Raw genomic sequence first — 230,686 nt, forward strand, 5'->3', positions numbered from 1 at the left:
CGGTCCGTCTGGACTGTGACGGCGACACGGTGCTGCTGGAGGTCGATCAGATCGGTGCCGCCTGCCACACCGGTGCCCACACCTGCTTCGACGCCGACCAGTTGCTGGCACCTGAGGCGTAAGGACATCGAGACTGCACTCAGGGACGAGATCAGCCGGATTTTTGTCCCTGGCTTCAGTCTCGCTGATGGCGCGAAGCGCCCGAACCGCGTTGCGGTCCCCGGGCTTGTCGGTGGTGTCGTTGACAATGGCGGGGTGACCGACACCGGAGCGCGCGCCGACGGCGATTCCGCCGAAGCCCGCAAAGCGCGCGGTGCATTCTTCACCCCGGCCCAGATCACTGATTACCTCGCACAGTGGGCAGTGCGCTCGGCCGATGAGCGGATCCTCGAGCCTTCGGCCGGGGACGCGGCCTTCCTGGTGGCCGCTACCCGCCGGCTGCAGCAGTTGGGTGCCGAACACCCGGAGCTGCACGGCATCGAGATCCACCGGTCCAGCGCGGCCACCGCGCGCCGCCGGGTTACCGAGGCCGGGGGACGGGCGCACATCCGGACCGCGGATTTCTTCGCCGTCGAGCCGCGGGCCGAGTACACCGCGGTGATCGGTAACCCGCCCTACATCCGCTACCAGGAGTTCCGGGGTGCCACGCGGGCGCAGTCGCGGCGGGCCGCGCTCAAGGCCGGGGTCACGCTGTCGGGGCTGGCATCGAGTTGGGCAGCGTTCACCGTGCATGCCGCCCTGTTCCTGCGGCCGGGAGGTCGGCTGGCCCTGGTGCTGCCCGCTGAGCTGCTCAGTGTCAACTATGCGGCCGCGGTGCGGAAGTTCTTGTTCGACCGCTTCGCCAGCGTCGAGCTGGTGATGTTCGACGAGCAGGTGTTCCCGGAGGCCGAGGCCGACGTGGTCCTGCTCCTGGCCGACGGCTTTGGGGGCGGGCCAACCGGTCACGCCGTCATCCATCGGGCCCGCAATGCGGCGTCTCTGACATCTGAACTCGCACAACGGCGTTGGTCCCCTCGGGATCCCTCAGACAAGTGGGTCAGCGGCCTGATCGGCAACGCACCGGTGGATGCGCTCCACGGCCTGCACGAGGCAGGGCAGTTCTGTGTGCTGGAGACCTGGGGTGACACCACGCTGGGCATGGTGACCGGCAACAACAGCTTCTTCGCGCTGTCCCCGGAACGCGTGCGTGAACTCGGCCTGCGGCGCACCGACCTGCTGCCGTTGTCGCCGCCGGGCAGCGCGCATCTCCGCGGCCTGACGTTGACGGCCGAGCAGTTGGCCCACCTGGGGGAGGACGGGCGGTCGACGCACCTGTTCCGTCCGACCGGGACACCATCGGCCACCGCCCAGCGCTACATCGACGCCGGTCACGCCGCCGGGGTGCATCTGGCCTACAAGTGCCGGGTGCGCCGGCCCTGGTATCTGGTGCCGCTGGTGAATCCCGCTGACCTGCTGCTGACCTGCATGAACGCCGATACCCCGCGGTTGGTCACCAATCGGGCCAAGGCGTATCACCTCAACTCGGTGCACGGCGTGTACCTGCGCGACGGGCTGCGGACGCTGGGCCGCGACCTGCTCGGGATGGCCGCGCTGAACTCGGTGACGGTGCTGCACGCCGAGATCGTCGGGCGCTCCTACGGCGGCGGCATCCTGAAGATCGAACCCCGCGAAGCCGACCGTTGGCTGGTTCCCTCGCCCGACCTGGTGGCTGCTCGCGCCGACGAATTGCGGGCGGTGCGCCGACGCGTCGCAGCGCTGTTGGAGCGCGGTCGGCTGCTCGAGGCGACCCGCATCGTCGACGACGCGTTGGGGCTGGCGGACCGAATCGTCCTGGAACCCGTTCGGACGGCGCGCGATTCATTGGCGACCCGCCGGACGGTAAGGTCTCGGCGTGCCCGCTGAACCGTCGACCAAAGCCACCGCGTGGGCCATCTTCGACCGCATTGTGGCCGATGCGGCACCGGGGGGCGTACACACCAACCCCTGGGTGCGGGTGGCCGGCGAGTTGAGCTTCGTCCCCGATTTCCGGGTGCTGCGCAAGCTGCTCGGGGTGCCGCTGTTCCTGGACGCGCCGTCCACCACCGGCGTTCCGGCGCTGGCACTGGATGTGTGGCTGGCCTACGAGCTGCGGCGCGCCGGATTTGATCCGGATGCGGTGTGGCCCAGAGCGACAGATCCGCGGATCATGCCCAGTGCCATCGCCAGTCTGCTTGAGGCGTTGCCGCAAAAAGAACGGCACCTGATCGAGCAACGGCTGAAGCGGTCGATGAAAGGTGTTGCCGCGTCGAGCGCCAGTGTGCTGGGCAAGCACTACATGAAGCAGGTCGACGTGGTGATGTCGGACTGGGACACCGGTCCGGAATTGCTGATCAGCACCAAACGGATGGATTCCAGCTTCGGCAAGAATGCGGCGAACCGCGTCGAGGAAAGCTACGGCGACGCCAAGAATCTGCGCCTGCGCCACCCGTTGTCGGCGCTCGGATTCGTCTACGGCCTGCGCTCGACGATCCTGACCACGGAACCGGACAAGGCCGAGTGGCTCATCGACCTGCTGGGCAAGCTCGGTACCGAGGACGACGCCTATCACGCGGTGGCGCTGGTGATGATCGACTACGACTCTGAGGTCGCCGAGTCCGCGGATGAGGAAGTCGACAGCATCGAAAAGGCCGAGCCGGACGCGCTGTTCGAGATCGTGGACGTCGCCACGGCCGCCGTCGACGAGGCGTTGGCGGCCCTGCCCGACATCGCGATCCGGCACGACACGGTGCCGCCCGAGCTGCAGCCCTCGCGTTTTCTGGCGACCATGGTCAACCGCGTCATCGACACCACACCGGTGACCCGGCACCGTGAGGCGCGCCGGCGTCGTAACACGCCGGCCGACGCCTGACGGAATCGCCGAAATCAACGCAAAGGTCGCAAATTCGCACTGCGAACGACGTTTGCGTTGATCTCGCGGAACCTCACAACACCCGCGAGCTCGCCTTGGCCCGCGCACTCCAGCGGCCGTCGTGATACCCGACCACCACCGGATGGGCGAAGGCCTCGCTGACGTGCTCGGTGTTGACGACCTCGCGAGCCGCACCGCTGGCCACCGTGCGGCCCTGCGCGATCAGCAGGGCGTGCGTGGTGCTGGTGGGCAGTTCCTCGAGGTGGTGGGTGACCAGGATCGAGGCCATGTCGGGATGTGAGTCATCCAGTGTGTCAAGGGTTTCCAGCAGCTGTTCGCGGGCCGCCACATCCAGGCCGGTGGTCGGCTCGTCCAGCAACAACAGCCGCGGATCAGCGATCAGTGCGCGCGCGATCAGGGTGCGGCCGCGCTCTCCCTGAGACAACGTAGGCCAGATCGCGTCGGCACGGGCCGACAACCCCACGGTGTCGATCAGCTCCTCGGCCCGGCGCACCTGCTCGGCGGTGGGCGTCCAGTGCGCTGCGATGTCGATGGTGGCGGTGATGCCGGTGAGCACCACCTCACGCACAGTGAGCGGATACTGCAGGCGATGCCGGGGATTCACGTGACCGATGGAGCGGCGCAGCACGGCCAGGTCGGTACGGCCCATCTGGCCGCCGAGCACCTGCACGGTCCCCGTCGTCGGAAACGTCACGGCCGCACAGAAACCCAGCAGCGTACTCTTGCCGGCACCATTGGGGCCCAAGAGTGCCCAGTGCTCACCCGACTGCACGGTCAGTGAGATGCCGTCGATGATCTGCTTGCCGTCACGGCGGAAGGTCACATCGGTGATGTCGAGGACCGGGGTCATGCGAAAGACTCCTTCAATGAGCTCAAATGGGTTCTGCTGGCCGCTGCGGCGGCCTCGGGATCGCGGGCGACGATCGCGTCGGCCAGCTGCTGGTGCAGATCGTGATCACAGGGTTCGGACGCGATCGGGCGGATCTTGAGCATGTCGATCATCGCCAGCCGCAGCCGGGGCAGGAACGCGTCGAACAACTGGATCAGCACCTCGTTGTGGGCCGCGGCGATCACCGTGCGGTGAAACGCCATATCCGCGTCGACGTGATCGGGTACCGACTGTCCCACCACACCGCGAGCGGCCAGGGTACGACGTATCGCACGCAGATCGGCGGGGGTACGCCGGGTGGCGGCCAGCGCGGCGGCCTCGGCTTCGATGGCGATCCGTGCCTCGATCACCGACACGATGGTGGCGCGGCGCAGCACGGTGTCCCAGTCTTCGGCCGCATCGAGTGCGGTGACGAACACCCCCGCGCCCTGGCGGCTCTCCAGCACGCCCTTGCCGGATAGTTCGCGGATCGCTTCGCGCAGGGTGGAGCGGCCCACGCCGAGCTGGGCGGCCAGTGTCGTCTCACCGGGAAGGCGATGGCCCAGCGGCCATTCACCCTGGCGGATGCGCGTCAGGAGAAGCTGGGCGGTCTGGGTCGCCAGCGGGTGACGCTGAACTTGGGACGTCATCTGAACCTGTCTACTTGTCTGAGGATTTATGTATAGTCTAGCCATCATGACGCGCGTCCTCCTCCTTAGCCGCCGCGGCGGGGCCTGAATCGACCGGCCCCCTGCCGTGGGGCTGTGTTGCGCCGGTCGAAACTCAAACCCGACCGAAAGCGCCCTCATGACCACTTCTGCATTTCCCACCATCGAAACCCCAGCCGGAGACGTCCCCGCGAACGCACCGGACTGGAACCGGCAGCGCCACTCCCAGATGCCGTCGCACCGCTACGCTTCCGTCTACGACCGCGTCGAAGTCCCTCTGGTTCAACGAGATTGGCCCACGGCCCGGATCCACGCCGCGCCGCTGTGGGTGCCGGTGGACCTGCGCGACGGCAACCAGGCGCTGGCCGAGCCGATGGACCCGGCCCGCAAGCGCCGTTTCTTCGAGCTGCTGGTGGCCATGGGCTACAAGGAGATCGAGGTCGGCTATCCATCGGCGTCGCAGACCGACTTCGATTTCGTCCGGCTGCTGGCGGAGTCCGACATCGCCCCGCCGGACGTCACCATTGTGGTGTTCGTGCCGGCACGCCGCGATCTCATCGAGCGGACCGTGGACTCGGTCCGCGGCATCGGCAACGACGTCGTGATCCACATGTACACCGCGACCGCACCCACCTGGCGCGACGTGGTGCTGGGCAAGGACCGCACCGAACTGCGGGACCTGATCCTGGCCGGTGCCCGTGACGTCCTCGAATTCACCGAAGGCATGCCCAACGTCCGGTTCGAATTCTCCCCGGAGGTGTTCAACCTCACCGAGCCGGATTTCGTTCTGGAGCTGTGCGACGCGGTGACCGAGCTGTGGCAGGCCACCCCGGATCGCCCAGTCATCCTGAACCTGCCGGCCACCGTCGAGATCGCCACCCCGAACGTATACGCCGACCAGATCGAGTACATGCACCGCAATGTGTCTCGTCGCAACAGCGTCATCTTGTCAGTGCATCCCCACAACGACCGGGGGACCGGCATCGCCTGCGCTGAGCTCGCGGTGCTGGCCGGTGCGCAGCGGGTGGAGGGGTGCGTGTTCGGCAACGGTGAACGCACCGGCAATGTCGACATCGCCACCTTGGCGCTGAATCTGCATGCCCAGGGCGTGGATCCGATGATCGACTTCTCCGACATCGACGAGATCGCGCGCACTGTCAGTCACTGCACGCGCATGCCGATTCACGAGCGTCACCCCTACGTCGGGGACATGGTGCACACGGCGTTCTCCGGAACACACCAGGATGCGATCAAGAAGGGCTTCGCCGAACATCGCCGGCGTGCCGCGGCAACCGGACAACCCGAGAGCGAAATCGATTGGCGTGTCCCATATCTGCCGATCGACCCCGCCGACATCGGCCGCACCTACGATGCGGTGATCCGGGTGAACTCGCAGTCCGGCAAGGGTGGCATCGCCTACCTGCTGACCACCGACTACGGGTTGGAGTTGCCGCGCCGGCTGCAGATCGACTTCGCCCGCCACGTCCAGGCCCACACCGATGAAAGCGGTGCCGAGGTCACCGCCGCCGAACTGTTCGACCTGTTCGAGGCCACGTACCTCGACCCGGCAGGGCCGGTGCAGCTCAAGGACTGGCACACCGGTGGGGACGGCGCCGCAGCGGTCACGGACCTCACGTTGGTGTTCGACGGGCGCACCGTGGCCAGCAGTCATCGCGGCATCGGCCCCGTGGACGCGCTGCGGGCCGCGCTCGAGGAGATCTGCCATCGAATCGAGGTGCTGAGCCTGACCCAGCAGTCGATCGGCAGTACCGCCGTCAGCTACCTCGAGTACCGGTCAGCCGGTCGTACCGGCTGGGCGTGCGGTCGCAGCGATTCGGTGCTGGCCGCGTCGATGGCGGCGGTGCTGCGGGCGGTCAACGCGCCTTGAGCAGCTCCAGCGCCTTGTCGGCATGGGTGTCCATGCTGATCTCGCTGGAGATCACCCCGAGCACGGAGCGATCGGTGTCGATGACGAATGTGGTCCGCTTGACCGGCATGAGCTTGCCGAGCAGGCCCCGTTTGACCCCGAATTGGGCGGCCACCTTGCCGTCGGCGTCCGACAGCAACGGGTAGTCGAAGTTCTGGATGTCGGCGAACTTCGCCTGCTTGGCGACCGGGTCGGTACTGATACCGACCCGGGTCGCCCCGGCAGAGGCGAACTCCGCTGCCAGATCCCGGAAGTGACAGGCCTCCTTGGTGCATCCCGGAGTCATCGCCGCCGGATAGAAGAACAGCACCACCGGGCCGTCGGCGAGCAAGGTCGTCAGGCTGCGAATCGTGCCGGTTTGATCCGGCAGTTCGAACTCGGGAACGGAGTCACCCGTCCTGATCTGTGTCATGGCTGGCTACGCTACGCCGTCTGCATGCCGGGACCGTGGCGCCGATCTGGGAGAATTGTTCCCGTGCAAACCACAGCCACCCACGTGCCGGGATCCTCGGGCGCCGGCTCATCGCTTGCGGTCACCACATCACGCGAGGATTTCCGGGCGCTGGCCGCCGAGCACCGGGTCGTCCCGGTGACCCGCAAGGTGCTGGCCGACAGCGAGACGCCGTTGTCGGCGTACCGCAAGCTCGCCGCCAACCGTCCGGGCACGTTCCTGCTGGAATCGGCCGAGAACGGTCGCTCCTGGTCGCGTTGGTCGTTCATCGGTGCCGGCGCTCCGTCGGCGCTGACGGTTCGCGGCAACGAGGCGGTGTGGCTCGGGACTGCCCCCAAGGATGCGCCCAGCGGCGGTGAGCCGTTGGCCGCATTGCGGGCCACCCTGGAACTGCTGCAGACCGAGGCGATGCCGGACCTGCCGCCGCTGTCGTCGGGGTTGGTGGGGTACTTCGCCTACGACATGGTGCGCCGGCTGGAACGGCTCCCGGAGCTGGCGGTCGACGATCTCGGCCTGCCGGACATGGTGCTGCTGCTGGCCACTGACATCGCGGCCGTCGACCATCACGAGGGCACCATCACCCTGATCGCCAACGCGGTGAACTGGAACGGTACGGACGAGCGCGTCGACGAGGCCTACGACGACGCGGTGGCTCGGCTGGATGTGATGACCGCCGCCCTGGGTCAGCCGCTGCCGTCGACGGTCGCCACGTTCAGCCGGCCGGTGCCCGAGCACCGCGCGCAGCGCACGGTGGAGGAATACACCGCGATCGTGGAGAAACTGGTCGGCGACATCGAGGCCGGCGAAGCCTTCCAGGTGGTGCCCTCGCAGCGGTTCGAGATGGATACCGCCGCTGACCCCATCGACGTGTACCGGATGTTGCGGGTGACCAATCCCAGTCCGTACATGTACCTGCTCAATGTCCCCGATGCCGATGGCGGGCTGGACTTCTCGGTCGTCGGCTCCAGCCCCGAGGCGCTGGTCACGGTGAAGGACGGCAGGGCCACCACCCACCCGATCGCCGGAACCCGGTGGCGCGGCAGCAGCGAGGAAGAAGACGTGCTGCTGGAAAAGGAACTGCTGGCCGACGAGAAGGAGCGCGCCGAGCACCTGATGCTGGTCGATCTGGGCCGCAACGATCTGGGGCGGGTGTGCCGCCCGGGCACGGTGCGGGTCGAGGACTACAGCCACATCGAGCGCTACAGCCATGTCATGCACCTGGTGTCCACGGTGACGGGCGAGCTGGCCGAGGGGAAGACCGCGCTGGACGCCGTGACGGCATGCTTCCCGGCCGGCACGCTGTCGGGGGCGCCCAAGGTGCGGGCCATGGAGTTGATCGAGGAGGTCGAGAAGACCCGGCGGGGCCTGTACGGCGGGGTGCTGGGGTATCTCGATTTCGCGGGCAACGCCGACTTCGCGATCGCCATCCGTACCGCTCTGATGCGCAACGGCACCGCTTATGTGCAGGCCGGCGGGGGAGTCGTGGCCGATTCCAACGGTCTCTACGAGTACAACGAGTCGGCAAACAAGGCGAAAGCCGTGCTCAACGCCATCGCGGCCGCCGACACATTGGCCGAGCCGTGACGCGGGCGGCGCAGGCGCTGTTCGTCGTCTCCGCGGTGGCGCTGTGGGTGGCATCGCGGATGACCTGGGTCCAGGTGAATTCGGCGGACGGGCTGGGCCAGCCCAAAACCACGACGCTGACGGGTGCGTCCTGGTCCACCGCATTGATCCCGCTGGCGTTGCTGGTGCTGGCCGCCGCAGTGGCCGCGCTGGCGGTGCACGGCTGGGCACTGCGGTTGCTGGCATTGCTGATCGCAGTGGCCAGTGCGGGCATGGGCTACCTGGCGATCAGCCTGTGGGTGATCAAGGATGTCGCTGTGCGGGCCGCTGACCTGGCAGAAGTGCCGCTCGCGCAGTTGACCGCGACCAGCCGTTCCTATGGGGGCGCCGTCCTGACCCTGGTCGCCGCGGTGTGTGCGCTGGTCGGTGCGGTGATGCTCATGCGCTCGGCCAACCGTACGAAGCGCGGCATTGCAGGGCGGTACGCGGCGCCGGCAGCGCGGCGTGAGGCGGTCAAGAGCGACGACAGTGGTGAGCCGATGTCCGAGCGGATGCTCTGGGATGCCCTGGACGAAGGACAGGATCCGACCGGCGACGGCGGCGATCCAGACAATAAGGGCCGGTGAATGGTGAAGGTGTGGCGACGGCTACCCTTCGAGGGAGGGCAACCGGGACCGGCCCGGAGGCACCAGAAAGGAACCGACGGGCGATGAGTTCGGCCACAGTGCTCGACTCCATTATCGAGGGAGTCCGCGCCGACGTAGCCGCCCGCGAAGCCGTTATCAGCCTGGCTGATATCAAGGCGCGGGCCCAGGATGCACCTCCGCCGCTCAACGTGATGGCTGCGTTGCGGGAACCGGGAATTGCCGTGATCGCCGAGGTGAAGCGTGCGAGCCCGTCCCGGGGCGAGTTGGCCAACATCGCCGACCCGGCGCAGTTGGCGCAGGCTTACGAGGCCGGCGGTGCGCGGATTATCAGCGTGCTCACCGAGCAGCGCAGGTTCAACGGCTCACTCGCCGACCTGGACGCGGTGCGTGCTGCGGTGTCAATCCCGGTGCTGCGCAAGGACTTTATTGTCAAGCCGTACCAGATCCATGAGGCTCGGGCGCATGGCGCCGACCTGTTGCTGCTGATCGTGGCGGCTCTCGAGCAGCCGGTTCTGGAATCGCTGTTGGAGCGCACGGAATCGCTCGGGATGACGGCACTCGTGGAGGTGCACACCGAAGAAGAGGCCGACCGGGCGTTGCAGGCCGGGGCCAAGCTGATCGGTGTCAACGCCCGCGACCTCAAGACGCTGGAAGTCGACCGCGACTGCTTCGCCCGGATCGCGCCGGGGTTGCCCAGCAATGTCATCCGTGTCGCGGAGTCCGGCATTCGTGGAACCGCTGACCTGCTGGCGTACGCCGGCGCGGGTGCCGATGCCGTGCTGGTCGGTGAGGGCTTGGTGACCAGCGGGGATCCCCGCAGCGCGGTCGCCGATCTGGTCACCGCCGGTACGCACCCGTCCTGCCCGAAACCGGCTCGCTGAACCAGGCAATGAGCCGCTTGCACGAAAAGACACTTTGATGGCGGATCTCGCGGGGCCCGAATTGCCCCGTACCAGCGCAGGCGTTGCCGAACCCACCGTTCACGATCCTGACGTACTGGGGCATTTCGGCTCGTACGGGGGCCGGTTGGTTCCCGAGGCACTGATGGCGGTGATCGAAGAGGTCACCGCGGCCTATGAGAAGGCCCGTGGTGACCAAGCCTTCCTCGACGAACTCGACCGGTTGCAGCGGCACTACAGCGGTCGGCCGTCGCCGCTGTACGAGGCCACCCGGCTGGCCGAGCATGCCGGTGGCGCACGCATCTTCCTCAAACGAGAAGACCTGAACCACACCGGTTCTCACAAGATCAACAATGTTCTGGGGCAGGCGCTGCTGGCGCGCCAGATGGGCAAGACGCGCGTCATCGCCGAGACCGGGGCCGGCCAGCACGGCGTGGCCACCGCCACCGCGTGTGCGCTGCTCGGTCTGGAATGTGTCGTGTACATGGGCGCGGTGGATACCGCCCGCCAGGCCCTCAACGTCGCGCGGATGCGCCTCCTCGGCGCCACCGTGGTGTCGGTCGAGGCCGGATCCAAAACCCTCAAGGACGCGATCAACGAGGCGTTCCGGGACTGGGTCACCAACGCCGACAACACTTATTACTGCTTCGGGACGGCGGCGGGCCCGCATCCGTTCCCGCTGATGGTGCGTGATTTCCAGCGGGTCATCGGGTTGGAGGCCCGGGCGCAGATCCTCGACCAGGCCGGCCGCCTCCCCGACGCGGTGACCGCGTGCGTCGGTGGCGGCTCGAACGCCATCGGGATCTTCCACGCCTTCATCGACGACCCGGCGGTGCGCCTGATCGGTTTCGAAGCCGCGGGCGACGGGGTGGAAACCGGTCGGCACGCTGCGACGTTCACCGGTGGTTCGCCAGGTGCATTCCAGGGGTCGTTCTCCTACCTGCTGCAGGACGAGGACGGTCAGACGATCGAATCGCATAGCATCTCGGCCGGTTTGGACTACCCGGGTGTCGGGCCCGAGCATGCCTTCCTCAAAGACAGCGGTCGTGCCGAGTACCGGCCGGTCACCGACACCGAAGCGATGGACGCGTTCTCGCTGCTGTGCCGCCAGGAGGGCATCATCCCGGCGATCGAATCGGCACACGCGGTTGCCGGTGCGCTCAAGCTCGGACCTGAACTGGGCAGCGGAGCGATCATCGTGGTGAACTTGTCCGGGCGCGGTGACAAGGACGTCGAGACGGCGGCCAAGTGGTTCGGACTGCTCGATGAGGGGAGCGCGGGATGAGCCGGCTGGCGGAGTTGTTCGACGGCTGCCGCGCCGAGGGTCGCGCCGCACTCATCGGCTATCTGCCGACCGGGTTCCCCGATGTGCAGGCATCCATCGCCGCGATGACGGCGATGGTCGAATCCGGTTGCGATCTGGTGGAAGTCGGCGTGCCCTACTCGGACCCCGGGATGGACGGACCGACGATCGCCGCAGCCACCGAGGCCGCACTGGCCGGCGGTGTACGGGTGCGCGACACCCTGGCGGCAGTCGAGGCGATCAGCAACGCCGGCGGCCGCGCCGTGGTGATGACCTACTGGAATCCGGTGCTGCGCAAGGGCGTTGACACGTTTGCCCGCGACCTGGCTTCCGCCGGTGGCTACGGTCTGATCACCCCTGACCTGATCCCCGAAGAAGCCGTCGACTGGATCGCCGCATCTGAGGAACACAATCTGGACCGGATCTTCCTGGTCGCCCCGTCCTCGACGCCGGAGCGGCTCGCGGCCACGGTGAACGCCTCGCGCGGCTTTGTCTACGCCGCGTCGACGATGGGCGTCACCGGGGCGCGTGATGTCGTCTCGAACGCGGCGCCGGAGTTGGTGCGTCGCGTGAAGGAAGTGTCCGACATTCCCGTCGGGGTGGGGTTGGGCGTGCGCTCGGGAGCTCAGGCCGCCGAGATCGGCGCCTACGCCGACGGCGTCATCGTCGGGTCGGCATTGGTGTCGGCCCTGCAGGAGGGGCTGGATTCATTGCGGCGCCTCACCGAAGAACTGGCCAACGGCGTTAGGCAGAGGATTTCAGCTTGACCACTACCGTGCTCGCGTATTTGCCCAGCCCGTCACAGGGCGTCTGGCATCTGGGGCCGGTGCCGATCCGCGCTTACGCGCTCTGCATCATCGTGGGCATCATCGCCGCGCTGATGATCGGCGACCGGCGTTGGCAGGCGCGGGGCGGGCAAGCCGGCGTCATCTATGACATCGCCTTGTGGGCAGTGCCTTTCGGTCTCGTCGGTGGTCGGCTGTACCACGTCATGACGGACTGGACCACGTATTTCGGACCCACCGGCAAGGGACTCGGTGCCGCATTCCAGGTGTGGCAGGGCGGCCTGGGAATCTGGGGCGCCGTCGCACTGGGTGGCGTCGGAGCCTGGATCGGGTGCCGTTCGCACGGGATACCGCTGCCGGCCTTCGGCGACGCGATCGCGCCCGGGATCATCCTGGCCCAGGCCATCGGCCGGCTCGGAAACTATTTCAACCAGGAGCTGTACGGCGGCGATACCACGCTGCCGTGGGGCCTGGAGATCTACAAGCGGGTGAATTCCCTCGGCGAGGCGGACTATCTCAACGGAGTGTCCACCGGCGAGGTGGAGCGGGTCGTACATCCCACATTCCTGTACGAGTTGCTGTGGAACCTATTGATTTTCGCGCTGCTGATCTGGGCCGACCGCAAGTTCAAACTCGGCCACGGCCGGCTGTTCGCGCTCTATGTGGCCGGCTACTGTGCGGGCCGGTTCCTGGTCGAATTGATGCGCTCTGATCCGGCAACCGAGTTCGCCGGTATTCGCGTCAACACGTTTACCTCGACCTTCGTGTTCATCGGCGCCGTCGTCTACATCATGCTGGCGACCAAGGGCCGAGAAGACCCGGCGACCTTGGCGGGCAAGAGCGACGAGGACGAGTCGACGGCCGACGAGCTCGGCAAGGAGCTTGTCGCCGCAGCGGCGACCTCCGGTGTTGTTGCGGCCGCCGCGGTGGCCGGACAAGACGACGACGAGGATGCCGACCACATGCATCCCGACGAGGTCGGCGCCAGCGAGGACGACGGAGCAGAAGCTGCCGCGGCAATCGAACTGAAGGCGATCGCTACCGAGCCGGACGACGGGTCCGAGGAAACCGAAGGCGAGGCCGAAGCCGAATCCGAGGAAGCCGGCGAGGCTGAGGACGCTGAGTCTGTCGAGTCGGCGGAGACCGACGAGGAAGCTGAAGCAGAAACGGGCGAGGAGCCCGAGGATGCCGAAGCCGAAGCTGACGTCACTGAAGAGGCCGTAGAAGAGTCTGAGCCTGAGTCGGAGGTGGAGGCCGAAGCCGACGCCGATGAGGAAGCTGAGTCTGTCGAGTCGGTGGAGGCCGGTGAAGCAGTCGAGGCTGAAGCACTGGTAGCGGATGACGCCGAAGCCGAGGCCGAGGCCGACGAGGAAGCTGAAGCAGAAGTGGGCGAGGAGCCCGAGGATGCTGAAGCCGAAGCTGACGTCACTGAAGAGGCCGTAGAAGAGGCTGAGCCCGAGGCGGAGACCGAATCCGACAACGAGTCGATCGAGGCTGAAACGGCGGACGAGGCAGACAGTGGTGACGATGCCGAGTCTGTCGAGTCGGTGGAGGCCGGTGAAGCAGTCGAGGCTGAAGCACTGGAAGCGGATGACTCCGAGGCCGAGGCCGAGGCCGAAATCGAGGCCGATGAGGAAGCCGAAGCAGAAGTGGTCGAGGAGTCCGAGTCGGCTACCGACGACGAGTCCGAGGAAGCCGAAGGCGAGGCTGCCGCAGATTCCGAGGAAGCTGCCGACGAGGTCGCCGCTGAGGAATCCGCCGATGAGCCCGAAGGTGTTGAAGCCGAGTCCGACGTCACGGAAGAGGCCCTGGACGAGGTTGAGGCCCCGGTCGAGGCTGAAACGGCGGATGACGCCGACGGCGGTGACGAAGCTGTTGAGTCCTCGACCGCCGATGAGCCCGAGCCGGATGAGGCCGCGGTAGACGAGAATCAAGCCGAACCCGAAGCCGAAGAGAGCGACAAGGCGGCGGATGCCGACGAGGAGGCCGAGCCTGCTGAGCAGGTCGACGTCGAGCCCGAAACCGATGATGTGGCCGCTGAATCCGCGGCAGACGAGGCTGAGGTCGAGTCCGAATCCGAGGATGACACTGAGTCTGACGCCGACGAGTCTGACGCCGACGAGTCTGACGCCGACGAGGCTGATGATGACGAGGCGGCAGGCGACACCGAGACCGAAACACCGGCTGTTTCCGAGCAGTCCGAGCCGGCCCCGCAAGGCGGCCGGGTGCGGCGCTGGTTCCGGCGTAGCCGGTAACCACCCGCGCTCTGGCATCCTGTCTGTATGACTGGTCCGTCGCAGTCCCCAGACCCGCTGAACGGCCCGCAGCCGGCCGGCTTTCCGCCGCCTGCGGGGTATCCGCCGCCACCCCCCGGCTACCCGCAGTATCCGTCGCCGTACGGGGATCCCAGCGCGCCGTTCGGTCGTCATCCGATCACCGGCGAACCGTTCTCGGACAAGTCCAAGGTGATCGCCGGTCTGCTGCAGTTGGTCGGGCTGTTCGGCTTGGTCGGAATTGGACGTATCTACCTCGGTCAGACCGGCCTGGGCATCGCTCAGTTGATCGTGGGCTTGGTCACCTGCGGCCTCGGCGCCATCATCTGGGGGATCGTCGATGCCGTCCTGATCCTCACCGACAAGGTCCGCGACCCGTATGGACGTCCGCTGCGCGATGGAACCTAGCGGGCCTACCAGCACGAAGGCTTGGCGGTATTCGCTGCTGGCCGGGGGAGGACTCGGGGCCGGCGCCCTCGCCTACATCGGTGTGGCCGATCCGCACCGGCCGGGGTTTTTGTTCCCGGGCTGCCCGTTCAAGGCTCTGACCGGGTGGAACTGCCCGGCCTGCGGCGGCCTGCGGATGACTCACGACCTGCTGCACGGTGACGTGGGCGCAGCTGTCGTCGACAACGTATTCGCCCTGGTCGGCCTTCCCGCGCTGGTTGTGTGGCTGCTGGTGCGGTGGCGGCTGGGCAAGACGCTGTTCCCGCTGCCGGCGGTGGTGACGATCGTGGCGGCACTGGTGGTCTGGACGGTGGTGCGGAACCTGCCGGGCTTCCCGCTGGTCCCGACGTTGACCGCTCAGTAGTGGCCCACCTGCGCTGATACACTGAAAATTCGGGCCGGTGCAGTCCCGGGACCAGGATGTTCCGGACTTGCGGAGGTGCGATCAAGTGCTGTTCTCGGCATTGCCAGAAGCGCAGGGGCTGTATGACCCCGCCAATGAGGCCGATTCCTGCGGCGTCGCCATGATCACCGATATTCGCGGCCGCCGTTCCCACGGCATCGTCACTGACGGTCTGACCGCGCTCGAACACCTCGAACACCGCGGCGCTGCCGGGGCCGAACCCAACAGCGGTGACGGTGCCGGCATCCTGCTGCAACTGCCGGTCGAACTGCTGCGTGAGGTGGTCGACTTCGCCCTTCCCGGGCCGGCCGACGACGGCAGCAACACCTTCGCCGCCGGCATCTGTTTCCTGCCGCAGGATGAGGACGCGCGCAGTGCCGCTCGCGCCCGCATCGAGGCATTGGCCGCCGAGGAAAGCCTTGAGGTGCTGGGCTGGCGCGCGGTGCCGGTGGATCCGGACGGGGCCGGGATCGGCTCGACTGCGCTGGGGTGTATGCCTCACATGGCGCAGCTGTTCGTCGCGACACCGGGGGCCGAGGGCGTCCGGGTGGGCGGAATCGAGCTCGACCGCAGGGTCTACCCGCTGCGCAAGCGGGCCGAGCAGGGCACCGGTGCTGACGCGGTGTACTTCGCGTCGCTGTCCAGCCGGACCATCGTGTACAAGGGCATGCTGACGACAATGCAGCTGCCGCAGTACTTTCCGGACCTGCGCGACGAGCGCTGCAAGAGTGCGATCGCGATCGTGCACAGCCGCTTCTCCACGAATACCTTCCCGTCCTGGCCGCTGGCACATCCGTTTCGGTTCGTCGCCCACAACGGCGAGATCAACACCGTGCGCGGCAACCGCAACCGCATGCACGCGCGTGAGGCGCTTCTCGCCAGCGCCCGGATTCCCGGTGACCTGGGCCGGTTGTCCCCGATCTGCACGCCGGGCGCTTCGGACTCGGCGTCCTTCGACGAGGTGCTCGAGCTTTTGCATCTGGGCGGGCGCAGTCTGCCGCACGCAGTGCTGATGATGATCCCGGAGGCGTGGGAGAACGCCACCACCATGGACGCCGCGGAGCGTGCGTTCTGGAAGTTCCACGCCTCTCTCATGGAGCCGTGGGACGGGCCGGCCTGCGTCACCTTCACCGACGGCACCGTGGTCGGAGCGGTGTTGGACCGCAACGGTTTACGGCCGGGCCGCTGGTGGCGCACGGTCGATGACCGGATCATCTTGGCCAGTGAGAGTGGTGTGCTCGACGTGCCTTCGGGCCAGATCGTGGCCAAGGGCCGCCTGCAGCCCGGCAAGATGTTCCTGGTCGACACGGCCGCCGGACGCATCGTTCCCGATGACGAGATCAAGGAGCAGTTGGCCGCGGCCGAACCGTACGGTGAGTGGCTACATGCCGGTCTGCTGGATCTCAACACGTTGCCCGCGCGGCCCCGGTTCCAGCCGAATCACGAGTCGGTGGTCCGGCGGCAGATCGCCTTCGGGTACACCGAAGAGGAATTGCGCATCCTGCTGACGCCCATGGCGGCGTCGGGCGGTGAGCCGCTCGGTTCGATGGGGACCGATACTCCCGTCGCGGTGCTGTCGAAGCGCTCACGGCTGCTCTATGACTACTTCGTCGAGCTGTTCGCCCAGGTGACCAACCCTCCGCTGGACGCCATCCGTGAGGAGGTGGTCACCTCGATGGCCCGGGTGATGGGGCCCGAGGAGAACCTGCTGGAGCCCTCGGCCGCCTCGTGCCGCCAGATCGTGCTGCGCCGGCCGGTTCTCGACAACGATGAGCTGGGCAAGATCGTCCGTATCAACGACGATGGCGAGCATCCGGGTCTGCGCACTACGGTGTTGCGCTCCCTCTATGACGTCGAACGCGGTGGGGAAGGACTTGCCGAGGCGCTCGATGACCTCCAGATGAGGGCCACCGAGGCGATTGCCAAAGGTGCTCGCACACTGGTGATCTCAGATCGGGATTCCGATCACACCAGAGCTCCGATCCCGTCGCTGCTGGCCGTATCGGCGGTGCACCACCACTTGGTACGCACCAAAGAACGGACCAAGGTGGCGCTCGTGGTGGAAAGTGGCGATGCCCGCGAGGTCCATCACATCGCGATGCTCATCGGGTTCGGTGCGGCCGCGGTCAACCCCTATCTCGCATTCGAGTCGATCGAGGATCTCATCCGCGAAGGTGAGCTGACCGGCATCGAAACCGCCGAGGCGGTGCGCAATTACGTCAAGGCCCTGGGCAAGGGCGTGGTCAAGGTGATGAGCAAGATGGGCATCTCGACGGTCGCGTCCTACACCGCTGCGCAGGTGTTCGAGGCGATCGGGCTGAGCCGCGACGTCGTCGACGAGTACTTCACGGGTACCACCAGCCAGCTCGGCGGCGTCGGGCTGGATGTGCTGGCCGAGGAGGTCAAGCTCCGGCACCGGCGCGCCTATCCCGAGAACCCCACCGAGCGGGTGCACCGTCGTCTCGAGGTCGGCGGTGAGTACGCGTTCCGCCGGGAGGGCGAGCTGCACCTGTTCACCCCGGAAGTGGTCTTCCTGCTGCAGCATTCGACCCGTACCGGGCGCCGCGACATCTTCGCCCGGTATTCCGAGGAGGTCGACCGGCTGTCCCGGGAAGGGGGGACGCTGCGTGGCCTCTTCGAGTTCAAGAAGGGGTTGCGGCCCCCGGTCCCGTTGGAAGAGGTCGAGCCGGTCGAGTCGATCGTGACCAGGTTCAACACCGGGGCGATGAGCTACGGCTCCATCTCGGCGGAGGCCCACGAGACCATGGCGATCGCCATGAACAATCTGGGTGGGCGGTCCAACAGCGGCGAAGGCGGAGAGGATGTCGACCGGCTCTACGATCCGCGCCGGCGCAGCGCCGTCAAACAGGTTGCCTCCGGCCGCTTCGGCGTCACCAGCGACTATCTGGTGAACGCCACCGACATCCAGATCAAGATGGCCCAGGGCGCCAAACCCGGTGAGGGCGGGCAGCTTCCGGGTTACAAGGTGTACCCCAGCATTGCCAAGACGCGACATGCCACGCCGGGTGTGGGGCTGATCTCGCCACCTCCGCACCATGACATCTATTCGATCGAGGATCTCGCCCAACTCATCCACGATCTGAAGAACGCCAACGACGACGCCCGGATCCACGTGAAGCTGGTCAGCAGCGTCGGGGTCGGTACGGTCGCGGCCGGGGTATCCAAGGCGCACGCCGATGTGGTGTTGATCTCCGGGTACGACGGCGGCACCGGTGCGGCACCGTTGACCTCGCTCAAGCACGCGGGGGCGCCTTGGGAGATCGGCTTGGCCGACACCCAGCAGACGTTGGTGCTCAACGGTTTGCGCGACCGCATCACTGTGCAGTGCGACGGCGGTATGCGTAGCGCCCGCGATGTGATCGTGGCTGCGCTGCTCGGCGCCGAGGAGTTCGGTTTCGCCACGGCACCGCTGGTGGTTGCGGGCTGCATCATGATGCGGGTGTGTCACCTGGATACCTGCCCGGTCGGTGTGGCCACGCAGAACCCCGAGTTGCGGGCGCGGTTCAACGGCAAGCCCGAGTTCGTGGAGAACTTCTTCACGTTCATCGCCGAGGACATCCGTCGCTACCTCGCCGAACTGGGATTCCGGAGCATCGACGAGGCGGTCGGGCACGCCGAGGTGCTCGACACAGATCCCGGTGTGGCGCACTGGAAGAGTCGCGGGCTGGACCTCAGCCCGATCTTCGCGTTGCCGACCGATGCCGATGGCGGCGTGCTCACTCAGCGGCGGCGGGTGCGCGCGCAGGACCACGGACTCGACCAGGCTCTCGACCGGACCCTGATCCAACTCGCCGAGGGGGCGTTGGAAGATGCCCTCCCGGTTCGTCTGGAGCTTCCCGTCCGCAACGTGAACCGCACGGTGGGCACCCTGCTGGGGGCGGAGGTCACCCGCCGCTACGGCGCGGCGGGCCTGCCCGACAACACCATTCACGTCACCCTGACCGGGTCGGCCGGGCAGTCCGTCGGCGCCTTCCTGCCGCCCGGCATCACCCTGGACCTCATCGGCGATGCCAACGACTATGTGGGCAAGGGACTTTCCGGTGGCCGGGTGATCGTTCGGCCGCCCGACGACGTGCTTTTCCTGCCTGAGGACAACGTCATCGCGGGCAACACCCTGCTCTACGGCGCTACCTCGGGTGAGGTGTTTTTGCGAGGCCGGGCCGGTGAGCGGTTCTGCGCCCGCAATTCCGGGGCGCTGGCGGTCGTCGAGGGAGTGGGCGACCACGCGTGCGAGTACATGACTGGTGGCCGGGTGGTGATCCTGGGCAAGACCGGCCGCAACATGGCGGCCGGTATGTCGGGCGGCATCGCGTTCGTGCTCGGCCTGGACCCGGCCAGGGTCAACACCGAGATGGTCGAGTTGCAGCGACTGGAAGCCGAGGACCTGACCTGGCTGCATGATGTGGTGTCCCGCCATGCCCGTCACACCGGAAGCACGCTGGCCAGCTCGATACTGGACGACTGGCCAAGGCGCAGTGCCCAATTCACCAAAATAATGCCCACCGACTACGAACGTGTGCTGCAGGCGACCCGGATGGCGAAGGCCGAGGGTCGCGATGTGGACAGTGCGATCATGGAGGCCAGCCGTGGCTGATCCGACCGGATTTCTTCGGGTACCCAAGATCGAGGCCGCCAAGCGGCCCGTCGAGGAGCGGGTGGGGGACTGGCGCGAGGTGTACGAGCGCGAGGATCCCAACGAACGCGCGGGCGAGGTGTCGCAACAGGCGCGTCGCTGCATGGATTGCGGGATCCCGTTCTGTCATTCGGGTAAGGCAGGCTGCCCGCTGGGCAATCTGATCCCGGAATGGAATGACCTGGTGCGGCGCGGCCGCTGGGATGCGGCCAGTGATCGTCTGCACGCCACCAACAACTTCCCGGAGTTCACCGGGCGGCTGTGCCCGGCGCCATGCGAGGCGGCCTGCGTGCTGTCGATCTCCGAGGAGCAGACCGGCGGCAGCGTGACGATCAAACGGATCGAGCAGACGATCGCCGACCATGCCTGGATGAACGGCACCGTCGAACCCCAGCCGGCCGCGATCTCGACCGGCAAGAGCGTCGCCGTCGTCGGCTCCGGTCCGGCGGGTTTGGCTGCGGCACAACAACTCACCCGCGCCGGTCATGAGGTGACGGTCTACGAACGCGACGACCGGGTGGGTGGGCTGCTGCGCTACGGCATCCCTGAGTACAAGCTCGAGAAGTCGGTGCTCAATCAGCGCCTGGCTCAGATGCGCGCCGAGGGCACCCGATTCGTCACCGAATGCGAGGTCGGTGTCGACCTGACCATCGAGCAGTTGCATCAGCGCCATCAGGCGGTGGTGCTGGCGGTCGGTGCGCTGCGCGGCCGCGACAACGACGTGCCCGGTCGTGAACTCGATGGCGTTCATCTGGCGATGGAGCATCTGGTGCCGGCCAATCGGGAATGTGAGGGTGACTCATCGACCCCGATCTCGGCGGCGGGCAGGCACGTGGTGATCATCGGTGGTGGTGACACCGGCGCCGACTGCCTGGGTACCGCGCACCGTCAGGGGGCCGCCTCGGTGACTCAGCTCGACTACAACGTCGAGCCGCCCGAGACCCGTGACGACGACCTCTCGCCGTGGCCGACATGGCCATTGGTGCTGCGGACCTCGCCGGCGCATGCCGAAGGCGGCGCACGCCGCTTCGAGGTGGCCGTGCAGAGGTTCATCGGGGACGACACCGGTCATGTCCGGGCCATCGAGATCGCCGAGGTTCGGGTCACCCGGGATGCCGAGGGACGGCGTGAGATCACGCCGGTGGGCGATTCGTTGCAGATTCCGTGCGATCTGGCGCTGCTGGCGATCGGGTTCGAGGGTGTCGAGCACATGGCCTTGCTCGATGGGTTGAACCTGAAACTGACCCGGCGCGGCACCGTGTCCTGTGGTTCGGACTGGCAGACCGACGCCCCCGGGGTGTTCGTTTGCGGCGACGCGCACCGGGGTGCCTCGCTGGTGGTGTGGGCGATCGCCGAGGGCCGCAGCGCGGCGCATGCGGTGGACGCCTACCTGATGGGCGAGTCGGATCTGCCGTCGCCGGTGCGGCCCGGGACGCTCCCGCTGAGCGTCGTCTGAATCGATCAACTAGACTGACATGACGTGAGCAGACGCGGAAAGATCGTTTGTACGCTTGGCCCGGCTACCAGCACGGATGAGTCCGTACGGGCCCTGGTCGAGGCGGGTATGGATGTCGCCCGGCTGAACTTCAGCCACGGCGACTACGCCGACCATGAGGCTGCCTACAAGCGGGTACGGGCGGCATCGGATGCCACCGGCCACGCGGTGGGTGTGCTCGGTGACCTGCAGGGGCCCAAGATCCGTCTGGGCCGCTTCGCCGAGGGACCGACCTACTGGGCGACCGGCGAATCGGTGCGGATCACCGTCGATGACTGTGAGGGGACCCACGACCGGGTGTCGACCACCTACAAGCGGTTGGCCGAGGATGCCCGACCCGGGGATCGGGTACTCGTCGACGACGGCAACGTCGGTCTGATGGTCGAGGAGATCTCCGGCAACGACGTGGTGTGCACGGTCACCGAGGGCGGTCCGGTCAGCAACAACAAGGGCATGTCGCTGCCCGGCATGAACGTGACGGCGCCGGCGCTGTCCGAAAAGGACATCGAAGATCTCGAGTTCGCGCTGCGGCTCGGCGTGGATCTGGTCGCGCTGTCGTTCGTCCGGTCACCCGCCGACGTCGAGTTGGTCCATGAGGTGATGGACCGCGTCGGTCGACGGGTCCCGGTGATCGCCAAGCTGGAGAAGCCCGAGGCGGTCGAGAACCTCGAGGCCATCGTGCTGGCGTTCGACGCCATCATGGTGGCGCGCGGTGACCTCGGCGTTGAACTGCCGCTGGAAGAAGTGCCGCTCGTGCAGAAGCGTGCCATCCAGATGGCAAGGGAGAACGCCAAACCCGTCATCGTCGCCACCCAGATGCTGGAGTCGATGATCGACAGTTCCCGGCCCACCCGGGCCGAGGCCTCAGACGTCGCCAACGCCGTGCTCGACGGTGCCGACGCCGTGATGCTCTCCGGCGAGACCTCGGTCGGCAAGTATCCGCTGGAGGCCGTCAAGACGATGGCCCGCATCATCAAGGCGGTCGAGGACAACTCGGTGAAGGTGCCGCCGCTGACCCACACTCCGCGCACCAAGCGCGGTGTGATCTCGTATGCGGCCCGCGACATCGGCGAGCGGCTGGACGCCAAGGCCCTGGTCGCCTTCACCCAGTCCGGGGACACGGTGCGCCGCCTGGCCCGGCTACACACCCCGCTGCCGGTGCTCGCGTTCACAGCCCTGCCCGAGGTGCGCAGCCAGCTGGCGCTGACCTGGGGCACCGAGACGTTCATCGTGCCGCAGATGTCGAACACCGACGACATGATCCGCCAGGTCGACAAATCGCTGCTTGATCTCGGCCGCTACAAGCGCGGTGAGCTGGTGGTCATCGTCGCGGGCGCTCCGCCCGGCACAGTAGGCTCCACGAATCTGATCCATGTGCACCGCATCGGGGAGGACGACGTCTAGCGAGCGGTCGTCTGCCAAAGAGCGCCTGCAAAGATCTCGAAAGGCATTCCTTGACACACCCGGATTTCGAGGAGCTGCTGGCTGTTCTCGATCTCAACCGCGTCGGCGACGATCTGTTCATCGGTTCGCATCCGAGTAAGAACCCGGTGCGTACTTTCGGTGGGCAGATGGTCGCGCAGGCGTTCGTCGCCGGCGGCCGCACATTGGAGCACAAGCTGGCGCCGAGTGCGTTGAATGCGCATTTCATCGCCGGTGGCGATCCGGAGAAGGACCTGGAGTTCCACGTCGTGCGACTGCGCGACGAGCGCCGGTTCGCCAACCGCCGGGTGGATGTCATGCAGGACGGCAACCTGCTGACCACCGTGATGCTGTCCTACATGAACGCCGGCCCCGGGCTGGAGCACAGCGTGCCCGCGCCCGAGGTTCCGCATCCGGACACGTTGCCCAAGATCGATGAACTGCTACGTGGTTACGAAAAGACGGTGCCGTTGTTCGTGGAGGCATTGCGCCCGATCGAATGGCGATACACCAACGATCCGTCCTGGGTGATGCGGGACAAGGGCGGCAAGCTCGACCACAACCGGGTGTGGCTCAAAACCGAGGGCGCGATGCCCGACGATCCGGTGCTGCACGGTGCGGCCCTGGTGTACTCCTCGGATACCACCGTGCTCGATTCGATCATCACCACGCACGGGTTGTCCTGGGGTTTCGACCGGATCTTCGCGGTGACGATGAACCATTCGGTGTGGTTTCACCGGCCGATCAAGTTCGACGAGTGGGTGCTGTACTCCACCACTTCGCCGGTCGCGGCCGAATCCCGGGGGTTGGGCACGGGACACTTTTTCGACGCGTCGGGTCAGTTGTTGGCGACGGTGGTGCAAGAAGGCATCGTCAAGTATTTCCCCGGTGCGGCCAAGCCGTGAGCCCGCTCAGCGGGTAGGGGTCGGCGTCACGCCGAACGAATCCTCGACCCGGCGCTCGAACTCCTTCTCGCACCGCTGCTGGGCCGCGGTGTCGTCGCCGGCCCGTTGCAGGCAGTGCATGTAGTCGGGGCCGCCGACGTCATTGAACCACCGTGCGCCGAAGTGCACCCAGATCGCGACGAACACCAGGGACAACACGCAGGCGATGGCGCCGAGCGTGATTCCGGCGACGGCGACGCCGCCGTTGGTGGCCTCGCCGCGTCGGTAGCGCCCGTGGGCGAGGAATCCGAGGATCAGCGCGGTGGCGCCGAATATCAGCCCGCCGATCACCGACCAGGTCAACAGGAGGGCGAAGATCGCGATCACGAGTGCTGCGATGCCCAGACCGTTGGCGGGGGAACGCGGTACGACGGGTTGCATCGGGTACCCGCCGTACGGTGGCGGGGCCGGTGGATAGGCCCCGGGGTATGTCCCCGGAGCCGGTCCGTAGGGGTACGCCGGTGGCAGGGGAGGTCCGGCCGGCTGCGGCTCGTCAGACCCGGGCGGGTTGGGGCGCTCGTCGGTCATGTCTGTGAGGCTACCCGCCGATGGCGGTGCCGGGTTGCGGGCAACGGATGACGGGGCAGTCGAGTGCGTCCGGCAGATGGTGGGTGGCCACGACGACGGCCCGCTCGGCGGCGAACCAATCACCGGGAGTGAGGATTTCGGTGAGGATTCGCCTGCCGTCGGCGGCGTCGAGGTTCTCGGTGGGCTCATCGAGCAGGACGACCGAGAAGTCTGACAGCAGCACCCTGGCCAGCAGCAGCCGGCGCCGCTGCCCGGCCGACACCGCTGTGTGGCCGCCTTCGAGTACGGTCGACAAACCCTCGGGCAGGCCGGACAGCCAACCGGTGAGGCCGACATGCTCGATCGCGGAGATCAGTTCAGCATCGGTGGCGTCCCCGCGGACCACCAGTAGATTGTCCCGCACCGTGGTCTCGAAGATATGCGCGTCCTCGGCGAAAAATGCTGCACGCCTGGATTTTCCGTTGAGCTTGTCGGCCATCGCCATCAGCAGCGTGGTCTTGCCCGAACCGCTGGGGCCGACTACGGCGAGCCGGCCACCGGCGGGCAGATCGACCGGGGGAGCCGCGGGCCGCCGGCGGGCCGCAGGCTCGCTCTCGGTGAGTTCGCGGAGACGCCGAGCGGCGATGCGGGCCTTGGTGAGCCCGACGGCAGCGTCGGGAAGGGCCGTGGTGGCCTCGAAGGCCGACAACGGCAACAACATCAGGATGGCCAGGGTGGTCGGCGCGGTCGTGGGAGCCAGTGCGATGCCTGCGACGACGGCACCCAGGACGCTGGCGCCGATGGCGATGCTGGGCATGGCGGCGGCGAACGCCGCAGGGGCCGCGGCGCGGTCGGCGGCTTGTCCCCAGTCACGATGGCTGCGTTCCGCAGTGGCGATCACCTCGTCGAGACGGCCGCTGACCCGCAACTCCGGGGCGTACTCCAGTGCCAGCATGGTCGCGGAGTCGCGGTCACTACGGTGTCGGACCGCAACGGATTCCGCGGCAGCTACGGCACGCGCCGTCAGCGCCGGGGCCACCGCTCCGGCGATCAGCAGGCACAATCCCAATACCGCTGCGGCGCTTGGTGAGATGAGTGCGATGATGCCGACAGATACGCAGCCGAGCACCGCGGCGACCACGATCGGCAGCACTGAGCGCACCACCACGTCGGCCAGTTCATCGACGGAGCTGCCGACCCGGGCCACCAATTCGCCACTGGGCAGGCGCGTCGCGTCGTCGTCCGGTCCTGTGGCGAGCTTGCGGTACAGGCCGGTACGGGCATTGGCCGCCGCCCGCAGCGCCGTGTCGTGGGAGGCCAGCCGCTGGCAGTAGCCGAGGACCCCGCGCGAGATGCCCAGCGCACGTACCGCAACCACGGCCACCGACAGGTCCAGGATCGGGGGCATCTGCCAGGCGCGGGTGATCAACCATGCCGAGACACCCGCCAGCGCCAGCGCGCTGCCCAGTGACAGCACACCGAGAACGCTGGCCAGAATCAGCCGGCTCAACCGGGGGCGTAGCAGCTCCAGTGTCAGCTGCAGCAGTGGATCACGGCGAAACATGTACGGCACCAATCGTGATCACCTGATCGCCAATGGCCAGTACCGGATCCCGGTGCCCGACCACCACCACTGTGGCGCCCGCCCGGGCTCGCGCGACGACGGCCTGGAGCACCCGCTGCTCCAATGCGGCGTCCAGGTGAGCGGTGGGTTCGTCGAGCAGCAGCACCCGCGCGGACGATCCGAGGGCACGGGTGAGCCCCAGCCGTTGTCGTTGGCCCAGGGACAAGCCGACGCCGGTACGGCCGATCCGGGTGTCCAGACCGTCGGGAAGATCATCGAGAACGTCGTCGAATCCGGTGTCGCGGCAGGCTCGGTCCAGGTCGTCCAGTGGTCCCAGCAACTCCAGGTTCTCGCGGACGGTGCCGGGGATGAGAACCGGGCGGTGCGGAAGCCAGGCGATGGTGTGCCACCACGCAGTCAGATCCAGGTCGTCGACATCTATCCCGTCGATCCGCACCGGTCCTGATGGCAGTGTGGTCAATCCGAGAATGGCTTGCAGCGCAGTGGATTTACCGGCGCCGTTGGGTCCCGTCAGCACGGTGACCCGGCCTGGTTCGACAGCTGGGGACAGACCGTCCAACTCGATTGTCGGTGCGGAATTCGGTACCCGGACGCCACCCGTGGCCGGCGCCTGATTCTCACATAACCGAAAAGCCTGTTCTGCAGCCGTTTTCCCGTCTTGCGCGGCATGAAAGGCCGCGCCTACCCGGCGCAGCGGCCAGAACACTTCGGGGGCGAGCAACAGGACCGTCAACCCGGCGGTCAGGGGCATCTCGCCGTAGACCAGCCGCAGGCCGACACTGACCGCCACCAGCGCCACGCCCAGGGTGGCCAGAAGCTCCAGCACCAACGAGGACAGGAATGCGATCCGTAGCGTTGCCATCGCCGAGCGGCGATGCGCTGCAGCCAGTTCGGTGATCCGCTGCACCGATCCGGCGGCTCGACCGACCGCTCGCAGTGTCGGGATGCCCGCCACCAGATCGAGCAGACGGGCCTGCAGTGTGGTCATCGCGGCCAGCGATGCCGCCGACCGCTCAGCGGTGAGCAGACCGATCAGCACCATGAACACCGGGATCAGGGGGAGCGCGATCACCACGATCGCTGCGGCCTGCAGGTCGTAGCAGGCGATCACCACCACCGCCACCGGGGTCAGGACCGCGGCCTGCACCACCGCGGGCAGATAACCGGTGAAGTAGGGGCGCAGCCCGTCCAGGCCCCGGGTTACCACTGCCGCGGCGGCATCGCGGTCCGTCGCCAATCGCCTTGGCGGCAAGGAGGTCACCGACCGCAGCACCTGGCTGGACAACTCTCCGATGATCGCAGTGGCGCCGCGCTGTGAGAGTCGGCCTTGGAGCCAGTGTGCGGCCGCGCGCAGAACCCAGAGCGCAGCCAGTGTGACGAGGGCTGCACCGTGGTGGGTCGCCGAGGCCGGTTCGGTGATGATGCCGGCGACGACGTGTGCCAGCACGACGGCTGCGGCAATGGTGCTGGCGCTGATGGTTACGCCGCAGGCCACTGTCGCCAGGAGGTGGCGCCGCAGTGCCGCCGTTGACCCGGTGGCGCCGCGGACGCCGAGTGCGCGCCAGAGGTTCAGGCCGACCGCCGCGACAATCCGACCGGAGCCGGTATCCGATCGGCCGAAATCCGCTGCCTGAACACCCAATAGGTCCAGGCCTGGTAGATCACGACGAGCGGTGCGAACACCAGGCCCGCCCACGTCATGATCTTGAGTGTGTAGGGCGAGGACGATGCGTTGTGGATCGTCAGGCTCCAGTCCGGGTTCAACGACGAGGGCACCAGGTTCGGGAACAACGAACCGAACAGCAGAAGTACCACTGCCGCAACCACAATGGTGGTGCAGACGAAGGCCCAGCCCTCGCCGCTGCCGCGGTAGACCAGGGCGACCGCCGCCAACTGCGCGACCACGGCGGCGGCGAGCAGGAACCAGGTCCAGCCCTTGCCGTGGGCCAGTTGGGTCCAGATGCCGAATCCGGCAACCAGGACGGTGGCCGGAATGGCCAGCCGCGTGGCGAACTGGAAGGCGTCGGTGCGGATCTGGCCGCTGGTCTTCAAGGCCATGAACACCGCGCCGTGGAACGCGAACAGGGCACCGGTCGCCAGCCCGCCGAGCAACGTGTAGACGTTGATGATGTCACCGAACGACAGGTGCATCTGGTGGTCGGCATCGACCGGGAGGCCGCGCACGATGCCGGCGAAGGCGACACCCCACAGGATCGCCGGCCCCCAGGAACCGATCGCGATGGCGAGATCAGCCCACCGCCGCCACCCGGGATCATCGATCTTGCCGCGCCATTCGATCGCCACGACGCGCACGATCATGGCGAACAGGATGGCCAGCAGCGGTACGTACAGCCCGGAGAAGATCGTGGCGTACATCTCGGGGAAGGCGGCGAACATCGCCCCGCCCGCGGTGATCAACCAGACTTCGTTGCCATCCCACACCGGGCCGATGGTGTTGAGCGCGGCTCGACGATACGGCTCGGGGTCTTCGCCCCGGCCCGCGGCGGTCCGCCCGAAGAATGACATCAGCATGCCGACGCCGAAGTCGAATCCCTCGAGGATGAAGAATCCCAGGAACAAGACGGTCAGCAGGATGAACCAGAGTTCTTGTAATCCCATCGATCCGCTCCTCAGTAGGCGAACGACAACGGTGCGACGTCGTCATCGTTCGGCGGTGTCGGCGGGGCAGGTTCGGAGTCGTGCTCCAGGGGTCCCTCGACGATGTAACGGCGGAGGAGGAAGAACCACACGACGGCCAGCACGGCGTACACCAGGGTGAACGTGATCAGCGACAGCCACACCATGCCCGCCCCGTGGCCGGAGACGCCCTGGGCGACGGTCAGCCGGATGTCCTGATCGCCGGTCGGATTCGGTACCACAACCCAAGGCTGGCGGCCCATCTCGGTGAATACCCAACCGGCACTGTTGGCCAGGAACGGGGTGGGGATCGTCAGCAGCGCGAACCAGCTGAACCAGCGTTGCTGCGGGATCCTGCCGCCCCGGGTCAGCCACAGCGCCGCGAGCGCGAACAGCCCTGGCACCGCCAAGAATCCGATCATCGCCCGGAATGACCAGTACGTCACAAAGAGATTGGGACGGTAGTCGCCGGGCCCGAACTGCTCCTCGAAGCGTGCCTGCAGATCCGTCACGCCCTCGAGGTGCACCCCGGTGAACTTGCCTTCGGCCAGGAACGGCAGGACGTAGGGCACTTCGATGAGGTGTACGACGCTGTCACAGTTGTTGTGGGTGCCGACGGTCAGCACCGAGAAGTTGGGGTCGGTCTTGCTGTTGCACAACGATTCCGCCGAGGCCATCTTCATCGGCTGCTGTTGGAACATCAGCTTGCCCTGCGCATCGCCGGTGAAGAACAGCGCGACCGCGGCGACCAGCGTGACCCAGCAGCCCAGGATGGTGGCGGGGCGGTACATCGTGACCGCGTCGGCGGCGCCATCCTCGCCACGTCGGTGCGAGCGCACCATCCACCACGCGCACACGCACGCCACGAAGGTGCCTGCGGTCAGGAATGCGCCGGCGACGGCGTGGCTGAACGCTGCGATCGCCGTGTTGTTGGTGAACAGGGCGACGATGCTGGTCAGTTCCGCACGACCGGAGTCCGGATTGAATCGCGCACCGACCGGATGCTGCATGAACGAGTTCGCGGCGATGATGAAGAAGGCCGACATGTTCACCGCCAGCGCCACGATCCAGATGCAGGCCAGATGAACGAGCCTCGGCAGCCGGGTCCAACCGAAGATCCACAGTCCGATGAATGTGGACTCGAAGAAGAACGCGACCAGGCCTTCCATGGCCAGCGGAGCGCCGAAGATGTCGCCGACGAAACGCGAGTACTCGCTCCAGTTCATGCCGAACTGGAACTCCTGCACGATGCCGGTGGCGACACCGATCGCGAAGTTGATCAGGAACAGCTTGCCGAAGAACCGGGTCAACCGGTACCAGCTGTCGTTCCCGGTGACCACCCACACCGTCTGCATGACCGCGATCAGCGGTGCCAACCCGATGGTCAGCGGAACGAATATGAAGTGATAAACGGTGGTGATTCCGAACTGCCACCGTGATACGTCCAAAGCGTCCATCTGGCCCTACTTCCGAGGTCTCAGACCAATCTACGACGGAGTGTAGTAGATACTCGGGAACAAGCCGCTGACCCTGACCGGTGTCTTACGTCACGCCGTCGGCGCCTGCGGCGAGATTGCGGCTTTGAGCTTCTTGGCGTCGCTGCGGATTGCGAAGGCCGAGATCACCTCGATAACCCCGACGACGATCAGGATGATGCCGGTGACCTGAGCCAGCGCGACCAGACCCTGCAGTGGGGCGACGAACATGATGATGCCGGCGATGACACTGATGATGCCGACGATGATCTCCCAGATGCGCCCCGGCAGTGAGGGATCTCCGATCGACGACATCGCCGTCGCGACACCGCGGAAGATGAACCCGACACCGATCCAGATCGCCAGCAGTTCGACTGCGGATTGCAGGTCATTGGTGAAGCTGATGAAGCAGAGCACAGCCAGCACCAGGGCCGCGGCACCGCCGATGAACAGCAATATGCGTCCCCCGACCGATGAGCGCAGGCTGAATGCCAGGACGAGTTGCGAGATACCGCTGATCAAGAGATAGATACCGAGAAAGATTGCGGCGACCAGAATCGTTATGCCGGGCCACACCAGCACCAGGATCCCGAGGATGACAGCGAGAATCCCGGAAACCAGCGTCGATTTCCACAGATGCGGCAACAAGTTTGGCGAAGCAGTGGTTTCCATGCTGGCAGTTTGACACAAAAGCAGATGTAGATCGCGGTTTTTGCGGTAAGGCTGTGGCGCTGAAGCATGCTCGTTAAGGTTCCGTTACCGGCGCTGCATCCCCGACCGGAGCCCGTTAACGTGTCCGACTTGGGATAGCCCGACCACAGCCGTAAACAGAGAGAAGAGGCAACCGTGACTGTTGGATGTCGTCCCCGACGAAGCAAGATGTGGAGTTTCGCGGTGGTGGTTGCCGCGAGCGGCGCACTCGTGCTGTCGGGTTGCGCGAACAATACCGAATCCGGTGGATCCGAAACCAAGACGACGACCGCGGCAAAGGTCGAGAAGGTCGACGCGATCGCCAATACCCTGCCGGAGCCCATCAAGTCGAGCGGCAAGCTCATCGTCGGTACCGACCCGTCCTACCCGCCCAACGAATTCAAGGATCCCGCCGGGCAGATCATCGGCTTCGACGTCGATTTGATGAATGCGGTCGCCGCCACCCTGGGCCTGACCCCGGAGTACCGGGCGTCATTGTTCGACAAGATCATCCCGTCGGTCCAGGGCGGGAACTACAACGTCGGCATGTCCTCGTTCACCGACTCGAAGAAGCGCGAAGAGCAGGTGGACTTCGTGACCTACTTCAGTGCCGGTTCGGCGTGGGCGCAGAAGGTCGGTGCGGGGATCAACCCCGAGGACGCATGCGGCAAGAAGATCGCGGTGCAGACGGCGACGGTGCAGGACACCGACGAACTGCCGGCGCGCAGCGAGAAATGCGTCAAGGCGGGTAAGCCTGCCATCCAGGTCGTGAAGTTCGACGACCAGACTGCAGCCACCAGTGCGGTCATGCTCGGGCAGGCCGACGCCATGTCGGCGGATTCACCGGTGACGGCATACGCGATCAAACAGAGCAACGGAAAGCTTGAGGCGGCAGGGGAGATCTTCGATTCCGCTCCGTACGGCTGGGCGGTGCAGAAGGATTCGCCGCTGGCGGCGTCGCTGCAGCAGGCACTGCAGCACCTGATCGACAATGGTGTCTACAAGCAGGTGGCCGCGAATTGGGGCGCGGAGAACGGGATGATCGACAAGCCGGTCGTCAACGGTGCGATCAACTGAGCCGCCGATGACTGATGCATCGCCGCCTCCCGCCATCGACGCTGTACCGCTGAGGCATCCGTGGCGGTGGGTGGCGGCGATCGTCATCCTCGTCCTGCTCGGATTGTTCGTTTACGGCGCGGCGACCAACGAGGCCTACGGCTGGGGGACGTACGCCAAGTACCTCTTCGACCAACGCATTTCGGAAGCGGCCTGGAACACGCTGCAACTGACCATCTATTCGATGATCCTGGCGCTCGTTCTCGGCGTGCTGCTCGCCGTGATGCGGCTGTCGCCAAACCCGGTCCTCAAGGCCGTGTCCTGGACGTATCTGTGGATCTTCCGCGGCACACCGATCTACGTGCAGTTGGTGCTGTGGGGGCTTGTCCCGGTGATCTACAGGAACATTCAGATCGGCGTGCCGTTCGGTCCGCGGCTTTTCGAGTTCAGCCTGTCCGATCCGAATGTGTTCTGGCTGGCGGTTCTCGGCCTGGGTCTCAACGAGGCCGCCTACATGGCCGAGATCATCCGCGGCGGCCTGATCTCGGTGCCCGAGGGACAGACAGAGGCCTCGGTCGCGCTCGGCATGTCGTGGGGAATGACCATGCGCCGCACCGTTCTTCCTCAGGCGATGCGCGTCATCATCCCGCCGACCGGCAATGAGTTCATCAGCATGCTGAAGACCACGTCGCTGGTCACCGCCGTTCCGTACAGCTTCGAGTTGTACGGTCGCTCAAAAGATATCGGGGTTGCGCTGTTCGAACCGGTTCCGCTGCTACTGGTGGCGTCCACCTGGTACCTGGCGATCACCAGCGTGCTGATGGTCGGGCAGTACTACCTCGAGCGGCACTTCTCGCGGGGTGCCTCGCGCAAGCTCACCTCCAAACAACTTGAGGCCTTGGCCAAAGCCCAGATGGGAGTGACGAGTTGACCGCCGCCGCCGAACCGATGGTTCGGGCCGAGAGTGTGTGCAAGAACTTCGGTGCCCTGAACGTCCTCAAGGGCGTGACATTGGACGTCGGCCGGGGCGAGGTGTTGTGCATGGTCGGCCCGTCGGGCTCGGGCAAGTCGACGTTCTTGCGGTGCATCAACCATCTTGAGCAGGTCAACGCGGGCCGCCTTTATGTCGACGGGGACCTGATCGGCTATCGCGAACGCGGCGGCAAGCTGCATGAGATGGCTCCGCGGGACGCCGCCCGGCAGCGCCGTGACATCGGCATGGTGTTCCAGCATTTCAACCTGTTCCCGCACCGTACGGCGCTGGAGAACGTCATCGAGGCACCCATCCACGTCAAGCGGGTGAAGAAGGATGCCGCGCTGGCCCGGGCCAAGGATCTGCTGGATCAGGTGGGGTTGTCCGCCAAGGCCGACGCGTATCCCGCACAACTGTCGGGCGGGCAGCAGCAGCGGGTCGCCATCGCCCGGGCGCTGGCGATGAATCCGAAGCTGATGCTGTTCGACGAGCCGACCTCGGCGCTGGATCCCGAGCTCGTCGGTGAGGTGCTGGCGGTGATCAAGAAACTCGCGGGCGAGGGCATGACGATGGTGGTGGTCACCCACGAGATGGGTTTCGCCCGTGAGGTCGCCGACAAGCTGGTGTTCATGGACGGCGGGGTGATCGTGGAGAGTGGCCCTCCTCGCGAGGTGATGGCCAACCCCAAACACGAACGTACAAAGGAGTTTCTGTCGAAGGTGATGTAGCTTCGATTGCGTGGTTACCGCACGAGATGACGTGTTCATCACCGTCGGCGAGCTTCGCGAGCGGATCGCCTCCGGGGATCCGCTCACCGTGCTGGACGTGCGTTGGTCGTTGGCCGAGCCCGACGGTGAACAGGCCTATCTGGCCGGTCATCTGCCTGGCGCCGTCTACGTCTCGCTGGACGACGAACTGACCGACCACGGCATCGACGGCCGGGGTCGTCATCCGTTGCCCTCCGGGGTGGACCTGCAGGCGGCGGCCCGTCGTTGGGGTGTCCGCAGGGGCGTACCGACCGTCGTCTACGACGACTGGAATCGCGCCGCGTCAGCCCGCGCCTGGTGGGTGATGACGGCGGCCGGGATCGGCGGCGTCCGCATTCTCGACGGCGGTCTGGCTGCCTGGTCCGCGGCCGGTGAGGCCCTGGAGGAGGGCCCGGTCACGCCCGAGCCCGGCGACGTCGACGCCGTCCACTACGACCTGTACCGGGGCGCCCTGCGTACCCTGACCGCCGAACAGACGCAGTCCGAGGTGGACGTGTTGCTGGATGCGCGGGCACCGGAACGGTTCCGCGGAGACGTCGAACCCGTCGATCCGGTGGCGGGCCACATCCCGGGGGCGGTCAATCTGCCCAGCACCCAGCTGCTTTCCGCGGACGGAACGCTGCTGCCGGATGCCCGGCTTCACGCGCTGCTCGCTGATAGAGGCGTGGCCGGCGGTGCTGACGTCGGCGCCTACTGCGGGTCGGGGGTGACGGCGGCGCTCGCGGTGGCGGGGCTGGCTGCCGCCGGCGTGGATGCGGCGCTGTACCCCGGGTCGTGGTCGGAGTGGGCGTCGAACCCCGACCGGCCCGTGGCCCGGGGCGATCAATAGCCCCGACGCGTGAGATTCGGTGCTCCCTGGTGCCGGTCGGCAACTTTATGCTGGGCCAATGCAGCGCCGCCCCGACCCGGTCACGCCGTTGTGGCGTGCCGCGCAGATCTTTCGGCTGCTGAGCTGCCTGTACGCGCTGGGGTTCCAGATCGCGATCAACGACGATCTGGCGCGTCCGGTACTCGCCGGTGTGCTGTGTGCGCTACTGATCGCCTGGAGCATCGCCTGCGCGATCGCCTACCTGCAGGGTTTCGGTCGTCGTCCGTCGTGGGTGATCGCCGAGATTGTCGTGGTCCTGGCTCTGATGCTGTCGACCGAGTTGGTGGCATCCGACCACTGGATCGCCGACAATCAGTCGTGGCCGACCACATTGTGGGCGACGAATGCCACCATTTCGGCGGCCCTGCAATTCGGCCCGGTCGGGGGGATGGCCGCCGGGTTGGGGGTGATGGCTGCGGCGGCCGCGTTGAAGGGCTACGTCAGCATCAATCTGGGCCGCAACGCCACCATCGTCATCGAACTGGCGGTGGGATTGGCGGTGGGGATGGCCGCCCAGACTGCGCGTCGCGCCCATGCCGAGTTGGAGCGCGCAGTGCGGTTGGCCGCCTCACTGGAGGAAAGGGAGCGGTTGTCACGCCGGGTACACGACGGCGCTATTCAGGTGCTGGCCCTGGTATCGCGGCGCGGACGTGAGATCGGCGGCGAGACAGCTCAATTGGCCGAACTCGCGGGGGAGCAGGAGCGCGCCCTGCGCAGGTTGGTCAGTGCACCCGACCCGGAACTGCACACCGGTGGGGCCACTGACATCGGCGCGTTGCTGCGGGCTCGCGCCTCGGATCGCGTATCGGTCAGCTTGCCGGCTGAGCCGGTGCTGCTCGAAAACGAGCCAGCCCATGAGTTCTTCGCCGCGGCGAGCAACGCCCTGGACAACGCGGCCGCGCACGCCGGACCGGACGCCCGGGTTTTCGTGCTGCTCGAAGACCTGGGGGATTCGGTGACGGTGAGTATCCGAGACGACGGCGTGGGCATCGGCGACGGGCGCCTGGCCGAGGCGGCTCGCGAAGGCCACGTGGGAATCGCGAAATCGATTGTGGGCCGGATGGATTGGCTGGGCGGGCAAGCACATCTGCACACCGCGCCGGGATGTGGCACGGAGTGGGAACTGACGCTGCCCCGCCCGGGCCGTGCCGCGAGCGAGAAGGGACAGTCATGACCGAGGCCGCACTGACCGTGATGGTCGTCGATGATCATCCGATCTGGCGCGACGCGGTGGCTCGCGACCTGGCCGACGAGGGATTCGATGTGGTGGCCACCGCCGACGGCGTGGCTTCCGCGCGCAGACGGGCCGGCGTGGTGCTGCCCGATGTGGTGGTGATGGACATGAGCTTGTCTGACGGCAGTGGTGCCACGGCCACCGCGGAGGTGCTCATAGTGTCGCCGTCGTCGCGGGTGCTGGTGCTCTCGGCCTCCGACGAGCGCGACGACGTCCTGGAGGCGGTGAAGGCCGGGGCCACCGGGTATCTGGTGAAGAGCGCGTCCAAAGCCGAGCTGACCGCGGCGGTGCGGGCGACTGCCGAGGGGCGTGCGGTGTTCACCCCGGGGCTGGCCGGGCTGGTACTCGGCGAATACCGCCGGATCGCTCAACGTCCCGACGACGGCCCGGCCACTCCGAGCCTGACCGAGCGGGAGACCGAGGTGTTGCGCTACGTGGCAAAAGGGTTGACGGCCAAGCAGATCGCCACGCGTCTGTCGTTGAGCCACCGCACGGTGGAGAACCACGTCCAGGCGACATTCCGCAAGTTGCAGGTCGCCAACCGCGTCGAATTGGCCCGCTACGCGATCGAACACGGTCTCGACGAGTAGTCCTACTCATCACCGCAGCCGGTTTTGTTGCCACGATGAGGGCATGAGCGAACCTCATCGCGCTGTGATCGCCCGGATGTCGTCGGACCTTGCCGCGATTTCGGCGTACATGAACCGGGTATCGGCGGATCTGGGGGAGTTGCACCGGATGCTCGATCAGGCACCGGTGCCCGTGCCTCCGCTACCTCTACCTCCTGTGGTCTCACCATCGCCTGCGGTTGTCGCCGCCGCCGTACCGCCGCGGCCCGCCCCTGTGCCTCGCGCAGAACGGTCAGAAGGCTGGATCGGCAAGGCGCTTGCGGTGGCCGGGGTGACAGTGACGCTCACCGGGGTGGTGCTCCTGCTGGTGCTGGCGGCACAGGCGGGAATCCTGCGACCGGAGTTCCGGGTTGCGGCGGGCGCCGTGCTGGCTGCAGGACTGGTCGGCGTCGGGTCGTGGCTCCATCGGCGGCCCGGCGGCCGGACCGGGGCGATCGCGTTGGCTGCAACCGGCGTCGCCGCCGCATACATCGACGTGATCGCCGTGACCACTATCTATGACTGGGTGTCGGCACCGGTCGGTCTGGCGTTGGCCGCGGCAATCGGTGGTGGCGGCCTGATGCTGGCGCGGCGGTGGAACTCCGAACAGCTGGGCTTGTTGGTCCTGGTGCCGCTGATCGCACTGGCACCTGTCGTCACCGACGGCGTGACCCTGTTGCTGATCGGGTTCATGCTGGCCCTCTCGGCCGCCGCGCTGCCGGTCCAGTTCGGTCGGGACTGGATCTGGTTGTATGCCGCGCGCATCGCGGCGCCCACGTTGCCGCTGTTGATCGCGCTGGCAGCCACCTCGATCGACGGTCGGCACTACCTCGAGCTCGCACTCACCTGTGGGCTCGCGGCAGTACTGGCGCTCGCGGGTGGCGTGCTGGTGCTGCGTTGGACCACCAGACCGGCGGCGACGGCGGTACTGACGGCGGTCGGCGTCCTGCCGGTGCTCTGTGTGGCGGCTGCCGTCGACCGCGTCATCGCAGCCCCCATGGCTGCGGCGCTGGCTGCGGCCTTGGTTGCGATCGTGGCCCTCGGCGACGGCGTACCCGGGGTGAGCGTCGTGGTCCGTCAGGTGTGGTCGGTGCTGGCGGCGGTCGCCGCGCTGATCGCCGTGCTGGTGGCCTTCGACGGGCCGGTGGCCGGTCCGGTGCTGCTGGCGATGGCCACCGTGGTCGCCGTGGCCGGGCGCCGCCGTGGCGTGACGCGGTGGATAGCCGTCGGCCTGGCGGCCGTGGGTGGCGCCATCTACCTCGACTCCGCCGGCCCCGACAGCCTGGTGCATGCCACGAAACTATCTGCAGGACTTACTGTTTCGGTTCTGATCGGCAGCGTTCTGGCGATCGCTGCGGCCGCCGCCATCTCCTGGGCGTGGTCGGCCGACGGTGAGACGGATCAGGAGGTGGTCCGGCTGGTGTGGGTGGCCGCGGCAGTGGCGGCCGGGTATGCGGTGACGGTGTTCACCGTCAGCGCCGGCGTTGTCGTCGGTGGCACCGGCGCCGGGTTCTTCGGTGGCCACATGGCGGCCACCATCTGCTGGATCGCGGTGGCGGCCGGGTTGCTCGGTTACGCGGCACGACGTCCCAAGGCGCAGCGATCGCTACCGATCGGCGGCGGGATGGCACTCGTCGTCGCCGCCATGGTGAAACTGTTCCTGTTCGACCTGGGAACCCTGGACGGGATGTTCCGAGTCGCAGTGTTCATCGTCGTCGGGCTGGCGCTACTGGGTATGGGTGCCGGTTATGCCCGGCTGCTCAATCAGCAGGACCAGGTGGCCGGCAAGCCGCCGCTGTGAGCGTGGCCACAGATTCCCTAATCTGGAGTTATTCCAGTTTGAACAACGTTGCCTATGACATGAGTACACGTCGAAACGAATCCGATATCCAGGGTTATCAGGCCGCACCGGAGCTCGGCGGTCATCTGCAGCAGGTGCTCGTCGACCTGATCGAGCTCGGGCTGCAAGGCAAGCAGGCGCACTGGAACGTCGTCGGCACGAACTTCCGGGATCTGCATCTGCAACTCGATGAGGTCGTCGATTTCGCCAGGGAGGGCAGCGACACGATCGCTGAACGGATGCGCGCGTTGGACGCCGTCCCCGACGGGCGGTCGGACACCGTCGTGTCGAGCACGACGCTTCCGGAGTTCCCGGCTTACGAGCGCAGTACCGACGAGGTGGTCGACCTCGTCTCTACGCGGATCTACGCAACGGTGGGCACCTTGCGTGGGGTACACGATTCCGTGGACGCGCACGACCCCACCACCGCCGACATCCTGCACCAGTTGATCGATGGTCTGGAGAAGCTGGCCTGGCTGATCAAGTCGGAGAACCGCAAGGTCTAAACGCCGGCAGGCGGCACGACCGAGGCGGTACGCATCGGGCCCGAGTTTTCCAGTCGGGTGCGTACCGCCTGATCGTCGCGACGCCCGACCAGATACCAGGTGTGCATCAGACCCTTGCCCTTGACTTCCACATCGCCGCGCTCCTCGAGCACAAACGCATGGCTGATTCGCTCATAGACGTTGTGCGGCACCTGAATTCGACCGGCCACATCGGTGGTCTCCATCCGTGAGGCGACGTTGACCGCGTCGCCCCAGACGTCGTAGAAGAACTTGCGGGCCCCGACCACCCCGGCCACCACGGGCCCGGCGGCGAGACCGATCCGCAGCGGCACCGCACGCCCTCGCGGATCCTTGAGGTCGGCGACGGCGTCGGCCAGGTCGAGAGCCAGGCAGGCCAGCGCCTCGATGTGATCGGTACGCGGCTTGGGCACCCCGGCCACCACCATGTAGGAGTCACCGCTGGTCTTGACCTTCTCCAGGCCGTGACGATCTACCAGCGCATCGAGATCGGTGTAGAGCCGGTCCAGAAAACTCACCAGGTCTGTCGGGGTGATATCGCTGGCCCGTTCCGTGTAACCGGCGATATCGGCGAACAGGATCGAGGCATCGTCGTACTTGTCGGCGATGATCGTGCGTGACGGTTCCTTGAGTCGCTGCGCGATGGTACTGGGCAGAATGTTGCCCAGCAATTGCTCGGACCGCTGATATTCGGCTTCCATCGCCTGCTCGGCCCGGGCCATCTCGCGGAGCGACAACCAGACCGTGGCAAACATCATCACCGCGGCAGAAACGGCCGAGCTCACGAAACCGGCGGTCAGTGCCCAGGGCGGCCCAAGGCCCCGATCATCGGGAACGAGGACTTCCAGCGCGATGGTGGCGGCCACACCCAAGGCCGCCAATGTCGCCGCCAGCACGATGCGCTCGATTCCCAACACCAGGACCGCCAGCGACGCCGCGACCAGGAAGTAGAACTGCAAGCCTGAGCCGGTCCCTATCGCGAAACACATCACGGACACCGATACGTAGGCGAACACGAAGAACGCGAGCGGCGCGATCAGTTCGCCGAACCGGTAGAGGACTGGCACCAAAAGGAACAGAGCAGCGGAAACGAGGTTGACGAAGGCCAGCCGCCACATGGGGCCACCGAGGGTGAGCTGGAAGATTCCGAACCCTCCCGACACCGCGGCAGCGATCCATGTCGCGATGGTCAACACACGAAGGCGGCTCGATATGCACTCGGCGTAATGCCGAGTGCGGGCCGACACGCGGTTGTTCAACGCGACCTCGGGCATGCACACCGGGCGGCGGAACTCGCTGACCACCACGAACACAGCGTATCGCCGCCGGCCACCCGGCCGGTCGACATTGGGTAGGCCGCTCTCGGCGTCACGGTCCAGCAAACCCGACTGAACACCGGTATGTCACAATGGGAACTTGTTCCAGTGAGCGCGGCCATTCTGCCGCCGATCACTTCTGGGGGGGACCTTTTCGTGGATCGGTCATGGATGCGCAACACCGCAGCCGGCTGTGCAATCGCTTGTGGCGCCATGGTGGCCGGGCCGGGGACGCTCGGCACCGCGGTGGCCTCGGCCGACCTGTTCGGGATCGACATCGACGTCCTGCACATCTTCGATCACAAGCAAAAGAAGAAGTCCGACCACAGCGCCAAGGTGGACAACCAGCGCAACGCCGGGCCGCGTAAATCAAATGGCAGCCTCGGTGGGCCGAACGCGTCGAACGGACCCAAGGTGTCGACCGGGCCGAAGGTCAAAGTCGGCGCGAGCGATTCATCGGCCCCGTCAGCCGCCCGATCCGCTTCGACCGCCGAGGCTCCGCAGTCGACGGGCGTCGGGGTCACCGGGCAGGTTCCTTCCGCGACCGTCGGTGGTGGGGCCGCGCAGGCTCCGTCTGCGGCCGTGACCATTGGGACCGCTCAGGCGCCCTCGGCAGTGGTGTCCGGCGGCGGCAGCGGTGGAGGGATGCCTGCCACCGGCAACATCGGCAGGGCCCCGAACCTGGCTCCCGTGCCTACCGCCCCGAGCAGCCGGCAAATCGTCATCCGGTCAGCCCCGCCCAAGGCCCCGGCCGCACCGGCTCCGGCGGTACCTGCGGCCCCGGTCGTTCCCGTCGCCCCGGCGCCAGTCGTCGTGCCTCCCGTCCCGGTGATCCCGGCCCCGGTGCCCTCGGCGCCACCCGCGGGTGTGCCGCCCGCAGCCCCGAGTGCACCGATCAGTCCCGCACCCCGGTCCGAACCGCCGTCAGCACAGCCACTTTCGGTGCCGTCAGTGCCGGAGTCCTTCCGGCTCGGGTATGCCGACTACCTGCGCACAGCCAGCACTTCCGACCTTCTGTTGGCAGTGTTGCCCGGCCTTGGCGGGATGGTGTTGATGACGGCGGCCGGCGGTGTGGTCGGTTTCCGTCAGGCCCGGGCCGCGCAGACGCTGCCGTCGCCACAGATCGCGCGGTTCCTGCCGTAAGACATTCAGATTTCTGGTAGCTGCGGAACCCGGCCGTCAGGGGCGAGTGAGCGGTGCCGGCGCGTGCGCTGGATGGATTCATCGCCTCGAGGTCGCATCCGTGGACCCGCCGGCAGCAATGGCGCACTTCGTGGTCCTTTCATAGAAACTTCATAGGCAGTTCCTATTTCTCCGGCGGTGTGGCATCGGCCCGGCGGTGCCCGGACAGTGGTAGTCACCCGCGGTGTAGGTTGGTGTGCCAGCGAGGTGAGGCTTGGGGGCGATTGTCAAGGCGTTGAACCGATTCCGGTGAACTGACTCGTTTGCGCCATATTGACGCATCGACATGGTTTACTCTTCGGGATCGGGTGCGCTCACTGGGCGCGCAGCACGTTGCGTCAGCTCCGTGCGCCGTCGAGCCTGGGATGCACCCGCATCCGAGGCTCGATCGTCCGCTGTGGTCGTATCCGATCTGCAAATGCATGTTTGAGCACCTGCCATGGTGCCGGCACGGAGACAGGCGGAGGAACTCGCGATTTTCAGGATGCTGAAGCGGCTGTGGATTCCGCTGGTGCTGGTAGTGGTGGGAGTCGCGGGCGGATTTACTGTGTCGCGATTGCACGGCGTATTCGGCAGCCAGAGTCGCCCCGCGTACACGAGCACCGAACGTGAGGAGAAGCGGCCCCACGATCCCAAGCACCTGGTTTACGAGGTGTTCGGCCCCCCGGGGACACTTGCGACCATCAGCTATTTCGATGCCGATGCCGAGCCGCAACTCATCAGGGATGCGCCGCTGCCATGGTCGATGGACTTCCCGATCTCGGATGCGACGGCGATGGGAAACATCTCCGCGCAGGGCAACACTGACAGCATCGGTTGCCGCATCCTCGTCGGCGATGAGGTGAAGGACGAGAAGGTTCGAACCGGCGTGAGCGCATTCACCTTCTGTCAGCTGAAGGCCGCATGAGCACCGAAAGTGAACCCATCACGGAGCCGTTGCCGATAAGTAAGCGCCGGCCGTTCGTCGCGCGGATGGTTCGGCTGCTGTCGGTGCCGATCATCCTCGGATGGCTGGCGGTCACCGTCATCCTCAGTGTTGCCGTGCCCTCGCTGGAGCAGGTGGAGAAAGAGCATGCGGTAGCGATGGATCCCATCGCTGCACCGTCCTTCGAGGCGATGCAGCGCATGGGGCAACTGTTCGGCGAAGCCGGTTCGGGCGCTGTCGCGATGATCGTCCTGGAGGGTGAGCAACCCCTCGGCGATGCTGCGCACGGCTACTACGACGAGATGGTTCGTCAGTTGAAGGCCGACACCACGCATGTGGTGCACGTCCAGGATTTCTGGGGCGACCCGATGACCCAGGGCGCCGCGCAGAGTGTCGATGGCAAGGCCACTTACGTACAGGTGACTCTCACCAGCAACCAGGAGATATCGGCGGTCAAGTCCGTTGAGGCGATGCGCGCGATCGTGGACCGGATACCGGCGCCGCCGGGAGTCAAGACCTATGTGACGGGACCGGCTGCATTCGCCGCGGATCTGGGCCCGGCCGGCAACCGGACGGTGGGACTGGTCACCTCCTTGAGCCTCACGGTCATCTTCGTGATGTTGCTGCTCGTCTATCGATCGATCATCTCCGTCATTCTGATGCTGGTGGTCGTCGGCATCGAATTGACGGTGGCCCGAGGGGTGGTGGCGTTACTCGGCAGCCTCGGGGTTATCGGTATCACCACATTTGTCGTCAATCTGCTGGTAGCGCTCGCGATCGCGGCGGGAACCGACTACGGCATCTTCTTCACGGGGCGCTACCAGGAGGCGCGCCAGGCCGGCGAGGATAAAGAAGAGGCGTTCTATACGACGTTCCACAGCGTCGCGAAGGTGGTCGTGGGTTCCGGCATGACGATCGCCGGGGCGATTCTCTGTCTGCACTTCACCCGCCTGCCGGTCTATCAAACTCTTGGCGTTCCCACTGCTGTGGGCATGGCCGCCGCCGTGTTGGTGGCCGTCACACTCGTTCCGGCGGTCATCGCGGTGGGTAGCCGCTTCGGGCTGTTCGAACCCAAGCGGAAGCTCACCACCCGTCGGTGGCGGAAGGTGGGCACGGCGGTCGTTCGGTGGCCGGGGCCCATTCTCGTTGCGACGTGCGCGGTCTCGCTCATCGGCCTGTTGGCGCTTCCCGCGTACAAACCGAGCTTCAACGACCAGAATTACATCCCGCAGGACATCCCCGCCAATGTGGGTTATGCGGCGGCGACGCGACACTTTCCCCAGTCATTGATGATGGCGCCCGATATTCTGTTGATCGAGGCCGACCACGACATGCGGAATCCGATCGATTTCCTGACCCTGAACAAGCTGGCCAAGGGCGTGCAATCCGTGCCGGGAGTTTCCATGGTTCAGGCGCCGACCCGTCCCGCCGGCGAGCCACTCAAACACTCGACGATTCCGTTCATGCTCAGCATGAGCAACGCGTCTCAGACCCATTTGATGCCGTTCCAGCGGGACCGAATGGAAGACCTGCTGGTGCAGGCCGATGACATGACGAAAACGATTGCCATCGTCAAGCGCATGCAGGCACTGACGGAAGAGATGGTCAGCACCACGCATAAAATGGTCGCCGATACCCACGAGCTGCAAACGGTGACCAATCAACTGCGCGACCATGTTGCGAACTTCGACGATTTCTTCCGACCGATCCGGAACTACCTCTACTGGGAACCGCACTGCTACACGATTCCGATCTGCTCGTCGATCAGAGGGGTTTTCGACACGCTCGACGGTATCGACCAAATTACCGTCAAGATGGTCAGCCTGGTCGACAATCTCGATAAACTCGACGCAATTCTGCCGCAATTGGCCGCTCAGTTTCCGGTGATGATCTCGACCATGGAATCCACCCGAACCATGATGCTCACGATGCACAGCACCATGTCCGGGATCATGGATCAAATGGCGGCGACAGCCGACAACGCCACCGCGATGGGCAAGGCATTCGACGCCGCGCAGAACGACGACTCCTTCTACCTGCCTCCGGAAGTCTTCGAGAACAAAGACTTCCAGCGCGTCATGGATATCTTCCTGTCACCGGACGGGAAGGCGGCCCGCATGCTCATCACCCAACGAGGTGACCCGGCAACGACTGAGGGCATGTCGCTGGTCGACCCGATCGAAACCGCGGCCGAAGAAGCGCTCAAGGGCACGCCGCTGCAAAATGCCACGATCTATCTCACCGGCACCGCAGCGTCCGTGAAAGACCTGGTCGAAGCGTCCAAATACGATCTTCTGATCGCGGCCGTCGCCGCGCTCTGCCTCATTTTCGGCATCATGCTCGTGGTGACGCGGAGCTTCGTCGCCGCCCTGGTGATCGTGGGCACGGTGGCGCTCTCGCTCGGCGCGGCCTTCGGGCTTTCGGTGCTCATCTGGCAGCACATCCTCGGCATGCCATTGAACTGGGTCGTGCTGGCGATGTCGGTGATCGTCCTGTTGGCGGTGGGTTCCGATTACAACCTGCTGCTGGTGTCTCGGATGAAAGAGGAAATCGGCGCCGGTATCAACACCGGCATCATCCGGGCCATGGGCGGCAGCGGCAAGGTGGTGACGGCCGCCGGCCTGGTGTTCGCATTCACCATGTTGGCGATGGTCGTCAGTGACCTCGTCACGATCGGGCAGCTTGGTGCCACCATCGGCGTCGGTCTGTTGTTCGACACCCTGGTGGTACGCGCATTCATGACACCGGCGATCGCCGCGCTACTGGGGCGGTGGTTCTGGTGGCCGCAGCGGGTGCACCCACGTCCGCTCAGTGCTGCAGGGCGCCCGTCCGGTCGCGGCCAGCTTGTGCGTTCCATCCTGCAGAGGGAAGAGCGCTGACTGTCATGAACGCGTCCTCCTTCTGTGCGGTGAAGGCCGCATGAGCAATCGGCACACAAGCGACCGGCCACCGTTGATCGCTCGGGTGATCTATCGGCTGTCGGTGCCGATCATCCTCGGGTGGCTGGCGATCATCGCCGTCGTCACCTTCGCTGTTCCGTCACTGGAACAAGTCGGGCGGGAAAGCTCCGTATCCCTGGTTCCCAAGGATGCGCCGTCGTTTCAGGCGATGCAGCGCATGGGCGAGGTGTTCAAGGAATCCGATTCCGACAGTGTGGCGATGATCGTCTTGGAGGGTGAGAAACCCCTCGGTGAGGACGCGCGCCGCTACTACGACGATTTGGTTCGTCAGTTGCGAGCCGACACGACGCACGTGCAGCACGTTCAGGATTACTGGGGCGACTCACTCACCGCGTCGGGTGTTCAGAGTGCCGACGACCTGAGTGTCTATGTCCAGCTGAATCTCGCGGGCAACCAAGGTCAAGCCCTGGCCAACGAATCTGTGGATGCGGTCCGGGGCATCGTGGAAAAGACCCCACCGCCGCCCGGGGTCAAGGCGTATGTCACGGGTCCTGCGCCTCTGATCACGGACATGAACCACGCCGGCGATACGTCGATCATGAAGATCACGCTGGTGACTCTGGTGGTCATCTTCACGGTGCTGCTCTTTGTGTATCGCTCGATCATCACTGTCGTCCTTTTGCTGGCCATGGTCGGAATACAGGTGCAGGCGGCCCGGGGAGTGGTCGCGTTCCTCGGCGATCACCAGGTTCTCGGACTATCCACTTTTGCGGTCAATCTGCTGGTATCGCTCGGAATCGCGGTCGGAACGGATTACGGAATATTCTTCATCGGGCGGTATCACGAGGCCCGTCAAGCCGGCGAGGATCGCGAAACCGCGTTCTACACCACCTATCGCAGTGTCGCCAAGGTGGTTGTGGCTTCAGGTTTGACGATTGCCGGAGCCATTTACTGTCTGAGCTTCACGCGGCTGCCGTATTTCGAAACGATGGGCATTCCGTCCGCTGTGGGGATGGCGGTTGCTGTCGCAGTGGCCGTCACACTCGTTCCGGCCGTCATCGCCGTCGGCGGGCGTTTTGGGCTGTTCGAACCGAAGCGGAAGCTCATGGTCCGCCGGTGGCGGGGGGTCGGTACGGCCGTGGTGCGGTGGCCGGTGCCCATTCTCGCCGGCGCGTGTGCGGTGGCGTTTGTCGGACTGTTGGCGCTGCCCGGATACCAAACCAGCTACGACGACCGGCTGTATGTGCCCAAAGATATCCCGGCCAACGTCGGGTATACGGCTGCCGAGCGCCATTTTCCCGAGTCACGTATGACGCCCGATATCCTCATGCTCGAAGCCGACCATGATATGCGCAATCCGACAGATTTCTTGGTGCTGCACAAGCTGGCCAAGCGGATCTTCGCGGTGCCAGGGATTGCCACGGTGCAGAGCATTACCCGGCCTGAGGGCAGCCCGATCGAGCGCACTTCGATACCGTTTCAAATCAGCCTGCAAAGCGCCGGACTCCGTCAGATCGTGCCGTTCGCGAAAGATCGCATGGAAGGCATGTTGAAGCAGGCGGACGACATGCAGAGAATGATCACCCAGATGGAGGGCACTCACAATCTGATGAAGTTGATCGGCTCGATCACTCACAACACCGTCGAGGTGACCGGGGAGACTGCCGAACTTACTGATGATCTGATGGCCACCGTTTCAAATTTCGACGACTTCTTCCGGCCGATTCGCAATTACTTGTATTGGGAAGGCCACTGCTACGACATTCCCATTTGCTTCGCCATTCGATCGGTGTTCGACGCGCTTGATAGCACCGACCAGCTCAGCCTTCAGATGCACAAACTTCTCGACAACTTGGTAAAAATGGACGGGTTGCAGGCGCAGCTCGTCACTCAGTTGCCGCCGATGATCGAGATCATGAAGTCGATGCGCACCATGATGCTGACAATGCACAGCACCATGTCCGGAATGATCGCCATCATGGAGGAGACGACGTCGAACGCGAGCTCGATGGGAAAGATCTACGACGCCTCCCAGAACGACGACTCCTTTTATCTGCCGCCGGAAGTGTTCGAGAACAAGGACTTCCAAAAGGCGATGAGCCTGTTCTTTTCGCCAGACGGGAAGGCAGTCCGGCTGATCCTCACGCACCGGGGTGATCCTGGAACGCCCGAGGGCATCTCTCGGGTCGACGCGGTGCGGACGGCGGCCGAGGAGGCGATCAAGGTGACGCCGCTGCAGAACGCTTCCATCCACCTCGCCGGAACCGCTGCGACATATAAGGATCTGCGAGACGGGTCAAAATACGACCTCTTGATCGCGGGCGTCGCGGCGCTCTGTCTGATCTTCGGCATCATGCTGGTTGTAACGCGTAGTTTCGTCGCCGCCCTGGTCATCGTGGGTACGGTGGCGCTTTCGCTCGGTGCGGCGTTCGGCCTTTCGGTGCTGGTGTGGCAGTACATCCTCGGCATCGAATTGCACTGGCTCGTCTTGGCGATGTCGGTGATTGTTCTGTTGGCGGTGGGTTCTGATTACAACCTGCTGCTGGTGTCTCGGATGAAAGAAGAGGTCGGCGCCGGGATCAATACGGGCATCATCCGGGCGATGGGCGGCACGGGCAAGGTGGTGACGACCGCGGGCCTGGTGTTCGCGTTCACCATGTTGTCGATGGTGGTCAGTGATCTGCGGATCATCGGGCAGGTGGGTTCCACCATCGGTTTGGGCTTGATGTTCGACACCTTGGTGGTGCGTGCATTCATGACACCGGCGATCGCCGCGCTGCTCGGGCGGTGGTTCTGGTGGCCGCTGCGGGTCCGTCAGCGGCCCTCTAGTGCGGTTCTGGGCCCGGTGACGGTGCCCGCTGATCCACTGGTCAAGCAGGAAGCCTGATTTCGCGCTGTGGTCGAGCTGGACAAAGTATGGGTGAGATCGGCCCAGGCCGATTACAGTCGGAAGGTCGGGAGCAGTGCTAGGGAGGAAGTTTGAATATGTTCCGTCTGTCGTTGACCAGACTGGCCGTCGGGCTTGGCGGTCTGGCTTTGTCGTTGACCGCGGGAGCCGGGATCGCGTCCGCGGGGCCAAATCTGGATTCGGCCATCAACACGACGTGCACGTACCCGCAGTTGGTGTCGGCGCTCGATGCGCAAGATCCCCAAGTCCGGCAGGCATTCGATCAATCGCCGATACTGCAGCGCGGCTTGCGTGAGTTCATCGCTGACGCACCGGCCAAGCGGGCCAAGACGGCGCAAGATGTGGCGAATGCTCCGATGTTCCAGCCGTACCTCGGCACCATCGAACAAGCCTTCAACACCTGCAACAACTTCTGATCTGAAGTGGGCGCCGCCGTGGTCGTTTCGCTCGTCTTCGGTGGGTCCGTGGGGCCCGATGTCGGTGCCCTCGGCGAGGTCGGTAACCGAAAGCCAACAGATTGTGCGGCGTATAGCAATTCACCACGATAGCAACGCATTTCCGAATACTCTGCCGTCATGAGTCAGAGCCGATGCACCGCTGCGCAACGCGCCGCAGGATCTTCTTCCATCTGTCCAGCGAGTGAGCTGCCCGCAACGCCGTTCGAGGAGTCGTGCTCGTGAACACCGCCGGTGACAGCGGTTCTACGGCCCGTCCAGTCGCATTGTTCGTGTTGGGTGTGCCTCGATCCGGAACGTCTGCGGTCACGCGGGTGCTCTCGCTGTGCGGTGCCACGCTCCCGGCCGGGCTGTCGGGCGCGGACCCGCGCAACCCGCGTGGTTACTGGGAGCCGCGGGCGTCGCTCCATCTCAACAACACGATCTTGCGCCGCTACGGCAGCGCCGTGTTCGACCCGTCGCTGCGCCTGCAGGAAGACGGGGGGTTCGATGCGGACCAGAAGGCCGCCTGTATCAACAAGATCGGACAGTTTCTCGCCACCTTGCCGGACGCACCTCTCGTGCTCATCAAAGACCTGCAGATCACGCTGCTGTCCAGTTTGTGGTTCGAAGCGGCACGGCAGGCAGGCTTCGATATCGCTGTCGTGAACATGGTGCGTCCTCCGCAGGAGGTCATCGCGTCAGGCGCCGCGGACTTCCTGACATCACCGGAACTCGGGAGCGCGCTGTGGCTGAAATTCAACCTGTTGGCCGAGCGAGACACCCGTGAGCTACCGCGCGTGTTCGTTGAGTACGCCAACCTGCTCGAGGATTGGCGTCGGGAAGTCAAACGGATTTCGTTGGCCCTGGGCATCGACCTGGACACCCGGGATGAGGGCGCAATCGAGGAGTTCCTCACCCCGGATCTCCACCGCCAGCGGCGCACCGGCCCGGTGACGGAAACTTTCGGGACAGACTGGATTTCCTCTGTCTACGAAGCACTGAGCGCGGCGGCACGCGACGAGCCGGTGGACCAGTCCGAGCTGGATCGCGTGTATGCGTCATACCGGGCGAGCGAACAGGGTTTCCGGTCGGTGTTCGAGAATTCCGTCCAGTTGAACAAGCTGAACCGATTCATCCGGCCATCGATCCTGAAGTTTCGCTATGAGGCCGTTGCACTTGCTAACCGGCGCCGCGGGACTTGGGCCTGACCCGTCTGAAACCGGGCACCGTTGCGGTCTCGCAGCGCACTGCCGATCATGAAAGAGGCTAGTTGGTGTCAGGACGAACAAGTCGTGCACGCGAATCGTTGACAACACTCGAGATGTTCAAAGATCCGGTGCTACCGGATAATCGGCTCGCGTTGGCCGACGAAGCTTTGTTGGCAGAGCATCGCGCGGCCGGCATGAACGTAGTCATCCAGGTCACCTGGCTATACGACCGTGCCGTCGATCTCGATGGACTGCGGCGTTTTCAGCATCATCTCGGCCGGGGTCTGTTGGGGCGTCGCATAGAGCGTCCTGCACTGCCGGTGGCCCGGCATCGATGGGTTGTGGATCGGGGGCCGTCAGACGTCGACATCGCCGAATCGATCCGCCCACGCGCTGAATTCAGTGACTGGGTCGACGAGCGTTCGCAGCTTCCCGTCGACGCTGAATCGGGTCCGGGCTGGCACATCGGTGCCCTCCGGCTCGATGACGGCTCGACCGCGGTCAGCCTGGTGCTCTCGCACAACTTGATCGATGGGCTCGGGCTCGCGCTCGTGATAGTCGAAGGGACACTGGGCAAAACGCGCGATCTCGGATACCCGCCGCCACTGTCGCGCACTCGGCGGCGAGCCTTGGTTCAGGATGCCCGGCAAACGGCGCGGGACGTGCCCAAAGCCGCCCGAGCGCTCGTGACGGCGGTGAAATCGGCGCGGGAGCAGTCTCGCGCCAAGGATGCGGACCACCCTGCATCGGCACCGCGGCCCGTCCCGGCCAAGGCTGTCGGCGCCGAGGACGTCGTGCTCGTGCCGGCCCTGACCGTCTACGTTGACCTGGGGGAGTGGGATGCGCGAGCGGAATCGCTCGGCGGAGCGAGCCACACGCTCGCCGCAGCCTTTGCCGCGAGGTTCGGCGAACGCCTCGGGCGTGTCCGCGAAAGAGACGGCGCCGTCACCCTCCAGATCCCGATCAGCGACCGCACGGAGGAGGACACTCGCGCGATGGCACTGTCCTACGCGCGTGTCACGATCGACCCGGCACCGGTCACAACAGATCTGCGCGATGTCCGTGCGGCCATCAAGCAGACGCTGGCCACGTTGAAAGAGATATCAGAGGAGTCCAAGCAGCTCCTGTGGCTGCCATCGTTCATGCCGAAGCGGATGATGAAACAGATGGTCGCCAGAGTGCCCGCGGACCCGGACCAAGCGGTGTTCTGTTCTTACCTAGGCGATCTCAGCTCGTTCATCAGCCAGGCCGATGGCACCGCAGCCGAGTTCGCCAATGCGAGAACGACTGGGCAACGAGAATCGCGGCAGCTCCTTGAGCGGACGGGCGGCCGATTGGTCGTTCTCTCGGGACGCTTGAGTGGCAAGATCTTCATCAGCGTCGGCGCCTATCAACCTGGCGTGGAGAATTCAACCGTCGCCTTGCGTGAATTGGCTGAGCGTACACTGGCTGATTTTGATCTTGTAGGCGAGATCCACTGACGTACCGGCCGTCCTGTAGGTAGCCTTGACCGTCAATCCCGAAGATCAGCTGCCACAGCGTTGTTCGCAACAGGGCGGACTGGAGAGTTCATGTCGAGAGACGCACGATGAAGTTGGTACTGGCGAGCTATGGCACTCGCGGGGACGTAGAGCCATGCGTCGCCGTCGGTTGTGAACTGGTGCGCCGCGGGCACGATGTGCGCCTGGCTGTCCCGCCTGACCTGGTTGCCTTCTCTGAGTCCGCTGGGCTGGAGACGGTTCCTTACGGCCCGGATACGGCCGTATGGGCGGACGCGCACCGGGACTTCTGGGTCCGTTTCTTCGGTAACTTCTGGAAGCCCCCGGAACTGGTGAAACTGATGCGCGAAATGCGCGAGATCGGGGAGTCCGTCGTCCAGTTCTGGCAGGACATCACTACGACGCTGACGTCGCTGGCGGACGGGGCGGACCTGCTCATCACGTTCCTGAACTTCGAACCCCCAGCGGTGAACGTCGCTGAGTACTACGGCATTCCGATGGCCACAGTGCACGTCTCGCCGGTCCGGCCCAATGGACGGATGTTGGCATTCCTACCGCCCTCGTTGGGGCGTTCCGCGCTGAGGGTGTACGAGTGGGCGAACTGGCGCGGGGTGAAGAAGTTCGACGACGAGCAGCGCCGGCAACTGGGTCTGCCGAAGGCCACGGGATCCTCGCCACGACGGATCACCGAACGCGGATCACTGGAGATTCAGGCCTACGATCAGGCCTGCTTTCCCGGACTGGCTGCCGAGTGGGCGCAATGGAATAGCCAAAGGCCCTTCGTCGGTGCCCTGACGATGGAGCTGAAAACGGACGGTGATGACGAGGTCGCCGCGTGGGTTGCGGCGGGAACACCGCCGATCTTCTTCAGCTTTGGCAGCACACCGGTCAAGTCTCCCGCCGACACGTTGACGATGATCGCGAAGGCGTGCGCGGAGTTGGGGGAGCGGGCGTTGGTGTGCGCCGGTTCGAGTGATTTCAGCGAGCTCGCCGATTCCGGCCAAGTCAAGGTCGTGGACACGATGAATTTCGCGGCCGTGTTCCCCGCCTGCCGCGCGTTGGTGCATCACGGCGGCATGGGCACGATGTCCGCCGGCCTGCGCGCCGGAGTGCCGATGCTGGTCTACTGGACGGCGCTCGATCAGGCGATCTGGGCAACACGCGTCGAACGGCTGGGAGTTGGTTTCGGCCGGCGCATTTCGGCTGCTAGCAGTGAACGGCTCGCCGCAGACCTGCGAATGATCCTGGACGCCAAATACGTCGCCCGGGCCCGCGAGTTCGCTACCGAGATGACCAAACCGGACGACAGCGTTGCCAGCACCGCTGATCACCTGGAACGGTTCGCCCGATCCGGGCGCTCGGGGTGAGGGGCGGGCATCCGAGCTGCCCGCTCAGATGATGCCCAATCCTCTTACCACCTGCAGCAATCCGATCATCACGAAGATGCCGATCATCACCTGACGCCGGTTGGCCAACGCCCAGTCGTGCACGGGCTGCAAGACAGCTTGGGTTCGTGCAGGGGCGATCAGATGGCTGACGACGGCGACCTCGAAAACGGTGAACATCGCGACGACGAACAGGACGACCGCGATGATCTGCGTGCCCGTCGAGGCCCCGGAGGACAGGACGGTGGTCGACACGAACAGGACCAGCGGAAATCCCGGCAAGAATCCCATGCCGCACACCAACGCGACCCACAGGGCACCGCTGTCCCAGGCTCTTTGAAGACGGCGGAACAGGCGGCGAATCGCAGATTCGCCTTCCGTCGGTTCCCCCATGCCGGCGAACGGCGACGAGATTTGGCCCGTCCCCTTGGATTCCGGCGCCTCGCTCGAGGCGTTACCGACGGGCGTCGGCACCTGTGCTCGCTGTCGCACCCAGAAACGAACTGCGATGAGCAGCGCCACCGACAACACCAGCACACCCATACCGAGTTGGATGTGCCGGGCCGCGGCGGTGGCAGTCGGAGTCTGGGGGCTGAACATCGGTGCGCGGTGCAAGAGGACCACCGGCACCAACAGCGCGGGAATATTCGTTGTGAGGCAGCCGATCCAGCACACGAGCAGGTTCTGTACCGGCCGTGGGCGGGAGATCACGAGAAGGATGAGGGCCAGCAGTGCGGGATTGAATGCCATCAGAATCGCCATCCCGAGTAATGAGCCCCACACGGCGGGGAACATTACCTGCTAGTTAATTATTTTTTGCGCCTTTTGGAACCTGGCTGGTCTTGGCCCGGCCGGCCTCGGTGCGTCCGGCGGGCATTCTGATAGCTCTGGCGCTGGGCCGACAGCGCTGACGGAACGGCTGGTTTCTGGGGTGCCGATCGAATCTTCCATGGTCTCTTCCGGATTCAGCTCTCCGTTTTGGGGCAGAACTGACGGGGGATGAGGATAATGACCGATGACTTCGGGCTGCTCACAGGCGCGACGACTGAAAGGCTACAGGCTCCACGATGAAATTTGTGCTGGCTTTCTATGGGACGCGTGGTGATGTAGAGCCTGGAGTTGCGGTCGGTCGCGAGCTGGTGCGTCGCGGTCACGAAGTGCGCATGGCGGTCTCGCCCGACCTGGTTGAATTCGTTGCGGCGGCTGGACCGGAGGCCATCGCGTGCGGGCCAGACGTGCGGGTGTGGCAAGACCTGAACCGGGACTTCTGGGCGCGGTTCTTGCGCAAGTTTTGGCGGAACTTCTGGCGGGTCCGGGATCTCGCAGGATTGCTGCGCGAGGAATGGCATCTCTTCGACCAGTACTGGCAGGACGTCAGCAAGACGCTGACGTCTTTGGTGGACGGGGCGGATGTGCTCTTTACCGGTGTGATCGGCGAGGAGGCTGCCGGCAACGTCGCGGAGGGTTGCAGGATTCCGTTGGCCATGTTGCATGTGTTCCCGATGCGGCCCAACGGGCAGCTCGTCCCGGGGCTACCGGCGCGGTTGGCTCGCGCAATGATGAAGGCGTCGGAGTGGCTGAGCTGGCCCATGATGAAAAGGCTGGAGGATCCGCAGCGCCGCGAACTGGGCTTGCCCAAGGCAACTGGTCCCTCAGCGTGGAGAGTGGCCGCGCGCGGCTCGCTGGAGCTCCAGGCCTACGACGAGATCTTCTTTCCCGGGCTGGCTGAGGAATGGGCGGAATGGGATGGGCAGAGACCCTTTGTCGGTGCGTTGACGATGGAGTTGCCGACCGATACCGACGACGAGGTCGCCGACTGGATCGCCGCGGGGACTCCGCCGATCTGCTTCGGTTTCGGCAGCATGCCGGTGGACTCCGGCGCCGAGACGCTCGCCATGATCGGTGCCGCGTGTGACGAGTTGGGCGAGCGGGCATTGGTGTGCGCCGGCGCGAGTGACTTCAGCGACGTCCCCCATTCCGATCACGTCAAGGTGGTCAGCACCATGAACTATGCGGCTGCCTTTCCGCATTGCCGTGCGGTCGTGCACCACGGCGGCGCGGGCACCACCGCTGCCGGTCTGCGTGCCGGGGCTCCCACCTTGGTCCTTTCGACCGACCTGGATCAGACGCTGTGGGGGGCCCGGATCAAACGACTGAAAGTGGGTACCGCTCGGCGTCTTTCGGCCACCACCCTGAAGACGTTGGTCGCGGACCTGCGTACCGTCCTGGAGCCGGAGTGTTCGGCTCGTGCCCGCGAGGTCGCCACTCGCATGACCAAGCCCGCCGAAAGCGTGGCGACCACCGCAGACCTGTTGGAAAAGCTCGGTCGCCTCAAGCGTGTCGGCTGATGGTCCCGACGGGGGGCAACGACGTCACACGGTGAAAGCCCTTTTGCCATGCTGCAATCACGGTGACTTTCTGCCTTCTGGTCGGATCATGACTGCGATGACCCATGATGTCTACGTGGACAGCACAACCTCCGACATTGCGAACATGCCCCGGGGCGGGCCGGACGCCTCCTGGCTGGACCGCCGCCTGCAGACCGACCGGCTGGAGTACCTGGATCGCGACGACGTCGATGATCTGAAGCGCAAGGTCATGGATTCGCTCGACCGCGCCGGAGGGCGGCGGAGGATCGGTATCCACGAGAAGTGCGCCCGGATGGTGCTTCGCGAGGTCGCCGAGGTGCCGGCTCCGAAGATCCTCGAACTCGGTGCAGGTCTCGGCGGGCTGTCGCGCAAGTTGTTGGAGATGCATCCCACTGCGCAGGTGACGGTCAGCGACATCGAGCCGACGTTCGTGGCGGGCATGGCCGCCGGAGATCTCGGCAGTCACCCGCGCGCCGTGGTCCGCGAGATGGACGCCACCGAAATCGACGCGCCGGAAGGCTATTACGACCTGGCCGTGTTTGCGTTGTCGCTGCATCACCTGAACCCAGAACTCGCCGCCAGAGTGTTTGCGGCGGGTACCCGGGCAGCAAAGAAACTACTGATAGTCGACCTCCCCAGACCGCCGGCTCCTCTGCACGTCGTCCTGTTGGCGATGGTGCTTCCGCTCATCAAGGTTTCGCCGCTGCAACATGACGGGTTCATCAGCTCACTGCGCGCGTATAGTCCGGCGGCCCTGCGTGCGCTGGCCCGGCATGCCGATCCTTCCATCACCGTGGAGTTTCGGACCCGGCGAGGGCTGGGCCCCACGGTGGCGGTAGCCAGCCGCTCCCAGACGGGCGACAGCCGAGTCGGTTGAACCTGCAGGTACCTCGGGGTCGCGTCGCAGCTCAGATGGTGTTCAAACCCTTGGCGATCAACATGACACCAGCCAAGATGCACATGGCCACCAGGATCTTTCGATGATGAGCCCACGCCCAGTCGTGCAGTCGTTGCAGGACGGCTTCGGTTTTCGTGGGAGCGGCCAGATAGCTGACGAGGACGATTTCGACAACGGCAAGCATCCCGATGATGAACGCAATGGCGGCGGTGATCTGCGTGCCGACCGCAGCTCCCGAGACGACGACGATCGCGAGTAGGAACAGAGCCACATCGGGTGGCGCCCCGGCAAATGAGAAGCCGATCACGAACGAGACCCACAGAGCTCCGCTCTCCCACGCATCGTGGCAGCGCCGGAGCAGGCGCCGGAAGAAGGAACCGCCGTTTTCTGGTGTTTCCTTCGCGCGGGCCAGGAGCCGGGAAACCGGCGTCGGTGTATCCGTGTCCAGGACCATGGTCGACGTGCCGCCCTCGGAAGCCGGCAGCTTCGCCCGCTGACGCACCCAGAAGTGCACCGTCAGCAGCGTGGCAGTTGTCAGCGCAACCGAACCCATGCCGATTTGTATGTAACCACCGGTCGAACTCTTGGCCCAGGATTCCGCAGTCGATTTGAACATCGGAGTTGCGTGCAGCAGTGTCAGCGGAACTATCAGGGTCGGAATGCATGCAGTCGCGCAGCCGGCGCCGAACATCAGAAGGTTTTGCACGGGGCGCGGCCGCGAGATCACGAGGAGGGTGATGCCGATACGCATGGGATCGAGACCGACCAGAATTCCTAGAACAAGCACCGATCCCCACACAGCCGAAACATTACCCGTTCGCTCCGACCGGTCAGCTCTTTTCAACCTGTCGATACCCTGAGTGGCCCTGTCGTGGCACGCCAAAGTCGGTTTGCCAGCGTCTACTTCGCTCATACGCCCGCCTCTGGCGACATGCCGGTTTCGGCCCGGGGGCCGATCGCAAACGGTATGCTTCCGCGGTGGCGTGGAGTTCTCTGAGGATGGCCGAGTGCCCGCGATAACCAGCGATTGCCGGTTATGCGGATCGACTGGGCCCCATCCGGCAATCGAAGTTCGTGAGATGATGTTCGGCACCAGGGAAGCATTTGAATATTTCTGCTGCTCTGCGTGCGACACGTTGCAGATTCACAATGCGCTTGAGGGCGCAGAACTGATGCGTCACTACCCCTCGAACTACTACTCGCACAACGCCTCTGCGGAACCAGGCGCTGTTCGGTGGCTGATTACACAGCACGACGAATACAAACTGCGGGGTGGTAACCCGATACTCGGTGCCTTCATCAAGGCGCGAATAGCTGAAGGCATCTTCCGCGTGCTTCTCGGAGGCGACGTCGTCAGTATGCTCGCTCAACTGGCAGTTGCGCACGATGCGCGAATCCTGGACGTTGGTTGTGGCACTGGGGGCCTGCTGGACCGTCTGACCAGAATTGGATTCAATAACTTGTCTGGTGCGGACCCGTTCATCGAGGCCGATGGCGAGTCCGTTGAGGGTGTGCCACTGATGAAGGCAGATTTGCGCGATGTCGCGGGCAAATACGACCTCATCATGTTCAATCATTCCCTCGAGCACGTTCCCGACCCGGTCGCCACCCTCAAGGTGGCGTCCGAGAAGCTTGCTATCGGAGGCATGTGCCTGGCCCGTGTGCCGACGACCTCATCGGAAGCCTGGACCACCTACCAGGCGGACTGGGTTCAGGCCGATGCACCTCGGCACATGGTCATACCGTCACGACAGGGGATGGCGATGGCGGCTGAGAGCGCTGGAATGCGCGTGGTTCGCACCTTCGATGATTCAAATTTGGGACAGTTCCTCGGCAGTGAAGCCTACCGACGCGACGTTTCAGTAACCGATCCCAAGATACTTCGGCTGTTTGGACCCAAGCAGTTGTGGGAGTGGGAAAAACGCGCGCGATTGCTCAACGGGCAGGGACGGGGCGATCAGACAGGATTCGTCTTGCAGGCAATATGAGACATCGGGCGTAAGGCTCCGGCTGTCATTCCGCAGGCGCGCAAGGTAAGTGAGAGGCCAGAGTCCACGATGAAATTCGTCCTCGCGAGCTACGGCACACGCGGTGACATCGAGCCTTTGGTTGCCGTTGGCCGGGAGCTGCTCGGCCGCGGACATGACGTGCAGATGGCTGTCCCGCCTGATCTGGTTTCTTTCGCCGAGGCGGCCGGTCCGACGGCGATCCCGTACGGACCGGATCTGCAGTCCGTATTGGATGCGCACCGCGACTTCTGGACCCACTTCTTCCGCAATTTCTGGAAGGTCCGCGAGATGATCCGGTTGCGGCGCGAAGTCGTGGCGCCGTTCCATCAGTGCTGGAAGGACATCATCGCCACGCTGACGTCACTCGCCGACGGTGCGGACCTGCTGTTCACCGGCGTGAACTTCGAGGACGCCGCGGGCAACGTCGCTGAGTATTACGACATTCCGTTGGCCACCCTCCACCTGTTCCCGTTACGGGCCAACGGCCAGTTCGTACCGTTTCTGCCGGCGCCGTTGGGCCGTTGGGCGATGAAGGCCTCTGAGTGGGTCGCGTGGCGCAATGCGAAGAAAGTCGAGGGCATTCAGCGCGGTGAACTAGCACTGCCGAAGGCCACATCACCCTCACCGTGGCGGCTCACCGAACGCGGATGTCTGGAGATCCAGGCCTACGACGAAGCCTGCTTTCCCGGCCTCGCGGCCGAATGGGCTCAATGGTCTGATCAACGGCCCTTTGTCGGTGCGTTGACGATGGATCTACCCGGCGATGCCGATGACGAGGTCGCTTCGTGGATTGCTGCGGGAACACCGCCGTTTTTCTTCGGCTTCGGCAGCTTGCCGATGGAATCCGGCACCAAGACACTCGCGATGATCAGCTCCGTCTGCGCGGAGCTGGGCGAGCGGGCGTTGGTGTGTTCTGCGGGAACCGACTTGAGCGACGTCCCACAGTCCGATCACATCAAGGTCGTCGGCGCGATGAACTACTCGGCCGCCTTTCCCGCGTGCCGCGCGGTCGTGCACCATGGGGGATTGGGCACCACGGCCGCGGGGCTGCGGGCCGGAGTTCCCACGCTGATCCTGTCGACGGACCTCGATCAGACGCTGTGGGGCAGGCGGGTGAAACGGCTGAAAGTAGGTACTGCCCGTCGCTTTTCGGGCACCACCGAAAAGTCGTTGGTCGCAGACCTGCGCACCATCCTCGACCCCCAATACGCCGTCCGAGCCCGCGAGGTCGCCGCACATATGACCAAGCCGGCCGACAGTGTGATGGCCACCGCCGACCTCGTGGAGAAGTTAGCCAGCCGCAGTCGGCTTTGACGTAAGACGAATCTACTTCTGCGAGTTGCCCGACCCGTGGACGTTTGCTGGACATTGTGACGTCATTGCCGCCGGCGAAGTCGGTGCGATGTCTCTGATTCCGCGAACATGAATCACCCCGCCGCGATGCGGCACGAAGGTGACGTGCTTCGGCCTCTGCTTCTCGTCGGCTGCAGTGGTGGTGCCCAATTCGACCCTGCGCAGGATCTCACGTAGTACGAGCCGTATCTCGACCATGGCGAAGGTGGCACCGAGGCAGCGGCGGTTTCCGCCGCCGAACGGCAGCCAGGTCGTCGGACTCACGGTGGTGCCGAGCATTCGTTCCGGGTCGAACCTATCCGGATCTGGATACACCGCAGGGCTGGCGTGCACGAGCCCGATCGCCGGGTCGACCATGATGCCGGACGGAAGCCGATATCCGCCAATCTCGGTCGGCTTCTTGAGGACCCGGCCCGAGCTGAACAGCACCGGACGGATCCGAAGCGTCTCCTTGATCACCGCGTCGAGGTATTCATCTCCGGCCGGATCGCCTGCCGCGCTGGCATCGGCGGCCTGCACGGCCTTTGCCAGCGAGTCAGGGTGGCGGGTCAGCCGCTCCAGAGCCCAGGACAGTGCCGTCGCGGTGGTCTCATGTCCGGCTGCGATCGCAGTCAGCAGCTGGTCGCGCAGTTCGCTGTCGGACATGGTGCGTCCGTCGTCGTCGGTGGCGCGGACCAGCATGGCCAGCACGTCGGTGCGCTCGGCCAGGTTCGGGTCGGCGCGACGGTCGGCGATCTCGGCGTAGAGCAGGGCGTCCGTTTCGGCGAATCGTCGTCCGACTCCGCGCCACGGCCAGTAGCGTCGCAGGCTCGGCTTCGTAATCGCCGGCGTTTCCCACGATTTCATGTAGAGCAGCCGTGGCACCACCTTACGCAGCGCGGCCAGTCGCGCCGGGTCGCTGGCGCCGATCACGGTCCGCAGGATCACCTCGAGCGTGATCTCTGTCGTCATCGGCGCTACCGGGAAGGTCTTGCCGACAGGCCAGCCTGCGATATTCGCGGCCGCAATCTCGGTCATCTGAGCGGCCTGTTGGGCGACGGCGTCGCGGTGGAACGCCGGCATCGTCAGGCGACGCAAGGAGTGGTGTGCGTCCTCGTCGAGCACGAAGAGTGAGCTGTCTCCGAGAAGTCCACGAAAAAACCAATGCGCTTCGCCAGAGTGAAAGACACGGGGGTCACCGGCGTATACGGTCTTGATGTCGGCGGGGTCGGCAAGGTACACGACTGTGCCTGAGAGTGGAATACGTAACGTGAACATATTTCCGTAGCGGCTCTGGCACCACCTCAGAAAGCGTAGGCCGAAGCCCGCCATCAACGCGGACTGCACCACCATGGGGAGCGGAGGTCCAGGCGGCAGTGCGGTTTTCGCGGTATTGCTCACTTCTACGTGATCCCTAGCTACTAGACGGTACGGCTGCCGGCACGACGACCTCGGCCTGCGACCGACGCTGATCGCCGGCTGCGGGAGCACACACTCCGGCTCGATCCACGGTCGCAGCTTCCGGGCCTACGGTATTACTCAACCGTACGTTGTCGGGTTGGGTGCTGGGCCCTTTCTGCGGAGAGCATCTCCCGCCGGAGCCCTGAGCGGATGCCCAGCATGTTTGATCGATTGAATTCGTCTCGCTGACGGACTCTAAGCGGCCGCCCAGTGGCTCGACGGCTCCCCGCGATTGCATGTGCTTATCGGCGAGCAAATTTGGCACACACTGACAACACCGGCGCGACTGCCGGTGTTGGCTGCACCAGTGGGTGGTCTACCCTGCGCAGACCAAGGGGTGGTGGCTAATTCGTCGCGTTAACGTTGATCCGACCATGGGACACGGTGCAACACGCCGGGTGACCCATGGCGAGCAGCAAATATTGACGATTTTCCTGAAACTGGCTGCGCACCGGGCTGCTTAGGATAGGTTTAGAACGTGTTCCATTTAACTTGCCTCGATGGTGTGGAGAACTGGTGAGCATCAATCCATTCGACGACGACAGCGGCAGTTTTTTCGTCTTGATCAACGACGAGGAGCAACACAGCTTGTGGCCGGCCTTCGCAGATGTTCCGGCCGGATGGCGGGTGGTCTACGGCGAGGCGGACCGCGCCGCCTGCCTGGAGTACATCGAGCAACATTGGGGCGACATCAGGCCGAAGAGTCTTCGCGAGAGGTTGGCACAGGGTCGGACTGTTGACCAGTAATCGGTGGGTCGCGACCGATGGAATGTGATCACGAAAGATTTCCGCTCACGCGGGGCCAGCTAGACATTTGGCTCTCGGAGGAGACCGGCCGCGTCGGCGTCAAGTGGCAGCTGGGCATGCTTGCCCGGATCGACGGCGCCATCGAGCATCACCTGCTGGAACAAGCGATTCGGCACGTGGTGCACGAGGCCGAACCGCTGAGGGCTACCTTCTCCGAGGTAGACGGCCAAGTTTTCCAGACGGTAGTTGACTATCCGGATGTCGAGCTTGCCCGCCATGACCTGACTGCGTCCCGCGATCCGAAGCAGGACGCGTATCGGGTAGCGTCGTCGATCCGGCAGACTCCGATGCCTCTGACCGGGCCGCTGTTCAAGTTCGCGCTGATGCAGACACGCGCCGACGAGTTCTACTTTTTTGTGTGCTGCCACCACATCGCGATAGACGGAATCGGGATGGGCCTGGTCTGTCACCAGATTGCCGCTGTCTACACAGCAATCGCTGGTGCCGAGCCGATGCCACCTGCAATCTTCGGGTCATTGAAGAGCCTGATCGACTGCGAGTCTGACTACGAGGCTACCGACGATTACCTCGACGATCAGGCGTATTGGGCCGCGAATATCCCGCCCGAGAGTGAACCCCGGCATGGTCTGGCCCCCGGAGTCGCAAACCAGGTCGCCGAGTATGAGCCTTCTGCGCCAATCCAACTGGACCCCACCGTCGTGGCCCGGGCCCGCGATCTGGCGAAAGCTCTGGGAGTGCGCCGCGCCTCGGTGATCACCGCCGCGTATGCGCTGTTGGTGCAGAGCGAGATCGGCGGATCCGAGGTCGCACTCGATCTTCCGGTCAGCCGACGGGTGCGTCCAGAGGCGCTGATGGTGCCTGGGATGGTGTCCGGGGTTGTGCCCTTGATGTTGGATATGTCACCGCAGTCCACAGTGGCCGGCTTGTGTGAACATGTCGACCGGCGGTTCCGAGGTGCGCTGGACCATCAGCGATTCCCGTTACGCGCGATCGAGAACAAGTCGCGATTCCGGGGCACGGGACAGCCGTCGGCCCGGCCGGCCATCAATTTCATTCCGACTATTCCCAGGGCTGATTTCCGTGATGCTCCCGGGTGGGGGACCGTCACCCACACCGGCCTGGTGGACCAGTTCGGTTTGGTTTTCCTCAAGAAGGACGAAGACCTTTTTCTCAGCATGACCGGTGTCGGCCAGCAGTTCATCGGCTGTGACGCGCGAGATTTGGCGGATCGCTTCGAACGGGTTCTGAACTCGATGACCGCCGAGCCGGGCCGGCAGCTTGCGACTATCGACGTCCGCGATGAGCTTGAGGAGCTCAAGGGTTGGGGTAATCAGGCCGCCTTGAGTCGGTCGGGGTCTGTGTCGTTGTCGATTCCGGAGTTGTTCGCCGAGCAGGTGGTTCGCCATCCGGAGGCGGTGGCGGTCAGCTTCGGCGATAGTTCGATGTCGTACCGCGGGTTGGATGCGGCTGCGAATCGGTTGGCGCACTTGCTGGTTGAGCGGGGTGTGGGTCCGGGGCTGCGGGTGGCGCTGTTGTTCCCGCGGTCGGTTGAGGCGGTCGTGGCGATCATGGGGGTGCTGAAGACCGGTGCGGCGTATGTGCCGATCGATCCTTCGGTGCCTGATGCTCGGCTGGATTTCGTGCTCTCTGACTCCGCGCCGATGGCTGTGGTGACCACCGCTGATCTGGTGGATCGGTTGGGCGGACGTGGGTTGACGGTGATCGATGTCAACGACCGCGCGGTCTACAGCCAGCCGTGTACGGCGCTACCGATGGGGCCGAGGCCCGACGACATCGCGTATCTGATCTACACGTCGGGTACTACGGGTGTGCCCAAGGGCGTGGCGGTTGCGCATCGGAATGTGGCGCGGTTGCTGCGGGCGGTGGACGCCGATGTCGAGTTGTCTGCGGGTCAGGTGTGGACGCAGTGTCATTCGTTGGCTTTCGACTTTTCGGTGTGGGAGGTTTTCGGCGCGCTGTTGCATGGTGGCCGGTTGGTGGTGGTGCCCGAATCGGTGACACGATCGCCTGAAGAGTTCCACGCCTTACTCGTCGACGAACACGTGAGTGTGTTGAGTCAGACGCCCTCGGCGTTCTATGCGTTGCAAGCGGTGGATACCGCCCGGCCGGAAAACCGGCTGGCGCTCGACGCTGTGGTGTTCGGCGGTGAAGCGCTGGAACCGCAGCGGCTGGCTCCGTGGTTGGCTGAACACCCGAGGCTGCCGCGGTTGATCAATATGTACGGGATCACCGAGACGACGGTTCATGCCTCGTTCCGGGAGATCACCGCGGCCGATGTGGTGAACGCGGTCAGTCCGATCGGTGTACCTCTGGACGATCTCGCGTTCTTCGTGCTCGACGATTGGTTGCGGCCCATGCCTGCGGGTGTGGTGGGCGAGTTGTACGTGGCTGGTGCGGGTTTGGCTGCCGGCTACGTTGGCCGGGCCGGGTTGAGCGCGTCGCGATTTGTGGCGTGTCCGTTCGGAGCGCCGGGACAGCGGATGTATCGCACCGGGGATCTGGTGTCTTGGAACCCGGAAGGGGAGCTGCAGTACCTCGGGCGGGCCGATGAGCAGGTCAAGATTCGTGGCTATCGCATCGAGTTGGGTGAGATCGAGTCGGCGTTGACGGCTTTGGCTGGGGTCGAGCAGGCGGTGGTGATCGCCCGTGAGGACCGTCCCGGCGACAAGCGTCTGGTCGGCTACATCACCGGGACCGCCGATCCGTCGGCAGCCCGTGCCGCGCTGGGGGAGAAGCTGCCGGCCTATATGGTGCCCACCGCGGTTGTGGTGATTGATGCGTTGCCGTTGACGGTCAACGGCAAGCTCGACAAGAAGGCTTTGCCTGCACCGGAATACCAGCACATCGATGACTATCGGGCCCCGTCGACTCCGACCGAGGAGATCCTGGCCGGGATCTACGCCCAGATCCTCGGACTGGACCGTGTCGGCGTCGATGCGTCGTTCTTCGAGTTGGGTGGCGACAGCATCTTGTCGATGCAGGTGGCCTCGCGCGCCCGGGCCGCGGGCCTGACGTGTCGCCCGCGGGACATCTTCGTCCAGCAGACTGTGGCCCGACTGGCCCAGGTGGTCGAGTCGACGGGTGTGACCGACGAACCGGCTGACGAGGGCCTCGGACCGGTGGCGGCTACCCCGATCATGCGGTGGCTGAAGAACCTGGGAAGAGCCGACAGCCCGATCGACGAGTTCAACCAGACGGTGCTGTTGCAAGCTCCTGCGGGTGTTACCGAGGCCGACGTCGTAGTTCTGTTGCAGGCCTTGCTCGATCGGCACGGCATGCTCCGATTGCGTGCCGAGGACGACGGCGCCGGCGGATGGTCGTTGACGGTGCCCGAAGCGGGTTCGGTCGACGCCGCCGGATGCGTGCACTCGGTGGATGTGTTGTCTGACGACGCCCTGGTATCGGTGAGGTCAACGCTGGACCCGGCCGCCGGGGCAATGGTCGGCGCGCTGTGGGTGACTTCCACGAGTCAGCTGGTGCTGATCGTTCACCATCTGGCGGTCGATGGCGTGTCGTGGCGAATCCTCCTGGAGGATCTCAATGTCGCCTGGGCGCAGCGTGGTAGCGGTCGGCCGGTGACGCTGGTGCCCGCCGGCATGTCGTTCGCCCGATGGGCGGACCTGCTGTCTCAGGCTGCACTGAACCCGCATGTGGTGGACCAGGCGCACGTGTGGCGACAGGTGGCGGCCACACCGCCGGCATTGCCCGCATCGCAACCCCAGGTCGATACCTATGAGACCGCCGGGCAGCTGTCGATGACGTTGGACGCCGAGACCAGCCACATGCTTCTCGGCGAAGTGCCCGCCGCGTTTCATGCAGGCACCCAAGACATCTTGTTGATCGCGTTCGGGTTGGCGGTCGCCGAATTCTCGCGCAGCAGCGCACCGATTGCCATCGATGTGGAGGGGCACGGGCGCCAAGAGGACTTGGCAGATTTGGGTGTAACTGCCGGCCTCGACATCGACCTGTCGCACACCGTGGGCTGGTTCACCGCGAAGTACCCGGTGTCGTTCGACTTCGGGGGCCACCTGCACGGATTGCCCTGGACGCAGGTGAAGGCGGGTGACGCAACGCTCGGTGCGGTGGTCAAAGCCGCCAAGGAGCAGCTGCGAGCTCTGCCAGACGGTCTCACCTACGGCCTGCTGCGTTACCTGAACCCAGAAATTGAGCTGGCCGGGCCGGATCCGGCGATCGCGTTCAACTACCTGGGCCGCCTGGGTGGGGCCGTGGGAGACGCCTCCGGTGATGTCTGGCGGATGCGTTCTGAGGGCTTGTCGTTGACCCGCCTGGCCGGGGCGGTTCCCACGCCACTCGGGCATACCGTCGAGCTCAACGCAGCCACCGTCGATACCGACACGGGCGTGCAGCTGAACGCCGACTGGACATGGGCGCACTCAGTCCTGGACCGCACGGAAGTGAGCCGACTGGGCCAACTGTGGTTCGATGCGCTGGCCGGAATCTGCGCGCACGTGCGAAACGGTGGCGGCGGGCTTACCCCGTCGGACATCGCTCCTGCCGCGCTGAGCCAGCAGCAGATCGACGAACTCAGCGGGCAGCACCGGATTTCCGATGTCCTGCCGCTGACGCCGTTGCAACAGGGATTGCTGTTCCATGCGGGGACCGCTCGGGGCTCTCGCGACGTATATGCGATGCAACTGGATATCGCGTTGAGCGGCCCGCTCGATCAGGAGCGGCTCGGCGAGGCGGTCCAGGCGGTGGTCCGGAGACATCCGCACCTGGTGGCCCGCTTCTTCGAGAAGTTCGAGCAGCCGGTGCAGGTCGTACCCGCGGATCCCGTGGCGCCGTGGCGGTGTATCGAACTGGACGTCAACGGTATTGGCGTTGATCAGCAGATCCAGGACATCTGCGCCGTCGAACGTGCCGCGGTCTGCGATCTCGAAAACCAACCCGCCTTCCGGGCCTGCGTCATTCGCATCGCCGATGACCGGTACCGGTTCGTGTTGACGGCGCACCACATCGTGCTCGACGGCTGGTCGATGCCGATCTTGCTGCAGGAGATCTTCGCCGGCTTCGGTGGGCAACGGTTGCCCGCAGCCGCGCCGTATCGCCGGTTCGTCACCTGGCTCGGCGAACGGGATCGCGCCGGCTCCCATGAGGTATGGCGCGAGATGTTGGCCGGATTCGACACACCGACATTGGTGGGACCGGCCGATCGAAACAGGCTGGGACAGCGGGGTATCGAGACATTCCGGCTTCCGGAGGAGACCACCCGCGCAATCGGTGAGTTGGCGCGCACCCATCACAGCACCACCAACGTCGTGCTGCAGGGCGCCTGGGCACTCCTGCTGAGCTCGCTGACCGGCCAGCATGATGTCGCATTCGGCACGACGGTCTCGGGGCGGCCGGCCGACGTCGAGGGCTCGGATTCGATGGTGGGCCTGCTGATCAACACATTGCCGGTGCGGGCCACGGTGAAACCGAACACCACCACCGCAGATCTGTTGCGTCAGTTGCAAGGTGCCCACAACGACACGCTCGAGCATCAGCACGTGGCGCTCAGCGACATCCACCGCATCAGCGGTCAGGATAGGTTGTTCGACACCCTCCTCGTTTTCGAGAACTACCCGATCGACACCACCGCACTGTCGGGCGTCGACGGGTTGGCGGTCACCGGGTTCGATTTCCGCGAATCCAACCACTACCCGCTGGCGGTGCAAGCCCTCCCGGGCCGCGAATCGGGTTCCCGCGTCGAACGCGAAATGCAGCTCCGTGTCGAGTACGACACCGAGGTCTTCGCCCCGGTCGCAGTCGAGGCCTTGGTTGAGCGGCTGAAAGCAGTTCTGGCAGCGATGACCTCGGATCCGGAGCGGCCGTTGTCATCGGTCGATCTGCTCGGTGACGCTGAGCACGCCCGCCTGATCGAGTGGAGTCACCGGGCGGTCTTGACGGAACCGGTGACGGCGAAGTCGATTCCGGCACTGTTCGCCGAGCAGGTGGCATCCACTCCGGACGCGGTCGCGGTCACTTTCGAGGGCCGGTCGATGACTTACCGGGAACTCGACGAGGCCGCCAACCGGTTCGCGCGCGTATTGTCCGCCCACGGCGCGGGCCCGGGCGAGGTTGTGGCGCTGCTGTTCTCCCGGTCGACCGAGGCCATCGTGGCGATTGTGGCTGTGCTGAAGACCGGAGCGGCTTACGTGCCGATCGATCCGGCGCTTCCGGTGACCCGCATTGCATTCATGCTGGAAGATGCCGAGCCGATCGTCGCGGTCACCGCGGCCGGAGGACGTTCTCTCCTGGACGGGATTGATGTCCCCGTCATCGATATCGACGATGCCGCCGAAGGCCGGCCGGGGACTGCGATGCAGGCCCCGTCTCCCGACGACACCGCTTACATCATCTACACGTCCGGCACGACGGGTGTGCCGAAAGGCGTTGCCATCCCGCATCGCAACGTGCCGGGACTGTTCGGCTCCCTCGACGACAACGTGTCATCGGGACCCGGGCAGGTATGGACGCAGTGGCACTCGTACAGCTTCGACGTCTCGGTGTGGGAGATCTTCGGTGCGTTGCTCCATGGCGCACGCCTGCTGGTGGTACCGGAATCGGTCGCCGCATCACCCGATGATTTCCACGATTTGCTGGTGACCGAACACGTCACCGTATTGAGTCAGACCCCGTCGGCCGCGGGCATGATCTCACCGCAGGGTCTTGAGTCGGCGGCGTTGGTGGTGGCCGGCGAAGCCTGTCCTCCTGAGCTGGTGGACCGCTGGGCGCCCGGACGAGTGATGATCAACGCCTACGGTCCCACCGAGGCCACCGTCTACGCATCGATCAGCACACCCCTCACTCCGGGATCGGTGGTGCCGATCGGCGCACCGGTCGCCGGCGGAGCGCTGTTCATACTTGATTCCTGGTTGCGGCCGGTGGCGCCCGGAGTGGTCGGTGAGCTTTACATCGCCGGCCGCGGTGTGGGAACGGGATATTGGCGCCGGGCAGGCCTGACGTCTTCCCGTTTCGTCGCCTGTCCCTTCGGGGCGCCGGGAACCCGCATGTACCGCACGGGTGATCTGGTGCGGTGGGGCCTTGACGGTCAAGTGCAGTACCTGGGACGTGCTGACGAGCAGGTCAAGATCCGCGGGTACCGCATCGAACTCGGTGAAGTCCAGGCCGCGCTGGCCGCAGTCGACGGCGTGACACAAGCCGTCGTGATCGCTCGCGAGGACGATCGCGCGGCATTGCGTCTGGTCGGCTATGTCACCGGAACGGCCGAGCCAGGCCAGATCCGCGCGCGGCTGGCCGAGCGGCTCCCGAGCTACATGGTCCCGTCCGCGGTGATGGCGATCGATGCGGTGCCTCTGACGGTGAACGGCAAACTCGACAGGCGTGCTCTACCGGCACCGGACTATCTCGACACCGATCACTATCGCGCCCCGGCGAACCCGGTCGAGGAGATCCTGGCCGACATCTATGCTCGTGTCCTCGGTCTGGCTCGGGCGGGGATCGACGATTCGTTCTTCGATCTGGGCGGGGACTCGTTGTCCGCGATGCGTCTGGTCGCTGCGATCAACACATCGTTGGGGGCCGGTATCACGGTGGGTTCCCTGTTCGATGCGCCCACGGTGGCACAGCTCGCACTGCGGGTCGGTGGGGCAGAGGCCCGGTTGGAGCCCTTGGTGGCCGCTGAACGGCCTGCGGTCGTGCCGCTGTCGTTCGCCCAGTCACGTTTGTGGTTCCTGGACCAATTGCAGGGTCCGTCACCGGTTTACAACATGACGGCCGCGTTCCGGCTGACCGGCGCACTGGATGTCGAGGCATTGAGCGCGGCGCTGGCCGACGTGGTGGCTCGCCACGAAAGCCTGCGCACCCTGTTCGCCGCGCCCGACGGCATCCCGCGCCAGATCGTGATGGCCTCAGGACATGCCGAACTCGGCTGGGAAGTTGTCGATGCCAGCGGCTGGACGCCGGCGCAGGTGCAGGCCGGCATCGAGGCCGCGTCGCGGCATACTTTTGACCTGTCTGCCGAGATTCCTCTGCGGGCAAAGCTGTTCCGGCTGGCCGATGACGAGCACGTGCTCGTCGCGGTGGTGCATCACATCGCCGCGGACGGTTGGTCGGTCACCCCGCTGGTGGCCGATCTCGGGGTGGCCTACGCCAACCGGTGTGCAGGGCAGGCCGCCGACTGGGCGCCGCTGGCGGTGCAGTACGCCGATTACACGTTGTGGCAGCGTGCGCAGTTCGGTGACTTCGAGGACAGCCAGAGCCGAATCGCCACGCAGCTCACCTACTGGCGGGACGCGCTGGCCGACATGCCCGAGCGCATCGACCTGCCGACCGATCGGCCGTACCCGCTGATGACCGATCAGCGCGGTGCCACGATGCGAGTGGACTGGCCCGCCGAGTTGCAGCAACAAGTGGCCCGGGTGGCGCGTGAACACAACGCGACCACCTTCATGGTGGTACAAGCGGCGCTGTTGACATTGCTGTCGAAGCTCGGCGCGAGTTCCGATGTGGCGGTGGGTTTCCCGATCGCCGGCCGCCGTGACCCCGCGCTGGATGAACTGGTCGGTTTCTTCGTCAACACACTGGTGCTCCGGGTGGACCTGGCCGGTGACCCGACCGTCACCGATGTCCTGGCTCAGGTACGGGCACGCAGCCTGGCCGCGTTCGACAACCAGGATGTGCCGTTCGAAGTCCTCGTCGAACAACTGAACCCGACCCGGTCGCTGGCCCACCATCCGTTGATCCAGGTGGCGCTGGCATGGCAGAACTTCGCCGGGCATGATGTCAATGATTCGGCTGCCGGGATGGCATTGGGTGATGTGCAGGTCACCCGGATGCCCGTGGACACCCACACCGCCCGAATGGATTTGAACTTCTCGCTGGCTGAACGCCGGACCGAGTCCGGTGAGCCGGCCGGCATCGGCGGGACGGTGGAATTCCGCACCGACGTGTTCGATGCCGACACCATCGAAACCCTGATCGCCCGGTTGCAGCGGGTGCTCACGTCCATGACGGCCGACCCGACCGCGCGGCTGTCGTCGGTCGATCTGCTCGGCGAGGATGAGCACGCGCGCCTCGCCGACCTCGGCAACCTCGAAACGCTGACCCGGCCGGCGCCCAGGCCGATCTCGGTTCCCGCGTTGTTCGCCGAGCACGTGTCGCGTACGCCCGAGGCGGTGGCGCTGACCGCCGGTGAGCGCTCATGGACCTACCGCGATCTCGACGAATCCGCGAACCACTTGGCACACTTGCTGATCGGCCGGGGAGCGGGCCCAGGGCAGTGCGTCGCACTGCTGTTCAACCGGTCCGCTGAGGCGATCATCGCCATCCTGGCGATCCTCAAGACCGGAGCGGCGTATCTGCCGATCGATCCGGTGGTGCCCGATGCCCGGCTGGAGTTCGTGCTGACCGACGCCGGTCCGGTTGCCGCCGTCACCACGACCGATCTGGCCGATCGACTGCAGGGGCACGGCGTCGCGGTTGTCGACGTCACCGAGATCGGGACCCTCGCGCTCCAGCCGAGTGGTGAGATGCCGGCGCCGCACGCAGACGACATCGCCTACCTGATCTACACCTCGGGTACCACCGGTGTGCCCAAAGGTGTTGCGGTCACCCATCACAACGTGACCCAGCTGCTGGAGTCACTCGACGCCGGGCTGCCTCGCCCGGGAGTGTGGCCCCAGTGTCACTCCCTGGCCTTCGATGTCTCGGTGTGGGAGATCTTCGGCGCTCTGCTCCGTGGTGGACGGGTAGTGGTCGTACCCGAGGACATCACGGTCTCACCGGACGATTTCCATGCCTTGCTGGTTGGCGAACGAGTCGACGTTCTCACTCAGACTCCTTCCGCGGTAAGGGCGTTGCCGACCGAGGGCCTGGAGTCGGCGGCGTTGGTCGTGGTCGGAGAAGCCTGCTCACCCGAGGTCGTCGAGCAGTGGGCTCCCGGCCGCGTGATGATCAACGCCTACGGACCCACCGAGACCACGATGTGCGTGGCGATCAGTGCGCCCCTGGAAGCCGGCCACGGCGTGCCCATCGGCTCACCGGTTCCCGGTGCCGCGCTACTGGTGCTCGACGAGTGGCTTCGTCCGGTGCCTGCCGGAGTCATCGGTGAGCTGTACGTCGCAGGTGCAGGCCTGGGATATGGCTACGTAGGCAGAACCGGCTTGACCGCCTCGCGGTTTGTCGCGTGTCCGTTCGGTGGGCTCGGTACGCGCATGTATCGCACCGGGGACCTGGTGTGCTGGCGCCCGGACGGGCAGTTGCAGTACCTGGGTCGCGCCGATGAACAGGTCAAGATCCGCGGTTATCGCATCGAACTCGGTGAAGTCCAGGCCGCCTTGGCCGTTCTCGACGGTGTGGAGCAGGTGGCGGTGATCGCCCGTGAGGACCGTCCCGGTGACAAGCGCCTCGTCGGCTACATCACCGGCACCGGCGAACCGGCCAGTCTTCGCGCCGAACTCGCCGACCGGCTGCCGGCGTACATGGTTCCGGGCGCGGTTGTGGTGCTCGACGCGCTGCCTCTGACGGTCAACGGAAAGCTGGACACCCGAGCACTTCCCGCTCCCGACTACGGCTCCGGGGATGCCTATCGCGCGCCGGCGGATGCCGTCGAAGAGGTCCTGACCGATATCTACGCCCAGGTGCTCGGGCTGGAGCGGGTCGGAGTCGACGACTCGTTCTTCGACCTCGGCGGAGACAGCATTCTGTCGATTCAAGTGGTTGCCCGGGCTCGGGCAGCCGGCTTGGTGTGCCGCCCGCGCGATGTGTTCGTCGAGCAGACCGTGGCGCGGCTGGCGCGGGTCGCCGAGGTCGCCGGCGGCTCTCATGGCCCGGTTGACGAAGGCGTCGGGCCGGTACCGGCAACACCGATCATTCGGTGGCTGAACAACGTTGAAAGCACCGGCCCGGTCGATGAGTTCAACCAGACGGTGCTCGTGCAAGCTCCTGCGGGTGTTTCTGCGGCCGATGTCGTAATCCTGTTGCAGGCCTTGATTGATCGCCATGGCATGCTCCGGCTGCGGGCCGGGCGCGATGGTGCCGATGACTGGTCGTTGACGGTGCCCGAACCCGGCTCGGTGGACGCACGAGAGTGCGTGCGATCCGTGGGCACGTTGACCGATGAGGCGCTGGTCGCGGCGCGGTCACGATTGAACCCGGCGACCGGGGTGATGCTGAGCGCGCTGTGGGTGAACTCGACGAGCCAACTGGTGTTGGTCGTCCACCACCTGGCCGTCGACGCGGTGTCGTGGCGAATCATGTTGGAAGACCTCAACATCGCCTGGTCGCAGCATCGCGGTGGGCAACCCGTGGCCCTGCCGCCGGCCGGCACATCTTTCGCGCGGTGGTCCGAACTGCTGCACGCGCACGCCGGTCATCCGGACGTTGTGGCCCAGGCCGACGCGTGGCGGCAGGTAGCGGCCACTCCAGCGGCGTTACCGACAGTGCAACCCGACGTCGATACCTACAAGACCGCCGGGCAGCTGCGGGTGTCGTTGGACGCGGAAACCACGCGCATGTTGCTCGGCGAGGTGCCGACGGCGTTCCACGCCGGGGTGCAGGACATTTTGTTGATCGCGTTCGGGCTTGCGGTGGCTGAGTTCTCAGGAGCCTTGGGCACACCCGGTAGGCCGATCGCCGTTGACGTCGAAGGGCACGGCCGCCAAGAAGAACTGGCAGACCTGGATGGAACCGCCGGTCTGACCATCGACCTGTCGCGCACGGTCGGGTGGTTCACCGCCAAGTATCCGGTGGCCATGAACTTCGGGGACGACGTCAGCGGACTGTCCTGGTCCCAAGTGGTGACCGGTGATGCAGCGTTGGGCGCGGCGATCAAAGACGCGAAGGAGCAGGTGCGTTCGCTGCCCGATCCGCTGACGTACGGGCTACTGCGCTACCTGAACGCCGACGTCGATCTCGACGGCGTCGACCCGACGATCGGGTTCAACTACCTGGGGCGCCTCGGGGGCGGAGCCGCCGAGACGACCGACGACCTGTGGCGGATCTCAGCGGACGGGCTGTCGGCGACCGGCGCGGCAGCGGCCATGCCCATGCCGTTGTCCCACACCGTGGCGCTCAATGCGGGCGCCATCGACACCGAGACCGGCCCGCAGTTGCAGGCGAACTGGACCTGGGCGCAGTCGACCGTCGATGAGGCACAGATCAACCGGCTCAGCGGGCTGTGGCTGGACGCCCTGGCCGGCATCTGCGAGCACGTGCGAAACGGTGGGGGCGGACTGACCCCGTCGGACATCGCGCCTGCCCGGCTCAGCCAGCACGAGATCGATGAGTTGTCACGGCAGAACCGGGTGGCAGACATCCTGCCGCTGACCGCATTACAGCAGGGGCTCGTCTTTCACAGCAGCACCGTGCAGGGCTCCGATGACGACCTGTACGTGGTGCAGTTGGACATCACCGTCGCCGGTGCGCTCAACGAGCACCGGCTCCGGGATGCCGTGCAGGCAGTGGCCAACCGCCATCCGCATCTCGCGGCCCGATTCTGCGAACAGTTCGACGAACCGGTACAGGTCATCCCGGCTGATCCCGCCGCAGGGTGGCGCTATGTCGAATTGGGCGGCGCCGCAACCGAGGAGCAGATCCGGCAGGTATGCGCTGAGGAACGCGCCGCGGTCTGCGATCTGGCACATCCGCCGGCCTTCCGGGTGGCGGTCATCCGCACCGCACACAACAGCCACCGGGTGGTGCTCACCAATCATCACATCGTGCTCGATGGCTGGTCGCTGCCCATCCTGCTGCAGGAGATCTTCGCCTCCTACCACGGTCACCGGCTCCCCGCGGCCACGCCGTATCGCAGCTTCATCAGGTGGCTGGCCGATCGCGACATCGAGGCAGCACATGCGGCCTGGCGTGAGGTGCTGGACGGTTTTGACACCCCCACCCTCGTCGACTCGTCGCAGAAGTCCGAGCCGGGGCAGCGCGGCGTGCGGGCACATCAACTGTCCGCGAAGATCACCCGGGCGGTCACCGAGCTCGCGCGCTCGCACCGCACCACCGCCAACATCGTGTTGCAGGGCGCCTGGGCGCTCCTGCTGAACTCACTGACCGGCCAGCGTGACATCGCCTTCGGCACCGTGGTCTCCGGGCGGCCGGCCGAGGTGGTCGGCGCGGAGTCGATGGTGGGCCTGCTGATCAATACGGTGCCGGTGCGCGCTGACATCACTGCGGCGACCACCACCTCCGACCTGCTTGACCAGCTGCAACACGCTCAAACCAAGACTCTTGAGCACCAACATCTCTCGCTCAGCGAGATCCACCGCATCACCGACCATGACCGGCTGTTCGACACCCTGTTCGTGTTCGAGAACTACCCGGTCGACACCGCTGCGTTGTCCGGCGCCGGCGACGGCTTGGAGATCATCGATTTCACCAGTCACGAATCGACCGACTACCCGCTGACGATGCAAGCGATACCCGGTGATGAACTTCGCCTGCGTCTCGAATACGACACCGCCGTCTTCGACACCGCCGACATCGATGTGCTCACCGAGCGGATCGAGGCTGTGCTGGAGGCGATGACGACCGATCCGGGTCGTGCGCTCTCGGCGGTGAGCCTCCTCGACGAGGCCGAGCGCACGCGCCTTGCCCAGTGGGGCAATCGGGCGGTGCTGTCCAACCTGGCGCAGCCGGCGTCGGTGCCGGAGCTGTTCGCGGCGCAGGTGATGCGGGCGCCGGAGGCGGTGGCGCTGGTCTGTGGCGACCGGTCGCTGACGTATCGGGAACTCGATGAGTCCGCGAATCGGTTGGCGCACTTGCTCGTCAGTCGGGGAGTGGGCCCCGGCGAGCGGGTCGCGTTGATGTTCCCGCGTTCCGCGGAGGCCGTTGTGGCGATCCTGGCGGTGCTCAAGAGTGGCGCGGCCTATCTGCCGATCGACCCGGCGCTTCCCGAGGCCCGCGTCGAGTTCATGCTGACCGACTCTGCCCCGATCGCCGCGGTCACCACGACTGAGTTGGTCGACCGGTTCGATGGGCACGGCCTGATGATCTTCGACGTGGCGGACCCGGTCGTCGCCGACCAGCCCAGTACGGCACTGGCGGCACCGGCCCCCGACGACATGGCCCACATCATCTACACGTCGGGCACCACCGGGCAGCCCAAGGGGGTGGCAGTCACCCAGCGCAACGTGGCGCAGCTGTTCGACTCGCTCGAGATCGGTGTGCCGCTGGAGCCGGGACAGGTGTGGACGCAGTTCCATTCGTATGCGTTCGACTTCTCGGTGTGGGAAATCTGGGGTGCGCTGCTGCACGGTGGCCGGCTCGTGGTGGTGCCCGACTCGGTGACCCGTTCGCCCGAGGATTTCCACGCCCTTCTGGTGCGCGAACGGGTCACGGTGTTGACCCAGACCCCGTCGGCCGTGGGAGTGCTGCCGGTGCAGGGCCTCGACGCGACATCACTCGTGATTGGTGCAGAACCGTGCCCGCCGGAGTTGGTGGATCGCTGGGCGCCGGGACGGGTGATGGTCAACGTCTACGGCCCGACCGAGACCACGATGTGGTTGTGTGCCAGTGCGCCTTTGGCAGCCGGTTCGGGTGCCCCGCCGATCGGAGCACCGACAGCGTGGGCGGCGTTCTTCGTGCTGGACGAATGGCTGCGGCCGGTACCGGCAGGCGTGGTAGGTGAGTTGTACCTGGCCGGCGCCGGCGTCGGCATCGGGTATTGGCGCCGGGCGGGACTGACCGCATCGCGCTTCATGGCATGTCCGTTCGGGGAACCCGGCACGCGCATGTACCGCACCGGCGACCTGGTGCGATGGCGAGCCGACGGGCAGCTGGATTACTTCGGCCGAGCCGATGAGCAGGTCAAGATCCGCGGGTACCGCATCGAACTCGGCGAGATCCAGTCGGCGCTGACCGCGCTGGAAGGGGTGGACCAAGCGGCGGTGATCGCCCGCGAGGATCAGCCGGGTGACAAGCGTCTGGTGGGCTACATCACCGGGACTGCCGATCCGGTCAGAGCGCGTGCGGCACTGGCGGAACGGCTGCCGGGCTACATGGTTCCCGCCTCGGTGGTGGCCCTCGCTGCGCTGCCGGTGACGGTGAACGGCAAGCTCGACACCCGGGCACTACCGGCGCCGGACTACCGCGATACCGACCATTACCGCGCGCCGTCCGGCCCGGACGAGGAGATCCTGGCCGGGATCTACGCTCGGGTGCTGGGTGTGGAGCGCGTCGGTGCCGACGACTCCTTCTTCGATCTGGGCGGGGACTCCGTCTCGACGATGCGGCTGGTTTCGGCGATCAATGCCAGCCTGGATACCGAACTTTCGGTACGCACGGTGTTCGAAGCTCCCACCGTTGCGCAGTTGGCGCTGTGTATCGGTGAACGCGCGGGGGCGGTGAACCCGCTGGTGGCGAGTGAGCGCCCTGCTGTGATTCCGTTGTCGTTCGCCCAGAATCGGTTGTGGTTCGTCGACCAGCTGCAAGGGCCGTCCCCGGTTTACAACATGCCGGTCGGCCTGCGGCTTCACGGTCGGCTCGACGCGGACGCGTTGGGCGCGGCGCTGGGCGACGTGGTCGCTCGCCATGAGAGCCTGCGCACGCTGTTCGACTCACCCGACGGAACACCTCGCCAGGTGGTGATGCCGATCGACCGCGCGGACTTCGGTTGGACGGTCGTCGATGCCACCGGCTGGGCGGACGGCGAGCTGGACGCGGCCATCGATGCCGCCGTCCGGTACAGCTTCGACCTCAGTTCCGAAATCCCGATGCGGGCAAAGGTTTTCCGCGTCGCCGAGGATGAGCACGTCCTGGTGGCCGTGGTCCACCACATCGCTGCCGACGGCTGGTCACTGACCCCGCTGGTGCGCGATCTGAGTGTGGCGTACGCCGGCCGGTGCGCCGGGCAGGCCCCCGACTGGGCGCCATTGCCTGTGCAGTACGTCGACTACACGCTGTGGCAACGTACGCAGCTGGGCGATCTCGAGGACCGTGACAGCCCGATCGCCGCGCAGCTGGGCTACTGGGAAGACGCCCTCGCCGGCCTCCCCGAACGCCTGGCATTGCCCACCGATCGTCCATACCCGCCGGTTGCCGATCAACGCGGTTCCACTGTCGAGGTCGAATGGCCCGCCGAGCTGCAGCAGCGGGTGAACGCGGTGGCCGCCGAGCACGGGGCGACCAGTTTCATGGTGGTGCAGGCCGCGCTGCTTACCCTGCTTTCCCGGCTGAGCGCGAGTTCGGATGTGGCCGTGGGGTTCCCGATCGCCGGGCGTCGCGCCCCGGCACTCGAGGAGCTGGTCGGTTTCTTCGTCAACAATCTGGTGTTGCGCGCGGATCTGACCGGTGATCCCACCGTGGCGGAGTTGCTGGCCCAGGTGCGCACGCGCAGCTTGGCCGCCTTCGAGCATCAGGACGTTCCGTTCGAAGTTCTGGTGGAACGGCTCAACCCGACCCGCAGTCTCGCTCACCACCCGTTGGTGCAGGTGGCGTTGGCGTGGCAGAACCTTCCCTGGCAGGACACCGGCCCCGCCGACGGGCTGAGCCTGGGCGACCTCGATGTGACCCCGTTGCCCGTGGACACCCAGACCGCCCGCATGGATCTGACGTTCTCGCTCGGAGAACGCTGGACGTCCGAAGGTGCGCCCGCCGGAATCGGTGGGGCAGTGGAGTTCCGCACCGATGTGTTCGACACGGACAGCATCGAAACACTGATCGCGCGGTGGCAGCGGGTCCTGGCGGCGATGACGGCCGACACCACCCAGCGGCTCTCGTCCCTGGACCTGCTTGACGAAGCCGAGCTTGCCCGACTGGATGCGTGGGGCAATCGGTCGGTATTGGCGACGCGTGAGCCCGCCACGACACCGGTTCCCGTCTCGATTCCGGTGTTGTTCGCCGAACAGGTCGCCCGAGCGCCTGAGGCGGTGGCGATCAGTTTCGGCGGCCGCCGCATGTCGTATGGGGAAGTCGACGAGGCGGCAACTCGGTTGGCGCACACGCTGGCAGCTCACGGTGTGGGGGCAGGTGCCTGCGTGGCATTGCTGGCGGAGCGTTCCGCAGAAGCGGTCGTGTCGATGCTGGCGGTGCTCAAGGCGGGGGCGGCATATCTGCCGATCGACCCCGTATTGCCCGATGCGCGAATTGAATTCATGCTCGCCGATGCCGCGCCGGCAGCAGCGATCGTCACCACCGGCCTGGCCGATCGACTGGCCGGGTGCGACCTGCGGGTCATCGAGGTCGATGAAGACGCGGATGCCGCGCACCCGGGTCTCGACGGCCTCGACGGCACCGCCTTGTCCGCGCCGGAGCCGGACGACATCGCCTACATCATCTACACCTCGGGGACCACCGGTGTCCCCAAGGGCGTGGCGATCACCCACCGCAACGTGACCGGGCTACTGGGCTCGTCTGACACGTTCCTGGCGGGACAGACGTGGACGCAATGGCATTCGTACGCCTTCGACGCCTCGGTCGAGGAGATCTGGGGCGCGTTGCTGCACGGCGGGCGGCTGGTGGTCGTTCCCGAGTCGGTGGCCCGCTCGCCAGAAGACCTGCAGACGCTGCTCGTCGCCGAGCAGGTCAGCGTCTTGAGCCAGACGCCCTCAGCGGTCGCACTGCTGTCGCCCGAGCGTTTGGGTGCGGTGTCGTTGTTGGTGGCTGGTGAGGCCTGCCCGGCCGAGTTGGTGGATCGCTGGGCGCCCGGACGCATGATGGTCAATGCGTACGGCCCGACCGAGACCACGATATGTGCTTCCAGGACTGCGCCTCTGGTGCCTGGGACGGGCGCTCCGTCGATCGGTGCGCCGGTTCCGAGCGCGGCGCTGTTCGTGCTCGACGGGTCGTTGCGTCGGGTACCGCCAGGGGTGGTCGGGGAGTTGTATGTCGCCGGCCGCGGCGTAGGTGTCGGCTACCTGGGCCAGGCGAATCTGACCGGATCGCGCTTTGTCGCTTGCCCGTTCGGCGCGCCGGGAACCCGCATGTACCGCACCGGCGATCTGGTGTGCTGGGGTACCGATGGCCAGCTGCGTTACGTGGGACGTGCCGACGAGCAGGTCAAGATCCGTGGGTATCGCATCGAACTCACCGAGATCCAGGCGGTTTTGGCCGGGCTGGACGGTGTCGAACAGGCAGCCGTGATCGCACGTACGGATTGCCCCGGCGACAAACGGCTGGTGGGCTACGTGACGGGGACTGCGGACCCGGCCAAGCTCCGCACCCAGCTGGCCGAACAGCTCCCGCCCTATATGGTCCCGGCCGCGGTGGTCACCTTGGCGACTTTGCCGTTGACCCCCAACGGCAAACTGAACACCCGGGCCCTGCCCGCACCTGAGTACCGGGACATCGACCGTTACCGCGCTCCGGGGACCCTCACCGAAGAGATCCTCACCGGGATCTACGCCGACGTGCTGGGAGTGGAGCGGGTCGGGGTCGACGATTCCTTCTTCGATCTGGGTGGAGATTCGCTGTCGGCGATGCGTCTGGTCGCCGCGATCAACACCACCCTCGATACCGGTCTCGCGGTGCGCGTCTTGTTCGAGGCGCCCACGGTGGCGCAGCTGGCGCCGCGCATCGGTGGCGACGAGGCTCGTCTGGATCCGCTGGTGGCCGGTGAGCGTCCCGCGGTGATTCCGCTGTCGTTCGCGCAGTCCCGGCTGTGGTTCCTCGATCAATTGCAAGGTCCCTCACCGGTTTACAACATGGCGACGGCACTGCGGCTCAGCGGGACGCTGGATGCCGACGCGTTGGGTGTTGCACTCGCCGACGTGGTGGCCCGTCACGAAAGCCTGCGTACCGTGTTCCCGGCAGTCGAGGGAATCCCGCGGCAGTCGGTGGTACCGGTGGACCAGGCGGACTTCGGCTGGGATGTCGTCGATGCCACCGGTTGGACGGCAGAGCAGTTGCACGAGGCGATCGGTGAGGCGGCGCGTCACGTATTCGACCTGTCCGGCGAAATTCCGTTGCGGGCGAGGCTTTTCCGCCTATCGGGGGACGAACATGTGCTGGCTGCGGTGGTGCACCATATCGCCGCCGACGCCTGGTCTCTCACGCCGCTGGTGACCGACCTCGGCGTGGCCTACGCCGGCCGGAGTGCCGGGCAGGCCCCTGCCTGGGCGGATCTGGCCGTCCAGTACGTCGATTACACGCTATGGCAGCGTGCACAGTTCGGGGACTTCGACGACAGCCGGAGTCGGATCGCCACACAGCTGACCTACTGGCAGGATGCGCTGGCCGGCATGCCCGAACGGGTGGAACTGCCCACCGACCGGCCGTATCCGCCGACCGCTGATCAGCGCGGCGCCGTCGTCACCTTGGACTGGTCCGCCGAACTTCAGCAGCAAATCAGCCGAGTCGCTCGTGAGCACAACGCGACCAGCTTCATGGTGATCCAGACAGCGTTGCTGACGCTGATGTCCAAGCTCAGCGGAAGTTCCGATGTGGCAGTGGGTTTCCCCATCGCCGGCCGGCGCGACCCCGCGCTCGACGAGCTGATCGGGTTCTTCGTCAACACGTTGGTGCTGAGGGCCGATCTGGCTGGAGATCCGACGGTTGCGGAGTTGTTGGCGCAGGTGCGGTCCCGCAGTCTGGCCGCCTATGACCACCAGGATGTGCCGTTCGAAGTACTCGTCGAGCGGCTCAATCCGACCCGGTCCCTGACCCACCACCCGCTGATACAGGTGGCGCTGGGATGGCAGAACGTTCCCGGTCAGTCCGGTGGCGGCCTTGCGCTCGGTGATCTCGAGGTCAGCCAGATGCCCGCGGACACCCACACCGCACGTATGGACCTGAGCTTCTCGATGGCGGAACGACGGACCCCGACCGGTGCACCTGCCGGAATCGCGGGGACGGTGGAGTTCCGCACCGACGTGTTCGACACGGCGACCATCGAAACGATGATCAACCGGTTCGAGCTCGTGTTGTCAGCGATGACCGCCGATACCGACCGGCGTCTGTCCACGATCGACCTGCTCGATGTCGTCGAACACACCCACATCGATGCGATGGGTAACCGGGCGGCGCTGGCCGGGGCGGTGCCGGCCTCGAATCCGGTGTCGGTCCCAGCGGTGTTCGCCGCCCAGGTCGAACGCGACCCGGAGGCCGTGGCGGTCACCTTTGACGGCCGCTCGCTGACGTACCGCGCGCTCGATGAGGCTGCAAACCGGTTGGCGCACTTGCTCATCAGTCAGGGAGCCGGGCCCGGTCACTGCGTGGCCCTGCTGCTGGAGCGGTCTGCGGATGCGATCGTCGCGATGCTGGCGGTGCTGAAGACGGGGGCCGCCTATCTGGCGATCGACCCCGCGCTGCCCTCGGCTCGAATCGACTTCATGCTGGACGATGCCGCACCGATCGCCGCGATCACCACCACCACCCTGGCCGGCCGACTGGACGGCCAGAGCCTGCGGGTGATCGACGTCGGTGACCCGGCGCTGGCGAACGAGCCCAGCACCGCGCCCGCGGAACCGGCGCCCGAGGATATCGCCTACCTGATTTACACCTCGGGAACGACCGGCCTTCCCAAGGGCGTGGCCGTCACTCACCACAACCTGACTCACCTGGCCCGGTCCACGCCTGAGCAGCTGCCCGAGAACCAGGTCTGGACGCAGTGCCATTCGTATGCGTTCGACTTCTCGGTATGGGAGATCTGGGCCGCACTGCTGGGCGGGGCACGCCTGGTCGTGGTGCCCGAGTCGGTCGTGACTTCACCCGCCGAGTTCCATGCTCTCCTGGTCAGCGAGCAGGTGAACGTGCTCACCCAGACCCCGTCGGCGGCTGGTGCGCTGTCCCCGGAGGGGCTGGAGTCGGTCGCGCTGCTGCTCGGTGGCGAGGCGTGTCCGGGTGAGGTGGTCGATCGTTGGGCGCCCGGGCGGGTGGTGATCAACGCCTATGGCCCCACCGAGATCACGGTGTACGCGTCGATGAGTGCACCCTTGAAACCGGGGTCGGGCGCCGCACCCATCGGGGCGCCCGTCCCGACGTCGGCGCTGTTCGTACTCGACCGGTGGTTGCGTCCCGTGCCTCCCGGCGTGGTCGGCGAGCTGTACGTGGCCGGCGACGGTGTGGCGTGTGGCTACCTGGGCCGCTCGGGATTGACGGCGGCGCGGTTCGTGGCGTGTCCGTTCGGTGAGCCGGGGCAGCCCGCAACGCGGATGTATCGCACCGGAGACCTCGTGAGCTGGCGTGCTGACGGGCAGCTGCAGTACCTGGGCCGTGCCGATGACCAGGTCAAGATTCGCGGCTATCGCATCGAGCTCGGCGAAGTGCAGGCCGTTTTGGGCGGACTGGACGGGGTCGGGCAGGCGGTCGTGATCGCCCGCGAAGACCACCCGGGGATCAAGCGTCTGGTCGGCTATGTCACCCAGGACGCGGCCGGTTCGGTGGATCCGGCGGGGATCCGAAATACGTTGGCCGACCGGCTCCCTCCCTACATGGTCCCGGCGGCGATCGTGGTCCTGGACGCGTTGCCGTTGACGGTCAACGGCAAACTCGACACCCGCGCCTTGCCGGCACCGGAGTACCAGGACGCCGATCGGTACCGCGCACCGGAGACGCACGTCGAGGAGATCCTGGCGGGCATCTATGCCGAGGTACTCGGGCTCGAGCGGGTCGGGGTCGATGAGTCGTTCTTCGACCTGGGCGGAGACAGCATCCTGTCCATGCAGGTAGTGGCTCGGGCCAGGGCGTGCGGCGTGATGTGCAGGCCCCGTGACGTTTTCGTCGAGCAGACCGTAGCCCGGCTGGCTCAGGTGGCAGGCCTGGCCGATGATGACGCCGGTCCGGTGGACGAGGGTGTCGGTCCGGTGGGGGCGACCCCGATCATGCGATGGCTGGAAGAGGTGGACCGTTCCGGCGGCCCGGTCGACGAGTTCAACCAGACGGTGGTGGTGCAAGCCCCACCGGGGGTCACCGAGTCCGACGTCGAGACGGTTTTGGCTGCGCTGCTGGACCGGCATGCCATGCTGCGTCTGCGTGCTGAAGACGGTGGGGCGGGGACCTGGTCGCTCGTGGTACCCGAGAAGGGTTCGGTGCGAGCACACCTGGAGTCGGTGGACGCGCTGTCCGATGAAGCACTGGTGGCGGCCCGGTCCAGGCTGAACCCGGCTGCCGGGGAGATGGTCAGTGCGCTGTGGGTGGCGTCCACCGGCCAGCTGGTGTTGACCATTCATCACCTCGCGGTCGATGCGGTGTCGTGGCGGATTCTGCTCGAGGACCTCAACATCGCCTGGGCTCAGCATTCCCAGGGTCAGCCGGTCGCGCTCTCTGCGACCGGGACGTCATTCGCGCAGTGGACGGCACTGCTCGGCGAGCATGCGCGCTCCGCGGCGGTGCAGGGTCAGGCCGCCGTCTGGCAACAGGTGTTGGCGACGCCATCCGCGCTACCCACGGTGCAGCCCGAAGTCGACACGTACGCCACCGCCGGCCACCTCACCGCGTCGTTGGATGTCGAGACGACCCGGGTCCTGCTCGGTGAGGCTCCGGCTGCGTTCCACGCTGGGGTGCAAGATATTCTGCTGATCGCCTACGCGCTGGCGGTGACAGAGTTCCTGGGTGTCACCCTGCCGGTGGCCATCGATGTCGAGGGTCACGGCCGTACCGAAGAATTGGGTGGAACCGTCGACCGGAACATCGACCTCTCGCGCACCGTGGGCTGGTTCACCGCCAAGTACCCCGTGGCGCTCAATGTCCGGGGGCCTCTGGCCGGGCTGCGCTGGTCTGAGGTGAAGGCGGGCGATCCGGCACTCGGCCGCGTGATCAAGGACGCCAAGGAACAACTGCGTGCCCTACCCGACGGCATGACCTACGGGCTCCTTCGCTACCTCAACCCTGGCATCGACCTGGCCGGAGCCGACCCGACCATCGGTTTCAACTATCTCGGCAGGCTGGGCGGCACGGGCGCCGCGCAGCCGGACGAGCTTGCCGGCCTCTGGCAGGTCAGCAGCGATGGGGCGACGTTCGCCGCTGCGGCCACGGCGATACCGATGCCTCTCGGTCACACCGTGGAACTCAACGCGAGCACCGCCGAAACCGAGACCGGCCCAAGTCTTCACGCCACGTGGACGTGGGCTCCGTCGGCCCTGGACGAGACCCAGGTCAGCCGACTCGGCCAGCTCTGGTTCGAAGCACTGAGCGGCGTCTGTGCGCACGTCCGCAACGGCGGCGGAGGTCTGACACCGTCCGACATCGTCCCCGCCCGCCTCACCCAGCCAGAGATCGACGAGCTGAGCGAGCACCACCGCGTTGCCGACGTACTGCCCCTGACGCCTCTGCAGCAGGGACTCCTGTTCCAGGCCAACGCAACTCACACCAACGATGACGACGTCTACGCCATGCAACTCGACGTCACCATCACCGGCCCGCTGGATCCACACCGGCTGCGCGAGGCGGTGCGCAACGTGGTGCAGCGCCACCCCAACCTGGCTGCGCGGTTCGACAAACGATTCGGCGACCCCGTCCAGATCATCCCGGCCGATCCCAGCGTGCCATGGCAGTACGTCGAAATGGCCACGGATGTCCTCACCGAGGAGCAGATACAGGAGTTGTGCGCCGCCGAACGCGCATCTGTCTGCGACCTGGTCCATCAATCGGCATTCCGCACGGCGCTGATCCAGACCGCGCACAACGTGCACCGGTTCGTCATGACCTATCACCACATCGTGCTCGATGGCTGGTCACTGCCGATCCTGTTGCAGGAGATCTTCGCCGGCTACTACGGGCAACGCCTGCCTGCCGCCGCGTCGTACCGCAGGTTCGTGACATGGATGGCCGATCGCGACGTCGATGCCGCCCACACGGCATGGCGTGAGGTCCTGGCGGGATTCGCCGCCCCGACCCTGGTCGCCCCCAACCGGGTAACACCAGGGCGACGGGCCACCGAGTCCTTCCGAGTGCCCGCCGAAACCACCCAGGCGGTCAACGAACTCGCGCGCTCACAACACACGACCGCCAACACCGTGCTCCAAGCTGCGTGGGCACAGGTGCTCATGTGGCTCACCGGCCAACACGACGTCGCGTTCGGCGTCGCGGTCTCGGGCCGGACGGCAGAAGTGGCAGGCGCGGATTCGATGGTGGGCCTGCTGATCAACACCGTGCCGGTCCGGGCCACCATCACGCCGGACACCACCATCGCGGGCCTGCTCGACGAACTGCAGCGCAGCCACGGCGACACGCTCGAGCATCAGCATCTGGCGCTCAGTGAAATCCACCGTGCCGTGGGCCATGATCAATTGTTCGACACGCTGTTCGTCTATCAGAACTATCCGGTGGAGAACGTGGCGTCAGCCATGGCCGACGGGTTGGCAATCACCGAGGTCAACGGCCGCGAATACAACCACTACCCATTGACTCTGCAGGCCATGCCCGGCACCGAGCTGGTACTGCGTGTCGAATTCGATACCGACGTGTTCACCGCCCAGCGTGTGAGCAAGGTCGTCCGACGGTTCCAGCGGGTGCTGGAGGCCATGACCGGGGAGGTACAACAATCGTGACAGCCGACTCCAACCGGCGGTTGTTGTCGATGGATCTCGACGACGACGATGAGCTTGAGGAGCTCGATGGGTGGGGTAACCGGGCAGCCCTGAAGGGGGCGGTCCCGGCGACGGTGTCGATTCCGGTCTTGTTCGCCGAGCGGGTGGTTCGTCATCCGGACGCGGTGGCGGTCAGCCTCGATGACAGTTCGTTGACCTATCGGGAACTCGACGAGGCCGCGAATCGGTTGGCGCACTTGCTGGTTGAGCGGGGTGTGGGTCCGGGGCTGCGGGTGGCGCTGTTGTTCCCGCGGTCGGTTGAGGCGGTCGTGGCGATCATGGGGGTGCTGAAGACCGGTGCGGCGTATGTGCCGATCGATCCTTCGGTGCCTGATGCTCGGCTGGATTTCGTGCTCTCTGACTCCGCGCCGATGGCTGTGGTGACCACCGCTGATCTGGTGGATCGGTTGGGCGGACGTGGGTTGACGGTGATCGATGTCAACGACTCCGCTACGGCCGGTCGGCCGAGTACTCCACCGCCGGTCGAACCAACCGGCGAGGATGTCGCGTATCTGATCTACACGTCGGGTACTACGGGTGTGCCCAAAGGTGTGGCGGTTGCGCATCGGAATGTGGCGCGGTTGCTGCGGGCGGTGGACGCCGATGTCGAGTTGTCTGCGGGTCAGGTGTGGACGCAGTGTCATTCGTTGGCTTTCGACTTTTCGGTGTGGGAGGTTTTCGGCGCGCTGTTGCATGGTGGCCGGTTGGTGGTGGTGCCCGAAGAGGTGACGCGTTCGGCCGAAGAGTTCCACGCGTTGTTGGTCGATGAACATGTGAATGTGTTGAGTCAGACGCCGTCGGCGTTCTATGCGCTGGCCGCCGCAGATGTCGCCCGGCCTGACAGTCAGCTCTCACTCGAGCTCGTGGTGTTCGGCGGTGAGGCGCTGGAACCGCAGCGGCTGGCTCCGTGGTTGGCTGAACACCCGAGGCTGCCGCGGTTGATCAATATGTACGGGATCACCGAGACGACGGTGCATGCGTCGTTCCGGGAGATCACCGCGGCCGATGTGGTGAACGCGGTCAGTCCGATCGGTGTACCTCTGGACGATCTCGCGTTCTTCGTGCTGGATCGCTGGTTGCGCCCGGTGCCCGCGGGCGTGGTGGGCGAGTTGTACGTGGCCGGTGCGGGTTTGAGCTATGGCTATGTCGGTCGTTCTGGACTGAGCGCGTCGCGGTTCGTCGCGTGTCCGTTCGGTGAGGCCGACACGCCGGGGTTGCGGATGTATCGCACCGGGGATCTGGTGTCTTGGAACCCGGAAGGGGAGCTGCAGTACCTCGGGCGGGCCGATGAGCAGGTCAAGATTCGTGGCTATCGCATCGAGTTGGGTGAGATCGAGTCGGCGTTGAGGGCTTTGGCTGGGGTCGAGCAGGCGGTGGTGATCGCCCGTGAGGACCGTCCCGGCGACAAGCGTCTGGTCGGCTACATCACCGGGACCGCCGATCCGTCGGCAGCCCGTGCCGCGCTGGGGGAGAAGCTGCCGGCCTATATGGTGCCCACCGCGGTTGTGGTGATTGATGCGTTGCCGTTGACGGTCAACGGCAAGCTCGACAAGAAGGCTTTGCCTGCACCGGAATATCAGCACATCGATGACTATCGGGCCCCGTCGACTCCGACCGAGGAGATCCTGGCCGGGATCTACGCCCAGATCCTCGGACTGGACCGTGTCGGCGTGGACGACTCCTTCTTCGATCTCGGCGGGGATTCTCTACAGGCCATGCGCCTGGTCGCCGCGCTCAACAGAACCTTGGACGCCGGCCTCGAAGAGCGCGTCGTATTCGATGCCCCAACGGTAGCCCAGTTGGTCCATCGCATCGGTGGTGATGAGGCTCGGCGGCAGCCGTTGCTGGCCGTCGAGCGGCCAGAGGTGATGCCCCTGTCGTTCGCGCAGAGCCGGTTGTGGTTCATCGACCAATTGCAGGGCCCCTCACCGGTTTACAACTTGGTGGCAGGGTTGCAGCTTGACGGTCGGGTCGATGCCGATGCGCTGGGCGCGGCCTTCGCGGACCTGCTCGGTCGCCACGAGAGCCTGCGCACGTTATTCCCGACGGTCGACGGGACGCCTCAGCAGTTGGTTGTTCCCGCCGAGCAGACCAGGTTCTCCTGGGACGTCGTCGACGCCGCCGGATGGTCCGCCAGCCGGTTGCAGGACGCCGTCGAGGTAGCGGCGCGGCACAGTTTCGACCTGGCTGCCGAGATCCCCTTCCGGGCAACGATTTTCCGCGTTGCCGAGGACAAGCATGTGCTGGTCACGGTAGTGCACCACATCGCCGCCGACGGCTGGTCGATCACGCCGCTGGTGGCCGATCTGGGGACGGCATATGTCAGTCGGCGCGCAGGGAACGCGCCCGGCTGGGAACCGCTGGCGGTCCAATATGCCGATTACACCCTGTGGCAGCGCAGGCAGCTCGGCGATCTGGAGGACAGTGCCAGCCGTATCTCTCAGCAACTGAGTTTCTGGGCGGAATCACTTGCCGGGATGCCTGAACGGGTGGCGTTGCCGACCGACCGCCCGTATCCCCTGGTGGCTGACCATCATGGCGACAGGGTTGATGTGGCGTGGCCGGCCGAACTGCAGCAGCAGGTTGCTCGCCTGGCTCGCGATCACAACGCGACCAAGTTCATGGTGATCCAGGCGGCGCTGCTGACCCTGCTCTCGAAGCTGAGCTCAAGTTCCGATGTGGCCGTTGGCTTCCCGATCGCCGGACGTCGTGATCCAGCCCTCGATGAGCTGGTCGGGTTTTTCGTCAACACGTTGGTGCTACGCGCGGATCTGGCTGGAGATCCCAGCATTACCGAGGTGCTGGCTCAAGTGCGAGCCCGCAGCCTCGGCGCCTTCGAGCACCAGGATGTGCCTTTCGAGGTACTCGTCGAACGACTCAATCCAACCCGTTCGTTGACCCATCACCCTCTGGTGCAGGTGATGTTGGCCTGGCAGAACGTTCCGGGACAGGCCGATGCTGCCGGTGGCGGTTTGGTGCTGGGAGATCTGGAAGCCACCCAGCTTCCGCTGGACACCCACACCGCGCGCATGGATCTGTCCTTCTCGTTGGCCGAGTGCTGGACTGAAACCGGCGAGGCCGCAGGGATTTCCGGGACCGTGGAGTTCCGCACTGACGTGTTCGACGCAGCAAGCGTCGAAGCGTTGATCGATCGGTTGCAGCGGGTGCTCGAGGCGATGGCCCTCGACCCGACCCGGCGACTGTCCGCGATCGATGTGCTCGATGCCGATGAGCAGGCACGTCTGAATACGGTTGGCAATCTGGCGACACTGACGCGCCCGGCACCCGACCCGGTGTCGATTCCCGCGTTGTTCGAGGCACAGGTGGCCCGCGATTCTGATGCGACGGCGGTCATTTCCGACGGCAGACACATCACATATGGAGAGCTCGATCGCGCCGCGAATCGCTTGGCGCACAGGCTTATCGAGCAGGGTGTGGGCCCGGGGCAGCGAGTGGTCCTGCTGTGTTCGCGGTCAGTCGAGGCGATCGTGGCGATTTTCGCGGTGCTCAAGACCGGTGCGGCGTATGTGCCGATCGACCCAGCGGTACCCGACTCCCGACTGGAGTTCGTGGTGACCGACTCCGCCGCGGTGGCCGCGGTAACCACCGCTGATCTGGTCGACCGCCTGAGCGGGCATCAGTTGCGTGTGATTACCATCGACGACGCCGCGGTCGCCGAACGGCCGTACAGCGCACCGCAGGTGGGACCCCGCCCGGACGATATCGCTTATCTGATCTACACCTCCGGTACCACGGGCACGCCGAAAGGCGTCGCGATCCCGCACCACAATGTGACCCGGTTGCTACAGGCGCTGGACGCCGATCTCGAGTTGTCTGCGGGTCAAGTGTGGACGCAGTGTCATTCGTTGGCTTTCGACTTTTCGGTTTGGGAGATTTTCGGCGCGCTGCTGCACGGCGGCCGGCTGGTGGTGGTGTCCGATTCGGTGGCCCGATCGCCTGAAGAGTTCCATGCCTTGCTGGTCGCCGAGCGCGTCAGTGTGTTGAGTCAGACGCCGTCTGCGTTCTATGCGCTGCAAACGGTGGACGAGCTTTCCCCGGGAGCAGGATCTGAGCTCCAACTCGAGTTGGTCGTGTTCGGCGGCGAGGCGCTGGACCCGACACGGCTGGGGGAGTGGTTGCAGGACCATCCGGTGCTTCCACGGTTGATCAATATGTACGGGATCACCGAGACGACGGTGCACGCGTCGTTCCGGGAGATCACCGCCGCCGATACCGAGGTCGCGGTCAGCCCGATCGGTGTTCCGCTGAAGCACCTGGCCTTTGTCGTCCTGGATCGCTGGTTGCGGCCGGTGCCGGTCGGTGTGGTGGGTGAGTTGTATGTGGCCGGTGCGGGTTTGGGTGCCGGCTACGTGGGCCGGGCCGGGTTGAGTGCGACGCGGTTCGTGGCGTGTCCGTTCGGAGTGCCGGGACAGCGGATGTATCGCACCGGGGATCTGGTCTGTTGGCGCCCGGACGGGGAGCTGCAGTACCTCGGGCGTGCGGACGAGCAGGTCAAGATCCGCGGGTACCGCATCGAACTCGGTGAGATCCAGTCAGCGTTGAGGGCTTTGGATGGGGTCGAGCAGGCGGTGGTGATCGCCCGTGAAGACCGTCCGGGAGACAAGCGTCTGGTCGGTTACGTCACGGGAACCGCCGATCCCGATGAGCTGCGTGCCGAACTCGCGACAAAGCTCCCGTCCTACATGGTCCCGACCGCGGTGGTAGAGATCGAGGCTCTGCCATTGACGGTCAACGGCAAACTCGATGTTCGCGCGCTGCCGGCACCGGAATACCAGGACATCGATCGTTACCGTGCTCCGGCCACTCGCGTCGAGGAACTTCTGGCCGGCATCTTCGCCGAGGTCCTCGGTCTGGAGCAGGTCGGAGTCGACGACTCGTTCTTCGACCTTGGTGGAGACAGCATTTCGGCCATTCAGGTGATCTGGCGCGCGCACGGCGCCGGCCTGACCGGTCGACCACGCGACATCTTCGTCCAGCAGACCGTGGCTCGGCTCGCGCGGGTGGTCAGGATGGCCGACAGCACCGGCGGTGTGATCGACGAAGGGCTCGGCCCGGTGGTGGCGACCCCGATCATGCGGTGGTTGAAGAGCCTGGAACGCGCCGACGGCCCGATCGACGAGTTCAATCAGACCGTGGTGCTGCAGGCGCCCGCTGGTGCCTCCGAGGACGACGTCGTAATTCTGTTGCAGGCCTTGCTCGATCGGCACGGCATGCTCCGGTTACGCGCCGAGGATGACGGCGCCGGCGGATGGTCGTTGACGGTGCCAGAAGCGGACATGGTGGACGCGCGAGGTTACCTGCACACGGTCGACCTGTTGACGGAAGACGCGCTGGCAGCGGCGCGGTCGCGGTTGAATCCTGCCGCCGGGGCGATGTTGAGCGCGTTGTGGAGTTCGGCCACGGGACAGCTGGCGTTGGTCGTACACCATATGGCGGTCGACGGCGTGTCATGGCGAATTGTGTTGGAGGACCTCAATATCGCCTGGACTCAGCATCGCGGCGAGCAGCCCGTGCTGCTGCCGCCGGCGGGGACGTCGTTCAAGGGATGGGCCGAAGTGCTGGCCGAGTATGCGCGCGACCCCGAGGTGGTCGGCCAGGCGGAGGCGTGGCGGCAGGTGACAGGCATCCCGCCCGCGTTGCCCGCCCCGCGGCCCGCTGAGGATACGTTCGCGACCGCCGGATACCTGTCGGAATTCCTGGACGCCGAGACCACCCACATGCTGCTCGGCGACGTGCCGGCGGCATTTCACGCCGGAGTGCAGGAGATCCTGCTGATCGCGTTTGCCTTGGCGTGGGCGCAGTACCTGGGCACTGGCGGCGCGCCGATCGCGATCGATGTGGAAGGTCACGGGCGTCAAGAGGAGTTGGCCGGTCTGAGCGGCCCTGACGACCGAGATATCGACCTGTCGCGCACGGTCGGCTGGTTCACCACCAAGTACCCGGTGTCGTTGCACTTCGGGGGCCGCGGTGGCGGGCTGCGCTGGACGCAGGTGGTAGCCGGCGACGCGGCGCTCGGTGCGGTCATCAAGGATGCCAAAGAGCAGCTCCGGGCGCTGCCCGACGGCCTGACCTACGGCCTACTGCGCTACCTCAACCCCGACGTCGATCTGGCCGGATCCGATCCGGTGATCGGGTTCAACTACCTGGGCCGGCTGGGCTCCCCGGCGGCGTATGCGTCGGGTGACGTGTGGCGCTTCAGCCAGGAAGGCTTGTCGTTGACCGGCGCCGCTGGGGCGATGCCCATCGCGCTGGCGCACTCGGTGGAACTCAACGCGGTCACCATCGACACCGACAGTGGCCCCCATCTGAACGCCACCTGGACGTGGGCGCCCACTGCGCTGGATCGCGAAGCTGTCACCCGGATCAGCCGGTTGTGGTTCGACGCCCTGGCGGGTATCTGTGCCCATGTCAGGCGGGGTGGAGGCGGGTTGACCCCGTCGGACATCGCACCAGCACGGCTGGGGCAGCAGCAGATCGATGCGCTGCACAGCGAATTCCCCATTGCCGACGTGCTTCTGCTGACGCCCTTGCAGCAGGGACTCCTGTACCACGCCGGCATTGCGAACTCGTCCGGTGATGACGTCTACGCGGTGCAACTCGACCTGGCATTGAGTGGTCCGCTCGATGTGCACCGGCTCCATGACGCCGTGCAGACAGTGGTCAGCCGACATCCGCATCTGGCGGCCCGCTTCTGTCCACAATTCGAGCAACCCGTGCAGGTAATTCCCACCGATCCGGTGACGCCCTGGCGGTATATCGAGTTGGATGCCAACAGCATTGGCGTCGACGAGCAGATCGAGGAGATCTGCGCGGCCGAACGTGCCGCAGTGTGCGACCTCGAGAACCAGCCCGCCTTCCGAACCGCGCTCATCCGCATCGCGAACGACCGGCACCGGTTTGTACTGACCAATCACCACATCGTGCTCGACGGCTGGTCGATGCCGATCCTGATGCAGGAGGTCTTCGCCTGCTACCAGGGACTGCGGCTGCCCGCGGCCTCGCCGTATCGCAGTTTCATGACATGGCTGGCCGAGCGCGATCACCATGCCGCCCATGCGGCGTGGCGTGAGGTGTTGGCCGGTTTCGACACTCCGATTCTCGTGGGACCGCCGCAACAGCTGCGGTTCGGGCAGCGAAGCGTCGGCTCGTATCGGCTGCCTGCGAAGACGACGAGGGCCCTCACCAAGCTGGCGCGCTCGCATCACACCACCGTCAACGTCGTATTGCAGGGGGCCTGGGCACTTTTGCTCAGCTCGCTGACCGGAGAACATGACGTCGCCTTCGGAACTGTCGTCTCCGGTAGGTCGCCGGAGGTGGACGGCGCGGATTCGATGGTGGGCCTGCTGATCAACACGGTGCCGGTGCGGGCCACCTTCACCCCGGACACGACCACGGCGGACCTGCTGGACCAGCTGCAAAGTGCCCACAACGACACGCTCGAACACCAGCACGTGGCGCTCAGCGACATCCATCGCATGACCGGCCAGGACAAGTTGTTCGACACCGTCTTCGTCTACGAGAACTACCCGACTGACGTCGGAACGCAACCGGGCGGGGACGGATTGGCCATCACTGGTTTCAGCAGCCGCGACTACTACCACTATCCGATCGCGGTGCAAGCCGGGCCGGGCCGCGAGTTGGAGCTTCGCGTCCAATATGACACCGATGTGTTCGACGCGGAGACCATCGAAGCGCTCATGGAGCGGTTCAAGAAGGCATTGGTGGAGATGACCGCTCATCCGGGCCGCCGGTTGTCGTCCCTGGATCTGCTCAAGAGGACAGAGAAGTCGCTCCTGGATAGGTGGGGCCGCACAGCGGCGTTGGCTCCGTTGGCGACGACAGGGGCACCTGAGCCCGCAACATCTGGGACCGACGGCGCCTATCGCCCCCCGGCCACCTTGATTGAGCAGATCCTGGCCAGCATCTATGCCGAGGTGCTCGGTGTGGACCGGGTCGGGGTGGAGGAGTCGTTCTTCGATTTGGGCGGTGATTCGATTTCTGCGATGCGTGCTATCGCCGCGATCAACGGAGCTCTCGACGTCGAACTCACGATGCTCACACTGTTCGATGCCCCGTCGGTGCGGCGCCTGGCCCAGGAGTTGGCAAACGCGCCGGCGCAGTGAACGGTCGCCGCGCCGACCGCGGGGGACCGGCGCGGCGATCACCACATATAGGGCACCAGGCGGTAGCGGGCTTTCTGCGCGTACTCGCGGTATCCGTCCAACTCTTCGACCAGTAGCTTCTCTTCATCCCGGATGCGGACGATGAGCATGACGACGCCCGGTATGACGGGCAGGAGACCCCAGTAGGAGCCGAGTGCCAGGGGGAAGCCGATGATCGTCAGCACGTTGCCGGTGTACATGGGGTGCCGCACGAGCCCGTACAGGCCCGTGGAGACGAGCTTCTGATCCGACTCCACCTGGACGGTGGAGGCCGCGAAGCTGTTCTGGATGACCACCAGGCTCGTGACGCCCAGCCCGACGGCTACCAAGACATCACCGGCCACGCAGATCGCTGCCGGCACCGACGACCAGCTGAAGCGATGGTCGAGGGCGCTGACCACCACCATTGCCGCCAGTGAGGCGTACCAGCCGGCGATGAGGACTTTCTGCAGGGTCCGAGTCTCCGCACCCGGCCCGGCGTGCTTGCGCCGTTGGTGCGCATCAGGGTTTGCGCGTTGCAGGTAGATGGTGGGGATCCACGTCGAAAGGGCGAACACCACGAGGAAGGCCCAGGCTTGCCAGAAGTCGAAAGTTCCGGCGAGGGCGAACAGCACCAAGCCGAACACGGCGAGCTCGACGAGCCCGAATCCCACAACTCTCGCAACGGCTTTCACAATCCTCCTGTCGTCCGTCGCAGCATCGACTGCCCGCGGGCACAATGCAGCGCAGGGCTCAACCTACCGTCGGTCAGTCGGAAGACGGGTGCGTTTGGCCTCATGGCGCGATCCGGGCGGTGCAGCCACGTTTCGAAGACTTGCTGCCGTAGCGTCCGCTCGTATGTATGAAGTTCCCGACGGCAGACGGAAGACGGCCACCACGGTTGCCGTGGCCTCGGCAATCATCCTGGCGGTTTCTTTCGTGGCACTCTTTCTCGTCTTGAGCAGCGATGCGCTGACATCAAATCTGATGAGCGGCGCCTATCCGTCGACCACAGAGATGGTGCAGGCGCGCGGGGGAGCGGTACTGAGTGTTGCTTTGGCGATAGTCGGCTATGGCGGACTGATCCGGGCCGCGGTGATAAGCAAAACCACGACGGTGAAAGTTCTGAGCGGGGTGTTCGGCGTCGCGCTGATCGGGTACCTACCCGCCGCGCTCTTCGTCTGCGCTACTGCCTTCCAATGACTTCTCTGGTGCCCTCGGTGAGATTCGAACTCACACTGTACGGGTTTTGAATCCGTTTCCTCTGCCAGTTGGGATACGAGGGCGTGCCGATCAGTGCTGCGGCCTACCACCATAGAGGATGGCCCCGCGGTCGCCGAACGGCGGCCTCCACGACACAATGTTTCCCATGACCGGGTCACCGAATGACGCTGATAGCCCCCGCCGAGTGCTGATCGCCGAGGATGAGGCGCTCATCCGCCTCGACCTCGCCGAGATGCTCCGTGAAGAGGGCTACGAGGTCGTCGGCGAGGCCGGCGACGGGCAGGAGGCCGTCGAACTCGCCGAGGCACTCCGCCCGGACCTGGTGATCATGGACGTCAAGATGCCGCGTCGTGACGGGATCGACGCGGCCTCCGAGATCGCCAGTAAGCGCATCGCCCCGATCGTCATCCTGACCGCGTTCAGCCAGCGGGAGCTCGTCGAGCGCGCCCGTGATGCCGGGGCGATGGCGTACCTCGTCAAGCCCTTCAGCATCACCGACCTGGTCCCGGCCATCGAGGTCGCGGTCAGCCGGTTCAGCGAGATCGCCGCGCTGGAAAACGAAGTGGCGACGCTGGGGGATCGTCTGGAGACCCGCAAGCTGGTCGAGCGGGCCAAGGGTTTGCTGCAGACCAAACACCAGATGAGCGAGCCCGAGGCCTTCAAGTGGATTCAGCGGGCCGCGATGGACCGTCGTACCACCATGAAACGCGTGGCCGAGGTGGTGCTGGAGACCCTCGAGGATTCCGAGGACTCGCCCGTTCAGGAGAGCTGATCGGCGGGCCCGGTTGTTAATTGTGGGTTTCCGCCGGGCCGAAATTCCACGTTCACCCAGGATCCACGGAAGAACCATTCACTCAACATCCCGCACTCGGGCCGGTGGTTGGCTATGTTCTACCCGAAGCTCCGGCGCCCAGCCCTCACAAGGTCAGGGCGCCGGTGCCGCTGACAACTCTGACCCGGAGGTGAAGCGTGCGCGGTCGCGTGGCACGGAAAGCATTTGCTCTCGGAAGTGCGGGTGTGGTTGCCCTGGCGATTGCCGGCTGTAACCAATCCTCGCCGGAAGGCGAGGCATCGCAGACCAATTTGAACATCGTCGAGAAGGTTCAGATCGACGAGAACGGTGCCGAGATCAAGGCCGCCGAGGGTGTCAGCCCCGCCGACCCTGCCGGCGACGGCAAGGCCAACTGCCCGCCGGTGATGATCGGCATGATGGGCGCGCTCAACGGCCCGGATGCCGCGCTGGGCATCAACATCAAGAACGGCGTGCAGTTGGCGATCGACAAGCACAACGCCGCCAACGCCGGCTGCCAGGTGCAGCTCAAGAGCTTTGACACCGAGGGTGATCCGCAGAAGGCGAGCGGCGTCGCGCCGCAGATCGTCGACGAGGCGTTCATCATCGGCTTGATCGGCCCTGCGTTCTCGGGCGAGACCAAGGCCACCGGCGACGTGTTCAACCAGGCGGGCCTGGTCGCCGCGACGGCATCGGCCACCAACGTGACGTTGAGTGAGAACGGGTGGCGGACCTTCTTCCGCGGCCTGGCCAACGACGGCGTGCAGGGTCCCTCGGTGGCCAACTACCTCAAGAACACGCTCGGCAACAAGAAGGTGTGCGTTGTCGACGACAGCACCGACTATGGGCTCGGACTGGCCGAAGCGGTGCGTGAAACCCTTGGCCCGGTTGCCGATTCGTCGTGCAACATCTCGGTGAAGAAGGGCGACAAGGAGTTCTCGGCTGCGGTCACCCAGATCAAGGGTGCCGCGCCGGATTCCGTGTTCTACAGCGGTTACTACTCTGAGGCCGCACCGTTCGTGCAGCAGCTCAAGGACGGCGGTGTGACGGCGACGTTCGTCAGCGCCGACGGCACCAAGGACCCACAGTTCGTCAAGCAGGCAGGCGAATCGTCAAAGGGTTCGTTGCTGTCCTGCCCGTGCGGCCCGGCGACCGGTGCGTTCGCCGACGAATACACCCAGAAGTTCGGCCAGGCACCGGGCACGTACAGCACCGAGGGCTATGACCTGGGCACCATCCTGCTCAAGGGCATCGACTCCGGTGCCATCACCCGGCCGGCCCTGTTGGACTTCGTCCGCAAGTACGAGGGCCAGGGTGTGGCACGCAAGTACCAGTGGACCGACAAGGGCGAGCTGACCACCACCTTGATCTGGATGTACGAAGTCAAGTAGTCCCTCTGACGGAACGCGTCCGAGACCGTAGCCCGGACTCGGACGCGTTTCGTTTCACATCACGAAGTTAGGAGCCGCCGCCGGATGATCCACCAGTGCGTCGAGCAGTCCGCCTGCCTGGCATCCAACATCAGCTTCAACCTGGATGGCCTGCGAGACGGCTTCTGGCAGTTGACGATCGACGGCCTCTCATGGGGTGCGATCTACGCACTGGTGGCAGTCGGCTACACGCTGGTGTTCGGCGTGCTGCGCCTGATCAACTTCGCGCACTCCGAGATCTTCATGCTGGGCATGTTCGGCGCGTATTTCTGTCTGGATGTGATCCTCGGGTTCACCCCGAGCGGTAATGCCTACAACAAAGGCGTGGCGCTGACGGTGTTGTATCTGGCCATCGCCATGCTGTTCGCGATGCTGGTCTCGGGATCGGCTGCGGTCGGGCTGGAACTCATCGCCTACCGGCCGCTCCGAAAACGCAATGCCCGCGCCCTGACCTTCCTGATCACGGCCATCGGAATGTCGTTCGTGCTGCAGGAGTTCGTGCACTTCGTGTTGCCGAAGCTGATGAAGGGCTACGGCGGGAGTAACGCGCAACAGCCCATCGTCCTGGTCCAGCCGAAGGCTCAATTCACGATTTTCGGCGCCACGGTGTCGAACGTGACGCTGGTGATCGTGGGCGCGGCGCTGGTGCTCGCGGTGCTGACCGACATCGCGATCAATCGCACGAAGTTCGGCCGCGGTATCCGGGCCGTCGCGCAGGACCCGACCACGGCGACACTGATGGGGGTCTCCCGGGAACGCATCATCATGCGGACCTTCCTCATCGGCGGTCTGCTGGCGGGTGCCGCGGCGCTGCTCTATACGTTGAAGGTGCCGCAGGGCATCATCTACTCGGGCGGATTTCTGCTCGGTATCAAGGCATTCTCGGCGGCGGTGCTGGGCGGCATCGGTAATCTCCGCGGCGCCCTGCTGGGCGGTCTGCTCCTGGGCATCATGGAGAACTACGGGCAGGCGGTCTTCGGAACGCAGTGGCGCGACGTCGTGGCATTCGTTCTGCTGGTGCTGGTCCTGCTATTCCGGCCGACCGGCATACTCGGTGAAAGCCTCGGGAGGGCGCGGGTATGAGCGAGCATCACGGTTCAGAGTCCGCCGGGTCGGTGACCAGGACGCTGCTGGCTCCCGGCGACGCCATTCGCGACTGGTGGTCCACGCTGCCCCGGATGGCCAAATGGCTTGTCGGGGTGCTGGGTTTCGGATTGCTGGCGCTGCTGCCGTTGTTCACCCCGAGCTTCCTCAACACCACGGGCATCAGTTTCGGCGGCACCATGGCCCAGTTCGCGATGGTCGCCATCATCGCGATCGGGCTCAACGTCGTCGTCGGGCAGGCGGGCCTGCTCGACCTCGGTTATGTCGGCTTCTACGCGGTCGGCGCCTACACCGTCGCGCTGCTGACCAGCCCCGACAGCCCGTGGAACAAGGTGGGTCCCAACGGGTTTCTCAGCAAGGACTGGGCGTGGCTGTCCTGTGTGCCGCTGGCCATGGCGGTCACCGCGCTGGCCGGGCTCATCCTGGGAACGCCCACCCTGCGGTTGCGCGGAGACTATCTGGCCATCGTCACCCTCGGATTCGGTGAGATCATTCGCCTGCTCGCCGACAACCTGTCCGACGTCACCAACGGTTCGCGAGGGCTCAATCAGGTCGCGTACCCACGGCTGGGGGAAAGCGAGAAGCTGCCCAACGGCGTGTTCTCCAGCGGTAACTCGGCCGGTGAGGCGAACTACGGCACCTGGTGGTTCTGGCTGGGGCTGATCCTGATGATCGGCATCCTGCTGTTGGTCGGCAACCTGGAGCGCAGCCGCGTGGGGCGCGCCTGGGTGGCGGTCCGCGAGGACGAGGATGCCGCAGAGGTGATGGGCGTCAACACCTTCCGGTTCAAGCTGTGGGCTTTCGTGATCGGCGCCGCGATCGGTGGCCTCTCGGGTGCGCTCTATGCCGGCCAGGTCCAGTACGTCGCGCCGCCGACGTTCAACATCATCAACTCGATGTTGTTCCTGTGCGCGGTGGTACTGGGCGGTCAGGGCAACAAACTCGGCGTCATCTTCGGCGCGTTCATCATCGTGTATCTGCCCAACCGGCTTTTGGGGGTCGAGTTCCTCGGGATCAACCTCGGCGATCTGAAGTACCTGTTCTTCGGCCTCGCGCTGGTGGTGCTGATGATCTTCCGGCCGCAGGGGCTGTTCCCCGTGCGCCAGCAGCTGTTGACCTATGGCAGATCGGCTCGACAGTTGTTGCGCGGCAATACGGACAAGGAGCCGGCGCTGTGACCGAGCCCATGCCCGGCCTGACCGGGAGCATCGAAGAACTGGCCGGGGTACACCGGGAAATCCAGGCAGCCGAGGGTGAGATCCTGTTGGAGACACAGGATCTCACGGTCAAGTTCGGTGGCCTGGTCGCCCTGGACTCGGTCAGCTTCAACATCCGCCGCGGTGAGATCCTCGGTCTGATCGGCCCCAACGGTGCGGGCAAGACCACCTGCTTCAACGCGATCACCGGCGTCTACCGGCCCAGCTCGGGATCGGTCATCTTCGACGGCGCCCCGCTGGGCCGGATCAAGCGCCACCAGATCACGCGTCGTGGAATCGCCCGTACGTTCCAGAACATCCGGCTCTTCGGCGAGATGACCGCGCTGGAGAACGTGATGGTGGGAACCGATGCGCGGCACAAGACCTCGGTGCCCGGAGCTCTGGTGCGTTCCCCACGCCATCGCCGCGAGGAGCGGTCGGCGATCGAGCGAGCGGCTGCATTACTTCACTTTGTCGGGATCGCCCATCGTGGCGAGGAGAAGGCCAAGAATCTGCCCTACGGTGACCAACGCCGCCTTGAGATCGCCCGCGCACTGGCCACCGAGCCCAAGCTGTTGTGCCTGGACGAGCCGGCCGCCGGGTTCAACCCGGCCGAGAAGGCGTCACTGATCGAGCTGATCCGCAAGATCCGCGACGACGGCTACACCGTGCTGTTGATCGAGCACGACATGCGTCTGGTGATGGGCGTGACCGACCGCATCGTGGTGCTCGAATTCGGCCGCAAGATCGCCGACGGATTGCCACACGAAATCCGCGAGGACCCGAAGGTCATCGCCGCGTATCTGGGGGTACCCGATGACGAGCTCGGCTGAGACCAGCCCGCCGGTGCTGCTCGAGGTGCGCGATGCGGTGGTGCACTACGGCCGGATCAAGGCGTTGCACGGGGTTTCGCTGGTGGTGCACGAGGGGGAGTTGGTGACCCTGCTGGGCTCCAACGGAGCCGGCAAGACGACCGTGATGCGGGCGATCTCGGGCCTCCGGCCGCTGACCTCGGGCTCGGTCTGGTTCGAGGGTCGCGACATCTCCCGGGTGAAAGCACATCAGCGCGTGATCGACGGGCTGATCCAGGCTCCCGAGGGTCGCGGGGTGTTCCCCGGCATGACCGTGCTGGAGAACCTCGAGATGGGTTGCTATGGACGCAAATTCGCGTCCCGCGCGGAGCATGACGAACGGTTGGACTGGGTGTTCGAAACGTTCCCCAGGCTGGCCGAGCGGCGCTCGCAGGTGGGCGGCACCCTCTCCGGCGGGGAACAGCAGATGCTGGCCATCGGCCGGGCGCTGATGGCCCGGCCCAGGGTGCTGTTGCTCGACGAGCCGTCGATGGGGCTGGCGCCGATGGTGATCTCGCAGATCTTCAAGATCATTTCCGAGATCAACGCCCAGGGCACCACGGTGTTGCTGGTCGAGCAGAACGCCCAGCAGGCGCTGAGCCGGTCCGACCGCGCCTACATCCTGGAGACCGGCAACGTCACCCGTACCGGTGATGCGCGGGAATTGTTGGCAGACGACAGCATTCGCGCCGCGTACTTAGGCGTCGCATAGCCCCAGCGCTCGAAACCCAGACGCCGCGAGCGTGCGGGTATGCCGGCGACACGCCGCGCTGGTTTCGATTTTTGCGCACGCTCACGGCACGCTGGGGTGGTGATGGTAGCCAAATCGATCGCACTGTTCGTCCTCGCCGCGGTATTGGAGATCGGCGGGGCCTGGCTGGTGTGGCAGGGCGTCCGCGAGCATCGCGGTTGGATGTGGATGGGCGCCGGGGTGATCGCGCTCGGCGCCTACGGCTTCGTCGCGGCGTTCCAGCCCGACGCCCATTTCGGTCGGGTGCTGGCCGCCTACGGCGGGGTGTTCATCGCCGGTTCGTTGTTGTGGGGCATGGCCGCCGACGGTTTCCGGCCCGACCGCTGGGACGTCACCGGTGCACTCGTGGCCCTGGCGGGCGTCGGTCTGATCATGTACGCCCCGCGCTGACCGTCAGCCCAGATGGGCGCTGTCGTCCTCGAGGTCGTCGCGGTTCAGACCCATCGGTGTGGCGGCCGGAACGTCCCCGGCGGCCACCACCTGCCGGGTGATCGGTGTCAGCACCCGGAACAGGGTGGTGATCTCGTCGTCGGTCAACGCATCCAGCGCACCGAGGGCCAGGGCATCGGTGCGGTCCTCGATGGCCTGCTTGATGTCTCGGCCGGCGTCGGTGAGGTCGCCCCCGTCGTCCAACCAGCCACGCGACCGCAATCGCTCGACGTATTCCGCCCACTGCTCGTCGTCGTAATCGCGGCCGCGCATGATCATCTCGCGCGGCACCCGCCCGGCCGCGGCGTGCAGCACATTGCATTCCCGGCCGCTGATGCCCTCGGCGACCAGCACCGCGATATGGCCGTCGCCGCGTTGCTCACGCAGCAGGGTGACCGCGTGCCAGAGTTTGGCGACCGGCTCGTCCGGCCACGGCAGGGCCCGGTTGGCGGCGTAGAGCGGCCGGCCATCCAACGGCGCGGTGCGGGCGGCCTTGGCGGTCAGCTCGGCCGCGAGGCGCGTGGACTCTGAGTCGGTCACCCCGGAGCGCCGCAGCGCCGCGACCGCCGAGTCCGACCGCACCTGCAGAAGCCTTGCCGGACTTGCCTTGTCCCAGGCCGCGGGCAGGGCCCTGGACACCCGTTCGGTGGTGAAGTTGTAGAAGGCCGCGGCGACGACTTCGGGCGGCACGATGCCCAGCGGGGCTGAGCGGGCGCCGAAGTACCCCATCCAGAAGCCGGGGTAGCCCAAGTCCGCGAATGCCGCGAGCGATTCCGGGGCGAAGTAGGTGACCCCGTGTACCGGCTCCAGCCGGTCGAAGAAACGACGTGCCAATGCCGGAGAACGACCCATACAGCTAGTTAAGCATCGGGTCCGTCGCCGTCGATCACCGCGGTGGCGGCCTCGTCGATGATGGCCCGCATCGCCCGTTCGGCGGAGTCCTCGTCGCGCAGCCGTATGGCCCGGGCCACCTCGTCGTGCAACGCGATGGCCGCCGGGTTGGGGGAGTCCGGCATCAGCCCGCGTTGGGTACGTCCGGCCAGGACCTCGGCCACGACGTCGTTGAGTGCACGGAACATCTCGTTGCCGCTGGCATCCAGGAGTGTCTGGTGGAAAACCTTGTCGGCCAACAGGTATGCGTCGAGATTGCCGGAACGGCCGTGCACCACCATGTCCGAGACCGCAGCGGCCAGGATTCGGCATTGATCCGGGTTGGCCCGCCGCGCGGCGAGCGCTGCGGCGGCAGGTTCAAAACCCCGCCGAAGTTCCGACAGTGATGCCAGCAGCGCGGCGCGGTCGCCGGCCTGCAGGCGCCAGCGGATCAGTCTGGGGTCGAACACATTCCACTTGCGCGAGGGCTGGACGGTGATCCCGACCCGGCGCCGCGATTCCACCATGCCCATCGACTCCAGCACCCGGATCACCTCGCGGGCGACGCTGCGGGATACCTCGTGCTCGGTGCTGAGCCGGTCCAGGGTCAGCACCTGGTCAGCCGCCAGCTCGCCGGAGACGATTCCGGTGCCGAGCGCGGTGAGCACGCTGGCGTGCAGCGCGCCGACGTTTGAGGGCGAGGACACGGTTACATCCTGTCATATCCGGCACCGGGAGGTTAATAAACAGATGTAATCGAGATGCGCTTGCAAACGTATGCTTTTTAAGCCAGGATGTGTGACGGCAGACACATATTGTGGAGGCGGATGTATGGGTTCACCAGTCGTGGTCATGGGCGTATCGGGGTCGGGCAAGTCGACCGTCGGCGCCGCGCTGGCGCAGCGGATGCGGGTACCGTTCGCCGACGCCGACGACTTTCACCCCGCCGCCAACATCGCCAAGATGTCTGCCGGCCACGCCCTCGACGACGACGATCGCTACCCCTGGCTGGAATCGATCGGTGAGTGGCTCGCCGAGCACCACGACGGCGGTGTGATGGGTTGCTCGGCGCTCAAACACAAGTACCGCGACCAATTGCGGCGACGCTGCGCCGATGTGGTGTTTCTGTATCTGAGCGGATCCGCCGAGGTGATCCGCCGGCGCCAGGCCAGCCGACCCGGGCATTTCATGCCGGCCGCGCTGCTGGACTCCCAATTCGCGACGCTGGAGCCGCTCGGTCCCGACGAGGCCGGTATCGCCATCGACGTGGATCAGGGCATCGACGCCATCGTCGATGAATATGTGGCCCGATCCGCCACTGCGACAACAGAACAGGGGAACCGATGACCTCGGCGCTCACTCCGCTCGCGGCCGGGACGGAACTGGTTGAACCGGTGGCGGGCGGCGCGCAGCTGGTCCTGGCCGCATTGGCCGGCATCGCCCTGATCGTCGTTCTCATCACCGTCGTCAAACTGCATCCGTTCCTGGCCCTGATCTTCGGCGCGCTGACCGTGGGCATGGCTGCGGGTGAGAACGTCAGCGACGTGCTCGCCTCGTTCTCCAGCGGCTTCGGTTCCACCGCTGCCAGCGTCGGGATATTGATCGCTCTCGGTGCGATGTTCGCCAAGCTGTTGGCCGACTCCGGGGGAGCGGACGAGATCGTGGACACCATCGTCGGGCACGCGTCACCGCGCGCGCTGCCGTGGGCAATGGCGTTGGTGGGCGCGGTTATCGGTCTGCCGATGTTCTTCGAGATCGGACTGGTGTTGTTGATGCCGGTGATCTACCTGGTGGCCCGTCGTTCTCAACTGTCCTTGATCACGGTCGGCATCCCCGCGCTGGCGGGCCTGTCGGCCATGCACGGATTCGTACCACCACACCCGGGACCCGTCGCCGCGATCTCATTGCTCAACGCCGACCTCGGTGTCACGCTGGCGCTGGGTGTGCTGGTGGCAATCCCGACGATCGTGGTGGCAGGTCCGCTGTTCGGCAAGTTGGCCGGACGATGGGTGGTCCTTGAGGTCCCCGACCGGTTCGACGCCTCGGACGCTCCGGGCCCGGACGCCGGCGGCGGTGCCGCGGCCGGCACGACCACGACGACGACCACCGCCACCAAGGCGCGACCGACCTTCGGCATCACCATGTTCAGCGTTCTGCTGCCGGTGGCACTGATGATGGGCAAGGCCCTCGTCGACATCTTCGTGGACGACAAGTCGCACCTGCTGCGTCAGACGTTCGACATCCTCGGCCAGCCCTTGATGGCGTTGCTGATCGCGGTGGTGGTCGGCATGTTCACCCTCGGTGGCGGCGCCAAGATGACTCGAGACCAAATCGTGAAATGCATTGAGTCGTCGCTGCCTCCGGTGGCCGGGATCATTCTGATCGTCGCCGCCGGTGGCGGGTTCAAGCAGGTCCTCGTCGACACCGGCATCGGCACCCTGCTCGCCGAATGGGCCAAGGGCGCCAACTTCTCGGTGGTTCTGCTGGCGTGGGTGCTGGCTGTGCTGATCCGGTTGGCCACGGGGTCGGCCACGGTGGCCACCATCACCGCGTCGTCGCTCATGCTGGGCCTGGTCGAGGGGATGAGTACCGGGGAGGTGTCCCTGGTCGTGCTCGCGGTGGGTGCCGGCTCGTTGTTCTTCTCCCACGTCAACGACGCCGGATTCTGGCTCGTGAAGGAGTATTTCGGGATGACCGTGGGCCAGACCATCAAATCCTGGTCACTGATGGAGACCACACTGTCGGTAGCGGGTCTGGTTTTCGTCCTGCTGCTGGGTCTGGTGATCTGAGCCGGCAACCCGAGCCCCCCACGTGGGGTGCCCGTGCGAACGGGCGCCCCACGCAACGGTTCTCAGCCCCGGACCACCTGTGTTCCGCCGGCGAGTTCGTCGTGCTTGCCCTGTTTGGTCGGGCTGCTGCTGATGGTCACCGCGATGATGATCATCGCGACGATGGCCAGGAAGCCGCCCACGAACGGGATGATCGTCAGCAGGGTGAAGGCGTTGCGAATCGCCGACTGCGCGGCCGTCGGCTTCGGCGCGTTGCCCGGACCGTGCACGGCGAGCCCGAGCATCTTCTTGCCCGGCGTCGCGCCCGTGGCCACCTCGAAAGCCACGTAATAGACGAACATCAGCAGTCCGGTGAACAGGCCGGTCACCCAGTAGTTCGACAGCGAGTCGGTGACGAACGACAGGAAGAACGCCACGATCATGACGAGGATGCCGTCGATCACCCGGGCAAACCAGCGCCGGCCCAGGCCGCCCGGGGTTTGCGTGCCGTAGGGCGGTGGGTAGCCGCCGGGTTGTCCGTACTGCCCGAATTCCGGTTGATAGTCACCCGTGCTCATGACACAACGCTACCGATCGCGGCGCTGGTCGAGTTGGGTTCGTGCGAGATCGGCAAGAGCGGCGGAGCGTTCCCGGGCCGCCTCAGCCAGTTCGGGTGCGCGTTCGCGGGCAACAAGGGCGAGCTCGCCGGCCCGCGCGCGGGCGGCGTCGGCCACTTCGGGTCCATGTTCGCGCGCGAGTTGGGCCAACTCGGCGGCCAATTCCGTCGCCCGTTCCACGGCCGCGTCGGCGAGTTCGCGGCCACGTTCGGCACCGACGGCCAGACCATGTCCGATCTTCTCGGCGATCGCGCTGTCGGCGATCGCGTCACCGCCTGCCGCCACACCGGGAACGGCGGCAGCGACACTGGCTGAGACCTGCCGCGCGGCACGGCGTCCACGCCATGCCAGCGACGGCTTGCCCGCGGTGTCGGCGGCCGCGATGATCAGGCCGCCCAGCAGGCTCACGTCGGTGAGAAACTCGCGGCGTTGCGCCGCAGCGTGTTGCGGATCGGAATCTTTCAGCAATGCCTGTGAGCCAATGCTTCTTGGAATCATCGTGACGGCAAGCGCCGCCGCGGTCAGCCGGGGGGCCCGGCCGAGGGCCAGGAGCAACCCACCGGCCACCTGCACCGCCGCGTTGACCCGGGTAACCGCGTCGGCGTTGTTCGGAACCCCGGCCCCCACCGGGCCAGGTAGTGCACTCAGCGCGCCGAGTGTTCTGCGTGTCGTCTCGGCGGAGGTACTCGGATCGCGCAGGGTGTCGACACCTCGGGCGATGAACGTCGCAGACAGCATGGGACGGGCGATTCGTCTGATCAACATGGGCTAGGAGTTCCCCTCGCCGGCCATGGCAAACCTGTCGGGTCAGGTCAGTGCCGCCCGGTCAGCAGCAGTTCGCTGAGGTGGGTGGTGGTCTGTACTCCGTCGTCGTAGCCGCCCTGATCGCCGAGCGCGTTCATGATCGCCAGCGTGTAGCGCTGCTGCGGCCCGGCGAAACCGACGCTGTTGACCACCCAGCCGCCCTGTTCGAGTGACCAGCCGTCCTTGTTGCCGGGGTTCATCGCCGGGCCGGCGCCCCAGACGCCCCACTGTTGGTTGGCGTCGACGTGCTGCAGCGCATCCACGATGCCCGCCGTCTCGGCCGGTGTGAGGCTGGTGAGGGTGTAGCTCATCAACCGGTCCAGATCCTCGGGCGTGGCCTTCTGGAAGCCCCAGTACGGGTAAATCCGGCTGAACCCCCGCTGCGGTTGCAGCCCGGTCAGCCCGTAGGCCGGGAAATCGGCGTTGAACGCCTGGTGGTCGGTGCCGCTGTACCGGGCCCACAGGGTGTCGGCGGCATCGTCGTCCGAAGAGCGCAGCATCGCCGCAATGAGTGCCCGGTCCGAATCGGTCAGCGTCACGGTGCCGGCACGTTGTCTGGTCAGCAGGTCGACGACCATCCCGAGCTTGATCGTGGACGCCGTCCACACTTGTTCGCCGGCGTGGGCATTCCGGTAGACGCCACCCGTGGTGCGGTCGCGCAGAACGTAGCCGACCGTGCCGGGGCGGGTCGCCAGATAGGCGTCAGCGCCTGCGATGCGCTCGGCGAAGTCGCAATCCGTTCCGGTCGTGCAGGCCGCATTCGCCGACGGGACGGTGCTGCCGCAGGCGATGACGACGAGTACACAAAGACAGAACAGGAGGCGGCGCATAGGAGTAGCTTCGCAGGCGTGCGTCGCATGGTCGGCATCGACGGTGGGCGATGAATTACGACTGGGAAGAGTTGGGCGGGGGTGTGTGGCGCACCCGCCTTCCTTTTCTGGATGTGACGGTCGGACTCGTCAGTGGCAGCGCGCAAGCCCTGTTGGTCGATTCCGGCACCACATTGGCCGAGGCCCGGGGGATCGAGGCCGACGTTGCGGAGCTGACAGGACAACGAGTCGGCCATATCGTCCTGACACACAACCATTTTGACCATGTCCTGGGCTGTTCATGGTTCAAGGACGTCGAAATCCATTGCACGCCAGAGGTTGCCGCCGCCATGGACTCCGGCCGGGCGCACCTGCGCGAGGATGCGATCCGCTACGGTGCCGACGCCGGCGATGTCGACGCGGCCATCGCATCGATGCCGGTTCCTGTGCACCAAGTGTCGGGCGGCGATATCGATCTCGGCGGCCGGACCGTGAGCATCAGTCGTCCGGGCCGGGGCCACACCAGCCACGACCTGATCGTCACAGTGCCGGACCGGCACACGGTGGTGTTCTGCGGTGACCTCGTCGAGCAGTCAGGTGACCCGGTTATCGACGCCGACTCCGACCTCGAAGCCTGGCCGGCCACCCTGGAGGCGGTGCTGGCCGCGGGCGGGCAAGACGGGGTGTTCGTCCCCGGCCACGGCGCAGTGGTCGACGCGCATTTCATCCGGCTCCAGCAGCGCTGGCTGAGCGCCTGGTCCACTTCGTGATCCCCGCCGACAAATTTAGTTAGCCCATATGCGACGATTCGCCGATGACCGAGGTTGACGCCCATTTCGTGCAGTCCGAGCAGGACAGGTTCCAGCCGACCCGCTTTGCACAGAGCCACTGGGGTGAAGATCATCTCAACGGCCCGGCGCTGGTGGGGCTCGCTGCCCGGGCGCTGGAATCAGCCTTCGGACTGCCCGAGTTTCTGCCGGCCCGGCTGACCGTCGACCTGTTCAAAGCCGCGCGTGGACTGCCGACGACGACGAAGGTGGCGTTGATCCGGGACGGTCGGCGGGTCCGCAACTCCGAATGCGAGCTGGTGCAGGACGGCGTGACCGTGGCGCGCGCGACGTTGGTGCAGTACCGGTTGAGCGCGCCCCCGCGGGGTGAAGAGTGGACGGCGCCCGCCCGGTTCGAACCGCCGGCCGCACTCGATGGGGACCGGACGACGTATATGGGCAGTGATGCGGGTGGTTGGAGTCGCGCCATCGCCGAGCACCAGAATGCGTCCCGCAAGCGGTTCATGAACCGCACCATCACCGTGGTGCAGGGGCAGCCGAACTCGCCGTTCGTGCGGGCGGCAATGGCAGCGGAGGGCACCAGCCTGGTGACGAACCTGGGCACCGCCGGCGTCGGCTACATCAACGGTGATCTGACGGTCGCCTTGTCGCGCTTGCCCGGTGACGAGTGGATCGGCGTGCAGGCCGATTCGCATCTGGCCGCCGATGGTGTCGCGGTGGGCACATCGACGCTGATCGACAGTGCCGGGGCGTTCGGCACCGGCCTGATCACGGCCATCAGCAACCCGGCGGCTCAGATCGATTTCTCCGCCGACCCATTTCCGGAGCGCACCGCGCCGAGATGACCGTGTGAGCGGCGTAGCCCAATCGGGACGAGGTCCTCGGCTCTCCGCCACCGGCACCGGTTCGGTTGTGCGCTGACGCGTGCGATCTGGGCCACAAGCCGCAGGCTGGATCGGGCTGACCGGCCGTCCCGCGGACCCACGTCTACGAGGAGTTTTCCCGAACCGCGACCATCGCGGTGACAGATCGTGTTGGTCGATTTCGTAGTCCTTTTTGATCGGCCGGATTTGATCTCTTGTATCCGGCTTTCTGGTTGGGCATCGTGGCGGAGCTTCTGTACCACCCTTTGACCCCTGAGCAGCGCTCGCTACATCACCGATCGGCACGGTCATCTCCACCGTGCTCGGCTGCCCGGTACTCGACGCTCTCCGACCGACCGAAAGTACGCATCACATGCCTCGTACCGCGCTTCGCCATGCCCTGATGACGTCTGCCGCAGCCCTTTCAGTTGCGCTGGTTGGTGCCGGTTGCGGTGGTGGGTCCGAGACCGCGTCCTCGGGTGACGGCGGTACGCCCGTGCGCGGTGGCTCCATCGTGTACGGCGCCGATCGTGAGCCCACCTGCCTGGATCCGCACAACTTCGGTGACATGCCGCAGACCTACGTTGCCCGGCAGTACCTCGACTCATTGGTGTCCGAACGCCCCGATGGATCGGTGGTGCCGTGGCTGGCCGATTCATGGACGGTGTCACCGGACGGCCTGGTTTACACCTTCACGATCCGTTCCGGCGTGAAGTTCCACGACGGCACCCCCTTGGATGCCGCTGCGGTGAAGGCCAACTTCGAGCAGATCCTGGATCCGGCGACGCAGTCGCAGACCGATACGGGTTACCTGCGGCCGTACTACAAATCCTCGCGCGCGGTGAACCCCTCTACCTTCGAACTCACGCTGTCCTCGCCGTATTCGGCTCTGCTTCCGGTGCTTTCGCAGGCATTCTTCGGAATCGAGTCGCCCACGGCGATGGCCCGTGGGCTCGAGGCCAACTGCCAATCCCCGGTCGGCACCGGGCCATTCATCGTCAAGCAGTGGAACCGCGGCCAGAGCGTCGAACTGGACCGCAATCCTGACTACAACTCGGCCCCGCAGGATGCCAAGCACCAGGGTCCGGCCTATCTCGACCACGTCAGTTGGAAGTTCCTCGAAGACGGATCGGTCCGGTTCGCCGCGGTGCAGGGTCGCGATGCCGACATCATCTTCAACCCGCCGCCCCAGCAGAAGGCCGCGCTGGAAGCCGACCGCAACCTGGTCCTGCAGGCGTTCACCCATACCGGGCTGCCCAACGGCATCGCGCTGAACACCAGCCATAAGCCGTTCGACGACAAGGCTGTTCGGCAGGCCTTCATCCACGGCGCCAACGCCGAGGCAGCCGTCCGCAGCGCGTATCTCGGAGTGTTCGATTGGGAGCCGGGCCCGCTGTCGTCGACAACGCCCTACTTGCGTCCGGACTTGCGCGATCACTACGCGCACGACCCGGACAAGGCGAACGCCCTGCTGGATTCCGCGGGGTGGAACCAGCGTGACGCCGAGGGCTACCGGACCAAGGACGGCAAGCGGTTGACCGCTCAGTTGGTCTACTCGTCGGATCCGGGGGACACCCCGCCCGCTGATGTGACGCTGTTCCAGAACATCCAGGCCGCCGAGAAACAGATCGGCTTCGATGTGGTGCTCAAACCGCTTCCGGCCGACCAGTACTACGCGGCGTTCACCGACAAGGATGCCTATGACGGCCTGACCGGCGCGTACTGGAACAGCCCCACGCCCGCCGTGTTGTCGATCGTGTATTCCACCGACTCCCTCAAGGCTGCTCCGGGCAACAACATGTCCTGGGTCTCGGACCCCAAGATCGATGACCTGCTGCACCAGGCGGCAGCCTCGAACGACGTCGAGCAGCAGAAGAAGCTCTACGGCGAGGTCCAGCAGATCGTCGCTGAGAATGCCTATCACCTCGGGCTGTACCCCCAGACCACCCGCCTGGTCACCAAGAAGCGGCTCAAGGACGTCTGGATCGAGCCCTCGGAGGGTGAGCCGATACTGCACGACGCGTGGCTGGCGCCATGAGACGCATCCTGACCCGGATCGCCGGGATGATCGGAGTGCTCTGGGGCGCAGCGACATTGACATTCCTGGCTCAGCACCTGATGCCGGGCGACCCGGCTCAGACGATCCTCGGCGGTGCCGGCTCCAAACCCAGCCCCGAGCAACTGGCGGCGGTCAACGAGCAGTACGGATTCAACCGGCCGCTGCCGGTGCAGTACCTGGACTATCTCGGTGGATTGCTCCACGGTGATCTCGGGACGTCATATGTGCTCAAGCAGCCGGTGGCCGACATCATCGGGCAGCAGGTGGGCCCGACACTGGTACTGACGATCACTGCTTTGGCGGCCTCCTGGGCGATTGCGGTGGTGGTCACCCTGCTCACCGCCCATCGCAGTCGGGCGCTGGCCACGATCGGTTCCGGCCTGGAGATCTTCCTGGCGGCCTTGCCCCAATATTGGCTGGGCATAGTGCTGTTGGTGATCTTCGCGTTCCAGCTGCACCTGTTTCCGGTGGTCGGCGACGATGGCGTGGCCGGGCTGGTACTGCCGGCCCTGACCCTGGCGCTGCCACTGGCCGGTTTCCTCGGCCAGGTGACCCGCGACGAGTTCTCCTCGGCGATGGAGCAACCGTTCGCGGTGTCGGCGCGGGCACGCGGCATGAGCGACTGGGGTGTGCGCTGGCGACATGCGTTGCGCCACGCGGTGTTGCCCGGTTTGTCGTTGTCGGGTTGGGCTCTGGGGTCGCTGTTCTCCACGGCCGTCATCGTCGAGATCGTTTTCGTGCGTCCCGGTTTGGGCCGCGTCCTGGTCGATGCTGTCTCCAAACAGGACATGCCGGTGGTGGTGGGTGTGACGCTGTTGGTCGCGTTGACGTACGTGGTGGCCAACCTGTTGGTGGACATCGCCTTCGTCCGTGTCGATCCGCGGCTCAGGAGGGCATGAGATGGCGGTGCGGATCACCGATGGGCTCACAGCCGGAGCGAGCCTGCGCGGCTGGAGCGGCAGGCGGATTCGGCCCGGGGTGTGGATCGCAGGGCTCTACCTCGCGCTGATGCTGGCCTGGGCGGCGGCGCCATCGCTGTTCACCAGCGAGTCGCCGTATGACACCGATATCGAAGCACCGCTGCAGGTTCCGTCATGGGACCACTGGTTCGGCACCGATGCCTCCGGGCGCGATATCTACACCCGCGTCGTCTATGGTGCCCAGAGTTCACTCGCGATCGGCGTGGGGGCGACCGCGCTGGCGCTGAGCGTTGCCATCGTGTTCGGCCTCGCCTCGGGGCTGGGCGGCCGGTTCACCGACGGTGCGATCAGCCGGTTCCTGGAGGTCGTGCTCGCGCTGCCGGGCATGCTCGTCGCGTTGTTGTTCATCGCGATGCTCGGCCCGGGCGCGGCCACCCAGATTCTGGCGGTGGCGATCGGCTCGGCCGCCGGCTATGCGCGGATGATTCGGGGACAGGTACTGGCCGTCAAGGATTCCGGATATGTCAGTGCAGCGATCGCTCTGGGACACTCCCAACATCGCATCATCACCCGCCACATCTTCCCGAACGCAATGCGCCCATTGGTGGTGCTGGGAACCATGGGGGTCGGCCAGTCGATCGTGTGGGCGTCGTCGCTGAGCTTTCTCGGGCTCGGTGTCGCGCCGCCGGCGCCGGAGTGGGGCGCCATGCTCAACGCCGGGCGAGATTTCGTTTCCACCGCCTGGTGGCTGGAAGTGTTTCCGGGACTGGCGATCGTCGGCTGCACGCTGGCGGTCACCGTCGTCGGCCGCTATCTACAGCAACGTCTGGAAGGACGGCCGACATGACCGAGGTATTGCCGGAACGGGCCGAGCGGACTGATCGGAGGGTGGCCCGGTTGGTGGACGTCTCAGATCTCGAGGTCAGCTTCGGCACCGGGGGGAGTCGCCGCCAGGTGGTCCACGGCGTATCCCTGCATGTCGACGCGGGGGAATGCCTGGCCATCGTCGGAGAATCCGGCTCGGGCAAAAGCGTCACCGCGCGCACCCTGTTGGGCTTGACCGGCTCAGGCTCGAATGCTTCGCTGCAGGTGACGGCGAACCGGCTTGAGGTCGTGGGCGAATCGGTACTGGGATACCGCGACCGGGACTGGCGGGCCGTCCGCGGCAAGAAGGTCGGTTTCGTGTTGCAGGACGCCCTGGTGTCCCTGGATCCGCTGCGCAGCGTCGGCAGGGAGATCGCCGAGACATTGCGGCTGCATCGCTTCGGCAACCGCGCGCGGCGTGCCGCCCGGGTCATCGAATTACTCACCGCGGTAGGCATTCCGGAGCCGCAGCTGCGGGCCCGGCAGCTCCCGCATGAGCTGTCGGGCGGTCAACGCCAGCGGGCGCTGATCGCATCGGCGATCGCGTTGGACCCGCCGCTGCTCATCGCGGACGAGCCGACCACCGCACTGGATGTCACGGTGCAAGTCCAGATCCTCGGCCTGCTGGCAGAGATGAAGGAACGCGGCACCGGCCTCATCGTGATCAGCCATGACCTGGCTGTGGTGAGCCGGCTGGCCGACCGGGTGGCAGTGATGCGCAACGGACGAGTGGTGGAACAGGGGCCAGTGGCCGCGGTGCTCTCGACGCCCTCGCATCCCTACACCCGGTCATTGCTCGACGCGGTGCCCGCCGCGCATCGTAAGGGCACCCGGCTGTCGGATATGCCGCCGCGGCCCGTGCATCCCGTGCCTCGCAGCGCACCGCCCGCTGACGGGATCCTGCTGCGCGCCGGCGGTTTGGTGAAGAAGTTCGCCGGCCCCGACGGCGTGGCCCGCACCGCCGTCGACGGTGTCTCGTTCAGCCTCGGGGTCGGCGAGACACTCGGCATCGTCGGAGAATCCGGATCGGGCAAGACCACCACGGCACGGTTGGCCCTGGCCCTGCTGGATCCCGATGACGGCACAGTGGAGTTGGCCGGTGAACCGTGGAGCGAGGCGACCGAAGCTCAACGGCGGCCCCGGCGCCGCCGTATCTCGGTGATCTACCAAGACCCGCTCGGATCTTTCGATCCACGTTGGACGGTGCGCCGGATCATCGAGGATGCCCTGCCCGCCGATCGGTTCCCGGATGCCGACGCCCGCCGCCGTCGCACCGAGGATCTCCTCGCCGATGTCGGGCTCAGCCCGGAACACCTGGACCGTCGGCCGCTCCTGCTCTCGGGCGGCCAGCGTCAGCGGGTCGCCATCGCCCGAGCGCTTGCTGCCGAGCCGGACGTGATCGTCTGCGACGAACCGGTGTCGGCGCTCGACGTCACCATCCAGGCTCAGGTGCTCGACCTGCTGACCGACCTGCAGGACCGGCTCAAGTTGTCCTACCTGTTCATCTCGCACGACCTCGGTGTCATCCACCACATGGCCGACCGGGTTCTGGTGATGCGTCAAGGGCGTGTCGTCGAGTCAGGACCGGCTGCAGACATTTTCGACAATCCGCAGGATCCCTACACCCTTGAGCTGCTCGCGAGTCTCCCGACGGGCGAGCCCGAATCCGTTGCCGGAGGTTTACCATGACCCGCCAGATCGTGCTCAACGCGTTCGACATGAACTGCGTCGCCCATATTGTCGCCGGAACATGGCGGCATCCGGAGTCGCAGGCGGTGCGCTACAAGGACATCGACTACTGGCTGGATCTTGCCAAGGTGCTCGAGCGTGGTCTGTTCGACGGGCTGTTCATCGCCGATGTACTGGGCATCTATGACGTCTACGGCGGTGGTCCGGCGGCCGCGCTGCGCTCCGGTGCCCAGGTACCGGTGAACGATCCGCTGCTCGTGGTACCCGCCATGGCCACTGTTACGAAAAATCTGGGGTTCGGCATCACCGCAGCCACATCGTTCGAGCATCCGTATTCGTTCGCCCGCCGGATGTCGACCCTGGACCACCTCACCAAGGGGAGGGTCGGCTGGAACATCGTCACCGGGTACCTGGAGAGCGCCGCGCGGAATCACGGCCTGGACACCATCACCCCGCACGCCGATCGTTACGACATCGCCGACGAGTACACCGAGGTGCTGTACAAACTGTGGGAGGGCTCGTGGGAGGACGACGCCGTCGGCGTCGATCCGGGCCGGGCCACCTATGCAGACCCGGACAAGGTGCATCCGATCGCCCATGACGGCAAGCATTTTCGAGTTCCGGGCATCCACCTGTGCGAGCCGTCGCCTCAACGCACACCGGTGCTCTACCAGGCCGGTGCATCCAACCGGGGCCGACAGTTCGGGGCTGAGAACGCCGAGGTGATCTTCATCGGCGCACCGACCAAGGAAATACTGCGTGAGGCGGTGGCCGACATCAGGGCCCGCGCTGCCGCGGCCGGGCGTGACCCCTATGACGTGAAGATCGTCAACGGCCATGTGGTGGTGACCGGGGCAACCGAACGGGCCGCCCAGGCCCGCTATGACGAGTTCCGCCGCTATACCGATCCCGAAGGCGCCCTTGCCCTGTGGTCCGGGTGGCTCGGAACCGACCTGTCGCGTTTCGACCTCGACGACCCGGTTGCGGTCACCGACAACGAGTTCCTCAAGTCCTCGGTGGAGATGTTCGGCCAGGGCCAGTGGACGCTGCGGGACTTCATCGACGCGAAAGCCATCGACGCCGAGGGCGGATTCACCGTCGGCTCCCCGACGCAGGTGGCCGACGAGCTGCAGGAGTGGGTCGAGGAAACCGATGTCGACGGGTTCAACCTGACCAACGTGATCACCCCGGGTTCGTTCGTCGACTTCGTCGACCATGTGGTGCCGGAGCTGCAACGACGCGGCCTGTACAAGACCTCGTATGACGAGGGAACCCTGCGCCACAAGCTGTTCGGCCGCGGCCCCCGCCTGCCAGAAACCCACCGCGCCGCCAACTACCGCCACGCCAACCAGGAGGCAATCCGATGACATCCACCACTGCTCAGCCCGTCACCTACGGATCCGATCGGCTCGCCAACCTGATCGCCGCGATCGGAGAGGGCGCGCTGGAGCGCGAGCGGACCGGCGAACGACCCTTCGCCGCAATCGATCTCGTTCGCGCCGAGCGGCTCGGCGCGCTGCGGGTGCCCAGCGCCGACGGTGGCGGCGGGGCGAGCCTGCGTGAACTGTTCGCCCTGGTCATCGAATTGGCCACCGCCGACGTGAACGTCGCACACATCCTGCGCGGACATTTCTCCCACGTCGAGGAGCGGCTGCGGCTCGATGCCGAGCAGCGCCGCCGGGTGACCGAGTTGGCGCTGTCCGGCGCGATCGTCGGTAATGCCTCGACCGAACTGGGCTCGACCCCGGCCGGTGGGTTCACCTGGCAGACCAAGCTCACCCGCGACGGCGACGGATATCGGCTCAACGGAAAGAAGTTCTTCACCACCGGCACGCTGTACGCCGACTACGCCGAGGTGCTGGCCAGCAATCCCGAGGGGGCGTCGGTGATCGCCCTCGTTCCCACCGACCGGCCCGGATTCACGGTGGTCGACGACTGGGACGGCATGGGGCAGCGCGCCACCGGAACCGGTACTGCCACTTTCGAGGACATCGTGGTATCCGCTGACGAGGTGCTGGAGTTCGCCCCGCCGAACGCCGACGACGAGGAGCAGTCGCTGTACCTGTCCGGCGCGTTCTTCCAGCTGTACGTGACGGCACTGGAAGTCGGTGTGGTGCACGCACTTCGCAATGATGCGGTGGCGCATGTGCTTCAGCGCCCACGCAGCTTCGCCTGGGCGCCGACCCCCACGGCCGCCGATGATCCACTGTTGCAGCGCGAGATCGGTGAGATCGCGGCCGCCGCGTACGCCGGGCAGGCCACGGTGCTGGCCGCCGCCGACGCCCTGGCCCTGGCGTTCGAAGCCGACACCGACGGGACCGACCCGGGCCTCGAACTCGCCCATGAGGCGTCCGCGCAGGCCGCGGCCGCCAAGATCGTGGTCGATGCCCTGGCGCAGAAGGCGGCGGGGCAGATCTTCGACGTCGGCGGGGCATCGGTGGTGCGGCAGTCGCATCTGCTCGATCGGCATTGGCGCAACATCCGGACGCTGGCCTCACACAACCCGTCGTCATACAAAGCGCAGGCGCTCGGTGCCCTTCACGTCCGCGGCACTCGCCTGCCGGGCAGTGGCTACTTCTGATCCGACCGGGCCCGCGGTCCGGCGGGATCAGCACGAAACACCACCCACCGCATCGCGCTGTACATGTAGACCGCCTCGCAGCCGCCGGCAACGATCCGGGCCAGGTGGTACTCGACACCCACGGCCGCCAGCCCGCTGGATACACCCAGGATGAACGCCAGGTAGTTGATCACGACGACCACCACGTACACCGTCAGTTGAGGACCGACAGCGGCGTGTGAGCGGAAGTTCAGTGTCCGGTTCAAGTAGTACGCGAGGCCGAAGGCACCGGCGTATCCCACGGTCACCGCGAGCGGTAGCGGAACCCGGAAGACGCCGTGCAGGACCGTCAGAATCGTGAGATCGACGCCGAAGGTGAAGGTGTTGATCACCACAAAGCCGAGGAATGTCGGGGCCACAACAGAATTCAGTGGCGCCGGCAGGGCGTGCACCACCAGGACGCACAACCGGTGGAACCGCTCGGCGGCAGATACCCGGCTTAGTTCGTCTCGCACATGGACACCGTGGCATCGGAAGATGTCAGGTGCGTGAGCGCCGAGCGAACTCCGATGGAGCCCTGGCGATCCCGCGCATCATGTCTCGGTCCGGGCCGGGGTGAACCTGATGTTCAGGCGGGTCAGCCCCCGCAGGATGAATGTGGGCAGATAGCGGTACTTGCGGGCGTCCGCAGGACCGTGCACCTCCTCGTCGATCCAGATGCGCTCGGTCCGGTCGAGCAGTCGGTTCAGGCTGACCAGGCCTTCGGTGCGGGCCAGCGGGGCACCCGGACAACTGTGCGGTCCGCGACCGAATGCCACGTGGTTGCGGGCGTTGACGCGGTCCGCATCGAAGCGGTCTGGATCGTCGAACTTGGCCGGATCCCGGTTCATTGCCGCGTTCACCAGCATGACGATGGTCCCGGCCGGAACGTCTTTGCCGCCGATCGTCACGGGGACCCTGGTGAGCCGGAAGTCTCCGCGCACCGGGCTCTCGTAGCGCAGTGACTCTTCGATGAAGCGCGGGATCAGCGTACGGTCGGCGCGGAGTCGGCCTTGCAGCTGCTGATCTTCGGCCAAGATCATCACGGCGGCCGACAACAATCGCACAGTGGTCTCCTGTCCCGCCGCGAACAGGTTGGCGGCCACCCGGACCGCGTCGATCACCTCCGGGGTGCTCCCGTCGGGGAAGGTCGCGGAGGCCACGCCCGTCAGAACGTCGTCACGTGGTCGGGCACGCCGGTCCCGATGTACTCGGTGAACTTCCCGTAGAGGTACTCGAGGGGGGTCTGCTGTAACGACTCGCCCTTGCTGCTGCCGATGGTGCCCGTGTGGCCGCCGTGCAGCAGCGCTTCCTGAAACTCGGGATGGTCGGATTCGGGGACTCCGAGCAGGTCCGCGATCACCAGCATCGCGAACGGGCCCGCGAAATCATCGATGAACTCGCAGCCGCCGCCGGTCAGGGCGGTGTCGTACTGCCGGTCGGCGATCCGCCAGATGAACTGTTCGTTCTCCTTGAGGCGCTTGGGTGTGATCATCCTCGACAGCAGGGCGCGATGATCCGTGTGTTTCGGCGGATCGAACGTGGGCAGCTGGTCGTTGAACGGCAGGTCGTCGCGGTGGGTCTCGATCAGGCTCGAGATGTCGGTAGTGCCCGATCCGTCGAGTGGAACCGGAAAGCCGGGAAACGGGCCGGTGACCGACAGGCACGAGGAGAAGCGTTCACTGTCGTTGTAGATCGCCACGCCCTCGTCGTATCCGGTCACCATGACGACGCCGTGGTGTGCCTCCTGGTACAGCGGGCCTTCAGCGCGGAGCTGTGCAAGGTAGGCGTAGGGATCGTGCAGCAGGGTGTTGTCGGTGAAGAAGTCGATCGCATCGACGTCGCCGCGAGTGATTTCGATACTCACTCCGAGATCTCAACTCCCTCATAGCTGGTCAACATCTCGGTGTTGGGCAGCGCCATCTGCAGGTACAGATCGATGTGACGGATCTTGTCCTCGGCGGTGAACTCGTATACCGAGATCGAGTTGACCACCGACTCGAAATCGCCCATCTTCGTGTGTTCCTCGAGTTCGAGGTACACCACACCGTCGACTTCGCTGACTCGCTTGAACCGGCCGTCCCACTCCGAGGCCGAGGCCCAATTGGTCATGAAATCGGTGTACTCGTCCCAGTTCATCACCTCTTTGAAGTTGCCGATCCGTTCGAACTCGTCGACCGCGACCAGGGCCGCCAGCGGCGCCCAGCCGTCGATCCCGAACCCTGGCTGTTTTGCGGCGTTTACCAACTGCTTGGTGGTGACCGCGTACTGCACCACTGCGCGACAGCGGCCGGTGTAGTCGTCGACAACCTCATGGACGTGTTTCACGCAAAGTTCCTTCTCTGTGGTGGTTTTCGAGATCTGGTAGATCAGGACCCGGCGCCTGCGGCAGCGAGGTACTTGTCGACGACCGAATGGAAGTGCGCGATCACGACCTCTTCCTTGACCAAGGCCATGTGCTTGAGCGCGGTGTTGCGCAACCCGATCTGCTGGCGCGGCATCTGTTCGTAATCCTGTTGTAGCGCTTCGAAATACTTGTAGCTGCCGGCCTCGTCGACCACAATCGCCTCGGCGGTGAAAGCCGCCTTCATCTCGTCGGGCAACCACATGTAGCTGGCGACGTGCCAGATGCATCGGTTGGGGTCACCGTCCGGGTGGGGCAGAGACATGATGATCGTCGCCTCTCCGGCGCGGATGGTCATGAAGAAGTTCGGGAACCATACCCAGCCGTGGTTGTCGCTCATCTGGGCGTCGGTCAGCCCGCTGACGTCAAGCCCCATGCCGGTCAACGTGTCTCGTGTCGCTGTCTGCAGCAGTGTGCGGGCGGTGACCCCGTCGGGAAATGTCAGCGATCCGTCGTCGGCGCGGTACCCGGCGACGAGTTCGGAGAAGCGGGGGAGCACCGCGACGGTGGACGGGAACGTCTCAGGTAGGTCCATGATGCCGTCGACCTGTTGCTCCGGGGTGGCGCCGACGACGTCGAACGGGGCCATCGACACGCTGTGCTGGTCGAAGAACCGGTACCTGCTCGTGGCCGGGTCGATGTTGATCACCCGCAGCAACTGAGGGTGGATGCCGTCGATGTGGTAGCCCTCCTGGAAGGCGTCCAGGACCACTTTCCAGTTGCAGTCGATGGCCTCGGTCACGTCCATCACGGTGACCATCTCGTCGAGGTGATACGGCGCCAGCATGGTCGCGACCTCCTCGCCGATGAAGTCCGCCAGGGGTTCGGCGGTCGGATCAGGATTGAGGAAGATGAACCCGGCGAATGTGCCCACCGAAACCTCGATCAGCCCGTGGGTGTCCTTGTCGATCGGTCCGGCCAGGGCCTCCCGCAACATTCCTTTGAGCCGCCCGTCGAGGTCATACGACCACAAATGGTACTGGCACAGGAAGCCGCGCTTGGCGTTTCCGCGGGCGTCACGGCACAGCACGTTGCCCCGGTGCCGGCATGCGTTCACGAAGCCTCGGATGGTGTCGTCCTTGCCGCGCACGACGATGTAGGACTGATCGAAGATCTGGTACTGCTTCCAGTCGCCGGCCTTGGTCAACTCGTCCACCCGGCCGACCACCTGCCAGACTCTCTTCCAGATCGAATCACGTTCCTGAGCAACGAATTCCGGTGCGACATAGCGACTAGTCGGAATCTGCATCCGATAGGCATCGGGCGCGATGTCATCCAGGCCGGTGGCGTTCTCGACCCAATTTCCGGGGCGTGCTGTCTGCACGGGCGGACCTCCTCTATCGATCACTGGGCGGTGAGGTGCTGACGGCCGGTGTGCCCGGCCTTGTCGGCGCCAGGAAGTAGTTTGTGACTGCGATCACTACTATACATTTATGTATATCTAATACAACGGTGCATATATCGGATCGAGTCATGGCGATCGGGGAGGTGTTCTGGTGCGGTCTCTGTTGGAGGTCATGGCCGAAAGTGCGGAGCAAGCGGTGATCTGGGCCGGCGGACTCATCTGTGACCGAGCACTTGAGGGTTGGGCGGTGGTCGTCTGGCTGCCTGAACTGGCCGCGACGCCAGCGCTGGAGATCGTTGGCGCCCAGACGCGGGTTTGCGCCCTGGATGCCGAGATGACCGGCGCCGGGGCGCCGCTGGTGCGGATTTCACAGGCTGGGGCTCCGCGGATTCAGACGTATGTCTGCGACGTGCCGGCCTCTGATGGCCCGCCGAGTGAAGGGATTTGCCTGGTGAGCGCCGACAGCGCATTTCAGCATCGACTCAGCGGTGCCGCGCGCGCCTTCAAGGCGCAGGCACTGAACGCCTGCGGAAGTCCCGCGGATGTCGGAAAGACGGAAGCCTTCCGACCCGCCGACCGGGGGTGGGTGGCGCGGCCGGCGGTCGCCGCCACGCCCGTTGGCTAACGTTTGACAGGATGGGGCCATGGCCGAACGCTGGACGAAGCAACGCCGCTTGGAACACACGCGCAACGTTCTGCTGGACGCTGCCGAAGAGGTATTTGCGCGCAAGGGGTTTGACGGGGCCGCGTTAGAGGACATCGCCGAGGTCGGGGGCTACACCCGCGGCGCCATCTACTCCCACTTCGGGAGCAAGGCGGAGTTGTTCCTGGCAGTGGTCGAACGACAGCGCCAACAGTTCCTCGACGGCTTCGCCGACGTCATCGCCACATTTCACCGACTCGACGATCTCGATGCCGATGAACTCGGTGACCGCTGGCGGGATCTGGTCGCCGCCGAGGGGCCCGACCGCGCCGTCCTCGGATGCGAGTACACCCTGTTCCTGCTGCGCAATCCCGACGCGCGGGAACGAGTGGCAGCACAGCGAGAGGAGACCGCTCGCGCCCTCGCCGACTACATCTCCAAAGGCGCCGCGCGCCTGGGCGGCCACCTGAGTATCCCGGCGCTGGACCTGGCCCGGGTCATTCTGGCCGCCAACGACGGCGTCACCCTCAACAGCCTGCTCGACGACCAGGCGGTCTACCGCCCGTTCCTTCGCATGGTTCTGGCCAATATCGTTGTCCCCAAGGGGAACAACTTGTGACCAAGACCGGACATCCGGCGCGCACCGGCGCGCTGATGGCCATGGCGTCCATGCTGTGCGTGCAGATCGGGCTGGCCGTGGCAGTCGGCCTGATCGATGACATCGGAGCCGAGGGTGCCGCGTGGCTGCGCCTGGCGTGGGCCGGCGTTCTGATGCTCGTGATCGTGCGGCCGCGCCCGTCGGCCTTCACCAGGTCGGCATTCTGGACGTGCGTCGCGCTCGGTGTGGTCACGGCCGGAGTGACGATGCTCTTCATGGCGGCCCTGTCCCGGATCCCGCTCGGCACAGCCAGCGCACTGGAATTCCTCGGCCCGCTCGGGGTCGCCGTCGCCCACGGGAAGGGGCGCAATCGGATTCTGTGGCCCGGGCTGGCCGCGGCCGGCGTGGTGCTACTCACCGAACCCTGGACGGGCGACGTCGACCTCATCGGTGTGCTCTACGCGCTGTGCGCCGCACTGTGCTGGGCCTGCTACATCCTGCTCACGCAACGCGTCGGCGACGAGGTGGCCGGTATCCAGGGCTTGGCGGTGTCCATGCCGGTCGCCGGCCTGGTCGGCACCGCGGTTGTCGGGCCGTCGGTATTTCCTCAGTTGACACCGCAGTTGCTCTTGATCGGAGTGGGGCTCGCGATCCTACTGCCGGTGATCCCTTTCACCCTCGAGATGTCTGCGCTCCGGTATCTGAGCACCGCCGCGTTCGGCACGCTGATGGCCCTGGAGCCGGCATTCGCGATGCTGGTCGGTTTCGTTCTGCTCCACCAGGTCCCGGCTCCGGCCGCCGTGATCGGCATCTGCCTCGTGGTGGCTGCAGGCGTCGGCGCGGCGCGTACCGGGGCGCGTGCCACTCCGGTCCCTGCCGAGATCGGCTGATCAGGTTACGCTGGCGCCAATGTCACGTGGAATCTTCAATTCCCCAGTCGCCCGGTGGTTCAATGCGGCCGCCGTGGGCCTCACCCGAGTCCCGGTGCTCGGCCGATGGATCGGCCACGGTGTGGTGGTCATCCGGTACACCGGCCGAAGGTCGGGCCGCACGTTCGAGACTCCGGTTTCCGTGACGCGCGACGGCAACCAGGTGACCATCAATGTGATGACGCCGGACAGCAAGAACTGGTGGCGCAACTTCCTCGGCGGGGGCGGCCGGCTCACCTTGCTGAACCTGGATGGCAGTGACCGTGCGGGGCACGCCGTTGCCCACCGTGACGGCCACGGCAAAGTGACCGTCACGGTGCAACTCGACGCACCCTGAGCTCAGGCGTCGACGCGCTTGCGCCGGTACAGCGTTCCGACCATGAGCAACAACAGGCTCACCACCAGGATCGCCGTGGCCAGCACGTTGATCTGCGGGGGCACCGCGGCCTTGACCGCCGCGTTGACATACAGCGGATAGGTGACCGTGGAGCCGCTGACGAAATACGTGATGATGAAGTCGTCCAGGGACAACGCGAACGACAACATCGCCGCGGCGACGATGCCCGGAACGATCAGCGGCAGCGTCACTTTGAAGAACGTTCTGGTCGGGCTCGCCCCGAGATCCATCGACGCGTCCTCGAGCGTCCAGTCGAAGCCGCGTACCCGGGCGCGCACCGTCATCGCGATGAAGCTGATCTGAAAGGCTATGTGGGCCAGCACGATCGTGGCGTAGCCGGTGGCCCAGTGCAGATCGAGGAACAGGGTCAGCAGCGACGCACCCATGACCACCTCGGGCGCGGTCAGCGGTAGCACGAGAAAGGTGTCGACCGCTTTCTGACCGCGGAATCGTTGGCGCACCAGAGCGATTGCCACCAGTGTGCCCAGCACCAAGGCGATGGCGGTCGACACTGCGGCGACATTGAGGCTGAGCTTCAGCGCCTCGGTGAGTGCCGGGTACTTGAACGGGTGGGCCCAGTTGTCGAGCGTGAATCCCTGCCAGGTGTAGTTGAACTTGCCCGCCGGCTTGTTGAACGAGAACAGCACGATGACGAAGATCGGCAGGAACAGGTACAGCAAGACCAGACCGGCGACGATCCGCAGGGTCCAATCACCCCACCTCGGTGATCCCTTGACCACCGTCGGTACGGCCGGGCTCGTGGCTTCCGCCATCGCGGTCGATGTCATACCAAGTCCTCCGTGCCCAGCGCCCGCGTATAGAGCAGCACCCCGACCAGGATGATCGCCATCAGCACCATGCTGAGGGCTGCTGCTGCCGGGTAGTCCTTGACCACCAGGAACTGCTTCTGGATCACGTTGCCGATCATGGTGGTCTGAGTGCTGCCGAGGTAATCGGCATTGATGAAATCGCCGGCCGCGGGGATGAACACCAGCATGCTTCCGGCCAGCACGCCCGGCATCGACAGCGGCAGAATGACTTTGGTGAAGCTGCGGGTGTTCGACGAGTACAGGTCTTTGGACGCCTCGATCAGGCGTGGATCGATCTTCTCCAGACTCACGTAGAGCGGCAGGATCATGAAGATGATCCAGTTGTAGGTGAGGCCGCCGATCACCGCCCAGCTCGTCGAGAGCAGCCGACCTTCGCTCGGCAGCAATCCGATGGCCCCGAGCGCGTTGACCACCACCCCGTCGTCGGCCAGGATCGTCTTCCACGCGATGGTGCGGATCAGGAAGGTGACGAAGAACGGCAGGATCACCAGGCCCAAGATCAGGTTCTTGTACCGGCCGGCCTTGAAGGCGATGACGTAGGCCAGCGGAAACGCCAGCAGCGCACACAGCACGGTGGCGACAAATGCGTAGCCGAACGTCCGCAGGATCTGGTCCTGATACTCGCTGAATGCATGCAGGTAATTGCCGAAATTCCAGTCGAACTCGAGCGTCGGCAGATACACCGAACCGCCCGACGTCGACAACGAGGTGCGTGCCAACGAGAAGAAGGGCACCACGAAGAAGATCCCGAGGTACACCAGGGCCGGCAGGATCATCAGATACGGGGCGATCTTGCTCCGCTGCCGGCTACTGGTGGCTACTCCCGCCATCGGCGTCAGCCTCCGGTCACTGCGGCGTACAGACTGTTGAACTCCTGAGTCTGCTCGTCAGTGAGGGCCGGCCACGACTTGAGCTTGGCAAGGATGTCGGCCGGCGGGTTGATCAGCGGGTTGCTGGCCAGCTTGGGGTCGATCTTGGCCAGTTCGTCTGTCATGTCCGACAACACCGGAACGAACTGGGTGAACGCGATGAGCTTGGCGTAGTTCGCCCGGTCATAGACGTAGTCGATCCACGCTTCGGCGGCCTTCTGGTTCTGTGTGGTGTAGGGGATCACCATGGTGTCGATGAACCAGTCGCCGCCGGTCTCGGGCACGATGAACTTCAGGTCCGGGTTGTCGGCCTGCAGCTGGACCACGTCACCCGAATACGCCTGGGCGACAGCGATATTGCCGGCCGCGAGGTCGTCGGCGTAGTCGTTGCCGGTGAACCGGCGGATCTGGCCCTTGTCCTTCTGTTCGCGGATGAAATCGACGGCTTTCTTGATCGCCTCGGTGGTCGGTTCCTCAACGGAGTTGCCCTGCCACTGCATGATCATGCCGAGCCCGTCCTGGGTGTCGGACAGCAGGCTGACCCGACCCTTGAACGCGGGATCCCACAGATCGTCGATCTTGGTGATGTCACGTCCGGTGGCGGCGCGGTTGTACGCCAGGCCGACCATGCCGGTCATGTACGGCGCGGTGTAGTTGCGTCCCGGATCGGCCTTCGAATTGAGGAGGTCTTGGCGCAGGTTCTTCTTGTTGGGGACCCGTGTCTCGCTGATCTCGTTGAGCCACTTGAGTCCGGCGAGCCGCACCGCCATGAACTCGGTGGGCACGACGAGGTCGGAGCCGATGTCCTGCTGACGGGACAATGGTTCCTTGACCTTGGCGAACCACTGCTCGTTGTCGTTGAAATCTTCTTTGTAGTCCACCGTCAGACCGGTCTTGGTCTGGAATCCGGCGACGAACCCGTCGGCCATGTACAGCGGCCAGTTCGAGACGCGGAGGGTGCCGGTGGCCGGTGAGCCGTCGTCGGGTGCAGCCGAGGTGGCCGGGGCGCTGGATTTCTCGCCCGAGCTACAGGCGGCCAGGACCGAGGGCCCCAGCGCCAGTGCCGCCGCGGCAGCTGCACCGCCGCCCAGGAATCGACGGCGTGACGTGCGGTTCGCGGTAAGCCGGGCGAGCAGTCGGGGATCGAGGTTGTCGGGCATGGGCGACCTTTCGGGGAATTCGGGCGCTTCCGTGAATGAGGGGTGGCGGCTGGCGAGTGTCTACGTGTCGTCGAGCATCTCTTCGAGGTCTTCGGCGGTGGGTATGTCCGCGGCAGGCAGTACGCGCGAAGCTTCCGGCGACCAACTGACATGCACCGCGTCACCCGGGCGCAGCAGAGGTAGGTCCTGCTCGGGCCCGACATGGGCGATGATCGTCGAATCATCCGGCGCGGCAAGGGAAAGCCGGAGCACCGGACCCTGGAAGGTCAGGTCCTTGACGGTGGCGGGCACGGTGGCCACATCCCCGGTCGGAATATCCATGGAGACGCGGACCCGCTCGGGACGGATCATCAGGGTCGCCTGACCGCCGGGTTCGATGGTGGTATCGCCAGGTTTGGCCTTGAGCGTCGTTCCGAGCACGTCCACCTCGACGAAGTCCCGGTTGGTCCGCCCCGTCTGCCGGCCCGGCCACAGGTTGGCCTGCCCGATGAAGCTGGCGACGAACACGGTCGCCGGGCGGTCGTAGATCTCGGTGGGGCTGCCGATCTGCTCAACGTTTCCGTTGTTCATCACCGCGATCCGGTCGCTCATGGTGAGCGCCTCTTCCTGATCGTGGGTGACGTAGATGAACGTGATGCCGACCTCGCGCTGGATACGTTTCAGTTCGAACTGCATCGCATGGCGCAGTTTGAGATCGAGGGCGCCGAGCGGCTCGTCGAGCAGAAGTGCGCTGGGGTAGTTGACCAGGGCGCGGGCCAATGCGACCCGCTGCTGCTGGCCGCCCGAGAGCTGGCCCGGCTTGCGCTTGGCGAAGTCGGTGAGCCGGACGATCTCCAGCAGCTCGTCGACGCTGCGCTTGATCTCGGCCTTTTCCTTCTTCATGCTCCGCGGCCCGTAGGCAACGTTGTCCCACACTGTCATGTGCGGGAACAGCGCGTAGTGCTGGAAGACCGTGTTGACGTTGCGCTTGTGCGGTGGCACGCGAGAGACGTCGACGCCCTCGAGCCGGATGGCGCCCGCGGTCGGGCTTTCGAAGCCGGCGATCATGCGCAGCGTGGTGGTCTTCCCGCAGCCCGAGGGGCCCAGCATCGAGAAGAACTCACCCGATGCGATGGTGAAGTCCGCCTCGGCTACGGCTACGTAGTCGCCGAACCGTTTCGTGACGTGGTCGATCTCTATGACCGGCTCGCCACTGCGTGGCGAGCCGTCGTGTCCCGTCGACTTGTCGACGGCGGTGATATCTGGGCCGGTCAGCGGAATCCTCCTCCAGTACAGCCGGGAAGCTGTCGGTAAACAATCGCCGATGGAGCCGACCTTCGCAACCGTTTCCGCAATGAATTAACAATTTTTCAATGGAATCCTTCGTCAGAACCGGGTTGACAGCGCGATTCCATAGCGTGGCAGCGAGCGGCCACGGCGGGTGCGGTCGGTTCATGGTCCGGATGGTCAGTGACTGGCTGGGCTCAAGTTTCGCAGCTCAGCGGGCTGTCACGACGGGAATCCGGCGACTGGAGGAATCAGCCCCACTCGTGGTTCATGGCGCGGGACTCGGACATGGTGCGCACGGACTCGCCGTGGCGGTCGGGTGCGCGCGACACCGCGATGAGAGCCATCGCGAGGGCGGCTGTGACCGCTCCGGCGACGAAGATCGTCACGAAGCTGCCCTCCGATGGCACTATGCGATGCCCGAGCAATACCGCCACGACAGCGGCCGCCACGGAGCTGCCGATCGTCCGCGCGATCGCGTTCATGCTCGTGGCGATGCCGGTCTCGCCGGCGTCTACCTCACTGACGACCAGCGCGGGCAACGCGCCGTATCCCAGGCTGATGTAGGCGTTGGCCAGCACGCCGGCCAGGACCACCTGCCAGGGCCGGTCATGGGCTATGGCGAGCATGACGAATCCGGCGATACCGGCGACCGCGGCCACCACCAGTACTCGACGCGCGCCGTACCGGTCGATGTACCGGCCGCTGACCAGTGCCACCACAAAACCGGTCAACGCTCCGGGGAGCAGGAAATACACGCTGGCTTGCAGCACGCTGGCCCCGAATCCGTAGCCGGCGGCCTGACGGGACATCTGCACGAACTGGGTGAGGCCGAGGAATGCGAAGTACAGCCCCATGCCGACCAGGATCGTGGCCAGGTTGGTCAGCAGGATGGGTCGCCGGGCCAGCATCGTGGTCGAGACCAGAGGATCTGCGGTCCGTCGTTCCCACCACCACCAGCCGACCAGCACGCCGACACCGCCGGCCAGAAAGCCGATCGTCCCCGGATGCGTCCACCCCCACGAGTTGCCCTGGGTGATCGCCAGCAGCACCGACGACAGGCCGACCGCCAGGCCCGCGGCGCCCAGCCAGTCGATTGTGCCGCCGGCGTCAGGCTTGCGGTTGGGCACAATCGCGACCGCCACCACGATGACGACGGCGGTGAAAGCGGTGGTGAGCCAGAAGACGCGGTGATACCCGGCGTCGCCCGACATCAGCAGGCCGGTGACGACGAGGCCGACACCGCCGCCGAAACCGAGCGTTCCGGACAACACCGACATCGCGCCGACCAGACGATCCTCGGCGAGTTCTTCCCGCAGGATCGCGATGCTGATCGGGTAGAGCGCGTAGGAGGCGCCCTGCAGGATGCGTGCCGCCACCAGCAGCGGCACCGACGCGGTCACCGCGGCCAGCACCGAACCTGCCAGCACCACCACCAGCACGCCGAGCAGGACGCGTTTCTTGCTGTAGAGATCGGCGAGCCGGCCGATCAGCGGGGTCGAGGCCGCTGCCGCCAGAAGGTTGGCGGTGACGGCCCAGCTGACCGCTACCCCCGAGGTATTCAGCTGGCGGGCGATGATGCCCAGGATCGGGACTACCGCGGTCTGGAGGATGGCGACGGTGAGTGCCACCAGGCTCAGGCCGGCGATCAGGACACCGGGGCGGCGGGGCGCCCCGGGCACAGCGGGGGAGGCGGACCGGTCGGTTTCGGTCCTCGCCACTTACCGCTCCGATCCATAGCTAATCTTTGTGTTTCTCGATTATGGCCTTGGGTTGTCACGGGCCTGCCCACCGGGGTGATCGCTCAGTGCCACACCGTCGGGACCGTGGTCGAATAGACGAATGGCTTTCGGAGTCAGTGCGCTCAACGCGTCCACGTTCAGCGGGCGCCGCCCGACCGGCTCGGGTGATCTGACCGTGGAAACCCATGGGATCGCACCCCTGGCCGCCGACCAACGGTACGGACACCCCGCCCGGCTGTTCACGGTGTGGTTCGCGCCGCAGGTGAACATGACCGGAGTATTCACCGGGACATTGGCGATCACCCTCGGGTTGGGCTTCTGGCTGGGACTGCTGGCCATGGTGATCGGCACGGTTCTGGGTTCCGCCGTGGTCGCATACCTCTCGACGTGGGGGCCCCGCACCGGGGCGGGTCAACTTCCCAACGCGCGCATGGCATTCGGCGGGCTGGTCGTGGTGCCGGGCATCTTGCAGTGGGGATCGTCGATCGCCTGGGACGCACTTGTCGGGTTGTTCGGCGGGGAGGCGCTCGCGGCGCTGCTGGGCATCCCGTTCTGGAGCGCGGTGTTGATCGTCCTCGCCGTCCAGGGCGTCGTCGGATTCTTCGGCTACGAGTTGATCCACCGGCTGCAGGCGGTGTTGACCGTCATCCTCTTCATCACCTTCGCGGTCTTCACCGTCAAACTGGTCGGCGGACATGACATCGTCGTGGCGCCGTCGGTGGCAGGCGCCGATCTGGCCGGAGCTTTCGTTTTCGAGGTCACCATTGCACTGAGCCTGGCGATCTCGTGGGCCAGCTACGCCGCCGATTTCAGTCGCTATCTCCCGAGCGACTCGCCGCGGCGGCAGGTGTTCGGATACTCGTTCGCCGGGATCGTGTTGGGCTACATATTCGTTCAGGGCATCGGGATCGCGGCCGCGTCGGTGATCGGTGAGCACACCGCCGACGGTGTTCACGCCGTCATGGGCGGGGGCCTGCTCGGCGGCCTGGCCTTGTTGGTGATCGCGCTCGCGGCGATCGGCTCGGGTGTGATGAACGACTACAGCGGCTCCTTGGCATTGCAGACCATCGGTGTGCGGGTGCGTCGGCCGGTTTCGGCGATCATCGTGACGGCACTGGCCTTCGGCTTGATCCTGTGGTTGCACGCCGCGGACACCGCGACCAGGTTCACCGATGTCCTGCTGTTGGTCAGCTATTGGATTCCGGCGTTTGTCGCCGTGATCGTGGTGGATTGGGCGATCCGTACCCGTGGACGCAGCAGTATCGATCCAAGCGCCGAACTCACCGGGCGCCGCGATGCGGTGGCGGCCCTGGTCACCTTCCTGGTGGCTTACGTAATCGCCGTACCGTTCATGAATACCACCCTGATCCAGGGTGCGGTGGCCACCGCATGGCACGGGGCCGACCTCGCCTACTTCGTCAATTTTCTTGTGGCGCTGCTTCTTTACGGTGGTTACCGACTGCTGACACGGCGGGTGGCTCGGTCAGGGCAGTGCGGCCAGGACATGCTCGGTGAACGCTGACGTGGACGCGCTGCCCCCGACGTCGGCGGTACCCACACCGGCATCGAGGGTCCGCCGCACGGCGTCCTCGATGCGATCTGCGGCAACACCGAGCGCCGGTGTGCCGCCGTCGCGGCCCGCCAGCCACCGCAGCAGCATCGCGGTGGACAGGATCATCGCGACCGGGTTGGCGATGTCGCGTCCGGCGATGTCGGGCGCGGACCCGTGGGCTGCCTGCGCCATCGCGTGAGTGTGCGAGGCGTTGATGGAGGGCGCCATCCCGAGTGAGCCACTCAACTGGCCCGCGAGGTCGGACAGGATGTCGCCGAACATGTTTTCGGCGACGATCACATCGAAGTCGCGGGGGTGGCTCACCAATCGAGCGGCGAGTGCGTCGATGTGCTCCCCACGGACTTCGACGTCCGGGTAACTTTCTGCGACCGCCAGGCACACGTCCCGGAACAGCCCGGTGGTTTTGGCCAGGACATTCGTCTTGTGGGCGATGGTGACCGACTTGCGCCGAGCGGTCGCCAACTGGAATGCCTGATGAGCGATCCGCTCACAGGCGGTCCGGGTGAAAACGGCGACGGCCAGCGCGACATCGGGTGTGGGCATGAATTCGCCTGCGCCGTCGTACATGTTGCGGTCGGCGTAGAACCCTTCGGTGTTCTCCCGGACGATGACCACGTCGAGATCGGGACATACGGCGTGGACAGATGCACTCAGGGTGCGGGCCGGCCGGATGTTGGCGAACAAGTTGTAGCGCTTGCGGATTGCCCCGCCGGGGGACAGTGTGCCGCGGAACTGCTCGGGGTAGCCGGCGTTGTCGTGCGGACCGAGGATCCAGCCGGGCAGCCCGTCGAGTTCGGCCAGCGTCGGTTCTGGCAGTGGGGTTCCGAATTCACCGATCGCTTCGAGGCCGAACGGCAGTTCGCGCCAGTGCACGCCGATCGACACACCGGCCAAGGCCCGTTCAGCGACGCTGGTGGCCGAATCCACGATCTCAGGCCCGATACCGTCGCCGAGAAGCACTCCCAGGGTCAGCACACTGTCATCCTCCGCTCAAACCGGATGGGCTGCGAACCACTGCAGCAACATTTCCGCGATTTCCGCAGGTTTCTCTTCCGGAAGCCAGTGCGAGGCCCCGTGGAGCGTTTCGAACCGGTAAGGACCACCGACGTAATTCGCGGTGTCGTGCGCCGGTTTGGCGGTGATCGCGATGTCGCGGTCACTCCAGACATATAGCGTCGGCACGGAGATCTTGTCTGCTGCGCCCAGGCCGGGGCCGGACCGGCTCAACGGCATGGCGCGGTACCAGTTCAGCGCGGCGGTCAGGGCCCCGGGCTCAGCCATGGCCCGAGCGTCGCGTTCGGCGGCCTCGGGCGGTAGCCCGCTGTGGATCAAAGATCGGGCAATGGCTGCGCCTTCGCCGTCGCGCCCGAGCATCAACCGCTCGGACACCCACGGCAGTTGATTGACGTACATGTACCACGACGCGAGTCCCTGTCGGCTGGTCAGGAGGGACCGCAGGAACGCCATCGGGTGGGGCACCGACAGCGCCGACAACGACGCCAGCTTCTCAGGTGCGTGGCCGGCCACGCTCCAGGCCACTGCGGCGCCCCAGTCATGACCCACGAGATGGACACGGTCGGCGCCGCTGGCATCGATCAGAGCGAGGGTGTCCTTCACCAATTCCGTCGCGCGGTAGTCGCGGCGACGAGTCGGCCGGGCGCCGGGCGAGTACCCCCGCTGATTGGGCGCCAGGCACCGGAACCCCTTGGCGGTCAGCAGAGAGATGACCGGCTCCCAGCTGATGTTCTGCTGCGGAAAGCCGTGAAGCAGCACGACCACCGGACCGTTGGCGGGACCGTGATCGATGACATCGAAGACGAACTCCCCGCGGCGGTATTGATCCATACGTGCATCATGCCAAGCCGTTCGGTGGACACGTGGGCGTTGGGGTGTGGCTGACCCCGTCCCCGGCGATGCCGGCGGAGGGGAGCGCTTCGCGACGGTGGGCGTCCGGTGCCCCGGCGATCGCGATGTGCCGACCCGCGCGGCCGTTGCCGGTACGGCCAACTACATCGGCCGTCGGCACAAGCTTTCTCCGGTCAGATGTGTACTTCCCGTCGCGAGTACGTCGGCATTGACGAGAGTGGTTGTTTGCCAGGCGATCCCGTCTAGCCGCTGACTTCATCGGCCGTGACCTTTCGGTGGCCAACTTGTAACGGCAACGTGGCGGCGGTCGGGTGCCTGCCCGGTTGCAGCGCGTGCACGGATTGTTGTACCAATCATCAGGTGTGCGCGGGAAGGATCATCTGAATGAGCGGGATTGGGGCAGAAGACGTTCCAGGGCACTGGCTGACCGCGGCAGAAGTCGCCCGGGCATCGCAGCTGCGCGAGGACTTGGTCGAGCGATTCCTGCCGGCCGGACAACCGCAGGAGAATCTCTACGGACGCGATCTCGTGTCGGTCGCCCGGTTCGTCAAGGTGCTCACCGATCTGGGAACACCGACCGCTGCCGTCGAAGTGGCTGTGGCCGAATTGCGGGCCCGCCCGGACGCGGCGTTCAATGTGGCTCTTCGGGGCGGCGGCAGTGCCGGTCGGTGGCCTATGAGTCCGAAGCTGACCGGTAACCGGACCCGAGTGTGGAAGGCGATCGGTGCGACGACCGCCGCCGCGTTACTCGTCGGCGGCGTCGTGGCGGTCACGCTGCCAGGGCACGAGGATGAGGCGACCGCTGCAGGACCGACACGTGCCGCCGCGGCGAAACCCGTTCCTGCCGAGGTGGTTGCGTCAGCCGTACGTGACGAGCCGGGCGCCAAGCCCGCCCAGGCTTTTTCCGCGGCCAAACCGGATCCGGTCTGCGTTCAGTGGCAGCGGGCCAGCGCTGGGTACGACGGCAAGCAACAGGCCTGGGTCAAGACCGATCATCGGGTTCCGGCCTCGCGCTGGTCAGCCAAGCAACGGTCGGTGACACTGGCTGTCGTCCCGGTCATGCGCGAGGAGGCCGCTGAATTGCGCGCATTGGCCGACAAGGCCGCGGATCCGCTTCTGGCGGGATTGCTGCGGGCTCAGTCCCGGTACGTGGACAGCTACGCCGCCAAGCTGCCGAAGTTCGAACCGGCACAGCATGCTAACTGGACAGCAGCCACCGCGATGGACGCTGCGGTGAAAGCGGTTTGCTCAACGCCACGTTGAGCGTTTCGGCCCGGTATCTGGTGGGGCACTTGGGGATGAGTGCCCCACCAGAAATCGGGCTTGGTTACATCGGCATCCAGCGATCGAGGAACCAGAAGCCCCAACCGCGGCCATCACCGGCAGGCATCGGGGTCACCCGCTGGCCATTCCACTCGAACGGTTGATGATCGCGGCGCGCGGCGTCGATGTTACGACCGTGCCAGTCGTCGGGCCGAAAGCCACGGTCGTCATGGCGGTCGCACTGAGGCGCACCCGGACGGTCGCAACCAGGGCCCGGGTCGGCGTTGGCGGTGCCGATGCCCAGCAACCCGGCCATGCCGATTCCTGCCGCCATCGCCGATATGCCCACGGATTTTTTGAAAGGCATTGCTTTACTCCGTTTCTGACCAGTGCGACGACGGTGCCGCACGGAGAGCAAAGCTATTTCGGTGGATTGTGTTTGCCCTGTGCTGACGGTTGGCACGTGCTGTGTGGTCGGTAACGGGATGAAAACTGCTTGGAATCAATGATATTGAATGCTGACAGCCAACTCCCAGACCCGACCCGGCCGAGCGCTGCCAATGCGGGCGAGACGACGGCCTTTTTTCGAGGTCAACCCCTCAGCCGGGCCGGCGGCTGAGGTTCTCAGCAACGGCGAAGGTGCATTCGTGATGCGCCAAGGCACTTCCCAGGAAGAGACCGAGCTGCCAACAGTAATGCCGGCCCTGCGCGCGGAAACCCACATTCACCAGGTCAGGTTGTGCTTCTCGAAGTGACGGGCCAACGCCTCCATGTACTCGTCGCCGTGGAAGGGTCCGCGGGCACCGATCGCCTTTTCCAGGAACGGGCCGTACTCCTCGTCATTGACGTAGGTCGACCAGTGGGTGATCTGCCCGTCGTCGTTGGTATCGATGAAGCTGATCGAGTAGAAGCCCATCGTCTCGCCGTCGGCTGTCGTGCCCTCCCAGCGGTAGCGCATGACGAGGCCGTTCTCGGCAGGCCAGAACTTGTGGTCGACGGGTTTCCAGTCGGGGAAGACCACCGAATAGGCCTTGGCCTCAACGGTGGCCGCGACGTCGAAGGAGGTCGCCACGTCCTTGAGCACGAGTTCCTGCCCTGCCACGAAGTAGGGCGAGGTGTACACGGCGTCGTCGGTGAACTCCCACTCGTCGTATGACTCGCCTTCCTGCACTTGCCGCAGCACGTACTTGTCGCGGTAGCTCTCCGCCATGCGGCGGTGTTTGGCGATTCGATCGACCAGATCCATTGCGGTCCTTATCCGTTGGGGGAGCGGTAGGGCCAGTCAAATGGCTCATGTGGCGTGGCCCACACAAGTAATATACATACCTGTATTAGAGATTCAACGATGAATTTTCTGGCTGGTGGGGGTTGCCGAGAACCTGTGTCCGCCCTGGGTGGATGCGGTCGTGGCTGAACGGTGGACCCGGCAGCGGGTGCAGGCCGAACTGCCGGCCAAGGCGCTGATCGCCGCCAACGTGGGAAGCGCGCTGGGCAGCCCCATCGATTCCGAGGACCTCTACCGGCCGCTCGTGGAGATGGTGGTGGTAAACGTCGAGTCCGCGGAATCGACCGTGCTGGAGACCTAGGCCCGGGTCAAGAACCCCAGCACGGTCTGCTCGAAGGCCTCCTTGGCCTCGATCATGGCCCAGTGTCCACAGTTAGGGAACACGTGCAGTTCGGCGTTCGGGATCGTCCGCATCGGGATCAGTGCCATATCGAGCGGGCTGACCCGGTCATCGCGGCCCCAGGTCAGCAGCGTGGGGGCGGCCACCCTGTGCATCTGTGCCCACGGCATCGGCGCATCGGACGAGCGCATGGCGGCCATCATTCCCGCAAACGCGGCTTTGCCGTACATCCGCTTGGCCGCGGCCAGCGTCGTGGGATCGGTCGCCAGTTCCCACCGCTGTTCGATGAGCTCGTCGGTGACCAGTGCCGGGTCGAACACCATCGAGTTCAACCAATCGATCAGGCGCTGGCGGGTCGGGTCTTCGGTGAATTCCTGCAGCAGCCGGATGCCTTCGCTGGGGCCCGGGCTGAATACGTTGGTTCCAATGCCACCGATGGTGACGAGCCTGCCAATGCGGTCCGGCTGCCGGATGGCGAAGTTGATACCCACACCGCCGCCCATCGAGTTGCCGACGATGTGCACACGGTCGATGCCGAGGGCGTCGACGAAGGGAGCCACGACACCCTGCGCGGTCACCATCGGATGGCCGCCGATATCGTCGGTGACGCCGAATCCCGGGAATTCCAGTATCAGGCAACGGAATTGCTGGGCGAAGGTGGGCAGGATTCCCCGGAAATTGCGCCAGCCGGTCACTCCGGGCCCGGAGCCGTGCAGGAACAACAGCGCCGGTCCATCACCGGTGTCGTAATACCGCAAGACGCCTGCGGATGTCTCGATCTCCCTCAGTTCCAGCTCGGTCATGCCGACCAACCTACGGGTGTCTGGCCACCGGCTCGTCGGCGGTCCCGCCCCGTGGAACACGATCTCGTGAGGCGTCCGTCACGGCTCCGCCGGTTTGCCGTGGGAGTAGATCGGAATCCGTCACCGCCTTATCTAACGACGTTGCAGGATCTTTCGCGGCGGAACAGCACGGTGCTGATCGCCCCGCCACAGAGGGCAACGGCGCCACACGTAATCAAGGCGACCACCACCGCGAATGTTGACGCTCCGTCGCGCACATGCGCTGCCTGACTGATGGTGCCGCACAATGCGATGCCGATGGTCAGCCCGAGTTGCCGGGCGGCATTGGCCGCTGCGGCGGCCACTCCCGCCCGTGCCGGCGGGACCGACGTCGCAGCGACGGCGGGCAGCACGGGGGACACGATCGCGGCACCGATGCCGGTCCCGATGAGCATCGCGATCAGTGAAGTCCAATCCGGGTGCAACATCAATGTCGCACCGGGCAGACAGGCCAGTCCGGTGAGCAACGTTCCGCCGCCGAGCACCCAGCTGCGCGGTGCATGGTGCAGCCGCGCGCTCAAGGTCAGCGACACCAGGATGAACGCGGCAAGTTGTACCGTCAGCACCAGTGCGGCTTGCAGGGGCTGCATGCCGCGGTTGGTCTGCAACCACCACGACAGGACCGGTAATGCGGCGAAAGCTGCGAAGTAGTAAGCGAATCCGGCAACGAGCACGGCGATGAATCCTCGTGTCGCGAAAAGGTCCGGCGGTAGTAGCGGATGGGCGGCGCGGCGTTGGACCGAGACGAACAAGCAGACCGCGGCGAGGCTCACCGCGCCCGCCCCCAGGGTCCCGGCCGACGTCCAACCGGACTCACCGGCATTGATCACCGCGAATGTGGTCCCTGTCATCGCCGTGGTGATGAGGGCCATTCCCACGACGTCGAGTCGTGCGTGCACCGGGTGCGCCCGTGACAGCGATTGCACGCCGATGATCACGGCGAACACACATATCGGCACCGCACCGAGAAACAACCAGCGCCACGTGATGAATTGGGTCACGGCTCCACCGGCGATCGTTCCCATGGTGCTGCCGATTCCCGCGACCGCACCCCATACAGCGAACGCGATTCCGCGCGTCCGACCGCGGTAATGCTCGGTCAAGAGCGGAACGACCGTTCCGAAGATCGCCGCGCCGCCCGTCCCCTGGATGACGCGCGCCGCAACCAGAACGCCACCGTTCGTGGCGGCCGCGCATCCCACCGATGCCACCCCGAAAACGATCAGCCCGACCAAGAACAGCCGCCGGTGTCCCCACCGATCTCCGAGGGTTCCCATGGCCATCACGAGCGCGGCCAGTGCGAGGGTGTACCCGTCGATAATCCATTGGGCTGTTGCGAATCCGGCACCGAGCCGCCCTGCGATGTTCCCGGCGCTGACCGTCACGACGGTGGTGAACGCGAGTAAGAGGAAGGTCGCCAGGCAACAGGCCACCAATGGGCGCCAATCCCGGTGTCGATCGGGTGCAACGTCGTGAACGGGGGCGGAATTGGGGGAGCTCGTGGGCATGGTCTGACCCTGATGTAATGGTCTTGTGCATGTAAACCATTACATGGAGCCCTTGCTGCGGAACGTGACCGATCTGGTCAATCGGCCCGCCTCCACACCGGCCGACCTGGAACAGCGCTGGACGGCTCGTGACATGCCCATCCACTGTCGCGTCACGCGCGCCGACGTACGACAGGTGAGGGATTTCCTGGCAATCTGGGCGGATGTCGTCGACGCCGACACTGAAGAGAGCCGTGTCACGCTTCTCAACCAGCTACTGGCTCGATTCGCCACCAGTCCGTCGATCACCAATCACGATGGCAGTGGCTGGCATCTGCACTACCGCGATGCCGACGCCGGCTTCGCCGCAACGCTGGCCGGCGCCACGAGCGCTGCGGCGGCTCAGTTCCTCACCGAACGCGGGATGCAACGTATCCGGCGTTGCGCCCGCGAAGGATGCACCACGGCATTCGTCGACTTCACCCGACCCGGCACACAGAAGTACTGCAGTCACGGCTGCGCCAATCGCGATGCGGTCAGGAGACACCGAGCCAATCCCGCCCGCGGCGCGCCGCTGAAACCTCCTCGCAGGCAGGGCCGCGCCGTTTGACGATCGGATAGCGACCCCGGCGCCGGGCCGAGGGCGCACTCGGTCTGAGCTCTGTCGGGTTCGCCCGTCAGCGGCTTGTCAGCACGCGGCAGGCCAGGTTCGTATATTGGGTGGTAGAGCGAACGATCCGTGCGTTCCGGTCAACACTGGGAAGACCGCAGATGTGACTACGTCACCGGCACCCTCATCACGCCCACGTTCCGGCGTGACGACCGATCCTGCCGGGACCGACACGTACCGCAGGTTCCGGTTGCGAATCCTGCTGTGCGTGGTGGTAGTGACCCTCGCGGGCAGTGCGACGGCACTGGTTCTCGAGCACAACACCGGCCGGGTCGGCCACGAGTCGGTGCTGACGAGTCTGGTCGCGGTGTCATTGGCCGCGACGATTCTGCTGCACGGTCTTCTCCTCGGACGCCCGCTGACCTTGGCTCATGGGGCTACCGCCGCGGCGGCCCTATTGCTGGCGACATTCGCCGTGATGCTTGGGCATCCGGCAGACGCGTGGATCTGCCTCGTCCTCTCCGCCGCGATGTTGATCAGACCGCGGAGGTCGACGGCTCAACCAGATGCCTTACGTTCGGTGGCCGCTCTGGTCGACAACACACAGGGCGACCCACTGGCGCCCTTCGCAATGGCTGCGGGCAAAAGCTACGTGTTCTCAGCGGACGGCACGGCCGCGCTGGCCTATCGGACGGTGGCCGGTTTTGCGGTGGCCAGCGGCGATCCGATCGGAGACCAGGCCCGTTACCCGGAGGTTGTCGCCACATTCGCTGCCCTGTGTCGGACGCAGGGCTGGCGCATCCTGGTGCTGGGCGCTTCGGAGCGCAGCCTGACGTTTTGGCGCGATCGTGCGGTGATCGGCACCGCGCTGCGGGGCATCCCCATCGGACGTGACGTCGTGGTGGAGGTCGACCGTTTCGACTTGGCCGGCCGGTCCAAGCGCAATCTCAGGCAGGCTGTCCAGCGAACTCGCAATGCGGGCGTCACTAGCGAAGTGATCGCTGAGTCGGACGTCGATGAGACGCTTCGGGCTGAACTTGTCGATGTGATGCGGCAGTCGGGTAAGGCGGTCGGCGCCGAGCGCGGGTTCTCGATGATGCTCGGTGACACCTTGTCCGGCCGCTATCCCGGTGTGTGGCTGATCGTCGGACGGGACCGTGGGGGACGGATACAGGCGTTCCAGCGTTTTGCCGGCGCGGGTGGCGGGACCGAACTGAGTCTTGATCTCCCGTGGCGCCGGCTGAGCGCCCCGAATGGGATCGACGAGCGGCTCACCGTGGACATGATCGACTGGGCACGATCGCACGGGGGAGAGCGGGTCTCGCTGGCATTCGCCCCGTTTCCCGATCTCTTCGGGAATGACCGCAGCGGGGAGGTTCTTGTCCGAGTGCTGCGGACACTCGCTCATGTCGGGGATCGGCTCATCAAGCTGGAGTCGTTGTATCGATATGTGCGCAAGTTCGGTGCGATGGCTGAGCATCGGTACGTGTTATTGCCGGTGGTCGACGCGCTTCCGGCGGCTGCCGTGTTCTTGATACTTGAACTAGCTCCGCACCGCACCTCAGCAGCCGATTGACCAGCATTTTTCGGTGCCCACCAGGTCGGTATGCTGGATCGGGATGTTGTCGCGAGTGTTCTCCAGTCTGGTCCGGGTGCGTGTCACCCTGGCCTACGCGGCGGCACTGTTCACGATCGCGTCCCTGCTGCTCATCTTGGGGCCCAAGGTGCAGGACCGCGTGGTCAGTCATCTGAGCACCAATCTGGAGAACCTGGGGCAGGGCCACCTGGGAACACTCCTGGGAAGTGCCTTCGTCACCGCCGAGGGATACACGTACCTGCTGCTGCCAGGACTGGTGTGCCTGCTGGCGCTGGCAGAGCTGGTGTGGTGCAGCAGGCGGTTGATCCAAGCGTTCGCGCTCGGTCATGTCGGAGCCACCCTGATCGTCGCGGCCGGTTTGGCCGCCGCGATCAAGCTCAGCTGGCTGCCGATCTCGGTTGCCCACGCCCAAGACGTGGGGCTGAGCTACGGCGCGATCGCCGTCCTCGGCACCCTGACCGCGGCGATACCGATGCGGTGGCGCGCGGCGTGGATTGCCGGCTGGGTGACAATTGCCCTGGTGATCGCGGTATCGGGGACAGATTTCACTGCGGTCGGACACGCCATCGCGTTGATTCTCGGGATCGTGTTGTCGACCCGGTTCAGCTCTGACTCGACCTGGACACCGGCCCGGCTGGTGCTGCTGGCCATCGGTGTCGGGTTCGGACTGCTGCTTCTGGTTGGAGTGTCCTTTTCGGTGGCGCCGATCGCGCTGCCCGCGGGTGTTGTGGTCGCCGCGATCGCGACATGGGCTTGGTGGCGGTGGCTCGGTGCGTCGAAGCCCGGCGACGCGCGCCTGATTACAGTGTCCGCATGACTTTGCACGCCGACGCTACTCATCCGGATCTGGTTTCCGTCGGGGTGCCGACGCACTGGTACAACCTGGCCGCCGAGCTGGACCAGCCGATCCCGCCCCATCTGCATCCGGGCACCAAGGAACCGGTCGGCCCCGATGACCTCGCGGCGCTCTTCCCGAGCGGATTGATCGCCCAGGAAGTATCCACCGAGCCGTACATCGAGATCCCGGATGTGGTGCGCGACATCTACTCGATGTGGCGTCCCTCGCCGTTGATCCGGGCCCGTCGGTTCGAGCAGGCGCTGAACACCGGCGCCCACATCTACGTCAAGTACGAGGGTGTCAGCCCGGTCGGCAGCCACAAGACCAATTCTGCGGTGGCGCAGGCCTATTACAACAGCATCGACGGAGTCCGGAAGCTGACCACCGAGACAGGTGCCGGGCAGTGGGGTAGCGCCCTGTCGTTCGCCGGAGCCCAGTTCGGCCTCGAGGTCGAGGTATGGCAGGTCCGTGCATCCTATGAGTCGAAGCCCTACCGCGGTCATCTGATTCGCACGTACGGCGGCACCGTGCACTCGAGCCCGTCGAATCTCACCGAGTCGGGTCGCGCGATCCTCGCGGCGACGCCCGACACCACCGGCAGTCTCGGGATGGCGGTGAGCGAGGCGGTCGAGGTGGCGGCAGCCAACGCCGACACCCGCTATGCCCTCGGCAGCGTGCTGAACCACGTGGTCCTGCATCAGAGCGTGATCGGGCTGGAGGCCGTTGCGCAGCTCGCCGCCGTCGAGCCGGACGGGGCCGACGTCGTCTTCGGCTGCGCCGGTGGCGGATCCAACCTCGCCGGCCTGGCATTCCCGTTCCTGCGCGAGAAGATCCATGGCCGGTCGAACCCGAAGGTGATCGCCGCGGAGCCGGCCGCGTGTCCGTCGATCACACAGGGCGAGTACCGCTACGACCACGGCGACGTGGCAGGCCTGACCCCGCTACTCAAGATGCACACGCTCGGAATGGATTTCGTACCCGACCCGATCCATGCGGGTGGGCTGCGCTACCACGGGATGGCGCCGGCGCTGAGCCATACCGTCGAGCTGGGTCTGGTCGAAGGCGTCGCTGTCGGGCAGCATGATGCGTTCTCTGCGGGGGTGCTGTTCGCGCGGACCCAGGGCATCGTGCCCGCACCCGAGGCCACGCACGCGATCGCCGCCGCCGCCGCACACGTGGCCGATGATCCGGCCGAGCAGGTGGTCGTGATCGGGCTTTCGGGTCACGGCCAACTCGATCTGCCGGCGTATGCGGAGTTCTTGGACGGGAATTTCTGAGCCTGCCCGAGGGGTCTTGACCGTCGGGCGAACGGATTCCCATAGGCCGCCGCACCTTTGAGCTCGAGTTGCCAACCGGTGCCGCCGAGGGTCCCGGCCGGCTGGCCGAAGCTCGGAGACACGACGTGGCCGGCAGACACACGAGTAGTCGGCTACGCGACCAGGCGGTGTGACCACTGACTTGTTGCGTTGCGCTCACGTCAAAACCGGTGCAGCAAACCGGTGTGGCGGATTAGGCTCCGAGCATCCACTGGTGACGAACTGTGGGGGGCAGCATCGATACGGTGACCGCGAGCCAGGCCGCATCAGCCCCGTTGTCGGAGCTGATGTCGACGCTGCATACGCAATCTGAGGGCCTGTCGTCGGCGGAGGCAGCCGCGCGTCTGTCCGCGCACGGGCCGAACATCATTCGCACGCATCACGTCAGTGCCTGGGCAGTGCTCAGACGACAACTGAACAATGCAGTGCTGATCCTGTTGGCCGTGACCGCCGTGGCCTCGGCCTTCCTCGGCGACGCCACCCAGTCGATCATCATCGGAATCATCCTGGTGATCAGCATCGGGCTCGGGTTCGTCAACGAGTACCGGGCAGAACGGGCCACCGAAGCCCTGCATTCACGGGTGCAGCACAACGCAGTCGCGCGCCGTGACGGGAAGGCCGTCAAGGTTGATGTGACCGAGTTGGTGCCCGGTGACGTCATCCAACTCACCCTGGGCGAGGCGGTGCCCGCTGATGTCAGGCTGTTCGACGTCAACGGTCTCGAGTGCAACGAAGGCATTCTGACCGGTGAGTCGATGACCGCACAGAAGTCGGCCGATGTGGTGGCGATGGACACCGCGCTGGCCGATGCGACGGATCTCGCCTTCATGGGCACCATCGTCAGCGCGGGCACCGGCATCGGTGTCGTGTACGCGACCGGCGCGGACGCTGAGTTCGGCCGGATCGCGGTCGGACTCAGCCAGAATGCGCCGGAGACCGACTTCCAAGCGGGTCTGCGGAAGTTCTCCTATCTGCTGCTCTACGTGGCGTTGACGCTGACCGTATTCATCGTGCTGGCCAACGTGATGCTGCGCCGGCCGGTTATCGACTCCGTACTCTTCGCGCTGGCCATCGCGGTTGGCATCACCCCGCAGCTGCTGCCGGCCGTGGTCAGCAGCAGCCTCGCCGCCGGGTCGCGGGAACTGGCCAAACGCAAGGTCTTGGTCAAGCGCTTGGTGAGCATCGAGGATCTCGGTGACATCGATGTCCTGATCACCGACAAGACCGGAACTTTGACCGATGGCCGCATCAGCTTCATCGATGCCGTTGACGCCGCGGGTGCCCATTCCGAAGATGTCCTGCGTGATGGGTTGCTGGCGACCGACGTGGACCCGGCGGCCGGGGGAGTCAGCGGCAACGAGATGGACGCTGCACTGTGGCGGGCGACCGGTGTCGACGCCGCGGTGTTGACCGCGGGCGTCCGCCAGATCGCGGTTCTTCCGTTCGATCACACGCGACGGTCCGCGACGACGCTTGTCGACGACCCCGGTCGCGACCAGCGGACACTGATCACCAAGGGGGCACCCGAGCAGGTGCTGGCCAGGTGCGCCCAGGTGCCGGAATCGGCTCACGAAACACTCGATCGACTGTTCGCCGAAGGCCGACGGGTAGTCGCAGTCGCGGTCAAGCCTGCGTCCGGACTGGAGACGGTGACCCCGTCCGATGAATCCGACCTCCGGCTGGCCGGGTTTCTGTCCTTTGCCGACAACCCCAAGTCGGCCGCGCGAGAGTCGCTGGCCAAATTGGCCGAACTGGAAATCGATGTGAAAGTCGCCACCGGAGATAATCCGCGGGTCGCCGAAAAAGTCTGTGCGGAACTCGGTTTGGCGTCGAAAGGTACGATCACCGGCGTCGAGATGGACAAACTCGACGACCGCGAATTCGATCGGATGGTCACCCAGACAACCATTTTCGCCCGAGTCACGCCGGAACAGAAGGCACGGGTGATCGCCTCGGCGCGCAAACAGGGACGCTCGGTCGGTTTCCTCGGTGATGGTGTGAACGACGCGCTGGCCCTGCACGCGGCCGATGTCGGTATCTCGGTGGACTCGGCGACCGACGTCGCCAAGGACGCTGCCGATGTCGTGCTCCTGGAGAAGGATCTCGGCGTTCTCGCCGATGGTGTGTCGGAAGGACGACGCATCTTCGCCAACACGATCAAGTACGTATTGATGGGCACATCAAGCAATTTCGGCAACATGTTCAGCGCGGCCGCGGCCTCCGCCGTACTGCCGTTTCTCCCGATGCTGCCCGGGCAGATCCTGCTGAACAACCTGCTCTACGACAGCTCCCAGCTGGCCATCCCCACCGACCACGCCGATCCAGAACAACTGCACGCTCCGTCACACTGGAACATCGCGTTCATCAAACGCTTCATGCTGACGTTCGGGCCGATCAGTTCGTTGTTCGACTTCCTGACCTTCGGCTTGATGCTCGGCGTGCTGCACGCGGCTCCCGCCGAGTTTCGCACCGGGTGGTTCGTGGAGTCATTGGCCACCCAGACCCTGATCATCTTCGTCATCCGAACCCGGCGCATTCCGTTCTTCCGCAGCGTGCCCAGTGCTCCGCTGGTTGCGACGACCTTTGGTGCAATCGCGATCGGGATCGCGGTGACCTTGTCGCCATTGGCATCTCGCTTGGGTTTCGCACCGTTGCCGTGGCAGTTCTTCGCCGCGCTGGTGCTACTGACCGTGGGCTACCTGATCATGGTCGAGTTCACCAAGAAGGTGTTCTATGCCGATCCGCTTCATCTTGCGGCTGCGCCGGTTCGTACCCGCGGGCGTCTTCATCGCATCGAACGCCGAGCCTCCAGATTTGTGCACCATCCGAGTTCGGCCACCCGATGATGGACTGCCGCCCTGGGGTCCGCCACGTGGATCAGATCTGCCAGTCTTGCGCGCCATCCGGCTGGTTGTAGAGGCCGACGGAGTTCTTGACGACGACGGGGTCGCCACTGCCGAAGTGGTCGAAGAACCATTGCGCGTTCGCAGGGCTGAGATTGGGGCAGCCGTGGCTGACGTTGCGTTTGCCCTGAGCGCCGACCGACCAGGGGGCGCTGTGCGCGAAAATCCCTGTGTTGCTGAGGCGGACAGCATTCTCGACTTTGAGCTTGTAACCTTCGGCCGAGTTCACCGGAACTCCGTACGTTGACGAATCCATGATGATGTCGGCGAACTTCTCCAACACATAGTAGGTGCCGTTGGGGGTTTCATAGCCTGGCTTTCCCAGGGAGACGGGAAACGTCTTTTCCAGAACGCCGTTACGGTGGATCTGCATCTGATGAGTGTCGTCATCGATGGTGGCCACAAGTGCATCGCCGACCCGGAAACTGGACTTCGTGCCTGCGGCGTCAACGTTCACTACGGTGCCCGAGGGCCAGAAATCAATTGGCCGCCAACGCACTTGAGTGTCGCTCATCCAGTAGAACTTGCCGGGCACCGGAGGGTTGGATGAGACGCGAATGGAGTCCTCGGCCATCTGACGGTCGGCGATCGGCCGCTGGAACGTGATGGAGATCGGTTTGGCGACACCGACCGTCGACCCGTTGGCAGGGTTGAACGCCGGTGGCAGAAACGGCGGCTCGCCGCTGAACGGCATGGGGTTCTGTCCGGCCGGGGTGCCGACATTGGCCGCCGCGCCGAACGGGTTGAGCCAGGGCATCGGAGCCGGGTCGAGTTGTGGTGCCGGTTCGACGGGCTGGGGCGGGCCCGCGGGCTCTGCCAGGGCAGAAGTGCCGGCGACCGTTGACGCGGTGACCATCACGGTCGCCGCGATCGCGGTGATCCACAGGTGTCTGGTGCGGTGCTGCACTAGGCCTCCATCGACGATGTGTCCTTGATGACCGCGCCCGGTTGGGCGGATTCATGACGCCGCCCAGTCTACTAGCTACGTACGGGGATAGTAGATAGCGTGGGCCGGGGGCGATTGCTCGCCGTCGAGCCTGCCCGCCGAAAATATTTGTTTGCCATAGCATTTGTGAAGAATCCGTAAAGCTCTGCACGTAACCGCCACGGCTCTGACCTGCTAGATCAGAGCGTACGTAGTTATCCAATACGGGGCTTATGCGTAGGTTGTTGTGTGTTCGATATGAGTTTCGGCTCCCGCACCACAAACGCGATGGGCGATTTTCTTCAACGAACCTTCACAAGACCCATACCGATTCACTGAGCTCTGTGGTCAGGGTGGAGGACATGCCTGACGTCGCCAATCCGCCCCGGCTCAGTCGCCGGGGATTTCTCGTGGCGACCGCCACTCTGAGCGCCACAGCTATCGCGGGGTGTCAGCGCGACACCGGTGCCACGTCAGCCAGTGCGGGTGCCCGAGATGCGATCGCCGTGGCCGAAGCCCGTCGTCCGCACAGCGGACGCACCGTCTCCACCACGTTGACCGCCCAGCGCACGCGGGTGGATCTCGGCGGCACGATCGCCGACACCATCGCATACAACGACATGGTGCCGGGGCCGCTCCTGCGGGCATCGGTCGGTGATGAACTGGAGGTCACGGTACGCAACAGGCTCGGCCATGCGTCCTCGGTGCACTGGCACGGCCTCGCGCTACGCAACGACATGGACGGCGCGTCGCCGGCCACTCCCGATATTGCCGACGGCCGCGACTTCACCTACCGGTTCTCGGTGTCACATCCCGGGACGTATTGGGCCCATCCACACACCGGGCTTGATGCGGACACCGGCTTGTACTTCCCGGTGATCGTCGACGACCCGAATGACCCGGGCCGATATGACGCCGAATGGGTCGTGATGCTTGATGATTGGACGGATGGCGTCGGTCTGAGCCCCGCTCAGATCTATGACCGGCTACGCATGCCGTCGGGAGAAGGGCACGCGATGCCGGGTATGGACGGTGAGGCGGGGATGGGCTCGATGGGTGCCCACGACCGTTCACCGCTCGGCGGCGACGGCGGTGACGTCGACTACCCGATGTACGTGGTGAATGGCCGTAATGCCAAGAACCCCACCAGCGTCCGGGTGCGCCCTGGCCAGCGGGTGCGGGTCCGGCTGATCAACGCCGGCTCCGACACCGCGTTCCGGGTCGCGTTGGCCGGGCATCGAATGACCGTCACCCACACCGATGGATTCGCCGTGGTTCCCGCTGAGGTGGACGCCCTGCTGATCGGGATGGGCGAGCGCTATGACGTGGTGGTTACGGCGCGAGACGGGGTATTCCCACTGGTCGCGGTCGCCGAGGGGAAGGATGCGTCGACGCGGGCGTTGTTGGTGACCGCCGATGGTTCGACTCCGCCGCCCGACTATGCGCCGCCGGAATTGCAGGGCCGGCTCGGTACGGTCAGTTCCTTCGCCGCCACCCCGGAGGCCACCTTCGACTCGGCAGCCGCTGATGCCGAACTGCCCGTCGAACTGGGCGGCTCGATGGCCACCTATGACTGGACGATCAATGGCCGCTCGTTCGCGAACGCTCAGCCCCTGACCGTGCGCGAAGGGCAACGTGTCGCAATGACATTCCGGAACTCTTCGATGATGTGGCATCCGATGCATCTGCACGGGCACACTTTTCAGGTTCTGGGTGACGACGGGCGCCCGGGTGCCCGCAAGGACACGCTCATCGTGCTGCCGATGCAGCGACAACGCGTGATATTCGCCGCTGACAACCCGGGAATTTGGATGTTGCACTGCCACAACACCTATCACCAGGAGGGCGGGATGATGACGAGCCTCTCCTACGCCACCTGACCGGTGTTGAAGCCGGGGGAGTACTACGTACTAGCCTAAGTAGTAGTTACGGAGCTCGCGTCGAGGCGCGTGACGAGCCTCGACGCGAGGTACGCTCAGTTCACCGATCGTGGAGGGGTGCAGTGCGCGTACGAGGGTTCGGCGAACTCGAAGCCGACATCATGGATCGCATCTGGAATCGCGGTGACGCCGCGGTCACGGTCCGCGAGGTCTTCGACGAGCTCGCCGAGGAGCGCCGGATCGCCTACACCACAGTGATGTCGACGATGGACAACCTGCACACAAAGGGTTGGCTGGAGCGCGACCGCGACGGGCGTGCCTATCGGTACTGGCCGACGTTGAACCGCGAGCAGCACTCGGCTCAGTTGATGCGTGCGGCACTCGACGGCGGTGGCCGTTCCGATTTGGTGCTCGGCTACTTCATCGAGCAGATCGACCCGGAGGATTCCGATCGATTGCGTGCCGCGCTACGTTCATTGGCGCGCCGCTCCGCCAGGGCGAAGAAGCGGTGAACGTCGCCGCGGGCCTGCTGATCTACAGCGTGGCGGTGGTGCTGCTGGCACCGATGCTGCTCAGCGCCCTCACCCGCGGCGGTTCAGCCCCGAGATTCGGTGTGGCGGCGTGGTTGACCGCCATCGCGAGCGTATTGGCGACCTGGATCTTGATTCCGATACTGGTCATCGGCGACGTGGTGTTCCACGGAGGCCAGCGCAGATCTCTGTTGGCGTCCTGTGTGGAGTTGCTCTGCGATATCGCGGCCGGCCGCGCCGGCATCGTGGCGCAGGCGACGGTGGTCGTCGTCGCCGTTGCGCTGATCGTGGCGGTTGGTGGTTTCGGGATGCAGGCGCTACGGACCATCCGGCGGCTGCGCGCCCATGCCCATGGTCACGCTCAAGCTGTTCGGCTCGTGGGACGTCCGGCAGGCCCGCGTGATGTCTTCATCGTCGACGCCGATGAGTGCACCGCGTACTGTGTGGCCGGCGCGCCGCCCGCGATCGTGGTCACGACCGGCGCAATTGCCGCGCTCGGCAGCGATGAGCTGGCTGCCGTGCTCGCCCATGAGCGAGCGCACCTGGATGGGCATCATCTGAAGATCGTGACGGCGCTGCGCGGGTTGGCGATGGTGTTCCCAAGGGTCAAGCTGATAACCCGAGGCGCGCTTGATGTCGCTCGGCTGTTGGAGATGTGCGCAGACGATGCCGCGGCGCGCCGCTTTGGGGAGCACACCCTGCTGACCGGACTGATGGCTCTCGCCGGAGCCACACCTGCCCAGGCGCTCGGGGCCGCCGATGTGGCGTTGCTGAACCGCGCTGAACGTCTTGCGCTGCCACCCGCACCGTGGACCCGGCTCGGTTCGCGTGCGGGTCTTATCGGGGCGATGACGGTGATCGCTCTCGCCCCGATCGCAACGTTCGCGCTGGGGGCATCGGGCCAGTTCTGTCGCTGACGTCAGTGCTCGCGCTCGAACACAACGAGCGTGTCCGCCAGGTGGCCGTCGACGAAATACGCCCGGCAGGTGAAGGGATCCGAAATCGTACTGCCGGCCTCGGTCTGGGCGTCGACCGTTCCTGACACGTTCCATACGGTGATACGTGATTGCTCGACGCCCTTCAGCGGCTCGTCGGTGGTCAACGGGAACAAGTCCCGACTGTCGGGCTCGAGGTCACTGAGCTTCGACTCCACGTCGGTGAGCTGTGCGGTCGCGGGCGTCACCAGCTTGCCGCGCACATCGGTCTCGCAACGATCCTGAGCCTCGCGACCCGCCGCGTCCCCGAGACCAAAGCCATGTGTTCTCACGGCGATCACAGCGACGACGCCCAAAATGAGTGCACACGCCAGTAGCCACAACGGGACTCGTCGACCGGTCATGCTCACCCGGCGATTATCGCGTCAGTATTCAATGATGCGGGTGACATTGGGTGTCATCCCCGATTTGCGGACCGGCGAGATCTTGACCGGGACACCTGTCTGCTGGGCCTCGATCATTTGACCGTTGCCGAGGTAGAGCGCCTCGTGTTGTCCACCGCCGGGTCCCCAGAACAGGAGGTCGCCCCGCTTGGCCTGTGACGGCGCGAGTTGGCGTCCCGCGGTGTATTGATCGCCCGAATAGCGGGGGAGCAGCACGCCGACACCGGCGAACGCGTAACGGGTCAGTCCAGAACAGTCGAACCCGACGGTGCCGGCTCCAGAATCGACCCCTCGGCTGGGCCCGGTCAAGCTGCCGCCTCCCCAGGAATAAGGCACTCCGAGTTGGGTGCCGGCCCTCCGGATGACGTACTCGACAGCCTGTCTGCCGTACACACGGTTGCCGCGGAGTACGGGAGCCGCCGCACCGGTGTCAGCCGGTGCGAGTCCCAGGCTCCCCAAGAATTTTCGCCCCATGTCAAAGGTTGTCTGCGCCGCAAAAGCGCTTGCCTGTAACGACGCATTGGCGATGGCCACCGGATCGCCGGGCGCACCCGCGCTGAGCAGGTTGGGCAGAGTGGGATCCCACTGTCCGGCGTTGGGTTCGGCGTGGGCGAGCGGCGATCCTATCAATGCCAGCGAGGCTGCAGCCAAAACCCCTGTGCGCAAAAGTGTTCGACGTTCCCAGGAGATCTGGCCCGAGCGCGGATTGGAAGGCATGGTCCCGCAGTTCCTTTCCGCCCTGGGTCGGCCGTGGCCGATCCGGTATCGGACCATTCAATAACTACGTAGTAACTACGTACGTACGTACTCTACATCACAATAATCACGTGAGTCCCACTCGCAACAAAATTGCACTTCTGTAATTCCTTGTAGAGGTTGCGGTTTGGTATCGAGCCCGGCGACGGCCGGGTCCCCGAATGGCGTAGTCGACTACGCGGTACGCCGCGGTTTTGGCCAATCAGAATTGGAGAGGAGGCGACACCATTCAAGGGGGAGCGATGAATCCCGATCTATTGCCCGAAGACTTGCGGGATGATCGCCGGCTGCGTGCCGAGGAAGCCGACTACCCGATCAGGCAGGTCAATCCCGTCACCGGATACCGCACCGTGCTGTACCGATCTGGTACCGACGTGGATTTCCTCGGCTGGATCGAACTGGTGAATGAGGACCGCACTGCGGGCTACATCTACATCCGGCGGCCTGTGCAAAGCTGCTACCTGGGGCTCGATCGCTACGTGGTGATGGATGTGGTCCCCGAGTTGCTGGAATCGCTGATGCGGATCTTGCAGAGTGGGGAGCCGCTTCAGCTCAAGTTCTTTCACGGGGCAGCCGAACTCGAGCCGGCCGCGTTCCTGATGCACCGGGGCCAGGTGGACAGTCCCCGATGACCGGGTGCCCCAGAACAGGTAGCGGATTACTCATGGCACCTGCACCGCCGCTCCATACGCTTGTGGACATCGGGATGCAGAAGGGACGCCGGTGATGATCGTCTTGACGGATACCGTCCAAACCTGGGGCCATACGGCCACCGTTCACTACTCGCACGCGCCGCGCTCCGTCGTCGCTCAATCGAACCTTGCGTTGCACATGGAGTTCAACGTAGATCTTCCGCCCAAACCGATTTTCCGGAGCTTCGGGTTCTTTCGTACTGCCGTTGTCGGTGGATCAACCGTCACCGTGAACGGACCGTCTCTTGTCGCGGTCGGCGTGACCGAGCTGCATTTCGACCTCATGACGGACAACGGCGCATCGGTGTCGGTCGTCAATCAGTTCGATACCAGCGGGACCTTCTCCGGCCCGCCACTTCCGGCCGTCAGTGTCCGGAGGATCTCATTTCACCGCCCGGTGAACGGAACAACTGCGTACGCGCACACGACCAAGGTCTATTCCGGTGGGCGCGACATCAGCGAGCACGAAGCTGTCGAGACCGCAACGGCGACACTGAAATCGCTCGGTCTCGACCCCGCCGAGCTGATCATGAAAGTGACGACAGATGCCGATGTTGTGTCTCGGTTGCAGCGGCTCGACCCCGCGACGAATGAACTGGTCGACGAGGTGACCGATCCGCGAATCAGCTAGCGAAGTTCCGCGACGACAGAACGTGCCTCAGGATCGGTGGCCGTCCAGGAATCCGGTGAGCCCGGATGGCGCGTGCGGGCCGATGGCGATCTGCTCGACGACGCCGATTCCGGTGCGCTCGCCCATCGTTGCTTTGACGACGTTCTGTAGGTGGATCGAAGCGAAGTCGGTCGGGTCGAACTCGTCGAGACGGATGGATTCCCGGCCGATTTCGAGTTGTCCGTGGTTGGAACCGTGTCCCCAGTGCGGATGCCAATAGCCGATGCCGCGCATCCGGAAGGTGAACAGCTTCTCCACCTCGATATGCGTCTCGCCCTCGACGGGATCGGTGAACCACAGGTGCGCCCGCCGGATTTCGCGTCGCCCCGGCTCCCAGTCGAGTTCGTAGCCGATGTCGTAGCACTCCCGCACACCGACCCGACTGCACGGTGAAGCCCCCGCCGGCAGCGGATCCAGGATCTGCGCGGTCTCCAACCATCGGCGCCCGTCCTCGTGCTCGTGGAAGGCGTAGTGGGTGAAGCGATCTTCGAAATGCAGTGGTGCCCAAAGCCAGAACACCTGGAACGGCATCGGTTGCCGGAGCACCGGCACCTGCTCGCCGACCGGCCGAACTCCCCAGGAACGGTCCCGGGTCCCGGGCACCGAACCCGCGTTGACGGCGGTGTCCTCACCGTCGACGCTGATCGTCCCCTCCCAGGTACCCCATTGGGTCAGGCGGGTGTGGTCCGTCAGGATGATGCCTTCGGCGGTTCGGCGCGTTTGTCGTGGTTCCTCGATAGCGACCGTGGTGGCGCGGAACGTCAGGTCACAGGCGATGTTGTGTTCATTCGAGTCGACGATGTACCGGATGGTCCGCAGCGGTTCGGCCACCTCGATGCGGAACGGGCCGACGGTTGCCGACCTGTCCAGCGGCATGGCCCCGGAGGCGAAGATCGAGTGTTCCACGCCGTCTTTGACCAGACTGAACGCCGCGTCGATGACCCCACGAACCGGATAGTGTCCCATCGCCGCACCGAAGTAGAACTCGCCGTCGCGCTGATGACCGTTGAACCAGTAGCGGTCGTAGTGGTTGGGGTCAGCGCTGGCCGGCGTCGCGACCGGCTCGGCCGAGGAATGGATGGGGAAGTCGTCAAACGGTGTGAGCATCGGTCCTGTTTCTGTTCAGTTGCCCAGCAGGGAGAACGCGTCGAGGTCGGTGATCGCGGTGGCCGACCGTTCGGCCATGACCGTGAACATCCGGTCGCCGCGCTCGGAGGGCTGGCCTACCAGCGCACCGAGCACCGTGACGAAAGGCCCCTGGAACTGCGCGTAACGATAATCGTCCCGGCAACTTTCGAGGCTGTATCCGGTGACGCCGAGTTCGACCAACCGTCGGTGGTAGGCCTCGATGATCGAACGCTCGCCGGCGCGGCGGTCGGGTACTGACAGCCCCGGCGCGACGAGCAGCGCGACATCCCGCAGGGGTAGGCCGGTCGACATGACCTGCCAGTCCACCGCCACCACGGGATCGGTGGCACCCGCCTTGGCGAACAGCAGGTTGTCCAGGCGATAGTCACCATGCAGCAGCGCGAACGGTTCCCGGCGTCCGGCCGCCCAGGACATGAACTCGTCGGAATACCGCTGCAGTACCGTGGCGGTCTCGGGCTGCAGGGTGTACCGCTGCAGGAACTGGTCGGTGGCGTTGGCCAGCAGCTCGGCTGCGAACTCGGGCATTGCCGTCAGGTCGGGGATCAGCCAGTCCAGCTCGCGCACCGCGGGGTCATTCCAGGTGGAGGCGTGCAATCCGGCGGCGTTGACCGCCGCGGCCAGGGCTTCATCCACTGTGCAGCCGGCGATCTGATCACCCTGCTCGGCCGGGGCCAGATCTTCCAACAACAGCGTGAAGCCGTTGGCCTCCGCGTCGGAGGCTACGTAGTAGCAGCGGGGGAGCCGCGCACCGACCCGGTGTGCGTAGTCGCGGTAGAAGCTGGTTTCGCAGCGATAGCTGAGCGTGCCGGCTGCCCGGCTGTTGGCGTCGGTAGCCGGCAGCTTGATGATCAGCCGGTCGGGCCCGGTCCCGTCGGAGTAGTCGATGAACAGTCTTGAGCAGGAACCCATCTGACCGGTCCCAACGCGTTCCGAGGTCACCTGCCGCACGGTCGCAGCGATGCCGGACGAGTTCAGTGCCGCGGTGAGCCAGTGCGTGTCGACCTCGTCGGCAGTATCGACAACTCCCGGTGCAGGGACCGCGCTCCGGTCGGGATCCGTCGTCGTCACGCTTGGCCCGGTTCGTTGATCTTCACCAGCATCTTGCCGATGTTGGCGCCGTTGAACAGGCCGTTGAGGGCCTCGACGCTGGATTCCAGCCCCTCGTAAACGGTTTCGCGGTGCACCAGCAGCCCCGCTTGTTCCCAACCCTGCAGCGCGGCGAACGCCTCGTCGAAGCGCGCCCACTCTTCGAGTGCGATGAAGCCCTGCATCGTCGAGGCCGTGGCGAGCAGGTTCACGTAGTTGGACGGCCCGGGGTGATCGCCGTTGAGATAGCTGGAGATGAGGCCGCACATCACCACGCGCGCCTTGTGCGCAAGGTTGGCCAGCACCGCATTGAGAACATCCCCGCCCACATTGTCGAAGTAGACGTTGATCCCGTTGGGGCACGCTTCCTTCAGCGCGGCAGTCAGGTTGCCGGCCTTGTAGTCGACGCAGGCATCGAAGCCGAAATCCTCGACCACGACCCGGCATTTCTCCGGGCCTCCGGCGATACCGACCACCCGAGCACCGGCGATCTTGGCGATCTGGCCGGCCACCGACCCGGTGGCACCCGCGGCCGCCGAAACGACGACGGTCTCGCCCGCCTGCGGATTGCCGACACCCTTCATGCCGAAGTAGGCCGTCGCGCCGGTCGGCCCGTAGATCGACATCACGGCCAGCGGATCGGTGTATCCGACCACCAGCGTGCTGAACAGGTCATCGCGGATGATCGCGTAATCCTGCAGTCCGGTCAGGGTGGTCACGAGATCACCGACTTTGTAGGCATCACAACGTGATTCGACGACCTCGCCGATACCTGCCACCCGGACCACCTCGCCCAGCTCGAGGGCTGGAAGGTAGCCGGGCTCGCCGTCCAGCCACGTGCGAGCGGCGGCGTCGATGCCGACATAGGTGGTGCGCAGCAGCGCCTCGCCCTCCGCGGGTACTGGGGCGGGCACCGTCACCATCTCGGTGTCATCGGGAGACACCAGGCCATTGGGGCGGCGGCGCAACAGGACCTGACGGTTCTGGCGGTGCGCGGCGTCAGTCATGTTGCTGCTCATTTCTGTGACAGATCAAGGTGGTCGACTGAATTTTCATATTGATTCTTAGAACTCATATGGATTAACGTCAACCCCCAGATCGAGAGTGTCCCGCCTGGTAGGAGGATTCCGTGACCTCCAACGACTTGACGCCGCGGCGTGGCCGGCCGCCTCGAATCGACCAGAGTGCCATCGTGGCGGCGGTGTTGGAGATCGGTAGCGAGAACGTCACCATGCGCCGGGTCGCCGAGCATCTGGGCATCAGCCTTCCCGGGCTGTATCACCACGTGAAGAACCAGGACGATCTGCTGCGCCTCGCCGCCGAGCGCGCACTCGTCATGTCACCGCCGCCGCGGTACGCCGGCGAGCACTGGGCAACCTGGATGCGCAGTTACGCGTCCTACATCCGGACTGTGCTGGCGTCGGAGCCGGCATTGGTGGAGAAGTTCGTCACGGGCGGGGTGCGCGACGAAATGGAGATGGAATGCAACGGCGATGCGGTCGAGGCGCTCGCCGGGCACGGACTGGCGCCCGATGACGCGATGGCCGTGTGGGCGGCGGTGAGCGCGATGGCGATCGGCAGTGTCACCGAGGCGCATCGCGAACACCTTCATGCCGAAAGCGGACAGCCGTGGCTGGCCCGGATCTTCAAACTTCTCGCCAAGCGTCCCGCCACCGACTATCCGACATTGCGTGCCGTCGCCCAGTCCGGTTATGACCCGTTCAGCGAAGCCACCTTCCAACAGCGAATGACCATGTTGCTCAACGGCATTGCAGTGCAATATGGACTACCGCCGGAGCCCGCGGGCTAGCTACCAGGCATCCGGCGGACCGGCCCGTCGTCGAGCATCTGGGTTACAGCATCCAGCCGCAGTTCATCGGCCAGGTCGACGGCATGTACCCCAACCGACTGCCCGAACCGGGAGCCCAGCCCGTCTGATGTGATGGTTGCCGCGATTCTGGCACCATTGGAGAGATGGACGCGGATTCGAGACTGGGTCTCAATGACCTGTTCGATGAGGCGATCAACGCCGCGCTGAGGTCGCTTCCGGCCGATCTGCGTGCGGCAATCAGCAACGTCGAGATCGTCGTCGAGGACGAGCCTCCCGACGGCCAGCCGCTGCTCGGCCTGTACCGCGGCGTACCGCTGTCACAAAGGACCAGCACCTACAGCGGAGCGCTCCCCGACAAGATCAGCGTCTTCGCGGGGCCGATCACGCGACTCGCCGCCGGCGACGCGGATCGACTACGCCTCGAGATCAGGCACGTCGTGCTCCACGAGATCGCACATCACTTCGGAATCAGCGACAAACGACTGATCGAGATCGATCGCTACTGATGTGTCACTGGCCACCGGGCATGCGGCGGACCAGCCCGTCGTCGAGCATCTGCTGGAAGTGCTCGGTCACGGTCTGTTCGGCCGGCCGGTAGGCCAATCCCAGCTCGTCGCGGCTACGACTGTTGTCGAATGCCAACGGGTATCCGATGTTGCGATCGACGAACTGTCGAGTCAGCCCGGCTGCCGGGGCAATGGCTTTCACGAGCAGCTTGGGCGCGGTCATCCTCGGGAACGGGTAGAACGGTCCGAACCGGCGGCGCAGCACCTTGCCGATCTCCAGCAGGGTCAGCGAATCGGCGTTGACGATATAGCGGTCGTGGGCCTCGGGGGTGAACCCGGCGCGCAGGTGAGCATCGGCGACGTCACGCACGTCCACCACGCCCATGGTCAACGCGGGAGCACCGGCCAGCAGGGTGCCATCGGTGAACTGTTTCATCGTGCTCAGGCTGGCCGAATCGCTGGCGGTGGTGAGGGAAGGACCGAGCACCAGGCCCGGGTGGATGGTGACCATGTCCCAGCGGTCCTGCGCCTTTTGATACCGCCAGGCCTCCTGCTCCGCCACGGTCTTGGAATAGGGGTACGGCTGGTGGTCGACACTGCTGGTGGTGTTCCAGTGTTCGTCGGTGAAGACACCGCCGGGAACATCCCGTGTCTCACGGGCATCTCCGTAGATCGCGACCACGCTGCTGGTCAGCACCACACGCTTGACGCTGTCCGTGCGGTTGACCGAGTCAAGGACGTTGCGGGTGCCCTCCAGCGCCGGGCGGATCAGCGCCTCTTGCGCATCCTTGTAGCCGGAGAGCAGGAACGGCGACGCGGTGTGCATGACGAGCTCACACCCGTCCATCGCCTCGTCGAAGCTACCGGGCTCAAGCAAGTCGGCCTTGAACAGCTTCAACCGGCCGGGATGGTCAGCCGAAAGCTTGTGTAGGTGCTCGAGTCCGGACGTCTTCTGCGGGTTGCGCACTGTGCCGTGCACCGTGTGGCCGGCCTCCAGGAGATACCGGACGATCCAGCTGCCGATGTAACCACTGGCGCCTGTCACGAGCACCGGTGCGTCCGGGTCGATCGGGGTCCGGGGTGTGCTCATGGGGGTTCCTTCCGTTCGGACATCCGGGCGATATGCGGCCGCTGGCGCTGTCAGCGCCGCGGCGCCATTGATCAAGTTTGCCCTTCGGCGAGCACAGGGTGACAACAGTGCTCAATGTTGCTGGTTATCGGCCACTGTGCGGCCGATGTGGGGCACAGTTGCCAGTATGAGTAGCCAGAAGGTACCGAAACCGAGCGACCTCAAATCGGCCGCTCAAGCCGCGGTCGGCACGGCCCAGTCCGCCGTGGAAGCCGCACAGGCGGTGGCGAGCGGTGCGCTGCGTATTCCGCCGGCGTCGGCTCAACTCGCCGCGCAGTTGCCCGATTTGCTGGAGAACCTCGCCGTCGCGACCGAACGGCTCAACACCACGATCGATCGGACCGAACGGTATATGGCCATGGCCGACCCGATGTTCCGTACGGTGGACCGCCTCCTGCCGCAACTCGAATCGTTGATCAACACGGGCAACGACGTCTTCCGGATGTTGACCAACATCCCGGGCATCTCCACCCTGAACCGCTTTACCGGACGCGGTCAGGACGACCGGAGCTGACGCGGTTGGTAATGCAGTCCCGTCGGGCTACGTGATGCCGAGGACGGAAGCGGTGAAGCGCCAGAGTGTTTGTGTGGCTTGGTCAGAATTCGGTGTCGGGGTTGTTCGGAGTTGTTGTGCGATGCCGTGGCGCAGGCCGCCGATGACATAGGCACCAGCGCTGTCGGCATCCAGATCTGTTGGCAGTTCACCGAGTTGCTGTCCGTGGCGGATGTTGGTGGCGGCGTTGTCGATGAGGTCGTGAATATAGGCGGCTTCGAGTTCGGTGAGCTGTGGGTCGCTGGCGGTGCGGTTGAGAAGAATCGGCGCCAGCGGGTCGGCGAGGTGGTAGGCGACGAAGCGATGGGTGCGGTCGCGTTCGCGAGTGGCCCAGTCGCCGGTGGGGAGGTGGGCGTCGGCGATGGCGTGGCGCAGTCCGTCGTAGAAGCCGTCGTAGATCGCCGTCAGGAGACCACTCTTCGATCCGAAGTGGTGATAGAGGGCGCCGGTGCTGAGCCCGGCGCGGCGCGTCAGCCCGCTGAGCTCGATGACACCGTTTTCCTGGACGAGTTCGTCGCGGGCGGCATCGAGTAGTTGTTGACGTCCGATTGGGGCCCGTGCCATAGTCCGAAGAATAACAGAAGTCAGTTATGTCTCGGTGAGGGCGATATGAGCACTGAAGTGACCTCGTTGACGGAGTTGGCCGGCGACCTGGCCGGCACCTATCGGCGCACCCGCAGCAGCGGTGAGCAGGTCGACCATGCGGTGGCCGAGGCGGATCTGGCGGCGGTCCTGCGCGACGGCTACGTGATCCTGCCTGATCTGCTCACTACTGCCGAACTCGACGCGATTCGGGAGTCTGTGGGGCCGCTGTTGGATCGGCGGGGCCGCAACGGGTTCGAAGGCCACGCCACCCAGCGGGTGTACAGCGTGTTGAACAAGACCCGCAGCTGTGACCGGATCGCCGATCATCCACGCGTGCTGGCACTGCTGGACCGGCTATTCATGCCGAACTACCTGTTGTCGATGTTGCAGGTCATCAGGATCCTGCCGGGGGAGCAGGCACAGATGTTGCACACCGACGACAGCTTCTATCCGCTGCCCCGACCGCGAAAAGCCTTGGGCGCGGCCACCATCTGGGCGATCGATGATTTCACAGCCGACAACGGTGCGACCGACATCGTCGCGGGCAGCCATGAGTGGGGTGATCGGCAGCCCGAGCCCGCCGAACGCGAACCGGTGGTGATGAGCGCCGGGTCGTGCGTCTTCTTTCTCGGGACGCTGTGGCACGGCGGCGGTGCCAACCGATCCGCGAACGCACGCCTGGCGCTGACGGCGCAGTATTGCGAGCCGTGGTTGCGCCCGCAGGAGGCATTCACCTTGTCCATGACCCGCGACACCGTGCGGGCGGTGTCCGAGGACATCCGGCGCATGCTGGGCTACAGCATCCACCCGCCGTTCATCGGCCAGGTCGATGGCATGCACCCCAAGCGGCTACTCGAACCAGGCGCCCCGTCGGTCTGATGTGGCCACCAAACTTGTTCGATCACTTTATGATCCACGCGTTTTCGCTGAAGGCAACGATAGATGCCAATGCGCCGGGCTGAACGGGGTCAAGGCTGTCGCTTTTTTGTGTGACTGCGAGTATCGTTAAACGTGTTGGTGTTCCGTCATACAGATTGCCCATCCGGGTTTGGAGCATCGATTCAATAGGCCGCTTGGCTCGGCCATAGATGGGAGCGTCTACATGACGCTACAAGCGGTTGAGAATTCGCACCGGGTGCAAGGCCCGTCCCGTACTCCAAGATTGCGGTTGAAACCGAAGGCGCCACGCAATGGGTTTGTCGATGGGGCGTGGTGGCCCCGCGGCGATGACCTCAGCGCTGAACTTCCCGACCTACTAGCGGTGCTGTCCGTCAGGCTGGGACACGTCGAACGGGTACTCTACCGATTGTCTGACTGGAGGCCCGCGCCTCGAAAGCTCGACACCGGTGGCGTTGCAGTCAAGCTGGACGGCTATGAGCGCCAACCGATTTCAACTATCAGTCTGCTAGGTCCTGGATTCCGTCGACTCGATTTGCTGGTCGTAGCTGTGCACGCGGACCCCTCCGATGCGCACGCGACGATGATGAGGGCTGCACATCCCAGCGACGAGACCCATGTGGACCGCCTTCTCGGGATCGAACCGCGCGTCCGGATCAGCTTGGACCGGGCCAGCGTTGCCCAGCGTCGCTGGGAATCAGAGATATCAATCCACGCAGCGCTTCCCGGATGCCCATCCGGTGACGGCTTCTGAAGAACAAGACGCTGGCGATATCGTCAGGGATCGGATTTGACCATGACTGTACAAGTAACCCGCAACGACGGCGTCACTGATGAGTTTGCACGCTTCGGCGATCGCTATGTCAAACACAACGACGGGTCATTAGAAGTTATCCGAGCCGAAACAATGCCGGCCGCGACCTATCCGGTGGGCGGCTGGACTGAGGTGGCCGGAGACGAAAAGCGAAAGCCCCACAGGCTATTTCATCACCGCTCATAGTTCGACTACTGCCAGGCGAGCCTTGAGTCAGGTTCGAGATTCGCTCGCTCCTTTGACCGACCCTGATCCTGGTCAGAGTTCGACCACCAAACCTGATGCGTCACAACACATCCATCGCCGGAGGCAATTTGCCATCCGGTGAATGCCGGCCCCTGGGAAGTTTCGGTGTCAGCCGCGTAGCTGCGCTAACTTTGGGGAAACCGTAGTTCCACCTTCTGATTCCCAGCGTTCTTGAGCAGTGGAAGCTTGGGTGCGTCTGTCCCGGTCTCGTTGGCTGATCATGAGCAATCCGTCGACGGTCGCGGCATTGTGGGGTTGCGCCGCGGTCATCATGGTGCGGTGTGCGTCGTTGGCGTCGGTGTGAGGCGGGATCACCAGTAGCGTGAGCCGGTCACCGTCGAGCCCGAGAACTTCAACGGTGTTGATCGGCTGTCGCCGATACCCATCCAGGCGTACCGCCCGCCCTCCGGTGATGAGCTTTCGTGGCGCGTTCGCCCATGCGCTCAGGTGATACAGCACCCGGTCGATGCGGCCCAGGCGCACCGAGAGCACGGCCAGCAGGTCTGGCAGCTCTGCGCTGAGGTCATCTGTGTGCGGCCACCACGCCCCGTCGACATAGCCACTTTGTGGTGCTTTGGGCTTTAACCGTAGGCGCGGCGTACGCGCCGGCACGGTGGAGTTCTGATCATTTCTGCGTGTCTGCTGTGGCGTCATGGAGACGCTCCCGTCTGGACCGCGTGGCGCGGCCCTGTCCTTCAAATCAGCGATGACACACTCGAAATGGTTGCGTGTACGAAGTACCGCCGATAGTTGTGATCCTACGCTGATCCAGTCTGAATGCAGGTCGCGGTCAAGCGATCGTTGGGAAAGGCGAGCCGAGACTCTCACCACTGTCAGTCGTGTCATGCCGTGTTGCCCACGCACCTTGGGCACGGGGCGCGATGTCTGCCGTCTCAGCGATGAGGTGATCCACGACGTCGAACAGGCTGTTGCTCATGCGCATGACGCGACGCTGCCGGGCCGCCGAGCTGCCGTCTGCCAGCGCCTGGCGCGCCAACTCCTCAACGGCTTGCCAATCTCCGGATGCCTCCAGCTGTGGGCGGAGCATCTGGACCAAGTCGGTAACCACATCGCCCGCGGGGCGACTCGCCGGATGTATCAAGTCCACCAGGTCGCCTTCCAGCCCTGACCGGGCAGCTCGCCACAGCGCGGCGCGGCCGAGCGGGGGGACCACTGTGGCGGCAGGCACCCCGGCGCGTAGTCCCTCGATTTCGCGTTCGACGAGCGCGCGGAATAGCGCCGCGATGAGCACGATGGTGTCGGCACGTGGGCAGCTATCGCATACGCGCAGCTCCAAGGTAGGAGTGCGCAGGGCGGGGCGAACGTCAAAATACGACATCCCCGCATCGGTGATCACTCCGGTCGCAACGAGATTGGAGATCAACGTGTCGTACTCCGCGGCTGACGTGGCCGGAGGCGCCAATCCAGTGGTGGGCCATCGTTGCCATACCAGTGTGCGGACACTGCTGTAGCCGGTATCAGATCCGTCGGACCAGAATGGCGAACTCGCGCTCAGCGCAAGCAGAGTGGGAACATAGGCGGCCACCCGGCCGGCCACCAGGACAGACTCGTCACGGTCGTCGATTCCAACGTGTATCTGGGTCCCACAGATCAGTTGTTCGCGTGCCAACAGCTGATAGTCGGCAAGCATCTGCTGATAACGGGAAGTCTGGGTCACCTGCATCTCGCTGGGCACCGACAACGGAACCGCGCCTGCGGCAACCACTCCCAACCCGAGAGTGGCGGCGGTATCGACGAGGACTCGGCGCCGCGCTGTCAGATCAGCCCGCAGGTCCGGAAGAGTACTGACCACACTGCCGTTCGCCTCCACGACACAGCTCTGCAATTCGGCCACATAACCGTCAGACAACAGGTGCAGCACCTCTGGTGCCCGCGTTGCCAGCCGTCTGGTCGAGAGGTCGACAAGGTGGAACTCTTCCTCTATGCCGACGGTCCGGGGCATCGCCGCTCCTGCCTACGCAACGGAAATGACGCTGAAGACATCCCATGGGATAGCCGTTGCGCGCGCCGATAAACCAATATCGGGCCGGGGCTGGCGGCAGGCTCAGACCCAGGGATCAGCCAGTCGTTGCGCGGCCAAGGTTCGGAGTTCGACGTTTGTTTCAAGCGAGGCCTTGGGCTTGAGACTGTCAATTGTCTTGGCGTTTCTTGCTGTCGGCATTCATATGCGCGTGCGATGCCTGGGGGACGGTATCCATCGTATCCGCCCGGTCCCACTGGGTCGTTGAGCTGCTGAGGGGAGTTCGGTGCCTCGTTGCGCTGGAGACCGTCCCGCCGTGACAGACCTCGTGCTGGGGCCGCCCAGACGATGGCTTCGGACTGCGCGGAGCGTTACGGGCGGCGGTGGCCTCGTCAGCCGACGCCTCGCGCTGTCGAAATTGGCCCTGTTTGACGGATTGGTCGATGTTGTCGGGCGTCGCAGATTGATCTTTGTCGCGTTTGTTGCCCGCCACCCACGCGAAGACAGCGATGGGCACCATCGTCGCGAACACTACGAGGGCGACGAAAACGATACTGCTGGTAGCCATATCGGCTCCTTGGGATTAGGAAACGTGTGTTCTGCACGCAGCGTGACGGTTTGGCCGAGGGCATCTCGCCTGACCAGTCTCGAAGTGGGCATGCCCTCGACTGTTGGGGGCGGGGGCAATCACGGCCTTCGGCTCAATGTCGTCGGCCATGACCCACGGGTCGGTCAGTAGTAGTGACGCCGGCCGCCGATGGCGTGACCCGTCCGGCCCATCAGCATCATGAGCAGGCCGACGACCAGCAGGATGACCCCGATCACCAGGACAACGTGGGCGAAAGCGAATGTGGGGACGAGGCCGGGGAGGAGGAGCCCCAGAACAATCATGATGATTCCGAGGATGATCATGGCTTTTACCTAGTTTCGGTGTAGGTGTTTGGGAGAACGTTCTCCGGGGTCAGTGTTCAAACGCGTCTTTGACCTTTGCCCTTGCAAATTTTGCAATTCCTGTGACCTGGCCGGCGTGCCCTTCAACGCGCAGGGGGTGTTGCCGGTCATGCGTCCAGAGAATTTCTTCGCGAGGAGCGGTGTGCCCGTCGGCCCCGTGATGTCGTCGCCGAAAGCGGAGAGATTCGCGGTCGATAGGTGAGTAGGCCCCGCGTTGGTCAGCGCCCCGGTGGACCCCGCGAACACCGGAGCAAGCAGAACAACCATCCAACGATGACGGTCATGGCGGCGCCTCTACTGATGCTTAGAAGTCCAGTACACGCCCGATCCACGGGGTTGTCAACAGCGTATATCTACGTCATAGATCTATGCTGTCGACAGGTTGAGATCCATGTTTTCCCGATTGCTATGTCTACGGCGTAGTCCTACAGTGGATGTCAACACTGGAGACATACCGGAAGGTGGCAGTTCCATGGCCCAACCGCCAGCGGGTCCATCAGGTCCCGCGCCCGCCGCTCGGAATATCGAGGCAGACGGTGAGAGCAGGCCGATCACCCGCGCAGCGGTCCTGGCCAGCGCCCTGGAGATTATCGACCGCGACGGCATCGACAAGCTCTCGATGCGGCGGCTCGGCGAGGCGGTCGGGCGTGACCCGATGGCTCTCTATCGGCATGTGCCCAACAAGGCTGCAGTGCTCGACGGGGTCGTCGAGATGGTCTTCGAGCAGCTTCCGCTGGACACCACAACGCCGGATTGGGCCGCTGCATTACGCAAGCTCGGCCACGAGTTCCGCGATCTGGCGCGCGCGCACCCCAATGTGGTGCCGTTGTTGGTCACCCGCCCGCTGGCTACACCGCTCGGGATGCGGCCGCCAGGAATCCTGCGGCACCTCGAAGCGGTCCTCACCCTGCTCATCGGTGCCGGGTTCACCGGAGCGGATGCGCTGCACGTCTACCGGGCGTTATTCGGGTTCCTGTACGGGCACGTACTTACCGAACTGCAGGAAATCGTCGAGCGCCCTGAGGAAACCGACCACGTCCTGCGGCTAGGACTGCACCGACTTCCGATCGACCAGTTTCGGCACCTTCGTGAGCTTGCGCCAACCTGGGCCTCCTACGACGGACTGGCCGAACTAGACCGCGGACTCGACATTCTGCTCAGCGGACTGGCCGCTCGACTCGCCATCCCAGGCGCCGCGCCCGCGCCTACCCTCGAGTCTCCACAGAGTGACCACGGACGGAGGTGACCTCGATGCCGCACTCGAACCTTTCCAAACTCACCTTCTTCCTGTGCGAATAGGTATGACCCACAGGCTCTTTACGGACCTGGTAAGACGACGATGGCAATAACAGACGCACCCGAATACGCCCACCTTTGCGAGGCCGACGTCGAGCTACTCGGTGTCGAACTCGAGGCGATCCGTCGCGACATCGAAAATTCGCGTGGTGAACGCGATCGGGCATACATTCAGCGGGCCATCGCGTTTCAGCGCTACCTCGACATCACGGCACGACTCATGATCGCCGCCAGCCGAAGCAGGCCCGGCTGGGCACTAGGAACCGCCGCGCTGGCCACCGCGAAAAGCATCGAGAACATGGAACTCGGTCACAACATCTGCCACGGTCAATGGGATTGGATGAACGATCCGGAAATCCACTCCAGCACCTGGGAGTGGGACATGGCCGGGGTCTCCTCACAGTGGCGATACGCCCACAACTACCGCCACCACGTGTTCACGAACGTCATCGGCATGGACGACGACCTCGGATATGGCATCATGCGGGTCACCCGCGACCAGCAGTGGCGGTTGAGCAATCTATTGCAGCCGCTCCGAAGCATATTGCTGGCCATCATGTTCGAATGGGGCATCGCCCTGCAGGGATGGGAATCGCAGCAGAAGCGCGCAGCGGCTCGCACCGAGAAATCCGCGCTCACCCGAGCCTTGGTCCGCAAGGTGGCGCGGCAGGCCGGCAAGGACTACTTGATCCTTCCCGCGCTGAGTCTTCGACGATGGCGCCGCACGCTCACCGCGAACGTTGCCGCCAACATGCTGCGAAATGTGTGGGCCTACGTGGTGATCTGCTGTGGCCACCTCGGCGATGGCACACAGAAATTCGCACCCGCCGCACTGGAGGATGAGTCCAAATCCGAATGGTATCTGCGACAGATGCTTGGCACCGCGAACTTCCGTGCCGGGCCGGTGTTGGCGTTCCTCAGCGGAAACCTCTGCTACCAGATTGAACACCACCTCTTCCCGGATCTCCCGAGCAACCGCTACGCGCAGATCGCTCCACAGGTTCGGTCCATTTGCGCCCGCTTCGACCTGCCGTACACGACCGGTCCGCTCGTACGTCAATACCTAGGGACCGTGCGAACCGTCTTCAAGCTCGCGCTCCCGGATCGGCTTCCCGCCGAGCATTGTGACGCAATGACCGACCGCAAACGTGACCACCTGGACGCTGAGTCCTGCACGTCAGGCATCGGCAATCTCATGTGGCAACTCATCGCGAAATCGGTTCCAGTGCAACGCAACGCGTCACAGTAACGTCTGCCGGGCCTCTGGCTGTTCACGGAAAGGGGACAGGCGGGATCGCGGAAGCAATTCAATCTGGGGAATCGCGGCCGGCACCTCAACTTGCGACACGTCGGCTGGAAGTTGCACCCGCGGAATCTCGTTCGGCCCCTGCGCAATAGGGACGGCACTCGGCAGCGGCACTGGTGGAATGTCGCCGGGCAACGGAAACGTCGGAACATTGGTCGGTATCTGCAGTGTCGCCGTGGGATCGTCGGATGCGGCAGGCTGGTCCGAGTGGGCGTTGCAGGCGAACACGTGCAGGCGGCCTGTTGCGTCACCGACATTGCCGAAATCGTGGGGGGCAACCGAGTAACCGTGCCCATCCAGACTTGCCCGCCCGGCAGCGCGGCCGTCCAGATGGCGGATCGTTGGCAGATCGGGGCGAAACGGGATGAGCGACTGATGGGCGAGTTGCCAGCGGCAACGGCCCATCGGGCAGAGGCGCGACGGGGCAGCGTGGACCGTCACATGACGTATCGCTCTAGCATCCGGGGAGTTGCCCCTGTGGGTTGTCCCGGCGGTCGACTTGGTTGCGGATCATGTTACACCGCAGCATGATCCGTCTCAGAGACAAATATCGTCCTTCTGGCTCTACTCGCAGAAAGGGGACAAGTGAGGCTTCTGAGGTAATGTATCTTTCCTCAACGGGGTTCGGCCTCATCGCACAGAATGTGGGTCGACACCTTACGATGCCGGCAGTTCGCTGGGCCCGCGGCGCCGTTTGCCGGAGGCGCCGCTATCCATATGGCCACAGGCGACGATATGAGGTGTGTCGGGCATGAGGATCGAGTAGTCGACTACTCACGCATGTCGTTCGCCCCCGTCGTACTGTTTTGTCAGTCGCGACAGATGTGGGGGGAGACGTGTCCATCACCTCAATTCCGGCACGCGATCATGACCACCATGGAGGCTTCCAATGAGCGCATCAGGGCACCTCGGCCGCATTGTTCATCACGACCCCAAGTCGCGCGACCACGCGTTCATCAGGGCCGCGGGATTGCCGACTCGGCATGTCCGACACGCAATGAACGCCCCGCACGTCGACCAGTACTTTCTGTCGGGCTGTGTCGGCTTCAGTGGGACGAACATGCTCAACACCGCCAACGCGATTCGCAGCCGTCGCAAGTTCAACGCGGTGGCCCCGATCGGTAGAGCAGGGACGAGTTACCTGGGAAACGACGACGGCATCCGCAACTATCATGAGGCCACCTTGCGTGACCCGTACCGCGGCCAGTATCCGCCCGACGACGAAGGTTCGAGCGCGATCGGGCTGATGAAATGGTGGAAAGCGGTCGGGGTGATCTCCAGCTACGCCTGGACATTCACGTTCGACGATTTCCTGGCCGCCTTGTCCCGCCAACCGGTCCTGTGTGGGACCAACTGGTACGACGACATGTCGTCCACCGGACCGGACGGCATCGTTCAAAGCGCCGCATCAGGTGAATCCGGCGGGCACGAGTACCTCGCTACCGAGATCATCCCATCCAAGAAACTACTTGGCTTTGAGCAGAGTTGGGGTCAGCACCCACCCGGATTCGGCAACGGCAATGGCCGCTTCTATATGTCGTATGACTTGGCCGAGGAGCTGATAATCCAGCAGCAGGGCGATGTCGCCGTACCCGAGTTGCTCTAGGCCCATAGACCTCTCGGGGGAGACGCCGGCGGCGTGGCGCACCTAGATGCAATTCCCCGGCTAGGTGAGCTGGCCGAGCTTGATAGGTTGTCGTGGTGGTGGGCAGTGCGATGTTGTTCCTGGACGTGGATGGCACCCTGCTGCCAAGCGGCGGAGCGAAACTCGATGCGACGCTAGTCGATTGGCAGGAATGGCAGAGTCACCGCAACCCGCAGCTGGCGCGAATGGACCGCGCGCATGGTCGACGTCTGCTGGCCCTTGCCTGCGATCTGGTCTGGGCCACGGCCTGGATGCACGACGCCAACGAGGTGATCGCCCCACCGCTCGGGCTCCCACCGTTGCCAGTCGCTGATCTGCCCGATGCGCCCCTGGAAAATCCGATCGGTGCGCTGCACTGGAAGACGGTGGCGCTGGTCGAAGCTGCAGCGGGTCGCCGCTTCGTCTGGCTCGACGACGAGATCTCCGACATCGATCGTGCATGGGTGGGCGCACATCACGGAGGGTCGGCTTTGCTTCATCGTGTCGATCCGAGGTCGGGGTTGACCGAAGCTGATCTCGCCGTGGTCGGCGACTGGCTTGCGTTCGCTGATTGAGCGCGCATGTCCGGTAACAAGACCTGAGTGAAATGAAACGTGTTGTGCTACAACGCAGCTCGACGTAGTTTAGCCGACGCGAGTCCGCACTCCTGGGAGTGCGAGTGGCCGCGCTCGGGGAGCAGCTGTGTCGTGAGCTTGCCGTCGAAGTGTTGTGCGGTACGTTCGCTTGTACTGAGTCGGGATTGAAACTGCGCCAAGGCCAGCCGAGTTCACCTGCTGACCGGTCGACTCGAGATTTGGCCAAGATCGTGAATGACGGTGGACGCGAGGGAGTTCGATTTGGCCCACAAACCTGCGAAACCAACTGGACGATGCCTCGGGCCGGGACGATCGATCAGGAATGTGCACGAGCGATGGGTGGGCGTTGCGCCCAGCGAGATCTGGTCGTACTTCGAGTCGCTAGGCAGCGATGCGGACCGAGTATGGCCGGCACACGACTGGCCTCGGATACGTCTGGAGACAGCCCTGGCGGTCGGTGCGGTGGGAGGGCACGGCGCGGTGAAGTATCACTGCACCCAGTTCGTGCCCCAACGATTGATCGAATTCACCTTCGACGAAGTTGCTGGCCGACAGGTTGATGGCCATCATGCATTCGAATTCCTGTCGCGCAGCGGCGGCACACTCGTGCGTCACACGGTCGACGCTGAGGTGCCCGGTCGCATCACGGCATGGTGGTTTCGAGTGTTTGTCGAGCCCACTCACAACGTCGTTGTTGAAGAAATCTTCGACACTGTCGAGGAACTCGCGACCGGGCGCGTATGCCGACCGTCCCGGTGGTCGCCTTGGGTGCGCTTGCTGAGGTACCGGCGGGGCTTGCCCACACGGCCCACACCGTACCGGCTCGACAAGGGAGCGCAGCAGCTGAGCTGACTGCGGAATACCGCTTCGCGGAAAGTTATCCGTTCGCAGGTAGTAGTAACGAACACCGCTTCCCGGAATCCGGTGGATCGTGGTCTGCACGAGACACAGCTATCGTCGCATCGATTGCCGAAGCGCATCACGGTTCAGTGAGCGCCGATCGGATCGTGGTCAGACAGCGTTCCGGCTAAAAACTACCTCTGATCGGGCCTGACTGAATAAGGCGCATAAATTTATTTGTGTTCGATATGACCGGCTTTATGTGAATTCCATGTGTTGAACATTTCCTGATTCGTATGCATCCGGTGTGAATATCTTGCCGATATCCGTGCGGCTTCTTAGCCTGGAATCAGCCGCCGAATAAGCGGAAGAACAAAAATGCACACCGACGTGTTCTTGTGAGGGATTTCAAAGTGCCGCGTATATCGGTAACTACTGTGAAGGCTTTAGCCGTCACGACACTGATCGGTGCGTCCGGTCTCGGTCTGGCAGCACCGGCCGTCGCCGCGCCGACAGCGCAAGCGTCGGCCCAGGCGACGATCGCCGAACTCGAAGCTGATGGATATCGGGTCATCCTCAACAAGGTCGGCAATGGGTCCATGGACAAGTGCAGCGTCACCGCAGTGCGTCAGGGGACTTCGGTCAAGCACTCGTGGATACAGCGTGGACCCGCAGGAAACGTTAATCCTCTGGTTCGCTACAAAACCGTCTACGTGGACCTCATGTGCAAGCGTTGACCACGACCGTGTCGACTCAGGCCGTCGCTGGCGCGAGTACGGATTCGGCAGCGGCGGTCTATCCGTCGCCGACGTCAACGATCGTCTGGAGACACAACCGCGCGTACCGATGACGGCAACATTGGACAGTCGCCGCCGTTGCCGCAGGTGTCCGATCCGCAATTAGTTGAGAGTGGGGCGCACAGCAGCGCCATATTGTTCGTCGACATTGTCAACAAGCGGCTTGGCCAGGGGCCTAGCGGTTCTCCAGAGCGTCGGTGATTCCTGCCCACGCAGGTTTGCGCTCATATCTCTGCGAGAGGGGCAGCGCGGCCCCGCAGCCAGAGAATGACTCGGGGTAGTCGGTGATCCAGGACCGTTTGTCGGTGAAACCCCAGAGCGTGATACCGGTGCATTTGGGCTGGTCTAGGCAAAGGTCGGTCATGGTCTTGTAGACCTGGCGTTGACGTTCCAAATCGGCGGGATCAGCCTTGCCGTTGACGACGGGAATCCGGACGTCGAGTTCGGTGAACCGGATGTCGAGTCCGAGATCGGCGAACCGCTGCAGGTTGCTCGCCATGTCTTTGGTGCTGGGTTGCTGGTCTTTGCCGCCGAGCATGTGGCCTTGAAACCCGATGCCGTCGATGAGCGGCTTGGTGGTGGGTTGTCCGTCGATGTTGACGTCGACGGTGGTTTCGCGCAGTCGTTTTACCAGGTCGTAGATGGCGTTGGATTTGTCGCTGTGGGTCTCGGCGCTGTGGTCGTTGTAGTACAACAACGCTTTTGGATCGGCGAGCCGGGCCGCGCGGTAGGCGTCGAAGATGTACTGGTCGCTGTGGGTGGTGTCCCACCACACGGTGGGTTGGAGATTGCCCATCTGGTCGAATGCCTCGTTGACCACGGTGACCGTGCTCGATGTGCCGGCGTAGCGGCCCATGACGGTGGAGATGGAGTCGAGCATCAGCTGGTGGCGCTGATCCGGCGGGAGCATCTTGATTGTGTCTGGCACGATTTTCCACTGCTGTTGGTCGAGTGGATCCCAGATCAGTGAGTGGATTTGGAAGTCGCGTCCGGTGCGTTCGGCCAGGGCTGCCACGGCGTCGGCTTCTTTGAAGTCGAACCGGTTCGGTTCTGGCTGAACTGTGTTCATCATTGTGCCGATTTCAGTTGTCAGAGAGTTGAACTCGGTGGCGGCGACCTGCTCGTAGCACGGATCGTTGGCGGCGTAGGTGCTTCGATACGCGGTGCCGAACGTCTTTCCGCGGTCGGCGGCCAGGTCGGCGATTGTGGGGTCTGACATTCCGCAGGCCTTGTTCTGGGTGGCTGCTTGCTGAGTGAGGTCGGGAGGGGATGGCGAAGTGGTGCACCCGAGGGGGAGTCCGATCACCAACGCGCCGATGAAAACGCGTGCTGCCCTGAGTGTTTTCCTCGTGCCGATAAGCATCACACCAACTGATTGTGCCGCATGTTTTGGACCGTGCAGGGCGCGCCGACTCACTCAGAGGTGGTTTGCCCGCGCATTGCGCCGTTGTACCAGCGTTAGATCGCGATTCTGTCGACGAGGGAAAGGGGCCGGGTTTCGGTGGCGTCGGCAATCGGAGCCGCGCAGCCGCGGATCAATCGCCAGCCGCGCGCAGCGTGATCTCTGAGATGTTCGTGCGGCTCTGCCCATCCACGGTGCCCAACTTCGAAATCCACACCAGCACATTGGACGTTTCCGTCTGATTGTCGACAGTGATGGTGTTATCGCCCGGCTGTAACGTCACGTTCGACGTCAGCTCGGTGGTGTCAGACAGGTTGTTCGGGTGGGCACTGCCTGCCGCACGAATCTGGACTTCTGTTCCAGTGCTGGGCACATTGATCGTCACCTCGCTCAACGCGGCCGGCGAGGGGAGCTGAAGTAGCAGGCCGACGCCTTGTTTGAAGGCCGGGAACGGCGCGGCATCCTGGTAGATGTCGGTGGACCACGACGTATCCGGGTTGCCGTCGATGGCCAGACTCGCCTGATCCGGATGGTCTGGTGAGCCGCCGGGGGAGAACACCGTTGCACTCTCGGGCTTCACGATCAGCCCCTGGGCGCTGTGGTCTGATGAGCCCAAACCACGGATGAGAAGGACGGACGTCGTCACGATCGCCGCGATCACGGCCAGAACCAGCACGATGCGCACCGGACGCGACGCCAAAGCCCGGCTGCGGTTGCCTGACGTCACATCGAACGAGTTGCGCCGGCGGCGTCCGCGGGTTCCGGCCGAATGATTGACCACGGAGTCGGCGAACAGCGTTCGGTCGTCCCAAGGGCCACTGACCTCCACCACATCCCCGTCGGAGAGTTCGCCCGTGATGGAGTTGCCACGGAGCTCGACCGGCACCACGGTGTGCGTTTCACCGGTCGACTCGTATCGCTCCACGCGGAACGTCCAGACCTCTTCCTCGCCGTCAGGCCCGGACGGCGTCTTCTGCACGTCGCAGGCGGTGCCCAGGATCGTGAGCATGGCCAACCGCTTCGTTTCCGGTGAGTTGCTCCGCTCGTGGACGTCGGGGATCTCCAGCGGGGCGGTGTGGACACCAGTACCAGGCGCCACCGGCTGGGGCGCGGTCGACACACCCGTGCTCCCGCCCAGCGCCCGGGCGAAGTCCAGGCACCGTGCGTAGCGCTTATCGGGTTGCTTGGCCAGCGCCTTCGCCATCACAGCGTCCAGATGGGCGAGGTCGCGACGGCGCTCGGACAGCCGGGGCGGAGGCGTGTAGAGGTGGTTGCCGGCCTGGACGATGCGATTGGTGTCGTCGAAGAGAGGCGCGCCGGTCAACAGATGGAAGGCGGTCGCCGCCAGGGCGTACTGGTCTGCCCGGCCATCGAGCGTTTTCCCGGTGAGCTGTTCGGGCGCTACGTACGCGACGGTACCGATGGCCACGTCGGTCTCGGTGAGGCCGTTCGCGTCGTCGGCTTCGCGGGCGATACCGAAATCGGTGAGCAATATGCGTCGCCGGGCACTTCCCGACGGGGTGGTGACCAGGATGTTCGCCGGTTTTACGTCGCGGTGCAGCAGGTTGCGTTCATGCGCGACGTCGAGGGCTTCGGCGACTGCCGTGACGATCTCCACCACATCCTGCAAGGGCATCCCAGACGGGTGCTGCTCGATCAAGTGCTTGGCGTCGGTGCCCTCGACATAGTCCATCGAGATCCACAGCCGGCCGTCGAACTCGCCGCGGTCATGCACCCCGACGATGTGCGGATGCCACAACGATGCGGCCAACTCCGCCTCGCGGTTGAACCGGGCACGGAACTCGTCATCGCGCGTGGTACTCACCGAAAGGATCTTGAGTGCATCCAGACGGGGAAGGCGAGGATGCTGGGCCAGGTAGACCTCGCCCATGCCACCGGCGCCCAGGAGCCGCTGAATGGTGTACCCGGCAAAGACGTCACCGGCATTGAACGGCATGTTCGAAGCCTACAAACCAGGGCAAATCGAGCGCGAACAGGTGTTCGTCAGGGCGCGACGTTCCGAACAGCATCAGCGGAGACCGTCCCAGAAGCGGGTCAGGGCCCGCCGCGCCACGAGCCGCGGGCGCGCCTTACATACCAAATCTGGCCCTGCCGCAGCATAATCCGTCACTGTGATGAAACTTGCCCCTAGAGGCCCAGGATCACGGAAAGGGGATGGGCGGTACCGCGGAGGGCAATTGGATCCGAGGAACAACATCAGCCGGGAGTTGAGCCCGCGGGATGTCGCTCGGCAGTTCGACAGCGGGCACGCCGCTGGGCAACGGCACCGGTGGAACATCGCTGGGATATGGGAACGGTGGCATGTTGGCCGGAACCGGCGGCGTTGTCACTGGATCGTCCGACGCGACAGGTCGACCTGGATCGCCGGAGCACCCACGGCGAGCGTCACCGCGGCCATCAGAGGCAGGAGCAGCGCAGCCCGCCCACCGAGTCCGTCTCACCCCAACAGCCATCTGGTCAGCCCGCGGTCATCGACAGCATGCTCGAAGATGCGATACCTGACCGCGACTTCGTACAACGGCTCCTCGAACCCGGCACCGGGCGGATCACCATCGTCGAACACAGAAGCCAAGTACTCAAGGCGGCTGACCTCATCGCCGGTTCGGCCTATCGGACAGCTTCCACGACCCGCTTCCAAATCTGGAAAACCCCGTGCGGGAAGGCAATTCGGCGACGTAACCTCGATCTGCCACATCCGGCCACACCGCACAAATACGTCACTGTGACGATTATGCAGGGCATCGCCGAGCGTCGAACCCGTTGCGGGAGGGCATATCCGGCACGCTCAGGTAGTCGCGGACAATCCGGAACGCTCAGTCCGACACTTCGATCATCGCGGATTCAGCCGGCGAGTCCGGCGGCCAAGCCCACACTACGGGTCAAGAACACCGAACCCGCTGCAACAACAGCACTGTCGGATAGTTCCGGAAAACAGGGGCAGGGCCGGACAGTTCTCGTGCGTTCCAGGAGAACCTTCGGCGAGTTCCGGATCGGACAAGAAATCGACCGTACGCGTCGGCTCAGCGTGTATCCCCAAGTTGAATAGCTGGTAACGGTGCGTGCTCGACAGGTGCGAGTTAGGGCAGACCTGGATAGATGGATGGTGCCATTGCTGTCCTTGTTGGTCTCATTCACGGGGAACACGCGAACAGCCCAATCCGAGGCTGCACACCAATAACCCGGGGTACATCACGTTGTGCATCAAACTCGGGGCCGGCTCAGAGCCGAGTCGACAGCCAAACGTGCTCCGCTGGAACGTAGTTCGTTGCTGTTGTTATAGGTCCAAGCTCAGCGTCGATGTTTGGGCGCGGTCGACGCATATCAGCATGTCGTTGTCACCTGCCATGAAGGCCGCTGTGCCGCGTCGCTCGGGCGTGCCGTCGACCACACCGACGCGGCATGTGCCGCAGTAGCCCTGTTGACAGGAATACGGCACGTCTGGAAGAACATCGCGGATGGCAGCCAGGGCAGAGCGATCCGCGGGCACCTCGATGTCGACCTCGGATGCGGCGAGCCGGACCGTGAATGGCCGACCACCGATGATCGGCGGCGGGCTGAACCTCTCGAAGTGGAATCCTGCATGGGGGCGCTCCGACAGGGCCGCGTTGACCGCGGCGAGGAACAGCGGCGGACCGCAGAAGTAGACCGACGTCGCAGGTTCGACGCCGTCAAGAACTACGTCCGCCGACGGGGCGCCGTGAATGATGCGCACGTCACCGCCGCTGAAGCCCGAAAGCTCGTCTAAGAACGGCATGCTCGCCCGGTCACGGCCCACGTAAGTCAGTCTCCACCGGACCTGAGCGTTCGCAGCGGTACGGATCATCGGCAGTAGGGCAGTGATGCCGATACCGCCAGCGATGAACTCGATCCTGTCGATGTTGTGCTTGGCCAGATGCGGGTATGCGAAGGGGAACGCGTTGCGCGGACCGCGCACACGAACTGCTGTGCCGACGCTGAGGCTGTGCACCTCGAGGGAGCCGCCACCCCCATCGGGGATGCGGCGCACCGCGATGTGGTAAGAGCGGCGGTCCGAGGGGTTGCCGCACAGGGAGTATTGCCGCACTTTGCCTGAAGGAAGGACGAGGTCGACGTGGGCGCCGGGATGCCAGACGGGCAAGTCGGAATCGTCCGGCGCGGCGAGTGCTATAGCAACGACACCGTCCGCCGCCCGGTCCATGCGCCTGACGTGCACAGTGAGTTCGCGGTCAACGGCTTTGACAGGACGAATGCGGGACCGCGACGAACCGTGAACCCAGCCAGCGACGATGGTGTCGAGCGCACCCATGACGCGGTGGGTCACGTTGCTGCCCCCCGTGCCGCCGGGGATTGAGCCAGATAGGCGATGGCCTGGCTGGTAGACCCGTAGTCGCGCGGATGGTAGTACGGTCGCAGGTACTGGACCCACATCTTGGCGAACTCCCACGGACTGAAGATGTAGCCGCGCTTGTACGCATTGCGGTACGCCCGCAGAGTCGCCTTCCTCTGCGCCGCAGGCAACTCGGGATCGACCGACATCAGATGCGTCGTTCCCTTAACCCACAACACGACGAGCCCAACCGAGGTGATCACCCACGTGCGGACACGACGGGAGTAACTGCCATCGAGGTGAGCGAAGAGGTCGAACGCCACATGGCGGTGCTCGACCTCCTCGGCCAGGTGCCAGCGAAACAGGTCCAGCATCTGCGGGTCGAGTGCGTTGTCCCAACTCTTTGCGTTCAGGCCCCAGTCTCCGAGCCAGGAGGTGAAGTGCTCAATTGCCGCCACCGCTGCGACGCGCTCGATCAACCATGAGTGACGGGCCCGCCCGGTCAAGTCGCGGGGGCCGAGCACTGTACGGAAGAAGCGCTCGACCTCGTCGGCGAACGGCGTGACATCTAGCCCTTTGGCCTGGAGGTGATCTAGCACGGATTGGTGCGAACTTGAGTGCATTGCTTCCTGTCCGATGAAGCCGATGACATCCTCGCGGACAACGTCGTCCTTGATAAGCGGCAGCGCCTCCTGGAAGGTCTGGACAAAGAACACCTCACCTTCGGGCAGGAGCATGTTCATGCCGTTGGCAATGTGGGTGCCCATGGCGTCACCGCCCATGAAGTGCATCGGCAGGTTCGTCCAGTCCCACGTGACGTTGCGGGCGCGTAACGCCACTTTGCGCTCATCGCGTATGTGAGTGGTCATCTCTGTTCCTTTTCGCCTATCGCTTAATTGGCTTGTTACGGTTCGTCGTTCGAGTGCTTCGGCTGAGACCGGTCGCGCCTCCGAACGCACAGGTCCGAACCCCGATTCCAGGCTTGGGGGACTCATTGCTGCGCTTTTCGTTTGCCGTTGACCTGGGTCGTGTTGGTGTTGCGCGTGATCCATGCGCGAATGGGTTCGGAGACGGCGATCGGGTTGTAGGTGGGTGCCCAGTGGCCGCCGGGCAGCTCACGAATTTCAAACCTTGTGACATCGGGGTGCGGGTCGCTCTGCGTCACCGCGGGGATGAAGATGTCGCGCCGTGGTGTGAGGACCTGAACCGGCACGGTGGTGCCACCGCGTTCGGGGTGAACGATGCGCGGGAACACATTCGCCGCGTAAATGCGTATGGAGTCAGCGTTCTTGCGGGCGTTCGGCCCGGCGGGACGCTGCTCGGGCGTTTCGGGGCGCTCGAACACCTTCAGCGACAGCTTGATGCTCGGGTCTATCAGGCCCAGCCGGGCAAGCAATGGGGCAAGGAACGGAATGGAGAACAAGCCCATATAGAGCGGTGACTTCCACAGGGCGGCGATGTGGGCGTATCGGCCAGCTGAGGCCTGCCGCGCGACCCAGCCGGGCAGGTGGTCAAGGCATCCTCCCGAGATGGATGTGTAACTCACGACGCCGTGGTGATCTCCGGTGACGAGGTGCCATCCCTGAACTGAACCCCAGTCATGACCGACGAGATGTACTCCTGTGCCCGTGTCGACGGAATCGATCACGGCCTGCAGGTCTGCTGCGTGCCGGTCTAGGCGGTAGTCGGAAATGCGTTTCGGCTTCGAGGATGCGCCCGTGCCACGAGTGTCGTAGGTGACTACGTGGTGGTCTTCGGCGAGCCGGTCGACGATGCCGTCCCATGCCGTGTGGTCGTCCGGGAAACCGTGGACGAGTACCACCGTCGGGTTGCTCGGATTCCCGGCTGTATAGACGGCCAGTTTCTGATCGTCTGGGGTGGTGACGTGAACGAGTGAGCCGATACTTGGGGAAGGCATTGTCAGTTGTCCTTGCTGTTGGAGGTCGACAGCGCTGTGAGGGGCGACGGAAGCGGAAGAGTAAGGATCGCCCGGACACTGGCTTCGATGCGGCGCTCGATCGTGGTCCCGACTCGACGCCCCTCCAGGAGGGGACGCCTCAGCAACCCCCCGGGGATGTCGACCGTGCAGGCGGCGATCGCGCCGATCGCGTGGCCGTCGGTTCGGCCCCACATCGCTGCCGCCAATCGATTCAAGATGTCCGCGAAGCGTGCCTGCATGGCCCGAATGTCGGTGACCACGTCATCGGCGAGGTCTGAGGAAAACAATTGGTCGGCCCGCTGACCGAAAAACAGCCGGGCGCTTCCTCGGTGCTGACGAACCAAAGTCACCGGCGCCAACGCGACGCCCACCACCGCATCGACCGCCGATGTCTTCTCTGACTCCAGAGTGCCGGTAACTCCGCTCATGATCGACTCGAGCCGCGCCGATGCTCGTAGCCACAGTCGCGCGAGCAGCTCCTCCTTAGACCGGAACGCATGGTAGATCGTGCCGTTCGAAGCGCCAGTCCTGGCCGCGAGGGAGCGCAGCGTCAACCCGGTCGGGTCAGCCTCGGTGACGATCTGTTCGGCGACGTCCAAGAGATCATCCAGATCATGCAAACGGGTCCGCGCCATTTGCCGAGAATAGCTGGAATGGAGCGATCGTTCTAGAACAAGAGGTCTACATCACATTCAGAGATTGGGAGTTGGATCGCCTGCCGCAGCGGCAGCGGCGGCGAGGCGACGTTTCGATCGACTGGGGCCGCCAGCGGACCGACCAGCCAGCCCTCCACAGCATCAACCGGCTGCCCTGGGTCCACCCACCGTGCATGTCCGCTTCGGTAATTGGGTCGCGCGCTGCTCGCCGCAGTCGTCGGGCACAGGGGGCTGTAACCCATGGCCCGACGCGCAGGCGCCGTCGTCGAGTCGTCGACACCAGATCGGCCGCATGTCGTCGGTCGTTACACGCTGATCGATCATGCCCGGGGCCTGACGACGATTCACGGACGCTCGGGCACGACCCCACGGAACGTCACCGCCCCGGCGGCCGTTACATCCGTCAGGTCTCCGCGCACATGAAGGGCAAATCTGAGTCGCCCAAATTCAATGAGAAAGGTCGCGATCCAAATTCGGATCCAGTCCGGAGCAATGCAGGACAGACGAGTAAAGCTACCCGAGACTTAGTGTGAACGGACAACATCGGCACTGAGGATGCGCCGGAGATCGGTCATCCGTTCAGTCGACATAGGGTCACACCTGCAACCAGCGACAGTAGGGAGAAACAAGGCCTGCGACCCCTTACCGGACGTCATCAAGGCGCGTGGCCACATATCGTGCGTAGGTCGCCGCGGACGCGCGTGCGTGGGCTTCCAAGGTTTTCGGGTTGTAACCGAGCGTCTCGGCGAGAATCGCGATCGGTGTCCTCTGTGTCAGTTCATTGAGGGTGCCCAAGCGCGCTTCGAGAGCGGCGAGGACCGGCCGTAGACGGTTTCGAAGGTGTGTCGGAGTGAGATGGGTTCCCGGTCCGTATCCTCGAAATACCCAGGGCGAGTTGGGATGCGCAGCTGTCTGGCCGTTGTAATCGATCGCGGCGAGGAGTCGGATGGGCTCATCGAGTGGCGATGGCATATCAATCGGTATGCCGGCCAGGTTGACGCTCACAGCGTCCGCCGTGATGGTCACCTGGTCCCAAGTGAGTGCGGCGATGTCTTCGACGCGCTGGGCGAAAACGATGATCAAGACTGCGGCGAAGCGGTCTCGGGGATGCAGGGTCTGTTGATGGACGACATACTCAATGACAGCGTTCTGTTCGGTGATCGGTAGCTGTGGCGCGGTGCCGCGTCGGTGCGGTGTCACCTCGAGGTCGGAGGGAATCAGTTTGGTTTTGATGGCCCACCGGATGAAACGCAGAATGTGTTCCCGAGTGGTGGATCCGGTGGACTGCCACAGGTCGATGTGCCCTTGGGTGACATGCTCGATGGACGTCTCGTGTTCGACGTTGAGCCAGTTGCAGAACTCGATCGTGACCGTCGTGGTCTGTTTGGCGCGCAAGAATGCCGAGTCACTGACGATGTCCATCGAACGGAGCCGTCGTTCGAGACCCCAGCGGATAAATCGGGCGATTACCTTGCGGTGGTCCTCGGTCGTGATGCGCTGTTGCGCAGTCGCCGCCCAACTGAGGAACCGCGCTAACCGCTCGTCGCGCGCCGGAAGCGACTGATGAGCAACGAGAAGGCCGCGGACGTAATTGGTTGTCCGGCCTGCCGGGAGCTGGTCAACGAGCTCGTGAGTGAGCGTCGGGTGGCACGCAAGTTCGCGTAGGACGCGTTCGACGTGGCGTTGGCGTATCCAGGTCAGGCCGCTATTGGCACGTTGCATTCCGATGAACGCGTCGATGATGACTTGCAACTGCGGGGCGACGATGCCAGTCTCGGGATTGGTCAGCAGCCGAGTAGCGGTATCGCCGAGTACGCAGCGTTGGCATTTGCCGCCGCTGTAGAGTTCGGCCTCGTCTCCGCAGGCGACGCAGTCGACGTTGAGCGTGATGCCGCTGCACGCGCGGCAGGCCGGTCGATCGTTGATGATGCCAGGAAGGACGCCCTGGTGTCCGCAGGCGCAGATCCCGGTGACACGTTTTGCGGCCTGGTAGCAGTAGCCGCAGACCGATTCGCCTGGCCAGTTGGCGACCAGCATGTAGTGCTTTCCGCAGCGGTCGCAGGGCACTGGCCACCGCTGCGGGTCGTCAGGTTTCCGGGGGCGGGCCATCGTTATCCTCGATAAGTCGGATCCGTTTAGCGACCGGGTTTCCCGGTTTGATACCGAGGTCACTGGGGCGTGGCGCGTTGGCCGTTTTCGCGGCTTGCATCTCAACGTACGGCTCGAACAAGTCGTTGGGTGTGCAGTCGAAGATGTCGCAGAGTGCAGCGAACGTCCGTGACGGAATACGTTGGGGCTCACCGGTAACCAGTCTGTACACCTGGGCATCGGAAAGGTTGATGCCGCGCGATTTGAGTAGCGGTCGTAGCTCAGTGGACTTCCAGAGGTTGTGCGCAGCCATCATCCGGCGCAGATGCCAGTGGAATCCGATTCGGCGTTGTTCAGCCATCGGGCTGATCTTCCTCCATCCGGATCCGTCGCGCGATCATCTGTTGAATCGCCTTTTGTTTGAAGTCTGATGACACCGAGGTGTACAGCGAGGTCGTCGACGCGAACGAGTGGCCGAGCTGTTCCTGGACGAACAGTGGGTCGTAGCCGGCCTCCAGGAGGTGGGTGGTGAAGGAGTGGCGCAGTGCGTGCAAGCTCAATTCTGGTGGCAGCCCGGCCAATTTGCGAAATGCGGTGAATGAGCGCCCGAGCGCGTTGAGGGTCAACCTGGCACCACGTTCGCTGGGCCATAATGCGGGGGAGCGGTCTGCGGTGGCAAAAAGGTGGCGTCCCTCGGTGCACCAATATTCCAAAAGTTCTACGACCCATGAGAATTCGGGCGATGTGAGCACCGTCCACCGACGTGGCCCGGAGCCTTTCGTGCCTTTGGCCCAGCGCACGGTCAGCGCGCCGTAATGTCCGAAGCGCGGCACGTGGGGGTTGGGTCCGAAGTCGCTCAATTCCAGCATGACCAGTTCTCGGCGGCGCAGCCCGAAGGCGTAGCCGACCTTGAATGCGGTTGAATCGCGCAGGGCCGTCACCCACCGTTTCGATCCTGCCCGGTGTGCCTCGTCGACAAAATCGTCTATGGCGTCAAATAGGTGTTGCAGTTCGACCTTGGTGAAGGCTCGCCGTCCCGGCGGGACGGCATCGTCGGTCGTATGCTGCGGGGTGTTCCATTCGAAGCATATCTGTGATGGCACGTCACCAAACTGCTTCTCGCAGAACATAGCCCAGCCGTATCGGCTATCGCTGACATAAGAACAGAACATCGAAATGGTATTGCTGTAGGTACGTAGCGTGGATAATGCAATCGGTGTCTCGTGCGATCGGAACTCAGCCAGGAATTGGTCGACGTCGATCGGGCGCCACCGCCACGGATACTCGTTGGTGAATTCCACGAACCGAGAAATCAGCCGGCCGCGCGCCTTGATCGTGTCAACGGCCAAGCCTCGGGCCAGCATCTGTGCCCGCCATCCGTCGAGCATCGCGTTGAACACCGTCTCATCGGCGCGCAGGAGCGAAACGTCATCGGCGCGCAGGATATGGGGAATAAACCCCGGCAGTTCCTCACCCATGGCGATGGCCAAGCAATCTCGGCAACCGATCTGGTGCGGGCTCAGGCTGCCATTCGAGTAACCTTGCCCCCAAACCTAATTCGTCACAGTGACGTAACGATCCCGGTGTAGGAAGGGGTGGAGACGGGGCCGCAAAACAATCAACACCGACCAGATGTCGCCAGGCGCTCATTGAAGCTCGCACTGTTTTCACCTAACGTCCGAATCAATCATTAAGTGATTGAAAAATACGCCGACCTGGCCCACATCGCAAGACCCGGGGGGGCGTCGTGACGAGTGCGCAAGCAACCGCCACTGGTCGCCATCAGGCAGATCGAGCCATTCGTCAAGTGGTGCAGGTTCTTTCACCTAATGCAACTCAGTGTAGTTAAGTGCCGATAAGCTACATTATGTCAACTAAACGTCGCCGTTTTCATCTGATGAATCACGGACGTTTCCAGTGACCCTCGCCTGGCCCACCGGGTCGATTTGGCCAAAGCGCTTTGACGCCAAGGGTTTATGGCGAATTGCACCAGGCCCGTACGCCGCCCCTTCCCGCACGGTTGGCACGACACGCGTCGACGGATGTCGCTTCGCGATGGACCTACCTGCGCCGATGTGGTAATGATTCAGTAGATGATTCAATGATGCATCAGATGAGACGACCTGGGAGGCCGAATTGCCCGTCGACAAGAGCGGTCGCGTGTTCCTGGTTGGTTCCGTTCCGCTGCTGCATCCTGAGGTCCAAACCGTCGAGGAAATGCTGGACGGCTGGCGCAACCAGCAACTGTGCCGCAACCTCGACCACGACACCATCGACGGCCGTATCGGCCTGGTTCGGCGGTTCATCGCCCACACCAATGAGTACCCCTGGTCGTGGACACCGGCCATCGTCGAGGAATTCTTCGCCGACCTCCGGAGCATCAAGGGCCGCCGCCAATCCACAATCCGCGGCTATCAGAACGGCCTTCGGTTGTTCTGCTCCTACATCGCCGATCCCGACTACGGCTGGGACCGAGTATGCGAGCAACGATTCGGCACGCACCCAGCGCAGGTGTTCTTCGCGTGGAACACCGCCACTCACGTCCAGGACAACGAACAAGATCCCGAGAAGCGCCCGTTCACCAAACAAGAGCTGCAGGACTTCTTCGACCATGCCGACGACCAGGTCACCGTTATCGCGAACACCCGAAAAAAGGGCTGGCTGCCAGCCTACCGAGACGCCGTGATGTTCAAGGTCGCCTACTCCTACGGAGTGCGATTCAACGAACTGCGACACCTGCAGACCGTCGACTTCTCCCGCAACCCGCACGCACCCGAGTTCGGCCGCTACGGCGTCGTGAAGGTCCGTTACGGCAAGGCCAAGAAAGGCTCCCCACCCAAACGCAGGACCGTTCTCACGGTGTTCGACTGGACACCGGAGATCATCAGCGACTGGCTCACCCACGGTCAGCCCTACCTCGACGACGGCATCGACCTATTCCCCAGCGAGCGCGGCGCCCTGGTCGCCGAAGGAACACTGCTGCGCAGATTCCGGCGGTACTGCAACGACCTCGAACTCTCCGCAGGCCTGGATCTGCACTCCTTCCGACGCTCCTACATCACCCACCTCGTCGAAGACGGCTGGGACGCCAAGTTCGTCCAAGACCAGGCCGGCCACGAATACGCCAGCACCACAGCGCTCTACACCGGCGTCTCGAGCGACTTCCGAACCCGCACTCTGCGCCGAGTCCTGGACCGGACCATCAAAGACGCCCTCTCCTTTGGCGAGGAGACGTCGTGAAACGTGACGTCGACTACACCTGGCGCCTCGCCGAGTTGATGGCTGCCCACGGCATGCATAACAGCACCGATCTCATCCCCCGCCTCGCTGAACGTGGAATACAGCTGTCGCGGCCACAGGTCTACCGCATCGTGCACCAACGTCCCGAACGCGTCGCCCTGCAGCTGATGGCAGCACTGTGCGACATCCTCGGCTGCGGCGTCGAAGACCTCGTCACCGTTACAGCGACCGACGCCCGCAAGAAGAAGGCCGCTTCCGGCACCACCGCACCACCCAATGTCGTCGAACTCAACAAGTCCATCCGGCCCCGACGAGCACGCATCATCACCGATGGCACCGATTAACCCCACACCCCGATCCACCACACGCGGGCGACCACGAGTCACCACCGGCACCTTCGAATGCAGCCGCTGCCAACGCATGGCCAACAAGCTGCGGGCCTACTGGCCCGGTGATCAGCTCTGCCACAGCTGCTTCTACACCGCGATGCGCACCCACGGCATCTGCCCAAACTGCGGGCACGACGGCGTTCTCCCCGGCCGCCGCAACCGCACCGATCCAAGCCCGGTCTGCCTGACGTGTGCGGGTATCCCCAATGACTTCACTTGCGCGACCTGTCACCATGAAGGCGAGATCTACCGCCGCCGCCAGTGCGCCCGCTGTGCCCTGCGCGAGGACCTCTGTAAAATTCTGCTGCACCATCCCGCCGACCTTGCCGCCATGCAGACACTCATCGAGGTGCTCTGAGGCGTCGACAGACCCGAAAGCATCCTGACCTGGAAACGCAACATCCAGGTACTAGAGCTGCTCGGCGGAATTACCTCCGGCGCAATACCACTGACCCACGACGGCCTCACCGCGGCAGGATCCGGGCGTCACATCGATCACCTTCGCAGCCTGCTACAACACCACGGCCTGCTCCCACAACGCGACGAACACCTGGCGCGCTTCGAAGTCTGGCTGGCCACCAAACTCGACGCGATCGCCTCCCCCACGGTCCGCACTCCTGTCGAGCAGTTCGCGACCTGGCACCACCTGCGACGCCTGCGAAGCGAGTCGAAGCCCGGCCAATCCTCCGGCGGCCCAGTGCGTTCCGCGAAACAAGAGATCACCGAGACCATCAAATTTCTCACCTGGCTCGAACAGACTCACCGACGTACCGTCAACGACTGCGCGCAACAAGATGTCGACGAATACCTCGCGTCCGGGCCGACGACCCGCCATCTCATCCGCACCTTCTTCATCTGGGCCAAAAAGAGCAAAGTCAACGTCGCGGTGCAGATCGGATTCCGGCAGGCGAAAACCAGTCCGACGATCACTCAGGACCAACGCCTGGCATGGCTCAAGGAACTGCTCATCGGCGACTCCGAGAGCCTGCCCTACCGGGTTGCCGGTGTGCTGCTACTCCTCTACGCCCAGCCGTTGACCAAGATCGCGTCCCTGCAGTCCATTGCGATATCTCAAGCCGACGGAGAGACCCGTATCGCGCTCGGCAAGGCACCGATCCCGGTCCCCGAACCGTTCGCGTCCCAGCTCAACTACCACCGACATAACCGGCCGAACCTGCGGACGGCGGGCGGGGCCGCCGACTCGCCCTGGCTGTTCCCCAGCAGCCGGCCAGGACGACATCTCGACCCGCAGGCCATCATGCAGCGGCTTCGGTGGCTGGGGATAGACCTGCTGGGCTCACGCAACACAGCCCTACGGGAACTTGTCTCCGAGATTCCCGCTCCCCTGGTCGCTGAGATGCTCGGCTACAGCGACCAAGTCACCCAGAAACACGCCGCCGAAGCCGGCAACACCTGGGCAGAATACGTCCAGCGCTAGAATTCACGACACCAATATTTGCGACTCGACATGCGGAATCGAATAGGGGTAAATATGGCGCAAGATCAGCAGGCGACTTCTTCCATCGCCTCAACGGAGCTTCATATCACGATTCGGCACTGCAACAGCATCACCGAAGGCGCCATCTCATTGCGACAGGGTTCACTAAACATCAAATACGGTCCCAACGGAATTGGCAAGAGCACAATCGCTCGCGCGCTGGAGTTGCGGACCGCGGGCAACGAAAGACTCGAAGAGCTAACTCCGTTCAAACACAAGTCGCTGAAGAGTGGACCCCGCCCCTCTATCGAAGGAGCCGACAGTATCCAGAGCGTTATGACGTTCAACGACGATTATGTCTCTCAGTTCGTTTTTCAGCGGGATGAAGTTCTGAAGAATAGCTTCGAAATCTTCATTAATACGGTGGAATTCCAAGAGGGGCTGGCCCAGATCGAGTCCAAGTTCCAGTCGCTGAAGCAAACATTCGACGACGAGGCGGAGTTCAACCAGGCACTCGATAGCTTCACCGAACTCAGGGATGCGTTCAACGTCACCAAGGGCGGCGCAGTTGCCAAAACCAGCAAAGGCTACAAAGCCCTCAGCGTTGGCGGTAAACTCAAGAACATCCCTGAGCAGCTGGCCGGATATAAAGGATTTCTTCACAGCGACAATCCGGCCGCTTGGATTACTTGGCAGTCCAGGGGCAAGGAATTTCTCGAACTTTCGGATAATTGCCCGTTCTGCTCGATCCCAAGCGTAGACAAGCAAACCGCGACGAAGGTTTCGGAGGAGTACGAGTCGGCGGCAGTCAAGAATATGAGCCTGCTGCGGAACGTGATCGATAGGCTCGGACGCTACTTCGAGCCTTCCGATCTGCAGAAGCTTGAAGACTTGACCACTTCAATCGGTGGCTTGTCGCCTGAGCAAGAGTCATTCCTCGTCACGCTCAGAAGTCAAGTCGAGACTTTGCTGACCAAACTCTCTGCGGTCAAGGGCCTGTCCTTCCATGCGCTCAGGGACGAGGAGAACATCGCAACAGTCCTGGGCGAGCTGAAGATTGACCTCAAGTACCTCCCCGCCCTCGACTCAGAAGCGACTCAGTCCGTCGTGAACCTGATCAACGAGAAGTTAGACGACGTGGCCGCGCAGATTGATGACATCCGGCGACGGATTGGCGAGCAGAAAACGCGAGTCGCGAGGCTTATCAAGCGCAACCAGGACGATATCAACGCGTTCTTGACGTCGGCAGGATATCGCTACACAGTACGAATCGAGCCAAACGAGGGCACTTATCGGATGCTGTTAGAACACGAAGATGCACCCGGTCATATCGAAACTGCTGCAAGCCACCTGAGCTACGGAGAGAAGAATGCTTTCGCACTAGTTCTGTTTATGCACGATGTACAGCACAAAAAGCCACACCTCGTAGTGCTTGATGATCCCGTATCAAGTTTCGACAAGACGAAGAAGTTCGCAATTCTCCATCAGTTATTTCACGGAGCGAACAGCTTGCGTGATACAACTTCGCTTCTCCTGACACACGATATCGAACCGGCGATCGACATCGTGCGGACCTCAGGGCAGTTCGCTGCCACGAACCCAGTGGTTCACTTCCTCAGCGGACGTTCAGGACAGCTTGCCGAAAAGCCCATCATTGCGGCGGATATTAAGACTTTCTCCCAAGTCTGCGATGAAAATATCTCGTCCTCAACAGATCAGCTGATTCAATGCATTTATTTACGACGCCGATTCGAAGTCCACGGCGCTCGTGGTGACGAATACGAACTTCTTTCAAGCATGCTCCACGCTCGGAATGTGCCAACACGGAAGCCTGCCTCAGACGAACAAATTCCACTCAACGAGGCCGAGGTGGCCGCCGCTACAGTTGAGGTCCGAAAGTACATTGCTGACTTCGACTACGACCAGCTAGTGGCGGAGTCGAAGAACCAGGAATCGCTTAAGGCACGCTTCAGGGCAACGGACGTCGGTTACGAGAAGGTGCAGCTATTTAGGATGCTGTTGGCGCGCGATCCGCAATCTTTCAAGGGCGACGACGTCTTCACCAAATTCGTCAACGAGACTTACCACATCGAGAACGAGTACGTAATGCAATTAAATCCAAAAGACTTCGATGCCGTGCCCGAATTCGTCATCGCGGCTTGCAGCAAGCTCGTCGATGAGTCCGCCGTGGGCTGAGTGGCACTGAAGGCAGCGGGGTGCTCTGGCGGCGTTGCGCCACCCCGCATGAACGCGAACTCGCCGCAGCGACCGGACTGACTGGCGCCAGACACGGATCCTTGCGGCACCGGTCGCCAGCTGACAATGATTGACGTGTACGCCTATCAGGCACACAATGGGTGGTATGGCTACGAAGTCCGAACGTTTCGCGGTGCGCCTGACTCCTTGGCAGGACGCACTGATTCGCCATGCCGCCGAGGTCGAAGGGACCGACCTCACTACCTTCTGCGTCAGCGCCACCGTCGCGCACGCCCGCGACGTGCTCGCCGATCGCCGACACTTCTTACTCGATGACGCCGCGTGGACTGAGTTCAACGCCATTCTCGACCGGCCTGTTCAGATCAAGCCTGCCTTGACCAAGCTGTTTGCCAAGTCGTCTGTTTTCGATCCGGATCCGAACGAGTGAGCGGCTACTGCGCTCCACGACCGATCAGCGAGACGGACGATCCCGCCGAGTTCGACAGTGGTGAACCAACGCTCGATGATTACCTGCGCAAGCGCGCGCTGGCCAACCACGTCGGCGGCGGATCGCGTTGTTACGTCACGTGCCGAGATGGTCGCGTCGTCGGCTACTACGCCATGGCAGCTGGGGCGGTTTCACACAGCGGCAGCGCCGGCAAGTTCCGACGCAACATGCCCGACCCAATACCGGTGATCCTGTTGTCCCGCCTCGCGATCGACCGCAAGCACCAAGGCGGCGGATTGGGAGAGGGTCTATTGCGCGACGCCATCGCTCGAGCTGTGCAGGCTGCCGAGCAGATCGGCGTCCGCGCCATCTTGGTGCATGCGCTCCACGACCATGCCCGTAACTTCTACATCCGCTTTAATTTCGAGCCCTCCCCCACAGACCCGCTGCACTTGATGCTGCTCATCAAGGACGCCAAGGCGAGCGCCCCGACTCTGCAGGCCGAGGGCGAAGGCGACTCTCGTCGTCGCGAGCTCATCGATCAGCTGGTTGAGACCGGCGCAGACCGCGAGCACCTGGAGTCGTTGACCAGCGAGCAGTTATTCCGTCTGATGGCGGTCATGGCGCTCACTAACGCCGACCAGTTGCGCGAGCTCTTTCCGGACGGCGCCGACGCAGTGCTGGCCACCGCCCGCGAAGCCACCGGATTCACCGATAAGGCATTGCGGAGGGTGACACTCGCTGACGGCAGTGCCCTACTCGTAGACGCCGACTGCGAGGACACCGACGACGAGATTCGAGGGGCCTATTTCGCCGCTGACAACAACGAAGACGGCGAACAACTGGAGCCGAGTTGATCCTCTTCCACACCACAGACTCAACCAACGCGATCCTCAGCTAAAAATCACGTGGACAGCCCGATCGCGAGTGTCATCGCGAGGAACAGCGTGAGTTGGTAGGCGCTGTTGATGACGGTCAGTCGGGGCGGCTTTAGTTCAAATGCGTTGTGTTGAAGGAGCGTCGTGGCCGAGAAGGCTAGCCAAACCGCGGCGCCGACGAGAAGGGCGAGCCACGCGGAGTGGACGCCAGTGGCCGCGAAAGTGACCTCGACGGCAACCGCCAACCCTACCGCAGTCACCGTATTTGCTAGGAGTAACTGAGCCATGTTTCGTCTGCTGGAGGCTTTGGATTGCTCGGGCGTGATGCCGGTCAGGTTCGACCACGTGGTCACAAAGAGCTTTCCGTACCACACCCCGGCGACCGCCATCCCTGCGACGGTGGCGATCACGACGCCAAGCCAATTCATTTGCATCTCAGGGCTCCTCGACTGAAGGCGGGCGGGCACGGCATCGAGCTCTCGTCGACGAAATGCACGATGCTGCCGCCTGGCTCTGCAAACCGGGCTTCGGTTGGGGACAGGCGGTGAACCAGCACTGGAGGGCGCTCGCTACCTTGTGCGATTCCCATATGTTGTGCGTCTCCTTGGTCCGTGGTCAACACTGCACGTGTAATATACAAGTTCACAATCAAAAGTAAAGTGATACCGGGATGGCGGGATGGCGGGATGAATGAGCTACTCGACGAGGTTCTGGACGCGTACGGCGGGGCTGAGGGTTGGAATTCCATCGCGACGATCACCGCTCACGGCCGTTTGGGTGGACTGTTGCCCAAGCGGTTTCCCGGCAGCAAGTTGTCGAGCTTCACGGTTGAGGTCAGCGTCGCCGAGCAGCGCACTGTCCTGCATGACTTCCCGCAAGCCGGCCAGAACGGCGTGTTCGACCGTGGTGAGGCACGGATAGAAACCAGTGGCGGTGAACCGATCGATGTCCGGACCGACCCTCGTTCAGCTTTCCTCGGGCTCGGTGGAATCCGCCGGAACTTTCATTGGGATCCCCTGGACACCACCTACTTCGCCGGATACGCCTTCTGGAACTACCTCACCGCACCGCAGTTGCTCACCCTTGACGGCGTGACCGTGACCGAAGGCGGACCATGTCGGCAATCAGGCCGTCAATGGCGTCGGCTCCTGGCCACGTTCCCCGCTCACATCGACACGCACTGCCGGCATCAGATCTTCTACGTGGACACCGACGGCCTGATCGGTCGCCATGACTTCGTCGCCGAACCCGTCGGCGCCTGGGCCACAGCCTCGCTCTACTGCAGCCGATATCGCCGCATCGATGGGATAGTTTTCCCCACCCAGCGGCGCGTATTCCCGCGGGCTCACGGCCGCGTGCTGTCGTGGCCTACCTTGCTAGCGCTCGACTTCGACGAAATCGAGATCGAGCACTGAGCCCAGTCGGAAGCAAAGAATGAGGTGGTACCCATGCGATCATACGGTCAGTACTGCGGCCTGGCGCGAGCACTTGATGTCGTGGGCAATCGGTGGAGTTTGCTCGTCGTGCGCGAATTGCTCACCGGCCCTGCCCGTTACAGCCAACTCCAGGCCGGGCTACCGGGGATTTCCACGAATCTGCTGACCGATCGCCTGCGGGAACTGGAAGAAGCTGGCGTTGTTCAGCGCCAGCTAGACAGCAACAGCAACGGCGTCGCCTACACACTCACTGCATGGGGATACGAACTCCGAAATTCCGTTGCCGCGCTGGTGAACTGGAGTAAGCCCCTCATGGTTTCCGGCCCGCAGGACGACGACAGCTTCCAACCCCATTGGCTGGTAGTGGCGCTCGAGTCGCTGCTGGGCAACAACCGCACCAAGATACCTGCTACTGCCGGAGTTGAGGTCGACGGCACAACGTTGATGGTGCGCATCGATAGAACCGGTACCCACGTTGGGCCACCGCTCGATGAACAACCCAAGACCGTGCTCCGCGCTGAAGCACTGGTAGTACTGGGCCTGGCCACTGGCATGCTCACAGTCCAACAGGCGATCGCTGCGGGAAACCTCAGTGGCGACCAATATGACCTCGCGGCGGTATTCACCCCCCGTTGACGCCACACGGCTGCGCAGACGAGTCCAGCAAACTACTGGAGTTCAGCCCGCGCTACTCGGAACAGTCAAGGTCCTGGTGGCCGCAATGGCCCACGGTCACGACTTCTCCCCCTGCAAAACCTCGGAACATTCGCGATTCACCTCTGAGGAATACGACAGGATCGAATATGGCGGGTTACCAGTAAACTACGCCGTTTTCATCTGATGAATCACGTCTGTCCCTGCCTGCTCATTGTGCCTATCCTCCGGGTGGGCACTAGAGATTTGCGGGTTCGCCTGTCCTGGTGCATGTTTCAGTAGATGAGCCTCCGGCGCAGCGTCTCGTAGGACACCCCCAACCGCTTGGCAACCGCGGTCACACAAGCCGTGCGGGTCTCGTACTCCTCAAGATGGTCGGTGACCAACCGCACCGCCCGGGCCTTGAACTCCTCGTCGTACTTCTTCGGCATGATGCGAACAACCTTCCCTCGAAAGAAGGTGTGCCTCAAACCGTGGACTCAGTAACGGGGACTCGCCACAGCGACCAGCAACTTGCTGCAATCTCGTAAATCGCTCGCGAATATCCTGTTGACTTCGCACATGAGACATGCGACTGCGGTAGCTGGCGGTGTGTCGTATTTCGTAGCTGTGCCCGGTGTAATAGCGGGCCTGGTGCCGTGGGCGATCACCGGTTGGCAAATCCACGGATTGTCGAATCCCTTGCGAGTGCTTGCCGCTGCACTGATCACGATCGGATTGGTGCCGCTAGTGTCGGCATTCGGCGAGTTCGTAAAGGTCGGCGGCACGCCTTCGCCGACCGCCGCCCCGAATCGTTTGGTGGTGGCAGGCTTCAATCGATACGTTCGCAATCCGATGTATGCCGGAGTCCTCTTGATCATTCTGGGCCAAGCCTTGTTGTTCACAAGTATCGGCCTGGTGATTTACGGTGTGCTGTTCTGGGCTTCTGTAGCTGCCTTCGTCCACTGGTGCGAAGAACCCACCCTCAGTGGGCGGTTCGGAGCCGCCTACGAGGCGTATCGCCGAGCAGTTCCAGCTTGGTATCCCCGCCTACACCCTTGGTTCCCAAACTCGTAGCCAATTTCCTAAGAAGCACTTCATCCTGTCCTGTCTCAATTGATCGGGCAGTGGGCCAACGGCTTTGGGACTGCCTTGGCAGTGTTCCCATGATCGCCCGGCTCGTCCCGGCCGGTTATTTGACCTCTTGCCATTTCGCAATACCATCGATCCAGCGTCAGGCCACCAACTCCTGCCGGTTAAATTTACTTGCCGACAACGGATCAGATTCCCGTTGCCATTGACGGAGAGTGCAGCGATCCGGGGTGCAACCCCAGGATCCCCTCGGCCGCACCAAAGATCAGGTCTCCGCGTGAGGCGGGCGTCTGCTGCAGCACTAGCGCCTGCTCGTTGACACCATCGATTAGTCCTAGAATCTGCCATGCTGCGGCTTCCGGAGCGGCGACAACAAATTCGCCACATGCCACACCGTCCGCGATGACGCTCGAGAACAACTGCTGCCAGTCATCCAGCGAAGCCCGAACCGATGTGGCGAGCCGTTCGTTGCGGTACCCCATTGCCAAGGCCTCGACCCATACCAGGGTGGTGTTATCTCGGGTGCCGTCGAGCAACTCTTCACATAGCGAGCGAAGGCGCTGCGTCGGAGTTCGCTTTCCGGCAGCCGCCGCACGCACTTCCTCAATTTCCCTGCTGACGATGCGGGTGAAGACTTCCGCGATCAATCCATCGACTCCGTCGGAGTAGTGAGCGACCAGGGTGGAGGTCACGCCCGCACGTGCCGCAACAGAGCGCAAGGTCAGATACGACAAGCCCCGCTCTACCGCGAGCTTGCAAGCACTGTCCAGGATGTCCGCAGCACGTTCCGCGGGGGCTTTGCGTGCAGTGCCCTTGGTGGATGAACTCGGCGTGGTTGACATTGTTCCTCCTGCCTGTGACCCTGGTCTCATCCTAATTTATCACGCGATAAATTAGGCTTGAGTCGAGGAGAGCGATTTGTGAAGATCAGGACCAGCGACATGCCGACAGACAGTCGGGCGGCCCGTACGAGTGAGCCTGGCACGGCCTCATCACTTGTCGAGGTTCATGGCATCGATTTCATCCCTCACGAAGAGCGTCACGGGCGCCCGTTTGATCTGTTCTGGGTCTGGATGGGTTCGAACGTCAACTATTTGTCATTCACGTTCGGAGGCCTGCTGATCCTGATCGGGTTGAGCGTGCGGGAAGCGATCATCGTTACGCTGCTCGGCAATCTCTGGTGGATCGCGGTGGGATGGTTGTCAGTCAGCGGGCCTGCATCGGGAACCCCCAGCGTCACTGTCATGCGCGCGATGTTCGGGATCCGGGGCAACCGAGTCTTCGGCGCGGGCCAGGGTCTGGTCATCGGGCTCTTCTACGAAGTCATCAACATCACTGTCGCGACGGTTGCCACACTCGCGATCTTCGAACTCGGAGGCGTTTCACTCCCACCCCACGTCGGCTGGATCGTGCTTCTGGTGATCGCACTCCTGAGCTTCATCCTCAGCGTGTATGGGTACGACGCCATCGTGAAGGCCTCCCCTTACTTCTCCGCCGCGCTTGCGATCGCGTTCATCGTGCTCGGATTCTTCGTCTTCGGCTCAGCGGATTACAGCTTCACGCCGGAGCCGCTCACGCCGAAAGACCACTGGGCCGCGCTGCTTCTCGGATACGCGATTGTGGCGTCCGGCCCGCTCTCCTGGGGAACCGGAGCCGACTACTCGCGTTACCTTCCGGAAAACACCTCGAAGACCGCGGTCGCGTGGTGGACCGCCCTCGGCGGCCTGATCCCGACCTTCTTCATCAGCCTCATCGGGATTCTCGCGGCGACTGCGATCGATATGACAGACCCGCAGCTCACGATTCACGAGATCGTCCCGCCCTGGTTCACACCGGTCTTCCTCGGGATCGTGATCATCGGTTGCGTCACCAACAATGCCGTCGTCGCCTATTCCGCGGGACTCTCGGCTCAGGGTCTGGGACTGAAAGCGCCCCGCGTACTCATGGTGCTGATCACTGGCGCCGTCGCCACCGGAGCCGCTTACTGGCTCACCTTCTTGTCTCCAGGCTTTCTCGACACCATGGAGAGCGCCCTCGAACTCACCGTCACGGTCCTCGGGCCGCTGATCGCGATCTATTCGGTGGACATCATCTTGCGCAGGAACCGCTACAACGGGATCGCGCTGAACGACGAGCGGCCGCGCTCCCCGTTCTGGTACTCGAACGGCTGGTTCTGGCCAGGCATCATCGCGCAGGTCGTCGGCACTGCAGCGGCGGTCCTCATGGTAAACACCACGCTCTACGTGGGTCCGATCGCGCGAGCCTTCGACGGAGCCGACCTATCAGCCATCGTGGCACCGGTACTCGCAGCCGCTCTCTACGCACTGCTGTGGCACACCACGAAACCATTCGCAGACCCGGAACTGCGCCCAGGAGGAGATCACGACCTCCAGGAGTGCAACCCCCACACACCCGAACACACCTACCGACTGGAGGAACACCGATGAACTGGCGAATGCCCAGCGAAACCGATCCGCACGAGCGCACCTGGATGGCTTTCCCCTGTGAAGGACCCGCGCTCGGCGGCAGCGAAGAGAGCCGCGCCGAGACCTACCGGGCCTGGGCGGACGTCGCGAATACGATTGCCGAATTCGAACCGGTGGCCATGCTGGTCGATCCCTCCGAGGCGCGTCGCGCACGCACCCTGTTGAACTCGGAGATCGAACTCTTCGAAACCCCGATCGACGAGTGCTGGATGCGCGACCACGGCCCCACCTTCGTCGTAGATGACGAACGCCCCGGCGAGCTCGGCGCTGTGGATTGGGTGTTCAACGGCTGGGGCGCGCACTCTTGGTCGCGCTGGGAACGCGCGAATCGGAATGCTGGATTCGTCGCCGATCTCGTCGGCGCAACCAAGGTCACCTCCATGATGGTGAACGAAGGCGGCGGCATCCACGTGGACGGCGAAGGCACTGTTCTCCTCACCGAGACGGTGCAAGTCGATCCGCGACGCAACCCCTACGCCGACAAGGAACGAATCGAGGCCGAGCTCGCCCGCACGATCGGTGCGACCAAGGCGATCTGGCTGCCCCGCGGACTCACGCGCGACTACGAGGACTTCGGAACGAACGGGCACGTCGACATGCTGGCTACGATCACCTCTCCTGGGAAGGTCCTTCTGCATGCCCAGACCAACCCGGACCATCCGGACTACGAAGTTTCCAGGATGTTGCACGCGGTGCTCTCGAACTCGACCGATGCCGCTGGGCGCAGACTGCAGGTCACTGAGCTTCCTGCACCGGCGACCCTCCGAGACGAGGAAGGTTTCGTCGACTACAGCTACGTGAACCACCTCGTCGTCAACGACGGCATCATCGCTTGCGGGTTCGGAGAACCCGATGCCGATGCCCGCGCCCGGGAAATCCTCGAGGCCGCCTACGCAGGCCGGCGCGCGATCACCGTCGAAGCCCGCCCCATCTTCGCCGACGGCGGTGGAATCCACTGCATCACCCAGCAACAGCCGAAGGTCACCGCAGCATGAGCCCCATGAACGTCGTCGAAGCGTCCATCCGCGATCTCGCAGCCGCACTCCAAGACGGCCGCACGACCGCGGTGGAACTGCTCGAGCGCTACCTCGAACGCATCCGCTGCTACGACATCCCCGGAACGAACACCGCACTCAACTCCTATGTCGTAATGAATCCCGGTGCCCACGCTGAAGCCATCGCCTCGGATGAGCGTCGAGCCCGGGGCGAAGCGCTCGGGCTCCTCGACGGCATCCCATACTCGGCGAAGAACAGCTACCTTGCGTCCGGCCTCACCGCGGCAGCGGGCTCCCCCGCGTTCACGAGTCTGGTCGCTCAGCGAGATGCATTCACGATTGAACGCCTCCGCGAGGCGGGCGCCGTGCTCATCGGCCTCACGAACATGCCTCCGATGGCGAACGGCGGCATGCAGCGCGGTGCATACGGCAGAGCGGAAAGCCCCTACAACGCCGAGTGGCTCACTTCGGCGTTCGGTTCCGGCTCGTCGAACGGTTCCGGAACCGCGACCGCGGCGTCACTTTGCGCGTTCGGACTCGGCGAGGAGACCTGGTCCAGTGGGCGCGCCCCGGCCTCCAACAACGCGCTCTGCGCGTACACCCCGAGTCGCGGCATCATCTCAATGCGCGGCAACTGGCCGCTCACTCCGACCATGGACGTCGTCGTGCCTCACACCCGAAGCATGGACGACCTGCTCATCCTGCTCGACACGATCGTCCAGCCGGACCGTGAGACTCGCGGCGATTTCTGGCGGAGTCAGCCTTGGCTCGACATTCCCGACGTTCTTGCACACCGCCCCGAAAGCTATGCGTCGGCAGCCCCAGTCAGCCAAGAGGACGCCCACGAGAGTCTGCGGGGCAAGCGATTCGGCGTACCGCGCATGTACATCAACCAGGACCCCGAAGCCGGAACCGGAATCCCCGGAGGCATCGGCGGGCCGACCGGGCAACGCATCGAGACCAGGCCATCGATCCTCGCTCTCTGGGAGGCCGCTCGCAGCGACCTCGAAGCGGCCGGGGCCAAAATCGTCGAAGTGGACTTCCCGCTTGTCTCGAACTACGAAGGCGACCGAGCGGGTGCCCCGACGATCAAATCCCGAGGGCTGGTCAGCCCTGACTACCTGCAGGCGGAGCTCGTGGATCTTGCAGCCTGGGCCTGGGAGGACTTCCTCAACGCGAACGCCGATCCGAACTTGTCATCGCTCTCCCAGATCGATGGCGACCAGATCTTTCCGGACCCGCCCGGGGCTCTCCCCGACCGGTACGAGGGGTTCGAAGACGGCGTCGAGCAATTCCCGGCGGTGATCGCGGACAACCCGAGGACCCATTTCACAGAAATCCCCTTCCTGGCGGAGGGGATCGCCGGACTGGAGGAAACCCGGCGCCTGGACTTCGACGAATGGATGGAGAGACACGGACTCGACGCCGTGGTGTTTCCGGCCGTCGCGGATATCGGTCCCGCCGACATGGACATAAACACCGCCTCCGCCGACGCCGGATGGAAGAACGGGGTCTGGGTCGCCAACGGCAACATTACGATCCGCCATTTCGGGATCCCTACAGTAACTGTCCCCATGGGAATCATGAGTGATATCCGAATGCCGGTAGGCCTAACATTCGCAGGCACCCCCTACAGCGACGTTAGCTTGCTCACCGTCGCTGCTGCGTTCGAACAGACTCGGAGCAGGCGAGTTCCCCCCAGCCGAACCTCATGAGTTCCGCGGCTGCCGAGCTCGCAGTAACGCCGTCCCGCTTCCACACCCGACGACCGGACACAACGGGACAGCCCGGACTTGGTGACGAATCAAGTCCACCCTCGTCTCTGCTTGGTCAGTTCCCCCATTCCGGGCAATCCTTCTCGGGCGGATCGAGCAAGCTGCGGCACGTCTGCACGCCGATGCTGTACGAGCCGTATCCAGGTCGCTCAGGCCGGCCGAACGGTGTCCGACTCGGTTTACCAAGGCTCAATTCGCGGCGGGCCTTCTGAAACTTGATGGAGTATCCCTGCGAATCAGGTAGCCAGACACTGAAAACAACCCGCACGCGGCAGTAGCGGTAGTCATCGTCGAGTATCGGTTTGCCACGGTACATTCGGGGCGGCATCTGAACGAACACTCCACGGGCCTTTGCCTCCGTGTCGACGCCGGTACTTGTGCCGCGCAACAGCGCGCGTTCGCCGTCGCCGATGCCTCGGTTAGTCGATCTGCCCGTGCAGCGGCCGGCGGGCAATTGGGTAAATGAATCAGCCAGCCACAGATCCACGGTGACGGTGTAGTCCTCAGAGGCGACAGCGGGCGGAGGAACCGGCAACGAACCCGGACTTACCTTGCTCTCCAGCGGCGAGTCTGAGCAAGCTGGCACACAGAGGACGATACCGATGGCCATCGCTACTAGCCGAGTCGGATTGCAGCGGCGAACTCGCCTCATCCCGAGATCCTAGGCCGCACCCGCGCGCAAGCTAAGTGCGAGGGACGACGCGCTCCCAGCGGTGCGACATCATGTCAGCAAACAATCCTCCTGTGCGGCTGCGACGGAGTGCTCCCGGGTTGACCGGTGCGGCGGTGGCGTCTCCCCCGGCGCATCTGAGTCCGGTCGAGGCCTCGCAACGAGAGGAATACGGCGGAATCGAATATGGCGGGTTACCAGTAAAAGTTGCCGTTTTCGTCTGATGAATGAAGTCCACATGCGAGTAACCCTCGCCCGTTTTTTTGAGCCAGTCCATCTCAGGCAGCGAGCTTCCGGACATCCTCTGAAAGAGCGCCTCAGTCTGGTTTGCCGGAATGTTGTCGGTGAAGCTCGGATCCGCCGAAGCGGCCCTGCCTGCTCGGGGAACACCACCAGGGTGGACACTATGACGTGGCCCTTTCTGCAACAGTGTTCAAAGTCGAACTTGGCGTCTCCGATGTCGATCACGGTTACTACGCCGACCACACGCTGACCGTGGCCCGTCATCCCAGTGAGACCGATGAGCGGATGGTGGTGCGGTTGTTGGCGTTTGGGCTGCGCGCACACCGGCTCAACGATGTCGACGGTGAGTTGGCGTTCGGGGCGGGCCTGTCCACTCCTGGCGTACCGGACTTGCGGCTCGCCGACTACACCGGCCGGATCCTGGAGTGGATCAACGTCGGCCAGCCCGACGAACGCGTCTTGGGCAAGGCTGCCAGCCAGGCCGACCAGGTGCTGCTGTTCCCGTTTGCCGCCGGCGTGGCCACCTGGTGGCGCACCGTGGGACCCAAAGTGGCGAAACTGCCGAACCTGTCGGTGGTGCAGATACCGCACGCGCCGGTACAGCAACTGGCCCAGAGTGTCGATCGACGGGTCTCGGCGCAGGTGATGGTGATGGAACATCAGGTGACGATGACCGTGGGCGGTGTCGACGTCACCTTTGCACCCGAGCCATTTCAGTGAACGTCTGAGCCCGAGGTACTAGTCGATAGCGTTTGGCGCCATGGACGCTGACGTCATCGTTGTCGAGGCGGGTAGCCGGTGACGCGCAGCCCAGGCCGGCCCTTCCCCACTATCGTCCGGCCATGAACTTCGACGGACAGTCTGACGAGCACGCGAACACCATTCGAGGTACACAAGTCTGGCGCCTACCTGCACGGCTCCGCGGCCTACCCCGCGGTGGGTGCGCTTCTGGTGCCCGGACGGGAGTCGGTCTTCGAAGCGGGACGCATCATGAACCACGTCTACGTGACGTAGACGTCGGACGCCGCGGTCTGGGGCGCCGAGCGACAGCGCACCCGACCTCATCCGCGCGCTCATCTGTCCGCTCGCCTAACTCACCGGGCTGGCCATCGGTGAGGACAAGCTCAACCGGGCCGTGGTCACCGACGGGCCAGTTCAAGCCGTCCCCTCGCTGCCCCCACTCCCCAGAAATGGTTGGGCGACTTCGACTTCGACGCCAACCCCAACATCAACCCAGCCACCAGCTGGCCACCGGCGGCTAGATCAGCAAGGGCCAACCACTCTGCCTGATAGGTGATCCCGGCACCGGCAAGTCGCATCGGCTCATTGCGCTCGGGACGGCTGCAGCTGAACGCGGATTCCGTGTTCAGCTATACCCTGGCGACCCGGGAGGAAAACAACGCCATCGCGATCGCGAGCAACGAAGCAATCTCCGGGTGGACCAAGACGTTCACCGGCCCGCGGCTCAGCTGAACGTGTGGACCTAGGACAGGTGCGCAGATTCGGATCCAGCTGCCTACTGACACCGCCAAGGGACTGCCGCGTTCCGACGATCAGCTCAGCAGGGATCTCCCGGCGGGGTGAAGTATGGGACTCCTTCGACTGTGTAGCAAGGGATCTCGCCGGGCACGTAGGGCACATGCTGGGCCGCGATCGCAGCGCCGACAGCGACGTCACCGGCGATGTTGGTGCAGCCGCCAGCGGCGAAGTGCCGGCCCCCGGCCTCGGCGCACACGTCGGCACTGGCCGTGGGTGCGATGGCCAGTGGAGCGGCGACTAACGCCGCGGTGAGCAGTGCGGTGGTGTATTTGTTCACGGTTCTCCTCGGCTGGTGTGCATGGTGTCGCACAGGCTTCGATTGGCGTGGCAACGCGCGGCGGGCCGCAGCCGCCGCATCCGGCAACGCGCGGCGGTGTCACGGGGTGCGCTGCGGCAACGGCGCCTTCCAGGTTCCGTCTACTGCCGCCTTCTCGGGCCAGTACAGCCGCTCGATCAACACGAACGGACCGTCTGGCGCGGGCAACCAATTCGACTCCTTGTCTGCGCCCGGGGATTCCTTCTGCACGTAGAAGGTGTAGCCACCGTCGGCATCCTTCTTAAGTTCGGGCAGCATCGGGGAGTTGATCAGGTAACGGTTGATCGGATTGGCGACCAGCAGGCTCTGCGGCATCCGGTACATGGTGAGCGACCAGAAGCCCTTGACCGGCGGTAGCTGGCCAGGAGCGAATCGGTAGGTGTACGTGTTCGCCCCGTTCAGCGTGGCCCCCGCCGAGTCCAGCCGGAAGATCGGATACATCGCCTCGGCGGTGTCGTTTCCGTAGATGCCGTTGATCGCACCTGCCATGCGGTACAGGTAGTTGGTTCCCATCGTTTGGCGGTCACCGAACATCTGCGCGGTCGTGACTTCGCCTTTGTCGATCTTCGCCTGCAGCTGGTTGTAGTCGGTCCAGGCGTCGTCGAGTCCGTCCTGGAAGGCCTGCTGCTGGTCGGCGGGCAGCGCACCGATGTCGAGTTTCTTGTCGGTGCCGATTCCGATTGACGCGAACTTTGCCCGGAGTTCCTTCTCCAAGTCCAGCACCGGCACGTACTTCAGCACGAAGTTGAGTGTCTCGAAGAACTTCGTCGACTTCTTTTGCTCGTCCGGGGTCTGCGGAACGACGAAGTCGATCGCGGCGGGCGCTGCGGGCGCCGCCGTGCCGAGGAACTTCGACAGCGGTTGCACCTGGTAGCCGGCCTGGATCGCTTTCACGTTGTCGATATCGTCGGGGCCGAACAGCTGGGTCCGGTACAACGCGAGAATGAAATCGGTCTCGGCATACAGCACCTTGTCGATGCCTGCAGGCTTCTCGCCCTTCCAGTTCGGACCCGCGAGCAGGTACTTCCCCGCCTTGTTGCCGGTGGTACGGCTACCCAGGTAGGCCATGTTGTACGTGTACCCGTCGATGAACTGCACCGAGTAATACCGGTTGCTCTCCACCTCGGGCACAGTCAGCACCAACGGCTCCGCGCGCAGGTCCGCGCCCAGCGTCGAGTACGGGGTGTCCGAGTTCGGGGTCTGCACCGCAGTGTCCGCGGGGGTAGCGACGTGGGCATCGGAGTGCAGAGTGTTCCACGGGCTGCGGAACTGCGAGCCCTGCTTGTCCTGGAAGTAGGCGTACTGGATCCGATAGTTGTCCACCATCGGGTAGCCGTAGATGTACGCCTGCTTGGCGATATCCCGGATCTGAGCGGTGGTCACCTCAGCCTGCTCCTTCGAGTCCTTGATCGAATCCTTGCCGCCGCCACAGCCGGTCAGCGTGATCGCCAGCGTCGAGGCGGCGATGACGGCTGTCCCGCGCAGCCACGAAACATGTTGTCGCATCATCACATTCACCCTACTTTCTGCGGCTCCGGCGCCTGCCAGGTGCCATTCAGGGCGGCTTCCTTCGGCCAGTACAGCCGCTGCGTCAACCGGAACGGCCCCTCGGGCGCCGGCAGCCAGTTGGATTCCTTCTCCGGGCCCGGGGTTTCCCGCTGCACGTAGATGGTGTAGCCGCCGTCGGGGTCCTGTTTCAGCGTGGGCAGCATCGGCGAATTGATCAGGTAGCGGTTGATGGGATTGGCCACCAGCAGGCTCTGCGGCATCCGGTACATCGTCAGTGACCAGAACGCGTTCACCGGCGGCAGCTGGCCCGGTGCGTAGCGGTAGATGTACTTGTTCGCGCCGTCGAGCGGAGCTCCGGTCGAGTCGTTCGAAAAGCTCGGATACATCGCTTCGGCCTTGTCGTTGCCGAAGATGCCGTTGATGGCACCCGCCATCCGATACAGGTAGTTGGCGCCGAGCGTCTGGCGGCTGCCGAACAGGTCACCGGGTGAGATCGCCCCGCTCTCCACCTTCGCCTGGATCGGATCGTATTCCTTCCAGGCATCGGTGATCGCCGTCTGGAAAGCGTCCTGCTTGTCCTTGCTCAGGGATTTGATGTCGAGGCTCTTGTCGGTGCCGATGCCGATCGAGGCGAACTTCGCCCGCAGCTCATTCTCGGTTTCGAGGACCGGCGCGAACTGCAGAACAAAATTGAGAGTCTCGAAGAACTGCGGAGACTTGCGCTCCTCCTCCGGGGTCTGCGGAACAACGAAGTCGATCGCAGGTGCGGCGGCCGGCGGCGGCTTGCTCTCGAACTTCGACAGCGGTTCCGCCTTGTACTCGGCCTGGATCGCCTTGACGTTGTCGAGGTCGGCGGGCCCGAACAGCTGGGTCCGGTACGCGACGAACGCGAACTGGGTGTCCGACCGAATCACCTTGTCGATCCCGGCGGGCTTCTCGCCCTTCCAATTCGGTCCGGCGAGCAGGTACTTGCCGGCGTTGTTGCCGGTTGTCCGGCTGCCCACATAGTCGAAGTTGTACATGTACTGGTCCATGAACTGCAGCGAGTAGTAGCGCTTCGCTTCGATGGCCGGAACGCTCAGAACGTAAGGCTCAGTGCGCAGATCAGCGCCAAAGAAGCTGTACGGCGTATCCGAGTTGGGGGTCTGAATGGCGGTGTCAGCCGGCGTGTAAACCTGCGCGTTGGATTGAAGTGTGTTCCAGGGGGCCTTGTACTCCGGGTTCTGCTTGTCCTGGAAGTAGGCGTACTGGATCCGGTAGTTGTCCACCATCGGGAAGCCGTAGATGTAGGCCTGCTTGGCGATCTCGCGAATCTGCTCCGCGCTCACCTCTCCGGTCGGCGCGCTCGAAGTCGCGTCCGAACCTCTATCCCCGCCGCACGCGATCGCGGTCAACGTCAGCGCCGCGATGCCCACCATGCTCAACCACCGTCGGCGCCAAGGCCGCTTGTTGTCCATCGCTGTCCCCTTCTGTCACCCGAGCCCGACCATCTTTGCCCGAGCTATCAGCCATTGTCTTGACTATGCTGGACATTTTCTTGATTGTGATGGACATGCAGTTGATCCAGGGATCATCGCTGGTGGGGTTCAACGAGCTCGCCGCCGCCCACGGGGGCGACCCGGCTTCGTTGCTGGAATTCGCCGGCATCGATCCCGCCGATGCCGGACAACGTGACCGCTATCTTCCGTTGCGTAGCGCCATCGCCGCGGTCGAAAGCGCAGCCGCGGTGCTCGGTGTGGATGACTTCGGGCGCCAGCTCGCGCTGCGGCAGAGCATCGACATCCTCGGCCCGGTCGGTGTCGCCGCCCGCACCGCCACCACCGTGGCCGAGGCATTCACCATCATCGACACCTACATGAGCGCCTATAGTCCCGGCATCACCGCCCGCATCCACTCACACACCGACGAGACGCTGTGCCGGTTCGAATTCGACTTCCTCCTGCACCCGAGGCCACCACAGGCCCAGGCCATCGAACTGGCCCTCGGCGTCACCCTCCGGGTGCTGCACCTGTTCCTGGGCACCACCTACCGAGCCGTTTCCGTGCACCTGCCCCACCCCGCACTCGGCACCAGAACCGACTACCGCCGCTACTTCGGATGCCCACCGCACTTCAACGACCCGTTCGCCGGATTCACCCTGCGCTCCAACCACTTACAGCGCCCGCTCAACCACGATCCGCTGGCCCATCAGCTCGCCTTGCGCTACCTGTCCAGCACCCGCACCGAGCAGCTGAGGGGCTTCACCGAAACCGTGCGCGGGATCGTCCGCCAACTCCTGCCCACCGGAGAGCTGACCGCCGAACTCGTCGCCCGCCAGTTCGGCATCCACCCCAAAACGCTGCAACGACGCCTTGTCACCGAAGGAACCACCTTCGGCAAGATGCTCGATCACACTCGCCGTGAACTCGCCCAACGCTTACTGCTCGACACCGATCTGCCCCTCGTGCAGCTGTGTCGCCAACTCGGTTACGCCGAGCAGAGCGTGCTGACCCGGGCATGCAAACGCTGGTTCGGCATGACACCCAGCGACTACCGCACCGCCCGCACCGCCCGCTAACCTCCAGCGACGAGTCAACGACAACCGGCACCAACGCGCACTATCCGGGGCCAAGCTCAGTCCACCCATCCACATCAGGTTGACATGGCCAATGCAACGTCTAGCTATACCGTGCATCAATTGGTTGTAGCGACAGACTGATAGCGCCGCGGCACGCGGCCCGCTGACTGACCCATGGGTCGGACTCGCCGCCACAAGCCCTTGCTTGCGCCACTGAGGAGTTCGCCGCCGGCATCGCCTTTCGCTAGACGCCGCCGCGGCGCAGCATCCGACCCTGTGCGGTCTGGAAGTCAATCTTCTTGCCGCGCAACCAGGTACTCGTCACGACACCGGCGAGTGCGCGTCCGTCGTAGGGGCTGATCGGGTTCTTGTGGTGCAGCTTGTGCACGTCGACGACCTGCGCGGACTCGGGCTCGAAGATCGCGAAGTCTGCGTCGTAGCCCAGCGCGATCTTGCCCTTGTTGCTCAGTCCGGCGAGCGCGGCGGGTTTGGCCGCCATCCACTCGAGCACCTGCGTGAGCTTGATGCCGCGACGCTTGGCCTCGGTCCAGATCAACGACAGGCCGAGTTGCAACGACGCGACACCGCCCCAGGCAACACCGAAGTCACCGTTCTCGACGTCCTTCAGGTCGACCGTCGACGGCGAGTGGTCGGAGACGATGCAGTCGATCGTGCCGTCGAGAAGGCCCTGCCACAGCAGTTCCCGATTCGACGCCTCCCGGATCGGCGGGCAGCACTTGAATGCCGTTGCGCCGTTGGGGATCTCCTCGGCGAGGAGCGTCAAGTAGTGCGGGCACGTCTCGACAGAGATCTTGACGCCGTCACGTTTTGCGGTCGCGAGCATCGGCAGTGCGTCTGACGACGACAGGTGCAGAATATGCGCGCGGGCACCGGTCCATCGGGCGCGCTCGATAACCTCGGCGATCGCCACGTTCTCGGCGCCGCGCGGTCGCGACGCGAGAAAGCGCTCGTACCGGTCCCCCTCGGCTGTGGGGGCATGGTCGATGGCGCGGGAGTCCTCGGCGTGCACGATCATCATGGAGTCGAAGTCGGCCAGCACGGCCATGTCCTTCTCCATCTCGTCCGCGTCGAGATGCGGGAACTCGTCGACGCCGGAGTGCAGCAGGAAGCATTTGAAGCCGAACACACCTTCGTCGTGCAGACCCCGCAGATCGTCGGTGTTGCCGGGAATCGCCCCGCCCCAGAAACCGACGTCGATGTGCGTCTTGCCCGATGCCGCCGCACGCTTGGCGTTGAGGGCTTCGACGTTGACCGTCGGCGGAATCGAGTTGAGCGGCATGTCGATCAGCGTGGTCACGCCGCCGGCCGCCGCGGCGCGGGTAGCGGAGTCGAACCCCTCCCACTCGGTGCGGCCCGGCTCGTTGACGTGCACGTGCGTATCGACCAGGCCGGGGATCATGACCTGCTCGTCGGTGAGTTCGATGATCTCCGCGCCGGTGAGGCCACTTCCCAGCGGCTCGATCGCGACGACGCGACCGTCGCGGATACCGATCTCGCGGGCGACGATTCCCGCCGTCGTCAGCGTGCGTTCGCCGCGGACCACCAGGTCGAATTCAGGCTGGTTCAGCGTCTCGGGCGCGTCGGCGGTCATCGGCAGCTCTCCATGGCTAGCAGCATAATTCCTCATTGTGGAAATGACACTCCACCCTTCGGGCAACTGTAAGTGTGAGCGTTGACACAGTCAATCGCGCCAAAAGCTTGACAGTGGGTGCCTGGATGCGACTTACTTACTAAATTCGTGGAATATTACTTCCACATAATGGAATGTATGCGCCGGCGTCGAGCGTCGTCGCACTGACCGTGACAGGCTTATCCATGACCACAGAGTCCACCGGGCTCATCGGCGACTCCAGTCGTACCGATGCAACCCCGTTCGCCGACGTGAGCCCGTTGTTGTACAACGCCGATCTCGCGCCCACCAAGCGCGAAGGTCGACGGTGGGGCGCATACAACATCTTCACCTTGTGGGCGAACGACGTACACAGCCTGGGGAACTATTCGTTCGCCATCGGCCTGTTCGCCCTGGGCCTCGGCGGGTGGCAGATCCTGCTGGTGCTCGGACTCGGCGGCGTCTTCCTCTTCCTGCTGCTCAGCCTGTCCGGGTTCATGGGGGAAAAGACCGGTGTCCCGTTCCCGGTGATGAGCCGCATCTCGTTCGGCACCCGCGGCGCGCAGATCCCCGCCGTCATCCGCGGCGCGGTCGCGATCGCATGGTTCGGCATCCAGACGTACCTCGCGTCTGTGGTACTACGCATCCTGATCGTCGCGCTCGCACCGTCGGCCCAGAGTCTCGACTCGAACAGCTTCCTGGGGTTGTCGACGCTCGGCTGGATCTCGTTCGTCGGGTTGTGGGTGATCCAGGTGGTCATCGTCAGCTACGGCATGGAGATGATTCGCAAGTACGAGGCGGTCGCCGGTCCGGTCATCCTGATCACGATGGTCGCGCTCGCGATCTGGATGCTCAGCAGCGCCGACTGGTCCATCGCGTGGACCACGCCCGACTCGCTGACCGGCCTCGACATGTGGCTGAAGATCGTCGGCGGCGCCAGCCTGTGGGTCGCGATCTACGGCACGTTCGTCCTCAACTTCTGCGACTTCACCCGTAACGCGACGTCGAAGCGGGCCATCGTGAAAGGCAACTTCTGGGGCATCCCGCTCAACATGCTGGTGTTCGGCAGCATCGTCATCACGCTGGCCGGTGCTCAGTTCCGCATCGACGGACGCATCATCGAATCGCCCGCCGACATCGTCAAGGAAGTGCCGAACACCCTGCTGCTGGTGCTCGCGGGACTCGCGCTGCTGATCCTGACCATCGCGGTGAACCTGATGGCGAACTTTGTCGCACCGATCTATGCGCTCAACAACCTGTTCCCCAAGCACCTCAACTTCCGTCGCGCAGCACTCATCTCAGCCGCCATCGGCCTGGTGATCCTGCCGTGGAACCTGTACAACTCCCCTGCCGTGATCAACTACTTCCTCGGTGGCCTCGGCGCCATTCTCGGGCCGCTGTTCGGAATCATCATGGCCGACTACTGGTTGGTGCGTCGTTCCAAGATCAACGTTCTCGCCCTGTTCTCGACCGATGCGTCCGGTGAATACCACTACGCGAAGGGCATCAACGTGCGTGCCGTGGTCGCCCTCGTCATCACGGCGGTCGTGGCGCTGCTGCTCGCGTTCGTTCCGGCGTTCCGAGTTGTCTCGGAGTTCTCCTGGTTCATCGGTGCCGGGCTCGGTGCGATCGTGTACCTGGCGGTCGCAGATCGCCGAGGACCCTTCCACGACATCTCCGGTGAGCCCATCGCCGTGGCGAGCACGCACTAGACAGGAACCGCCATGAGAATCCTCGTAGCCAACGTCAACACGACGGTCTCGATGACCGATGCGATCGCCGAGTCGGCGCGCGGTGTCGCGTCTCCGGGTACCGAGATCGTCGGCATCACACCACGTTTCGGCGCGGACTCGTGCGAAGGAAACTTCGAGAGCTATCTCGCGGCCATCGCCGTCATGGACGCGATCACGTCCTACCCCGAGCCGTTCGACGCGGTGATCCAGGCCGGCTACGGCGAGCACGGTCGGGAAGGTCTGCAGGAGTTGCTCGACGTCCCGGTGGTGGACATCACCGAGGCGGCCGCGTCGACGGCGATGTATCTGGGACACAAGTACTCGGTCGTCACCACCCTCGACCGCACCGTCCCGCTGATCGAAGACCGTCTCAAGCTGGCGGGACTCGACGCACGATGCGCGTCGGTGCGGGCGTCGGGCCTCGGTGTGCTCGAACTCGAATCGGATCCGGACCGCGCGGTCGAGGCGATCGTCCGCCAGTCTCGAGAGGCCGTCGAGAACGATCACGCCGAAGTGATCTGTCTGGGCTGCGGCGGTATGGCCGAGCTCGAAGCGAAGGTGCGAGCCGCGACCGGCGTCCCGATCGTTGACGGAGTCCGCTCGGCGGTCACCATCGCCGAAGGGCTGGTCCGGATGGGCCTGTCCACCTCGAAGGTGCGTACCTACGCGACTCCCCGCGAGAAGAAGGTCACCGGCTGGCCATTCCAGCTGTAGGCCAACGATTTAGACGAGACCGGGCGCCACAATCCAGGCGCCCGGTCTCGTCGTCCGTCAGAGCATGATCTGGCGGTTGACGTCCTTGTACAGCAGGTAACGGAAGTTCGACGGCCCGCCCGCGTAGCACGCCTGCGGGCAGAAGGCGCGCAGCGAGAGGAAGTCGCCTTCCTGAACTTCCACCCAGTCTCCGTTGAGGTGATAGACGGCCTTGCCTTCGAGCATCAGGAGCCCGTGTTCCATCACGTGGGTCTCGGCGAACGGAATGGTCGCGCCCGGCTCGAAGGTGACGACGTTGACGTGCATGTCGTACGCCAGGTCCTGCGGGTCGAGCATGCGCGTCGTGCGCCATTTGCCTTCGGTTCCGGGCATGGCTGACGGTTCGATGTCCTGCTCGTTGCCGAACTTCACCGACGGCGTGTGGCCTTCGATGGCCTCATAGCGCTTGCGGATCCACACGAACGTCGCGTCGACGTCGCCGTTGTTGTGGGCCGACCAGTCGGTACCGGCCGGAAGGTAGGCGAAGCCGCCCTCGGTGAGGGTCTGCGACTGGCCTGCCGCGTCGACGGTGAGCGCACCGGAGGTGACGAACAGGAAGCTCTGGACCTCGGGTTGCGGCTCGGGTCGCTGCGCCCCGCCGCCCGGCTTGACCTCGACGATCGCCTGGTAATAGGTCGTCGCGCCACCGGCGACCGGGCGGTTGATGATCCATGCGCGCGTGTCGGTCCATTCCGGGAACACCGAGGTGACGATGTCCGAGAGGACGCCGCGCGGGATCACCGTGTAGGCCTCGGTGACGATGGCACGGTCGGTCAGCAGATCGGTCTGCGGGGGCAGGCCGCCGCGGGGCGTGTAGTACGACGCTGCGGTCACTGGGTGGGTCACCGATTGCTCCTCGTTGAGTGGCCGAGCGCGATGTCGCGCACGGTGGACATGGAGAGATCGGTGGCTGTCTCGATCTCATCGACGGTGAGGGCGCCGCACACGCTGCCACGATGGATCACGTTGGCGAGCGCGCGGGCGGTGGCCGGCTCGTCCATGACGGTCGAGTCGAGCCGGTGGACGTAGTTGCGCAGGCGTGTCGCGGCCGGCGCGAAGGCGCCACGGTAGAACGCGTAGGTCGACAGGTATCGGGTGACCAGTTGGGCGGGGTGCATGTCCCAGCCCTGGTAGATACCGCGTTCCAGGTGGCGTCGGACGAGGCGCGCGTGCAACTTCCACGCCATGGCGATGTTGTCGGGCTCACCGACCGGGAGGATGTTGGTCGAGCCGTCGGACATGTGCACGCCGGTGCCTGCGACGGCCAGTTGCATGACGTTCTTGGCGTGGTCTGCCGCCGGATGCTCCATCGACTGGTAGGCGGCGGCGATACCGAGGGACGCCGAGTAGTCGTAGGTCCCGTAGTGCAGCGAGCTGACGCGGCCCTGGCCGGCGTGGACGAACTGGGCAACGGGTGCGCGGCCATCGGCGCCGAGGATCGCCTGGGGTGTTTCGACCTGCACTTCGAAGCGGATGCGGCCGGCCGGCAGTCCGTTCGCACGCTCGAGCGCGCTCGCGACGACGACCATCGCCTCAACCTGGTCGACGGACGTCACCTTGGGGAGGGTGAGGGTGAGGCCGTCGGGCAGGCCGCCGGAGTCGACGAGTCCGCTGACGAACATGTCGAGCGTGCGCAGTCCGCGCGCCCGGGTGCCGGCTTCGAAGCACTTGAAGCGGGTGCCGACGAACGGCGTCGAGGTGCCTGCGTCGAGCGCGATCCGCAGTGCTGCAACCGCCTGTGCGACATCGGCGTCCTCGGTCGCGTCGTCGAAGGTGCCGTAGCCGTCCTCGAAGTCGATGCGGAGGTCTTCGATCGGCTCGGTGGTCAGCTTGTTCTCGACGAGGGCTGCCAGAGTCTCGGGTTCACAGTCGGTTCCGCTGCTCGCACCGACGAGTGCGGCCACTGCGTCGAGCCCGCCTGCGTCCTTCGCGGCTGCGACAGCGGTGGAGCCCCAGTCGGCGGGCATCGTCGCCGAGTACCGGTTGCCCGGAATGTAGACGGTGTGGATCGGCTGCCGACGGCCGTCATCACCGGGGTATTGGTTCACCAGTTGTGCGTCGGAGGCCGAGAGGCGGCGGTCGACGTCGGCCAGCACCGCATTGTCGAGGCGTTGTGTCACAGATGTGCCTCCCCTGTCTGGAAGTTCCCGTAAGGACAGAATTCCACATTGTGGAGTTTAACGCGAGTGTAATCGTTGCGCGATGTACGTTTCTTCATCGAAACACTTTTTCCATATTGCGGAAATGATCTTGCGCATGTTGGATGGAACGACAATCGTCGGCCGGGAGTGGACTGAATGGCGGAGAAGACAGGCGGCGTGCAGTCGGTGGAGCGCGCGTTCGAGTTGATGGAGTTGATCGGGCGTGCTGGAGGAGAGTGCTCGCTGACCGAGTTGTCGGCGGAGTCGCCCTTGCCGCCGCCGACCATTCACCGTTTCCTGCGCACACTGGTCGGAATCGGCTACGTGCGCCAGCTGCCCAATCGCCGCTACGCCCTCGGGCCGAGGCTGATTCGGCTTGGTGAAGTGGCGAACCGCCAGTTGGGCGCGGTCGCCGCTCCGGTGCTGCAGTCGTTGGTCGATGAATTGTCGGAGACGGCAAGTCTCGCGGTGCTCGACGGTGACATGGTGATCTACACCGGGCAGGTGCTGCCTTCGAAGCTGATGCGGCCGAACAACGAAGTCGGCAAGCGCGTCGGCCTGCACACGTCCGGTGTGGGCAAGGCCGTTCTGGGTGAGTTGGACGATGCGCGCATTCTGAAACTGGTCACGCAGTCCGGACTTCCCGCACCGACCGAGAACAGTGCGTCCACCCTTTCTGCGGTGTTCGCGAACGTCGAGCGCGTGCGCATCGACGGCTATGCGATCGACAACGAGGAGTTCGAGATCGGTGTTCGCTCCGTCGCGATGGCGGTGCCCGGCGCTCCGACTCCAATGGCAATCGGCATCTCCGGGCCCTCGGCTCATATCACTGAGGAGTTGATCGCTCGAGCCGTTCCCGCACTGAAGAAGGCGACCGGCGTGATCTCGGAAGCCCTGATCGGGGCGAAGGAGCGGTAAACCTCCAGCGGCGCAGTCGCGCTAAGCGCTGTATCCCCCGTCGATCCTCAGCACTGTGCCGGTGACGTAGGAGGCCTGCGGGCTGGCGAGGAAGACGACGCCGGCGGCGATCTCGTCGGGCCTGCCGTAGCGCCCCATCGCGGTCGTCGGTAGGAACGTGGATGCGGCCGGGCCATCGGCGGGGTTCATTTCGGTGGCGACGAACCCGGGCTGGATGATGTTGACCGTGATGCCCCGGCGCGCCAAATCGCGGGCCGCGCCGCGGCTGTAGCCCTCAAGGGCGGACTTGGACCCCGCATAGTCGGCCATCCCCGGGAAGCCCACTCGCGTCCCCACGCCCGAGCTGATACTGACGATCCGCCCGCCATCCGGCAGCAGCGGGTACGCCGCCCGGATCGCGGCCACCACGCTGGTGTAGTTGATGGCGAGCTGGCGGTCGAAGGCAGACTCGTCGGCGTGCTCACCGTCAATCAGGCCGGTGACCGAGACGGCCGCGTTGTTGACCAGAATGCCGATCTTCCCGAAGTGCTCCACCACGCGCCCTATCAGGCCCGCGGCCTGTTCGGGATCCGCCTGATCGGCTCGAAATGCCGCCGCGCGCACTCCTTTTCCCTCTAGTTCGGCGACGACGGCCTTGGCTCGATCGGCCGAGGACGAGTAGCTGATCGCGACGTCGGCTCCCGCGTCGGCCAGTGCCAACGCCGATGCCGCCCCGATCCCCCGCGATCCGCCGGTCACGAGCGCGACCTTGTTGTCCAGCTTTCCCATGCGCTTCCCGCTTCCTGGTCGGTCCGACCTTCTCTGTAGTTCTTGACCGTACGGTCCACCATAGGCATAGTGGACCGCGCGGTCAACAATCCGTATTCTGTGTTGCATGGCACGCCCGCGATCGTTCGATGAGAAGCAGGTGCTGACCGCCGTCTGCGATCAGTTCTGGGGCACCGGTTACGCTGCGACCTCACTGGAAGACCTGATGAGAGTCAGTGGGCTCGGCAAAGGCAGCCTCTATGCGGCGTTCGGCGACAAGCATCAGCTGTTCCTGCAGGCGCTGCGCGGCTACACGGACGCCAGACACGAGGAGCTTCGGACGGCGCTCGCCGAGACTCCACGGGCTCTGGACGCACTTCGCACGCTCCTCGAGGCACCGACTGACGCCGATGCGCGGCGTGGCTGCCTCATGGCCAACAGCACCTACGAGCTTGGTCATGCCGATCCGGAAGTGCTTGCTCACGCCCGCCGCACCTACGACAAATCCACCGCACTGATCGGTGACTGTGTCGCCCGCGCCCAGCGCGAGGGCGACGTGCCGGCCGGGGCGGATCCGATCGCGCTTGCACGGGCCCTCCTGGCCGCGCAACAAGGGCTCGTATTCATGGGCCGGACGGGGTTGGACACCGCCACGCTCGCCGCCACGGCACGATCGCTTGCGGCCCAACTCCTGCCGGATCGCGCTGGCGACTGAACCGGCGGGCGCGAATTCAACTGTTCGCTGTGCCTGTCAGCCGCCTTTGTCCTCTTTCGTCAGATGAGTCATCTCCAGCCTGATGGTCCCCCCGATCGGCGCAGGCGTAGCCACATCGACTCGTCTAGACGAAAGTCGTTGGCCCACTGTATTTGTTGTCCCGCTCAGCCGAAGCCATTACACCGGCCGGTGCGACGGGACGACTCGACCTATCGCATCAGTTTCGACCCGCCCGGTAGGTTTACCAACCGGTGCCGACGATTCGATTTGGCGTGAACCCGAGTTTGTCGTTGACCTGTTCGTTGAGGGCGGCCACAGCGCGCCGATTCGCGGGTAGTGTGCGGGATCCGCACTCGACCAAGACTAGAACGTGTTCTAATTCGGTGTATGTCCAGTCCAGCGGCGGGGCACGCTGACCCCGCTTTTGCGGAAGTGAAAGCCGTCTTTGAAGCAGGTTTGGCCAACGGCGACGATCTCGGCGCCGCGGTGGCGGTATTTATCGACGGTCGTGCGGTGGTGGATCTGTGGGGAGGCATCGCCGACCGACGGACCGGACGTCCATGGACGCGCGATACCGCTTGTCCGACCTTTTCCTGCACCAAGGGTGTGACGGCGACCGCGGCCCTCATGGTCGCCCAGCAATGCGGCCGCGGCGCCGACGAACCGGTGAGCGCCTGGTGGCCGGAATTCGCACAACACGACAAGCGCGAGACCACACTGAGCGACCTGATGGCCCACCGGGCCGGGTTGCCCGTCTTGGAGCGCCCGGTTTCGGTGGTCCAAGCCTCAGATCCCGCGGCGATGGCCGACCTGTTGGCGCGCCAATGCCCGCTCTGGCAGCCCGGGACCGAACATGGTTATCACGCTTTGACTTTCGGATGGCTGGTCGGCGAATTCGTGCGCCGCCACACCGGCCTGACTGTCGGCGAGTTCACCCGGCGCCACTTGGGCGATCGGCTGTTCATCGGCGCTTCCGGAGCGGCGGTGCGCGAGGCCGCCCGGATCAGTTCGCCACCGCCCGAGCAGCGTGCCTGGAGCGCCGAGAACGCGCCGCCGATACCGGACGACACAGTCGCCGAGATGGTGGCCGCGATGTCCGATCCAGAATCGCTGTTCATCCGGGCAGCATCGAATCCCGTTGCATCCTATAATGATCCAGAAGTATTGGCGGCCGGCTGGCCCGCGGCCGGCCTAGTTACCACCGCTCGTGATCTGGCCAAATTCTATGGCGACCTGATCAGCGGAACCCTGGTCGCCCCGGGTCCCCTGCGGGAAGCGATCACAGAACGCGTACGCGGCCGCGACCGGGTGCTGCGCTTGGAAAGTGCATTCGGGCTCGGCTACATGCTGCCGTCGCAGAACTTCGTGGTGCCCGAACCTGCGCAATCGACCGTCTTCGGTCACCCGGGGGCCGGTGGCTCGGTAGGACTGGCAGATCTCGAACACAAGGTCGCTTTCGCCTTCGTGCCCAACCTGCGCCGCGACTGGCTGGCCGGCGATCGCCGTGCCTATCGGCTCATCGCCGCGGTGTACGACGCGCTGTAATACCGCGGAACAACTGATACGCGCGGTGCTCCATCCCGGTCGTTAGCTCGACGGACGCTCTACCGGCATTGATGTGCAGATCCGGAATAAACCCGCACCCGGGTGAACTTGGCTCTGGAGTCACCTCCTTTCCCCGACCCAGGGAGCACCATGACCCGTCCCGTCCGCGTTGCCGTGCAGATCCAGCCCGGCGGCACGCCCGACTACGCCACATGGCGCGACGCCGTCCTCGCCGCCGACGACCTCGGCGTCGACGTAATCTTCGGTTACGACCACTTCCACCGCCCGGCGATGGAGGCGATCGTCGACGGCAAGCCCGTCCTGTTAGACGAGCAACCCGACGTCGCCAACTTTGAGGGTTGGACCGCGCTCGCGTCGTGGGGCGAGATCACCTCACATGCCGAGATCGGGCTCCTCGTTACCGGCGTCGGCTACCGCAACGCCGACCTACTCGCTGACATGGCGCGCACCGTCGACCACATCAGCGGCGGCCGGCTCATCCTGGGCCTCGGCGCGGGGTGGTACGAAAAGGACTACACCACCTATGGTTACGACTACGGCACCTTCGCCTCGCGCTTCGACCTGTTCGACGAGAGCCTGATCCGCATCGAAAAACGGCTGGCCGCACTGATTCCGCCGCCCGTGCGCAAGCTACCCATCCTCATCGGCGGCACGGGGCCCAAGCGCTCGCTACCCGCCGTTGCCAGGCACGCCGACATCTGGCATGCGTTTCAGGACCTCGACGCATTCCGCAGGTCCAGCGACCGCGTCGACGAGCTGGCAGCAACCTTCGGCCGCAACGGTGCCGATATCGAACGCTCCACGCTCTGGGAGAACGCCGATAGCGCCGATGCCTTCCGCGAGGCAGGCGTCACGCTGTTCCAGACCGAGCTCACCTCCGACAACGGATACGACCTCACGCCTCTCAAGCAGGTGGTCGCATGGCGAGACAACGGGTGACCACGCCCGAGACTTGATCTCTCTCCTCGGCATCAGCCTCGGACGATCGCGCAACGGATCCTGGCCGCACAGAACGGCATCCGGCTGCCCACGATTCGGGGCGAACAGATGATGAACCGCTGGGTTATTGCGGTCTCATCGTCGGCCGTTGCACTCTCGATGAGCCTGAAATCGCCTGCGAGATATTCAAACGCTTCCACGGTCAGGGCTACGGGACTGTAGCCGCCCGCGCGGTGATGGACGCAGCCTTCGCCACGGGTTGCCGCCGAATCTGGTGGACCGTCGGCGGGTGGAACAATCCCTCGCACCACCGATACGGCGGAATCGAATGTTGAGGGTTACCAGTACATGGCGCCGTGTTGCGGATTATGTTTCCCCCGAGCCGCTGGCCAACGCCTCCAGATCCGGTGCGCACCAGCCGCTCGCCCCGACGGCGGCGTGCAGGGCCCCGGCGAGTGAATCCAATTCCTCTGGCGCGGCGCGGGTATGGGCGGCGAACCACAACTCGCCGCGCGGGCCGGCGAACGTCTTGCGCCAATACCACGCAGCGAAGCGTTCAGGCATGAGGAGATACAGCGCACGCAGGTTGCGGGGAATCTCGGTGTTGCCGCCTGCCTCCAGGGCGCGAAAGGCCTGCCGGGTGGCGCGCACCATCGTCGTTAGCAGCGCCTGGTCAGTGGCCAGCCGCCGCGGCTGGATGTCGACACGGCGCAGGGCCAGCTGAATCGGCACGACGAACGCGGCGTGAGCGGTCAGCCACCCCTCGGGATCGGTGCTGATAGTCACCGGAAAACCGGAGGACTCGAACATCTGGGCGATGCTGTACATCCGCGCGGATCGCCGGCGATCGGAGTCAGCCACCATCGTCTTCTGCGCGCGGATCAACACGAACCGCACTCCCGCATCCTCGCGCACCCCGCCGGCGGCGGGAAAGCCGAACAGTGTCCGCTTGCCGATTGCCCTCGCCAGGGTATCGGTCAGGCCAGCAGCGTTGCCGAAGAACATCACATCCGCATCCACGTTCGCCAGCAGAGGCAACGTGCCGACCATCTGGTCGCGGCGCACCGCGACCAGTACGAGGTCACATGCAACACCGTCCGGTGTCGCAACCGCAGCCACCTCACAAGCGGTGCGACAGCCGGTTTCGACGTCCTGCAGAATCAGGCCGCAGTCGCGCAATTGGGCAAGCCGACTCCCCCTGGCGCACAACGTAACCGTATGCCCAGCCTCCAACAGGCGCGCGGCATACACACTGCCGATCACACCGGCCCCCAGCACCAAAATCCGCATCTGAGAGTACACACCGCCTCACTGCCGACCGCACTTCATTGTGCGGCCGAGGGGCTCCATTCGGTGCCCGCATTCTGTTTGCGGCCCGGGCACGTTTGTCGTCGAACAGCCACTGGTGACACGGTGAACCGCGACAGCACGCGCGGGAATGTCCTCCTACCTGGCGGTCATCGCGCACACTAGGACACGCATCCGACGCCATGGAGGAACGATCCCGGAAATGAGCCCCGTCGCCGAATTCGACTTCATTATCGTGGGAGCAGGCAGTGCGGGCTGTCTGCTCGCCAATCGGCTCAGTGCCAACCCTGACCATCGTGTGCTCTTGATTGAGGCCGGCGGCAAAGACGACTGGTTCTGGATCAAGGTGCCGGTGGGCTACCTGTACACGATTGCCAATCCTCGCACCGACTGGTGCTTCACGACCGAGGCCGACCCAGGTCTGGCCGGCCGCAGCATTCACTACGCGCGGGGCCGCGTGATCGGCGGGTGCTCATCGATCAACGCCATGATCCACATGCGCGGACAGGCAAGCGATTACGACCTATGGGCACAAGCCACCGGTGACGACCGATGGCATTGGGGTGGCCCGGACTCTCCCGGTGAGACGCTGGCGATCTACAAAGAGTTGGAAGACTACTTCGGCGGAGCCGACGATTGGCACGGCGCCGGTGGTGAGATCCGCGTCGAGCGGCCAAGGGTGCGCTGGAAGATCTTGGACGCCTGGCAGGACGCCGCCGCCCAGGTGGGCATTGCCCCGATCGACGAGTTCAACCGCGGCGACAACGCAGGCAGTGCGTACTTTCATGTCAACCAACGGCGCGGCCGGCGCTGGTCGATGGCCGATGCATTCCTGCATCCGATCGCCCACCGCCCCAATCTCACCGTCTACACCCACACCCAGGCCCTGCAGCTGCTGATGGATGACCAAGTCCACGAGGATCAGCGTCGCGGTGCCTGGACCACGGCTCAGCACCGCGTCACCGGCCTGCGGCTGCTCAAAGACGGCCAGATCATCGACGTCCATGCCCGCCGCGAGGTGATCCTGAGCGCTGGATCGATTGGCTCGCCGCATCTAATGCAGGTCTCGGGTCTGGGCCCAGCCGGGCTGCTTACTCAACACCACGTACCGGTCGCCGTCGACCTGCCAGGAGTCGGCGAAAACCTCCAGGATCACTTGCAGCTACGAACGGTCTACCGAATCCAGGGCGCCCCGACCGTCAACACGCTGTACCGCAATTGGATCACTCGGGCGGGCATGGGACTTCAGTACTTGGCGCTGCGGTCTGGGCCCATGACCATGCCGCCTTCCACACTGGGAGCCTTCGCCAAGAGCGACGCCGCGCTGGCCAGTCCCGATTTGGAGTGGCATGTACAGCCCTTGTCGTTGCCCAAGTTCGGCGAACCCCTGCACCCATTCGGGGCGATCACTCCCTCGGTCTGCAATCTGCGACCCAGTTCGCGTGGCCATGTGCGCATGGCCGATGCAGATCCGCTGACCAGCCCGAAGATTCTCTGCAACTACCTGTCGACTGAGGCTGATCGTCAGACCGCCGTGACTGGTCTCCGGATGACCCGGCAGATCATGGCAGCGCCGGCTCTGGCCCGTTACCACCCGCAGGAATTGCTTCCCGGCCCACAACTGGTGAGTGATGACGAGCTGCAGAAAGCGGCTGGAGAACTGGGTACGACTATTTTCCACCCGGTGGGCACCTGCGCGATGGGATCCTTTGATGCACAAGGTATCCCGACGTCAGCCGCTACGGTGCTCGACACCGATTGCCGCGTGTACCGCGTCGCCGGCCTTCGAGTGGCCGATGCTTCCGCGATGCCGACGATCACTTCCGGCAACACCAACGCACCGGTCATGCTCATCGCAGAGCGCGCAGCGCGGGCGATCCTGGGATAAGCCGGCGAATACTGGCCCGGTCCCCCGGCCTACCTGATTTCGCCGCGACAGAATACAAGATCACCGCCTACGGCGACACCTGCTAACTGCGAACCCGGCGATCACTCCAGATATGGTTGGCTACCAGTAGAAGTCGCACTGTATTGCACTGCCCACCAATTACTTTCGTCCGATGTGGTGGGCGGCGCGGTTCGAGCGCGGCGTCCTGCTCAGCAAGCACCCGGGTGTATGCCTGCCGCCGACGGGGCTTTCAGGCCGTGCACGACAGGCGGGTCATCGCCGCTGCGCGGCAGCGCGGTGCACAAGTTCGAGGACCAGACTCATCCAGTCCTGCTCGGTGAGCGGTTTGCCGCGATCTTGGGCCTTCTTTTTCCAGGCGATGAGCGCGGCTAGGACGTCGTCATCTTCGCGATTGCGGTATTCGCCAGCGCCGGTAGCGTCGCCGGCGGCTTCGGCGAGTAGCCGATCTTCGTGTTCGAGATAGGCGTCGATGAGGTCGTCGGCGCAATGGGCGGGATGGAATGCCGATGGTTGTGCGCTCATACCCCACGCTACCAGCGCATCATCTCGCAATGTCCACGCGCGATCGGAAATGCAACCGGCCCAGCGCTACAAGTCAATCAGCCACGCGCCGACACCGGTCACCGGTCGAATTCCTCGCTCTCTTCGTCGTATCGTCCCCGCGTCTGCATGGTCTCGAGGGTTCTGCGAGCAACCGCGGCGATGCGGACCGGCCACCCTGATGCGATCAGCTCGTCAGCGTCCATCGCGTTTGTCGTCTGCAAGGACAATTTCAACAAGTCATGGAGGGATTCGAGTTGCCGGACCTCCACAGGCGTCAAAGTGCTCAGATCACGCCACGTCGCGGTGATGTCGTCGTCGATGAAGTCGAAGAAATAGTTGTAGTAACAGCAGTCGCCGACCGTCCGAACGCCGTCGTCTCCGTCGGCGAGGACCTCCACTGCTTCCATGACACGGTTACGCACGCGTTGTTCGATGATCCGCTCACTGGGCGCGCCCATGGTTGAAACAATATGCGGCAGGGTGGGCAATCGACTGAGTCGCGACGCGTGCGGAGTGCGGGTCCGCGGTCACATGAGAGGACGGCGATGGGCGGCTTTGTTCGTTTCCAGGCGGGTGACTGGTCCTGGAGCAGCTCCATGACCAGCTTCTTGTTCGATTCTCTTGAGGACACGCTGCCGGACGGCCCGGCGCGACGGGAGATTCACGAACTGAACGAACACAACGTGCTGATGCTTGATCTGCGCGATCCATCGCGCGGGGAGATGGTGAATCTCATTGCCGACCAGCTTCTTTCGTGGGTAGCGAGAAACGCCGCGGACCCTGCGGCACTGCACAAGGGTTACGGTGAACTGGTTGACCTCGCCAAGATGCAACAGGTTTGCAATCAGCCGGCAGGATCCGGGCAGTGATGCGGGGGGATCTTCCACCTCGAGCGCACCTACCCTGACGCAGCAAGACACGGTTGCCGACGCGCCTCCGGGGCCGCTCCCCTGCACGGCAACTTCAATGGACCGTCAAAATTTCAGACGGCGCCAACAAGGGATTTGCATCAGCCACGCGTTCGGGCCGCGCAGTAGCCAAGCTGAGGGCAGACGAGGCATCAACGACCTGCCGGACGCGCAATCAACGGGGCTCAGCCGCCCACGCCAAAGCGGAGGCGCGCAGCTCGTCGACGAAATCTCGTTTGTGGTTCTGGTATCTCAGCATGCTTGTCCCAGCTGCTGCCGCAGCATCCAACTTGGCCTGCCCATACCGTTCGGCCCAGTCCGGACGGGCACGAAGAAAGTCGCGGACCGCGAGATTGCTCACCCACAACGCCCCGAGGTGCGGGACCGCGCTCACATTGAACGCGGTGACGCCTCGTTTCCGCCAGAAGTATCGTCCCGGACGGCGACCGTCTTCGCCCAGGTACTCGTACCCGAGGTGCCCCAGGGCGTCAATCGCCGTGTGCGGTTCTCCGCCGGGCTGGGTGCCGACGAGGATGTCGATGATCGGTTTGGCGAAAAGCCCGGGCACTGCAGTGCTTCCGAAGTGCTCGACTCCAAGCACGTAATCCCCCAGCTTGGCGCGAATCACTGCGGCCTCCGCCCGGTATGACTCAGCCCAGCCGCCGTCATGCGCGACCACCTCAACCCACGGCTCATCGGCGCTCACACCACAAAGTCTGACATCACCCACAATTGTTGCCATCACGATCTCGCTCGGCTGTGTGCGTCCGATCAGTCGCGCTTCGCCTCGTAGCGCAGCAGGACCGTGCCACCCGGGAAGGTGCGGTTCTCCAACAGTCGCAGCGAGATCCATGACGGCAGTGTCGGGAAGAACGGGATGCCGCCGCCCACGGCGGTAGGTGCGACCACGATCCGGTATTCGTCCACGAGACCGGCCTGCACGATGGGTGCGGCCAGCGTCGCGCCGGCCACCTCCAGCCTGCCGTCGGTTTCGGCTTTCAGTTTTGTCACCACCTCGACCGGGTCGCCGCGTTCCAGTCGTGAGTTCCAGTCGACAGACTCCAGGGTTTGCGAGAATACGACCTTGGGCATGTCGCGCCAGATGCGGGCGAAGTCGACGATCAGAGGGGTGGCGTCCGGGGCCTTGTCGGCAGTCGGCCAGTACGCGGACATCAGTTCGTAAAGCCGCCGCCCGTAGAACGACAGGGCGGTCTCCCGTTCGAAGTCGTTCCAGTACTGGTGCAGTTCTTCGCTTGGATCGCCCCAGTCGATGTTGCCTTGTGCATCAGCGATGTACCCGTCCACCGACACGTTGAAGCTATAGATGAGTTTGCCCATTGAGATCGGACTTCGCCGGAGGGAAAAACTCATCGCGACGTCACACGGTTCACCGTCTAGTGCCTGACACCCAGGCCGGTCTCCAACTACCGTCGCCCGGATTCGTCGCACAATGCACCGATCGGCGCCACCACACGGTCACTGCGGTCGACCCAAACAGCCTCACCGCCCCTGAGGTCCGGGGCAAGCAACTTCCAACCGTCCGAAGGCCACTGCACGAACTCGTAGCCGGCCAACTCGTCCTGAACCACTGATGCGACCCATACCATCGCCTGCGCGGGGCTTGTCTCGAGTGCGAAACCGCGGCCGATGGAGAATGCGCCCAGGTCTGCGTCAGCCGTCAACGTCGTCATTCCGATCGCTACCGAACGGTCTGAGTGCACGGTGAGCACCCATTCGACGCCGTCGAGGCTGACGGCTCTCCCCTGTCGCCGACATCGAAGATCACGCGCGACTGCTGCCAGGGCTGCGACCCATTCGCCTGGCACTTCAGATGGAGCGCCACCGACGAACGGAACCCGCCACTCGTGCACTACAGCCCGGACGGTACGACCTTGTCGTTGACCGTCACCTCGACCTGGTCGGTCTTCGCGTTGTACTCGATCTTGCCGTGCTCGAACGTCGTCACGACGAGATCGCCGTCGGCGTTCTCGTCGCTGGTGGGGGCGCCCAGTGGACCTGCCGAGCCGTTATCGCCGGTGACCACAGGCACGCCCTCCGGGTCGCGTGGGATGTTCCAGGCCTCCCGGATCTTGCCCGAGGTGATGTAGGCAGGCGTGCCTGCCTCGTCGTTCTTGGCGACGATCACGCCGCCCTGGAACTGCTGGAACACCACTCCGCTGTCCCGCGTTCCCGCGTTGCGATCACCCGTCAGCGGCTTGCCGAGCGTCTGCTTCTGACTCTCGGTTGCCGACGAGTATTTCGCCGCGATCGGGCCGGTCAGCGTCACCTCGACGTCTCTGTCCCCGATGAGCTTGACCTCGGTGGGCTGCCCCGGTGTTTCGGACGTGGAGGTGGCGATCAAGCCGACCTGAGGCGACATCGATGTATCGACGCTGTTGCCATTGCTGCATCCCGCAGCGACCAGCGCGACAGCGACCAGGCCGACTGCTGCCGTGTGGCGGTTTGCGATCGTCCTCATGGTTTCCTCTCGCGTCATCCTGTGGTGTGGGTCAAGTTACAACTGAACCCTCGCCCGGCCGGGACTATAACCGAACCACAGAAGTGGCGCAGGCGATAGCGGTCCGTTGAGGGCGAGCCAGAGCACTTGGGTAGAGGCCGCGGTCGCGGCGGCTAGGGCGAACGCCGCTCGAATCGCGCGACACCGCACCGCACCAACGATGCGATCACGCGTAACTCACTGCGCAACAACAGCTTCAGTGTCGATCATCGGTGCGCAGTCGCCGTTAGGTGCAGAAATACTGCCTGTTGAGCACACAATTCAACGGTGGTGTGTAAGAACCGCTCAGCACGCCTCTTAGACCACCTTTGGCTGAACCGCCAGGTGGAATGATGCGATTCCAATTTACGGGCGTGAGAACATAGTGCGTGCCAGATTGGGTCAGGGTGCTACTCCACGTGTGCGAGACGGATTCGCCCACCGGCAAGTCGAATTCAAGCGTCCAATCGGATAGCGGCATCGAGCTCAAGTTGGTGATGGTGAAGCGGGCGATGAAACCGGTCTGCCATGTCGATGTCACCGATAATGTCGCCATGGCCGCAGCCGCATGCGCCACGGGCGTGATCGCGAGTCCGAGTGTGGCCACTATCAGTGTCGACACGGTGAGATGAAGCGCTGTGCGCCAGCGTTTCACGAAATTGCCCAGTTCGGCCACGGCAGTCGACGCTAAAGCCAATCAGGCGATGTCGGCGCCCGCGTCGCCGGGACGCTGCAGAACGTTTATTCAAATGAAACCGTCACGATATTTCCGCACCAAGCCTCCGCACCGTGACCGGCCCGTGCGAATCATCGGCGGAGTATCACTCTGCCGCCCAACAACTTTCAACCGCAATGTGACCAGAGCCGGCTCAGCTTGGCGGCTTTCGCATCAGACGGAACGTCGCCGTCACATCCGGCGTCAGGTCACCGGTTGCAGCGTGGCACCGACCGCCCGACTGTACATGTCTGCCGCTGCGGTCATCGCGGCCTTCACAGTGTTGTAGTAGTGCGTTCCAACCCCACCGTGGTACTTGAGCAGTTGCGGATTCTGCGCGAGCGTGGCTGCCAGCACCGGGTCGCCGGTGATGCCGTATTTGTTGAACGCCTCAGTGAATCGGGCAATGAACCGGGCGATCGCCATGTTGGGGTCTTGACGCTCGGCCAGGGTGCCGAAGCTGGCTTTCTCCTGGAACAGGCCGATGACCTCATCGGCGGCTCCCCCCGGCCCACCGTAGGCCTGCACGCCACCGGACGCGGTCGGGCGGAAACTGGATTCGATGTTCGCTGTGGCGATGACGGTCTTGATCTGGTCTTCGCTCAAGCTGGCGGCCCTGCCCTGGCTGACGATGGCGTTGACGATGTCCTGCGCGTTGGATTCCTTGGTCACGACCACCGGCCTAGGGATGGTGACTGCGGGTGCGACCGGCCTGGTGGCGGAGTCGTCCGCCGGCCGTTGCTCAACGGCGATCGCTGGATGCCGGTGCATCGGCGACGAGAGCAGTGTGGCGCCACCGAGGCCGGTCGCGACGAGAAGGGTGGTGATGATCTTCTTTACGTGTTTCGGTTTTCCGAACGTCTCCAGTGGTCGGTCGGCCTTCGGCATGGTTGTGCTCTCCTCTGTGGGGGTTTGAACTTGTGGATCCGTGCGTCGGACACGAACACCCCCCTCCAACCCCGCCTGTCGGCGTGAAAAACAGGGTTGAACTGCACACCGGTCACAATGCGGCGACCAGCACCGCCCGACCAGATGTGTGCCAGCAAGAGTTTGCTGCGTGAGTTACAGCTGCTGCGAAGCAGGGGTTAACCTGCCGCCGACCCGTCACATCCGTGGCAACTACCACCCCGGTTTGCCACGATGTGATGCGCGTCACCTTGCCTGGTGCTACGGCATAATAGTAATTAGCCGAGCACTCTATTGGATCATCCGTTGTCTGGCAAAACCCCAGTACAGCCACGACCACCAGAGGCTCCTGCAGTCCTGATGGTTCATTGGTTTTGTGTTTGCCGAGAGGCTTGTCCTGACGGTTTGCGTCACCGACGTCTCAGGCATCCAGGCCGGAGTCCCGGTTGATGACTCGGTGGGTGAACTCGACAGTCCGGGTCGCCAGCGTCAGCATTCCGTGTGCCTCGCCTCAGGTTGTCCGGCGCTTCTCGCAAAATATCTGGCGGACTTCCTTTTTCAGTTGATGATCTCGCCTCGTTCGTCGGCACGGATCGAGGCCAACCGGTCCTTCCACATCTGTAATGCCTCCGGCGTCAGCCGCGCCCAATCGGTGACTTCGCGCACCACACGAAGTGGTGCTTCGCTTCGAAACGACCGCGTCGGGTTGCCCGGAAACTTCTTGTCCGTGACATTCGGGTCGTCCTCAAAGGGCCCGGTGGGAACGACCTCGTAGACGTGTGGTGTCGATTCCTCCAGTGCTGCAACCTCTGCGGCGAGTCCGGCGCCGTCGCGCAAGGCAGTGAAGTAGATGTGATTCATGACGACCTCGGGCCGATAGTTCGAGTTGTACCCGGCCGTCAGGTGGTCACCGGGACGCAGTTCTGCCTTGGTGCCGTGAAAGAACGGCCCCTCATCGAGTACTTCACTCATGAGCCGATTTTACGATTTGCAGTCGCCTGGACTATCGCCCCGACCAGCCGCGGCCGCCTGCACGAACACTGCTCCCACGGCATAGAAGGAGAGCTTGCTGCGAGAAACCTGGCCGCCGGCTGGAAACGGGAAGGTTTGAAATCCCTGAATTTGGATACGCACTCAGCGGAACAGAACGTGGTCATTTCCTGGCAGCAGGAACCTGGCGGAGGGAGCATGACATGACGTTCTCGCACATCGCATTGAAAACAACGGCAGCTGCCGCTGGAATCGCGGCGGCCGGAGTCTTCGCGGCCCCACCGGCGTTCGCCGACCCGGAAGTGCTCCAGTTCGGCCAAACGGCAGAGATTCCCAGTTCAGGTGGCGCGATCGACTACACCGTGAGTAGCTTGCAGCCCAGCGGTCACAACGACGGCATCTGGTACTCCGAGGTGACGGCCCGAGCCGTGAGCGGCTCCCCGACGCCGAACATTTCCGATTTCAACGCGCGAGCTGTCAACAGCTCCACCTACGCGGACATGAAGGGAAACCAGACGGACGGCCTTGCCAACCAACCGATCTCGCCGGGCACCCAGACAACCGGGCGGATCTACTTCGACGTACGCGGGGGCGCCGTTCCTGACAGCGTCGTTTACCGGGACTCCGGCGGCACCGACAAGGTGGTGTGGAAGGGCTGATCCGGGTGCGCCCACATGGGGAGGGGATGCGGGCGGAGCTCGCCGCTCATGAAGGTGTTGTCCGCCGGGATCGAGGGACACGGCGGCTGGTTGTTCAAACACACCGGTGAGGGCGTATGTACCGCGAACTCGCCGCCGCGGCAGGCGCGTTCGTCGAGACAGTGCCTCCCGCCACCATCCCGCAGCCTTTTCGCACGTTGACCAGGCGACGTCGACCCCTTGATGAGGTCACCCCAACTCAACCGGCCGCCAACCAGCGGGCGGATCTTCGCCCACCAAACCGTCAACACTCTCGCGGATCAAATCTGCATGGCCGGTGTGGCGCCCGTACTCCTCGATCATGTCGCAGACGCTGCGCCGCAGGCTGGCTCGTCGACCGTCAGGCCATGCGAGATCCACAAGCTGGTTCAAATCATCTGCGACAAGCACAGTTTGGAGTTTGTCCCTGGATCGTGCCACGGTGCCATCCCACAACGCATAGAGCTGTTCTGGGGTGTCATCAGCGGCCGAATTGAAGTCCCAGTCCGGATCGGTATCCCAGTCCGCGGTATCCCATGGTGATCCAATCGGCGACCCGTCGAGCATGGGGCCGAAGCGCTCCGCCTCGGCCCGCGCCAAGTGCTTGGTCAACCCCCCAAGAGTCAACGGGGACACGCCGACCCGAGCCTGTAATCCCGAGGAGTCCAGGCCGCCCACCTTCCATCGGAAGGTGGCTCGCAGCCGCTCCAGTGCACCGATGAGGTGCTCCGCCTCTGTTCCCGCCAGTGGCGGCTCCCACGGACAATCATCGACCATCGCCTCAGGGTATCCGGCTACGGCGATCGCAAGATGACGATGGCGTTGTCGATCTTTTTGAAGGAGCTGACTGTCTCTGCGGGAACGCCGAATACGGCGGACAGCACCCGCGGTGGAAGCCTGCTGAGGGACTCACCGATACCGATATTGTCTTTGTCTTCGGGCGCACTGGTGTTCTGGATGATGATTATTGTCATGTCGTCGGGGCCGCGGTTCTCAAAGTAGTGAAATGAACCTTGGGGCGCGAAAACGATGTCATTGACATGCTGCTCGAAGTGCTCGTAGTTCCCGTTCCCGTCGATGACAATCCAGGTCGCCACTCCGCTGGTAACGATGTTGAGTTCCCACGCACTCGGATGCCAGTGCGGCTCGCGGATTCCCCCAGGCTGCAATGTGAGCAGCAGGAGGCTGGCCTCCTGCCCCTTGAGGATCGGAAAGTTGTCCTCGTTGGCTTGTTGGTACCAGCCGCCGTCATGCGTGCTTTTGGGCGAAGCGCCAAGATGGAACAAGTGTGATTGCGAGATGATCGTCTCGGCGGGTAGGCGGGGGTCGCCGAAGCGCGCAGCATCATCGGACATTGGGGTTTCCTTGTCAGGGCCATCGCCGGTGCCGGTGGAGATGATCAGGCGGTCAACGCCCACACCGGTTGCGGCCGCGGCGCCTGCCAGGCCCGCTCCGCCCAAAATTTTGCGACGATTTACCGTCACGCTGGGAGATTACCGTCGACACTGACGGGCCGTGAGCGAGTTCGAGGAAGTCGCCCGCACCGGAGAACGTCTAAGCGCCGGGGACATGCACGCGATGCGCCAGCCACGGCAGCGCATTGGCGAACGCCGTGGCCGCGAATTGCCATGTGTGGTAGCCGGGATACACGCGCAGCGAACAACCAATGCCGACCGCGACGGCTGCCGCGCACAGATCGGGTAGGGCCCCCTTCTCCCGGAACTCGTCGGCGTCGTCGTGGCCGCCGAAACCGACAGGCGCACGATGTTGATCGGGACGGTTCGGAAGATTTTTCGTCTTGTCGTCGGCCGGCTCCTGCGAGTCGTCGAAATACCCCGCCACTCCCACGTACGGCCCGTGCTTGGTCATGACCGTTCGCGGGTCGAATGTCGCCCACGCATCGGCATCGCCACCGTAAAGCCGGCTGATCGTCTGCTCCTTGGTGCCCGAATTCGGTCCCCGGTCACCCCCGATGTCGTCGAACGTCTGGAACATGTCGGGGTGCATGACCGTCAGGTCGATCGCGCACGTGCCTCCCATCGACCACCCGACCACGCCCCAGTTCGCAGCGTCCGATGAAGCGGCGAAGCGCGAGATCACGTACGGACGCACATCCATTGTCAAGTGGTCGGCGGCGTTTCCGCGCGGACCGTTGACGCACTCTGTGTCGTTGTTGAAGCTCCCGCTGGAATCGACAAAGACGAAGATCGGCGCCGCTCCCCCATGTCCTCTGGCGAAGCTGTCGATCACGCCGATCGCGTTTCCGGTGCGCATCCAGTTCGTCGGATTGCTGAACTCCCCTGCGATCATCATGACGACTGGTAGGGACGGTGGAGTGGCACCGCTGAACCAGGCCGGTGGCAGGTAGACATACTCACGTCTGTGCGTGAATCCGCTTGCGTCGGAGGGAATGTCAATCGGCACAACCTTCCCCGTGTCGGGCTGGGTATTGCGCATGCCGGCAAGCGCGGCTGCATCTGTCTCGTCCGGAAGGGCGCCCGAAGTGAGATCTCCCCACGCACGCTGCACTGTCGGGTAATAGCCGACCCACCCGTTGAGCACGAGCAACGTACAGATCAACGTCAACGGGACGGCCGATGCAGACAATGTCCGCCGCCACCATCGGGTGCCGCGAAAACCCACGATCGCCACCGCCACGGAACCGGCGAATACCGCAGTCCACACCCACAGTGTGATCGGTGCCGGGTCGGAGGCCAGCCCTTGCGAGTTCATATACGCGCGAGCCGCGAACGCGGCGAGGGCAGCGACTGCCACACAGATAGGTATCCAGAGTGTCCGCCAACGTCGCGTCCGCCATCCGATCGCCACGAGCAGCACCACGAGCGTCGCGATCTCGACGCTCAGCGGCAACCAACCGCCAAGCAGCGAGATCCCATGCCCAAAACGGCTGAAATCGGGATCCGGGATCGGAGGCATCGGGGTCGGAACTGGCGGCTCGGTTGTCGCTGAACCGATGGGCGGCACAGCATCAGTATGCGAGCGTTGACTGAGAGACACCTGGCTGCCGGCAACCGAAAGCCTTGTAGCGACCTACATCTACTTTCTCGGCTCACACCGCATCGCCGCCGCTGGCCGGCGAACAGTCTCACCACCGGTTGACCCGGTCGGCGAGCCAGGCGAGGTCACCCCGGGGCTGACGGCGCAGTACCGTCACAACTTGTGGCTGCCGAATCGTTCCGTGAGTTCCCGGTCCATGACGAGGGTCTGCTCGATGTCGGTGACGGCAACCGCATGTACTGGCAGTGCAGGGGCAATCCGGCCGGCCGCCCGGTGTTGATTGTTCATGGTGGGCCGGGGTCAGGACGATCGCGCAACGCTCACAAGTCATTCGATCCCGAACAGTTTCGCGTCATCTCGTTCGACCAGCGAGGATGCGGCGACAGTGTCCCCAGCGCTGCCGATCCCACTACCGACATGGGGTGCAACACCACCGAACATCTGCTGGCCGACATGGAACTCCTCCGTGAGCATCTGGGCGTTGACCGGTGGCTGCTCTACGGCGGATCGTGGGCATCCACGCTGATCCTTGCCTATGCGCAGCGCCATCCCGAACGCGTTACCGGCATCATCCTGGTCGGAGTAACCATGAGCCGGCCACAGGAGATCGACTGGCTCTACGGCGGCCTCCGTCTGCTGTTGCCTGCCGAATGGGAACGTTTCCGCTCTGGCGTGCCTGCCGAAGCGCGCGACAGCAACCTCGTCGAGGCGTATCGACAGCTCATGGAAAGTCCTGATCGCGCTACCCGCGAGCAGGCCGCCGTGAACTGGTGTGCGTGGGAAGACGCCGTGATAGCACACGAAAACCTCGGTAAGCCAGGACAATACAGCGACAAGCCGGGCACGGCGAAGTTGGCGTTTGTCCGTATCTGCGCGCACTACTTCGCTCACAACGCGTGGCTCGACGACGGACAACTGTTGCGGGACGCCCACCGGCTGGCCGAGATTCCGGGAGTGCTGATTCACGGACGTCTCGACCTGTCAGGACCGTTGCTCACGGCGTGGGAACTCGCGCAGGCTTGGCCAGCGGCGAAACTGACGATCATCGACGATGCGGGTCACACCGGCAGCCCTGCCATGGCCGAGGCGATCGCTGATGCAATCGCCGGCCTGACCGCAGCCGGTGCGCCGAGCGACGAGAAAAACCGTTGGACGGGCCCACCTTCACGTTGATACCGTGCGCCGGAACCGTGAGATGACGCGAGGAGGTGAGACCCATGTACGCAGCAACCATGTGGGTGCTCCCCACTCGTGTTCACGGTTGAGGGATCGACGAAGGTGTCGCCGGGAGCGCCTGACCAACGGCAATCCCGAAAGGCAACACCATGCATTTCACCTCGCAGACAACCTCGAACGGCGTCATTGAACGCACTTTTACCCTGGACGGCGTCACCGGTGTGCTCTGGTCACCGGACTCAGATACTCAGGGCGCTCCCCTGATCCTGGCCGGCCATCCCGGCGGCTTGGACACCAAAGCCCCGCAGCACGTAGCCCGGGCCCATTCCGCGGTGACCACTGACGGTTTCCACGTCGTCTCTATCGACCTGCCCGGGCACGGTGATCGGCCGCGAAGCCCACAAGACCAGCGCCTGATCGCCGATTTTCGCCAGGCACGTGACGAAGGCAGTCCCGCGTTCGGC

General features: G+C 64.6%; 188 protein-coding genes, 1 tRNA gene and 6 pseudogenes (2 of these 195 running past the window's edge). 114 read left to right on the forward strand and 81 right to left on the reverse strand.

The genetic code is table 11. The features are described 5' to 3' along the window. The 3 genes from hisI to ACZYZ7_RS04685 form a co-directional block, all read left to right on the forward strand. A protein-coding gene (gene hisI, locus ACZYZ7_RS04675) for a phosphoribosyl-AMP cyclohydrolase (protein ID WP_463740320.1) crosses the window boundary here: on the forward strand, positions 1-122 show its end. Its footprint begins 229 nt before the window's first position; 122 of the gene's 351 nt are visible here — the last part of the coding sequence; its start codon lies beyond the left edge, outside the window; its stop codon occupies positions 120-122. A 133-nt stretch (positions 123-255) separates the two neighbouring features. Next, complete coding sequence (locus ACZYZ7_RS04680) at positions 256-1,902, forward strand: HsdM family class I SAM-dependent methyltransferase (protein WP_463740321.1); 1,647 nt, start codon at positions 256-258, stop codon at positions 1,900-1,902. Beyond that, a complete protein-coding gene (locus ACZYZ7_RS04685; protein ID WP_135454488.1) occupies positions 1,892-2,887 on the forward strand; it encodes a hypothetical protein in 996 nt (331 codons plus the stop codon). Before ACZYZ7_RS04680 ends, ACZYZ7_RS04685 begins: the two co-directional genes overlap by 11 nt. Positions 2,888-2,960: 73 nt before the next feature. On the opposite strand, the gene ACZYZ7_RS04690 is transcribed toward ACZYZ7_RS04685, so the two are convergent. Both ACZYZ7_RS04690 and ACZYZ7_RS04695 read right to left on the reverse strand, forming a co-directional pair. Beyond that, the gene (locus ACZYZ7_RS04690; protein WP_463740322.1) at positions 2,961-3,758 is read right to left on the reverse strand and encodes an ABC transporter ATP-binding protein; all 798 of its coding nucleotides are present in this window, start codon (positions 3,756-3,758) and stop codon (positions 2,961-2,963) included. Beyond that, a complete protein-coding gene (locus ACZYZ7_RS04695) occupies positions 3,755-4,426 on the reverse strand; it encodes a FadR/GntR family transcriptional regulator (RefSeq protein WP_135454492.1) in 672 nt (223 codons plus the stop codon). Before ACZYZ7_RS04695 ends, ACZYZ7_RS04690 begins: the two co-directional genes overlap by 4 nt. 157 nt (positions 4,427-4,583) lie before the next feature. Between ACZYZ7_RS04695 and ACZYZ7_RS04700 the strand changes: the two genes are divergently transcribed. Then, positions 4,584-6,332 (forward strand): 2-isopropylmalate synthase, encoded by a 1,749-nt coding sequence (locus ACZYZ7_RS04700; protein ID WP_463740323.1) that lies wholly within the window; start codon positions 4,584-4,586, stop codon positions 6,330-6,332. Here the strand turns inward: ACZYZ7_RS04700 and ACZYZ7_RS04705 are convergent. Continuing rightward, the gene (locus ACZYZ7_RS04705; RefSeq protein ID WP_167858120.1) at positions 6,319-6,774 is read right to left on the reverse strand and encodes a peroxiredoxin; all 456 of its coding nucleotides are present in this window, start codon (positions 6,772-6,774) and stop codon (positions 6,319-6,321) included. The genes ACZYZ7_RS04700 and ACZYZ7_RS04705 overlap by 14 nt on opposite strands. Before the next feature lie 72 nt (positions 6,775-6,846). Here ACZYZ7_RS04705 and ACZYZ7_RS04710 point away from each other — a divergent pair, with 72 nt between their 5' ends. The 12 genes from ACZYZ7_RS04710 to ACZYZ7_RS04765 all read left to right on the forward strand — a co-directional run bounded on the left by ACZYZ7_RS04710 (position 6,847) and on the right by ACZYZ7_RS04765 (position 23,618). Further along, positions 6,847-8,406 carry an anthranilate synthase component I gene (locus tag ACZYZ7_RS04710; RefSeq protein WP_135454498.1) on the forward strand — a complete coding sequence of 520 codons (1,560 nt, stop codon included), beginning with the start codon at positions 6,847-6,849 and terminating at the stop codon, positions 8,404-8,406. Further along, on the forward strand, positions 8,403-9,011 hold the full coding sequence (locus ACZYZ7_RS04715) for a TIGR02234 family membrane protein (protein WP_135454500.1): 609 nt from the start codon (positions 8,403-8,405) through the stop codon (positions 9,009-9,011). The genes ACZYZ7_RS04710 and ACZYZ7_RS04715 overlap by 4 nt, the downstream gene beginning before the upstream one ends. An 83-nt stretch (positions 9,012-9,094) precedes the next feature. Beyond that, on the forward strand, positions 9,095-9,913 hold the full coding sequence (trpC, locus tag ACZYZ7_RS04720; protein ID WP_135454502.1) for an indole-3-glycerol phosphate synthase TrpC: 819 nt from the start codon (positions 9,095-9,097) through the stop codon (positions 9,911-9,913). A gap of 37 nt (positions 9,914-9,950) precedes the next feature. Then, positions 9,951-11,216: a tryptophan synthase subunit beta gene (trpB, locus tag ACZYZ7_RS04725; protein ID WP_135454504.1), complete on the forward strand. Its 1,266-nt coding sequence runs from the start codon at positions 9,951-9,953 to the stop codon at positions 11,214-11,216. Further along, positions 11,213-12,001: a tryptophan synthase subunit alpha gene (trpA, locus tag ACZYZ7_RS04730; RefSeq protein ID WP_135454507.1), complete on the forward strand. Its 789-nt coding sequence runs from the start codon at positions 11,213-11,215 to the stop codon at positions 11,999-12,001. The genes trpB and trpA overlap by 4 nt, the downstream gene beginning before the upstream one ends. Continuing rightward, positions 11,998-14,274, forward strand: a complete 2,277-nt coding sequence (gene lgt / locus ACZYZ7_RS04735; protein ID WP_450069215.1) for a prolipoprotein diacylglyceryl transferase — start codon at positions 11,998-12,000, stop codon at positions 14,272-14,274. Before trpA ends, lgt begins: the two co-directional genes overlap by 4 nt. 27 nt (positions 14,275-14,301) lie before the next feature. Further along, entirely contained in the window at positions 14,302-14,700 is a 399-nt protein-coding gene (locus ACZYZ7_RS04740) for a TM2 domain-containing protein (protein WP_450069216.1), read from the forward strand. After that, positions 14,690-15,103 (forward strand): DUF2752 domain-containing protein, encoded by a 414-nt coding sequence (locus ACZYZ7_RS04745; RefSeq protein WP_450069274.1) that lies wholly within the window; start codon positions 14,690-14,692, stop codon positions 15,101-15,103. Before ACZYZ7_RS04740 ends, ACZYZ7_RS04745 begins: the two co-directional genes overlap by 11 nt. Before the next feature lie 85 nt (positions 15,104-15,188). Further along, on the forward strand, positions 15,189-19,757 hold the full coding sequence (gene gltB / locus ACZYZ7_RS04750) for a glutamate synthase large subunit (protein WP_463740324.1): 4,569 nt from the start codon (positions 15,189-15,191) through the stop codon (positions 19,755-19,757). Next, entirely contained in the window at positions 19,750-21,252 is a 1,503-nt protein-coding gene (locus ACZYZ7_RS04755; RefSeq protein ID WP_450069218.1) for a glutamate synthase subunit beta, read from the forward strand. Before gltB ends, ACZYZ7_RS04755 begins: the two co-directional genes overlap by 8 nt. 24 nt (positions 21,253-21,276) lie before the next feature. Next, a complete protein-coding gene (pyk, locus tag ACZYZ7_RS04760; protein WP_463740325.1) occupies positions 21,277-22,695 on the forward strand; it encodes a pyruvate kinase in 1,419 nt (472 codons plus the stop codon). A 50-nt stretch (positions 22,696-22,745) separates the two neighbouring features. Further along, positions 22,746-23,618 carry an acyl-CoA thioesterase domain-containing protein gene (locus tag ACZYZ7_RS04765; protein ID WP_463740326.1) on the forward strand — a complete coding sequence of 291 codons (873 nt, stop codon included), beginning with the start codon at positions 22,746-22,748 and terminating at the stop codon, positions 23,616-23,618. A gap of 6 nt (positions 23,619-23,624) precedes the next feature. Here ACZYZ7_RS04765 and ACZYZ7_RS04770 read toward each other — a convergent pair whose 3' ends face one another. The 6 genes from ACZYZ7_RS04770 to ACZYZ7_RS04795 all read right to left on the reverse strand — a co-directional run bounded on the left by ACZYZ7_RS04770 (position 23,625) and on the right by ACZYZ7_RS04795 (position 30,533). Then, positions 23,625-24,185 carry a DUF4190 domain-containing protein gene (locus tag ACZYZ7_RS04770; protein WP_463740327.1) on the reverse strand — a complete coding sequence of 187 codons (561 nt, stop codon included), beginning with the start codon at positions 24,183-24,185 and terminating at the stop codon, positions 23,625-23,627. Positions 24,186-24,195: 10 nt separating this feature from the next. Continuing rightward, positions 24,196-25,728: an ATP-binding cassette domain-containing protein gene (locus ACZYZ7_RS04775; RefSeq protein WP_463740328.1), complete on the reverse strand. Its 1,533-nt coding sequence runs from the start codon at positions 25,726-25,728 to the stop codon at positions 24,196-24,198. Further along, positions 25,715-27,322: a thiol reductant ABC exporter subunit CydD gene (gene cydD, locus ACZYZ7_RS04780; RefSeq protein ID WP_463740549.1), complete on the reverse strand. Its 1,608-nt coding sequence runs from the start codon at positions 27,320-27,322 to the stop codon at positions 25,715-25,717. The genes ACZYZ7_RS04775 and cydD overlap by 14 nt, the downstream gene beginning before the upstream one ends. Continuing rightward, a complete protein-coding gene (gene cydB, locus ACZYZ7_RS04785) occupies positions 27,319-28,368 on the reverse strand; it encodes a cytochrome d ubiquinol oxidase subunit II (RefSeq protein ID WP_463740329.1) in 1,050 nt (349 codons plus the stop codon). The genes cydD and cydB overlap by 4 nt, the downstream gene beginning before the upstream one ends. 11 nt (positions 28,369-28,379) lie before the next feature. Further along, a complete protein-coding gene (locus ACZYZ7_RS04790; protein WP_463740330.1) occupies positions 28,380-29,843 on the reverse strand; it encodes a cytochrome ubiquinol oxidase subunit I in 1,464 nt (487 codons plus the stop codon). Positions 29,844-29,933: 90 nt separating this feature from the next. Further along, the gene (locus tag ACZYZ7_RS04795) at positions 29,934-30,533 is read right to left on the reverse strand and encodes an HdeD family acid-resistance protein (RefSeq protein WP_135454530.1); all 600 of its coding nucleotides are present in this window, start codon (positions 30,531-30,533) and stop codon (positions 29,934-29,936) included. Positions 30,534-30,740: 207 nt separating this feature from the next. On the opposite strand from ACZYZ7_RS04795, the gene ACZYZ7_RS04800 reads away from it, so the two are divergent. From ACZYZ7_RS04800 to ACZYZ7_RS04835, 8 genes are read left to right on the forward strand one after another with little or no spacing between them, the layout of a single operon-like run. Next, positions 30,741-31,628, forward strand: a complete 888-nt coding sequence (locus ACZYZ7_RS04800) for an ABC transporter substrate-binding protein (RefSeq protein WP_450069225.1) — start codon at positions 30,741-30,743, stop codon at positions 31,626-31,628. A gap of 7 nt (positions 31,629-31,635) precedes the next feature. Next, positions 31,636-32,538, forward strand: coding sequence for an amino acid ABC transporter permease (locus ACZYZ7_RS04805; RefSeq protein ID WP_135454534.1), 903 nt, complete (start codon positions 31,636-31,638; stop codon positions 32,536-32,538). 17 nt (positions 32,539-32,555) lie between these two features. Then, positions 32,556-33,308 carry an amino acid ABC transporter ATP-binding protein gene (locus ACZYZ7_RS04810; RefSeq protein WP_450069276.1) on the forward strand — a complete coding sequence of 251 codons (753 nt, stop codon included), beginning with the start codon at positions 32,556-32,558 and terminating at the stop codon, positions 33,306-33,308. Positions 33,309-33,318: 10 nt separating this feature from the next. Next, positions 33,319-34,176, forward strand: coding sequence for a sulfurtransferase (locus ACZYZ7_RS04815; protein ID WP_463740331.1), 858 nt, complete (start codon positions 33,319-33,321; stop codon positions 34,174-34,176). Positions 34,177-34,234: 58 nt separating this feature from the next. Next, positions 34,235-35,389 carry a MacS family sensor histidine kinase gene (gene macS, locus ACZYZ7_RS04820; RefSeq protein ID WP_135454538.1) on the forward strand — a complete coding sequence of 385 codons (1,155 nt, stop codon included), beginning with the start codon at positions 34,235-34,237 and terminating at the stop codon, positions 35,387-35,389. Next, complete coding sequence (locus tag ACZYZ7_RS04825) at positions 35,386-36,039, forward strand: response regulator (RefSeq protein WP_135454540.1); 654 nt, start codon at positions 35,386-35,388, stop codon at positions 36,037-36,039. Before macS ends, ACZYZ7_RS04825 begins: the two co-directional genes overlap by 4 nt. 43 nt (positions 36,040-36,082) lie before the next feature. Further along, positions 36,083-37,858: a DUF2339 domain-containing protein gene (locus tag ACZYZ7_RS04830; RefSeq protein ID WP_463740332.1), complete on the forward strand. Its 1,776-nt coding sequence runs from the start codon at positions 36,083-36,085 to the stop codon at positions 37,856-37,858. Positions 37,859-37,917: 59 nt separating this feature from the next. After that, positions 37,918-38,403, forward strand: coding sequence for a Dps family protein (locus tag ACZYZ7_RS04835; RefSeq protein ID WP_450069228.1), 486 nt, complete (start codon positions 37,918-37,920; stop codon positions 38,401-38,403). Here the strand turns inward: ACZYZ7_RS04835 and ACZYZ7_RS04840 are convergent. Further along, positions 38,400-39,695 (reverse strand): adenylate/guanylate cyclase domain-containing protein, encoded by a 1,296-nt coding sequence (locus ACZYZ7_RS04840; protein WP_135460036.1) that lies wholly within the window; start codon positions 39,693-39,695, stop codon positions 38,400-38,402. The genes ACZYZ7_RS04835 and ACZYZ7_RS04840 overlap by 4 nt on opposite strands. Positions 39,696-39,908: 213 nt before the next feature. Between ACZYZ7_RS04840 and ACZYZ7_RS04845 the strand changes: the two genes are divergently transcribed. The 8 genes from ACZYZ7_RS04845 to ACZYZ7_RS04880 all read left to right on the forward strand — a co-directional run bounded on the left by ACZYZ7_RS04845 (position 39,909) and on the right by ACZYZ7_RS04880 (position 52,163). Beyond that, positions 39,909-40,880, forward strand: a complete 972-nt coding sequence (locus tag ACZYZ7_RS04845) for a hypothetical protein (protein ID WP_463740333.1) — start codon at positions 39,909-39,911, stop codon at positions 40,878-40,880. 535 nt (positions 40,881-41,415) lie between these two features. Then, a complete protein-coding gene (locus tag ACZYZ7_RS04850) occupies positions 41,416-41,826 on the forward strand; it encodes an MmpS family transport accessory protein (RefSeq protein WP_135460037.1) in 411 nt (136 codons plus the stop codon). After that, positions 41,823-44,723 (forward strand): MMPL/RND family transporter, encoded by a 2,901-nt coding sequence (locus ACZYZ7_RS04855; RefSeq protein ID WP_463740334.1) that lies wholly within the window; start codon positions 41,823-41,825, stop codon positions 44,721-44,723. The genes ACZYZ7_RS04850 and ACZYZ7_RS04855 overlap by 4 nt, the downstream gene beginning before the upstream one ends. Positions 44,724-44,763: 40 nt before the next feature. Continuing rightward, the gene (locus ACZYZ7_RS04860) at positions 44,764-47,631 is read left to right on the forward strand and encodes an MMPL/RND family transporter (protein WP_463740335.1); all 2,868 of its coding nucleotides are present in this window, start codon (positions 44,764-44,766) and stop codon (positions 47,629-47,631) included. Between the two features lie 98 nt (positions 47,632-47,729). After that, on the forward strand, positions 47,730-48,068 hold the full coding sequence (locus tag ACZYZ7_RS04865) for a hemophore-related protein (protein WP_463740336.1): 339 nt from the start codon (positions 47,730-47,732) through the stop codon (positions 48,066-48,068). 260 nt (positions 48,069-48,328) lie between these two features. After that, the gene (locus ACZYZ7_RS04870) at positions 48,329-49,297 is read left to right on the forward strand and encodes a sulfotransferase family protein (protein ID WP_463740337.1); all 969 of its coding nucleotides are present in this window, start codon (positions 48,329-48,331) and stop codon (positions 49,295-49,297) included. A 113-nt stretch (positions 49,298-49,410) separates the two neighbouring features. Beyond that, positions 49,411-50,778 carry a condensation domain-containing protein gene (locus ACZYZ7_RS04875; RefSeq protein ID WP_463740338.1) on the forward strand — a complete coding sequence of 456 codons (1,368 nt, stop codon included), beginning with the start codon at positions 49,411-49,413 and terminating at the stop codon, positions 50,776-50,778. Between the two features lie 107 nt (positions 50,779-50,885). Further along, on the forward strand, positions 50,886-52,163 hold the full coding sequence (locus tag ACZYZ7_RS04880) for a glycosyltransferase (RefSeq protein ID WP_463740339.1): 1,278 nt from the start codon (positions 50,886-50,888) through the stop codon (positions 52,161-52,163). Positions 52,164-52,187: 24 nt separating this feature from the next. Here the strand turns inward: ACZYZ7_RS04880 and ACZYZ7_RS04885 are convergent, their stop codons facing one another. Then, complete coding sequence (locus ACZYZ7_RS04885) at positions 52,188-52,976, reverse strand: GAP family protein (RefSeq protein ID WP_463740340.1); 789 nt, start codon at positions 52,974-52,976, stop codon at positions 52,188-52,190. Between the two features lie 272 nt (positions 52,977-53,248). Between ACZYZ7_RS04885 and ACZYZ7_RS04890 the strand changes: the two genes are divergently transcribed. Together ACZYZ7_RS04890 and ACZYZ7_RS04895 are read left to right on the forward strand one after the other, a co-directional pair. After that, a complete protein-coding gene (locus ACZYZ7_RS04890; protein WP_463740341.1) occupies positions 53,249-54,529 on the forward strand; it encodes a glycosyltransferase in 1,281 nt (426 codons plus the stop codon). Between the two features lie 97 nt (positions 54,530-54,626). Next, entirely contained in the window at positions 54,627-55,427 is an 801-nt protein-coding gene (locus ACZYZ7_RS04895) for a class I SAM-dependent methyltransferase (RefSeq protein ID WP_463740550.1), read from the forward strand. A gap of 31 nt (positions 55,428-55,458) precedes the next feature. Here the strand turns inward: ACZYZ7_RS04895 and ACZYZ7_RS04900 are convergent, their stop codons facing one another. Then, entirely contained in the window at positions 55,459-56,247 is a 789-nt protein-coding gene (locus ACZYZ7_RS04900; protein ID WP_463740342.1) for a GAP family protein, read from the reverse strand. A 280-nt stretch (positions 56,248-56,527) separates the two neighbouring features. Between ACZYZ7_RS04900 and ACZYZ7_RS04905 the strand changes: the two genes are divergently transcribed. After that, positions 56,528-57,436 (forward strand): class I SAM-dependent methyltransferase, encoded by a 909-nt coding sequence (locus tag ACZYZ7_RS04905; protein ID WP_463740343.1) that lies wholly within the window; start codon positions 56,528-56,530, stop codon positions 57,434-57,436. A 69-nt stretch (positions 57,437-57,505) separates the two neighbouring features. After that, positions 57,506-58,771 (forward strand): glycosyltransferase, encoded by a 1,266-nt coding sequence (locus tag ACZYZ7_RS04910; RefSeq protein WP_463740344.1) that lies wholly within the window; start codon positions 57,506-57,508, stop codon positions 58,769-58,771. Between the two features lie 12 nt (positions 58,772-58,783). Here ACZYZ7_RS04910 and ACZYZ7_RS04915 read toward each other — a convergent pair whose 3' ends face one another. Next, positions 58,784-60,190 (reverse strand): cytochrome P450, encoded by a 1,407-nt coding sequence (locus ACZYZ7_RS04915; RefSeq protein WP_450069237.1) that lies wholly within the window; start codon positions 60,188-60,190, stop codon positions 58,784-58,786. Positions 60,191-60,766: 576 nt separating this feature from the next. Here ACZYZ7_RS04915 and ACZYZ7_RS04920 point away from each other — a divergent pair. From ACZYZ7_RS04920 to ACZYZ7_RS04930, 3 genes and pseudogenes are all read left to right on the forward strand, one after another. Then, positions 60,767-60,997 carry an MbtH family protein gene (locus ACZYZ7_RS04920; protein ID WP_135454568.1) on the forward strand — a complete coding sequence of 77 codons (231 nt, stop codon included), beginning with the start codon at positions 60,767-60,769 and terminating at the stop codon, positions 60,995-60,997. Positions 60,998-61,014: 17 nt separating this feature from the next. Next, positions 61,015-85,434 (forward strand): non-ribosomal peptide synthase/polyketide synthase, encoded by a 24,420-nt coding sequence (locus tag ACZYZ7_RS04925; protein ID WP_463740345.1) that lies wholly within the window; start codon positions 61,015-61,017, stop codon positions 85,432-85,434. Then, positions 85,431-93,617 (forward strand): annotated as a pseudogene (locus ACZYZ7_RS04930) (amino acid adenylation domain-containing protein); the annotation flags it as partial. The gene ACZYZ7_RS04925 and the pseudogene ACZYZ7_RS04930, both read left to right, overlap by 4 nt. Before the next feature lie 38 nt (positions 93,618-93,655). Here ACZYZ7_RS04930 and ACZYZ7_RS04935 read toward each other — a convergent pair. Beyond that, on the reverse strand, positions 93,656-94,330 hold the full coding sequence (locus tag ACZYZ7_RS04935) for a methyltransferase family protein (RefSeq protein ID WP_450071763.1): 675 nt from the start codon (positions 94,328-94,330) through the stop codon (positions 93,656-93,658). Between the two features lie 163 nt (positions 94,331-94,493). Here ACZYZ7_RS04935 and ACZYZ7_RS04940 point away from each other — a divergent pair, with 163 nt between their 5' ends. Further along, a complete protein-coding gene (locus ACZYZ7_RS04940) occupies positions 94,494-94,838 on the forward strand; it encodes a hypothetical protein (protein WP_450071764.1) in 345 nt (114 codons plus the stop codon). 6 nt (positions 94,839-94,844) lie between these two features. On the opposite strand, the gene ACZYZ7_RS04945 is transcribed toward ACZYZ7_RS04940, so the two are convergent. Next, positions 94,845-94,921: transfer RNA gene (locus ACZYZ7_RS04945), tRNA-Leu, on the reverse strand. Positions 94,922-95,004: 83 nt separating this feature from the next. Between ACZYZ7_RS04945 and ACZYZ7_RS04950 the strand changes: the two genes are divergently transcribed. The 7 genes from ACZYZ7_RS04950 to ACZYZ7_RS04980 all read left to right on the forward strand — a co-directional run bounded on the left by ACZYZ7_RS04950 (position 95,005) and on the right by ACZYZ7_RS04980 (position 101,371). Next, positions 95,005-95,631, forward strand: a complete 627-nt coding sequence (locus tag ACZYZ7_RS04950) for an ANTAR domain-containing response regulator (protein ID WP_135454576.1) — start codon at positions 95,005-95,007, stop codon at positions 95,629-95,631. Between the two features lie 197 nt (positions 95,632-95,828). Next, positions 95,829-97,040, forward strand: a complete 1,212-nt coding sequence (locus tag ACZYZ7_RS04955) for a branched-chain amino acid ABC transporter substrate-binding protein (RefSeq protein ID WP_450071765.1) — start codon at positions 95,829-95,831, stop codon at positions 97,038-97,040. A gap of 84 nt (positions 97,041-97,124) precedes the next feature. Continuing rightward, entirely contained in the window at positions 97,125-98,162 is a 1,038-nt protein-coding gene (locus tag ACZYZ7_RS04960) for a branched-chain amino acid ABC transporter permease (RefSeq protein ID WP_135454579.1), read from the forward strand. Further along, positions 98,159-99,361 carry a branched-chain amino acid ABC transporter permease gene (locus tag ACZYZ7_RS04965; protein ID WP_135454581.1) on the forward strand — a complete coding sequence of 401 codons (1,203 nt, stop codon included), beginning with the start codon at positions 98,159-98,161 and terminating at the stop codon, positions 99,359-99,361. Before ACZYZ7_RS04960 ends, ACZYZ7_RS04965 begins: the two co-directional genes overlap by 4 nt. 8 nt (positions 99,362-99,369) lie before the next feature. Then, complete coding sequence (locus ACZYZ7_RS04970) at positions 99,370-100,212, forward strand: ABC transporter ATP-binding protein (RefSeq protein ID WP_463740551.1); 843 nt, start codon at positions 99,370-99,372, stop codon at positions 100,210-100,212. Beyond that, the gene (locus ACZYZ7_RS04975) at positions 100,196-100,942 is read left to right on the forward strand and encodes an ABC transporter ATP-binding protein (protein ID WP_450071766.1); all 747 of its coding nucleotides are present in this window, start codon (positions 100,196-100,198) and stop codon (positions 100,940-100,942) included. The genes ACZYZ7_RS04970 and ACZYZ7_RS04975 overlap by 17 nt, the downstream gene beginning before the upstream one ends. A 102-nt stretch (positions 100,943-101,044) precedes the next feature. Beyond that, a complete protein-coding gene (locus ACZYZ7_RS04980) occupies positions 101,045-101,371 on the forward strand; it encodes a YnfA family protein (protein WP_135460043.1) in 327 nt (108 codons plus the stop codon). A 3-nt stretch (positions 101,372-101,374) separates the two neighbouring features. Here the strand turns inward: ACZYZ7_RS04980 and ACZYZ7_RS04985 are convergent, their stop codons facing one another. Together ACZYZ7_RS04985 and ACZYZ7_RS04990 are read right to left on the reverse strand one after the other, a co-directional pair. After that, the gene (locus tag ACZYZ7_RS04985; protein ID WP_463740346.1) at positions 101,375-102,262 is read right to left on the reverse strand and encodes an SCO6745 family protein; all 888 of its coding nucleotides are present in this window, start codon (positions 102,260-102,262) and stop codon (positions 101,375-101,377) included. Positions 102,263-102,270: 8 nt separating this feature from the next. Further along, positions 102,271-102,987 (reverse strand): FadR/GntR family transcriptional regulator, encoded by a 717-nt coding sequence (locus ACZYZ7_RS04990; RefSeq protein WP_450071768.1) that lies wholly within the window; start codon positions 102,985-102,987, stop codon positions 102,271-102,273. Between the two features lie 124 nt (positions 102,988-103,111). Between ACZYZ7_RS04990 and ACZYZ7_RS04995 the strand changes: the two genes are divergently transcribed. Both ACZYZ7_RS04995 and ACZYZ7_RS05000 read left to right on the forward strand, forming a co-directional pair. Continuing rightward, positions 103,112-103,627: a gluconokinase gene (locus ACZYZ7_RS04995; protein WP_450071769.1), complete on the forward strand. Its 516-nt coding sequence runs from the start codon at positions 103,112-103,114 to the stop codon at positions 103,625-103,627. Then, the gene (locus tag ACZYZ7_RS05000; RefSeq protein WP_450071770.1) at positions 103,624-105,069 is read left to right on the forward strand and encodes a GntP family permease; all 1,446 of its coding nucleotides are present in this window, start codon (positions 103,624-103,626) and stop codon (positions 105,067-105,069) included. The genes ACZYZ7_RS04995 and ACZYZ7_RS05000 overlap by 4 nt, the downstream gene beginning before the upstream one ends. Before the next feature lie 62 nt (positions 105,070-105,131). On the opposite strand, the gene ACZYZ7_RS05005 is transcribed toward ACZYZ7_RS05000, so the two are convergent. The 3 genes from ACZYZ7_RS05005 to ACZYZ7_RS05015 are packed head-to-tail and all read right to left on the reverse strand — an operon-like array spanning position 105,132 to position 107,299. After that, entirely contained in the window at positions 105,132-105,626 is a 495-nt protein-coding gene (locus tag ACZYZ7_RS05005) for an RDD family protein (RefSeq protein WP_450071771.1), read from the reverse strand. Positions 105,627-105,635: 9 nt separating this feature from the next. Continuing rightward, positions 105,636-106,430 (reverse strand): DoxX family protein, encoded by a 795-nt coding sequence (locus ACZYZ7_RS05010; RefSeq protein ID WP_450071772.1) that lies wholly within the window; start codon positions 106,428-106,430, stop codon positions 105,636-105,638. 47 nt (positions 106,431-106,477) lie between these two features. Beyond that, positions 106,478-107,299: a tat pathway signal sequence gene (locus ACZYZ7_RS05015; protein ID WP_450071773.1), complete on the reverse strand. Its 822-nt coding sequence runs from the start codon at positions 107,297-107,299 to the stop codon at positions 106,478-106,480. A gap of 50 nt (positions 107,300-107,349) precedes the next feature. On the opposite strand from ACZYZ7_RS05015, the gene ACZYZ7_RS05020 reads away from it, so the two are divergent. The 8 genes from ACZYZ7_RS05020 to ACZYZ7_RS05055 all read left to right on the forward strand — a co-directional run bounded on the left by ACZYZ7_RS05020 (position 107,350) and on the right by ACZYZ7_RS05055 (position 117,042). After that, the gene (locus tag ACZYZ7_RS05020; RefSeq protein WP_450071774.1) at positions 107,350-108,048 is read left to right on the forward strand and encodes an MBL fold metallo-hydrolase; all 699 of its coding nucleotides are present in this window, start codon (positions 107,350-107,352) and stop codon (positions 108,046-108,048) included. A 44-nt stretch (positions 108,049-108,092) separates the two neighbouring features. After that, positions 108,093-108,911: an acyl-CoA thioesterase domain-containing protein gene (locus ACZYZ7_RS05025; RefSeq protein ID WP_463740347.1), complete on the forward strand. Its 819-nt coding sequence runs from the start codon at positions 108,093-108,095 to the stop codon at positions 108,909-108,911. A gap of 421 nt (positions 108,912-109,332) precedes the next feature. Further along, complete coding sequence (locus tag ACZYZ7_RS05030) at positions 109,333-110,967, forward strand: ABC transporter substrate-binding protein (protein ID WP_450071776.1); 1,635 nt, start codon at positions 109,333-109,335, stop codon at positions 110,965-110,967. Next, positions 110,964-111,887, forward strand: coding sequence for an ABC transporter permease (locus ACZYZ7_RS05035; RefSeq protein WP_463740348.1), 924 nt, complete (start codon positions 110,964-110,966; stop codon positions 111,885-111,887). Before ACZYZ7_RS05030 ends, ACZYZ7_RS05035 begins: the two co-directional genes overlap by 4 nt. A 1-nt stretch (position 111,888) precedes the next feature. Next, positions 111,889-112,755, forward strand: coding sequence for an ABC transporter permease (locus tag ACZYZ7_RS05040; protein ID WP_450071778.1), 867 nt, complete (start codon positions 111,889-111,891; stop codon positions 112,753-112,755). Continuing rightward, entirely contained in the window at positions 112,752-114,461 is a 1,710-nt protein-coding gene (locus ACZYZ7_RS05045; RefSeq protein ID WP_463740349.1) for a dipeptide ABC transporter ATP-binding protein, read from the forward strand. Before ACZYZ7_RS05040 ends, ACZYZ7_RS05045 begins: the two co-directional genes overlap by 4 nt. Then, positions 114,458-115,828, forward strand: coding sequence for an LLM class flavin-dependent oxidoreductase (locus tag ACZYZ7_RS05050; protein WP_450071780.1), 1,371 nt, complete (start codon positions 114,458-114,460; stop codon positions 115,826-115,828). Before ACZYZ7_RS05045 ends, ACZYZ7_RS05050 begins: the two co-directional genes overlap by 4 nt. Further along, the gene (locus ACZYZ7_RS05055) at positions 115,825-117,042 is read left to right on the forward strand and encodes an acyl-CoA dehydrogenase family protein (protein ID WP_450071781.1); all 1,218 of its coding nucleotides are present in this window, start codon (positions 115,825-115,827) and stop codon (positions 117,040-117,042) included. Before ACZYZ7_RS05050 ends, ACZYZ7_RS05055 begins: the two co-directional genes overlap by 4 nt. On the opposite strand, the gene ACZYZ7_RS05060 is transcribed toward ACZYZ7_RS05055, so the two are convergent. The 4 genes and pseudogenes from ACZYZ7_RS05060 to ACZYZ7_RS05075 form a co-directional block, all read right to left on the reverse strand. Next, positions 117,033-117,536 carry a GtrA family protein gene (locus ACZYZ7_RS05060; protein WP_463740350.1) on the reverse strand — a complete coding sequence of 168 codons (504 nt, stop codon included), beginning with the start codon at positions 117,534-117,536 and terminating at the stop codon, positions 117,033-117,035. The two genes, ACZYZ7_RS05055 and ACZYZ7_RS05060, sit on opposite strands and share 10 nt — an antisense overlap. 78 nt (positions 117,537-117,614) lie before the next feature. Further along, positions 117,615-118,921 (reverse strand): annotated as a pseudogene (locus ACZYZ7_RS05065) (cytochrome P450). A gap of 2 nt (positions 118,922-118,923) precedes the next feature. Then, positions 118,924-119,388, reverse strand: coding sequence for a hypothetical protein (locus ACZYZ7_RS05070; protein WP_463740351.1), 465 nt, complete (start codon positions 119,386-119,388; stop codon positions 118,924-118,926). 41 nt (positions 119,389-119,429) lie between these two features. Next, entirely contained in the window at positions 119,430-120,788 is a 1,359-nt protein-coding gene (locus ACZYZ7_RS05075) for an aromatic ring-hydroxylating oxygenase subunit alpha (RefSeq protein ID WP_463740352.1), read from the reverse strand. 172 nt (positions 120,789-120,960) lie between these two features. Here ACZYZ7_RS05075 and ACZYZ7_RS05080 point away from each other — a divergent pair, with 172 nt between their 5' ends. From ACZYZ7_RS05080 to ACZYZ7_RS05095, 4 genes are read left to right on the forward strand one after another with little or no spacing between them, the layout of a single operon-like run. Further along, positions 120,961-121,434, forward strand: coding sequence for a hypothetical protein (locus ACZYZ7_RS05080; RefSeq protein ID WP_135454614.1), 474 nt, complete (start codon positions 120,961-120,963; stop codon positions 121,432-121,434). A gap of 19 nt (positions 121,435-121,453) precedes the next feature. After that, positions 121,454-122,071 carry a TetR/AcrR family transcriptional regulator gene (locus tag ACZYZ7_RS05085; RefSeq protein WP_135454616.1) on the forward strand — a complete coding sequence of 206 codons (618 nt, stop codon included), beginning with the start codon at positions 121,454-121,456 and terminating at the stop codon, positions 122,069-122,071. 35 nt (positions 122,072-122,106) lie between these two features. Continuing rightward, positions 122,107-122,940: an EamA family transporter gene (locus tag ACZYZ7_RS05090; RefSeq protein ID WP_463740552.1), complete on the forward strand. Its 834-nt coding sequence runs from the start codon at positions 122,107-122,109 to the stop codon at positions 122,938-122,940. A 19-nt stretch (positions 122,941-122,959) separates the two neighbouring features. Then, positions 122,960-123,316 carry a hypothetical protein gene (locus tag ACZYZ7_RS05095; RefSeq protein ID WP_450071785.1) on the forward strand — a complete coding sequence of 119 codons (357 nt, stop codon included), beginning with the start codon at positions 122,960-122,962 and terminating at the stop codon, positions 123,314-123,316. Between the two features lie 2 nt (positions 123,317-123,318). On the opposite strand, the gene ACZYZ7_RS05100 is transcribed toward ACZYZ7_RS05095, so the two are convergent. The 5 genes from ACZYZ7_RS05100 to ACZYZ7_RS05120 all read right to left on the reverse strand — a co-directional run bounded on the left by ACZYZ7_RS05100 (position 123,319) and on the right by ACZYZ7_RS05120 (position 129,222). Beyond that, positions 123,319-124,164, reverse strand: a complete 846-nt coding sequence (locus ACZYZ7_RS05100; protein ID WP_450071786.1) for an ABC transporter permease — start codon at positions 124,162-124,164, stop codon at positions 123,319-123,321. Then, the gene (locus ACZYZ7_RS05105; RefSeq protein WP_135454622.1) at positions 124,161-125,036 is read right to left on the reverse strand and encodes an ABC transporter permease; all 876 of its coding nucleotides are present in this window, start codon (positions 125,034-125,036) and stop codon (positions 124,161-124,163) included. The genes ACZYZ7_RS05100 and ACZYZ7_RS05105 overlap by 4 nt, the downstream gene beginning before the upstream one ends. Before the next feature lie 5 nt (positions 125,037-125,041). Then, positions 125,042-126,235 (reverse strand): polyamine ABC transporter substrate-binding protein, encoded by a 1,194-nt coding sequence (locus ACZYZ7_RS05110; protein ID WP_450071787.1) that lies wholly within the window; start codon positions 126,233-126,235, stop codon positions 125,042-125,044. Positions 126,236-126,295: 60 nt separating this feature from the next. Beyond that, on the reverse strand, positions 126,296-127,324 hold the full coding sequence (locus ACZYZ7_RS05115) for an ABC transporter ATP-binding protein (RefSeq protein WP_450071788.1): 1,029 nt from the start codon (positions 127,322-127,324) through the stop codon (positions 126,296-126,298). A gap of 428 nt (positions 127,325-127,752) precedes the next feature. Then, entirely contained in the window at positions 127,753-129,222 is a 1,470-nt protein-coding gene (locus ACZYZ7_RS05120) for an MFS transporter (protein ID WP_463740353.1), read from the reverse strand. Positions 129,223-129,343: 121 nt separating this feature from the next. Here ACZYZ7_RS05120 and ACZYZ7_RS05125 point away from each other — a divergent pair, with 121 nt between their 5' ends. Continuing rightward, positions 129,344-130,765: a purine-cytosine permease family protein gene (locus ACZYZ7_RS05125; protein WP_463740354.1), complete on the forward strand. Its 1,422-nt coding sequence runs from the start codon at positions 129,344-129,346 to the stop codon at positions 130,763-130,765. On the opposite strand, the gene ACZYZ7_RS05130 is transcribed toward ACZYZ7_RS05125, so the two are convergent. After that, positions 130,727-131,791: an isocitrate/isopropylmalate dehydrogenase family protein gene (locus ACZYZ7_RS05130; protein ID WP_450071791.1), complete on the reverse strand. Its 1,065-nt coding sequence runs from the start codon at positions 131,789-131,791 to the stop codon at positions 130,727-130,729. The two genes, ACZYZ7_RS05125 and ACZYZ7_RS05130, sit on opposite strands and share 39 nt — an antisense overlap. Before the next feature lie 15 nt (positions 131,792-131,806). Continuing rightward, the gene (locus ACZYZ7_RS05135; RefSeq protein ID WP_450071792.1) at positions 131,807-132,661 is read right to left on the reverse strand and encodes an alpha/beta fold hydrolase; all 855 of its coding nucleotides are present in this window, start codon (positions 132,659-132,661) and stop codon (positions 131,807-131,809) included. A 405-nt stretch (positions 132,662-133,066) separates the two neighbouring features. Between ACZYZ7_RS05135 and ACZYZ7_RS05140 the strand changes: the two genes are divergently transcribed. After that, positions 133,067-133,945, forward strand: a complete 879-nt coding sequence (locus ACZYZ7_RS05140; protein WP_450071793.1) for a hypothetical protein — start codon at positions 133,067-133,069, stop codon at positions 133,943-133,945. A gap of 64 nt (positions 133,946-134,009) precedes the next feature. Here the strand turns inward: ACZYZ7_RS05140 and ACZYZ7_RS05145 are convergent, their stop codons facing one another. Together ACZYZ7_RS05145 and ACZYZ7_RS05150 are read right to left on the reverse strand one after the other, a co-directional pair. Then, positions 134,010-134,312 carry a hypothetical protein gene (locus ACZYZ7_RS05145; RefSeq protein WP_450071794.1) on the reverse strand — a complete coding sequence of 101 codons (303 nt, stop codon included), beginning with the start codon at positions 134,310-134,312 and terminating at the stop codon, positions 134,010-134,012. Positions 134,313-134,669: 357 nt separating this feature from the next. Further along, complete coding sequence (locus ACZYZ7_RS05150; protein ID WP_463740355.1) at positions 134,670-135,191, reverse strand: nuclear transport factor 2-like protein; 522 nt, start codon at positions 135,189-135,191, stop codon at positions 134,670-134,672. A 160-nt stretch (positions 135,192-135,351) separates the two neighbouring features. Between ACZYZ7_RS05150 and ACZYZ7_RS05155 the strand changes: the two genes are divergently transcribed. Next, complete coding sequence (locus ACZYZ7_RS05155; RefSeq protein ID WP_463740356.1) at positions 135,352-135,531, forward strand: hypothetical protein; 180 nt, start codon at positions 135,352-135,354, stop codon at positions 135,529-135,531. Here the strand turns inward: ACZYZ7_RS05155 and ACZYZ7_RS05160 are convergent. Continuing rightward, positions 135,528-136,373: an alpha/beta fold hydrolase gene (locus ACZYZ7_RS05160; RefSeq protein WP_135454644.1), complete on the reverse strand. Its 846-nt coding sequence runs from the start codon at positions 136,371-136,373 to the stop codon at positions 135,528-135,530. The genes ACZYZ7_RS05155 and ACZYZ7_RS05160 overlap by 4 nt on opposite strands. Before the next feature lie 128 nt (positions 136,374-136,501). Then, positions 136,502-137,920 (reverse strand): MFS transporter, encoded by a 1,419-nt coding sequence (locus ACZYZ7_RS05165; RefSeq protein WP_463740357.1) that lies wholly within the window; start codon positions 137,918-137,920, stop codon positions 136,502-136,504. A 64-nt stretch (positions 137,921-137,984) separates the two neighbouring features. On the opposite strand from ACZYZ7_RS05165, the gene ACZYZ7_RS05170 reads away from it, so the two are divergent. The 5 genes from ACZYZ7_RS05170 to mgtA all read left to right on the forward strand — a co-directional run bounded on the left by ACZYZ7_RS05170 (position 137,985) and on the right by mgtA (position 145,106). After that, entirely contained in the window at positions 137,985-138,509 is a 525-nt protein-coding gene (locus tag ACZYZ7_RS05170) for a CGNR zinc finger domain-containing protein (RefSeq protein WP_135454648.1), read from the forward strand. Positions 138,510-138,714: 205 nt separating this feature from the next. After that, the gene (locus ACZYZ7_RS05175) at positions 138,715-140,085 is read left to right on the forward strand and encodes a bifunctional lysylphosphatidylglycerol flippase/synthetase MprF (protein WP_135454650.1); all 1,371 of its coding nucleotides are present in this window, start codon (positions 138,715-138,717) and stop codon (positions 140,083-140,085) included. Between the two features lie 43 nt (positions 140,086-140,128). Continuing rightward, positions 140,129-140,923 carry a rhomboid-like protein gene (locus ACZYZ7_RS05180; protein ID WP_463740358.1) on the forward strand — a complete coding sequence of 265 codons (795 nt, stop codon included), beginning with the start codon at positions 140,129-140,131 and terminating at the stop codon, positions 140,921-140,923. Next, on the forward strand, positions 140,920-142,221 hold the full coding sequence (locus tag ACZYZ7_RS05185) for a TrpB-like pyridoxal phosphate-dependent enzyme (RefSeq protein ID WP_463740359.1): 1,302 nt from the start codon (positions 140,920-140,922) through the stop codon (positions 142,219-142,221). Before ACZYZ7_RS05180 ends, ACZYZ7_RS05185 begins: the two co-directional genes overlap by 4 nt. Before the next feature lie 263 nt (positions 142,222-142,484). Beyond that, complete coding sequence (gene mgtA / locus ACZYZ7_RS05190; protein WP_463740360.1) at positions 142,485-145,106, forward strand: magnesium-translocating P-type ATPase; 2,622 nt, start codon at positions 142,485-142,487, stop codon at positions 145,104-145,106. A 31-nt stretch (positions 145,107-145,137) separates the two neighbouring features. On the opposite strand, the gene ACZYZ7_RS05195 is transcribed toward mgtA, so the two are convergent. Next, positions 145,138-146,019: a L,D-transpeptidase gene (locus ACZYZ7_RS05195; RefSeq protein ID WP_463740553.1), complete on the reverse strand. Its 882-nt coding sequence runs from the start codon at positions 146,017-146,019 to the stop codon at positions 145,138-145,140. A gap of 431 nt (positions 146,020-146,450) precedes the next feature. Between ACZYZ7_RS05195 and ACZYZ7_RS05200 the strand changes: the two genes are divergently transcribed. The 3 genes from ACZYZ7_RS05200 (at position 146,451) to ACZYZ7_RS05210 (ending at position 149,415) form a co-directional block, all read left to right on the forward strand. Further along, positions 146,451-147,968, forward strand: coding sequence for a multicopper oxidase family protein (locus tag ACZYZ7_RS05200; RefSeq protein ID WP_463740361.1), 1,518 nt, complete (start codon positions 146,451-146,453; stop codon positions 147,966-147,968). Positions 147,969-148,090: 122 nt separating this feature from the next. Continuing rightward, positions 148,091-148,480: a BlaI/MecI/CopY family transcriptional regulator gene (locus ACZYZ7_RS05205; RefSeq protein ID WP_135454656.1), complete on the forward strand. Its 390-nt coding sequence runs from the start codon at positions 148,091-148,093 to the stop codon at positions 148,478-148,480. After that, complete coding sequence (locus tag ACZYZ7_RS05210; protein WP_463740362.1) at positions 148,477-149,415, forward strand: M56 family metallopeptidase; 939 nt, start codon at positions 148,477-148,479, stop codon at positions 149,413-149,415. Before ACZYZ7_RS05205 ends, ACZYZ7_RS05210 begins: the two co-directional genes overlap by 4 nt. A gap of 2 nt (positions 149,416-149,417) precedes the next feature. Here the strand turns inward: ACZYZ7_RS05210 and ACZYZ7_RS05215 are convergent, their stop codons facing one another. Both ACZYZ7_RS05215 and ripB read right to left on the reverse strand, forming a co-directional pair. Then, on the reverse strand, positions 149,418-149,816 hold the full coding sequence (locus ACZYZ7_RS05215) for a hypothetical protein (RefSeq protein WP_463740363.1): 399 nt from the start codon (positions 149,814-149,816) through the stop codon (positions 149,418-149,420). A 42-nt stretch (positions 149,817-149,858) separates the two neighbouring features. After that, positions 149,859-150,593: an NlpC/P60 family peptidoglycan endopeptidase RipB gene (gene ripB, locus ACZYZ7_RS05220; protein ID WP_463740364.1), complete on the reverse strand. Its 735-nt coding sequence runs from the start codon at positions 150,591-150,593 to the stop codon at positions 149,859-149,861. A gap of 281 nt (positions 150,594-150,874) precedes the next feature. On the opposite strand from ripB, the gene ACZYZ7_RS05225 reads away from it, so the two are divergent. Together ACZYZ7_RS05225 and ACZYZ7_RS05230 are read left to right on the forward strand one after the other, a co-directional pair. Further along, entirely contained in the window at positions 150,875-151,264 is a 390-nt protein-coding gene (locus tag ACZYZ7_RS05225) for a hypothetical protein (protein ID WP_463740365.1), read from the forward strand. 91 nt (positions 151,265-151,355) lie between these two features. Next, a complete protein-coding gene (locus tag ACZYZ7_RS05230; protein ID WP_463740366.1) occupies positions 151,356-151,955 on the forward strand; it encodes a hypothetical protein in 600 nt (199 codons plus the stop codon). 27 nt (positions 151,956-151,982) lie between these two features. Here ACZYZ7_RS05230 and ACZYZ7_RS05235 read toward each other — a convergent pair whose 3' ends face one another. Genes ACZYZ7_RS05235 through ACZYZ7_RS05245 form a run of 3 tightly spaced genes read right to left on the reverse strand, consistent with a single transcriptional unit; the run spans position 151,983 to position 155,236 of the window. Further along, positions 151,983-153,101 (reverse strand): Rv3169 family protein, encoded by a 1,119-nt coding sequence (locus tag ACZYZ7_RS05235; RefSeq protein WP_463740367.1) that lies wholly within the window; start codon positions 153,099-153,101, stop codon positions 151,983-151,985. Positions 153,102-153,116: 15 nt separating this feature from the next. Then, a complete protein-coding gene (locus tag ACZYZ7_RS05240; protein WP_463740368.1) occupies positions 153,117-154,211 on the reverse strand; it encodes a phosphotransferase in 1,095 nt (364 codons plus the stop codon). Continuing rightward, complete coding sequence (locus ACZYZ7_RS05245; protein WP_463740369.1) at positions 154,208-155,236, reverse strand: NADP-dependent oxidoreductase; 1,029 nt, start codon at positions 155,234-155,236, stop codon at positions 154,208-154,210. The genes ACZYZ7_RS05240 and ACZYZ7_RS05245 overlap by 4 nt, the downstream gene beginning before the upstream one ends. Positions 155,237-155,358: 122 nt before the next feature. On the opposite strand from ACZYZ7_RS05245, the gene ACZYZ7_RS05250 reads away from it, so the two are divergent. Further along, a complete protein-coding gene (locus ACZYZ7_RS05250; protein ID WP_463740370.1) occupies positions 155,359-156,039 on the forward strand; it encodes a TetR family transcriptional regulator in 681 nt (226 codons plus the stop codon). 164 nt (positions 156,040-156,203) lie between these two features. Beyond that, the gene (locus ACZYZ7_RS05255) at positions 156,204-156,566 is read left to right on the forward strand and encodes a metallopeptidase family protein (protein ID WP_450071808.1); all 363 of its coding nucleotides are present in this window, start codon (positions 156,204-156,206) and stop codon (positions 156,564-156,566) included. A gap of 4 nt (positions 156,567-156,570) precedes the next feature. Here ACZYZ7_RS05255 and ACZYZ7_RS05260 read toward each other — a convergent pair whose 3' ends face one another. Beyond that, positions 156,571-157,656 (reverse strand): SDR family oxidoreductase, encoded by a 1,086-nt coding sequence (locus ACZYZ7_RS05260; protein WP_463740371.1) that lies wholly within the window; start codon positions 157,654-157,656, stop codon positions 156,571-156,573. 166 nt (positions 157,657-157,822) lie between these two features. Here ACZYZ7_RS05260 and ACZYZ7_RS05265 point away from each other — a divergent pair, with 166 nt between their 5' ends. Beyond that, positions 157,823-158,209: a hypothetical protein gene (locus tag ACZYZ7_RS05265; RefSeq protein ID WP_135454678.1), complete on the forward strand. Its 387-nt coding sequence runs from the start codon at positions 157,823-157,825 to the stop codon at positions 158,207-158,209. A 27-nt stretch (positions 158,210-158,236) separates the two neighbouring features. On the opposite strand, the gene ACZYZ7_RS05270 is transcribed toward ACZYZ7_RS05265, so the two are convergent. Continuing rightward, positions 158,237-158,812: a TetR/AcrR family transcriptional regulator gene (locus ACZYZ7_RS05270; RefSeq protein ID WP_463740372.1), complete on the reverse strand. Its 576-nt coding sequence runs from the start codon at positions 158,810-158,812 to the stop codon at positions 158,237-158,239. A gap of 45 nt (positions 158,813-158,857) precedes the next feature. Here ACZYZ7_RS05270 and ACZYZ7_RS05275 point away from each other — a divergent pair, with 45 nt between their 5' ends. The 3 genes from ACZYZ7_RS05275 to ACZYZ7_RS05285 all read left to right on the forward strand — a co-directional run bounded on the left by ACZYZ7_RS05275 (position 158,858) and on the right by ACZYZ7_RS05285 (position 160,730). Further along, positions 158,858-159,712, forward strand: coding sequence for a phytanoyl-CoA dioxygenase family protein (locus ACZYZ7_RS05275; RefSeq protein WP_135454682.1), 855 nt, complete (start codon positions 158,858-158,860; stop codon positions 159,710-159,712). A 223-nt stretch (positions 159,713-159,935) separates the two neighbouring features. Next, the gene (locus tag ACZYZ7_RS05280) at positions 159,936-160,484 is read left to right on the forward strand and encodes a DUF5994 family protein (protein ID WP_463740373.1); all 549 of its coding nucleotides are present in this window, start codon (positions 159,936-159,938) and stop codon (positions 160,482-160,484) included. 42 nt (positions 160,485-160,526) lie between these two features. Then, positions 160,527-160,730: a hypothetical protein gene (locus tag ACZYZ7_RS05285; RefSeq protein WP_135454686.1), complete on the forward strand. Its 204-nt coding sequence runs from the start codon at positions 160,527-160,529 to the stop codon at positions 160,728-160,730. A gap of 168 nt (positions 160,731-160,898) precedes the next feature. On the opposite strand, the gene ACZYZ7_RS05290 is transcribed toward ACZYZ7_RS05285, so the two are convergent. The 4 genes from ACZYZ7_RS05290 to ACZYZ7_RS05305 all read right to left on the reverse strand — a co-directional run bounded on the left by ACZYZ7_RS05290 (position 160,899) and on the right by ACZYZ7_RS05305 (position 163,683). After that, positions 160,899-161,444 (reverse strand): DUF5994 family protein, encoded by a 546-nt coding sequence (locus ACZYZ7_RS05290; protein WP_463740374.1) that lies wholly within the window; start codon positions 161,442-161,444, stop codon positions 160,899-160,901. 136 nt (positions 161,445-161,580) lie between these two features. After that, positions 161,581-162,753, reverse strand: coding sequence for a carboxylate-amine ligase (locus ACZYZ7_RS05295; protein WP_463740375.1), 1,173 nt, complete (start codon positions 162,751-162,753; stop codon positions 161,581-161,583). A gap of 187 nt (positions 162,754-162,940) precedes the next feature. Further along, the gene (locus tag ACZYZ7_RS05300) at positions 162,941-163,339 is read right to left on the reverse strand and encodes a hypothetical protein (RefSeq protein ID WP_463740376.1); all 399 of its coding nucleotides are present in this window, start codon (positions 163,337-163,339) and stop codon (positions 162,941-162,943) included. Positions 163,340-163,503: 164 nt separating this feature from the next. Next, on the reverse strand, positions 163,504-163,683 hold the full coding sequence (locus tag ACZYZ7_RS05305; RefSeq protein WP_135454692.1) for a DUF6131 family protein: 180 nt from the start codon (positions 163,681-163,683) through the stop codon (positions 163,504-163,506). A gap of 511 nt (positions 163,684-164,194) precedes the next feature. On the opposite strand from ACZYZ7_RS05305, the gene ACZYZ7_RS05310 reads away from it, so the two are divergent. Together ACZYZ7_RS05310 and ACZYZ7_RS05315 are read left to right on the forward strand one after the other, a co-directional pair. After that, on the forward strand, positions 164,195-164,968 hold the full coding sequence (locus ACZYZ7_RS05310) for a TetR/AcrR family transcriptional regulator (RefSeq protein WP_463740377.1): 774 nt from the start codon (positions 164,195-164,197) through the stop codon (positions 164,966-164,968). 93 nt (positions 164,969-165,061) lie between these two features. Next, positions 165,062-166,267 carry a fatty acid desaturase family protein gene (locus tag ACZYZ7_RS05315; protein ID WP_463740378.1) on the forward strand — a complete coding sequence of 402 codons (1,206 nt, stop codon included), beginning with the start codon at positions 165,062-165,064 and terminating at the stop codon, positions 166,265-166,267. On the opposite strand, the gene ACZYZ7_RS05320 is transcribed toward ACZYZ7_RS05315, so the two are convergent. Further along, positions 166,259-166,765 carry a hypothetical protein gene (locus ACZYZ7_RS05320; RefSeq protein ID WP_463740379.1) on the reverse strand — a complete coding sequence of 169 codons (507 nt, stop codon included), beginning with the start codon at positions 166,763-166,765 and terminating at the stop codon, positions 166,259-166,261. The genes ACZYZ7_RS05315 and ACZYZ7_RS05320 overlap by 9 nt on opposite strands. Positions 166,766-167,213: 448 nt before the next feature. Between ACZYZ7_RS05320 and ACZYZ7_RS05325 the strand changes: the two genes are divergently transcribed. The 4 genes from ACZYZ7_RS05325 to ACZYZ7_RS05340 all read left to right on the forward strand — a co-directional run bounded on the left by ACZYZ7_RS05325 (position 167,214) and on the right by ACZYZ7_RS05340 (position 170,121). Further along, positions 167,214-167,930, forward strand: a complete 717-nt coding sequence (locus tag ACZYZ7_RS05325) for a hypothetical protein (RefSeq protein WP_463740380.1) — start codon at positions 167,214-167,216, stop codon at positions 167,928-167,930. A gap of 110 nt (positions 167,931-168,040) precedes the next feature. Next, on the forward strand, positions 168,041-168,523 hold the full coding sequence (locus ACZYZ7_RS05330) for an HAD domain-containing protein (protein WP_463740554.1): 483 nt from the start codon (positions 168,041-168,043) through the stop codon (positions 168,521-168,523). A gap of 360 nt (positions 168,524-168,883) precedes the next feature. Continuing rightward, the gene (locus ACZYZ7_RS05335) at positions 168,884-169,396 is read left to right on the forward strand and encodes a hypothetical protein (RefSeq protein ID WP_463740381.1); all 513 of its coding nucleotides are present in this window, start codon (positions 168,884-168,886) and stop codon (positions 169,394-169,396) included. Positions 169,397-169,782: 386 nt separating this feature from the next. After that, the gene (locus ACZYZ7_RS05340) at positions 169,783-170,121 is read left to right on the forward strand and encodes a hypothetical protein (protein ID WP_463740382.1); all 339 of its coding nucleotides are present in this window, start codon (positions 169,783-169,785) and stop codon (positions 170,119-170,121) included. A 235-nt stretch (positions 170,122-170,356) separates the two neighbouring features. On the opposite strand, the gene ACZYZ7_RS05345 is transcribed toward ACZYZ7_RS05340, so the two are convergent. The 9 genes from ACZYZ7_RS05345 to ACZYZ7_RS05385 form a co-directional block, all read right to left on the reverse strand. Further along, entirely contained in the window at positions 170,357-171,400 is a 1,044-nt protein-coding gene (locus tag ACZYZ7_RS05345) for an endo-1,4-beta-xylanase (protein ID WP_463740383.1), read from the reverse strand. A gap of 316 nt (positions 171,401-171,716) precedes the next feature. Then, a complete protein-coding gene (locus ACZYZ7_RS05350; RefSeq protein WP_463740384.1) occupies positions 171,717-173,540 on the reverse strand; it encodes a serine/threonine-protein kinase in 1,824 nt (607 codons plus the stop codon). A gap of 1,338 nt (positions 173,541-174,878) precedes the next feature. After that, positions 174,879-175,904: a PDR/VanB family oxidoreductase gene (locus ACZYZ7_RS05355; protein WP_463740385.1), complete on the reverse strand. Its 1,026-nt coding sequence runs from the start codon at positions 175,902-175,904 to the stop codon at positions 174,879-174,881. Beyond that, the gene (locus tag ACZYZ7_RS05360; RefSeq protein WP_463740386.1) at positions 175,901-176,779 is read right to left on the reverse strand and encodes a metal-dependent hydrolase; all 879 of its coding nucleotides are present in this window, start codon (positions 176,777-176,779) and stop codon (positions 175,901-175,903) included. Before ACZYZ7_RS05360 ends, ACZYZ7_RS05355 begins: the two co-directional genes overlap by 4 nt. Positions 176,780-176,901: 122 nt before the next feature. Then, positions 176,902-177,828 (reverse strand): alpha/beta fold hydrolase, encoded by a 927-nt coding sequence (locus ACZYZ7_RS05365; protein WP_463740387.1) that lies wholly within the window; start codon positions 177,826-177,828, stop codon positions 176,902-176,904. A 2-nt stretch (positions 177,829-177,830) separates the two neighbouring features. Then, on the reverse strand, positions 177,831-178,484 hold the full coding sequence (locus ACZYZ7_RS05370; RefSeq protein WP_463740388.1) for a TetR/AcrR family transcriptional regulator: 654 nt from the start codon (positions 178,482-178,484) through the stop codon (positions 177,831-177,833). 663 nt (positions 178,485-179,147) lie between these two features. Further along, a complete protein-coding gene (locus ACZYZ7_RS05375) occupies positions 179,148-180,614 on the reverse strand; it encodes a Fis family transcriptional regulator (protein WP_463740555.1) in 1,467 nt (488 codons plus the stop codon). Next, on the reverse strand, positions 180,592-180,954 hold the full coding sequence (locus ACZYZ7_RS05380; protein WP_463740389.1) for a helix-turn-helix domain-containing protein: 363 nt from the start codon (positions 180,952-180,954) through the stop codon (positions 180,592-180,594). The genes ACZYZ7_RS05375 and ACZYZ7_RS05380 overlap by 23 nt, the downstream gene beginning before the upstream one ends. Then, entirely contained in the window at positions 180,947-182,071 is a 1,125-nt protein-coding gene (locus ACZYZ7_RS05385) for a tyrosine-type recombinase/integrase (RefSeq protein ID WP_463740556.1), read from the reverse strand. The genes ACZYZ7_RS05380 and ACZYZ7_RS05385 overlap by 8 nt, the downstream gene beginning before the upstream one ends. Positions 182,072-182,729: 658 nt before the next feature. Here ACZYZ7_RS05385 and ACZYZ7_RS05390 point away from each other — a divergent pair. From ACZYZ7_RS05390 to ACZYZ7_RS05415, 6 genes and pseudogenes are all read left to right on the forward strand, one after another. After that, entirely contained in the window at positions 182,730-183,833 is a 1,104-nt protein-coding gene (locus ACZYZ7_RS05390) for a tyrosine-type recombinase/integrase (RefSeq protein WP_463740390.1), read from the forward strand. Then, positions 183,830-184,177, forward strand: a complete 348-nt coding sequence (locus ACZYZ7_RS05395) for a helix-turn-helix domain-containing protein (protein ID WP_149482024.1) — start codon at positions 183,830-183,832, stop codon at positions 184,175-184,177. The genes ACZYZ7_RS05390 and ACZYZ7_RS05395 overlap by 4 nt, the downstream gene beginning before the upstream one ends. Before the next feature lie 76 nt (positions 184,178-184,253). Continuing rightward, a pseudogene (locus ACZYZ7_RS05400) lies at positions 184,254-185,660 on the forward strand (hypothetical protein). A gap of 54 nt (positions 185,661-185,714) precedes the next feature. Next, positions 185,715-187,856 carry an AAA family ATPase gene (locus ACZYZ7_RS05405; protein WP_463740391.1) on the forward strand — a complete coding sequence of 714 codons (2,142 nt, stop codon included), beginning with the start codon at positions 185,715-185,717 and terminating at the stop codon, positions 187,854-187,856. Between the two features lie 157 nt (positions 187,857-188,013). Then, positions 188,014-188,304 (forward strand): type II toxin-antitoxin system TacA family antitoxin, encoded by a 291-nt coding sequence (locus tag ACZYZ7_RS05410; RefSeq protein WP_463740392.1) that lies wholly within the window; start codon positions 188,014-188,016, stop codon positions 188,302-188,304. After that, positions 188,301-188,786, forward strand: a pseudogene (locus tag ACZYZ7_RS05415) (GNAT family N-acetyltransferase); the annotation flags it as partial. The gene ACZYZ7_RS05410 and the pseudogene ACZYZ7_RS05415, both read left to right, overlap by 4 nt. A 422-nt stretch (positions 188,787-189,208) precedes the next feature. Here the strand turns inward: ACZYZ7_RS05415 and ACZYZ7_RS05420 are convergent. Next, positions 189,209-189,592 carry a DUF1761 domain-containing protein gene (locus tag ACZYZ7_RS05420; RefSeq protein WP_463740393.1) on the reverse strand — a complete coding sequence of 128 codons (384 nt, stop codon included), beginning with the start codon at positions 189,590-189,592 and terminating at the stop codon, positions 189,209-189,211. 276 nt (positions 189,593-189,868) lie between these two features. Between ACZYZ7_RS05420 and ACZYZ7_RS05425 the strand changes: the two genes are divergently transcribed. Together ACZYZ7_RS05425 and ACZYZ7_RS05430 are read left to right on the forward strand one after the other, a co-directional pair. Beyond that, the gene (locus ACZYZ7_RS05425) at positions 189,869-190,597 is read left to right on the forward strand and encodes a hypothetical protein (protein ID WP_463740394.1); all 729 of its coding nucleotides are present in this window, start codon (positions 189,869-189,871) and stop codon (positions 190,595-190,597) included. 33 nt (positions 190,598-190,630) lie between these two features. After that, positions 190,631-191,254 (forward strand): winged helix-turn-helix transcriptional regulator, encoded by a 624-nt coding sequence (locus ACZYZ7_RS05430; protein ID WP_463740395.1) that lies wholly within the window; start codon positions 190,631-190,633, stop codon positions 191,252-191,254. Positions 191,255-191,547: 293 nt separating this feature from the next. Here ACZYZ7_RS05430 and ACZYZ7_RS05435 read toward each other — a convergent pair whose 3' ends face one another. Next, positions 191,548-191,703: a transposase gene (locus ACZYZ7_RS05435; RefSeq protein ID WP_463740396.1), complete on the reverse strand. Its 156-nt coding sequence runs from the start codon at positions 191,701-191,703 to the stop codon at positions 191,548-191,550. A gap of 160 nt (positions 191,704-191,863) precedes the next feature. On the opposite strand from ACZYZ7_RS05435, the gene ACZYZ7_RS05440 reads away from it, so the two are divergent. Then, positions 191,864-192,328 carry a methyltransferase family protein gene (locus ACZYZ7_RS05440; RefSeq protein ID WP_463740397.1) on the forward strand — a complete coding sequence of 155 codons (465 nt, stop codon included), beginning with the start codon at positions 191,864-191,866 and terminating at the stop codon, positions 192,326-192,328. A gap of 203 nt (positions 192,329-192,531) precedes the next feature. Here the strand turns inward: ACZYZ7_RS05440 and ACZYZ7_RS05445 are convergent, their stop codons facing one another. Further along, the gene (locus tag ACZYZ7_RS05445; RefSeq protein WP_463740398.1) at positions 192,532-193,185 is read right to left on the reverse strand and encodes a TetR/AcrR family transcriptional regulator; all 654 of its coding nucleotides are present in this window, start codon (positions 193,183-193,185) and stop codon (positions 192,532-192,534) included. 99 nt (positions 193,186-193,284) lie between these two features. Here ACZYZ7_RS05445 and ACZYZ7_RS05450 point away from each other — a divergent pair, with 99 nt between their 5' ends. The 3 genes from ACZYZ7_RS05450 to ACZYZ7_RS05460 are packed head-to-tail and all read left to right on the forward strand — an operon-like array spanning position 193,285 to position 197,539. Beyond that, positions 193,285-194,790, forward strand: a complete 1,506-nt coding sequence (locus tag ACZYZ7_RS05450) for a purine-cytosine permease family protein (protein ID WP_463740399.1) — start codon at positions 193,285-193,287, stop codon at positions 194,788-194,790. Further along, complete coding sequence (locus ACZYZ7_RS05455) at positions 194,787-195,824, forward strand: agmatine deiminase family protein (RefSeq protein WP_463740400.1); 1,038 nt, start codon at positions 194,787-194,789, stop codon at positions 195,822-195,824. The genes ACZYZ7_RS05450 and ACZYZ7_RS05455 overlap by 4 nt, the downstream gene beginning before the upstream one ends. Beyond that, entirely contained in the window at positions 195,821-197,539 is a 1,719-nt protein-coding gene (locus ACZYZ7_RS05460; protein WP_463740401.1) for an amidase, read from the forward strand. The genes ACZYZ7_RS05455 and ACZYZ7_RS05460 overlap by 4 nt, the downstream gene beginning before the upstream one ends. A gap of 115 nt (positions 197,540-197,654) precedes the next feature. Here ACZYZ7_RS05460 and ACZYZ7_RS05465 read toward each other — a convergent pair whose 3' ends face one another. Further along, positions 197,655-198,086, reverse strand: coding sequence for a hypothetical protein (locus ACZYZ7_RS05465; protein ID WP_463740402.1), 432 nt, complete (start codon positions 198,084-198,086; stop codon positions 197,655-197,657). Between the two features lie 594 nt (positions 198,087-198,680). Here ACZYZ7_RS05465 and ACZYZ7_RS05470 point away from each other — a divergent pair. From ACZYZ7_RS05470 to ACZYZ7_RS05480, 3 genes and pseudogenes are all read left to right on the forward strand, one after another. Further along, on the forward strand, positions 198,681-199,232 hold the full coding sequence (locus ACZYZ7_RS05470) for a YaeQ family protein (RefSeq protein WP_463740403.1): 552 nt from the start codon (positions 198,681-198,683) through the stop codon (positions 199,230-199,232). 141 nt (positions 199,233-199,373) lie between these two features. Beyond that, a pseudogene (locus ACZYZ7_RS05475) lies at positions 199,374-199,523 on the forward strand (NAD(+)--rifampin ADP-ribosyltransferase); the annotation flags it as partial. Positions 199,524-199,655: 132 nt separating this feature from the next. After that, positions 199,656-199,979 (forward strand): annotated as a pseudogene (locus ACZYZ7_RS05480) (ATP-binding protein); the annotation flags it as partial. A 91-nt stretch (positions 199,980-200,070) separates the two neighbouring features. Here ACZYZ7_RS05480 and ACZYZ7_RS05485 read toward each other — a convergent pair. From ACZYZ7_RS05485 to ACZYZ7_RS05495, 3 genes are all read right to left on the reverse strand, one after another. Further along, positions 200,071-200,328, reverse strand: coding sequence for a hypothetical protein (locus ACZYZ7_RS05485; RefSeq protein ID WP_463740404.1), 258 nt, complete (start codon positions 200,326-200,328; stop codon positions 200,071-200,073). A gap of 99 nt (positions 200,329-200,427) precedes the next feature. Further along, positions 200,428-201,876: a DUF1254 domain-containing protein gene (locus ACZYZ7_RS05490; protein WP_463740405.1), complete on the reverse strand. Its 1,449-nt coding sequence runs from the start codon at positions 201,874-201,876 to the stop codon at positions 200,428-200,430. 5 nt (positions 201,877-201,881) lie between these two features. Beyond that, the gene (locus ACZYZ7_RS05495; RefSeq protein WP_463740406.1) at positions 201,882-203,333 is read right to left on the reverse strand and encodes a DUF1254 domain-containing protein; all 1,452 of its coding nucleotides are present in this window, start codon (positions 203,331-203,333) and stop codon (positions 201,882-201,884) included. Positions 203,334-203,428: 95 nt separating this feature from the next. Here ACZYZ7_RS05495 and ACZYZ7_RS05500 point away from each other — a divergent pair, with 95 nt between their 5' ends. Next, the gene (locus ACZYZ7_RS05500; protein ID WP_463740557.1) at positions 203,429-204,433 is read left to right on the forward strand and encodes an AraC family transcriptional regulator; all 1,005 of its coding nucleotides are present in this window, start codon (positions 203,429-203,431) and stop codon (positions 204,431-204,433) included. 244 nt (positions 204,434-204,677) lie between these two features. On the opposite strand, the gene allB is transcribed toward ACZYZ7_RS05500, so the two are convergent. Continuing rightward, the gene (gene allB, locus ACZYZ7_RS05505; RefSeq protein WP_463740407.1) at positions 204,678-206,045 is read right to left on the reverse strand and encodes an allantoinase AllB; all 1,368 of its coding nucleotides are present in this window, start codon (positions 206,043-206,045) and stop codon (positions 204,678-204,680) included. A 224-nt stretch (positions 206,046-206,269) separates the two neighbouring features. On the opposite strand from allB, the gene ACZYZ7_RS05510 reads away from it, so the two are divergent. Together ACZYZ7_RS05510 and ACZYZ7_RS05515 are read left to right on the forward strand one after the other, a co-directional pair. Further along, complete coding sequence (locus tag ACZYZ7_RS05510) at positions 206,270-207,775, forward strand: NCS1 family nucleobase:cation symporter-1 (protein WP_463740408.1); 1,506 nt, start codon at positions 206,270-206,272, stop codon at positions 207,773-207,775. Positions 207,776-207,787: 12 nt separating this feature from the next. Next, a complete protein-coding gene (locus ACZYZ7_RS05515; RefSeq protein WP_463740409.1) occupies positions 207,788-208,510 on the forward strand; it encodes an aspartate/glutamate racemase family protein in 723 nt (240 codons plus the stop codon). 57 nt (positions 208,511-208,567) lie between these two features. Here the strand turns inward: ACZYZ7_RS05515 and ACZYZ7_RS05520 are convergent, their stop codons facing one another. Both ACZYZ7_RS05520 and ACZYZ7_RS05525 read right to left on the reverse strand, forming a co-directional pair. Next, complete coding sequence (locus tag ACZYZ7_RS05520) at positions 208,568-209,383, reverse strand: bifunctional allantoicase/(S)-ureidoglycine aminohydrolase (RefSeq protein WP_463740558.1); 816 nt, start codon at positions 209,381-209,383, stop codon at positions 208,568-208,570. An 8-nt stretch (positions 209,384-209,391) separates the two neighbouring features. Continuing rightward, a complete protein-coding gene (locus tag ACZYZ7_RS05525) occupies positions 209,392-210,669 on the reverse strand; it encodes a DUF6986 family protein (protein ID WP_463740410.1) in 1,278 nt (425 codons plus the stop codon). A gap of 177 nt (positions 210,670-210,846) precedes the next feature. On the opposite strand from ACZYZ7_RS05525, the gene ACZYZ7_RS05530 reads away from it, so the two are divergent. Continuing rightward, positions 210,847-211,608, forward strand: coding sequence for an IclR family transcriptional regulator (locus tag ACZYZ7_RS05530; RefSeq protein ID WP_463740411.1), 762 nt, complete (start codon positions 210,847-210,849; stop codon positions 211,606-211,608). A gap of 21 nt (positions 211,609-211,629) precedes the next feature. On the opposite strand, the gene ACZYZ7_RS05535 is transcribed toward ACZYZ7_RS05530, so the two are convergent. Beyond that, positions 211,630-212,376, reverse strand: coding sequence for an SDR family NAD(P)-dependent oxidoreductase (locus tag ACZYZ7_RS05535; RefSeq protein ID WP_463740412.1), 747 nt, complete (start codon positions 212,374-212,376; stop codon positions 211,630-211,632). A 106-nt stretch (positions 212,377-212,482) separates the two neighbouring features. Here ACZYZ7_RS05535 and ACZYZ7_RS05540 point away from each other — a divergent pair, with 106 nt between their 5' ends. From ACZYZ7_RS05540 to ACZYZ7_RS05555, 4 genes are all read left to right on the forward strand, one after another. Next, entirely contained in the window at positions 212,483-213,070 is a 588-nt protein-coding gene (locus tag ACZYZ7_RS05540) for a TetR/AcrR family transcriptional regulator (RefSeq protein WP_463740413.1), read from the forward strand. A 387-nt stretch (positions 213,071-213,457) separates the two neighbouring features. Then, positions 213,458-214,615, forward strand: coding sequence for a serine hydrolase domain-containing protein (locus ACZYZ7_RS05545; RefSeq protein ID WP_463740414.1), 1,158 nt, complete (start codon positions 213,458-213,460; stop codon positions 214,613-214,615). 150 nt (positions 214,616-214,765) lie between these two features. Next, a complete protein-coding gene (locus ACZYZ7_RS05550) occupies positions 214,766-215,575 on the forward strand; it encodes an LLM class F420-dependent oxidoreductase (protein WP_463740415.1) in 810 nt (269 codons plus the stop codon). A gap of 137 nt (positions 215,576-215,712) precedes the next feature. Continuing rightward, a complete protein-coding gene (locus ACZYZ7_RS05555; RefSeq protein ID WP_463740559.1) occupies positions 215,713-215,910 on the forward strand; it encodes a GNAT family N-acetyltransferase in 198 nt (65 codons plus the stop codon). A 31-nt stretch (positions 215,911-215,941) separates the two neighbouring features. Here the strand turns inward: ACZYZ7_RS05555 and ACZYZ7_RS05560 are convergent, their stop codons facing one another. Continuing rightward, complete coding sequence (locus ACZYZ7_RS05560; RefSeq protein WP_463740560.1) at positions 215,942-216,865, reverse strand: ketopantoate reductase family protein; 924 nt, start codon at positions 216,863-216,865, stop codon at positions 215,942-215,944. A gap of 220 nt (positions 216,866-217,085) precedes the next feature. On the opposite strand from ACZYZ7_RS05560, the gene ACZYZ7_RS05565 reads away from it, so the two are divergent. Continuing rightward, on the forward strand, positions 217,086-218,771 hold the full coding sequence (locus ACZYZ7_RS05565; RefSeq protein ID WP_463740416.1) for a GMC family oxidoreductase: 1,686 nt from the start codon (positions 217,086-217,088) through the stop codon (positions 218,769-218,771). Positions 218,772-219,044: 273 nt separating this feature from the next. Here ACZYZ7_RS05565 and ACZYZ7_RS05570 read toward each other — a convergent pair whose 3' ends face one another. Beyond that, positions 219,045-219,314, reverse strand: coding sequence for a hypothetical protein (locus ACZYZ7_RS05570; RefSeq protein ID WP_463740417.1), 270 nt, complete (start codon positions 219,312-219,314; stop codon positions 219,045-219,047). Between the two features lie 98 nt (positions 219,315-219,412). Beyond that, on the reverse strand, positions 219,413-219,823 hold the full coding sequence (locus ACZYZ7_RS05575) for a hypothetical protein (protein ID WP_463740418.1): 411 nt from the start codon (positions 219,821-219,823) through the stop codon (positions 219,413-219,415). Positions 219,824-219,931: 108 nt separating this feature from the next. On the opposite strand from ACZYZ7_RS05575, the gene ACZYZ7_RS05580 reads away from it, so the two are divergent. Then, a complete protein-coding gene (locus ACZYZ7_RS05580) occupies positions 219,932-220,204 on the forward strand; it encodes a hypothetical protein (RefSeq protein WP_463740419.1) in 273 nt (90 codons plus the stop codon). A gap of 214 nt (positions 220,205-220,418) precedes the next feature. Here the strand turns inward: ACZYZ7_RS05580 and ACZYZ7_RS05585 are convergent, their stop codons facing one another. The 7 genes from ACZYZ7_RS05585 to arr form a co-directional block, all read right to left on the reverse strand. Further along, a complete protein-coding gene (locus tag ACZYZ7_RS05585; protein ID WP_463740420.1) occupies positions 220,419-220,949 on the reverse strand; it encodes a GrpB family protein in 531 nt (176 codons plus the stop codon). Between the two features lie 65 nt (positions 220,950-221,014). After that, a complete protein-coding gene (locus ACZYZ7_RS05590; RefSeq protein ID WP_463740421.1) occupies positions 221,015-221,581 on the reverse strand; it encodes a dihydrofolate reductase family protein in 567 nt (188 codons plus the stop codon). Positions 221,582-221,667: 86 nt separating this feature from the next. Continuing rightward, positions 221,668-221,964, reverse strand: a complete 297-nt coding sequence (locus ACZYZ7_RS05595) for a hypothetical protein (protein ID WP_463740422.1) — start codon at positions 221,962-221,964, stop codon at positions 221,668-221,670. Between the two features lie 149 nt (positions 221,965-222,113). Next, a complete protein-coding gene (locus ACZYZ7_RS05600; protein ID WP_463740423.1) occupies positions 222,114-222,722 on the reverse strand; it encodes an LGFP repeat-containing protein in 609 nt (202 codons plus the stop codon). Positions 222,723-222,987: 265 nt separating this feature from the next. Further along, positions 222,988-223,416, reverse strand: coding sequence for a cellulose-binding domain-containing protein (locus ACZYZ7_RS05605; protein ID WP_463740424.1), 429 nt, complete (start codon positions 223,414-223,416; stop codon positions 222,988-222,990). A 243-nt stretch (positions 223,417-223,659) separates the two neighbouring features. Then, positions 223,660-224,343: a hypothetical protein gene (locus tag ACZYZ7_RS05610; RefSeq protein ID WP_463740425.1), complete on the reverse strand. Its 684-nt coding sequence runs from the start codon at positions 224,341-224,343 to the stop codon at positions 223,660-223,662. A gap of 576 nt (positions 224,344-224,919) precedes the next feature. Then, positions 224,920-225,333 (reverse strand): NAD(+)--rifampin ADP-ribosyltransferase, encoded by a 414-nt coding sequence (gene arr, locus ACZYZ7_RS05615; RefSeq protein ID WP_463740426.1) that lies wholly within the window; start codon positions 225,331-225,333, stop codon positions 224,920-224,922. A gap of 221 nt (positions 225,334-225,554) precedes the next feature. Between arr and ACZYZ7_RS05620 the strand changes: the two genes are divergently transcribed. Then, entirely contained in the window at positions 225,555-226,010 is a 456-nt protein-coding gene (locus ACZYZ7_RS05620; RefSeq protein WP_463740427.1) for a DUF1942 domain-containing protein, read from the forward strand. Between the two features lie 228 nt (positions 226,011-226,238). On the opposite strand, the gene ACZYZ7_RS05625 is transcribed toward ACZYZ7_RS05620, so the two are convergent. The 3 genes from ACZYZ7_RS05625 to ACZYZ7_RS05635 form a co-directional block, all read right to left on the reverse strand. Beyond that, entirely contained in the window at positions 226,239-226,805 is a 567-nt protein-coding gene (locus tag ACZYZ7_RS05625; RefSeq protein WP_463740428.1) for a mycothiol transferase, read from the reverse strand. A 17-nt stretch (positions 226,806-226,822) separates the two neighbouring features. Beyond that, positions 226,823-227,512: a cupin domain-containing protein gene (locus tag ACZYZ7_RS05630; protein ID WP_463740429.1), complete on the reverse strand. Its 690-nt coding sequence runs from the start codon at positions 227,510-227,512 to the stop codon at positions 226,823-226,825. 70 nt (positions 227,513-227,582) lie between these two features. Beyond that, positions 227,583-228,965: an alpha/beta hydrolase gene (locus ACZYZ7_RS05635; protein WP_463740561.1), complete on the reverse strand. Its 1,383-nt coding sequence runs from the start codon at positions 228,963-228,965 to the stop codon at positions 227,583-227,585. Between the two features lie 243 nt (positions 228,966-229,208). Between ACZYZ7_RS05635 and pip the strand changes: the two genes are divergently transcribed. Together pip and ACZYZ7_RS05645 are read left to right on the forward strand one after the other, a co-directional pair. After that, positions 229,209-230,219: a prolyl aminopeptidase gene (gene pip / locus ACZYZ7_RS05640; RefSeq protein WP_450071863.1), complete on the forward strand. Its 1,011-nt coding sequence runs from the start codon at positions 229,209-229,211 to the stop codon at positions 230,217-230,219. Between the two features lie 152 nt (positions 230,220-230,371). Beyond that, positions 230,372-230,686, forward strand: the start of a protein-coding gene (locus tag ACZYZ7_RS05645) for an alpha/beta hydrolase family protein (RefSeq protein WP_463740430.1). Its footprint extends 447 nt past the window's final position; 315 of the gene's 762 nt are visible here — the first part of the coding sequence; the start codon lies at positions 230,372-230,374; its stop codon lies beyond the right edge, outside the window.

The sequence above is a fragment of the Mycobacterium sp. IDUB_17 genome (genome assembly GCF_055419465.1).

Bases quoted from the DNA above. Each gene is read 5' to 3' on its own strand.
- ACZYZ7_RS04690 (WP_463740322.1), bottom strand. From the start codon at position 3,758: ATGACCCCGGTCCTCGACATCACCGATGTGACCTTCCGCCGTGACGGC.
- ACZYZ7_RS04695 (WP_135454492.1), bottom strand. From the start codon at position 4,426: ATGACGTCCCAAGTTCAGCGTCACCCGCTGGCGACCCAGACCGCCCAG.
- ACZYZ7_RS04700 (WP_463740323.1), top strand. From the start codon at position 4,584: ATGACCACTTCTGCATTTCCCACCATCGAAACCCCAGCCGGAGACGTC.
- trpC (WP_135454502.1), top strand. From the start codon at position 9,095: ATGAGTTCGGCCACAGTGCTCGACTCCATTATCGAGGGAGTCCGCGCC.
- trpB (WP_135454504.1), top strand. From the start codon at position 9,951: ATGGCGGATCTCGCGGGGCCCGAATTGCCCCGTACCAGCGCAGGCGTT.
- trpA (WP_135454507.1), top strand. From the start codon at position 11,213: ATGAGCCGGCTGGCGGAGTTGTTCGACGGCTGCCGCGCCGAGGGTCGC.
- ACZYZ7_RS04740 (WP_450069216.1), top strand. From the start codon at position 14,302: ATGACTGGTCCGTCGCAGTCCCCAGACCCGCTGAACGGCCCGCAGCCG.
- ACZYZ7_RS04745 (WP_450069274.1), top strand. From the start codon at position 14,690: ATGGAACCTAGCGGGCCTACCAGCACGAAGGCTTGGCGGTATTCGCTG.
- ACZYZ7_RS04770 (WP_463740327.1), bottom strand. From the start codon at position 24,185: ATGACCGACGAGCGCCCCAACCCGCCCGGGTCTGACGAGCCGCAGCCG.
- ACZYZ7_RS04775 (WP_463740328.1), bottom strand. From the start codon at position 25,728: ATGTTTCGCCGTGATCCACTGCTGCAGCTGACACTGGAGCTGCTACGC.
- cydB (WP_463740329.1), bottom strand. From the start codon at position 28,368: ATGGGATTACAAGAACTCTGGTTCATCCTGCTGACCGTCTTGTTCCTG.
- ACZYZ7_RS04790 (WP_463740330.1), bottom strand. From the start codon at position 29,843: ATGGACGCTTTGGACGTATCACGGTGGCAGTTCGGAATCACCACCGTT.
- ACZYZ7_RS04795 (WP_135454530.1), bottom strand. From the start codon at position 30,533: ATGGAAACCACTGCTTCGCCAAACTTGTTGCCGCATCTGTGGAAATCG.
- ACZYZ7_RS04800 (WP_450069225.1), top strand. From the start codon at position 30,741: ATGTGGAGTTTCGCGGTGGTGGTTGCCGCGAGCGGCGCACTCGTGCTG.
- ACZYZ7_RS04805 (WP_135454534.1), top strand. From the start codon at position 31,636: ATGACTGATGCATCGCCGCCTCCCGCCATCGACGCTGTACCGCTGAGG.
- ACZYZ7_RS04810 (WP_450069276.1), top strand. From the start codon at position 32,556: ATGGTTCGGGCCGAGAGTGTGTGCAAGAACTTCGGTGCCCTGAACGTC.
- macS (WP_135454538.1), top strand. From the start codon at position 34,235: ATGCAGCGCCGCCCCGACCCGGTCACGCCGTTGTGGCGTGCCGCGCAG.
- ACZYZ7_RS04825 (WP_135454540.1), top strand. From the start codon at position 35,386: ATGACCGAGGCCGCACTGACCGTGATGGTCGTCGATGATCATCCGATC.
- ACZYZ7_RS04830 (WP_463740332.1), top strand. From the start codon at position 36,083: ATGAGCGAACCTCATCGCGCTGTGATCGCCCGGATGTCGTCGGACCTT.
- ACZYZ7_RS04835 (WP_450069228.1), top strand. From the start codon at position 37,918: ATGAGTACACGTCGAAACGAATCCGATATCCAGGGTTATCAGGCCGCA.
- ACZYZ7_RS04840 (WP_135460036.1), bottom strand. From the start codon at position 39,695: ATGCCCGAGGTCGCGTTGAACAACCGCGTGTCGGCCCGCACTCGGCAT.
- ACZYZ7_RS04845 (WP_463740333.1), top strand. From the start codon at position 39,909: ATGCGCAACACCGCAGCCGGCTGTGCAATCGCTTGTGGCGCCATGGTG.
- ACZYZ7_RS04855 (WP_463740334.1), top strand. From the start codon at position 41,823: ATGAGCACCGAAAGTGAACCCATCACGGAGCCGTTGCCGATAAGTAAG.
- ACZYZ7_RS04860 (WP_463740335.1), top strand. From the start codon at position 44,764: ATGAGCAATCGGCACACAAGCGACCGGCCACCGTTGATCGCTCGGGTG.
- ACZYZ7_RS04865 (WP_463740336.1), top strand. From the start codon at position 47,730: ATGTTCCGTCTGTCGTTGACCAGACTGGCCGTCGGGCTTGGCGGTCTG.
- ACZYZ7_RS04875 (WP_463740338.1), top strand. From the start codon at position 49,411: ATGTTCAAAGATCCGGTGCTACCGGATAATCGGCTCGCGTTGGCCGAC.
- ACZYZ7_RS04880 (WP_463740339.1), top strand. From the start codon at position 50,886: ATGAAGTTGGTACTGGCGAGCTATGGCACTCGCGGGGACGTAGAGCCA.
- ACZYZ7_RS04885 (WP_463740340.1), bottom strand. From the start codon at position 52,976: ATGTTCCCCGCCGTGTGGGGCTCATTACTCGGGATGGCGATTCTGATG.
- ACZYZ7_RS04890 (WP_463740341.1), top strand. From the start codon at position 53,249: ATGAAATTTGTGCTGGCTTTCTATGGGACGCGTGGTGATGTAGAGCCT.
- ACZYZ7_RS04895 (WP_463740550.1), top strand. From the start codon at position 54,627: ATGACCCATGATGTCTACGTGGACAGCACAACCTCCGACATTGCGAAC.
- ACZYZ7_RS04905 (WP_463740343.1), top strand. From the start codon at position 56,528: ATGATGTTCGGCACCAGGGAAGCATTTGAATATTTCTGCTGCTCTGCG.
- ACZYZ7_RS04910 (WP_463740344.1), top strand. From the start codon at position 57,506: ATGAAATTCGTCCTCGCGAGCTACGGCACACGCGGTGACATCGAGCCT.
- ACZYZ7_RS04925 (WP_463740345.1), top strand. From the start codon at position 61,015: ATGGAATGTGATCACGAAAGATTTCCGCTCACGCGGGGCCAGCTAGAC.
- ACZYZ7_RS04940 (WP_450071764.1), top strand. From the start codon at position 94,494: ATGTATGAAGTTCCCGACGGCAGACGGAAGACGGCCACCACGGTTGCC.
- ACZYZ7_RS04950 (WP_135454576.1), top strand. From the start codon at position 95,005: ATGACCGGGTCACCGAATGACGCTGATAGCCCCCGCCGAGTGCTGATC.
- ACZYZ7_RS04960 (WP_135454579.1), top strand. From the start codon at position 97,125: ATGATCCACCAGTGCGTCGAGCAGTCCGCCTGCCTGGCATCCAACATC.
- ACZYZ7_RS04965 (WP_135454581.1), top strand. From the start codon at position 98,159: ATGAGCGAGCATCACGGTTCAGAGTCCGCCGGGTCGGTGACCAGGACG.
- ACZYZ7_RS04970 (WP_463740551.1), top strand. From the start codon at position 99,370: ATGCCCGGCCTGACCGGGAGCATCGAAGAACTGGCCGGGGTACACCGG.
- ACZYZ7_RS04975 (WP_450071766.1), top strand. From the start codon at position 100,196: ATGACGAGCTCGGCTGAGACCAGCCCGCCGGTGCTGCTCGAGGTGCGC.
- ACZYZ7_RS04980 (WP_135460043.1), top strand. From the start codon at position 101,045: ATGGTAGCCAAATCGATCGCACTGTTCGTCCTCGCCGCGGTATTGGAG.
- ACZYZ7_RS04985 (WP_463740346.1), bottom strand. From the start codon at position 102,262: ATGGGTCGTTCTCCGGCATTGGCACGTCGTTTCTTCGACCGGCTGGAG.
- ACZYZ7_RS04995 (WP_450071769.1), top strand. From the start codon at position 103,112: ATGGGTTCACCAGTCGTGGTCATGGGCGTATCGGGGTCGGGCAAGTCG.
- ACZYZ7_RS05000 (WP_450071770.1), top strand. From the start codon at position 103,624: ATGACCTCGGCGCTCACTCCGCTCGCGGCCGGGACGGAACTGGTTGAA.
- ACZYZ7_RS05005 (WP_450071771.1), bottom strand. From the start codon at position 105,626: ATGAGCACGGGTGACTATCAACCGGAATTCGGGCAGTACGGACAACCC.
- ACZYZ7_RS05010 (WP_450071772.1), bottom strand. From the start codon at position 106,430: ATGTTGATCAGACGAATCGCCCGTCCCATGCTGTCTGCGACGTTCATC.
- ACZYZ7_RS05015 (WP_450071773.1), bottom strand. From the start codon at position 107,299: ATGCGCCGCCTCCTGTTCTGTCTTTGTGTACTCGTCGTCATCGCCTGC.
- ACZYZ7_RS05020 (WP_450071774.1), top strand. From the start codon at position 107,350: ATGAATTACGACTGGGAAGAGTTGGGCGGGGGTGTGTGGCGCACCCGC.
- ACZYZ7_RS05025 (WP_463740347.1), top strand. From the start codon at position 108,093: ATGACCGAGGTTGACGCCCATTTCGTGCAGTCCGAGCAGGACAGGTTC.
- ACZYZ7_RS05030 (WP_450071776.1), top strand. From the start codon at position 109,333: ATGACGTCTGCCGCAGCCCTTTCAGTTGCGCTGGTTGGTGCCGGTTGC.
- ACZYZ7_RS05035 (WP_463740348.1), top strand. From the start codon at position 110,964: ATGAGACGCATCCTGACCCGGATCGCCGGGATGATCGGAGTGCTCTGG.
- ACZYZ7_RS05040 (WP_450071778.1), top strand. From the start codon at position 111,889: ATGGCGGTGCGGATCACCGATGGGCTCACAGCCGGAGCGAGCCTGCGC.
- ACZYZ7_RS05045 (WP_463740349.1), top strand. From the start codon at position 112,752: ATGACCGAGGTATTGCCGGAACGGGCCGAGCGGACTGATCGGAGGGTG.
- ACZYZ7_RS05050 (WP_450071780.1), top strand. From the start codon at position 114,458: ATGACCCGCCAGATCGTGCTCAACGCGTTCGACATGAACTGCGTCGCC.
- ACZYZ7_RS05055 (WP_450071781.1), top strand. From the start codon at position 115,825: ATGACATCCACCACTGCTCAGCCCGTCACCTACGGATCCGATCGGCTC.
- ACZYZ7_RS05085 (WP_135454616.1), top strand. From the start codon at position 121,454: ATGGCCGAACGCTGGACGAAGCAACGCCGCTTGGAACACACGCGCAAC.
- ACZYZ7_RS05090 (WP_463740552.1), top strand. From the start codon at position 122,107: ATGGCCATGGCGTCCATGCTGTGCGTGCAGATCGGGCTGGCCGTGGCA.
- ACZYZ7_RS05095 (WP_450071785.1), top strand. From the start codon at position 122,960: ATGTCACGTGGAATCTTCAATTCCCCAGTCGCCCGGTGGTTCAATGCG.
- ACZYZ7_RS05100 (WP_450071786.1), bottom strand. From the start codon at position 124,164: ATGACATCGACCGCGATGGCGGAAGCCACGAGCCCGGCCGTACCGACG.
- ACZYZ7_RS05105 (WP_135454622.1), bottom strand. From the start codon at position 125,036: ATGGCGGGAGTAGCCACCAGTAGCCGGCAGCGGAGCAAGATCGCCCCG.
- ACZYZ7_RS05110 (WP_450071787.1), bottom strand. From the start codon at position 126,235: ATGCCCGACAACCTCGATCCCCGACTGCTCGCCCGGCTTACCGCGAAC.
- ACZYZ7_RS05115 (WP_450071788.1), bottom strand. From the start codon at position 127,324: ATGCTGGGCCCCTCGGGCTGCGGGAAGACCACCACGCTGCGCATGATC.
- ACZYZ7_RS05125 (WP_463740354.1), top strand. From the start codon at position 129,344: ATGGCTTTCGGAGTCAGTGCGCTCAACGCGTCCACGTTCAGCGGGCGC.
- ACZYZ7_RS05135 (WP_450071792.1), bottom strand. From the start codon at position 132,661: ATGGATCAATACCGCCGCGGGGAGTTCGTCTTCGATGTCATCGATCAC.
- ACZYZ7_RS05140 (WP_450071793.1), top strand. From the start codon at position 133,067: ATGAGCGGGATTGGGGCAGAAGACGTTCCAGGGCACTGGCTGACCGCG.
- ACZYZ7_RS05145 (WP_450071794.1), bottom strand. From the start codon at position 134,312: ATGCCTTTCAAAAAATCCGTGGGCATATCGGCGATGGCGGCAGGAATC.
- ACZYZ7_RS05150 (WP_463740355.1), bottom strand. From the start codon at position 135,191: ATGGATCTGGTCGATCGAATCGCCAAACACCGCCGCATGGCGGAGAGC.
- ACZYZ7_RS05160 (WP_135454644.1), bottom strand. From the start codon at position 136,373: ATGACCGAGCTGGAACTGAGGGAGATCGAGACATCCGCAGGCGTCTTG.
- ACZYZ7_RS05165 (WP_463740357.1), bottom strand. From the start codon at position 137,920: ATGCCCACGAGCTCCCCCAATTCCGCCCCCGTTCACGACGTTGCACCC.
- ACZYZ7_RS05180 (WP_463740358.1), top strand. From the start codon at position 140,129: ATGTTGTCGCGAGTGTTCTCCAGTCTGGTCCGGGTGCGTGTCACCCTG.
- ACZYZ7_RS05185 (WP_463740359.1), top strand. From the start codon at position 140,920: ATGACTTTGCACGCCGACGCTACTCATCCGGATCTGGTTTCCGTCGGG.
- ACZYZ7_RS05195 (WP_463740553.1), bottom strand. From the start codon at position 146,019: ATGGTCACCGCGTCAACGGTCGCCGGCACTTCTGCCCTGGCAGAGCCC.
- ACZYZ7_RS05200 (WP_463740361.1), top strand. From the start codon at position 146,451: ATGCCTGACGTCGCCAATCCGCCCCGGCTCAGTCGCCGGGGATTTCTC.
- ripB (WP_463740364.1), bottom strand. From the start codon at position 150,593: ATGCCTTCCAATCCGCGCTCGGGCCAGATCTCCTGGGAACGTCGAACA.
- ACZYZ7_RS05225 (WP_463740365.1), top strand. From the start codon at position 150,875: ATGAATCCCGATCTATTGCCCGAAGACTTGCGGGATGATCGCCGGCTG.
- ACZYZ7_RS05235 (WP_463740367.1), bottom strand. From the start codon at position 153,101: ATGCTCACACCGTTTGACGACTTCCCCATCCATTCCTCGGCCGAGCCG.
- ACZYZ7_RS05245 (WP_463740369.1), bottom strand. From the start codon at position 155,236: ATGACTGACGCCGCGCACCGCCAGAACCGTCAGGTCCTGTTGCGCCGC.
- ACZYZ7_RS05255 (WP_450071808.1), top strand. From the start codon at position 156,204: ATGGACGCGGATTCGAGACTGGGTCTCAATGACCTGTTCGATGAGGCG.
- ACZYZ7_RS05260 (WP_463740371.1), bottom strand. From the start codon at position 157,656: ATGAGCACACCCCGGACCCCGATCGACCCGGACGCACCGGTGCTCGTG.
- ACZYZ7_RS05265 (WP_135454678.1), top strand. From the start codon at position 157,823: ATGAGTAGCCAGAAGGTACCGAAACCGAGCGACCTCAAATCGGCCGCT.
- ACZYZ7_RS05270 (WP_463740372.1), bottom strand. From the start codon at position 158,812: ATGGCACGGGCCCCAATCGGACGTCAACAACTACTCGATGCCGCCCGC.
- ACZYZ7_RS05275 (WP_135454682.1), top strand. From the start codon at position 158,858: ATGAGCACTGAAGTGACCTCGTTGACGGAGTTGGCCGGCGACCTGGCC.
- ACZYZ7_RS05280 (WP_463740373.1), top strand. From the start codon at position 159,936: ATGACGCTACAAGCGGTTGAGAATTCGCACCGGGTGCAAGGCCCGTCC.
- ACZYZ7_RS05285 (WP_135454686.1), top strand. From the start codon at position 160,527: ATGACTGTACAAGTAACCCGCAACGACGGCGTCACTGATGAGTTTGCA.
- ACZYZ7_RS05290 (WP_463740374.1), bottom strand. From the start codon at position 161,444: ATGACGCCACAGCAGACACGCAGAAATGATCAGAACTCCACCGTGCCG.
- ACZYZ7_RS05295 (WP_463740375.1), bottom strand. From the start codon at position 162,753: ATGCCCCGGACCGTCGGCATAGAGGAAGAGTTCCACCTTGTCGACCTC.
- ACZYZ7_RS05300 (WP_463740376.1), bottom strand. From the start codon at position 163,339: ATGGCTACCAGCAGTATCGTTTTCGTCGCCCTCGTAGTGTTCGCGACG.
- ACZYZ7_RS05305 (WP_135454692.1), bottom strand. From the start codon at position 163,683: ATGATCATCCTCGGAATCATCATGATTGTTCTGGGGCTCCTCCTCCCC.
- ACZYZ7_RS05310 (WP_463740377.1), top strand. From the start codon at position 164,195: ATGGCCCAACCGCCAGCGGGTCCATCAGGTCCCGCGCCCGCCGCTCGG.
- ACZYZ7_RS05315 (WP_463740378.1), top strand. From the start codon at position 165,062: ATGGCAATAACAGACGCACCCGAATACGCCCACCTTTGCGAGGCCGAC.
- ACZYZ7_RS05325 (WP_463740380.1), top strand. From the start codon at position 167,214: ATGAGCGCATCAGGGCACCTCGGCCGCATTGTTCATCACGACCCCAAG.
- ACZYZ7_RS05330 (WP_463740554.1), top strand. From the start codon at position 168,041: ATGTTGTTCCTGGACGTGGATGGCACCCTGCTGCCAAGCGGCGGAGCG.
- ACZYZ7_RS05345 (WP_463740383.1), bottom strand. From the start codon at position 171,400: ATGTCAGACCCCACAATCGCCGACCTGGCCGCCGACCGCGGAAAGACG.
- ACZYZ7_RS05350 (WP_463740384.1), bottom strand. From the start codon at position 173,540: ATGCCGTTCAATGCCGGTGACGTCTTTGCCGGGTACACCATTCAGCGG.
- ACZYZ7_RS05360 (WP_463740386.1), bottom strand. From the start codon at position 176,779: ATGACCACTCACATACGCGATGAGCGCAAAGTGGCGTTACGCGCCCGC.
- ACZYZ7_RS05365 (WP_463740387.1), bottom strand. From the start codon at position 177,828: ATGCCTTCCCCAAGTATCGGCTCACTCGTTCACGTCACCACCCCAGAC.
- ACZYZ7_RS05370 (WP_463740388.1), bottom strand. From the start codon at position 178,484: ATGGCGCGGACCCGTTTGCATGATCTGGATGATCTCTTGGACGTCGCC.
- ACZYZ7_RS05375 (WP_463740555.1), bottom strand. From the start codon at position 180,614: ATGGCCCGCCCCCGGAAACCTGACGACCCGCAGCGGTGGCCAGTGCCC.
- ACZYZ7_RS05380 (WP_463740389.1), bottom strand. From the start codon at position 180,954: ATGGCTGAACAACGCCGAATCGGATTCCACTGGCATCTGCGCCGGATG.
- ACZYZ7_RS05385 (WP_463740556.1), bottom strand. From the start codon at position 182,071: ATGGGTGAGGAACTGCCGGGGTTTATTCCCCATATCCTGCGCGCCGAT.
- ACZYZ7_RS05405 (WP_463740391.1), top strand. From the start codon at position 185,715: ATGGCGCAAGATCAGCAGGCGACTTCTTCCATCGCCTCAACGGAGCTT.
- ACZYZ7_RS05410 (WP_463740392.1), top strand. From the start codon at position 188,014: ATGGGTGGTATGGCTACGAAGTCCGAACGTTTCGCGGTGCGCCTGACT.
- ACZYZ7_RS05425 (WP_463740394.1), top strand. From the start codon at position 189,869: ATGAATGAGCTACTCGACGAGGTTCTGGACGCGTACGGCGGGGCTGAG.
- ACZYZ7_RS05430 (WP_463740395.1), top strand. From the start codon at position 190,631: ATGCGATCATACGGTCAGTACTGCGGCCTGGCGCGAGCACTTGATGTC.
- ACZYZ7_RS05435 (WP_463740396.1), bottom strand. From the start codon at position 191,703: ATGCCGAAGAAGTACGACGAGGAGTTCAAGGCCCGGGCGGTGCGGTTG.
- ACZYZ7_RS05445 (WP_463740398.1), bottom strand. From the start codon at position 193,185: ATGTCAACCACGCCGAGTTCATCCACCAAGGGCACTGCACGCAAAGCC.
- ACZYZ7_RS05450 (WP_463740399.1), top strand. From the start codon at position 193,285: ATGCCGACAGACAGTCGGGCGGCCCGTACGAGTGAGCCTGGCACGGCC.
- ACZYZ7_RS05455 (WP_463740400.1), top strand. From the start codon at position 194,787: ATGAACTGGCGAATGCCCAGCGAAACCGATCCGCACGAGCGCACCTGG.
- ACZYZ7_RS05460 (WP_463740401.1), top strand. From the start codon at position 195,821: ATGAGCCCCATGAACGTCGTCGAAGCGTCCATCCGCGATCTCGCAGCC.
- ACZYZ7_RS05490 (WP_463740405.1), bottom strand. From the start codon at position 201,876: ATGATGCGACAACATGTTTCGTGGCTGCGCGGGACAGCCGTCATCGCC.
- ACZYZ7_RS05495 (WP_463740406.1), bottom strand. From the start codon at position 203,333: ATGGACAACAAGCGGCCTTGGCGCCGACGGTGGTTGAGCATGGTGGGC.
- ACZYZ7_RS05500 (WP_463740557.1), top strand. From the start codon at position 203,429: ATGCAGTTGATCCAGGGATCATCGCTGGTGGGGTTCAACGAGCTCGCC.
- allB (WP_463740407.1), bottom strand. From the start codon at position 206,045: ATGACCGCCGACGCGCCCGAGACGCTGAACCAGCCTGAATTCGACCTG.
- ACZYZ7_RS05510 (WP_463740408.1), top strand. From the start codon at position 206,270: ATGACCACAGAGTCCACCGGGCTCATCGGCGACTCCAGTCGTACCGAT.
- ACZYZ7_RS05515 (WP_463740409.1), top strand. From the start codon at position 207,788: ATGAGAATCCTCGTAGCCAACGTCAACACGACGGTCTCGATGACCGAT.
- ACZYZ7_RS05530 (WP_463740411.1), top strand. From the start codon at position 210,847: ATGGCGGAGAAGACAGGCGGCGTGCAGTCGGTGGAGCGCGCGTTCGAG.
- ACZYZ7_RS05535 (WP_463740412.1), bottom strand. From the start codon at position 212,376: ATGGGAAAGCTGGACAACAAGGTCGCGCTCGTGACCGGCGGATCGCGG.
- ACZYZ7_RS05540 (WP_463740413.1), top strand. From the start codon at position 212,483: ATGGCACGCCCGCGATCGTTCGATGAGAAGCAGGTGCTGACCGCCGTC.
- ACZYZ7_RS05545 (WP_463740414.1), top strand. From the start codon at position 213,458: ATGTCCAGTCCAGCGGCGGGGCACGCTGACCCCGCTTTTGCGGAAGTG.
- ACZYZ7_RS05550 (WP_463740415.1), top strand. From the start codon at position 214,766: ATGACCCGTCCCGTCCGCGTTGCCGTGCAGATCCAGCCCGGCGGCACG.
- ACZYZ7_RS05560 (WP_463740560.1), bottom strand. From the start codon at position 216,865: ATGCGGATTTTGGTGCTGGGGGCCGGTGTGATCGGCAGTGTGTATGCC.
- ACZYZ7_RS05565 (WP_463740416.1), top strand. From the start codon at position 217,086: ATGAGCCCCGTCGCCGAATTCGACTTCATTATCGTGGGAGCAGGCAGT.
- ACZYZ7_RS05570 (WP_463740417.1), bottom strand. From the start codon at position 219,314: ATGAGCGCACAACCATCGGCATTCCATCCCGCCCATTGCGCCGACGAC.
- ACZYZ7_RS05580 (WP_463740419.1), top strand. From the start codon at position 219,932: ATGACCAGCTTCTTGTTCGATTCTCTTGAGGACACGCTGCCGGACGGC.
- ACZYZ7_RS05590 (WP_463740421.1), bottom strand. From the start codon at position 221,581: ATGGGCAAACTCATCTATAGCTTCAACGTGTCGGTGGACGGGTACATC.
- ACZYZ7_RS05600 (WP_463740423.1), bottom strand. From the start codon at position 222,722: ATGAGGACGATCGCAAACCGCCACACGGCAGCAGTCGGCCTGGTCGCT.
- ACZYZ7_RS05610 (WP_463740425.1), bottom strand. From the start codon at position 224,343: ATGCCGAAGGCCGACCGACCACTGGAGACGTTCGGAAAACCGAAACAC.
- arr (WP_463740426.1), bottom strand. From the start codon at position 225,333: ATGAGTGAAGTACTCGATGAGGGGCCGTTCTTTCACGGCACCAAGGCA.
- ACZYZ7_RS05620 (WP_463740427.1), top strand. From the start codon at position 225,555: ATGACGTTCTCGCACATCGCATTGAAAACAACGGCAGCTGCCGCTGGA.
- ACZYZ7_RS05625 (WP_463740428.1), bottom strand. From the start codon at position 226,805: ATGGTCGATGATTGTCCGTGGGAGCCGCCACTGGCGGGAACAGAGGCG.
- ACZYZ7_RS05635 (WP_463740561.1), bottom strand. From the start codon at position 228,965: ATGCCTCCGATCCCGGATCCCGATTTCAGCCGTTTTGGGCATGGGATC.